The sequence below is a fragment of the Alsobacter sp. SYSU BS001988 genome, assembly GCF_054796215.1.
In genome coordinates this window covers 1-201,327 of record NZ_JBTAMK010000008.1, presented here as the reverse complement: position 1 = coordinate 201,327, position 201,327 = coordinate 1, and the positions used below count along the sequence as shown (strand labels likewise).

At 70.0% G+C, this 201,327-nt stretch carries 188 protein-coding genes and 3 pseudogenes; 95 read left to right on the top strand and 96 right to left on the bottom strand.

Going from position 1 to position 201,327, the window contains the following annotated elements:
* Positions 1 to 559: 559 nt before the first annotated feature.
* Entirely contained in the window at positions 560 to 724 is a 165-nt protein-coding gene (locus ACYVO7_RS16510) for a hypothetical protein (RefSeq protein ID WP_460450893.1), read from the bottom strand.
* Here ACYVO7_RS16510 and ACYVO7_RS16505 point away from each other — a divergent pair.
* The gene (locus ACYVO7_RS16505) at positions 723 to 2,738 is read left to right on the top strand and encodes a peptidoglycan DD-metalloendopeptidase family protein (protein WP_460450892.1); all 2,016 of its coding nucleotides are present in this window, start codon (positions 723 to 725) and stop codon (positions 2,736 to 2,738) included. The two genes, ACYVO7_RS16510 and ACYVO7_RS16505, sit on opposite strands and share 2 nt — an antisense overlap.
* A gap of 49 nt (positions 2,739 to 2,787) precedes the next feature.
* Positions 2,788 to 3,705 carry an AEC family transporter gene (locus ACYVO7_RS16500; RefSeq protein ID WP_460450891.1) on the top strand — a complete coding sequence of 306 codons (918 nt, stop codon included), beginning with the start codon at positions 2,788 to 2,790 and terminating at the stop codon, positions 3,703 to 3,705.
* Here ACYVO7_RS16500 and gluQRS read toward each other — a convergent pair.
* Positions 3,689 to 4,594, bottom strand: coding sequence for a tRNA glutamyl-Q(34) synthetase GluQRS (gluQRS, locus tag ACYVO7_RS16495; RefSeq protein ID WP_460450903.1), 906 nt, complete (start codon positions 4,592 to 4,594; stop codon positions 3,689 to 3,691). The genes ACYVO7_RS16500 and gluQRS overlap by 17 nt on opposite strands.
* An 80-nt stretch (positions 4,595 to 4,674) precedes the next feature.
* On the opposite strand from gluQRS, the gene ACYVO7_RS16490 reads away from it, so the two are divergent.
* From ACYVO7_RS16490 to ACYVO7_RS16475, 4 genes are all read left to right on the top strand, one after another.
* Positions 4,675 to 5,346, top strand: a complete 672-nt coding sequence (locus ACYVO7_RS16490) for a DNA-3-methyladenine glycosylase family protein (RefSeq protein ID WP_460450890.1) — start codon at positions 4,675 to 4,677, stop codon at positions 5,344 to 5,346.
* A gap of 11 nt (positions 5,347 to 5,357) precedes the next feature.
* On the top strand, positions 5,358 to 6,026 hold the full coding sequence (locus ACYVO7_RS16485) for an alpha/beta hydrolase (protein ID WP_460450889.1): 669 nt from the start codon (positions 5,358 to 5,360) through the stop codon (positions 6,024 to 6,026).
* Between the two features lie 66 nt (positions 6,027 to 6,092).
* Positions 6,093 to 7,250, top strand: a complete 1,158-nt coding sequence (locus ACYVO7_RS16480) for an iron-containing alcohol dehydrogenase (RefSeq protein WP_460450888.1) — start codon at positions 6,093 to 6,095, stop codon at positions 7,248 to 7,250.
* 5 nt (positions 7,251 to 7,255) lie between these two features.
* A complete protein-coding gene (locus ACYVO7_RS16475; protein ID WP_460450887.1) occupies positions 7,256 to 7,705 on the top strand; it encodes an acyl-CoA thioesterase in 450 nt (149 codons plus the stop codon).
* 67 nt (positions 7,706 to 7,772) lie between these two features.
* Here ACYVO7_RS16475 and ACYVO7_RS16470 read toward each other — a convergent pair whose 3' ends face one another.
* Positions 7,773 to 11,267, bottom strand: a complete 3,495-nt coding sequence (locus tag ACYVO7_RS16470; RefSeq protein WP_460450886.1) for an indolepyruvate ferredoxin oxidoreductase family protein — start codon at positions 11,265 to 11,267, stop codon at positions 7,773 to 7,775.
* A 146-nt stretch (positions 11,268 to 11,413) separates the two neighbouring features.
* Positions 11,414 to 11,644: a hypothetical protein gene (locus ACYVO7_RS16465; protein WP_406854881.1), complete on the bottom strand. Its 231-nt coding sequence runs from the start codon at positions 11,642 to 11,644 to the stop codon at positions 11,414 to 11,416.
* Positions 11,645 to 11,862: 218 nt separating this feature from the next.
* On the opposite strand from ACYVO7_RS16465, the gene ggt reads away from it, so the two are divergent.
* The 4 genes from ggt (at position 11,863) to ACYVO7_RS16445 (ending at position 16,080) form a co-directional block, all read left to right on the top strand.
* Positions 11,863 to 13,455, top strand: a complete 1,593-nt coding sequence (gene ggt / locus ACYVO7_RS16460) for a gamma-glutamyltransferase (protein WP_460450885.1) — start codon at positions 11,863 to 11,865, stop codon at positions 13,453 to 13,455.
* Positions 13,456 to 13,548: 93 nt separating this feature from the next.
* Positions 13,549 to 13,869, top strand: coding sequence for a DUF2849 domain-containing protein (locus ACYVO7_RS16455; protein WP_460450884.1), 321 nt, complete (start codon positions 13,549 to 13,551; stop codon positions 13,867 to 13,869).
* A gap of 16 nt (positions 13,870 to 13,885) precedes the next feature.
* A complete protein-coding gene (locus ACYVO7_RS16450; protein ID WP_460450883.1) occupies positions 13,886 to 15,559 on the top strand; it encodes a nitrite/sulfite reductase in 1,674 nt (557 codons plus the stop codon).
* Positions 15,556 to 16,080 carry a DUF934 domain-containing protein gene (locus ACYVO7_RS16445; RefSeq protein WP_460450882.1) on the top strand — a complete coding sequence of 175 codons (525 nt, stop codon included), beginning with the start codon at positions 15,556 to 15,558 and terminating at the stop codon, positions 16,078 to 16,080. Before ACYVO7_RS16450 ends, ACYVO7_RS16445 begins: the two co-directional genes overlap by 4 nt.
* A 51-nt stretch (positions 16,081 to 16,131) precedes the next feature.
* On the opposite strand, the gene ACYVO7_RS16440 is transcribed toward ACYVO7_RS16445, so the two are convergent.
* Positions 16,132 to 16,449, bottom strand: coding sequence for a hypothetical protein (locus tag ACYVO7_RS16440; protein ID WP_460450881.1), 318 nt, complete (start codon positions 16,447 to 16,449; stop codon positions 16,132 to 16,134).
* A gap of 91 nt (positions 16,450 to 16,540) precedes the next feature.
* The gene (locus ACYVO7_RS16435; protein ID WP_460450880.1) at positions 16,541 to 17,653 is read right to left on the bottom strand and encodes a peptidase C39 family protein; all 1,113 of its coding nucleotides are present in this window, start codon (positions 17,651 to 17,653) and stop codon (positions 16,541 to 16,543) included.
* Positions 17,654 to 17,784: 131 nt separating this feature from the next.
* On the opposite strand from ACYVO7_RS16435, the pseudogene puuE reads away from it, so the two are divergent.
* A pseudogene (gene puuE / locus ACYVO7_RS16430) lies at positions 17,785 to 18,687 on the top strand (allantoinase PuuE); the annotation flags it as partial.
* Positions 18,688 to 18,737: 50 nt separating this feature from the next.
* Here puuE and ACYVO7_RS16425 read toward each other — a convergent pair.
* On the bottom strand, positions 18,738 to 20,318 hold the full coding sequence (locus ACYVO7_RS16425) for an OpgD/OpgG family glucan biosynthesis protein (RefSeq protein WP_460450879.1): 1,581 nt from the start codon (positions 20,316 to 20,318) through the stop codon (positions 18,738 to 18,740).
* 741 nt (positions 20,319 to 21,059) lie between these two features.
* On the opposite strand from ACYVO7_RS16425, the gene ACYVO7_RS16420 reads away from it, so the two are divergent.
* The 4 genes from ACYVO7_RS16420 (at position 21,060) to ACYVO7_RS16405 (ending at position 24,839) form a co-directional block, all read left to right on the top strand.
* Positions 21,060 to 22,190, top strand: a complete 1,131-nt coding sequence (locus ACYVO7_RS16420; RefSeq protein WP_460450878.1) for a type III PLP-dependent enzyme — start codon at positions 21,060 to 21,062, stop codon at positions 22,188 to 22,190.
* Between the two features lie 191 nt (positions 22,191 to 22,381).
* Positions 22,382 to 22,978, top strand: coding sequence for a GNAT family N-acetyltransferase (locus ACYVO7_RS16415; RefSeq protein WP_460450877.1), 597 nt, complete (start codon positions 22,382 to 22,384; stop codon positions 22,976 to 22,978).
* An 89-nt stretch (positions 22,979 to 23,067) separates the two neighbouring features.
* Positions 23,068 to 23,829 (top strand): ABC transporter ATP-binding protein, encoded by a 762-nt coding sequence (locus tag ACYVO7_RS16410; protein ID WP_460450876.1) that lies wholly within the window; start codon positions 23,068 to 23,070, stop codon positions 23,827 to 23,829.
* A gap of 110 nt (positions 23,830 to 23,939) precedes the next feature.
* A complete protein-coding gene (locus tag ACYVO7_RS16405; RefSeq protein ID WP_460450875.1) occupies positions 23,940 to 24,839 on the top strand; it encodes a DMT family transporter in 900 nt (299 codons plus the stop codon).
* A 5-nt stretch (positions 24,840 to 24,844) separates the two neighbouring features.
* On the opposite strand, the gene hemN is transcribed toward ACYVO7_RS16405, so the two are convergent.
* Together hemN and ACYVO7_RS16395 are read right to left on the bottom strand one after the other, a co-directional pair.
* The gene (hemN, locus tag ACYVO7_RS16400; protein ID WP_460450874.1) at positions 24,845 to 26,203 is read right to left on the bottom strand and encodes an oxygen-independent coproporphyrinogen III oxidase; all 1,359 of its coding nucleotides are present in this window, start codon (positions 26,201 to 26,203) and stop codon (positions 24,845 to 24,847) included.
* Positions 26,204 to 26,291: 88 nt separating this feature from the next.
* Positions 26,292 to 27,203 (bottom strand): NAD(P)-dependent oxidoreductase, encoded by a 912-nt coding sequence (locus ACYVO7_RS16395; protein ID WP_460450873.1) that lies wholly within the window; start codon positions 27,201 to 27,203, stop codon positions 26,292 to 26,294.
* A gap of 136 nt (positions 27,204 to 27,339) precedes the next feature.
* On the opposite strand from ACYVO7_RS16395, the gene ACYVO7_RS16390 reads away from it, so the two are divergent.
* Positions 27,340 to 28,380 carry a LacI family DNA-binding transcriptional regulator gene (locus ACYVO7_RS16390; protein ID WP_460450872.1) on the top strand — a complete coding sequence of 347 codons (1,041 nt, stop codon included), beginning with the start codon at positions 27,340 to 27,342 and terminating at the stop codon, positions 28,378 to 28,380.
* Between the two features lie 5 nt (positions 28,381 to 28,385).
* Here ACYVO7_RS16390 and ACYVO7_RS16385 read toward each other — a convergent pair whose 3' ends face one another.
* On the bottom strand, positions 28,386 to 28,895 hold the full coding sequence (locus ACYVO7_RS16385; RefSeq protein ID WP_460450871.1) for a hypothetical protein: 510 nt from the start codon (positions 28,893 to 28,895) through the stop codon (positions 28,386 to 28,388).
* 160 nt (positions 28,896 to 29,055) lie between these two features.
* Here ACYVO7_RS16385 and ACYVO7_RS16380 point away from each other — a divergent pair, with 160 nt between their 5' ends.
* On the top strand, positions 29,056 to 30,279 hold the full coding sequence (locus ACYVO7_RS16380) for a putative DNA modification/repair radical SAM protein (protein ID WP_460450870.1): 1,224 nt from the start codon (positions 29,056 to 29,058) through the stop codon (positions 30,277 to 30,279).
* 53 nt (positions 30,280 to 30,332) lie between these two features.
* Entirely contained in the window at positions 30,333 to 31,820 is a 1,488-nt protein-coding gene (locus ACYVO7_RS16375; RefSeq protein ID WP_460450869.1) for a UdgX family uracil-DNA binding protein, read from the top strand.
* 3 nt (positions 31,821 to 31,823) lie between these two features.
* Here ACYVO7_RS16375 and ACYVO7_RS16370 read toward each other — a convergent pair whose 3' ends face one another.
* Positions 31,824 to 32,567, bottom strand: a complete 744-nt coding sequence (locus ACYVO7_RS16370; protein ID WP_460450868.1) for a fumarylacetoacetate hydrolase family protein — start codon at positions 32,565 to 32,567, stop codon at positions 31,824 to 31,826.
* A gap of 144 nt (positions 32,568 to 32,711) precedes the next feature.
* Here ACYVO7_RS16370 and eda point away from each other — a divergent pair, with 144 nt between their 5' ends.
* Genes eda through ACYVO7_RS16355 form a run of 3 tightly spaced genes read left to right on the top strand, consistent with a single transcriptional unit; the run spans position 32,712 to position 34,167 of the window.
* Positions 32,712 to 33,353: a bifunctional 4-hydroxy-2-oxoglutarate aldolase/2-dehydro-3-deoxy-phosphogluconate aldolase gene (eda, locus tag ACYVO7_RS16365; protein ID WP_460450867.1), complete on the top strand. Its 642-nt coding sequence runs from the start codon at positions 32,712 to 32,714 to the stop codon at positions 33,351 to 33,353.
* Between the two features lie 48 nt (positions 33,354 to 33,401).
* Positions 33,402 to 33,572, top strand: coding sequence for a hypothetical protein (locus tag ACYVO7_RS16360; protein ID WP_460450866.1), 171 nt, complete (start codon positions 33,402 to 33,404; stop codon positions 33,570 to 33,572).
* Between the two features lie 31 nt (positions 33,573 to 33,603).
* Positions 33,604 to 34,167: a cysteine hydrolase family protein gene (locus tag ACYVO7_RS16355; RefSeq protein WP_460450865.1), complete on the top strand. Its 564-nt coding sequence runs from the start codon at positions 33,604 to 33,606 to the stop codon at positions 34,165 to 34,167.
* Positions 34,168 to 34,337: 170 nt separating this feature from the next.
* On the opposite strand, the gene ACYVO7_RS16350 is transcribed toward ACYVO7_RS16355, so the two are convergent.
* The 3 genes from ACYVO7_RS16350 to ACYVO7_RS16340 form a co-directional block, all read right to left on the bottom strand.
* Positions 34,338 to 34,568 (bottom strand): alkylphosphonate utilization protein, encoded by a 231-nt coding sequence (locus tag ACYVO7_RS16350; RefSeq protein WP_460450864.1) that lies wholly within the window; start codon positions 34,566 to 34,568, stop codon positions 34,338 to 34,340.
* A gap of 17 nt (positions 34,569 to 34,585) precedes the next feature.
* Positions 34,586 to 35,527, bottom strand: coding sequence for a hypothetical protein (locus tag ACYVO7_RS16345; protein ID WP_460450863.1), 942 nt, complete (start codon positions 35,525 to 35,527; stop codon positions 34,586 to 34,588).
* Between the two features lie 178 nt (positions 35,528 to 35,705).
* Positions 35,706 to 36,890, bottom strand: a complete 1,185-nt coding sequence (locus ACYVO7_RS16340; RefSeq protein WP_460450862.1) for a pyridoxal phosphate-dependent aminotransferase — start codon at positions 36,888 to 36,890, stop codon at positions 35,706 to 35,708.
* Positions 36,891 to 37,241: 351 nt separating this feature from the next.
* Between ACYVO7_RS16340 and ACYVO7_RS16335 the strand changes: the two genes are divergently transcribed.
* From ACYVO7_RS16335 to denD, 5 genes are all read left to right on the top strand, one after another.
* Positions 37,242 to 39,035, top strand: coding sequence for an IlvD/Edd family dehydratase (locus ACYVO7_RS16335; protein ID WP_460450902.1), 1,794 nt, complete (start codon positions 37,242 to 37,244; stop codon positions 39,033 to 39,035).
* A gap of 171 nt (positions 39,036 to 39,206) precedes the next feature.
* A complete protein-coding gene (locus ACYVO7_RS16330; RefSeq protein WP_460450861.1) occupies positions 39,207 to 39,932 on the top strand; it encodes a GNAT family N-acetyltransferase in 726 nt (241 codons plus the stop codon).
* Positions 39,929 to 40,387 (top strand): GNAT family N-acetyltransferase, encoded by a 459-nt coding sequence (locus ACYVO7_RS16325; protein ID WP_460450860.1) that lies wholly within the window; start codon positions 39,929 to 39,931, stop codon positions 40,385 to 40,387. Before ACYVO7_RS16330 ends, ACYVO7_RS16325 begins: the two co-directional genes overlap by 4 nt.
* Positions 40,388 to 40,409: 22 nt before the next feature.
* Positions 40,410 to 41,156, top strand: a complete 747-nt coding sequence (locus tag ACYVO7_RS16320) for an SDR family oxidoreductase (protein WP_460450859.1) — start codon at positions 40,410 to 40,412, stop codon at positions 41,154 to 41,156.
* 223 nt (positions 41,157 to 41,379) lie between these two features.
* A complete protein-coding gene (denD, locus tag ACYVO7_RS16315) occupies positions 41,380 to 42,372 on the top strand; it encodes a D-erythronate dehydrogenase (protein WP_460450858.1) in 993 nt (330 codons plus the stop codon).
* Between the two features lie 67 nt (positions 42,373 to 42,439).
* Here denD and ACYVO7_RS16310 read toward each other — a convergent pair whose 3' ends face one another.
* Positions 42,440 to 43,255, bottom strand: a complete 816-nt coding sequence (locus tag ACYVO7_RS16310; RefSeq protein WP_460450857.1) for an AprI/Inh family metalloprotease inhibitor — start codon at positions 43,253 to 43,255, stop codon at positions 42,440 to 42,442.
* Between the two features lie 226 nt (positions 43,256 to 43,481).
* Complete coding sequence (locus ACYVO7_RS16305; protein WP_460450856.1) at positions 43,482 to 44,453, bottom strand: 2-hydroxyacid dehydrogenase; 972 nt, start codon at positions 44,451 to 44,453, stop codon at positions 43,482 to 43,484.
* A gap of 265 nt (positions 44,454 to 44,718) precedes the next feature.
* Here ACYVO7_RS16305 and ACYVO7_RS16300 point away from each other — a divergent pair, with 265 nt between their 5' ends.
* The 9 genes from ACYVO7_RS16300 (at position 44,719) to ACYVO7_RS16260 (ending at position 53,703) form a co-directional block, all read left to right on the top strand.
* Positions 44,719 to 45,783, top strand: coding sequence for an ABC transporter ATP-binding protein (locus ACYVO7_RS16300; RefSeq protein ID WP_406854910.1), 1,065 nt, complete (start codon positions 44,719 to 44,721; stop codon positions 45,781 to 45,783).
* A 152-nt stretch (positions 45,784 to 45,935) separates the two neighbouring features.
* Positions 45,936 to 47,243 carry an ABC transporter substrate-binding protein gene (locus ACYVO7_RS16295; RefSeq protein WP_460450855.1) on the top strand — a complete coding sequence of 436 codons (1,308 nt, stop codon included), beginning with the start codon at positions 45,936 to 45,938 and terminating at the stop codon, positions 47,241 to 47,243.
* Positions 47,244 to 47,360: 117 nt separating this feature from the next.
* A complete protein-coding gene (locus ACYVO7_RS16290) occupies positions 47,361 to 48,335 on the top strand; it encodes a carbohydrate ABC transporter permease (RefSeq protein WP_460450854.1) in 975 nt (324 codons plus the stop codon).
* A gap of 114 nt (positions 48,336 to 48,449) precedes the next feature.
* Positions 48,450 to 49,355 carry a carbohydrate ABC transporter permease gene (locus tag ACYVO7_RS16285; RefSeq protein ID WP_460450853.1) on the top strand — a complete coding sequence of 302 codons (906 nt, stop codon included), beginning with the start codon at positions 48,450 to 48,452 and terminating at the stop codon, positions 49,353 to 49,355.
* A gap of 4 nt (positions 49,356 to 49,359) precedes the next feature.
* On the top strand, positions 49,360 to 50,241 hold the full coding sequence (locus tag ACYVO7_RS16280; RefSeq protein WP_460450852.1) for an NAD(P)-dependent oxidoreductase: 882 nt from the start codon (positions 49,360 to 49,362) through the stop codon (positions 50,239 to 50,241).
* 98 nt (positions 50,242 to 50,339) lie between these two features.
* On the top strand, positions 50,340 to 50,843 hold the full coding sequence (locus ACYVO7_RS16275; RefSeq protein WP_460450851.1) for a DUF992 domain-containing protein: 504 nt from the start codon (positions 50,340 to 50,342) through the stop codon (positions 50,841 to 50,843).
* Positions 50,844 to 50,960: 117 nt separating this feature from the next.
* Positions 50,961 to 52,010 carry an ABC transporter substrate-binding protein gene (locus tag ACYVO7_RS16270; RefSeq protein WP_460450850.1) on the top strand — a complete coding sequence of 350 codons (1,050 nt, stop codon included), beginning with the start codon at positions 50,961 to 50,963 and terminating at the stop codon, positions 52,008 to 52,010.
* Between the two features lie 128 nt (positions 52,011 to 52,138).
* Positions 52,139 to 52,903 carry an ABC transporter ATP-binding protein gene (locus ACYVO7_RS16265; RefSeq protein ID WP_460450849.1) on the top strand — a complete coding sequence of 255 codons (765 nt, stop codon included), beginning with the start codon at positions 52,139 to 52,141 and terminating at the stop codon, positions 52,901 to 52,903.
* Positions 52,900 to 53,703, top strand: coding sequence for an ABC transporter permease (locus ACYVO7_RS16260; protein WP_460450848.1), 804 nt, complete (start codon positions 52,900 to 52,902; stop codon positions 53,701 to 53,703). Before ACYVO7_RS16265 ends, ACYVO7_RS16260 begins: the two co-directional genes overlap by 4 nt.
* Positions 53,704 to 53,725: 22 nt before the next feature.
* On the opposite strand, the gene ACYVO7_RS16255 is transcribed toward ACYVO7_RS16260, so the two are convergent.
* Positions 53,726 to 54,112, bottom strand: a complete 387-nt coding sequence (locus ACYVO7_RS16255; protein ID WP_460450847.1) for a hypothetical protein — start codon at positions 54,110 to 54,112, stop codon at positions 53,726 to 53,728.
* A gap of 269 nt (positions 54,113 to 54,381) precedes the next feature.
* Between ACYVO7_RS16255 and ACYVO7_RS16250 the strand changes: the two genes are divergently transcribed.
* Complete coding sequence (locus ACYVO7_RS16250; RefSeq protein WP_460450846.1) at positions 54,382 to 56,451, top strand: elongation factor G; 2,070 nt, start codon at positions 54,382 to 54,384, stop codon at positions 56,449 to 56,451.
* Between the two features lie 39 nt (positions 56,452 to 56,490).
* Here ACYVO7_RS16250 and ACYVO7_RS16245 read toward each other — a convergent pair whose 3' ends face one another.
* On the bottom strand, positions 56,491 to 57,222 hold the full coding sequence (locus tag ACYVO7_RS16245) for a GntR family transcriptional regulator (RefSeq protein WP_460450845.1): 732 nt from the start codon (positions 57,220 to 57,222) through the stop codon (positions 56,491 to 56,493).
* A gap of 257 nt (positions 57,223 to 57,479) precedes the next feature.
* Here ACYVO7_RS16245 and ACYVO7_RS16240 point away from each other — a divergent pair, with 257 nt between their 5' ends.
* From ACYVO7_RS16240 to ACYVO7_RS16215, 6 genes are all read left to right on the top strand, one after another.
* A complete protein-coding gene (locus tag ACYVO7_RS16240; RefSeq protein WP_460450844.1) occupies positions 57,480 to 58,487 on the top strand; it encodes an ABC transporter ATP-binding protein in 1,008 nt (335 codons plus the stop codon).
* Positions 58,488 to 58,516: 29 nt separating this feature from the next.
* On the top strand, positions 58,517 to 59,812 hold the full coding sequence (locus ACYVO7_RS16235; RefSeq protein WP_460450843.1) for an ABC transporter substrate-binding protein: 1,296 nt from the start codon (positions 58,517 to 58,519) through the stop codon (positions 59,810 to 59,812).
* Positions 59,813 to 59,966: 154 nt separating this feature from the next.
* Positions 59,967 to 60,854, top strand: coding sequence for an ABC transporter permease (locus tag ACYVO7_RS16230; protein ID WP_460450842.1), 888 nt, complete (start codon positions 59,967 to 59,969; stop codon positions 60,852 to 60,854).
* A 1-nt stretch (position 60,855) separates the two neighbouring features.
* Positions 60,856 to 61,746 (top strand): ABC transporter permease, encoded by an 891-nt coding sequence (locus ACYVO7_RS16225; protein WP_460450841.1) that lies wholly within the window; start codon positions 60,856 to 60,858, stop codon positions 61,744 to 61,746.
* Positions 61,747 to 61,751: 5 nt separating this feature from the next.
* The gene (locus tag ACYVO7_RS16220) at positions 61,752 to 62,489 is read left to right on the top strand and encodes an aspartate/glutamate racemase family protein (RefSeq protein WP_460450840.1); all 738 of its coding nucleotides are present in this window, start codon (positions 61,752 to 61,754) and stop codon (positions 62,487 to 62,489) included.
* Between the two features lie 10 nt (positions 62,490 to 62,499).
* Complete coding sequence (locus ACYVO7_RS16215) at positions 62,500 to 63,342, top strand: GNAT family N-acetyltransferase (protein ID WP_460450839.1); 843 nt, start codon at positions 62,500 to 62,502, stop codon at positions 63,340 to 63,342.
* Here ACYVO7_RS16215 and ACYVO7_RS16210 read toward each other — a convergent pair.
* From ACYVO7_RS16210 to ACYVO7_RS16185, 6 genes are all read right to left on the bottom strand, one after another.
* Positions 63,339 to 64,556, bottom strand: coding sequence for an ABC transporter substrate-binding protein (locus tag ACYVO7_RS16210; protein WP_460450838.1), 1,218 nt, complete (start codon positions 64,554 to 64,556; stop codon positions 63,339 to 63,341). The genes ACYVO7_RS16215 and ACYVO7_RS16210 overlap by 4 nt on opposite strands.
* A gap of 17 nt (positions 64,557 to 64,573) precedes the next feature.
* A complete protein-coding gene (locus tag ACYVO7_RS16205; protein ID WP_460450901.1) occupies positions 64,574 to 65,518 on the bottom strand; it encodes a branched-chain amino acid ABC transporter permease in 945 nt (314 codons plus the stop codon).
* An 86-nt stretch (positions 65,519 to 65,604) separates the two neighbouring features.
* The gene (locus ACYVO7_RS16200; RefSeq protein WP_460450837.1) at positions 65,605 to 66,483 is read right to left on the bottom strand and encodes a branched-chain amino acid ABC transporter permease; all 879 of its coding nucleotides are present in this window, start codon (positions 66,481 to 66,483) and stop codon (positions 65,605 to 65,607) included.
* Positions 66,484 to 66,485: 2 nt separating this feature from the next.
* Positions 66,486 to 67,199 carry an ABC transporter ATP-binding protein gene (locus tag ACYVO7_RS16195; protein WP_460450836.1) on the bottom strand — a complete coding sequence of 238 codons (714 nt, stop codon included), beginning with the start codon at positions 67,197 to 67,199 and terminating at the stop codon, positions 66,486 to 66,488.
* On the bottom strand, positions 67,196 to 67,978 hold the full coding sequence (locus ACYVO7_RS16190) for an ABC transporter ATP-binding protein (RefSeq protein ID WP_460450835.1): 783 nt from the start codon (positions 67,976 to 67,978) through the stop codon (positions 67,196 to 67,198). The genes ACYVO7_RS16195 and ACYVO7_RS16190 overlap by 4 nt, the downstream gene beginning before the upstream one ends.
* 51 nt (positions 67,979 to 68,029) lie before the next feature.
* Entirely contained in the window at positions 68,030 to 68,926 is an 897-nt protein-coding gene (locus tag ACYVO7_RS16185; RefSeq protein WP_460450834.1) for an IclR family transcriptional regulator, read from the bottom strand.
* 150 nt (positions 68,927 to 69,076) lie between these two features.
* On the opposite strand from ACYVO7_RS16185, the gene pimA reads away from it, so the two are divergent.
* From pimA to ACYVO7_RS16160, 5 genes are all read left to right on the top strand, one after another.
* Positions 69,077 to 70,732 (top strand): dicarboxylate--CoA ligase PimA, encoded by a 1,656-nt coding sequence (pimA, locus tag ACYVO7_RS16180; RefSeq protein ID WP_460450833.1) that lies wholly within the window; start codon positions 69,077 to 69,079, stop codon positions 70,730 to 70,732.
* A 70-nt stretch (positions 70,733 to 70,802) separates the two neighbouring features.
* Positions 70,803 to 72,002 carry a pimeloyl-CoA dehydrogenase large subunit gene (gene pimC / locus ACYVO7_RS16175; protein WP_460450832.1) on the top strand — a complete coding sequence of 400 codons (1,200 nt, stop codon included), beginning with the start codon at positions 70,803 to 70,805 and terminating at the stop codon, positions 72,000 to 72,002.
* Between the two features lie 3 nt (positions 72,003 to 72,005).
* Positions 72,006 to 73,154 (top strand): acyl-CoA dehydrogenase family protein, encoded by a 1,149-nt coding sequence (locus ACYVO7_RS16170; protein WP_460450831.1) that lies wholly within the window; start codon positions 72,006 to 72,008, stop codon positions 73,152 to 73,154.
* A 64-nt stretch (positions 73,155 to 73,218) separates the two neighbouring features.
* Complete coding sequence (locus tag ACYVO7_RS16165; protein WP_460450830.1) at positions 73,219 to 74,187, top strand: NAD(P)H-dependent flavin oxidoreductase; 969 nt, start codon at positions 73,219 to 73,221, stop codon at positions 74,185 to 74,187.
* Between the two features lie 20 nt (positions 74,188 to 74,207).
* A complete protein-coding gene (locus tag ACYVO7_RS16160) occupies positions 74,208 to 74,957 on the top strand; it encodes an enoyl-CoA hydratase-related protein (RefSeq protein WP_460450829.1) in 750 nt (249 codons plus the stop codon).
* Between the two features lie 10 nt (positions 74,958 to 74,967).
* On the opposite strand, the gene ACYVO7_RS16155 is transcribed toward ACYVO7_RS16160, so the two are convergent.
* Complete coding sequence (locus ACYVO7_RS16155; protein ID WP_460450828.1) at positions 74,968 to 76,692, bottom strand: IlvD/Edd family dehydratase; 1,725 nt, start codon at positions 76,690 to 76,692, stop codon at positions 74,968 to 74,970.
* 212 nt (positions 76,693 to 76,904) lie between these two features.
* On the opposite strand from ACYVO7_RS16155, the gene hpaI reads away from it, so the two are divergent.
* Entirely contained in the window at positions 76,905 to 77,672 is a 768-nt protein-coding gene (hpaI, locus tag ACYVO7_RS16150) for a 4-hydroxy-2-oxoheptanedioate aldolase (RefSeq protein ID WP_460450827.1), read from the top strand.
* Between the two features lie 76 nt (positions 77,673 to 77,748).
* Positions 77,749 to 78,765: an ABC transporter substrate-binding protein gene (locus ACYVO7_RS16145; RefSeq protein WP_460450826.1), complete on the top strand. Its 1,017-nt coding sequence runs from the start codon at positions 77,749 to 77,751 to the stop codon at positions 78,763 to 78,765.
* Positions 78,766 to 78,776: 11 nt separating this feature from the next.
* Here ACYVO7_RS16145 and ACYVO7_RS16140 read toward each other — a convergent pair whose 3' ends face one another.
* The 7 genes from ACYVO7_RS16140 to ACYVO7_RS16110 all read right to left on the bottom strand — a co-directional run bounded on the left by ACYVO7_RS16140 (position 78,777) and on the right by ACYVO7_RS16110 (position 85,082).
* Positions 78,777 to 79,694 carry a cupin domain-containing protein gene (locus tag ACYVO7_RS16140; protein ID WP_460450825.1) on the bottom strand — a complete coding sequence of 306 codons (918 nt, stop codon included), beginning with the start codon at positions 79,692 to 79,694 and terminating at the stop codon, positions 78,777 to 78,779.
* Between the two features lie 53 nt (positions 79,695 to 79,747).
* Positions 79,748 to 80,644: a branched-chain amino acid ABC transporter permease gene (locus ACYVO7_RS16135; RefSeq protein WP_460450824.1), complete on the bottom strand. Its 897-nt coding sequence runs from the start codon at positions 80,642 to 80,644 to the stop codon at positions 79,748 to 79,750.
* Positions 80,637 to 81,410, bottom strand: a complete 774-nt coding sequence (locus tag ACYVO7_RS16130; protein ID WP_460450823.1) for an ABC transporter ATP-binding protein — start codon at positions 81,408 to 81,410, stop codon at positions 80,637 to 80,639. The genes ACYVO7_RS16135 and ACYVO7_RS16130 overlap by 8 nt, the downstream gene beginning before the upstream one ends.
* Positions 81,410 to 82,411, bottom strand: coding sequence for a branched-chain amino acid ABC transporter permease (locus ACYVO7_RS16125; RefSeq protein WP_460450822.1), 1,002 nt, complete (start codon positions 82,409 to 82,411; stop codon positions 81,410 to 81,412). The genes ACYVO7_RS16130 and ACYVO7_RS16125 overlap by 1 nt, the downstream gene beginning before the upstream one ends.
* Positions 82,383 to 83,090: an ABC transporter ATP-binding protein gene (locus ACYVO7_RS16120; protein ID WP_460450821.1), complete on the bottom strand. Its 708-nt coding sequence runs from the start codon at positions 83,088 to 83,090 to the stop codon at positions 82,383 to 82,385. The genes ACYVO7_RS16125 and ACYVO7_RS16120 overlap by 29 nt, the downstream gene beginning before the upstream one ends.
* Positions 83,087 to 84,223 carry an ABC transporter substrate-binding protein gene (locus ACYVO7_RS16115; RefSeq protein ID WP_460450820.1) on the bottom strand — a complete coding sequence of 379 codons (1,137 nt, stop codon included), beginning with the start codon at positions 84,221 to 84,223 and terminating at the stop codon, positions 83,087 to 83,089. The genes ACYVO7_RS16120 and ACYVO7_RS16115 overlap by 4 nt, the downstream gene beginning before the upstream one ends.
* Positions 84,224 to 84,302: 79 nt before the next feature.
* A complete protein-coding gene (locus ACYVO7_RS16110; protein ID WP_460450819.1) occupies positions 84,303 to 85,082 on the bottom strand; it encodes an IclR family transcriptional regulator in 780 nt (259 codons plus the stop codon).
* A 160-nt stretch (positions 85,083 to 85,242) separates the two neighbouring features.
* Between ACYVO7_RS16110 and ACYVO7_RS16105 the strand changes: the two genes are divergently transcribed.
* The 4 genes and pseudogenes from ACYVO7_RS16105 (at position 85,243) to ACYVO7_RS16090 (ending at position 88,719) form a co-directional block, all read left to right on the top strand.
* Positions 85,243 to 86,061, top strand: coding sequence for an HpcH/HpaI aldolase family protein (locus ACYVO7_RS16105; RefSeq protein ID WP_460450818.1), 819 nt, complete (start codon positions 85,243 to 85,245; stop codon positions 86,059 to 86,061).
* Positions 86,058 to 86,999, top strand: coding sequence for a DUF6282 family protein (locus ACYVO7_RS16100; RefSeq protein ID WP_460450817.1), 942 nt, complete (start codon positions 86,058 to 86,060; stop codon positions 86,997 to 86,999). Before ACYVO7_RS16105 ends, ACYVO7_RS16100 begins: the two co-directional genes overlap by 4 nt.
* A 70-nt stretch (positions 87,000 to 87,069) precedes the next feature.
* A pseudogene (locus ACYVO7_RS16095) lies at positions 87,070 to 87,998 on the top strand (beta-keto acid cleavage family enzyme).
* A 1-nt stretch (position 87,999) separates the two neighbouring features.
* Positions 88,000 to 88,719 (top strand): NAD(P)H-dependent oxidoreductase, encoded by a 720-nt coding sequence (locus tag ACYVO7_RS16090; RefSeq protein WP_460450816.1) that lies wholly within the window; start codon positions 88,000 to 88,002, stop codon positions 88,717 to 88,719.
* Here the strand turns inward: ACYVO7_RS16090 and ACYVO7_RS16085 are convergent.
* The 8 genes from ACYVO7_RS16085 to ACYVO7_RS16050 form a co-directional block, all read right to left on the bottom strand.
* On the bottom strand, positions 88,716 to 89,744 hold the full coding sequence (locus ACYVO7_RS16085; protein ID WP_460450815.1) for an ArsR/SmtB family transcription factor: 1,029 nt from the start codon (positions 89,742 to 89,744) through the stop codon (positions 88,716 to 88,718). The two genes, ACYVO7_RS16090 and ACYVO7_RS16085, sit on opposite strands and share 4 nt — an antisense overlap.
* 38 nt (positions 89,745 to 89,782) lie before the next feature.
* Positions 89,783 to 91,327: an arabinosylfuranosidase ArfA gene (gene arfA / locus ACYVO7_RS16080; protein ID WP_460450814.1), complete on the bottom strand. Its 1,545-nt coding sequence runs from the start codon at positions 91,325 to 91,327 to the stop codon at positions 89,783 to 89,785.
* A gap of 28 nt (positions 91,328 to 91,355) precedes the next feature.
* Positions 91,356 to 92,174 (bottom strand): ABC transporter ATP-binding protein, encoded by an 819-nt coding sequence (locus ACYVO7_RS16075; RefSeq protein WP_460450813.1) that lies wholly within the window; start codon positions 92,172 to 92,174, stop codon positions 91,356 to 91,358.
* On the bottom strand, positions 92,171 to 93,223 hold the full coding sequence (locus ACYVO7_RS16070) for an ABC transporter ATP-binding protein (protein ID WP_460450812.1): 1,053 nt from the start codon (positions 93,221 to 93,223) through the stop codon (positions 92,171 to 92,173). The genes ACYVO7_RS16075 and ACYVO7_RS16070 overlap by 4 nt, the downstream gene beginning before the upstream one ends.
* The gene (locus tag ACYVO7_RS16065; protein ID WP_460450811.1) at positions 93,220 to 94,086 is read right to left on the bottom strand and encodes an ABC transporter permease; all 867 of its coding nucleotides are present in this window, start codon (positions 94,084 to 94,086) and stop codon (positions 93,220 to 93,222) included. The genes ACYVO7_RS16070 and ACYVO7_RS16065 overlap by 4 nt, the downstream gene beginning before the upstream one ends.
* The gene (locus ACYVO7_RS16060; protein WP_460450810.1) at positions 94,086 to 95,090 is read right to left on the bottom strand and encodes an ABC transporter permease; all 1,005 of its coding nucleotides are present in this window, start codon (positions 95,088 to 95,090) and stop codon (positions 94,086 to 94,088) included. Before ACYVO7_RS16060 ends, ACYVO7_RS16065 begins: the two co-directional genes overlap by 1 nt.
* Positions 95,091 to 95,171: 81 nt before the next feature.
* Entirely contained in the window at positions 95,172 to 97,079 is a 1,908-nt protein-coding gene (locus tag ACYVO7_RS16055; protein WP_460450809.1) for an ABC transporter substrate-binding protein, read from the bottom strand.
* A gap of 162 nt (positions 97,080 to 97,241) precedes the next feature.
* Positions 97,242 to 98,054: a class I SAM-dependent methyltransferase gene (locus ACYVO7_RS16050; RefSeq protein ID WP_460450808.1), complete on the bottom strand. Its 813-nt coding sequence runs from the start codon at positions 98,052 to 98,054 to the stop codon at positions 97,242 to 97,244.
* Between the two features lie 281 nt (positions 98,055 to 98,335).
* Between ACYVO7_RS16050 and ACYVO7_RS16045 the strand changes: the two genes are divergently transcribed.
* From ACYVO7_RS16045 to ACYVO7_RS16035, 3 genes are all read left to right on the top strand, one after another.
* Positions 98,336 to 99,319 (top strand): zinc-dependent alcohol dehydrogenase family protein, encoded by a 984-nt coding sequence (locus ACYVO7_RS16045; protein WP_460450900.1) that lies wholly within the window; start codon positions 98,336 to 98,338, stop codon positions 99,317 to 99,319.
* A 22-nt stretch (positions 99,320 to 99,341) separates the two neighbouring features.
* Positions 99,342 to 99,806 carry a host attachment protein gene (locus tag ACYVO7_RS16040; RefSeq protein ID WP_460450807.1) on the top strand — a complete coding sequence of 155 codons (465 nt, stop codon included), beginning with the start codon at positions 99,342 to 99,344 and terminating at the stop codon, positions 99,804 to 99,806.
* Positions 99,807 to 99,955: 149 nt separating this feature from the next.
* On the top strand, positions 99,956 to 101,926 hold the full coding sequence (locus ACYVO7_RS16035) for a hybrid sensor histidine kinase/response regulator (RefSeq protein ID WP_460450806.1): 1,971 nt from the start codon (positions 99,956 to 99,958) through the stop codon (positions 101,924 to 101,926).
* 27 nt (positions 101,927 to 101,953) lie between these two features.
* Here the strand turns inward: ACYVO7_RS16035 and ACYVO7_RS16030 are convergent, their stop codons facing one another.
* Complete coding sequence (locus ACYVO7_RS16030) at positions 101,954 to 102,487, bottom strand: hypothetical protein (protein ID WP_460450805.1); 534 nt, start codon at positions 102,485 to 102,487, stop codon at positions 101,954 to 101,956.
* 185 nt (positions 102,488 to 102,672) lie between these two features.
* Here ACYVO7_RS16030 and ACYVO7_RS16025 point away from each other — a divergent pair, with 185 nt between their 5' ends.
* Positions 102,673 to 103,431, top strand: coding sequence for a helix-turn-helix domain-containing protein (locus tag ACYVO7_RS16025; protein WP_460450804.1), 759 nt, complete (start codon positions 102,673 to 102,675; stop codon positions 103,429 to 103,431).
* Positions 103,432 to 103,465: 34 nt separating this feature from the next.
* Here ACYVO7_RS16025 and ACYVO7_RS16020 read toward each other — a convergent pair whose 3' ends face one another.
* The 3 genes from ACYVO7_RS16020 to ACYVO7_RS16010 form a co-directional block, all read right to left on the bottom strand.
* Positions 103,466 to 105,205, bottom strand: coding sequence for a SulP family inorganic anion transporter (locus tag ACYVO7_RS16020; RefSeq protein WP_460450899.1), 1,740 nt, complete (start codon positions 105,203 to 105,205; stop codon positions 103,466 to 103,468).
* A gap of 168 nt (positions 105,206 to 105,373) precedes the next feature.
* Positions 105,374 to 106,150, bottom strand: coding sequence for a polyphosphate kinase 2 (ppk2, locus tag ACYVO7_RS16015; RefSeq protein WP_406858666.1), 777 nt, complete (start codon positions 106,148 to 106,150; stop codon positions 105,374 to 105,376).
* 46 nt (positions 106,151 to 106,196) lie between these two features.
* Positions 106,197 to 106,709, bottom strand: a complete 513-nt coding sequence (locus ACYVO7_RS16010; RefSeq protein ID WP_460450803.1) for a hypothetical protein — start codon at positions 106,707 to 106,709, stop codon at positions 106,197 to 106,199.
* A 391-nt stretch (positions 106,710 to 107,100) separates the two neighbouring features.
* Between ACYVO7_RS16010 and ACYVO7_RS16005 the strand changes: the two genes are divergently transcribed.
* The gene (locus ACYVO7_RS16005) at positions 107,101 to 109,311 is read left to right on the top strand and encodes a DUF3141 domain-containing protein (protein ID WP_460450802.1); all 2,211 of its coding nucleotides are present in this window, start codon (positions 107,101 to 107,103) and stop codon (positions 109,309 to 109,311) included.
* A gap of 27 nt (positions 109,312 to 109,338) precedes the next feature.
* On the top strand, positions 109,339 to 110,100 hold the full coding sequence (gene fabI, locus ACYVO7_RS16000) for an enoyl-ACP reductase FabI (RefSeq protein ID WP_460450801.1): 762 nt from the start codon (positions 109,339 to 109,341) through the stop codon (positions 110,098 to 110,100).
* Positions 110,101 to 110,110: 10 nt separating this feature from the next.
* Here the strand turns inward: fabI and cax are convergent, their stop codons facing one another.
* A complete protein-coding gene (cax, locus tag ACYVO7_RS15995) occupies positions 110,111 to 111,223 on the bottom strand; it encodes a calcium/proton exchanger (protein WP_460450898.1) in 1,113 nt (370 codons plus the stop codon).
* 261 nt (positions 111,224 to 111,484) lie between these two features.
* Here cax and ACYVO7_RS15990 point away from each other — a divergent pair, with 261 nt between their 5' ends.
* Both ACYVO7_RS15990 and ACYVO7_RS15985 read left to right on the top strand, forming a co-directional pair.
* On the top strand, positions 111,485 to 112,432 hold the full coding sequence (locus ACYVO7_RS15990) for a phosphate acetyltransferase (protein ID WP_460450800.1): 948 nt from the start codon (positions 111,485 to 111,487) through the stop codon (positions 112,430 to 112,432).
* Positions 112,433 to 112,436: 4 nt separating this feature from the next.
* Entirely contained in the window at positions 112,437 to 113,627 is a 1,191-nt protein-coding gene (locus ACYVO7_RS15985; RefSeq protein WP_460450799.1) for an acetate/propionate family kinase, read from the top strand.
* A gap of 51 nt (positions 113,628 to 113,678) precedes the next feature.
* On the opposite strand, the gene ACYVO7_RS15980 is transcribed toward ACYVO7_RS15985, so the two are convergent.
* On the bottom strand, positions 113,679 to 114,368 hold the full coding sequence (locus tag ACYVO7_RS15980) for a GntR family transcriptional regulator (protein WP_460450798.1): 690 nt from the start codon (positions 114,366 to 114,368) through the stop codon (positions 113,679 to 113,681).
* 148 nt (positions 114,369 to 114,516) lie between these two features.
* Here ACYVO7_RS15980 and ACYVO7_RS15975 point away from each other — a divergent pair, with 148 nt between their 5' ends.
* The 7 genes from ACYVO7_RS15975 to ACYVO7_RS15945 are packed head-to-tail and all read left to right on the top strand — an operon-like array spanning position 114,517 to position 121,588.
* Positions 114,517 to 115,938, top strand: a complete 1,422-nt coding sequence (locus tag ACYVO7_RS15975; RefSeq protein WP_460450797.1) for a M20 family metallopeptidase — start codon at positions 114,517 to 114,519, stop codon at positions 115,936 to 115,938.
* The gene (locus ACYVO7_RS15970) at positions 115,935 to 117,653 is read left to right on the top strand and encodes a M28 family peptidase (RefSeq protein WP_460450796.1); all 1,719 of its coding nucleotides are present in this window, start codon (positions 115,935 to 115,937) and stop codon (positions 117,651 to 117,653) included. The genes ACYVO7_RS15975 and ACYVO7_RS15970 overlap by 4 nt, the downstream gene beginning before the upstream one ends.
* Positions 117,650 to 118,495 (top strand): transporter substrate-binding domain-containing protein, encoded by an 846-nt coding sequence (locus ACYVO7_RS15965; protein WP_460450795.1) that lies wholly within the window; start codon positions 117,650 to 117,652, stop codon positions 118,493 to 118,495. Before ACYVO7_RS15970 ends, ACYVO7_RS15965 begins: the two co-directional genes overlap by 4 nt.
* A 10-nt stretch (positions 118,496 to 118,505) precedes the next feature.
* A complete protein-coding gene (locus ACYVO7_RS15960) occupies positions 118,506 to 119,225 on the top strand; it encodes an ABC transporter permease (protein WP_460450794.1) in 720 nt (239 codons plus the stop codon).
* Complete coding sequence (locus tag ACYVO7_RS15955; RefSeq protein WP_460450793.1) at positions 119,225 to 119,947, top strand: ABC transporter permease; 723 nt, start codon at positions 119,225 to 119,227, stop codon at positions 119,945 to 119,947. Before ACYVO7_RS15960 ends, ACYVO7_RS15955 begins: the two co-directional genes overlap by 1 nt.
* On the top strand, positions 119,944 to 120,705 hold the full coding sequence (locus ACYVO7_RS15950; RefSeq protein WP_460450792.1) for an ABC transporter ATP-binding protein: 762 nt from the start codon (positions 119,944 to 119,946) through the stop codon (positions 120,703 to 120,705). Before ACYVO7_RS15955 ends, ACYVO7_RS15950 begins: the two co-directional genes overlap by 4 nt.
* Positions 120,706 to 120,739: 34 nt before the next feature.
* The gene (locus ACYVO7_RS15945) at positions 120,740 to 121,588 is read left to right on the top strand and encodes a transporter substrate-binding domain-containing protein (protein WP_460450791.1); all 849 of its coding nucleotides are present in this window, start codon (positions 120,740 to 120,742) and stop codon (positions 121,586 to 121,588) included.
* A 71-nt stretch (positions 121,589 to 121,659) separates the two neighbouring features.
* Here the strand turns inward: ACYVO7_RS15945 and ACYVO7_RS15940 are convergent, their stop codons facing one another.
* Together ACYVO7_RS15940 and ACYVO7_RS15935 are read right to left on the bottom strand one after the other, a co-directional pair.
* Positions 121,660 to 122,850 (bottom strand): extracellular solute-binding protein, encoded by a 1,191-nt coding sequence (locus tag ACYVO7_RS15940; RefSeq protein WP_460450790.1) that lies wholly within the window; start codon positions 122,848 to 122,850, stop codon positions 121,660 to 121,662.
* A 78-nt stretch (positions 122,851 to 122,928) separates the two neighbouring features.
* The gene (locus ACYVO7_RS15935; protein ID WP_460450789.1) at positions 122,929 to 124,002 is read right to left on the bottom strand and encodes a LacI family DNA-binding transcriptional regulator; all 1,074 of its coding nucleotides are present in this window, start codon (positions 124,000 to 124,002) and stop codon (positions 122,929 to 122,931) included.
* A 225-nt stretch (positions 124,003 to 124,227) separates the two neighbouring features.
* Between ACYVO7_RS15935 and ACYVO7_RS15930 the strand changes: the two genes are divergently transcribed.
* Entirely contained in the window at positions 124,228 to 124,662 is a 435-nt protein-coding gene (locus ACYVO7_RS15930) for a response regulator (protein WP_460450788.1), read from the top strand.
* Positions 124,663 to 125,142: 480 nt separating this feature from the next.
* Here ACYVO7_RS15930 and ACYVO7_RS15925 read toward each other — a convergent pair whose 3' ends face one another.
* The 8 genes from ACYVO7_RS15925 to ACYVO7_RS15890 all read right to left on the bottom strand — a co-directional run bounded on the left by ACYVO7_RS15925 (position 125,143) and on the right by ACYVO7_RS15890 (position 132,201).
* Complete coding sequence (locus tag ACYVO7_RS15925; protein WP_460450787.1) at positions 125,143 to 126,150, bottom strand: transketolase family protein; 1,008 nt, start codon at positions 126,148 to 126,150, stop codon at positions 125,143 to 125,145.
* Positions 126,147 to 126,998, bottom strand: coding sequence for a transketolase (locus tag ACYVO7_RS15920; protein WP_460450786.1), 852 nt, complete (start codon positions 126,996 to 126,998; stop codon positions 126,147 to 126,149). Before ACYVO7_RS15920 ends, ACYVO7_RS15925 begins: the two co-directional genes overlap by 4 nt.
* Positions 126,999 to 127,019: 21 nt before the next feature.
* Positions 127,020 to 127,769, bottom strand: coding sequence for an SDR family NAD(P)-dependent oxidoreductase (locus ACYVO7_RS15915; RefSeq protein ID WP_460450785.1), 750 nt, complete (start codon positions 127,767 to 127,769; stop codon positions 127,020 to 127,022).
* 117 nt (positions 127,770 to 127,886) lie between these two features.
* Positions 127,887 to 128,792: a DMT family transporter gene (locus tag ACYVO7_RS15910; RefSeq protein WP_460450784.1), complete on the bottom strand. Its 906-nt coding sequence runs from the start codon at positions 128,790 to 128,792 to the stop codon at positions 127,887 to 127,889.
* A gap of 1 nt (position 128,793) precedes the next feature.
* Complete coding sequence (locus ACYVO7_RS15905; RefSeq protein ID WP_406855018.1) at positions 128,794 to 129,198, bottom strand: (deoxy)nucleoside triphosphate pyrophosphohydrolase; 405 nt, start codon at positions 129,196 to 129,198, stop codon at positions 128,794 to 128,796.
* 88 nt (positions 129,199 to 129,286) lie between these two features.
* Positions 129,287 to 129,664, bottom strand: a complete 378-nt coding sequence (locus tag ACYVO7_RS15900) for a carboxypeptidase regulatory-like domain-containing protein (RefSeq protein WP_460450783.1) — start codon at positions 129,662 to 129,664, stop codon at positions 129,287 to 129,289.
* 222 nt (positions 129,665 to 129,886) lie between these two features.
* Positions 129,887 to 131,128, bottom strand: coding sequence for a bifunctional glutamate N-acetyltransferase/amino-acid acetyltransferase ArgJ (gene argJ, locus ACYVO7_RS15895; protein WP_460450782.1), 1,242 nt, complete (start codon positions 131,126 to 131,128; stop codon positions 129,887 to 129,889).
* A 137-nt stretch (positions 131,129 to 131,265) separates the two neighbouring features.
* Positions 131,266 to 132,201 (bottom strand): peptidylprolyl isomerase, encoded by a 936-nt coding sequence (locus ACYVO7_RS15890; protein ID WP_460450781.1) that lies wholly within the window; start codon positions 132,199 to 132,201, stop codon positions 131,266 to 131,268.
* A 306-nt stretch (positions 132,202 to 132,507) separates the two neighbouring features.
* Here ACYVO7_RS15890 and secA point away from each other — a divergent pair, with 306 nt between their 5' ends.
* Positions 132,508 to 135,312: a preprotein translocase subunit SecA gene (secA, locus tag ACYVO7_RS15885; RefSeq protein ID WP_460450780.1), complete on the top strand. Its 2,805-nt coding sequence runs from the start codon at positions 132,508 to 132,510 to the stop codon at positions 135,310 to 135,312.
* A gap of 102 nt (positions 135,313 to 135,414) precedes the next feature.
* On the opposite strand, the gene ACYVO7_RS15880 is transcribed toward secA, so the two are convergent.
* The 3 genes from ACYVO7_RS15880 to ACYVO7_RS15870 form a co-directional block, all read right to left on the bottom strand.
* Positions 135,415 to 137,013, bottom strand: a complete 1,599-nt coding sequence (locus tag ACYVO7_RS15880) for a L,D-transpeptidase family protein (protein ID WP_460450779.1) — start codon at positions 137,011 to 137,013, stop codon at positions 135,415 to 135,417.
* 139 nt (positions 137,014 to 137,152) lie between these two features.
* Complete coding sequence (locus ACYVO7_RS15875) at positions 137,153 to 138,106, bottom strand: acetyl-CoA carboxylase carboxyltransferase subunit alpha (RefSeq protein ID WP_406855024.1); 954 nt, start codon at positions 138,104 to 138,106, stop codon at positions 137,153 to 137,155.
* A 108-nt stretch (positions 138,107 to 138,214) separates the two neighbouring features.
* Positions 138,215 to 138,979: a methyltransferase domain-containing protein gene (locus tag ACYVO7_RS15870; protein WP_460450778.1), complete on the bottom strand. Its 765-nt coding sequence runs from the start codon at positions 138,977 to 138,979 to the stop codon at positions 138,215 to 138,217.
* A gap of 166 nt (positions 138,980 to 139,145) precedes the next feature.
* Between ACYVO7_RS15870 and gloB the strand changes: the two genes are divergently transcribed.
* From gloB to ACYVO7_RS15855, 3 genes are read left to right on the top strand one after another with little or no spacing between them, the layout of a single operon-like run.
* Positions 139,146 to 139,913, top strand: coding sequence for a hydroxyacylglutathione hydrolase (gloB, locus tag ACYVO7_RS15865; RefSeq protein ID WP_460450777.1), 768 nt, complete (start codon positions 139,146 to 139,148; stop codon positions 139,911 to 139,913).
* 23 nt (positions 139,914 to 139,936) lie between these two features.
* Positions 139,937 to 140,371, top strand: a complete 435-nt coding sequence (locus ACYVO7_RS15860; RefSeq protein ID WP_460450897.1) for a cupin domain-containing protein — start codon at positions 139,937 to 139,939, stop codon at positions 140,369 to 140,371.
* 23 nt (positions 140,372 to 140,394) lie between these two features.
* Complete coding sequence (locus tag ACYVO7_RS15855; protein WP_460450776.1) at positions 140,395 to 141,165, top strand: GNAT family N-acetyltransferase; 771 nt, start codon at positions 140,395 to 140,397, stop codon at positions 141,163 to 141,165.
* Positions 141,166 to 141,172: 7 nt separating this feature from the next.
* On the opposite strand, the gene yddG is transcribed toward ACYVO7_RS15855, so the two are convergent.
* From yddG to ACYVO7_RS15840, 3 genes are all read right to left on the bottom strand, one after another.
* Positions 141,173 to 142,078: an aromatic amino acid exporter YddG gene (gene yddG, locus ACYVO7_RS15850; protein ID WP_460450775.1), complete on the bottom strand. Its 906-nt coding sequence runs from the start codon at positions 142,076 to 142,078 to the stop codon at positions 141,173 to 141,175.
* Positions 142,079 to 142,185: 107 nt separating this feature from the next.
* Positions 142,186 to 142,911, bottom strand: coding sequence for an acetoacetyl-CoA reductase (gene phbB, locus ACYVO7_RS15845; RefSeq protein WP_460450774.1), 726 nt, complete (start codon positions 142,909 to 142,911; stop codon positions 142,186 to 142,188).
* Between the two features lie 112 nt (positions 142,912 to 143,023).
* The gene (locus tag ACYVO7_RS15840) at positions 143,024 to 144,202 is read right to left on the bottom strand and encodes an acetyl-CoA C-acetyltransferase (RefSeq protein WP_460450773.1); all 1,179 of its coding nucleotides are present in this window, start codon (positions 144,200 to 144,202) and stop codon (positions 143,024 to 143,026) included.
* 251 nt (positions 144,203 to 144,453) lie between these two features.
* On the opposite strand from ACYVO7_RS15840, the gene phaR reads away from it, so the two are divergent.
* A complete protein-coding gene (phaR, locus tag ACYVO7_RS15835) occupies positions 144,454 to 145,053 on the top strand; it encodes a polyhydroxyalkanoate synthesis repressor PhaR (RefSeq protein WP_460450772.1) in 600 nt (199 codons plus the stop codon).
* 17 nt (positions 145,054 to 145,070) lie between these two features.
* On the opposite strand, the gene ACYVO7_RS15830 is transcribed toward phaR, so the two are convergent.
* Positions 145,071 to 146,747: an EAL domain-containing protein gene (locus ACYVO7_RS15830; RefSeq protein ID WP_460450771.1), complete on the bottom strand. Its 1,677-nt coding sequence runs from the start codon at positions 146,745 to 146,747 to the stop codon at positions 145,071 to 145,073.
* A gap of 255 nt (positions 146,748 to 147,002) precedes the next feature.
* Here ACYVO7_RS15830 and ACYVO7_RS15825 point away from each other — a divergent pair, with 255 nt between their 5' ends.
* Positions 147,003 to 147,272 carry a hypothetical protein gene (locus tag ACYVO7_RS15825; RefSeq protein ID WP_460450770.1) on the top strand — a complete coding sequence of 90 codons (270 nt, stop codon included), beginning with the start codon at positions 147,003 to 147,005 and terminating at the stop codon, positions 147,270 to 147,272.
* Between the two features lie 35 nt (positions 147,273 to 147,307).
* Here the strand turns inward: ACYVO7_RS15825 and rpmF are convergent, their stop codons facing one another.
* Positions 147,308 to 147,493: a 50S ribosomal protein L32 gene (rpmF, locus tag ACYVO7_RS15820; protein ID WP_406855033.1), complete on the bottom strand. Its 186-nt coding sequence runs from the start codon at positions 147,491 to 147,493 to the stop codon at positions 147,308 to 147,310.
* A gap of 252 nt (positions 147,494 to 147,745) precedes the next feature.
* On the opposite strand from rpmF, the gene ACYVO7_RS15815 reads away from it, so the two are divergent.
* Entirely contained in the window at positions 147,746 to 148,417 is a 672-nt protein-coding gene (locus tag ACYVO7_RS15815) for a class I SAM-dependent methyltransferase (protein ID WP_460450769.1), read from the top strand.
* 5 nt (positions 148,418 to 148,422) lie between these two features.
* On the opposite strand, the gene ACYVO7_RS15810 is transcribed toward ACYVO7_RS15815, so the two are convergent.
* Together ACYVO7_RS15810 and ACYVO7_RS15805 are read right to left on the bottom strand one after the other, a co-directional pair.
* On the bottom strand, positions 148,423 to 149,499 hold the full coding sequence (locus ACYVO7_RS15810) for a patatin-like phospholipase family protein (protein ID WP_460450768.1): 1,077 nt from the start codon (positions 149,497 to 149,499) through the stop codon (positions 148,423 to 148,425).
* Between the two features lie 2 nt (positions 149,500 to 149,501).
* Positions 149,502 to 150,287 (bottom strand): 3-hydroxybutyrate dehydrogenase, encoded by a 786-nt coding sequence (locus ACYVO7_RS15805; protein ID WP_460450767.1) that lies wholly within the window; start codon positions 150,285 to 150,287, stop codon positions 149,502 to 149,504.
* A gap of 153 nt (positions 150,288 to 150,440) precedes the next feature.
* Here ACYVO7_RS15805 and ACYVO7_RS15800 point away from each other — a divergent pair, with 153 nt between their 5' ends.
* On the top strand, positions 150,441 to 151,007 hold the full coding sequence (locus tag ACYVO7_RS15800; protein ID WP_460450766.1) for a transcriptional repressor: 567 nt from the start codon (positions 150,441 to 150,443) through the stop codon (positions 151,005 to 151,007).
* A gap of 74 nt (positions 151,008 to 151,081) precedes the next feature.
* Entirely contained in the window at positions 151,082 to 152,413 is a 1,332-nt protein-coding gene (ispG, locus tag ACYVO7_RS15795) for a flavodoxin-dependent (E)-4-hydroxy-3-methylbut-2-enyl-diphosphate synthase (RefSeq protein WP_460450896.1), read from the top strand.
* Here the strand turns inward: ispG and ACYVO7_RS15790 are convergent, their stop codons facing one another.
* Together ACYVO7_RS15790 and ACYVO7_RS15785 are read right to left on the bottom strand one after the other, a co-directional pair.
* Positions 152,414 to 153,130, bottom strand: a complete 717-nt coding sequence (locus ACYVO7_RS15790; protein ID WP_460450765.1) for a DUF1345 domain-containing protein — start codon at positions 153,128 to 153,130, stop codon at positions 152,414 to 152,416.
* A complete protein-coding gene (locus tag ACYVO7_RS15785; RefSeq protein ID WP_460450764.1) occupies positions 153,127 to 154,053 on the bottom strand; it encodes a farnesyl diphosphate synthase in 927 nt (308 codons plus the stop codon). The genes ACYVO7_RS15790 and ACYVO7_RS15785 overlap by 4 nt, the downstream gene beginning before the upstream one ends.
* A gap of 175 nt (positions 154,054 to 154,228) precedes the next feature.
* Here ACYVO7_RS15785 and mtgA point away from each other — a divergent pair, with 175 nt between their 5' ends.
* Positions 154,229 to 154,909: a monofunctional biosynthetic peptidoglycan transglycosylase gene (mtgA, locus tag ACYVO7_RS15780; RefSeq protein ID WP_460450763.1), complete on the top strand. Its 681-nt coding sequence runs from the start codon at positions 154,229 to 154,231 to the stop codon at positions 154,907 to 154,909.
* A gap of 9 nt (positions 154,910 to 154,918) precedes the next feature.
* On the opposite strand, the gene ACYVO7_RS15775 is transcribed toward mtgA, so the two are convergent.
* The 6 genes and pseudogenes from ACYVO7_RS15775 to ACYVO7_RS15750 form a co-directional block, all read right to left on the bottom strand.
* Positions 154,919 to 155,128, bottom strand: coding sequence for a hypothetical protein (locus tag ACYVO7_RS15775; protein WP_460450762.1), 210 nt, complete (start codon positions 155,126 to 155,128; stop codon positions 154,919 to 154,921).
* A 189-nt stretch (positions 155,129 to 155,317) separates the two neighbouring features.
* Positions 155,318 to 155,791, bottom strand: a pseudogene (locus tag ACYVO7_RS15770) (GNAT family N-acetyltransferase); the annotation flags it as partial.
* A 142-nt stretch (positions 155,792 to 155,933) separates the two neighbouring features.
* Positions 155,934 to 158,147 (bottom strand): DUF6600 domain-containing protein, encoded by a 2,214-nt coding sequence (locus ACYVO7_RS15765; RefSeq protein WP_460450761.1) that lies wholly within the window; start codon positions 158,145 to 158,147, stop codon positions 155,934 to 155,936.
* 57 nt (positions 158,148 to 158,204) lie between these two features.
* Entirely contained in the window at positions 158,205 to 158,663 is a 459-nt protein-coding gene (locus tag ACYVO7_RS15760; RefSeq protein ID WP_460450760.1) for a response regulator, read from the bottom strand.
* A gap of 179 nt (positions 158,664 to 158,842) precedes the next feature.
* Entirely contained in the window at positions 158,843 to 160,417 is a 1,575-nt protein-coding gene (locus tag ACYVO7_RS15755; RefSeq protein WP_460450759.1) for a PAS domain-containing sensor histidine kinase, read from the bottom strand.
* Between the two features lie 92 nt (positions 160,418 to 160,509).
* Positions 160,510 to 162,849 (bottom strand): Tex family protein, encoded by a 2,340-nt coding sequence (locus tag ACYVO7_RS15750; protein WP_460450758.1) that lies wholly within the window; start codon positions 162,847 to 162,849, stop codon positions 160,510 to 160,512.
* Between the two features lie 166 nt (positions 162,850 to 163,015).
* Between ACYVO7_RS15750 and ACYVO7_RS15745 the strand changes: the two genes are divergently transcribed.
* Together ACYVO7_RS15745 and ACYVO7_RS15740 are read left to right on the top strand one after the other, a co-directional pair.
* The gene (locus ACYVO7_RS15745; protein ID WP_460450757.1) at positions 163,016 to 164,428 is read left to right on the top strand and encodes an FAD-binding oxidoreductase; all 1,413 of its coding nucleotides are present in this window, start codon (positions 163,016 to 163,018) and stop codon (positions 164,426 to 164,428) included.
* Positions 164,429 to 164,531: 103 nt separating this feature from the next.
* Positions 164,532 to 164,744 carry a hypothetical protein gene (locus tag ACYVO7_RS15740; protein ID WP_406855049.1) on the top strand — a complete coding sequence of 71 codons (213 nt, stop codon included), beginning with the start codon at positions 164,532 to 164,534 and terminating at the stop codon, positions 164,742 to 164,744.
* Between the two features lie 114 nt (positions 164,745 to 164,858).
* Here ACYVO7_RS15740 and ACYVO7_RS15735 read toward each other — a convergent pair whose 3' ends face one another.
* Positions 164,859 to 165,992: a hypothetical protein gene (locus ACYVO7_RS15735; RefSeq protein ID WP_460450756.1), complete on the bottom strand. Its 1,134-nt coding sequence runs from the start codon at positions 165,990 to 165,992 to the stop codon at positions 164,859 to 164,861.
* A gap of 45 nt (positions 165,993 to 166,037) precedes the next feature.
* Positions 166,038 to 166,883 carry a phosphatase PAP2 family protein gene (locus ACYVO7_RS15730; protein WP_460450755.1) on the bottom strand — a complete coding sequence of 282 codons (846 nt, stop codon included), beginning with the start codon at positions 166,881 to 166,883 and terminating at the stop codon, positions 166,038 to 166,040.
* A 107-nt stretch (positions 166,884 to 166,990) separates the two neighbouring features.
* Here ACYVO7_RS15730 and ACYVO7_RS15725 point away from each other — a divergent pair, with 107 nt between their 5' ends.
* Complete coding sequence (locus ACYVO7_RS15725) at positions 166,991 to 168,262, top strand: DNA topoisomerase IB (RefSeq protein ID WP_460450754.1); 1,272 nt, start codon at positions 166,991 to 166,993, stop codon at positions 168,260 to 168,262.
* Here ACYVO7_RS15725 and ACYVO7_RS15720 read toward each other — a convergent pair.
* The 19 genes from ACYVO7_RS15720 to ACYVO7_RS15630 all read right to left on the bottom strand — a co-directional run bounded on the left by ACYVO7_RS15720 (position 168,259) and on the right by ACYVO7_RS15630 (position 187,045).
* A complete protein-coding gene (locus ACYVO7_RS15720) occupies positions 168,259 to 169,158 on the bottom strand; it encodes a class I SAM-dependent methyltransferase (RefSeq protein ID WP_460450753.1) in 900 nt (299 codons plus the stop codon). The genes ACYVO7_RS15725 and ACYVO7_RS15720 overlap by 4 nt on opposite strands.
* Positions 169,151 to 170,176 (bottom strand): GNAT family N-acetyltransferase, encoded by a 1,026-nt coding sequence (locus tag ACYVO7_RS15715; RefSeq protein ID WP_460450752.1) that lies wholly within the window; start codon positions 170,174 to 170,176, stop codon positions 169,151 to 169,153. Before ACYVO7_RS15715 ends, ACYVO7_RS15720 begins: the two co-directional genes overlap by 8 nt.
* A complete protein-coding gene (locus ACYVO7_RS15710; RefSeq protein WP_460450751.1) occupies positions 170,173 to 171,237 on the bottom strand; it encodes a glycosyltransferase in 1,065 nt (354 codons plus the stop codon). The genes ACYVO7_RS15715 and ACYVO7_RS15710 overlap by 4 nt, the downstream gene beginning before the upstream one ends.
* Positions 171,234 to 172,094, bottom strand: a complete 861-nt coding sequence (locus ACYVO7_RS15705) for a PIG-L deacetylase family protein (RefSeq protein WP_460450750.1) — start codon at positions 172,092 to 172,094, stop codon at positions 171,234 to 171,236. Before ACYVO7_RS15705 ends, ACYVO7_RS15710 begins: the two co-directional genes overlap by 4 nt.
* Entirely contained in the window at positions 172,091 to 173,038 is a 948-nt protein-coding gene (locus ACYVO7_RS15700; RefSeq protein WP_460450749.1) for a glycoside hydrolase 5 family protein, read from the bottom strand. The genes ACYVO7_RS15705 and ACYVO7_RS15700 overlap by 4 nt, the downstream gene beginning before the upstream one ends.
* The gene (locus ACYVO7_RS15695) at positions 173,035 to 173,835 is read right to left on the bottom strand and encodes a TIGR04290 family methyltransferase (protein ID WP_460450895.1); all 801 of its coding nucleotides are present in this window, start codon (positions 173,833 to 173,835) and stop codon (positions 173,035 to 173,037) included. Before ACYVO7_RS15695 ends, ACYVO7_RS15700 begins: the two co-directional genes overlap by 4 nt.
* Positions 173,836 to 173,849: 14 nt before the next feature.
* Positions 173,850 to 174,671 carry a nucleotidyltransferase family protein gene (locus tag ACYVO7_RS15690; RefSeq protein ID WP_460450748.1) on the bottom strand — a complete coding sequence of 274 codons (822 nt, stop codon included), beginning with the start codon at positions 174,669 to 174,671 and terminating at the stop codon, positions 173,850 to 173,852.
* An 11-nt stretch (positions 174,672 to 174,682) separates the two neighbouring features.
* Positions 174,683 to 175,780, bottom strand: a complete 1,098-nt coding sequence (locus ACYVO7_RS15685; protein WP_460450747.1) for a CgeB family protein — start codon at positions 175,778 to 175,780, stop codon at positions 174,683 to 174,685.
* The gene (locus tag ACYVO7_RS15680) at positions 175,777 to 176,376 is read right to left on the bottom strand and encodes a histidine phosphatase family protein (RefSeq protein WP_460450746.1); all 600 of its coding nucleotides are present in this window, start codon (positions 176,374 to 176,376) and stop codon (positions 175,777 to 175,779) included. Before ACYVO7_RS15680 ends, ACYVO7_RS15685 begins: the two co-directional genes overlap by 4 nt.
* 34 nt (positions 176,377 to 176,410) lie before the next feature.
* On the bottom strand, positions 176,411 to 177,493 hold the full coding sequence (locus tag ACYVO7_RS15675) for an inositol-3-phosphate synthase (protein ID WP_460450745.1): 1,083 nt from the start codon (positions 177,491 to 177,493) through the stop codon (positions 176,411 to 176,413).
* Positions 177,494 to 177,587: 94 nt separating this feature from the next.
* Positions 177,588 to 178,622, bottom strand: a complete 1,035-nt coding sequence (locus tag ACYVO7_RS15670) for a UDP-glucuronic acid decarboxylase family protein (RefSeq protein ID WP_460450744.1) — start codon at positions 178,620 to 178,622, stop codon at positions 177,588 to 177,590.
* 150 nt (positions 178,623 to 178,772) lie between these two features.
* Positions 178,773 to 179,900: a CgeB family protein gene (locus ACYVO7_RS15665; RefSeq protein WP_460450743.1), complete on the bottom strand. Its 1,128-nt coding sequence runs from the start codon at positions 179,898 to 179,900 to the stop codon at positions 178,773 to 178,775.
* The gene (locus ACYVO7_RS15660) at positions 179,897 to 180,991 is read right to left on the bottom strand and encodes a CgeB family protein (protein ID WP_460450742.1); all 1,095 of its coding nucleotides are present in this window, start codon (positions 180,989 to 180,991) and stop codon (positions 179,897 to 179,899) included. The genes ACYVO7_RS15665 and ACYVO7_RS15660 overlap by 4 nt, the downstream gene beginning before the upstream one ends.
* Complete coding sequence (locus ACYVO7_RS15655) at positions 180,988 to 182,139, bottom strand: CgeB family protein (protein ID WP_460450741.1); 1,152 nt, start codon at positions 182,137 to 182,139, stop codon at positions 180,988 to 180,990. The genes ACYVO7_RS15660 and ACYVO7_RS15655 overlap by 4 nt, the downstream gene beginning before the upstream one ends.
* Positions 182,136 to 183,290: a glycosyltransferase family 4 protein gene (locus ACYVO7_RS15650; RefSeq protein ID WP_460450740.1), complete on the bottom strand. Its 1,155-nt coding sequence runs from the start codon at positions 183,288 to 183,290 to the stop codon at positions 182,136 to 182,138. Before ACYVO7_RS15650 ends, ACYVO7_RS15655 begins: the two co-directional genes overlap by 4 nt.
* Positions 183,291 to 183,321: 31 nt before the next feature.
* Positions 183,322 to 184,428 (bottom strand): NAD-dependent epimerase/dehydratase family protein, encoded by a 1,107-nt coding sequence (locus ACYVO7_RS15645; RefSeq protein ID WP_460450894.1) that lies wholly within the window; start codon positions 184,426 to 184,428, stop codon positions 183,322 to 183,324.
* Positions 184,428 to 185,540, bottom strand: a complete 1,113-nt coding sequence (locus ACYVO7_RS15640; protein ID WP_460450739.1) for an NAD-dependent epimerase/dehydratase family protein — start codon at positions 185,538 to 185,540, stop codon at positions 184,428 to 184,430. The genes ACYVO7_RS15645 and ACYVO7_RS15640 overlap by 1 nt, the downstream gene beginning before the upstream one ends.
* An 8-nt stretch (positions 185,541 to 185,548) precedes the next feature.
* On the bottom strand, positions 185,549 to 185,839 hold the full coding sequence (locus ACYVO7_RS15635) for a hypothetical protein (RefSeq protein ID WP_406855068.1): 291 nt from the start codon (positions 185,837 to 185,839) through the stop codon (positions 185,549 to 185,551).
* 198 nt (positions 185,840 to 186,037) lie between these two features.
* On the bottom strand, positions 186,038 to 187,045 hold the full coding sequence (locus ACYVO7_RS15630; RefSeq protein WP_460450738.1) for a DUF1624 domain-containing protein: 1,008 nt from the start codon (positions 187,043 to 187,045) through the stop codon (positions 186,038 to 186,040).
* Between the two features lie 214 nt (positions 187,046 to 187,259).
* Here ACYVO7_RS15630 and ACYVO7_RS15625 point away from each other — a divergent pair, with 214 nt between their 5' ends.
* Entirely contained in the window at positions 187,260 to 187,457 is a 198-nt protein-coding gene (locus ACYVO7_RS15625) for a hypothetical protein (RefSeq protein ID WP_460450737.1), read from the top strand.
* Between the two features lie 7 nt (positions 187,458 to 187,464).
* Positions 187,465 to 187,905 carry a type II toxin-antitoxin system HicB family antitoxin gene (locus ACYVO7_RS15620; protein WP_460450736.1) on the top strand — a complete coding sequence of 147 codons (441 nt, stop codon included), beginning with the start codon at positions 187,465 to 187,467 and terminating at the stop codon, positions 187,903 to 187,905.
* A 110-nt stretch (positions 187,906 to 188,015) separates the two neighbouring features.
* Here the strand turns inward: ACYVO7_RS15620 and clpB are convergent, their stop codons facing one another.
* Positions 188,016 to 190,631 (bottom strand): ATP-dependent chaperone ClpB, encoded by a 2,616-nt coding sequence (gene clpB / locus ACYVO7_RS15615; protein WP_460450735.1) that lies wholly within the window; start codon positions 190,629 to 190,631, stop codon positions 188,016 to 188,018.
* 132 nt (positions 190,632 to 190,763) lie between these two features.
* Between clpB and ACYVO7_RS15610 the strand changes: the two genes are divergently transcribed.
* The 11 genes from ACYVO7_RS15610 to ACYVO7_RS15560 all read left to right on the top strand — a co-directional run bounded on the left by ACYVO7_RS15610 (position 190,764) and on the right by ACYVO7_RS15560 (position 200,768).
* A complete protein-coding gene (locus tag ACYVO7_RS15610) occupies positions 190,764 to 191,555 on the top strand; it encodes an MOSC domain-containing protein (protein WP_460450734.1) in 792 nt (263 codons plus the stop codon).
* A gap of 165 nt (positions 191,556 to 191,720) precedes the next feature.
* A complete protein-coding gene (locus ACYVO7_RS15605; RefSeq protein ID WP_460450733.1) occupies positions 191,721 to 194,531 on the top strand; it encodes a TIGR02302 family protein in 2,811 nt (936 codons plus the stop codon).
* 132 nt (positions 194,532 to 194,663) lie between these two features.
* Positions 194,664 to 194,852 (top strand): twin transmembrane helix small protein, encoded by a 189-nt coding sequence (locus ACYVO7_RS15600; protein ID WP_460450732.1) that lies wholly within the window; start codon positions 194,664 to 194,666, stop codon positions 194,850 to 194,852.
* A 139-nt stretch (positions 194,853 to 194,991) separates the two neighbouring features.
* Positions 194,992 to 195,576 (top strand): acyloxyacyl hydrolase, encoded by a 585-nt coding sequence (locus ACYVO7_RS15595; RefSeq protein WP_460450731.1) that lies wholly within the window; start codon positions 194,992 to 194,994, stop codon positions 195,574 to 195,576.
* Between the two features lie 46 nt (positions 195,577 to 195,622).
* The gene (locus ACYVO7_RS15590) at positions 195,623 to 196,204 is read left to right on the top strand and encodes a cob(I)yrinic acid a,c-diamide adenosyltransferase (protein ID WP_460450730.1); all 582 of its coding nucleotides are present in this window, start codon (positions 195,623 to 195,625) and stop codon (positions 196,202 to 196,204) included.
* Between the two features lies 1 nt (position 196,205).
* Positions 196,206 to 196,895: a rhomboid family intramembrane serine protease gene (locus tag ACYVO7_RS15585; protein WP_460450729.1), complete on the top strand. Its 690-nt coding sequence runs from the start codon at positions 196,206 to 196,208 to the stop codon at positions 196,893 to 196,895.
* 150 nt (positions 196,896 to 197,045) lie between these two features.
* Positions 197,046 to 197,795: an electron transfer flavoprotein subunit beta/FixA family protein gene (locus ACYVO7_RS15580; protein ID WP_460450728.1), complete on the top strand. Its 750-nt coding sequence runs from the start codon at positions 197,046 to 197,048 to the stop codon at positions 197,793 to 197,795.
* A complete protein-coding gene (locus ACYVO7_RS15575) occupies positions 197,795 to 198,730 on the top strand; it encodes an electron transfer flavoprotein subunit alpha/FixB family protein (protein WP_460450727.1) in 936 nt (311 codons plus the stop codon). Before ACYVO7_RS15580 ends, ACYVO7_RS15575 begins: the two co-directional genes overlap by 1 nt.
* 161 nt (positions 198,731 to 198,891) lie before the next feature.
* Positions 198,892 to 199,773, top strand: a complete 882-nt coding sequence (locus ACYVO7_RS15570) for a 3-hydroxybutyryl-CoA dehydrogenase (protein ID WP_460450726.1) — start codon at positions 198,892 to 198,894, stop codon at positions 199,771 to 199,773.
* An 88-nt stretch (positions 199,774 to 199,861) separates the two neighbouring features.
* Entirely contained in the window at positions 199,862 to 200,065 is a 204-nt protein-coding gene (locus tag ACYVO7_RS15565; protein WP_460450725.1) for a putative motility protein, read from the top strand.
* Positions 200,066 to 200,183: 118 nt separating this feature from the next.
* The gene (locus tag ACYVO7_RS15560) at positions 200,184 to 200,768 is read left to right on the top strand and encodes an HNH endonuclease (protein ID WP_460450724.1); all 585 of its coding nucleotides are present in this window, start codon (positions 200,184 to 200,186) and stop codon (positions 200,766 to 200,768) included.
* Positions 200,769 to 201,327: the final 559 nt, after the last annotated feature.

Here is a 201,327-nt window from a genome sequence, read left to right as displayed (position 1 = left end):
GTCGATCCCTACCAAAGGCTCCGAAGAACCCCCTTCGAGATCACGCAAGGACACGGCCGTCCACGTTTCTCTTTCTTCCATCCAGATTGTCAAAGAGCGGCATCTCGCGATGCTTGACGGCGGAACCGACAAAAACAGTCTCTGCCCCGACCGAGGTCGGGCGGCTTAGGCCCGTGCTGCAGAGAAGCGTTGCCGGCGCGCCGTCGTTGTCGGCGGCGACGCCGTGTGTGAGGTGCTTATAGATCCGGCGCTTTGGCGCTGTCAACGCCGTCTTGCAAAAAAATGCGACAGGCGGATGACGCCGAAGCGGGCGGACCGCCCGCGGGCCTTGCGGGGCCTCGGAAAACCGGCCTCCGAAATCCTTCCTCCCTGCGCCGTCCGAACCGCCCGGCGGCGGGCCGCCCCATTCGGGCCATCTTCGTCAGCGCTTTCAGGGAGTGTCGAGCCCTGCTTCGCGAACGCCGGCCGCTCGGCGTCGATTGACGCCCCCCGGCGTGATCGGCAATGTGCCCCAGCGTCGTCGGGAGTCGCTCGTCCGGGAGGGGGCGCCCGAGGCTCGTCAGGCGGGCCTGCGGGCGACCATTCGACCGAAGCGCCCGCCCGCCGAACGACCAGAAAGCCCGCCGGCCGCCCATGCCCTCACGTCGACCCCGATCCGCCCGCCGCCCGATGCGCCCACGCCGCCCATGTCGGTCGTCCAGCTGATGCCCAGGCCCGGCGCCATGGCTGCGTCCCGCGCGGGCGCGCCCTCCCCGCGCGTCCTGAAGGTGCTTGGGGTGCCGATGGTCGATCTCGGCCATGAGCCGCCGATCTCGCGCGACGGCGACCAGCCGCGGCACGACCGGCGCAGCATCAGCCTGCGCTGGCTCTCCGGCACCATCCTGACCGGGCTCTTCGGCGCCACCCTGATCGGCTCGGCCATCTATGTGTCGTTCGACGGCGACCTCGTCTTCGCCGAACGCGGCGAGCTCGCGCTCGTGTCCACGGCCCGCAACGCCGGCACGGGCGACCGATCGCCCCGGCGCGGCGACAAGCTCTTCGTCGCCTCCGACATCATCTCCGCCAAGCAGGCCTTCAAGACGCCGACCACCATCAAGGTCGGCGACCGGGAGGTCATCAAGGTGAAGCCTTTCGTCCGGGTGGCGACCAACCTGGCGCTGGGCTCGCTGGGCTTCGCGGAGGACATTCCCCCCTTCAACCCGATGAAGCTCTATGGCGGAGCGGACGTCACCACCGACAAGGCCTCGCCGGCCGAACTGGAGCTGACCGACGGCGACGCGGAGGTCTCCGTGCAGCGGCGGCCGATGACCGGCTTCGAGGGCGCGGACGAGCCGGGCGCGGCGCTCACCACGGAGCAGGCCACCGCCCAGGTCGAGGAGGAGCAGAAGACCCTGCGCGAGGCGGGCCAGAAGGCGCCCCTGGCGCTGCCCTCCCAGCAGCGCATGCTCACCATGGCGCTCACGGCTCCCCGGGTGCAGCCCGACGCGCCCGCGCCGGCGCCCGGCATCTCCTTCTCCACCATGCAGGTGACCTTCGTCCCCGAGAACGTCACCACCCGGCCGAAGACCGCCGCGGCCGCCCGCCAGGCGGCCCCGCCCCAGGAGGAGAGGCTCGTCACCGTCAAGCGCGGCGAGACGCTGGAGCAGGCGCTGCGCGCCAACGGGGCGACCCTGGCGGAGGTCCGGTCCATCCAGCTCGCGCTCGCGGCCCGCCTCAAGGACGCGCCGGTCAAGGAAGGCCAGCGGCTGAAGATCCTGTTCGCGCCCGCCGCCAAGGGCGCCGCGCCCGTGCTGCGGGTGATGATCTATGACGGCGAGACCGTCGTGGCCATCGCGGCGCTGAGTGACCGCAACGACTTCGTCTCCGTCGCCCCGCCCCAGGCCGAGACGCCCGTGTCCAGCGAGGACGACGAGGCCGAGGACCAGCCCGGCGGAATCCGCCTCTATGACAGCCTCTACGAGACCGCCCTCAAGCACGACATCCCGCGCGCGGTCGTCGACCAGCTCGTCAAGATCTCGTTCTACGACTTCGACCTGCAGCGCCGCGTGTCGGGCGGCGACAGCTTCGAGGTGTTCTACTCCGAGGACGAGGAGAACGAGGGCAAGCCGGAGGTGCTCTACGCCTCGCTCTCGGTGTCGGGCCAGCAGAAGCGCTATTACCGCTTCCAGCTGGGCGACCAGAACGTCGTCGATTTCTTCGACGAGCAGGGCAAGTCCAACCGCAAGTTCCTGGTCCGCAAGCCGATCGCCGAGGGGGTGCTGCGCTCCACCTTCGGCATGCGCTACCACCCCATCCTGCGCTATTCGCGCATGCACAACGGCGTCGACTGGGCCAACAAGGTCGGCACCCCGATCGTCGCCGCGGGCGACGGGCGGGTGCGGCTGGCGGGCTGGGAGTCGGGCTATGGGCGCCGGGTCGAGATCGAGCACCAATACGGGTTCGTGACGACCTACAATCACATGTCGGGCTTCGGCAAAGGCATCAAGGAGGGCGTGCGGGTGCGCCAGGGCCAGGTGATCGGCTTCCTGGGCAGCACCGGCCTCTCCACCGGGCCTCACCTCCATTACGAGGTGATGATCAACGAGAACCTGGTCGACCCGCTCACCATCAAGCTGCCGCGCAACCGTGAGCTGGACGCGCAGCAGCTCAGCGCTTTCCAACGCGAACGCGAGCGGATAGACGAGCTCATCCGCAAGGCGCCGGGCGCCACGCGGGTCGCCGAGCGCGCGCAGCGCTGATCCCCACCGGTCGGCGCCGCGCGGCGCGGGGCGGCGCGAAGGCCCCCCGATGCTGCACGTCCTCACCGTCGTCCTGCCCGTCTTCGGCCTTCTGGGCCTCGGCTACGTCTCGCGCGCCACGGGCTATCTGGGGGACCGGGCCGGCGAGGGCCTGTCGGACTTCGTCTTCGCCATCGCGATCCCGGCGCTGATCTTCAAGACGCTGACCGCCGCCCAGCTCCCCGAGGCGCAGCCCTGGGGATACTGGCTGTCCTATTTCGGCGGCGTCCTGGTGGTGTGGACGCTCGGCGCGCAGATCGCGCGGCGGTTCTTCGCCGTGTCGCATGTGGAGGGCGTGGTGGCCGGCTTCACGGCGGCCCAGTCCAACACGGTGCTGGTCGGGATCCCGCTCATTCTGGAGGCCTATGGGCCGGAAGGGGCCGTGCCGCTCTTCCTGCTGGTCGCCATTCACCTGCCGATCATGATGACGGCCGCGACGGTGCTGGCGGAGGGACGCGGCGTGCCGCTGCGCCGCATCGTCCGCCAGCTCGTCATGAACCCGCTCCTGATCGCCATCGCGGTCAGCGTCCTCGCCCGCCAGGTCGGCGCTCCCCTCCCGGGCGCGCTGAAGACGATCGTCGACATGCTGGGCGCGGCGGCGAGCCCTTGCGCGCTCTTCGCGATGGGCATCGCGCTCCGGCGCTACGGGGCGGGCGACCAGCCGCTGCTCTCGGTGGCGCTGACGGCGCTGAAGCTCGTCGTCCACCCGCTGGTCGTGCTGGTGCTGGCGACGCGCGTGTTCACGATGCCGAATGTCTGGGCGGGGGTGGCGGTGCTGTTCGCCGCCATGCCTTGCGGGGTGAACGCCTATCTGTTCGCCGAGCGCTATCGCACCGGCGTGGCCATCTCGTCCGGCGCGATCGCGATCTCGACGGCGCTGTGCGTGCTGAGCTCCGCTTTCTGGCTGGCCGTCATGGGGATCCGATGAAGCCGAGCCGGCGCCGGACCTCCTCAGCGCTCACCCCCTCGGCCCGAAGCGCCCGCAGGGCGGTGGAGCCGAGCGACTTGGAGAGCTTGCGCCCGTCCGGCCCGAGCAGCAGGGCGTGATGGTGGTAGACCGGCGTCGGCCAGCCCAGCAGCGCCTGCAGGAGGGCGTGCGCGTGCGTCGCCTCGCGCAGGTCCTCGCCGCGCACCACATGGGTGACGCCCTGCAGGGCGTCGTCATGCGTGACCGCCACATGGTAGCTGGCGGCCACGTCCTTGCGGCCGATCACGACGTCTCCCCAGCGCGCCGGATCGGCGGGGACGCGGCGCTGATCTCCCGTCGCAGGATCCCATGCGGGCCACCCCGGCGGCGCCCCGTCGTCCCGCGCCAGGATGCGCCGGAGCGCCTCGTCCGTGGCCAGCCGGAGGGCGTGCGGCTCGCCCGCCGCGACGCGGCGGCGGCGCTGCGCCTCGGAGAGGCTGCGGCAGGGCCCGGCGTGGAGCGGCGCGCCGTCGGGATCGCGCGGCCACTTCGCGCCGCCGGCCTCGCGCTCGGCGACGAGGCGCGCCGTGAGGCCCCGCGTGCAGAAGCACGGATAGGCGAGCCCTTCCCGCTCCAAGGTCGCGAGCACGGCGGCGTAGTCGGCGATGTGCTCCGACTGGCGGCGCGGCGGCTCGCCGAAGTCGAGGCCCAGCCAGGCCAGATCCTCCCGGATGGCGCGCTCGAACTCCGGCCGCGACCGGCCCGGGTCGATGTCCTCGATCCGCAGCAGCAGGCGCCCGCCAAGGCGGGAGGCGAGCTGCGCGTTCAGCAGCGCGGAGGCCGCATGGCCGAGATGCAGCAGCCCGTTCGGGCTGGGGGCGAAGCGGAATACGGGTTGCGGGCCGGCCAGCGGCGTTCTCCCATGGGCGACGAAGCGTCGCCCAGACCTAGGACGCCTCGCCCGGAATCGCAAAGCCGAGTCGCCCAGCCATGCGCATGATCGACACGCCCGAGACGCTCGCAGCGGCCCTGGACGCGCTGGTCGGCGCCGACCCGGCGCTGGCGCCGCTGCGCGCCGCGGTGGGGCCCGTGACGCCCCGCCGGCGGCCGCCCGGCTTCGGCGGGCTTTGCGCCATCGTGATCGGCCAGCAGGTCTCCACCGCCAGCGCGGCGGCGATCTGGACGCGCTTTGCGGCCCGGTTCGACCCGCCGGCCCCCGGCCCGATCCTGCAGGCGAGCGACGAGGACTTTCGCGCCTGCGGGTTCTCGGCCGCCAAGATCCGGACCGTGCGGGCCATCGCCGAGGCGGCGCTGAGCGGCCGGCTTCCCCTGGACGCGTTGGGCGAGATGGCGGCGGACGACGCGCACGCGCTGCTGTGTTCGGTGAAGGGCGTCGGCCCCTGGACGGCGGACGTCTATCTCTTGTTCTGTCTCGGCCATCCCGACGCCTTTCCGGCCGGAGACCTCGCCCTGCAGGAGGCCGCGCGGCTGGGCTTCGGCCTTGCCATCCGGCCGGGTCCGGCCGACCTTGCTGCGCTGGCGGAGCGCTGGCGTCCCCTGCGGGGCGCGGCCGCGACGCTGCTCTGGGCCTATTACCGGGTGGCGAGAGGGCGCGACGCCGCCCCGCCCGGCGACCGCGACCGGCTCGGAGCCGGCGGCTGAAAGGATGCACGATGGCGACGAGGATCGACGGACCGCGGCTGCCGCCGCTCTCGGGGATCGCCAGGCAGCTGGTCGTGCTGCTCCACGGCTACGGGGCGGACGGGCGGGACCTGATCGACATCGCCGACGAATGGCGCGGCTGGCTCCCGGACGCGGCCTTCGCCGCACCGCATGCGCCGGAGCCGTGCGGCGAGGCCCCGACCGGGCGTCAATGGTTTCCCCTCTCGCGGCGCGATCCGCATGAGCTCTGGGCCGGCGTCTGCGGCGCCAGGCCGGCGCTGGACGACTTCCTCGACGCCGAACTGGCCCGCTCCGGCCTGGACGATTCGCGGCTCGCCCTCGTCGGCTTCAGCCAGGGGACCATGATGGCGCTGCATGCCGGCCTGCGTCGGCCTCGCGCGCCGGCCGCCATCGTGGGCTATTCCGGCCTGCTGGTCGGCCCGGAAAGGCTGGCCGAGGAGGCCGCCTGCGCGCCGCCCGTGCTGCTCGTCCACGGCGACCAGGATCCCGTGATCCCGGTCCAGGCGCTGTTCGCCTCCGCGATCGGGATGGCCAAGGCCCGGCTGCCCTGCCAATGGCACCTGTCCTTCGGGCTCGAGCACAGCATCGACCAGGAGGGCCTGCGGCATGGGGGGCTGTTCCTGGCCCAGGCCTTCACGGGGCGCACCCCCGCCGCCTGATCCGCCCCCCTTTGCGCGGCCGCCGGCCGCCGCTACCGTGCGCCGGTCAGGTTTGGAGAGCGTCCGATGTCGCCGTTCACGTTCAACACGGCCAAGTCCATCGTCTTTGGCGACGGCGTCATCGCCAGGCTGGGCGACATCGCCGCCCGCGAGGCGGGCCAGCGCGTCGCGCTCGTCACCGATGCGGGAATCGTGCGCTCCGGCCTGATCGAGAGGGCGCTGGCGCCCCTGCGGGCGGCCGGCGTCGAGGCGAGCGTGTTCGATGCGGTCGTGGCCGACCCGCCGGAGGACGTCGTGCTCGCCGCCGTCGAAGCGGCCCGCGGCTTCGGCGCGACCGGCGTGATCGGACTGGGCGGCGGATCCTCGATGGACGTGGCCAAGCTGGTCGCCCTGCTGGCGGGCGGCGGCGAGACCCTCTCCGAGATCTACGGCGTCGGCCTCGCCCGCGGGCCGCGCCTGCCCCTGATCCTCGTCCCGACCACCTCCGGCACGGGCTCGGAGGTCACCCCCATCTCGATCGTCACCACGGGCGAGAACGAGAAGAAGGGCGTGGTCTCCCCGGCGATCCTGCCCGACGTGGCGCTGCTGGACCCCGAACTGACCTTCGGCCTGCCGCCCCACGTCACCGCCGCGACCGGCATCGACGCCATGGTGCATGCGATCGAGGCCTATGCGTCGGCGTCCCCCAACAACAATCCGCTGTCGCGCATGCTGGCCCGCCAGGCGCTGCGGCTGCTCGGCCGATCCCTTCTGGCCGCCGTGCGGGACGGCGCCGACGCCGCGGCCCGCGGGAACATGCTGCTGGGCGCCATGCTGGCCGGCCAGGCCTTCGCCAACTCGCCGGTCGCGGCCGTGCACGCCCTCGCCTATCCGATCGGCGGGCGCTACCACGTGCCGCACGGGCTCTCCAATGCGCTGGTGCTGCCGCACGTGATCCGGTTCAACGCGCCCGCGGCCGCGCCCCTTTACGCCGAGATCGCCGGGGACCTCTTCCCCGAGCTGGCCGAGGTCCCCGAAGCGGCGCGCGCCGACGCCTTCGCCGAGGCGCTCGGCGGGCTGGCGCCGGCCTGCCGCCTCGAGTCGCGCCTGCGCGACGTCGGGATCCCGCAGGAGGCCCTGCCGACACTGGCCGCCGACGCCATGCGCCAGACCCGCCTGCTGGTCAACAATCCGCGTCCCCTCACCGAGGCGGACGCGCTCTCGATCTACCGGCAGGCCTGGTGACGCCCGTGACCGCTCCTGCCCCGGCGCGTCCGGCGCGCCCGACCCGGGCGGATTTCCGCCGCTTCGTCACTATCCCGACCCGCTGGGCCGACAACGACGTCTACGGCCACGTCAACAATGTCGTCTATTACGCCTGGTTCGACACGGCCGTGAACGGCTGGCTCGTGGAGCGCGGGTTCCTGGACATCGCCGGAGGCGCGATCATCAACCTCGTGGTGGAGACGCGCTGCCGCTATTTCGAGAGCGTCGCCTTCCCGGACCGCGTGGAGATCGGGTTTTCAGTCGAAAAGCTCGGGACCAGCTCGGTCACCTATGGGCTGGGCGTGTTCCGCGCCGGCCAGGACGTCGCCGCCGCGCATGGGCGCTTCGTCCATGTCGCGGTCGACCGCGCCACGCAGCGCCCCGTCCCGATCCCCGCCCCGATGCGGGACGTCCTGGAAGAGTTGCGCGTCTGAATGTCGAAGCCCCGGGTTGTGGGAGCCCCGGCCCACCTCCATTCGGGACTGGACGCCGAGCGGTCGGCTACTCCGCCGCGATCGCCTGCGGGCGCTGGCCGGCGCGGAACTGCGTCAGCAGCTCGGCTTCCTCGGCCTTCGCCTTCTCGACATTGCCGTCCTTGATGAACCCGTAGCCGCGCATCTTCTGCGGCAGGGACGCGATGGCGGTCGCAAGCGCGAGGTTGCCGGCGTCGAGCTTGCCCAGCAGTTCCTCCAGCACGGCCTCGTACTCCCCGATGAGGCGGCGCTCCATGCGGCGCTCCTGCGTGCGCCCGAAGACGTCGAGAGGCGTGCCGCGCAGCGCGCGCAACCGTGCCAGCAGGCCGAAGGCCTTCAGCATCCAGGGGCCGAAGGTCGTTTTCGTCGGCCGGCCCTGCGCGTCCTTGCGGCCCAGGATGGGCGGGGCGAGGTGGAAGGTGAGCTTCAGGTCGCCGTCGAACTGGTTGCGCAGCGCCTTCATGAACTCGCCGTCCGCATAGAGCCGGGCGACCTCGTACTCGTCCTTGATGGCCATCAGCTTGAACAGCGAGCGCGCGACCGCCTCGGTGAGGACGGCCGAGCCCGGGACGGCGCGGCCCTCGGCCTGGCGCACGCGGTCGACCCAGCCGGAATAGCGGGCCGCATAGGCGGCGTTCTGGTAGTCGGTCAGGAAGGCGACGCGACGGGCGACGACCTCCTCCAGGGAGCCCGAGAGCGCCCGGTCGGCCGAGGGCGCCGCGGTGGGGGCGACCATGCCCTCGATGCGGGCGGGGTCGACCGCGCAGCGCCGGCCCCAGGCGAAGGCCGCCTTGTTCATCGCCACGGCCTCGCCGTTGAGCTCGATGGCCCGCTCCAGCGCGGCGGCCGAGAGCGGCACCTTGCCGAGCTGGTAGGCGTAGCCCAGCATGAACATGTTGGCCGCGATGGCGTTGCCGGTGAGCGCCGTCGCGACCCCGGTGGCGTTGACGAAGCGGGTGTTGTCCCGGCCGGCGGCCGCAACGACCGCCCGCTTGATGCGCTCCGACGGCAGCGAGAAATCGGGATTGCGGGCGAAGTCGCCCGGCATGACCTCGGCGGTGTTCACCACCATGGCGGTCTCGCCCTGCTTGACGGCGGCCAGCACCTTCTTGGTCCCGGTCACCACAATGTCGCAGCCGAGCACGAGGTCGGCGTCGCCGGCCGAGACGCGGATCGAGTGGATGTCCTCCGGGCGCGCCGCGAGCTTGACGTGGCTGTAGACGGCGCCGCCCTTCTGGGCGAGGCCGGCCATGTCGATCATGCCGCAGCCCTTGCCCTCCAGATGGGCCGCCATGCCGATGATCGCCCCGATGGTGACGACGCCGGTGCCCCCCACGCCGGTGACGATGATGGAATAGGGCTTCTCCAGCCCATGCGCCGCGGGCGGCTCGGGCAGGTCGCCCCAGTCCTCGCCGGCCGCGCCGGAGACGACCGGCTTCGCCTTGCGGATGGTCGCCCCCTGCACGGTGACGAAGGACGGGCAGAAGCCCTTCACGCAAGAGAAGTCCTTGTTGCAGTTCGACTGGTCGATCTGCCGCTTGCGGCCGAACTCGGTCTCGACCGGCTGCACGGCGACGCAATTGGACTGCACGCTGCAGTCGCCGCAGCCTTCGCAGACGCGGGTGTTGATGAAGACGCGCTTGTCGGGATCCGGGAAATCGCCCCTCTTGCGGCGGCGGCGCTTCTCGGCCGCGCAGGTCTGGTCGTAGATCATCACCGACACGCCGGGACGCTCGGACAGCTCGCGCTGGACTGCGTCGAGATCGTCGCGGTGGTGGAAGCTGAGGCCCTGCGGCCAGAGCGGGCCGCCGCGCGGGTACTTCTCGGGCTCGTCCGACACCAGCGCGATGCGCTCGACGCCCTCGGCCGCCACCTGCCGGGCGATCATGTCGACCGTGAGCCCGCCCTCGTGGCGCTGCCCGCCCGTCATGGCGACGGCGTCGTTGAACAGGATCTTGTAGGTCATGTGCGTCTTCGACGCGATCGCGAAGCGCAGCGCCAGCACGCCCGAATGGTTGTACGTGCCGTCCCCGAGATTCTGGAAAACGTGCTCCCGGGTCGAGAACGGCGCCTCGCCGATCCAGTTGGCCCCCTCGCCGCCCATCTGGGTGAAGCCGTCGGTGGAGCGGTCCATCCACTGCACCATGTAGTGGCAGCCGATGCCCGCATAGGCGCGCATGCCCTCCGGCACCTTGGTGGAGCTGTTGTGGGGGCAGCCGGAGCAGAAATAGGGGATGCGGGTGGAGACGTCCTTGGTCTCGGCCAGCGTCTCCTGGGCCTGCCGCAGCCGGCGGACCCGGCCCGCCAGCTCCTCGCTGTCATGGTATTTCAGCAGCCGCTCGCCGAGCGCCACCGCGATGTCGTTGGGGTCCAGCGCGCCCTTGACGGGGAAGAGCCACTTGCCCGCCTCGTCCTTCTTGCCGATGCAGATCGGCTGGTTGGCGGTGCCGTAGAGCTCCTCGCGGACCTGCACCTCGATCAGCGAGCGCTTCTCCTCCACCACCATGACGACGTCGAGGCCGCGCACGAAGTCGATCAGCTCGGACGGCACGATCGGCCACGGGCAGGCGATCTTGAACAGCCGCAGCCCGATGTCGTTGGCGCGCACCTCGTCGATGCCGAGGTCGTCCAGCGCCTGGCGGACGTCGAGATAGCTCTTGCCGACCGTGATGACGCCGATCTTCGGGTTGCGCCCCCCGCTGAAGATGATCTTGTTCAGCCTGTTGGCGGCCACGAAAGCCATCATGGCGTCGCGCTTGTAGTCCTGGAGGCGGGCCTCCATGTCGAGAATGCCGTCCTTCGGCCGGATGTTCAGGCCGCCCGGCGGCATGTCGAACTCCGGATGCACGATCTTCACCCGGTCGAGCGAGCCGTCCACGATGGCGGTGGACTCCACCGTGTCCTTCATGCCCTTGAAGGCGACCCAGGTCCCGCAGAAGCGGCTCATCGCCCAGCCATACTGGCCGTAGTCGAGGATTTCCTGCACCCCGGCGGGGTTCAGGATGGGGATCATCACGTCGACGAAATGGAACTCGGACTGGTGCGCCGTGGTGGAGGATTCCGCCGTGTGGTCGTCGCCCATGAGGGCGAGCACGCCGCCATGGCGGGAGCTGCCGGCCATGTTGGCGTGGCGGAACACGTCGCCGGAGCGGTCGACGCCCGGCCCCTTGCCGTACCAGAGCGCGAAGACCCCGTCATATTTGCCTTCGCCGCGCATCTCGGCCTGCTGGGCGCCCCAGCAGGCGGTCGCGGCGAGCTCCTCGTTCAGGCCCGGCTGGAACCGCACCTGCGCGGCCTCCAGCTGCTTCTTGGCGCGCAGCAGGTTCTGGTCGAGGGCGCCGAGCGGCGAGCCTCGGTAGCCCGAGACGAAGCCCGCCGTGTTGAGGCCGGCGCGCCTGTCGCGCTCGTGCTGCATCATCAGCAGGCGCACGATGGCCTGCGTGCCCGTCATGAAGACGCGGTCTTTGGAGAGGTCGTACTTGTCGTCGAGGTTGACGTCGCGCAGCGAGGGCAGATCCGTCATGGCGTTCCTCCACGTCGACAACGCCCCATCCGGCGCCGGGGGTCCATCAGAGGACTTCTCCGCTTCGACTTCCGTATAAGTCAGCATAGCTGACGTTTTTGGGGTTGGGAAGTCGAATGATCATGGGGCCGCGGCGACGGCAGGCGTCACTCCGGCGCCAGTCCCCACTCCGAGTGCAGCTTGGGAATGACGGCGGAGGCGGCGGCGTCCAGCGCCGGCTTCTCGGCGTCGGTGTCGACCTCCACGACGCGCCAGGCGTCGCCCTGGACATGCTCGATCTGCACATTCGTCACCGTGCCTTTCGCGCCCAGGGCGCGATCGAGTTCGGCCGTCACGATGCGCTTAAGCTCCGCCATCGGCAACGCCTGCTTGGACATGGATCGTCTCCCTGCATGGCGCCCCGATGGGGGCGCGCTCTCCTGTGGACGCACGCCCCGGGCGGGGCGTGCGGAACCGGGTCGGCGGCCGCGCCGCGCGCGGGCGCAGCAGGCTCAACCCGGCGCTGCGCCGGGGGGTTCCGCCTGCCATGCGCAGGCTCCGCTTGACGGGCGGCGGCCCGCAGGCTCTGCATGTCGAAAATTCCGGAGGAAATCCCATGCGCACGACCCGCAGTTTCACCCAGCCCGGCCGCTCGCTCGCGGTCGGCGAGCGCGGGATGGTGGCGACCTCCCACCCCGCCGCCACCGTGGCGGCGCATGACGTGCTGCGCGACGGCGGCAATGCGGTGGACGCGGCGATCGCGGCCGTCGCCGTCCAGTGCGTGGTGGACCCCCACATGACGGGCGTCGGCGGCGACTGCTTCGCCCTCTATGCGCCCAAGGGCGGCGCGCCCATCGCCCTGAACGGCTCCGGCCGGGCCCCCGCCGCCGCCACGCTGGACTGGTACGCGGAGCGCGGCGTCACCGCCATCCCGGACGAGACTCCCCACGCGGTCACGGTCCCGGGCGCGATCGACGCCTGGTGCCGCCTGCATGCCGATTACGGCAGCCTGCCGTTGGAGCGTCTGTTCGCCGCTGCGATCGGCTACGCCGAGAATGGTTTCCGGATCACGCCGCGCGTCGCCTATGACTGGGCCAAGGCGGCCGAGAAGCTGGCCCGCCACGAGGAGGCGGCCATCCAGTACCTGCCGGGCGGCCAGGCCCCGGAGGTCGGCGACCGGCGCGCCCAGCCCGCCCTCGGCGCCACCCTGCGCGCCGTCGCGCGCCACGGCCGGGCGGCCTTCTACGAGGGTCCGGTGGCCGAGGAGATCGTCGCCACGCTGCGGGCCCAGGGCGGCCTGCACACGCTGGAGGACTTCGCCGCCCAGACCTCGAACTATGTCGATCCCATCCAGGCTCCCTATGCGGGCGTGAACGTGCACGAGTGCCCGCCCAACGGCCAGGGCCTGGCGGCGCTCGTCATCCTGCGCATCATGGCGGGGTTCGACCTCGCCTCCGCGTCGCTCAGCGAGGCCGACCGCATTCACATCCACGCTGAGGCCACCAAGGCGGCCTACCGGCTCCGCGACGTGATCGTTTGCGACCCCTCCGTGACGCCGGTGGACGTCGACCGGGTCCTGTCCGAGCCCTTCATCGCGCGGCTGCGGGACGGGATCAGCCTCAACCAGGCCCGCCCCGCCGAGGCGTGGGACGAGGCGATCCACCGCGACACGATCTATCTGACGGTGGTCGACCGGGACCTGAACGCGATGTCGTTCATCAACTCCCTCTTCGCCGCCTTCGGCAGCGCCATCTACGCGCCGAAAGCCGGCGTCGTGCTGCAGAACCGGGGCCTCGGCTTCAAGCTCACGCCCGGGCACGCCAACAGCATCGCGCCGCGCAAGCGGCCCATGCACACCATCATCCCCGGCATGGTGACGCAGGGCGGCCAGGCCGTGATGCCGTTCGGCGTCATGGGCGGACAGTATCAATCCGCCGGTCACGCGCATTTCATCTCGCGCATCTTCGACCAGGGCCTCAGCCCGCAGGAGGCCTCCGACGCGCCCCGCTCCTTCTCGTTCGACGGCGTGCTCACCCTGGAGGACACCATCTCTCCGGAGGTCGCCCGCGATCTGGAGGCGCGCGGCCACAAGGTGGCCTTCACGTCCGACCCCACCGGCGGCTGCCAGGCGATCTGGATCGACCGCCAGAAGGGCGCGCTCTACGGCGCCACGGATCACCGCAAGGACGGCCTCGCGCTGGGGCTGTGACGCCCATTTTACGTCGAACATTGTAATTTGAAGGCAATCCTACGCGTGATAGCGTGAAATCAGGATCCACTCCTGAATCGCGAACCGCGCCCCATGATGAAGAAGCCGCGCAAAGCCGAACTGCAGGCCGTCACCGCCAATGGGGCCGGCGACGGCCGGGTCGTGTTCCGCACGCCGAGCGGCTGGTGGTCGCGCGACCTCGCCGAGGCGGAGGTCGCGGACGCGCCCGAAGCGGCCGCCGCCCTCCTGCTGGAGGCCCAGCGCGACGCCGAGGCCAACCTCGTCGTCGACCCGTATCTGATCGAGGTGGCCCGGACCGACGAGGGCCTCGTGGCCACGCGCTTGCGGGAAGCCATCCGGGCCCAGGGCGGCCCCACCATCGACGTGCCGGGCGAGCGCGTGGGCGCGGCCTGAGCCGACGGAGTCTGTGATGTATCGCTATGATGAATTCGACCGGCGCTTCGTCGCCGAGCGCGTCGAGCAGTTCCGCGACCAGGTGAGCCGACGCCTGAGCGGCGAACTCACCGAGGACCAGTTCAAGCCCATCCGGCTGATGAACGGCGTCTATCTCCAGCTGCACGCCTACATGCTGCGCATCGCCATCCCGTACGGGATGCTGTCCTCGCGCCAGCTGCGCAAGCTCGCCTTCATCGCCCGCACCTATGACCGCAATTTCGGCCACTTCACCACGCGCCAGAACCTGCAGTTCAACTGGATCGCGCTGGAGCAGGTGCCCGAGATCCTGGAGCACCTCGCCGAGGTCGAGATGCACTGCATCCAGACGTCGGGCAACTGCATCCGCAACGTGACGGCGGACCATTTCGCCGGCGCGGCCGCCGACGAGGTCGACGATCCCCGCCCCTACGCCGAGATCCTGCGGCAATGGTCGTCGCTGCACCCGGAGTTCAGCTTCCTGCCGCGCAAGTTCAAGCTGGCCGTCACCGGCGCGCCGAGCGACCGCGCCGCCATCCAGGTGCACGACATCGGGCTGGAGCTGAAGCGCGACGAGGCCGGGCGCAAGGGCTTCGCCGTCTATGTCGGCGGCGGCCAGGGCCGCACCCCCCTGGTGGCCAAGAAGGTGCGCGACTTCCTGCCCGAATCCGAGCTTCTGGCCTATTGCACGGCGATCCTGCGCGTCTACAACCTCCACGGCCGGCGCGACAACAAGTTCAAGGCGCGCATCAAGATCCTGGTCCACGAGACCGGGCTCGAGGAGATCAAGCGCGAGATCGAGGCGGAGTACGAGAAGCTGGCCGCCGAGGAGCGCTCCCTCTCGATTCCGGCCGAGGAGGTGCAGCGCATCGCGGCCTATTTCGCGCCTCCCGCCTATGCGGACCTGCCCGCCCGCTCGGAGACGCTCGAGCGCGCCCGGGCGACCGACCCGGACTTCGACGCCTGGGTCGGCCGCAACGTGACCGCCCACAAGCAGCCCGGCTACGCCGTGGTGACGCTGTCGCTCAAGCCCATCGGCGGCATTCCGGGCGACGCCTCGTCCGAGCAGATGGAGCTCATCGCCGACCTCGCCGAGCGGTACTCCTTCGACGAGCTGCGCGTCAGCCACGAGCAGAACCTCGTCTTCGCGCATGTGCGCCAGGACGACCTGCCCGTCGTGTTCGCCGCCCTGCAGAAGGCGGGGCTCGCCACGGCGAACGCCGGGCTGGTGACCGACATCATCGCCTGCCCGGGCCTGGACTATTGCGCGCTCGCCAACGCCCGCTCGATCCCGATCGCCCAGCGGCTGTCGGAGCGCTTCGGCGACGCGGCCCGGCAGCGCGAGATCGGCGAGCTGAAGATCAAGATCTCCGGCTGCATCAACGCCTGCGGCCACCACCATGTCGGCCATATCGGCATCCTGGGCGTCGACCGAAAGGGCGAGGAGTTCTACCAGATCACGCTGGGCGGCTCGGGCGACGAGACCTGCTCGATCGGCGAGATCGTCGGCAAGGGCTTCTCGTCGGAGGGCATCGTCGACGCCGTCGAGACGGTGGTGGACACCTATCTGGAGGTCCGCGCCGACCCCTCCGAGACCTTCCTGCAGACCTTCCGGCGCCTCGGCGAGGAGCCCTTCGTCCGCGCCCTCTACCCGGCCGAGGCCTCGTCATGACGTCGTCAGACCACACGGTGTTCCGGGACGGAGCCTTCAGGCCCGACCCGTGGGTCATCCTGCCCGCCGGCGAAGCGCCTTCGGCGGACGAGCCCAGCGTGGTGGACAAGGCGCAGTTCCTCGCCGACCGCGAGAGCCTGCTGGCTCACAACGGACCGCTCGGGCTGCTGATCGAGGCGGGCGAGGACCTCGACGGGATCGAGGCCGATCTTGGCCGCTTCTCGCTGATCGCCTTGAGCTTCCCGAAATACACCGATGGCCGGGCCTATTCGACGGCCGCCATGCTGCGCGGCCGCCACGGCTATGCGGGCGAGCTGCGGGCGGTGGGCGACGTCCTGCGCGACCAGATCCCGTTCATGATCCGCTGCGGCGTCGACAGCTTCGAGGTGACGCACGAACCGACCCGCCGGGCGCTGGCCGCCGGCCAGGTGCGGGGCGTCACCGTCGCCTATCAGCCCGCCGCCGCGAGCGAGGCCGCGCCGGTCCCCACGCGGCCATGGCTGCGCCTCTCGGCGCGCTGAGACGGAGACCGCCCGGCTCCGGGCCGGGCGCGATCTGAGGAGAAGCGCCGCCTAGGCGTACCAGACGGCCTTCAGGCCGATGGCGGCGTCGATCTCGGCCAGGGCGTCGCGCGCGGACGCCTCGCTCCCGAACTGCCGCCCGTCGAGGCTCTGCAGCCGTCCGCCCTGCGCAAGGAGCCGGAAGCCCGCCTCGTTGCGGACCAGCACGCCATACGACCCCGCGTCGCCCAGGACCAGAAAGGCGTCAGGCGCGAGATCGAGCGCGCCGAGCTGGCGGTTGAACTCGTGGACCGCGAGGCTGACCCGGGCGCAAAGCCGCCCGACCCAGGACGGGACGGCGTCTTTGGCGGAGGGAAAGGCGAGCGTCATGGCGGTGTCTCCGAGGAGCGTCCTCGAAGGTAGCGCAACTATTCCCGTCGTCAAGAGTGATTTGTCTTATTCTACATTTCTAGTACGGTAATTATCGGTTCGGCTTGCGGATGATCACCGCGGCCCGCAGGTCCTCCTTGCCGTAGCGGGCCATCCGCTGGAACTCCTCGGCCGGAATCGGCAGGTTGGCGGCCGCGATGTTGGTCTCCAGTTCGGCGGTTTCGACCCAGGGGTCGTTGACGAAGACGTGCCGGCCGTCATGGCCGTGCGCGAGGAGCCAGTGCGGCACCTTCTTGCGGAACATGCGGTAGCCCGAGACCAGCACGATCACGATCGCGCCTTCGTCCAGCACCGCGGCCAGGCTGGCTTGGTCGAGGGGCTCGAGACGGATCGGAACGCCGGCCTCGGCCGCCTCGGCCCGGAAATCCTCCTGGGCGATGCGCATCACCTCCTTCTTGTCGGCGTCCCTGACGCCGTCGAGGAAGAAAGGTCCCTTGTGGGAGAGCCGCAGCTCCACCGGCAAGCCGTGGCGGGCCAGCGTGGCGGCGAGCCCATAGGGTTCGCATCCCCCGAGCCCCGACGTCATGTAGACGGTCGTGGACTCGCGCCAGAGCCGAATCTCGGCCGCCCGGGTCGCCCTGAACGCCGGATCGGCCCAGCCCAGCGCCATCATCAGGCAGCACGGCCCGCAGGTGAAGTCGAGCGTCTGGGCGTAGAAGGGCGGCGGCTTCTGGGTGAGCTTCGCCTGCTGGACGAGGCGCTTCTCGTAGCGCAGCGCGTCCTGGTGGTCCTCGTAATAGTCCGGGTAGACGCCGAAGCGCCGGTAGGCGGCGCGCTCGTAGAGCCGGATCGCCGCGACGTTGTCGGCCCGGACCTCCAGCCGCAGGAAGAGGCAGCCCCGCTTCTCGGCCTCGGCCTCCACGGCCTCGAGCAGCTTGCGGCCCAGCCCCCCGCCGGCCGCCTCCGGCAGGATGGCGATGGAGTAGAGCCGCGCCAGGGCCGCGCCGCGCCGGAACGCCACGAGCGCATAGCCCACCACGGTCCCGCGCCGGTCGATGACCAGCAGGGCGTCCTTTTCGGTGACGATGTAGTAGCGCAGCGAGCGGCGCGAGAGCCGGTCGGTCTCGAAGACGCGGTTCTCGATGGCTTCGAGCGCGTCGAGATCGGCGAGTTCGGCGGGACGGATGACGGACTGCTGGGGCACGGGTCAGGATTCGCGGGGGCGGGAGGATGGCGGCCGGACCATAGTTCACGCCGGCGCGGCCGTGAACCGCTTGAAAGCCCGGCCCGGGCGCGCTTCTCTGGGCGGCGAAGCCTGCGCCGTCGGAGCACACCATGGACGAGACCTACCCCCGCGACATGACCGGCTACGGACGCCGCAGCCCCGACCCGCAATGGCCGGGCGGCGCCCATGTCTGCGTGCAGTTCGTGATCAACTACGAGGAAGGCGGCGAGAACAACGTGCTGCATGGCGACGCCGCGTCCGAGGCCTTCCTGTCGGAGATCGTCGGCGCCGCGCCCTGGCCGGGCCAGCGGCACTGGAACATGGAGTCGATCTACGAATACGGCGCCCGCGCGGGCTTCTGGCGGCTGCACCGTCTGTTCACGAGCCGCAAGGCCCCGGTCACCGTCTATGGCGTCGCGACCGCGATGGCGCGGGGCCGCGAGCAGGTGGCGGCCATGCAGGAGGCCGGCTGGGAGATCGCCAGCCACGGCCTGAAATGGGTCGAGCACAAGGACATGGCCGAGGAGGAGGAGCGCAGGCAGATCGCCGAGGCCATCCGCCTGCACACGGAGGTCACGGGCGAGCGGCCGCTCGGCTGGTACACCGGCCGCTGCTCGATGAACACGCAGCGCCTCGTGGCCGAGGAAGGCGGCTTCCTCTACTCGTCCGACAGCTACGCCGACGACCTGCCCTACTGGGTCCCGTCCAGCCAGGGCCCGCATCTGGTGATCCCCTATACGCTGGACGCCAACGACATGCGGTTCGCCACCCCGCAGGGCTTCAACAGCGGCGACCAGTTCTTCGCCTATCTGAAGGACAGCTTCGACGTGCTCTACCGCGAGGGCCGGGAAGGCGCGCCGAAGATGCTGAATGTCGGCCTTCACTGCCGGCTTGTCGGCCGGCCGGGGCGCGTCGCCGCGCTGGAGCGCTTCGTCGACTACGTGATGGCGCACGACAAGGTCTGGGTGGCGCGCCGCGTCGACATCGCCCGGCATTGGCGGAAGGTCCACCCTCCCGCCTGAGCCGACCCGGCGCTAGAGCATGCTGCAAAACACAGCACGCTCTAGTCGGCCTTCCAGGGGAAGGTCCAGGTCTCGGTGAGCGCGCGTCCGCCGGATTTCAGGAAGGCGCGCAGATCCGTCGTCTGCCCCTTCTCGAGCTGCACGTCGATGCCGGCCCGGAAGCCCTCGGTCTTGGGATTGGGCACCAGGAAGGTGCGCACGATCTTGCCCGCCGAGGTCGACGGGACGATCTGCACCTTCTCGGGATCGGTGAGGTAGTAGCCGAGGTCCCCGCCGGCGAAATCGATGATGAACCGGCGCGAGCCGGGGGCCGGCGGCTCCGGGGCGCCCAGCGCCCGGGCGGAGGTCTGCCAAGTATTGTGCGCCGCCCCGCCCGGATGCAGGCGGAAATCGTCCGACACCGCCGTGATGCGGTAGCCCCAGCTCAGGCTCTGGCCGGGCTCGGGCGCAGCGTTCGGCGTCCAGTAGGCGACCACGTTGTCGTTCGTCTCGTCCCCGGTGGGAATCTCGACGAGCTCGATGCGGCCCTCCCCCCAGCCGCCGCGCGGCTCGACCCAGTAGCTCGGCCGCGTCTCGTAGCCGAGGTCGATGTCCTGGTAGTGTTCGAAGGTCCGGTCGCGCTGCATCAGCCCGAATCCGCGCGGGTTCGTGTCCATGAAGGCCGAAAAGCTGATCTCCTTGGGATTGCGCAGAGGCCGCCACAGCCACTCGCCCGCCCCGGTATGCATCAGCAGGCCATCCGAATCGTGCAGCTCGGGGCGGAAGTCGTCGTTGAAGCGGCGGTCGTTCTCGCCGACGAAGAACATCGAGGTCAGCGGCGCGACGCCCATGCGCTCGATGCGCCTGCGGGGGAACAGCTGCAGGCTGACGTCCACCACGGTCTCGTTGGCCGGATAGACGAAGAACTGGTAGGCGCCCGTCAGCGACGGCCCGTCCAGCAGCGCGTAGATGACGGCGCGGTCCGCGTCGGCCGAGGGCTGCTCGATCCAGAACTCGCGGAAATGCGGGAACTCCTCGGTTTCCTTCGCGCCGACCCCGATGGCGAGGCCCCGGGCCGAGAGGCCGTAGCGCTGCTTGCGCCCGAGAAAGCGGAAATAGCTCGCCCCCAGGAAGGAGATGAGCTCGTCCTGAACGCGCGGATCGTTGAGCGGGTAATGCAGGCGGAACCCCGCGAAGCCGAGATTGACCGGCAGGGCGCCGAACTTGTTGCGGCCATAGTCGAACAGCGAGCTCGAATAGGGCGCCGGGGCGCTGACGCCGTCGCGGATCACGTTCACCACCACCGGCCGGGTGAAGAGGAAGCCGGGATGGAACATGTGCATGCGGAACGGCGCGCCGGCCCCGCCCAGCAGCGCCTTGTCGGGCCGGAAGCGGATGTCCCGGTAGGAATCATAGTCGAGCTTGGCCAGGCTCTCCGGCAGCGGGGGCGGATTGGCCTCATAGGGCCCGGTCGCGATCTCCCGCGCGCGCCGGATCACGTCCTCGAAGCCGAATCGCGGCTGATTCGGCGTCTGCGGGCCGGGACTGGCCGGGGCCGGCTGGGCGTGCGCCCGCGGGGCTGCGAGCAGGGCCGCGGCGAGGCTGCCGAGCCGTTCGATGAAGTGGCGACGGGAAAGGGTCATGGACGACTCTGGACGCAGACATGTCTGGAGGAACGGGGCGGAGGCGGACGAGGCCGGGAGGGCCAGCCGGACGGCGTGGAACGCGCCTCCGGGCGAACGGCGCGGAGGTTTGGCGGGCGGTTTTGGCGGGCTTGCGGCAAGGGGCGCGCGCGAACGCGCCGGGCGGTGCGCGGTTCCTCCGTTCGGACCTTCTTAGCCATCCAATATCAGAGGCTTATCCAGCCTGTCAGCAATTTGCGGAGAGCCGAAAAAAACTATTGATGCGGGGGGCGAACATCCCTATGTATCGCCTCGCCCAATTACGCACGTGCCTGTGGTCGCGTGCTGGTCGGTGGGCATCCGGACAAGAGGCCGGACAGCCGCCCGGGACAGGATCGGGACCAATGAGGTGGGAACCCCATTGGCGATGATCCCGGCAGAAATGCCGCGTTCCGAACCCTGACCAGCAGCCGGAGGGAAAACCGGCGTACCCCGCTCTCCCCGGGGGACGCGACTTAAAGCAACGACGGAACGGGCTTTTTTGGTCTCGTCCGGCCCTCCAAAGGTCGGATCACCGAAGAGGCTTGTCCTTCTTTGCCCGACGTGCGGATGGGGTCTCCCCAATCCAATCCAAGGCAGCATCATCGGGTGTCCTCACCCGGCGTCGGCGTCTCCAAAGCGCCGCGTCGTGGGACCGACGCCCGGGGCTTCACCTTTCGAGCGCCTGACCGGCGTTCGGCAGACCTTGGGGAGATTCGTGCCATGACTGCACGCATCCGTGACTTCCTTCGTACGCGCCGCGACGACGGTCCCTGCATGGTGCTGGACCTGGACGTCGTGCGCGACAACTACAACGCCTTCGCCCGGGCGCTGCCGGACACGCGCGTGTTCTACGCCGTGAAGGCGAACCCGTCGCCGGAGGTGCTGCACCTCCTGGCCACGCTCGGCTCCTGCTTCGACACCGCCTCGGTCGCCGAGATCGAGATGGCGCTCGCGGCCGGCGCGACGGCCGACCGCATCTCGTTCGGCAACACGATCAAGAAGGAGCGGGACATCGCGCGCGCCTATGCGCTCGGCATCCGCCTCTTCGCGGTCGACTGCGTCGCCGAGGTGGACAAGATCGTGCGCGCCGCGCCCGACTCCAAGGTGTTCTGCCGCATCCTGTGCGACGGCGCCGGGGCCGAGTGGCCGCTCTCGCGCAAGTTCGGCTGCGTGCCCGAGATGGCCGCGGACGTGCTGGAGCATGCGCACCGCAACGGGCTGGAGGCTTACGGCGTCTCCTTCCACGTCGGTTCGCAGCAGCGCAACACCGAAGCCTGGGACCAGGCCCTCGCGTCCTCCGCGGAGATCTTCCGCGAATGCGCCGCGCGGGGCATGAGCCTCTCGATGGTCAATCTCGGCGGGGGCTTCCCGACGAAGTACCTGAAGGAGGTTCCGGGCGTGGAGCGCTACGGCGACTCGATCTTCCGGGCGCTGTCGAAGCACTTCGGCAACCGCCTTCCGGAGACCATCATCGAGCCCGGTCGCGGCATGGTCGGCAACGCCGGCCTGATCGAGTCCGAGGTCGTGCTGATCTCCAAGAAGTCGGAAGACGACGACGTGCGCTGGGTCTATCTCGACATCGGCAAGTTCGGCGGCCTCGCCGAGACGATGGACGAGTCGATCCGCTACCCCATCCGCACCCGTCACGACGGGGACGAGATGGCGCCCTGCGTGCTCGCCGGCCCGACCTGCGACTCGGCCGACGTGATGTACGAGAAGGAGCCGTACATGCTCCCGGTGAGCCTCTCGATCGGCGACAAGGTGCTGATCGAAGGCGCGGGCGCCTATACGACCACCTACTCGGCCGTCGCGTTCAACGGCTTCCCTCCGCTCCGATCCTACGTGATCTGAGCCCGCCGCCGGCCCAAAGCCGGCGGCCACGGCTGGCCTGGGGAGATCCCAGGCCTCGGCGCGCACTCTCCCGCGCCCGCGTCTCGGGTCCGCGACGTTCCAGACGGAACGGCGGGCCCAGCTTCCCCACGAACCCTCGATCTGGATTCGATCCGTTCCGGCCGCGCGCCGGGCGGGGAAGGAGCACGGCCATGATCCACCTCACCGACGCCGCCCTCACGGGCCTGACCATCCGCCCCGAGACCCCCGCCGATGTCGACGCCCGCGAGGAGCTGCTCGACGCCGCCTTCGGGCCCGCGCGTCACGCGAAGACCTGCGAGCGCCTGCGCGAAGGCCGCCTGCCGGCGCTGGCCCTGGCGGCCCATCGCGGCGGCCGGCTCGTCGGCACGGTGCGGCTGTGGAACGTCAGCGCGGGTCCCGGCCGCTCGGCCCTGATGCTGGGCCCGCTCGCCGTCGACCCGGGCGCGCGCTCCGAAGGCCTCGGCGGCAAGCTGATGCGCGCCGCCCTGAGCCTCTCGGCGGCGGCCGGTCGCGGCGCCGTGCTGCTGGTCGGCGACGCGCCTTATTACGAGCGGTTCGGCTTCTCGGCCGCCCTGACCCAGGGCCTCTGGCTGCCGGGGCCGGTGGAGCGCGAGCGCTTCCTGGGGCTGGAGCTCGTTCCCGGCGCGCTGACGGGCGCGCGCGGACTGGTCAGCCCGACGGGCGAACGCGCCCCGACGCCGGACCTGGGCGCGCTGGTCGCGGCCGCCTTCGCCCATGACGACGCGCAGGCGCGCAGGGCGGCCTGAGGCCGGCCCTGGGTTTGATGGGGAAGCCGCGGGCCCGCCCCGCGGCTTCGTCGCGTGACGGGCCGGGCTGCGGCCGCTATGGCTGGGCCGTGAGCGCTTCTCTGGTGCGCCTGAAGGGCGTGGGAAAGATCTTCGACGGCGGAACCGAGGCCCTGTCCGGCCTCGACCTCGATGTGCGCGCCGGCGAGTTCCTGGCGCTGCTCGGCCCGTCGGGCTGCGGCAAGACCACCGCCCTTCGCATCGTCGCGGGCCTCGAGGAGCCGACGAGCGGAACGGTCGAGCGCGCGGCGCTGGCCAAGGCCGCGGGCGCTGTCTCCTTCGTGTTCCAGGATCCGACGCTGATGCCATGGGCCTCTGCGGCGGACAATGTCTGGCTGCCGCTGCGCATCGCCGGCGAATCGCGGCGCGAGGCGGCGGCGCGCGTGCGCGAGCTCCTGGATCTGGTCGGCGTCGGAGACTTCGCCGACGCCCTGCCCCAGGAGCTCTCGGGCGGCATGCGCATGCGCGTCGCCATCGCCCGCGCGCTGGTGACGCGGCCGCAGCTGCTGCTGATGGACGAGCCCTTCGCGGCGCTGGACGAGATCACCCGTTTCCGGTTGAACGACGACCTCATCGCCCTCACCCGCCAGATCGGCTGCACGACCGTGTTCGTCACCCACTCGATCTATGAGAGCGTGTACCTGTCGACGCGGCTTTGCGTCATGAGCCCGAGGCCCGGCCGGGTCGCCCGCGAGATCGCCGTCGCGCTGGCCCCGGAGCGTACGCCCGCGCTGCGGCGGGATCCCGCCTATCTGGCGATCTGCGCGCAGGCCTCGGCGGCGCTGGAGGCCGGCGCCACCGCATCGGGCTGAGCCGGCGGCCCTGGGCGCAGGGGCGCCATGCCGGGGGAGAGTACGAAGCGCCGCCGCCATGCCCTAGAGTTCGCGCCGGGCGAGACGGCCCGGGCGCGGGCCATCCATCGATGAAGGACGTCATTCCCCCGAGAGCGACCAAGGACGCCGCGCGCGATCGGCTGATCGGCATCCTGCTGATCTGCTGCGCCTTCGTCTGCTTCTCGATGCTCGACGCCACCGCCAAGTGGCTGAACCAGTCCATTCCGTCGCTGCAGACGACCTGGGCGCGGTACATCTCGAACGTGCTGCTCGTCGCCGCCGTCCTGAACCCGCTGACGCGGCCGGGCGTGGGCCGGACCACCCGCCCCGGCCTCCAGGCGGCCCGCTCGCTGCTGCTCTTCGCCTCCACGGCGACGAACTTCTTCGCCCTGCACTATCTGCAGCTCGCCCAGACGGTCTCGATCTCCTTCGCGACGCCGCTGCTGGTGGCGCTGCTGGCCAAGCCCCTGCTGGGCGAGGCGATCAGCCCCCACCGGATGGTGGCGATCGTGATCGGCTTCGTCGGCGTGCTGGTCGTCGCGCGCCCGGGGCTCGGCATGCATCCGGCCGCCCTAGTGTCGATGGCCGGCATGCTCTGCTACGCGCTCTACAACATCTCCACCCGCAAGCTGGCCTTCTTCGACCCGCCCCAGACCACGCTGTTCTACTCGGGGCTGGCGGGCGTCGTCATCCTCACGCCGCTGCTGACGCTGTTCTGGGAATGGCCGGCCAACGCGTGGATCTGGGTCGGCATGGGCATGACCGGCGTCTTCGGCGGGTTCGGCCACTTCCTGCTGATCCTGGCCCACCAGCGTGCGCCCGCGGCGGTGCTGTCGCCCTTCATCTACACGCAGCTGCTCTGGATGATCGCGCTCGGCTACGTGGTCTTCGGCGACGTTCCCGACCGCTACACCGTGCTGGGCGCCCTCATCGTTGTGGGCTCCGGGCTCTATCTCCTGCTGCGCGAGCGCGGCGGCGAGCGGGCCTGACGCCGTCAGACCGCCGCCGAGTGCCGCGCCGCGCCGGCCCGCAGATAGGCGTCGAAGGCGGACGCCGCCAGGCGCATGAACGGACGTCCCTCCGGCGTCATCGTCACGGTCCGGCCCTCGACCCGCACCACGCCGTCGCGGTCCAGCGTCCGGAGATGCGGGATGGCGTCGTCCAGCGCCTCGGAATGGCCATAGGCCGCCTCGGCCGCCGCGCCGAAATCCACCGCAAAGCCGCACATCAGCCGCTCGATCACGTCGGAGCGCACATGGTCGTCGACCGAGAGCGCAACGCCGCGCGTGACCGGGATGGAGCCCGCCTCGACGGCCTTGCGCCAGCCGCCCACGTCGGGGGCGTTCTGCATGAAGCCCTTCGGCAGCCGCCCGATGGAGGAGGCCCCGAGCCCCAGCAGGGCGTCGGCGCGATCGGTCGTGTAGCCCTGGAAGTTGCGCTTCAGCGTCCCCTCCCGGGCGGCGACCGCCATCGGATCGTCCGGACGCGCGAAATGATCGAGCCCGATGGCCTCGTAGCCGCGCTCCTGCAGGGCGGCGCGCGCCGCCTCCGACTGCTGCAGCCGCTCGGCCGCCCCCGGCAGGGACGCCTGGTCGATGAGCCGCTGATGCGTCTTGAACCACGGCACATGCGCATAGCCGAAGATCGCGAAGCGGCTCGGCGAAAGGTCGGCGGACAGCGAGGCGGAGCGGATCACGTCCTCGACGCTCTGCTTGGGCAGACCGTACATCAGGTCGAAATTGATCGCGTCGATTCCGACGGCGCGCAGATGCGCCACGCAACGCGACACCACCTCGAGCGACTGCATGCGGCCGATGGCCGCCTGCACATGGGCGTTGAGGTCCTGCACGCCGAGGCTGGCGCGGTTGACGCCCATGCGGGCGAGCCCGGTCGCCAGCGCCGCGTCGACGGTGCGCGGATCGAGCTCGATGGCGTGCTCGGCGACGGCGGAGAGGTCGAACCTCGCGCCGAGCCTCTCGGCGACGCGCAGCAGCCGGTCCGGGCCGAGCAGGCTGGGCGTTCCGCCGCCCCAATGGATGTGCGTCACCCGGCGGGCGGGCGTCGCGGCCGAGACCAGGCCGATCTCGTCCAGCAGCGTCTCCGTATAGGCGTCCAGCGGATCGGACCGGCGCACGGCCTTTGTGTTGCAGCCGCAATAGGTGCAGATGGCCGTGCAGTAGGGCACGTGCAGGTAGACCGAGAGGCTGGCCGACGCAGGGAGTTCGCCCAGCCAATGGCGCGCCACGCCGGCGTCGACCGCGCCCGAGAAGTGCGGCGCGGTCGGATAGCTCGTGTAGCGGGGCGCCGAGCGTTCGGCGAGGATCAGCGAGGGAGAGAGCGCGGCGGGAGACATGGCGTCACCGGTTGGAGGCCTGACGGTCCCCTTGTGTCAGGCGCCGCGCCGCCGCTCGTTGATCCCGATCAACGTTTCCAACAGGAGATCAGCCCTTTTGCGGCAGGGACGTCCCGTTGAGGCTGGCCACATAGGTGGCCAGCATGGGCACGTAGTCGTCGCCCTGGCCGGCCGCGACCGGCAGCGCATAGGCGTTCTTGACCGCGTTGCCGACCGGGTTGGCGAGGCCTGCGGCGTCCGCCATGGACTCCAGGTAGCGCATGTCCTTGAACGCGTTGCTGAGCGTGAACTTGTGGGCGTCGCGGTCGCCCTCCAGCGTCCAGCGCATGAAGGTCTGGTAGAAGCCGCAGTCCATGCGCCCGCCGCGCACGACGCTGTCGAAACGCTCCGGCGTGATCCCGACCTTCTGGGCCAGCGTGAGCGCCTCCGAGTAGAGCGCCGCATAGCCCATGGCGATGAAGTTGTTGAGGAGCTTCATGCGGTGCCCGTCGGCCGTGCCGCCGATATGGATGACGCGCCCGGCCCACGTGTCCAGCACGGGCTTGAGCCGCGCGAACACCTCCGGGCTCGCCCCCACCATGGTGTCGAGCGTTCCCTCCCAGGCCTCCTTGGGGGTGCGCGACAGCGGCGCGTCGACGAGCGTGACGCCCGCGGCCTCGAGCGCGGCGGCGAGCGCCACGGTCGAATTCGGATCCGAGGTGGAGCAGTCGACCACGACGGAGCCCTTGGCGAGGCCTTCCATCAGCCCATCCTTGCCGCGCACCAGGCTCTCCACCTCGCGCGACCCCGTCACGCACAGGAAGACGATCGTGGAGGCCTGCGCCAGTTCGCGCGGGGTCTTCGCCTCCCGCGCGCCGCGGCCGAGCAGGTCTTCGACCGGCTTCCGGTTGCGGTGGCCCATGACGGTGAGCGGATAGCCTTTCTCGACGATGTTCTTGGCCATCCCATGGCCCATCAGGCCCACCCCGATGAAGCCGATACGCTCGCGATCCGTTGACACTGTGCGCACTCCCAAGTCTTGTGCTCGTATTCTGGTCTGAACCATCCTGCGCGCGGCGCGCCGCGCGAAAAGGGACGGGCGGGGCCGGCGGGCCGCCATCATGCGAGCCCGGAGGGGAAACAGGAAGCCGAAACGCATGAGCATCGAGGACGTCGCGAGCCGGGGCGAACGGGGCCGTGTGACGCTTCAGGTCATCGCCGAACGGCTGGAGGTCTCCACCGCGACCGTTTCGCTCGCTCTGCGCGACAGCCCCGTGGTGGCGGACGCCACCAAGAGCCGCGTCCAGACCCTCGCCCGCGAAATGGGCTATATCTACAACCGCAGCGCCGCGAGCCTGCGCACCGCCCGCACCAACATGATCGCCGTGGGCTTCCACGACATCACCAACCCTTATTTCGCCGAGATGCTCGTCGCCGTCGAGGAGACAGCCGCCGAGGCGGGGCGCACCATCCTGCTCGGGACCTACGCGGAGAGCCTGGAGCGCCAGGAGCGCGTGCTCGGCACCCTGAAGGAGTATCGCCCGGACGGCATGATCCTGTGCCCGGCCGGCGGCGCCACCGTGGAGAGCCTCGCGCATCTGACGGCGGCCCGCATCCCGGTGGTGCAGATCTCCCGCGAGATCGAGGGGGTCGGGCTGGATTTCGTCGGGTCGGACGACGTCTACGGCGTGCAGCTCGCCATCGACCACCTCGTGTCCTACGGCCACACCCGCATCGCCATGATCGGCGGCAATGACGGCACCTCGACCGGCCGCGCCCGGCACCGCGGCTACGAGGCCGCCTTGAAGCGCCACGGCCTGCCGATCGACCCGGCCCTGATCTACAAGGATTTCGGCACGCGGCGAACCGGCCTCGCGGGCGTCCAGACGGTGCTGGACCTGCCGCAGCCGCCCACGGCGGCCTTCTGCTTCAACGACCTGACCGCCTTCGGCGCGCTTCTGGGCCTGCGCCACCGGGGACGGGAGGCCGGCGTCGACTTCTCCATCGTGGGCTGCGACGACGTGCAGGAAGCGGCCCAGTGGTATCCGGCGCTCACCACCGTGCGCAACCACCACGCCGAGATGGGCCGCCGGGCGGCCGAGATGCTGATGGAGCGCATCGAGCATCCCGAGCTGCCGCCGCGGCGTTTCCTGATCAAGCCCGAGCTCGTGGTCCGGGCGTCGACCGTGCGGATCTGATCGGCCTATTCGCGTCCAAGCGCGTGGGCGAGCTGGTCGCGGCTCATGCGCGAGCGCCCCGGGACGTCGCGCCGGCGCGCTTCGGCGTAGAGGGCCGCCTTGGTGGCGCGCTCGGCGCCGTCGTGGCGATGCGCCGCCGTCTTCTTGGCGATGTCGGCCGGCTGCCGGGAGAACTGGCGGCCCTTGCGCGAATCCGCACGCTTTTTGCGGGTGGTCCGCTTGTAGTCGGCGTCGCTGAGATGCTCCCGCGCCTCCTTGGGCAGGTAGCGCTCCCCCGTCTCGCCGCTCTTGTGGCCGGACTTCGTGCCCCACTCCTCCCGGGTCCACTCCACGAGGTGGTTGTCGGCCGTCTTCTTGCCGCGATAGCCGCCGCCTTCGTGCTTGTACTCCTGGACGGCCATCTGGGCCTTGCGGGCGGACCACTGGCCGGGCTTGCCGCCCTTGTCGCCCTTCTGCACCGCCGTCTTCACCTTGTCCCACAGCTTGGGGTTGGTTTTCTCCGCCGTCTTGCTCATGCGCGGTCTCCATGGTGGCGATGTCGTCCAACGCGGTCCGACGCTGGAATCGACGGGCAGTGACCCTCTGTCGCACGGCCGGCGCGCATCGCGGCTTGAGAACAAAGATCGAACGATCTATCGTAACCGTCCATCTTCAGAGGAGGCGGCGGACACCGGCATGGACCTGAAAAGCAAGCTCGAGATCCTCGCTGACGCCGCCAAATACGACGCCTCCTGCGCGTCGAGCGGGGGGACGAAACGCGACTCGCTCGACCGCAAGGGCATCGGGTCGTCCGGCGGAGCCGGAATCTGCCACAGCTACACGCCGGACGGGCGCTGCGTCTCGCTGCTGAAGATCCTGCTCACCAACGCCTGCATCTATGACTGCCTCTACTGCATCAACCGGTCGTCCAGCCATGTCCGCCGGGCGCGGTTCAGCGTGGAGGAGGTGGTCCGGCTGACGCTGAACTTCTACAAGCGCAACTATATCGAGGGCCTGTTCCTGTCGTCGGGCATCATCAAGAGCTCCGATTACACCATGGAGGAGCTGGTGCGGGTGGCCCGGACGCTGCGCGAGGAGCACGGTTTTCGCGGCTACATCCACCTGAAGGTGATCCCCAACGCCGATCCCCGCCTGATCGAGGAGGCCGGGCGCTGGGCCGACCGCCTGAGCGTCAATATCGAGCTGCCCAAGCCCGAGAGCCTCGAGCGGCTGGCGCCGCGCAAGGAGATGGGCGCGATCCGACGCTCCATGGGCCAGCTGCGCGGCTCCATCGAGGAGGCGCCGCGCGCTCATGGCCGCAGCTTCGCGCCGGCCGGCCAGTCGACGCAGATGATCGTCGGCGCGGACGACGCGGATGATTCGCACATCCTGCAGACCAGCGCGTCTCTCTACAGCGGCTATCGGCTGCGGCGCGTCTATTACTCGGCCTTCAGCCCCATCCCGGATTCCAGCAAGGCGCTGCCGCTGAAGCCCGCCCCGCTCGTGCGCGAGAACCGGCTGTACCAGGCCGACTGGCTGATGCGCTATTACGGCTTCGCCGTGGGCGAGATCGTGGCCGGGGGCGAGGACGGCATGCTGTCGCTCGACATGGACCCGAAGCTCGCCTGGGCGCTCAAGCATCGCGAGCGCTTCCCGCTCGACGTCAACCTCGCCAGCCGCGAGGAGCTGCTTCGCGTGCCGGGGCTGGGCGTGCGGACGGTGGACCGCATCCTCTCGTCCCGCCGCGTGCGCAGCCTGCGCACCGACGACCTGGCGCGCCTGAAGGTGTCGCTGCGCAAGGTCTCGCCCTTCCTGGTGCTGCCCGACCACCGGCCGACGAATCTCCTGGACCGCGCCGACCTGAAGAGCTGGCTCAGGCCGAACGCGGCGCGCCAGCTGGACCTGTTCGCGGCCGCCTGAGGCGCATGGACCAGCTCCCTTATCCTCCCTCCGGGGCGCCGCGCGGAAGGCGCGTGCGCCTGGCGGGCGACGCCGATTTCGCCGGCTTCCGCGACGCCGCCCGGCTTCTGCTGCGCGACGGCGTCCCCCCTCAGGACGTCGTCTGGGACACGGGCGGACGGCCCGACGATCTCTTCGCCGCGGCCGAGGCCGCGCCCTCCCCGCCCGGACGGGAGCCCGAGCCTGGCGCTGCCCCGCGGACCGCGCCTCGCGTGTCCCGCGCCTTCCTGGAGGCGGCCGGCGCGGCGGCGCTCCACCGCGAGCCCGGGCGCTTCCGCCTCATCTACCAGCTCCTCTGGCGCATGGCGGACGAACCGCGCCTGCTCTCCGTCGCCTCCGACCCGGACGTCATGCGCCTCGCCGATCTCGCCAAGGCGGTGAAGCGCGACATCCACAAGATGCACGCCTTCGTGCGCTTCCGGGACGTTCCGGGCCCGGACGGCGACGCCTTCGTGGCCTGGTACGAGCCGGATCACCACATCGTCGAGGCGGCCGCGCCGTTCTTCGTCAAGCGCTTCGCCAGCCTGCGCTGGACGATCCTCACGCCCGAGCGGTCGGCCCACTGGACGGGCGCGGAGGTGCTGTTCGGCCCGGGAGCGGCGCAACGGGACGCCCCGGAGGGCGACCCGCTGGAGGAGCTCTGGCGCTCCTATTACGCCAGCATCTTCAATCCGGCGCGCCTCAACACCGACGCGATGCGGGCCGAGATGCCCAAGCGCTTCTGGAAGAACCTGCCCGAGGCCGCGCTCATCCACGACCTCGTGGCGACCGCGCCGGCCCGCACCGCCGCCATGATCGAGGCCGCCCCGACCTGGCCGGTGCAGCGCCGCGGCGCGGAGCCGCCCCCCGCCCCTGACGCCGGGGCGCCGGACGAGGACCCGCCGGCCGACCTGCCGGCGATTGCGGCGGCGGCCCGCGGCTGCCGCGCCTGCCCGCTCTGGGAGCACGCGACCCAGACGGTGCCGGGCGAGGGCCCGGCCGACGCGCGGCTGATGGTGATCGGCGAACAGCCGGGCGACCTGGAGGACATCGCCGGGCGGCCTTTCGTGGGGCCGGCCGGGCAGGTCTTCGACCGGGCGCTGGCGGAGGCCGGCGTGGGCCGGGACCGCGCCTATGTGACCAACGCCGTGAAGCACTTCAAATTCGAGCCGCGCGGCAAGCGGCGCATCCACAAGCGCCCTTCGGCGGGCGAGATCCACGCCTGCCTGCCCTGGCTGGAGCGCGAGCTCGCCGCCGTGGACCCGGCCGTGGTGGTCCTGCTCGGCGCCTCCGCCGCGCAGGCGGTGCTGGGCCGCTCCGTCGCGGTCACGCGCGAGCGCGGCCGCCCTTTCCGGCTGGGGGACGGACGCTGGGGCGTGATCGCCACGCATCCGTCCTACATCCTGCGGCTCCAGACCGAGGACGAGAAGCGGGCCGCCTTCGGCGCGCTCGTCGCCGACCTCAGGACGGCGGCCGGGCTGCTGACGCAGGACGACCCTGGCGAAGGATCGCCGCCGGCCTGATCGTCAGGCCAGCTCCACCGACACCCGCCCGATCCGGTCGAGTTCGGCCTCGATGCGGGTCGGCTTCTCGAACAGCGCCGGAATGGTGAGGCTGCCGGTCGTCACGACCTGCCCGGCCTTCAGGCCGCCCAGCCTGTCCTCCTGCGCGTTGGCCCAGGACAGGATCCACATCAGCGGGTCGCCGGCCGGGTGGCCCCCGACGAAGTCCTGCTTCAGCTCGCCGTCCGCCCAGTAGCGGCAGCGAAGCGTCGCCGGGTCGCCGATCGACGAGAGAGGCTTCTCGTCCCCGGTGACATAGGCGGCGTTGCCCATGTTGTCGGCCAGCCAGGCGTTGGCGTGCTTGGGCGGCGGCATGTCGTCGAAGCGGCTGGCGATCAGCTCCACGCCGACCATGGCGTTCCCGACGGCGGCGCCGATCTCCTCACGCGTATAGGGCTGGCCCGGACGCGGCGGCAGATCGCGCGTGAGGCGCACGCCGAGCTCGATCTCGACGATCGCGCCTCCCTCGGGAAGCCGCCAGCGCGCGCCGCCGGCCAGGATCACGTCGTCGAACATCGGGGCGGCCGTGGAGACCCCGTCCGGCATCGCCACCTTCCATCCGCCCACTCCGACGCCGATGGCCTCGGCCACCGCCGCCTGCGTGGCGAACGCGCCGGCCCGGTCGAGCGACTGGGCTGCGGCGGGGGTCGCCATGCGGGTCTTCGTGCGGTAGCGATCGGCCAGCGCGGCGGCAAGTTCGATGGACATCATCCATTCTCCACAATAATCGTTTGAACGACCCACGCATGGCATAAAGGGCCGCCTGCGCCAAGCCGCCTGCGCGCCTCTCCGCAGCCCTGCTCGACCAGCGCCGCCCTCGCCCGATCCTCACGCGCCGACAGGAGAACGACCATGACCGACGCCCGCCAATCGGAACTTCTCGCGATCCTGCGGCGCGCTCCCGTGGTGCCCGTCCTGACCATCGACGACCCGCACGCGGCGGTCCCGCTGGCGCAGGCGCTGGTGGCCGGCGGGCTGCCGGCGCTGGAGATCACGTTGCGGACCGACGGCGCCCTGGAGGCCATGGAGGCGATCGCCCGGCACGTGCCGGGCGCGATCGTGGGCGCCGGCACCGTGCTCTCGGCGTCTCAGGTCAAGGAGGCGACCTCCGCCGGCGCGCGCTTCCTGGTCAGCCCCGGCTGCACGGAGGCGCTCTCGGCCGCCGCCGCCCAGGGGCCCGCGCCGCTGCTGCCCGGAGCATCCACGGCGAGCGAGGCGATGCGCCTGGCCGAGATGGGCCACCACGTGATGAAGTTCTTCCCGGCCGAGCCCGCCGGCGGCGCGGCCTTCCTGAAGGCGCTCGGCGCGCCGCTGCCGCATCTGCTGTTCTGCCCCACCGGCGGCGTCGACGCCGAGAAGGCGAAGGCCTATCTGGCGCTCCCCAACGTGGTCTGCGTGGGCGGCTCCTGGATCGCCCCCGCCGCCGCCGTGAAGGCGGGCGACTGGGCCACGATCACGCGCCTGTCGCGCGCCGCCGCGGCGCTGCGCGGCTGAGCGGCGGGACCAGCAAGACTCCCCAGGCGCGCAATGCTGAGCCTGAGCATGGTCGCGCTGTTCTTTCTGGCCATCGCCACGCCCACTCTGCTGACGCTTTGGATGCACTGGCGCAAACGCGGCCAGTTCGGACGCGGCGGCGATGGCTCCACCGCCGATTCTGACGGATGGTCCGACGGCGGGGGCGGCGGCGGGGGCGGCGGCGATGGCGGGGATTGATCCTGCTCGCACACGCGGCTAACGCTGGGCCATGCTGACGCTGCCTCCCGCCACCGTCCTGCTGCCCATCGACATGCAGCAGGCCTTCGACGATCCGGCCTTTCCTCCCCGCTGCAACCCGGACTGCGACCGCAACGGCCTCGCTCTGCTGGCGGCGTGGCGGGCGCGCGGCATGCCGATCATCCATGTGCGACATGACTCGGTGGAGCCCGGCTCCAGGCTGCGGCCAGATGCGCCCGGCAACGCCTTCCGGCCCGGCTTCGGCCCGCAGGGCGACGAGGCGCTGGTGACCAAGAGCGTCAACGCGAGCTTCATCGGCACGGATCTCGACCTGCGCCTGCGGCGGCTGGGCGCGACGCATGTGGTCGCGTTCGGCATCACCACCGACCAGTGCGTTTCGACCACGGTCCGCGTGGGCGCGAACATGGGCTGGCCCATGGTCGTGGCCGCCGACGCCTGCGCATGCTTCGACATGCCGGGCCTCGACGGCGCGATCATCCCGGCCGAGACCGTCCAGGCCGTGCACCTCGCCACCCTGGCGGCGGAGTTCGCGACCGTGGCGCGGACGGGCGAGATCCTGGCGGCGCTGCCATAGCGGTCATCCCCGGCGACCTGCGCAGCAGGTCGGGAAGGGGATCCAGGAGCCAACGCAGCAACGCTGCGCAAAAACGGCTCGACCCCGCGAAGAAGCCGAATACCTCGCCAAGTCGCCTGGATCCCCTTCCCGGCGCTGCGCGCCGCCGGGGATGACGGCGAGGGTGGAGCCTAGTTCACCTTCTTCAGGAAACAGGTTTTCAGCATCAGGCCCTTGATGTTGTCGACGCGGCACTCGATGTGCTCGGGGTCGTCGGTGAGGCGGATGCCCTTCACCTTCACGCCCTGCTTGATGGTGGAGGACGTGCCTTTCACCTTCAGGTCCTTGATGACGTGCACGGTGTCGCCGTTTTGCAGGCGCGCGCCGTTGCAGTCCTTCACGATCACGTCGTCGTCGCTCATGGGTTCGCCCCCGCGAATCACTCAGGCTGGAAATCGAACAGCGCGGTGTCGGGCGCGCTGGTGTTGTGCTTCGACGCGATGGCCCGGCCAAGCCAGAAGTCATGCGCCCGCCCCGAGCGGAACTCCATGACGGGCTTTTGCCGCCAGCCCTTGTCGCGAGGCGCGCGCCAGGCGACCTGCGACGAGTCGGCGTTGACGTCCGCCACATACATGGAGCGCACCGCCGCGAAAGGCTTGCGCTTCACCGGGTTTTCCAGCGTCACCTCGACGGCGGTCACCTGTTCGGTCAGGCTCGCGACCCGCACGGAGGCCATGCCGCCCTGCGGGAAGGTCAGGTCGAAGGTCTTGGACTTCGGCGTGAACCGGATAGACTGGATCGCCACATAGGGGCGCTCCTTCTCGTCGATCTGGCCGATCAGCACGGAGGTGCCGTACGCCACCTCGTCGAGCCGCGCGGGCGGCAGCGGACGCAGGCGCCAGTAGCCGTCGAGCGGGTAGAGCACGAGATGCTCATAGGGCCCGCGCTCCGTCTTGCTGAAGAGCTGGAGCAGGTAGATCGCCTTCTCCTCCCGATCGCCGACCCGCACCGGCACGTCGCCCTTGCGCCAGAATTCCGAGTGCCGGTAGCCGACGAGCTGCATGGAGTCGTCCTCGAACAGGACGATCTTCTCGACCTTGTCCTCCGGCCCGGGCGGCTGGTCCTTGATGGTGCAGTTGGTGAAGTCCGGCGCGCGGCTGTCCTGCACGATCGAGCCGAGGACGGCGGGCGCCCGCGCTTCCACGCGGAAGTGGCGCACCTTGGGGTTCTGGAAGGTCAGATAGACGTTGTCGTCCTCGGCGCAGAGCGTCGGGACGGACTTGTTGCGCACCTCCACGGCGAGCGGCTGCTCGGCCAAGGCCGGCGCGCAGGCCAGCAGCCCGAGGGCGGCAGGGAAGAGCAGCGAAATGGTGAAGCGCATGGCGATCCGGGATGGTGGCGGGCGAGCGGGTGGTCGAGAGCGGAACCCTCTCCCGCGTGGCGGGGGAGGGCAGGGAGGGGGTGGTTGAGCGCCGCTCTGATGGGGAGCCCTTCCCCGGCGCCCCCTCAGTCGGCTGCGCCGACATCTTCCCCGCTGCGCGGGAGAGAGTCGCGCGCGCTCAGGCCGGCTTGTTCTGCTCCAGGAACTCGCCCATTCGGACCAGCGCGCGCTGGATGTTCTCGGTCGAGTTGGCGTAGCTGAGGCGGATATAGCCCTCGCCATGCACGCCGAAGTCAGGCCCACCAATGGTGGCCACGCCGGCCTTCTCGAGCAGCGCGGAGGCGAGCGGCTTCGCCTTCCAGCCGGTCTGGGAGATGTTCGGGAAGGCGTAGAAGGCGCCCTTCGGCGTCACGGCCGAGACGCCCGGCAGGGCGTTGAGCCCCTCCACGACCACGCGACGGCGGCGGTCGAACTCGGCCACCATGGCGTGGACGGCGTCCTGCGGTCCGGTCAGCGCCGCGAGCCCGGCGAACTGGGCCGAGGCGTTGACGCAGGAATAGGAGTTCACCGCGAGCTTGCGGGCCGCGTCATAGAGCGGCTTCGGCCACACCGAGTAGCCCATGCGCCAGCCGGTCATCGCGTAGGTCTTGGACCAGCCGTCAAGGAGGATCAGCCGGTCGCGGATCTCCGGATAGGCCAGCAGCGTCTGGTGCTCCAGCCCGTCATAGGTCATCTGGGCGTAGATCTCGTCCGACATGATCGCCACGTCGGGGAAGCGGGCGAGGCCCGCCACGAGCTTGTCGATCTCGGCCTTCGGCGTCACGCCGCCGGTCGGGTTGGCGGGCGAATTGAGGATCAGCAGCCGCGTCCGCGGCGTGATCAGCCCCAGCGTCTCCTCTGCCGAGAACGCGAAGCCGTTGGCCTCGCGCATCGGCACCGGCACGGGCTTCGCGCCCGTGTACTCGATCATGGAGCGGTAGATCGGGAAGCCGGGGTCGGGATAAAGGATCTCGGCGCCGGGCTCGCCGAACATCATGATCGCCATGAACATCGTGACCTTGCCGCCCGGCACGATCAGCACCGAGTCCGGCGAGACGTCGACGCCGAAGCGCTTGTGCAGGTCGGCCGAGACCGCCTCCCGCAGCGGCTTGATGCCTGTCGCGGGCGTGTAGCCGTGATGCCCGTCGCGCAGCGCCTTGATGGCCGCCTCGACGATGTGCTCCGGCGTGCGGAAGTCCGGCTGGCCGATCCCGAGGTTGATGATGTCGCGCCCCTGCGCGGCGAGGTCGGTGGCGCGAGCCAGCACCGCAAAGGCGTTCTCTTCGCCAATCCGCCCGAAGGCGTCGGTGATGTGAAGGGTCATCGGCGTAGTCTCCCCCGGGTGCGCTTCTTGGCTGAGCCTCGCGTGCATGCATCACCGCGACGCCGAGCGCAACAGTGCGCACACGGCGCCTGCGCTTCCGCCGCATGCATCCGCCGTTGATTTCCGTGCGCATTTGGGGCGATGCTGCCGCCGAAATCAAATCGGTTCGATCGGCGTCCGGCGTCGGTCAAGCACGAGCACATGGGAGTAGACGCAATGGCGGGCGACAACGGCCACAAAGGCAATGGCACGGGCGGCGCGCCGCTCTACGAGGAGCCGCGCAACGGCGCCAGCGCGCCCGCCAAGCATGACCAGTCGGTCACCACCGACGACGTGCCGGCAGAATCTGTGATGGAAGGCGCCAAGCGTCGCCTGCGGTCGCAGCTCTGGTTCGACAATCCCGAGAACCCCGGCATGACGGCGCTCTACCTGGAGCGCTACCTGAATTTCGGCCTCACCCGCGAGGAGCTGATGTCCGGCAAGCCGATCATCGGCATCGCCCAGACCGGCTCGGACCTGTCGCCCTGCAACCGCCACCACCTCGACCTCGCCAAGCGCGTGCGCGAGGGCATCACGGCGGCCGGCGGCGTGGCCTTCGAATTCCCGGTCCACCCGATCCAGGAGACCGGCAAGCGCCCGACCGCGTCGCTCGACCGCAACCTCGCCTATCTGGGCCTCGTCGAGATCCTCTACGGCTATCCGCTCGACGGCGTCGTGCTGACCACCGGCTGCGACAAGACCACCCCGGCCTGCATCATGGCGGCCGCCACCGTGAACATCCCCTCCATCGTGCTCTCGGGCGGGCCGATGCTGAACGGCTGGTGGAAGGGCGAGCGCTCCGGCTCCGGCACCATCGTGTGGCAGTCGCGCGAACGCCTCGCCACGGGCGAGATCGACTACCAGGAGTTCATGGACATCGTGGCCTCGTCGGCGCCGTCGGTCGGCCACTGCAACACCATGGGCACGGCCTCGACCATGAACTCGCTGGCCGAGTCGCTGGGCATGAGCCTGCCGGGCTGCGCCGCCATCCCGGCGCCCTACCGCGAGCGCGGGCAGATCTCCTATGAGACCGGCAAGCGCATCGTCGAGATGGTGTGGGAGGACCTGAAGCCCTCCGACATCCTCACCCGCGAGGCGTTCGAGAACACCATCGTGGTGAACTCGGCCATCGGAGGCTCCACCAACGCGCCCATCCACATCAACGCCATCGCGCGGCACATCGGCGTCGAGCTGGACGTGTTCGACTGGCAGAAGATCGGCCTCGAAGTGCCGCTGCTCGTGAACCTGCAGCCGGCCGGCTACTACCTGGGCGAGGAATATCACCGCGCCGGCGGCGTGCCGGCGGTCGTGAACGAGCTCATGAAGAAGGGCCTCATCCACGAGAACGCACTGACGGTGAACGGCAAGAGCATCGGCGACAACTGCCGCAACACCACCGTGCAGGACACGGACGTGATCTACCCGATCGAGAAGCCCATGCGGGTCAACGCCGGCTTCGTGGTGCTGAAGGGCAACCTCTTCGACAACGCCGTGATGAAGACCAGCGTGATCTCGGAGGAGTTCCGCAACCGCTACCTGTCGAACCCGAACGACCCCGAGGCCTTCGAGGGCCGCGCCATCGTGTTCGACGGGCCGGAGGACTACCACCACCGCATCGAGGACCCGTCGCTCGACATCGACGAGAACTGCATGCTGTTCATGCGCGGCGCCGGGGCCATCGGCTATCCGGGCGCGGCCGAGGTCGTGAACATGCAGCCCCCGGCGGCGCTGATCAAGAAGGGCGTCCACGCGCTGCCCTGCATCGGCGACGGCCGCCAGTCCGGCACCTCGGGCTCCCCGTCCATCCTGAACGCCTCGCCGGAAGCGGCGGCGGGCGGCGGGCTCGCGATCCTGAAGACCGGCGACCGCGTCCGCATCGACCTGCGCAAGGGCACGGCCGACATCCTCATCTCGGCCGAGGAGCTGAACCAGCGCCGCGCCGACCTGCAGGCCCATGGCGGCTACAAGTCTCCCGCCAGCCAGACCCCCTGGCAGGAGATCCAGCGCGGCATGGTGGACCAGCTCGGCTCCGGCATGGTGCTGAAGCCGGCCGTGAAGTACCAGAAGGTCGCCCAGTCCATGGGCGTCCCGCGCGACAACCACTGAGGCGGCCGGCCGCCGCCTTCCTCTCCCGCATGGCGGGAGAGGGGCAGGGGTGAGGGTCGTCGTACCGCAGCGAAGTGTTGCGCCTGCGCTCCAAACCCCGAACAGTCAGGCTCCCCCGCCACCCTCACCCCTGCCCCTCTCCCCTCGCGGGGAGAGGGAGAGACCGAGCCCATGCACCAGCCAGCTTCCGTCCCAGCACCCGCTTCCGGCCTGCCGATCGGCCCGACCGTGGACACCCATCCGGCGCCCCGTCCGGAGCGCCGCACGCTCGCCGGGCGCTTCGTGAATCTGGTTCCGCTCGACCCGGAGGCGCATGGACCGTCGCTGTGGGAGGAGTCGCACGGGTCCGGCAAGGACGCGATCTGGCAGTACCTGTTCGAGCCGCCCTTCCCGGATTTCGAGAGCTTCAAGGCTCACCTCCAGCGCAAGGCCGCGTCCGAGGACCCGCTGTTCTTCGCCATCGTCAACAAGGCGAGCGGCAAGGCGGTCGGCTACGAGACGCTGATGCGGATCGACACAGCGCATCGGGTGATCGAGGTCGGCAACATCATGTATGGCGCGAGTCTCCAGCGCACGCCGGGAGCCACCGAGGCGCAGTATCTGCTGGCCCGCTACGTCTTCGACGATCTCGGCTACCGGCGCTACGAATGGAAGTGCAACGCCCTGAACGCGCCGTCCAGGCGGGCCGCCGAGCGCTTCGGCTTCACCTATGAGGGCCTGTTCCGCCAGCACATGATCGTGCAGGGGCGCAACCGGGACACCGCGTGGTTTTCGATGCTCGACAGCGAGTGGCCGTCCCGCAAGGCGGTCTTCGAGCGCTGGCTGGCGCCGGAGAATTTCGACGCGCAGGGCCAGCAGCGGCAGAGCCTCGCGGCGCTGCGGGTGGACAGCGTATGAGCGATCTCGCCGGCCTGCGGCGCGCCACGCCCGCCGACTTGGATGCGCTGGTCGCCATGCAGCATGCCGCCTATGCGGCGAACCGGGCTCTGCTTGGCGTGGAGCCCATCCCATTGCAGGCGGATTACGAAGCGGTGCTGCGCGACTGGGAAGTCTGGCTGGCGGACGGCCCCGACAGCTTGGCTGGGGCGCTGATCGTCGAGCCGCGCGGGGACGACCTGCTGATCTGGAGCGTCGCCGCCAATCCGGGCTCGCAGCGCAGCGGCGTCGGCAATCGCCTCCTCGCCGCCGCCGAGGAGCGCGCGCGCCAGCTCGGGCGCAAGGCCATCCGCCTCTATACCGGCCAGGCGCTCACCCACAACGTCGCCTGGTACAGCCGCAAGGGTTACCGGGTCGAGGCCGTCGAGCAGATGCCCGACCGGGCCATCGTCCACATGGTCAAGACCGAATTCTAGAGAACGAGCAGGGAGAGAACGCATGGCCAAGAGGCTGCAGGGCAAGGTCGCGGTCGTGACCGCCGCCGGACAGGGGATCGGGCGCGCGATCGCGGAGGCCTATGTGGCCGAGGGCGCCACCGTGTGGGCGACCGACCTCGACGTCGCCAAGCTCGACGGCCTCGCGCGGGCCAAGCGCCGCAAGCTCGACGTGCTCTCGGACAAGCAGGTCGCGAATTTCGCCGAGAAGGTCGGGCCCATCGACATCCTGTGCAACGCCGCCGGCTATGTGCACCACGGCACCGTGCTGGAGACCGACGACAAGGCCTGGGATTTCTCCTTCGACCTCAATGTCCGCTCCATGCACCGCCTGATCAAGGCCTTCCTGCCGGGCATGCTGGAGAAGGGCGCAGGCTCGATCGTCAACATCGCGTCCGGCGCCGGCTCGGTGCGCGGCATCCCGAACCGCTACGTCTACGGGACCACCAAGGCGGCCGTGATCGGCCTCACCAAGGCGGTGGCGGCCGACTTCATCCGCAAGGGCGTCCGCGCCAACGCGATCTGCCCCGGCACCATCGAGTCGCCCTCGCTCGACCAGCGCATCGAGACGCTGGCCAAGGACACCAAGCAGCCGGTCGAGAAGGTCCGCCAGGCCTTCGTGGATCGCCAGCCGATCGGCCGCCTCGGCAAGCCCGAGGAGATCGCCGCCATGGCGGTGTACCTGGCCGGCGACGAGAGCGCCTATACGACCGGGCAGATCTTCCTGGTGGATGGGGGTTTTGCGCTGTGAGGCGCAGGGGGCATCCTTTTCGATCCTCGATCCCCTCATCCTGAGGAGCCCCGCACAGCGGGGCGTCTCGAAGGACGAGGGACTCCAGCAAGCTCGGCCTGAGCGCCTCCTGGAATCCCTCGTCCTTCGAGACGCGGGCCTTGCGGCCCGCTCCTCAGGATGAGGGTGTTGCATTGAACCGGGCGAATGAAAACTCGCCGAACACAAACACGGGAGGACCCCCATGCACATCCTGATCATCGGCGCCGCCGGCATGGTCGGCCGCAAGCTCACCGAGCGGCTCGTCCGCGAGGGCAAGCTGGCCGGCAAGACCATCACCAAGGCGACCCTGCACGACGTGATCGAGCCTAGCGCCCCAACGAACGCGCCCTTCGCCGTGACCACGCTCGCGTCTGACTTCTCCCAGCCCGGCGAGGCCGAGAAGCTCGTCGCCGGCAAGCCCGACATCGTCTTTCATCTCGCCGCGATCGTGTCCGGCGAGGCCGAACAGGAATTCGACAAGGGCTATCAGATCAACCTGCGCGGATCCTGGAGCCTGTTCGAGGCCATCCGCCAGCTCAACATGCAGAGCGGCGGCGCCTACAAGCCGCGGGTGGTGTTCACCTCGTCCATCGCGGTGTTCGGCGCGCCCTTCCCGGAGACGATCGGCGACGAGTTCTTCACGACGCCGCTGACCTCCTACGGCACGCAGAAGGCCGTCGGCGAGCTGCTGCTGGCCGACTACACCCGCAAGGGGTTCCTGGACGGCGTCGGCATCCGCCTGCCCACCATCTGCGTGCGGCCGGGCAGGCCCAACAAGGCGGCCTCGGGCTTCTTCTCCAACATCATCCGCGAGCCGCTGGCCGGCCAGGAGGCAGTGCTGCCCGTCTCCGAGGACGTGCGCCATTGGCACGCCTCGCCGCGCTCGGCGGTGGGCTTCCTGGTCCATGCCGCCGAAATCGACGGAGAGAAGATCGGCCCGCGCCGGAATCTCAGCATGCCGGGCCTGTCCTGCACGGTCGGCGAGCAGATCGAGGCGCTCCGGCGGGTGGCCGGCGACAAGGTCGTGGCGAGGATCAAGCGCGAGCCGGACCCGGCCATCATCAAGATCGTGTCCGGCTGGGCGCAGCGGCTGGACCCGTCGCGCGCGGTCGCGCTGGGCTTCAAGGCCGAGAGCAGCTTCGACGAGATCATCCGCGCGCATGTCGAGGACGAACTCGGCGGCCGGATCGCCTGAACGCCAGGCAGAGGGGAGGCTGAATGAGGCAGCGACGCTGCGCCCTGACGCCCCTGGGTCTGGGCGCCTACTGCTTCTTCAGGAAGAGCTGGGCGCCGCTCGGCGGGTCCTTCTGCCAGGTCCCGTCGGGCATGATCGAGAAGCCCTGGTCATGGCCCTTCTTGGCGATGAGATAGAGGCGTCCGTTGCCCGTGTGCCAGGCCACGGGATCGAAGACCTTCAGGCCGGGATCGATGCAGCCGCCCGACAGGGAGGCCGCATACTGCCCGCCCTTGCGCGCGACCTTGAGGGTGAGGTCGATCGAGCAGACCGGCTTCCCCTTGTCGCGCGCGACGCCGTACAGCCCCGCAAGGCTCTGCGGAGTGATGTTCGGCGCCACGGAGGCGGGCGGGACCGGCGCAGCCGATCCGGCCCCGGCCCGCGGGGCCGGCGTCGCGGCCGGCGCGGCGGCGGTCCGGGTCTGCTCCGGCGCGGGCGCGCGGGCGTTCCCCAGGGGTTTCAAGGTGAGGTCGCCGCCGTCGACGGAGGCCGTGTAGCCGGGCCCGGAGGCCTCGCGATCGAAGTTCACCAGGGTCTTGCCGGCGGAGTCGACGAAGGTCACGGTCTGGCCCGACAGCGTCCAGCCCGCCGCCTGCGCGAGCAGCGGCAGGGCCGACCGGCAGGCCGGCGGCGCGCCGAGCTGGTTGCCGTGCAGGCCCGTTTCGGCCCCGAGGCGGACGCGGCAGCTGCGCGAGGTCTTGGGATTGGCGAGCTCCCAGGCGCCGGTCATCACCGCGGCGCGATCCGACGACTGGGCGAACGCAGGCGATCCCGCCAGCAGCAGCCCCGCAAGGGCGACGCCGCAGGCCCACCTCCCGCCTCCGGTCCAAGACCCCATCCGCATCGCTCCGTCTCCCGCTTCTCTCGACGCCATGCCGCTGGGTCCCTCTCCGGCTTCGCGCCCAGCCGGGGATGGCGAGGGAGAACGCCATCGCCCGCCGGATCGAGGCCCGCCAGACCCGTCCGCCGCTCCCGATTCCCGGAAGCGGCCGATGAGGTGCAGGTCTAGCCGCAATCCCCCGCGTGCTCAATGCGCCAGACGGACCGCCCCGGCGCGCCCGCCGCGCCGATCAGCGCTTCGGCGGCCAGGGCGTCTCGGCGACGGGGGTGATCGGGCCCTTTCCGGACAGGAAGGACACGATGTTGTCGACCACGAGCTGGCCCATGAGGTTGCGGGTGTGGTGGGAGGCGGAGCCCACATGCGGCAGCAGCACCACATGCTCCATCGCGATCAGCTCAGGCGGCACATGCGGCTCTTTCTCGAACACGTCGAGGCCGGCGGCCGCGATCACCTTGTTCTGCAGCGCGTTGATCAGCGCGCCTTCGTCCACCACGGTGCCGCGCCCGATATTGATCAGCACGCCCTTCGGCCCCAGGGCGCGAAGCACCTCCGCGTCGATGATGTGGAACGTGTCCTGCCCGCCCGGCGCCACGCTGATGAGGATGTCGCTCGCCTCCGCCATGCCGACCAGCGTCGGGTAGTAGCGATAGGGGACGCCCTTCTGCTCCGACCGGCCGTGATAGACCACCGTCAGGCCGAACGCCTCGCAGCGCGTGGCGATCGCCTTGCCGATGCGCCCCAGCGCCAGGATGCCGACCGTCTTGCCGCGCAGGGTGTTGTGGGTCAGCGGATAGGGCCCGTCCTTCTCCCAGCGGCCGGAGCGCAGGTAGCGCTCGGAGGCGGAGAGCTCGCGCACCGTCATCAGCAGCAGCCCGAGGCAGGTGTCGGCCACCTCTTCGGTGAGGACGTCCGGCGTGTTGGTCACCACCACGCCATGCTGGCCGGCCCAGCCGGCGTCGACCGAGTCGTAGCCGACGCCGAAATTCGCCACGATGCCGACATTCGGCAGCTTCGACAGCAAGGCGCCGTCCGTCCTGACATGGCCGCCTGTCGCGACCGCCTTGATGCGCGGCCCCACCTCGGCCAGGAAGGCGTCCCGGTCCGCGGCCTCCTGCAGCTTGTGCAACGTGAAGCGGCTCTCGAGCTGCTCCATGACGAGCGGCATCATGCGGCCGGTGACCAGAACTTCGAATTCCTTCAAGACGTCCTCCTGAGCGCCCCTGGCGAGGCTGTTTTGCTTGGCGGCGATGGTCCGCCGCCACTGCGCTGAAGCGCAATGAACCCCGGCCCGCCGTGAATTTCAATCGATTGATGCACGGGTCGTCAGGGCCGTCCTTGATTTCCGTGCGCCCCATGCAATGATGCCGCCGCGAACGCGACGGGGCAAGCCGGCAAGGCCCCCGCCGCGCTACGAAACAGACTCGCCGACACGTTGGCCTGGCCCGTGGCGAGACAGGGAGGACAGTATGGCGTCCGTCGAAATCCGCGACGTGCGGAAGGCGTTTGGCACGACTCAAGTTATTCACGGCGTGAACATCGACATCAATGACGGCGAATTCGTCATTCTGGTCGGCCCCTCGGGATGCGGGAAATCCACGCTCCTGCGCATGATCGCGGGGCTGGAGAACATCAGCGGCGGCGAGGTGCGCATCGGCGACCGCGTCGTCAACGACGTCCCGCCGAAAGAGCGCGACATCGCGATGGTGTTCCAGAACTACGCGCTCTATCCGCATATGACGGTGGCCGACAACATGGCCTTCTCGATGAAGCTGCGGAACGCGCCGAAGCCCGAGATCGAGGCCCGCGTCAGCAAGGCCGCCAACATCCTCGGCCTGGAGAAGCTTCTCGACCGCTATCCGCGCCAGCTCTCGGGCGGCCAGCGCCAGCGCGTCGCCATGGGCCGCGCCATCGTGCGCGATCCGCAGGTCTTCCTCTTCGACGAGCCGCTCTCCAACCTCGACGCCAAGCTGCGCGTGCAGATGCGCACCGAGATCAAGGAGCTGCACCAGCGCCTGAAGACCACCACCGTCTACGTCACCCACGACCAGATCGAGGCCATGACGATGGCCGACAAGATCGTCGTGATGCATGACGGGATCGTCGAGCAGATGGGCGCGCCGCTCGACCTCTACGACCGGCCGGCCAACCTGTTCGTGGCGGGCTTCATCGGCTCCCCGGCGATGAACTTCATCCGCGGCAAGATCCGCGCCGGCGTCACGCCGAGCTTCGAGGCCGAGAAGGGGGGCGTGTTCCCGCTCCATGCGGCCCCGGAGGGATCGGACGGCCGCCCGGCGGTCTACGGCATCCGGCCCGAGCATTTCCAGCTCGCCGCCAACGGCCTGCCGGCCGAGGTGGTGGTGGTGGAGCCGACCGGCTCGGAGACGCAGGTCGTCGCCAGGATCGGCGGCCAGGAGGTGGTCTGCATCTTCCGCGAGCGGATCACGGCCGGCCCCGGCGAGACCATTCAGATCGCCCCGGACCCGCGGCTCGTGCACCTGTTCGACGCCGAGGCCGGAAACCGGCTCATCTGACTTTTCTGCAGCCGCGCGATCCGAAAGGACCGCGCGGTTTTTTTTCTGACGCTCCCAAGAGCCGGGCCAACCGGCCGGACACCGACAAAAGAGCAGCCGCCTCAAGCGGCCACAACCGATCGCACACGCGACCCTAGGGAAGGAAGACACCGATGTTCAATCTCGACCGCCGTTCTCTCGTGAAGGGGGGCGCCGCGCTCGGCGCCCTGGGGGCCGCCGGCCTGCTCGATTTCGCCAAGGCCTGGGCCCAGACCTCGCAGTGGAAGCCGGAAGCCGGCGCCTCGCTGAACATGCTGCGCTGGAAGCGCTTCGTGGAGGCCGAGGACAAGCAGTTCATGGCCATGATCGACGCCTTCTCGAAGGCGACGGGCGTCAAGGTGAACATCTCCAACGAGAGCTTCGACGACATCCAGCCCAAGGCGTCCGTGGCCGCCAACACCGGCCAGGGCCCCGACATGGTGTGGGGCCTGTTCTCGCTGCCGCAGCTCTTCCCGGCCAAGTGCCTGCCGGTCGAGGACGTCGCCGACTATCTCGGCAAGAAATATGGCGGCTGGGTGCCGGCCGCCCAGGCCTACGGCCAGTTCCAGGGCAAGTGGGTCGCCATCCCGGTCGCGTTCAACGGCGGCTACATCAACTACCGCATCTCGTCGATGAACAAGTCGGGCTTCAAGGAATTCCCCAAGGACACGGGCGGCTTCCTCGAGCTCTGCAAGGCCATGAAGGCCAACAACTTCCCGGTCGGCTTCGCGCTCGGCCACGCCACGGGCGACGGCAACTCCTGGTGCCACTGGGCGCTGTGGTCCCATGGCGGCTACCTCGTCGACAAGGACGACAAGGTCATCGTCAACTCGCCGGAGACCGCCAAGGCGCTCGAATACGTCAAGGCCCTCTACGAGACCTTCACCCCCGGCACGGCCTCGTGGAACGACTCGTCGAACAACAAGGCCTTCCTGTCGGGCGACGTGCACCTCACCGGCAACGGCATCTCCATCTACGCCGCCGCCAACGCCCAGGGCATGAAGGCCATCGCGGAGGACATGGACCACGCGCAGTGGCCGATCGGCCCGGTCGGCAAGCCCACCGAGTTCCAGCTCGCCTTCCCGCTGCTGGCCTTCAACTTCACCAAGTACCCGCAGGCCTGCAAGGCGCTGATGGCCTACATGCTGGAGGCCGAGAACTACAATCCGTGGCTCGAGGCGGCCGCCGGCTACCTGACGCATCCGCTGAACGCCTATGACACGAACCCGGTCTGGACCAAGGACCCGAAGAACACCGTGTTCCGCGACGCCGCCAAGCGCACGCTGACCGCCGGCGGCGTGGGCTCGATCGGCGAGAAGGCGGCCGCGGCGCTGGCCGACTTCATCGTCGTTGACATGTTCGCCAACTACTGCACCGGGCGCGAGGACCTGAAGGGCTCCATCCGCATCGCCGAGCGGCAGGCCCAGCGCCTGTTCCGTTAAGCCCGGCCGCCGCGCGCCCGGCGATCGGGCGCGCTTGCGGGAGGACGCGTCCCCCGCAGCCCCGCTCCCGCCGCTCGTCCCACGGACGGGCGGCCCTGGAGCCTGTGGAGAACAGTGATGACCGACAGCGTAGCGGGCCGCGGTCCGGCCCGAACCATCCGGAGCACGACCTGGTGGGAGAGGCTGCGGATCAACCGCAATTGGCTCGGCTTCTGGTTCATGGCGCCCGCCGCCGCGATCCTGATCCTGTTTCTGGCCTTCCCCCTCGGCAAGGGCGTGTGGCTGTCCTTCACGGACGCCAAGATCGGCCGGTCCGGCGTCTTCATCGGCTGGGAGAACTACGAGTGGCTGGGCCTGCCCTGGTGGCGGGACTCGGATGGCGTGTTCTGGCTCTCCGTGTTCAACACGCTCGTCTATACGAGCGTCGCCTCGATCGTGAAATTCGCGGTGGGCCTCTATCTGGCGATCCTCCTGAACCAGAACCTGCCGTTCAAGGCCGCCATCCGCTCGATCGTGCTGATCCCCTTCGTGGTCCCGACGGTGCTCTCCGCCATCGCGTTCTGGTGGATCTTCGACTCGCAGTTCTCCATCATCTCCTGGTCGCTGCGCCATCTCGGGATCATCGACTACAACATCAACTTCCTGGGCGACCCCAACAACGCCCGCGCGTCGCTGATCTTCGCCAATATCTGGCGCGGCGTGCCCTTCATCGCCATCACGCTGCTGGCCGGGCTGCAGACCGTCGCGCCCTCGCTCTACGAGGCGGCGACGCTGGACGGCGCGACGAAGTGGCAGAACTTCCGCTACGTCACCTTCCCGCTGCTGACGCCCATCATCGCGGTGGTGATGACCTTCTCGGTGCTGTTCACCTTCACGGACTTCCAGCTGATCTGGGCCATGACGCGCGGCGGCCCGGTGAACTCCACCCATCTGATGGCGACGCTGTCCTACCAGCGCGCCATCCTGGCCGGAAACCTCGGCGAAGGCGCCGCGATCGCGACCGCGATGGTGCCGTTCCTGCTCATCGCCATCATGGTGTCGTGGTTCGGCCTGCAGAGCCGCAAGTGGCAGCAGGGGGGCGAGGACTCATGAGCGGCTTCATGAAATCCTGCCCTCATCGCCATCCGCGACTCCATCCGTCCCCCTCCCCACAAGGGGGAGGGAGGGTCCATTCCGGCGCTTCAGAGAACACCAACGGAGGCGGCCATGACTGAAACAGCCGTGAACGTCGCCACCCGGGCCGCGCTGACCGACGACCGCGAGGGCATGACCTATCTGGAGACCACCCAACGCAAGCTGGTCACGGTCTACCTGCCGCTCCTCCTGATCATGATCGTGCTGATCTTTCCGTTCTACTGGATGGTCCTGACGGCCATCAAGCCGGACGAACAGCTCATCGACATGGAGAAGTACAACCCCTTCTTCGTCGTGTCCCCGACCCTCAAGCACATCAACAAGCTGCTGTTCGAGAGCAACTACCCCCTCTGGCTCTGGAACACGATGTATGTGTCGGTGCTGGCGACGTTCCTGTCGCTGATCGCCAGCGTCATGGCGGCCTACGCCATCGTGCGCATCCGCTACCGCTACGCCCAGTGGGTCGGCGCGGCGATCTTCCTGGCCTATCTGGTGCCGCCCTCGATCCTGTTCATCCCGCTGGCCACCATCATCCAGGCCTATGGCCTGTTCGACAGCCCGATGGCGCTCGTGCTGTGCTATCCGACGATCCTCATCCCGTTCTCCACCTGGCTGCTGATGGGCTACTTCAAGACCATCCCGTACGAGCTGGAGGAGTGCGCCCTGATCGACGGCGCGTCGCGCTGGCAGATCCTCACCAAGATCATCCTGCCGCTGGCGGTGCCCGGCCTGATTTCGGCCGGGATCTTCTCGCTGACCCTGTGCTGGAACGAGTTCATCTACGCCCTCACCTTCCTGTCCTCGACCACGAACAAGACCGTGCCGGTGGCGATCGTGAGCGAATTCGTGGACGGCGACATCTACCGGTGGGGCTCGCTGATGGCCGGCGCGCTGGTGGGGTCCCTGCCGCTGGTGATCCTCTATTCGTTCTTCGTCGAGCACTATGTCTCGGCCATGACCGGCGCCGTGAAGGAGTGATCCCATGATCGTGGGTTTCGTCGGCCTTGGCGCCATGGGGCTGCCCATGGCGCAGAACCTCGTGCGCCGGCAGTTCCGGGTGCGCGGCTTCGACATGCGGGCCGAGGCCCTGCAGGCGCTCGAGAAGGCGGGCGGGGCCGCGGCCGCCTCCGCCCGGGAGGCGGCGGACGGCGCCGACGCGCTCGTCTTGATGGTGGTCAACGCCGCGCAGGCCGAGAGCGTGCTGTTCGAGGCCGGCGCGCTGGACGCGCTGGCCCCGCAGGCCGTCGTGATCCTGATGGCGACCTGCCCTCCCGCCGCCGCGAGCGCGATCGCCGCGCGGGTGGCCGCCACGGGCCGGCGCTTCGTCGACGCCCCGGTGTCGGGCGGCGTCGTGGGCGCTGCGGCCGGAACCCTCACCATCATGGCCGCCGCCCCGCAGGACGTCTTCGACGCGACGAGGCCGGTGCTGGAGGCGCTGGGCGACAAGATCTTCCATGTCGGCCTGGAGCCCGGCCAGGGCGCGACGGTCAAGACCGTCAACCAGCTCATGTGCGGCGTCCACATCGCGGTGGCGGCCGAGGCCATGGCGCTGGCCGAGAAGGCCGGCATCGACGGCGCGATCGTGCTGGAGATCCTGGGCGGCTCGGCCGCCTCCAGCTGGATGCTGAAGGATCGCGGCCCGCGGATGCTGGAGGACGAGCCGCGCGTCACCAGCGCGGTCGACATCTTCGTCAAGGATCTCGGCATCGTGCTGGACGCCGGCCGGGCCTCCAAGACCCCGACCCCTCTGGCCGCCCTCGCCCACCAGCTCTTCGTCTCCGCCTCGGCGCAGGGCCTGGGCCTCAAGGACGACAGCCAGGTGGTCTCGGTCTACCGCGCTTTGGCGGGATCGAAGCCCGCTTAGCCCGTATCCCGGGGCGTCTCCCGCCTTGAGCCGAACCTTTCGGCGCTTCGTTTGTTGTCAGCCGCCATCAAGCGGCGCATCAAACCGGGAGAAACCCCATGACCATCCGCAACACCCTTCGCATCGCCGCCCTCTCGGCCGGGCTCGCGGCTGGCCTCGGCGCCGCGGCCACGCCCGCCAGCGCACAGGCTCAGGGCGGCGGCGTGAAGGTCGGAACCCTGCGCTGCAACGTCTCGGGCAGCCTCGGGCTGATCATCACGTCGAGCAAGACCATGTCGTGCCGCTTCACGCCGAGCCGCCGCGGCGCTCCCGAGACCTATCTGGGCACCATCCGCCGCTTCGGCCTCGACATCGGCGCCACCAATCGCGGCGTGCTGGTCTGGACCGTCTTCGCGCCCACCAACGCCTGGCAGCGCGGCGCCCTGGCCGGCGGCTATGCGGGCGGATCCGCCGAAGCGACCGCCGGAGCGGGCCTGAGCGCCAACGTCCTGGTCGGCGGCAACAACAACACGATCGGCCTCCAGCCGATCTCGGTCGGCGCCCAGACGGGCCTGAACCTGGCGCTGGGCGTCTCGGCGCTGGAGCTCACCCCGGCGCGCTGAATCGGCCTGAAAACGACAGCTTTCGCCATGGAGGCTTCCGATCCGATTGGATCGGGTCGGAAAACCCTCTAGCATCCCGCCGCCACGGCCGCCCAGACGGCCTGACGGAGGAGACCCATGGCGCCTTTGTTCCGCACCCGGCTGTTCGCGGCCATCCTGATCGCCGCCGCCGGGGCGCTCGCCTTCGCGACGCCGTCCCGCGCGCAGGAGAAGGCGTCCGTCGGCGTGCTGCGCTTCGTCTCGTCGGGCGGCCTCTTCCTGGCCGTCGAGAAGGGGTACTTCAAGGCCGAGGGCCTCGACATCGAGCTCAAATTCTTCGAGGCCGCCCAACCCATCGCGCTCGCGGTCGTGTCGGGCGACGTCGATTTCGGGGTCACGGCCTTTACGGGCGGCTTCTTCAACCTCGCCGGCAAGGGCGCGCTGAAGATCATCGCCGCCCAGGCCAAGGAGGCGAAGGGCTACGAGGGCAACCTCGTGCTGGCGTCCAAGGGCGCCGCCGAGAAGGGCTTCACCGACATCTCCCAGTTCGCCGGCAAGACGCTCGGGATCTCGCAGGTGGGCTCGTCCTTCCACTACCAGATCGGACAGTTGGCCCGCATCAAGGGCTTCGATCTCGCCAAGGTGGACATGAAGCCCCTGCAGTCGCTGCCCAACATGATGGCGGCGCTGAAATCGAGCCAGGTCGACGGCGTGATCATCGCCCCGCACCTCGGCAAGGCGCTGATCGCGTCCGGCGACGCCAAGCTCCTGGGCCGCTACTCGGATTTCGACGAGTACCAGTTCGGCGGCCTCTTCGCCGGATCGAAGACCGTGGCCAACAAGCGCTCGCTCGTGGAGAAGTTCGTGCGCGCCTACCAGAAGGGCGCCGCGGACTATTACGCCGCCTTCCTGCAGAAGGACGCGTCGGGCGCCGTCATCGCCGGCCCGGGCGCCGAGGAGGCCGCCGCCCTCATCGCCAAGTCCGTCTATCCGGGCGAGCCCGCCGAGACCGCCGTCCCCAAGGTCAGGGCCTCCGCCTTCTATGTCGATCCCCAGGCCCGCCTCGACGTGGCGGACCTGCTGCGGCAGGTCGAGTGGTACAAGCAGCAGGGCCTCGTCGACGGAGGCGTGGACGCCAAGGCGATGCTGGACCTGAGCTTCGTGCAGGGGCATCTCAATGCGAATTAGTCCTCCGGCCGCGCAGCACTTCTAACGACCCTCATCTTTCGAGACGCCATGCGAAGTTCGCATGGCTCCTCAGGATGAGGGGCGTTAGAGGTGACAGCCCGGCTGGTTCAGAACGCGTTCATCCACTCATGAAGCTCACTGCGTCCAACATCTCGCACCGCTACGGTCCGCTCCCGGTGCTCGAGGGCGTGTCGCTGGGCGTCGGGGAAGGCGAGGTGGTGGCCGTTGTGGGGCCGTCCGGCTGCGGCAAGTCCACGCTGCTGCGCATCCTGGGCGGGCTGGAGCGGCCCGACGCTGGCGCGATCGCGACGCAAGGCGCAGCCCCGACGCAGTCGCTGAACCCGATCACCTATGTGTTCCAGGATTTCGCGCTGCTGCCGTGGCGCACCGTGGCCGGCAATGTGCGGCTGCCTCTGGAGGAGCACGCCCTGGCGGAAGCCGAGCGCGACGCCATCGTGGCGGATGCGCTGGGGCGGACCGGGCTGGCGGACTTCGCGGCCGCCTGGCCGCGGCAGCTTTCGGGCGGCATGCGGCAGCGCGTCGGCATCGCGCGGGCGCTGGCGGTGCGGCCCGCGATCCTGCTCATGGACGAGCCGCTCTCGGCCCTGGACGGGCAGACGCGGGAGCTGCTGATGGACGACCTGATCGGCCTGCACGAGACCGGCGACCTCTCCACCGTCTACGTGACCCACAATCTGGACGAAGCCGTGCGGCTGGCCGACCGCATCGTGGTGCTGTCGAGCCGGCCCGGACGGGTGCGGGCCGAGGTGACGCTCGACCGGCCGCGCCGCGACCGGACGGCGGGCGATCCCGCGCTCGTCGCGCAGGCGCGCCAGCTGTGGGAGCTGATTCGCGCCGACGCCGCCGCGGCGGACCGGGAGCTCGCGCCATGACGGACCTCGTCGAGACCCCCTCGCGGCCGGTCGCGTTCCGGGGCGACCTCTTCCTGCCGCGGACGCGGCGGGCGGCGGGCGCGGCGGCCCTGGTGGCGCTGGTCGCCCTCTGGCAGCTCGCCTCCAGCCTGGGCTGGCTCGATCCCGTCCTGGCGCCGAGCCCGCGCGAGGTGTTCGCCTCGCTGGCTGCGCTGGCGCGGTCGGGCGAGCTGGCCGGCCACCTGGCCGCCTCGCTGGGCCGGCTCTTCGGCGGATTCGCGATCGGGGCCACGGCGGGCGTCGGCTTCGGGCTGGCGGTGGGGCTGTTCTCGGCCGTGCGCTCGCCCGGCGTGGCGGTGGTGTCGGCGCTGTTCCCGATCCCAAAGATCGCGCTCCTGCCGCTGTTCATCCTGTGGTTCGGGATCGGGGAAGGCTCCAAGCTCGCCACCATCGCGTTCGGGTCCTTCTTCCCCACCGTGGTGGCGACCTACGGGGCGGTGGACGGCGTCGACCGCTCGCTGGTTCGCATGGGCCGCTCCTTCGGGCTGTCGTCCTGGTCCATCGTGCGCAAGATCGTGCTGCCCGGGGCGTTGCCCGGCATCCTCTCGGGCCTGCGCATCGCCTCCTCGATCTCCATCGTGCTGCTGGTCGCGGCCGAGATGATCGGCGCCAACCGAGGCATCGGCGCCATGGTGCTGGCCGCCGGCAACCTGATGCAATCCGACCGGCTGCTCGGCGGCGTGGTGGTGCTGTCCCTGCTCGGCCTCGCGATCGCGGGGCTGCTGGGCTGGGTGGAGAGGAGGCTGACCGCCTGGCGGTGAGGCGGGGCGATCAGCAGCTGCCTCACCCGTTCCTGAGTGAGATCGATCCGTCCGCTCCCATACTGAATACCGCCACGACGAGCGCGCCCGTCGGGCTGGACCCCTTGGCGACGGATAGGGAGTTGGTTCCCCAGGTGGGCGTGAAGAAGTAACGGTTGTTTTGCGGATCTCTCGCACTCAGGGCTGGCTTGCTGTTTTGCGCGAACTGGCTGTTCGAGGTCACCGGCCGCCAGGATCCCTGCTTCGTATCCAGCCAGTAGAGCTTCCATCCGGGTCCGAGCTTATTGACCGCCTTGATCATGTTCGTCTTCGCGGCTGCATTCTCGATTGCGGCTGCAAAGGACGTCGATGTCTGCTGCGAAGTTGGCGCCGCAGCGCGCGGCGGGACGCCTGAAACGTTCGAAGACATGAGCTTCTCCAATTACTTACGTAGTCCAACTGGACGATGGCTTGATGCATCAGCCACCTGCCTCTCCGCAAATTCAAAGTTAACTTATGCTTAAATATAAAGCCGAGCTTGCGCCGGCGCAGACGCAGACACGACAACCATCCTGACCTGCATTTCGCTTGCATCCGCCCTCCGGCGGGCGGAGCATCGGCGCGTTCAACAGGCCACGTCAGGAGACAGTTGGCCGGCTCTCACGGCCAACCCGCCTCCCGTTTAAGGGAGATCAGGCCATGTCGGGATCGGAGAACAACGCCGGAAGATCAGGTGCGGGCCCTCGGTGCGTCGCCATCGTGGGGCCTTTCCAGAGCGGCAAGACAACGCTGCTCGAAGCCATCCTCGAACGCACAGGCGCGGTGGCGCGCGCCGGCAAGGTAACGGACGGCTCGGCCGTCGGCGACAGCGGCGCCGAGGCGCGCGCCCATGCGCACGGAGTGGAGCCCAACATCGCGAGCGTGGGCTTCCTGGGCGAGCGCATGACCTTCATCGATTGCCCGGGCTCCATCGAGTTCCTGCACGAAATGCGCGCCGTGACGCCGGCCTGCGACGCCGCCATCGTGGTGTGCGAGCAGGACGAGCGGAAGCTGCCCGCCCTGCAGGTGATCCTGCGAGACCTCGAGGAAGCCGGGATTCCCCGCTTCCTGTTCATCAACAAGATCGACGCCGCGACCCGGCGCGTGCACGAGACGCTGTCTCTGCTTCAGCCGGCCTCCCGCACCCCTCTCCTGCTCCGCCAGATCCCGATCTGGAAGAACGGCATCGCGGTCGGCTTCATCGACCTCGCCCTCGAGCGCGCCTTCGTCTACCGCGAGCACGCCGCCAGCGAGGTGGTGGAGATCCCGGCCGAGGAGGTCGGAGCGGAGCGCGAGGCCCGCTACTCGATGCTCGAGCGGCTCGCCGACTATGACGACGCGCTCATGGAAGAGCTCATCGAGGAGATCGAACCGCCGCGCGACCAGGTTTTCGACGACCTGCGCAAGGAGCTGCGCGAGGGCCACGCGACGCCGGTGCTGTTCGGCTCGGCCGACCGGGGCAACGGCGTGACCCGCCTGCTGAAGGCGATCCGCCACGAGGCGCCCGGCGTCGCCGCCGTGAGGGCGCGGCTCGGCGTCGCCGAGGACGGGCCGCCCCTGGCGCATGTGATGAAGACGATCCACACCGCCCATGGCGGCAAGCTCTCGGTGTCCCGCGTGCTGCGCGGCAGGATCAAGGAGGGCGACGTCGTCATCGGCTCGCACGGCGCCGAGGCCAGGGTCGCCGGGGTGCAGCGCCTGACGGGCGCTTCCATGGGCCGCGAGGCGGAAGCCGAGACCGGCGACGTCCTCGCCTTCGCCCGCCTGGACGGCATCGGAACGGGCGACAGCTTCGGCGTCGGCAAGACGCCTCCCCGGGCGGTGGCCTCCGTCGCCCCGCCGGAGCCGGTCTACACGATCGCGATCGCGACCCGCGACCGCAAGGACGACGTGCGCCTCAACGCGGCCTTGGCCAAGCTCACCGAGGAGGATCCCGCCCTCATCGTGAAGCACACCCAGGAGGCCGGCGAGCTGCGCATGAGCGGACAGGGCGAGGTGCACCTGAAGGTCGCGCTCGAGCGGCTCGCGAACCGCTACGGCGTGACGGTGGACCGCCGCGAGCCCGTCATCGGCTATCGCGAGACCATCCGGAGCAAGGCCACGGTGCGCGGCCGCCACAAGAAGCAGACCGGCGGCCACGGCCAGTTCGGGGACGTCGTGATCGAGGTCGAGCCCCTGCCGCGCGGCGCGGGCTTCGAGTTCGTGGACCGCATCACGGGCGGCGTGGTGCCGCGGCAATACATCCCCTCGGTGGAGCATGGCGTGCGGGAGGCGCTCGACTCCGGCGGCCTCGGCTTTCCGGTCGTCGACCTGCGCGTCACCCTGACGGACGGGTCGTTTCACACGGTGGATTCGTCCGACATGGCGTTCCGGGCCGCCGCCCGGCTGGCCATGGCGGACGCGCTGCCCAAGTGCAATCCGGTGCTGCTGGAGCCGATCCACGCCGTCGAGATCGCGATCCCCACGGAGGCCATGTCGAAGGCCACCGCCATCGTGACCGGGCGGCGAGGGCAGATCCTGGGCTACGACTCGCGGCCGGGCTGGGAAGGCTGGGACATCCTGAAAGCCCAGCTGCCCGAGTCCGAGATGGGCGACCTCATCATCGAGCTGCGGTCGGCGACGTCCGGCGTGGGCGCCTTCACGACCAGCCTCGACCATCTGGCGGAACTCTCCGGCAAGCCCGCCGAAGCCGTCGTCAAGCGGGGCGGAGTCGCGGCGCGCCACGCCTAGCAGAAGGAGCCGACGGGGCGGCGGCCCAGGCCGCCCCGCTCAGCGCCGCAGATCGGCCAGCACGTCGGCCAGCCGCACGCTGGGCCGGGCTTCGCCCGATAGCTCCACGTCATGTTCGATGTGGCGCAGGTGATCGGCCATCACGGCGGCGGCCGCCTCGCCGTCCCGGCGCGCCAACGCCTCGACCACCTCGGCGTGGTCATGCGACCCGCAGGAGGACTCGCGGGTCGTCCCGAACAGGGCGATCACGAGCGCCGACCGCGAGATCAGCTCGCGCAGGAACGTGACCAGGACTTTCTGTCCCGAGATCGAGCCGACCAGGAGGTGAAACTCTCCCGACAGGCCGATCGCGGCGGACCGGTCCCCGCGCCGCAATGCGTCCCGCTCGGCGTCCAGGTGCGACCGCAGCCGGTCCAGGTCCGCCTCGTCGCAGCGCGCGGCCGCCTCGCGCACGAGCGCGTCCTCGACGACCCGCCGCGCGTGGAAGACCTGCCGCGCCTCCTCCACCGTGGGGGACGACACGAAGGCTCCCCGGTTGGGCGCCAGGGTGACGACCCTGTCCTGCGCCAGCATGCGCAGCGCGGCGCGCACGATCGTGCGGCTGACCCCGAACGCGGCGCCGAGCTCGTCCTCGGGCAGCTTGGCGCCCGGCGGCAGGCGCTGCCCCACGATCGCGGCTTCGATGCTGCGGACGATGGCGGATGCGCGATCGCCCGCTGCGGCGGCGTCCTTGCGCTCCCTCGGCGCGTCCGTCTGGAACGAGATGTCCACGCCAGCCCCCGGCGATTCTGATCAAATGATCATGCCACGAGAGCCATGGATCACGGCGCCTGTTTCGTATACGATCCTGCTACAATTTCGTATCCAATGCTTCTCATTTAGGCGCCCGCCTCGCCCCGCCGCCGGCCTGGATCCGGAAAGGACCCGCCGGAGACGGCCCAACCGCCCGCCCGCTCGCGAATTTTTGGGGCCGGGACCCGCTTGGCACGCCCCTTGTAACGCTGGATGCGCTGCACAGGAGCAAACGCGTGAAGGGCTCGACCCTCGAACTCGTCAAGGTCACGAAGCGGTATGGTCAAGCCACAGCCGTGGACGCCATCGACCTGAGGGTCGAGGCCGGCGCCTATTGCTGTCTGCTCGGGCCCTCCGGCTGCGGCAAGTCCTCCACTCTGCGGATGATCGCCGGCCACGAGGCCGTGACCGTCGGCGACATCCTGCTCGGCCCCGCGAACGTCACCGACCTGCCGCCCGCCCGGCGCGGCACCGCGATGATGTTCCAGAGCTACGCCCTGTTCCCGCATCTGAGCTGCGTCGACAATGTCGCCTTCTCGCTGAAGATGCGCGGCGTCGAGAAAGCCGTCCGGCGCGCCCGCGCCATGGAGACGCTCGAACTCGTCGCCATGACGCCCTACGCCGACCGGCTTCCGGCGCAGCTCTCGGGGGGCCAGCAGCAGCGCGTCGCCCTCGCCCGCGCGCTGATCACCGAGCCGCAGATCCTGCTGCTGGACGAGCCGCTCTCGGCCCTCGATCCCTTCCTGCGCATCAAGATGCGCGCCGAGCTGAAGCGCCTGCAGAAGGAGCTGGGCATCACCTTCGTGCATGTCACGCACGGCCAGGACGAAGCCATGGCGCTGGCCGACGTGGTCGTGGTGATGAACCAGGGCCGGATCGAACAGGCGGGCGCGCCGCGCGAGGTCTTCAACGCGCCCAGGACGGAGTTCGTCGCCCGCTTCATGGGCGGCCACAACATCATCGCCGCGCCCGACGGGCTCATCGCGGTCCGCGCCGACAGGCTCTCGCTGAAGCCGGCCGCGGGGGCCGCCGGCCCATCCGCCGGGCTCGGCGTCGAGGCCGTCGTCCGCGACGTCGAGTACCAGGGCTCCTACGTCCAGGTCGGACTGGAGACCGGCGAGGCGCGCGAACTCGCCGCACAGATCAGCGAAGCCGCTTTCGACGCGGCGCCGCTGTCGCCGGGGGACCGCGTCGCGGTCACCTGGACGGCCGCCGACGTTCACAGGATTTCACCCGTGGCCTGAAGGGCCACCGTTTACTGGAGGAGTGGGGCATGACGGATTACATGAAGGACGAGGCTGCCGCCCTGTCCCGCCGCACGGTGCTGAAGGGCGCCGGAGCTGCGGCCGGCGCCGCTGCCGGCGCGGGCGCGATCACCGGATTCCCGGCGGTCTGGTCGCAGGAGAAGAAGGTGCTGCGTTATCTCGGCACCGCCGTGAACCAGTCCGACGACATCAACAAGCAGCTGCTCAAGGACACCGGCATCACGCTGGAATACATCTCGGCGACCACCGACGACGTCACCAAGCGCGTCGTGACCCAGCCGAACTCCTTCGACGTCCTCGACACCGAGTATTTCAGCCTGAAGAAGCTCGTGCCGTCGGGCAACATTCTCGGCATGGACGCCAAGAAGATCAAAGAATTCAGCAATATCACGCCCGTCTTCACCAAGGGCGAGCTGCCCAACGGCAAGAAGATCGGCGACCAGGGCACCGCGCCCAAGAAGGTGATGTTCGTGGAAGGCGCGAACTCCACCAAGTTCGCCAAGGGCGTGACCGAATGGGTGACGCTGATCCCGACCGTCTACAACGCCGACACGCTCGGCATCCGCCCGGACCTGATCAAGCGCCCGATCGAGAGCTGGAAGGAGCTGCTCAACCCCGAGTTCAAGGGCAAGGCCTCCATCCTCAACATCCCGTCGATCGGCATCATGGACGCCGCGATGGTGGTGGAGGCGTCAGGCCTCTACAAGTACCCCGACAAGGGGAACATGACGAAGAAGGAGATCGACCTCACCATGAAGGTGCTGACGGAGGCCAAGAAGGCCGGCCAGTTCCGCGCCTTCTGGAAGGACTTCAACGAGTCGGTCAACCTCATGGCCTCGGGCGAGACCGTCATCCAGTCGATGTGGTCGCCGGCCGTCACGGCGGTGCGCTCGAAGGGCATTCCCTGCGTGTTCCAGCCGCTCAAGGAAGGCTACCGCTCCTGGGCCTCGGGCTTCTGCCTGTCGAAGAGCGTCACCGGCAAGAAGGCCGAGTGGGCCTACGAGTTCGTCAACTGGTTCCTGTCGGGCTGGGCCGGCGCCTATCTCAACCGCCAGGGCTACTACTCGGCCGTGCTCTCCACCGCGAAGGCCAACATGACGGCCGACGAGTGGGGCTACTGGATGGAAGGCAAGGCGGCCCAGAACGACATCAAGGCCCCGGACGGCTCGCTGCTCGAAAAGGCCGGCGCCAAGCGCGACGGCGGCTCCTATGACGACCGCATGGGCAATGTCGCCTGCTGGAACGCCGTCATGGACGAGAACGACTACATGGTCCGCAAGTGGAACGAGTTCATCGCCGCTTGACGGGCGGTCTGGACTGAATGCGCCCCCTCTCCCCGGCGACGGGGAGGGGGCTGGGGTGAGGGCGTCCGAGCGCCGCGACGACCCCTCATCCGGCGCTGCGCGCCACCTTCTCCCCGTTCCGGGGCGAAGGATTTCACCGGAGCCCGCCCGCCCCATGGCGAAACAGGATCAGTCCTTCGCTCTCCCCGCCTGGGCGCAGGCCGCGCCGTTCGGGCTCGTCTTCGCGCTGTTCTTCGTGATCCCGCTCGCCTTCGTGGTGATGGTGAGCTTCTGGGACTACAACGACTACGCCATCATCCCGTCCTTCACGGCCCGCAGCTACGTGGAGACCTTCGAGGGCTGCTGGGACGAGCTGCCGGGGCTCTGCACGATCCTGAAGACCTACCTGTCGACCGTGAAGTTCTGCTTCCTGGTCTGGCTGCTGACCCTCCTGATCGGCTTCACGATCGCCTATTTCCTGGCCTTCCACGTCCAGTCCGTCACCGTCCAGATGACGCTGGCGGTGATCTGCACCATCCCGTTCTGGACCTCCAACGTCATCCGGATGATCTCTTGGATCCCGCTGCTCGGCCGCAACGGGCTCGTCAACCAGACCCTGATGAGCATGGGGGTGATCCGGCAGCCGCTGGAGTGGCTGCTCTACTCGGATTTCGCCGTGGTGCTCGCCTTCGTGCACCTGTTCACCTTCTTCATGGTGATCCCGATCTTCAACAGCATGGCGCGCATCGACAAACGCCTGCTCGAGGCGGCCTATGACGCCGGCGCCACCGGCTGGCAGACGCTGTGGAACGTCGTGATTCCGCTGGCCAAGCCCGGCATCGTCATCGGCTCGATCTTCGTCATCACCATCGTGATGGGCGACTTCGTCACCGTGGGCGTCATGGGCGGCCAGCAGATCGCCTCCGCCGGCAAGATCATCGAGACGCGCCTCAACGCGCTGCAGTTCCCCCCGGCCGCCGCCAATGCGGTGATCCTGCTGGCGATCACGCTCCTGATCATCACGGCCCTGAACCGCTTCGTCGACATCCGCAAGGAACTCTGAGATGCGTGAAGGCAGGCCGGCGTCGTTCTACTGGCTGGCGGCGTTCTTCGCCGCCTTCGTGCTGTTCCTCTACGGGCCGATGATCGCCATCGTGGTGCTGAGCTTCCAGGGTCCGTCGGGCGGCCTCACCTTCCCGCTGAACGGCCTCTCGCTGCACTGGTTCGAGCGCCTATGGAGCGGCGGCGGCATCGTCGACATCAAGTCGGCCTTCCTGCGGTCGCTGCAGCTCGGCCTCGTCGTGATGGCGCTCACCGTCGTGCTCTCGGTGCTGGCGGGGCTGGCCTTCCGCAAGAGGTTCGTGGGCCAGAACCTGCTCTTCTACGTCACCGTCGCCAGCCTGATCGTGCCCTCCATCGTGACCTCGCTCGGCATCGCCCTGCAGTTCCGCCTGTTCGACGACGCCGTGAAGGCGGTCGCGCCGCCCTGGCTGGCGGAAGGCTACGGCACCATGATGGGGCTCTTCACCTCGGCCCTGGGCGCCCACCTCACCTGGACGCTGCCCTTCGGCCTGCTGATCATGTTCGCGATCTTCAACCGCTTCGACTCGCGCTACGAGGAGGCCGCGCGCGACCTCGGCGCCACGCCCTGGCAGACCTTCCGCTTCGTCATCCTGCCCATCATCCTGCCCTCGCTGGTCGGCGTGGGGCTGTTCGGGTTCACGCTGTCCTGGGACGAGATCGCCCGCTCCTCGCAGTCCGTCGGCGAGAAGAACACGCTGCCCCTGGAGCTTCAGGCCTTGACCACCACCGTGACGACCCCCGAGATCTACGCGCTCGGGACCGTCACCACCGGCGTGTCGTTCCTGGTCATCGGCGTGGCGCTCGCATCCATCCTGGCGCTGCGCGCCCGCCAGGCCCGGCAGGGCTCCGACGCCGGCAAGGGAATGGTCTGAACCCGATGCGGATCGCCGTCGTCAACCCCAACACCACGGCCAGCATGACGGCCAAGATCGGCGCGGCCGCCCGCGCCGTCGCCGCCGCCGGGACCGAGATCCTGGCCGCCCAGCCGGAGACCGGGCCCGCCTCGATCGAGGGCTACTGGGACGAGGCCTATTCGGTCCCCGGCCTGCTGGTGGAGATCGCCCGGGCCGAGAAGGCCGGCGCCGACGCCCATGTGATCGCCTGCTTCGACGACACCGGCCTGGAGGCCGCCCGCTGCGCCGCCAAGGGCCCCGTGATCGGCATCGGCGAGGCCGCCTTCCACCTGGCGAGCCTGCTGGCGCATCGCTTTTCCGTGGTGACGACGCTCTCGCGCTCGATCCCGGCCATCGAGAACAACCTGCTGCGCTACGGGCTCGACCGCCGCTGCGCGCGGGTGCGGGCCTGCGAGATCCCGGTGCTCGGGCTGGAGGACCCCGCCTCCGACGCCTCGGCCCGGATCGGCGAGGAGATCGAGCGCGCCAAGGCGCAGGACCACGCCGAGGCCATCGTGCTCGGCTGCGCCGGCATGGCGGATCTGGCGGCCCGGCTCTCCGAGCGGCACGGGCTTCCCGTCGTGGACGGGGTGGCGGCGGCCGTGAAGCTGGCCGAGAGCCTCGTCGCGCTGGGCCTTCGCACGTCCAAGATCGGGGGCTATGCTCCGCCCTTGCCCAAGGCTTTCGCAGGCGGCGCGCCCGAGGGAGCGCCGGGACGCTAGGTCCTGCCGCATGACCGAGTTCACCATCCGCCCCATGACGCATGACGACCTCGCGCTGGCGCTCGACTGGGCGGCCGCGGAGGGGTGGAACCCGGGCCTCGCCGACGCGGCCGTGTTCCTGGCGACGGACCCTGGCGGTTTCCTGATGGCCTTCGTCGACGGAGAACCGGCCGCCGCGATCTCGGTCGTGCGCTATGGCGAGAGCCTGGGCTTCCTGGGCCTCTACATCGCGGCGCCAGCCTTCCGGGGCCGCGGGATCGCCCGGGCCTTGTGGGACGCCGGCATGGAGACCCTGTCCGGCCGGGTGGTGGGGCTGGACGGCGTGCCGGCGCAGCAGCCCAACTACCGCAAGAGCGGCTTCGAACTCGCCTGGCGCAATGTGCGCTACGAGGGGCTGTCGCGCTGCGACATGCCGCTCGATCCGCGCCTCGCGCGCATCGGGCAGGGCCTCATGCCGTCGATCCTGGCCTATGACCGCGCCTGCTTCGGCGCGCCCCGGGAGGCGTTCCTCGCCGGCTGGCTTCGCGGCGGCGGGCGCACCGGATACGCCCTCGTCGATTCCGGCGAGACGCTGGGCTACGGCGTCATCCGCCCCTGTCGCGAGGGGCACAAGATCGGCCCGCTCTTCGCCGACGACGCCCATGTGGCGGACCTGATCTTCCGGGCGCTGGCGTCCGCCGTGAAGGGCCAGACCGTCGTGCTGGACCCGCCCGAGCCGAACGCCGAGGCGCTCGACCTCGCCGAGCGCCACGACCTCTCCCCGTCCTTCGAGACCGCCCGGATGTATCGCGGCCCCGCGCCCGACCTGCCGGTCGGGCGCATCTTCGGGATCACCACCTTCGAGCTGGGCTAGCCGCCAAGCTCGCCGCTCAGCACGGAGCCGAACAGGTTCCATTTCTCGCCGTCGAACGACATCATCTGCATCTGCTCGATCGGGAAGAAATCGGTCGGGCTCGTGGTCATCGTGATGCCGGGGATCAGCACGTTCAGCGGCACGTTCTTCATGTTGGCGGCCTGCCGCATGACGTTGTCGCGCGTCAGGTCGTCGCCGGCCTGCTTCAGCACCTGGACGAGAGTCTGGGCGGAGGCGTAGCCGTAGACCGTGAAGCTCGAGGTGCGATCGCCGTCCGGGAAATACTTGTCCATGAAGGCGGACCACTCCTTCATGCCGGCGTCGTCCTTCCAGGCCGGGTCGGTGGCGTCCTTCAGATAGGCGGTCGAGAGGACGCCCTTGGCGTTCTCGAAGCCGGCCGGCTTCATCACCGAGCCCACCGAATTCGACACGTTGTTGACGATGTGCATGGGCTTCCAGCCGAGCTCGCCCACCTTGCGGATGGCCTGCGCGGCGAATTTCGGCGTCGCCACATTGACCAGGATGTCGGCTCCGGACGCCTGCAGCTTGACGATCTGCGAGTCGACGGTCGGCTCGGAGACCTCGTAGCCCGCCTCGGCGACGATCATTGACGCCTTGGCGCCGAGCCCGTCCTTGAGGCCCTTGAGCAGGTCCTTGCCATAGTCGTCGTTCTGGAAGAGCACGGCGATCTTGCCGGCCGGCTTGGTGTCCAGGACGTATTTGGCGTAGATGCGCCCTTCCGACTGGTAGTTCGGCTGCCAGCCCATGGTGTAGGGCGAGGTCTTGGGGTTGTCGCCGAAGCGCGTCGCCCCGGTGGCGACGAAGAGCTGCGGCGTCTTCTTGGCGTTCATGTATTTCTGGATGGCGGCGTTGGAGGCCGTGCCGAGCGGCTGGAAGATGAGCAGGACCTCGTCGCTCTCCACCAGCTTGCGCGCCTGCTCCACCGTCTTGGGCGGCGAATAGCCGTCGTCATAGGAGATGAAGGCGATCTTGCGCCCGTTGATCCCGCCCTCAGCGTTGATCTTTTCGAAATAGGCCTTCTGCGTCTTGGCGATCAGCGCATAGGCGGAAGCCGGCCCGCTATACGGCATGATATTGCCGATCTTGATCTCGGAGTCGGTCGCGCCGACGTCGTACTTCTTCTGAGCCCAGGCGGGCGCGGCGAACAGGATCGCGGCGCCGAGCGCGGCGAGGCCGATGCGTGCTGGTGTCATGGTGGCGTCCTCCAAGGTCAGGCCTTGCCGTTCGGCCCTGTTCTGATGAATCGATGCTTGAAACGCTGGTAGAGGCCGGCCGCCCCGCTGGGCGCGAGCGTGATGATCAGGATCAGCAGCACGCCATAGACGGCGCCGGACAGTCCCTTCGAGAGATGCTCCGCGACGTTCGGGATGAACATCACGAAGGCCGCCCCGATGAGCGCGCCCGGCAACCAGCCGACGCCGCCCACCACGAGGCCGACGAAGAGCGAGACGGAGAGCGGGAAGGTGAAGCTGTCCGGCGCCACGAATTGCACCACGATGGCCCCGAGCGCGCCGGCGACGCCCGTGTAGAGAGCGCTGAGCCCGAAGGCGAGCGACTTGAACAACGCCGTGTCGACGCCCATCGAGCGGGCCGCGATGGGGTTGTCGCGGATCGCCATGAGGGCGCGCCCGCTGCGGCTGGCCACGATGTTGCGCGCCGCCGCATACAGCGCCGCCCCGGCCGCGAGCGTGAAATAGAACAGCCACTGGTCCTGGCTCAGCGGCAGCCCGAAGGGCGCGTCCGGCTTGACGATGACGATGCCCTGGACGCCTCCGGTCCATCCCTCGAACGGCCCGAGCTTCAGGAATTGCGGCGTCGCGACGGCCAGCGCGAAGGTGGCGAGCGCCAGATAGACGCCTTCCAGCCGGAGCGCCGGCAGGCCGAACAGGAAGCCGGCGACGAAGCAGACGGCGCCCGCCGCCGGCAGGGTCCAGGCGTAGCCGACGCCGAAATGCTCCATCAGGATGGCGGAGGTGTAGGCCCCGATGGCGTAGAAGGCGCCGTGCCCCAGCGAGAATTGGCCGCTGACGCCGGTGAGCAGGTTCAGCCCCAGGATCGCGATGGCGTAGACCAGCACCATGGTGAGCTGGAAGACGAAGAAGTTCTTCAGGACGAGCGGCGCCAGCGCCAGGGCGGCGACCACCAGGAGCGTCATCGCCGCGCCCGCAGCCGGCCGGCGCGCGGCCGCCCCGCGGAGGGCTGCGCGGGCGTGCGGCAGTTCGGCGCCCTGTTCGATCGTCATCAGACCCTCTGGACGCTGAGCCGGCCGAAGAGGCCGTTCGGGCGCACGACGAGCACGCCGACGATGAGGAAGAGCGCGATCGGCAGCTTCAGCTCGCCGCCGATCACCGGGATGTAGGTGCCGGCCAGGTTCTCCACGACGCCGACCGCGAAGCCGCCCAGCACCGCCCCGCCCGGGCTGTTGAGCCCGCCCAGCACCGCTCCGGCGAAGCCGTACAGCAGAATGGAGAGCATCATGTTGGGCTCCAGGAACACCACCGGGGCGATCAGCATGCCGGCGATCGCCCCGATGGCGGCCGCCATGCCCCAGCCCAGCGCCACCATCCAGCCGACGCGCACGCCGACGAGCCGCGCCGATTCCGGATTGGCCGCCGCGGCCCGCATCGCCAGCCCCACGCGGGTGAACCGGAAGAAGCCGTACAGGAAGCCCAGGATGGCCAGCGTGGTGGCGATCATGCCCACCTGGTGCGAGCCGATGAGGCGAGACCCCATGAACGGCGCGGAGCCGAAGGGGCTCGGAAACGGCTTGACGGTGAAGTCCCAGATGAACCCGGCGAGGCTGTTCAGGATCGCGTAGAGCGCGATGAACACCACGACGTGGCTCAGCACCGGCGCGGTCTTGAGAGGCTTGAACACCACCCGCTCGATCGCGATCCCGCCCACGAAGGAGAGCGCCACCGTGGTGACGAAGGCCGCCCAGTAGGGCGCGCCCCACTGCATCAGCTGCCAGGCGATGAAGGTGGAGAACATCGCCATCTCGCCCTGGGCGAAGTTCAGGTGGTCGATGGCCTGGTAGATCATCACCACGGCCAGCGCCATGCAGGCGTAGATCGCGCCGCTCGCCAGCCCGGACAGGATCTGCTGCAGGAGGAGATCCATCCCTAGTACCCCAGATAGGCTTTGCGGACGCCCTCGTCCTGCCGGATCGCGGCCGCCGCGCCCGCCATCACGATGGAGCCCGTCTCGATCAGATAGGCGTCGCCGGCGAGATCCAGCGCGAGTTCCGCGTTCTGCTCGACGATCAGCATGCTGACGCCCTGGTCCCGGTTCACGGCGGCGAAGATGTCGAAGAGCTCGCGCACGATCAGGGGCGCGAGCCCGAAGGAAGGCTCGTCCAGCAGCATCAGCCGCGGCCGCAGCATCAGCGCGCGCGCCACCGCCAGCATCTGCTGCTCGCCGCCCGAGAGCGCCCCGGCCTGCTGCATTCGGCGCGCCTTCAGGATCGGGAAGGTGGCGTACATCCGGTCCATGTCGTCGCGGATGGCGGCGTGGTCGCGGCGCGTCATCGCGCCGAGCTGCAGGTTCTCCTCCACGGTGAAGCGGCCGAAGGTGCCGCGGCCCTGGGGCACATGCGCGACGCCCATCCGGCAGACGTCCTCGGTGGACCGGCCGATGACGCGCTCCCCGCCCAGCGTGACCTCGCCCGTCGCCCGGACCATGCCGCACAGCGCCCTCAGCGTCGTGGTCTTGCCCGCCCCGTTGGCCCCCAGCAGGGCCGTGATGCCGCCTTCGCGCAGGGTGAAGTCGAGCCCGTGCAGCGCCTGCACGGGACCGTAATAGGCCTTCAGGCCGCGCACCTCGAGAAGCGCGGTCATGCGGCCCTGTCTCCCAGATAGGCGCGGATCACCGCCGCGTCCCGCTGCACCTCCGAGGGCGTGCCCTCCGCCAGCTTGCGGCCGAAATTGAGCGCGACGACGCGGTCCGCCGTCGACATCACGAGGCCCATATGATGCTCGACGAGCAGCACCGAGACGCCGCGCTCGTCCCGGATGCGCCGGATGAGGCGCCCCAGTTCGCGCACTTCGTCATGGTTCAGCCCGCCGGCCGGCTCGTCCAGCAGCAGCAGCCGCGGCTGGGCGGCGAGCGCCCGGGCAAGCTCCACCCGCTTCTGCGTCCCGAAAGGCAGCCCGGCGACCGGCAGGTCGGCGACGGCTTCCAGGTCGAGCCAGGCCAGGATCTCTCCCACGCGCTCGCGCAGGGCGGCGTCGGCGCGCCTTGCCCAGGGCAGGCCCAGCGCGTCGCTGATCAGGTCCGAGCGGGTGCGGGCGTGCCCGCCCACCATGGCGTTGTCGAAGGCCGAGAGGCGGGGAAACAGCGCCACGTTCTGGAAGGTGCGGCCGATCCCGATCTCGGCGATCCGATGCGCCGGGCGCGTCAGGATGCTGCGGCCCGAAAGCGCGATCTCGCCGGAATTCGGGTGGTAAAGGCGGCTCAGGCAGTTGAACAGGGTCGTCTTGCCCGCCCCGTTCGGGCCGATGAGCCCCAGGATGTGCCCGTCCTGCTGGTCGAAGCTGACCCCGTCCAGCGCCACGATGCCGCCGAACGAGACCCGCACGTCCTGGACGCGCAACAACGGATCGGCGTTCCCGCTCATGCGCGGACCGGCCGAGGCTGCTGGGCGAAGGGGGCGGCCGCGCGGATGCGCTCAGCCCGTCTCCTCGGCGATGTCCGCAAGGTGGGTCCCTCCCTGGTGCGTGCGGGCCGGTTGGCGGCCTCTGGCGTTGCGCGGCCCTGCTCCGTCGGGAACCGGGCCTCCGTTCAGCGTGGCCTCGACGGCGCTCACCATGGCGGCGAGGCGGGGGCCGATGTCGTTCTCCAGCCGGTCGCGGGTGAAGCGGAACGCCGGCGCCCCGCAGTTGAACGCCAACGGCCGGCTGCCGTCGCGCGGCGTCAGCGGGACGCCCACCGAATGCACGTCGTCCTGCCACTCGCCTTCCGAGACGGTGAAGCCGCGCCGGGCGAAACCCTCCAGCGCCCGTTCGACGCCGTCGCGCACCGAAGGCCAGCGCTCGCCGAAGCGCGGCGCCATGCTGTCATAGAGCTCGGCCCGCTCGTCCGAGGGCAGCGCCGCCAGATAGGCGCGCCCCATCGCGGTGGTCGCCATCGGAATGCGCGAGCCGATGTCGAGGCGCACCGTCAGGGCCGTGTCGCTGCGCGCCTGGGCCACATAGATCATGCTGTTGCGGTCGCGTCCGCCGAGCGCCACGGCCCCGCCGGCGTAATCGGCGAGCTCCTGCATGTGCGGCTGCGCGACATGCCGAATGCCGATATTGGCCAGCGCCGAGTAGCCGATCGCGAGCGAGGCGGGGGCGAGTTCGTACTTGCCGAAACGCGGCACGGCCGTGAGATAGCCGAGCTTCGTCAGCGTGTAGGTGAGCCGCGTCACCGTCGGTTTCGGCAGGCCCGTGCGGGCCGCGATCTCGTGATTGCCGAGCAGGCCGTCATGGGGCCTGAACGCCCGCAGTACGTCCAGTCCGCGCGCCAGCGCCACGACGAATTTGCGGTCGCCCTCCGCGCTGTCGTCCTCGTCCCGGTCCGGCATCCCGCTCCTCTGGTCCGCCCTCGCCGGGGCGTTGACAGGAAGCTCACCAGACTTCTAGCCTGCTCGTCAAGATGCGAAACGCTATTCCGCACTGCGGAACTCATGGCGGGGGGAAGACGTGACGGCGCGGCCCGCGACGGATCAGACCGCTTGACCGGGCGCGCCCCTTTCGCCTGGGAGAAATCCTATGCGCCCGGCGCCCGCTGGGACGCTCCGATCGCGCGATGCACGCTGCTGCAGCTGCTCGACCGTGCGGTGGCCCGCTATGGCGACCGCGCCGCGATCGAGTTCCGCGACACGAGCCTGAGCTTCGCGGAGCTCGGCCGCCGCGTCGACGCGCTGGCCGCCGCCCTGCTCCGCGCCGGCCTCGGGCCCGGGGCCACCGTGGCGCTTTATCTGCCGAACACGCCCTGGCACCCGGCGACCTTCTTCGGCGCCAGCCGGGCGGGCGCCCGGATCGTCCATCTCAGCCCGCTCGACGCCGAGCGGGTGCTGGCGCACAAGCTGCGCGACAGCGGCGCCCGCACGCTCGTCGCCACCGATCTGGGGACGAGCCTCCTGCCCATGGCGGTCCGCCTGCTCGACGCCGGGCTGCTGGACCGCGTCATCGTCGGCGAGGACGCCGCCTGGGGCGGGGACGGGCCCAGGACAGCCCTGCCCGACCGCTCGGACGTGATCCCGGTCTCGCGCTTTACCGCCGGCGCGAGCCCGCCCCCGTCCTGGCCGGAGCAGTCCATCGAGGACGTCGCGCTGCTGCAATACACCGGCGGCACGACCGGCCTGCCCAAGGGGGCCATGCTGACCCACGGCAACCTGACCGCGGCCGTGTCCATGTACAACGCCTGGCTGGAGGGCCAGGGCCTCTCCCGGCCCGGCGCCGACCGGGTCATCGGCGTCCTGCCGCTCTTCCACATCTACGCGCTCACCACGATTCTGCTGCGCCAGATCGACCGAGGGAATACGATCCTGCTGCGCGCCCGCTTCGACGTGGAGCAGACGATCCGCGACATCGAGCAGGGCCGTGCGACCTCCTTCCCGGGCGTCCCCACGATGTGGATCGCGCTCGCCAACCATCCGGGCGTCGACAAGGTGGACTTCTCGTCGATGGTCCATTGCGCCTCCGGCGGCGCGCCCCTGCCGGTGGAGGTGGCGAGGCGCTTCGAGCGGCTCACCGGCCGCAGGCTCGTGGGCGGCTGGGGCATGACCGAGACCTCTCCGGCCGGCACGAACCTGCCCGAGAACGGCCCGTCCAAGCCCGGCACGATCGGCATCCCGCTTCCCGGCGTGGAGCTCGACATCGTATCGCTGGACGACCCGACTCGCACGCTGCCCCCCGGCGAAGTCGGCGAGCTCCGCATCCGCGGGCTGAACGTCACCAAGGGCTACTGGAACCGCCCGGAGGAAAGCGCGCAATCCTTCGTGGGCGACCGCTTCCTCACCGGCGACGTCGGCTACATGGACGAGGAGGGCTTCTTCTTCATCGTCGACCGCAAGAAGGACATGATCATTTCGGGCGGCTTCAACGTCTATCCGCAGATGATCGAGCAGGCGATCTACGAGCACCCCGCCGTCGCCGAATGCATCGTGCTCGGCGTGCCGGACGAGTACCGGGGCGAAGCCGCCAAGGCCTTCGTGACCCTGCGCGACGGCGCCGAGCCGTTCTCGATGGACGATCTCAGGCTCTTTCTCGCCGACAAGGTCGGAAAGCACGAGATGCCGACCGCGCTGGAGTTCCGGGCCTCGCTGCCGCGCACGCCGGTCGGCAAGCTCTCGCGCGCCGAACTGCGCAAGGAAGCCGCGCCCTGACCGGCGTCTTCCGAACGGAATGGTTTAGGGATAAACGGTCGTAAAAGGCCAAGCCAACAGGACGCACGCCATGGACCTGCGCTTCACCGACAAGGAGCTCGCCTTCCGGGAGGACGTCCGCGCCTTCTTCAAAGAGGCGCTGCCGGCGCAGATCCGCGACAGGATCGCGTCCGGACATCATCCCACCAAGGACGACCTCGTCACCTGGCAGCGCATCCTGAACGCCAAGGGCTGGGCCGTGCCTCATTGGCCGCGCGAATGGGGCGGCACGGACTGGACGCCGGTGGAGCAGTATATCTTCCAGGAGGAGATGCAGATCGCGCCCGCGCCCCAGCCGCTGCCCTTCGGGGTCAACATGGTCGCGCCCGTGATCTACACCTTCGGCAGCGAGGCCCAGAAGAAGCGTTTCCTGCCCCGCATCGCCAATATCGACGACTGGTGGTGCCAGGGCTTCTCCGAGCCCGGCGCCGGCTCCGACCTCGCTTCGCTCAAGACGCGCGCGGAGCGCCAGGGCGACCACTACGTCGTCAACGGCCAGAAGACCTGGACCACGCTGGCCCAGCATGCCGACTGGATCTTCTGCCTCGTGCGCACCGACCCCGGCGCCAAGAAGCAGATGGGCATCTCCTTCCTGCTCATCGACATGAAGACGCCCGGCGTCACCGTGCGGCCGATCCAGACCATCGATGGCGGGGCCGAGGTCAACGAGGTGTTCTTCGACGACGTGCGCGTGCCGGTCGAGAACCTCGTCGGCGAGGAGAACCGGGGCTGGGACTACGCCAAGTTCCTGCTCGGCAACGAGCGCGTCGGCATCGCCAGGGTCGGCGTCTCCAAGGAGCGCATCCGCCGCATCAAGCAGCTCGCCGCGATCGAACTCGCCGGCGGGCGCCCGCTGATCGAGGACCGGCGCTTCCGCGAGAAGCTGGCCGCCGTCGAAATCGAGCTCAAGGCGCTGGAGATCACCCAGATGCGCGTCGTCGCGGCCGAGGGCCGGCGCGAGCGCGGCAAGCCGGACCCGGCCTCCTCGGTGCTGAAGATCAAGGGCTCCGAGCTGCAGCAGGCCACCACCGAATTGCTGATGGACGTGATCGGCCCCTATGCGATGCCGTACGATCCCCATTCCGAGGAGGGCTCCAACGAGCCGCCGGTCGGGCCGGACTGGGCGGCCATGATCGCGCCGAACTACTTCAACACCCGTAAGGTCTCGATCTATGGCGGCTCGAACGAGATCCAGAAGAGCATCATCGCCAAGGCCGTTCTGGGGCTCTGACACATGGATTTCGACCTCACCGAAGAGCAGCGGATGCTGAAGGACAGCGTCGGGCGCCTGCTCGCCGACGCCTATGACTTCGACGCCCGCAGGCGCATCGTGGACTCCGATCCCGGCTTCAGTCCCGCCGTCTGGGCGCAGTTCGCCGAGCTTGGCCTGCTCGGGCTGCCCTTCGCCGAGGAGGATGGCGGCTTCGGGGGCGGACCGGTCGAGACCATGATCCTGATGGAGGCTTTCGGCCGGGCCCTCGTGGTGGAGCCTTACCTCGCCACCGTGGTGCTGGCCGGGGGCCTCATCCGGCACGCGGGCAGCGCCGAGCAGAAGGCCGCGCATTTGCCCGCCATCGCGGCCGGCGAGTTGCGCATGGCCTTCGCGCATGCGGAGCGCCAGGCGCGCTATGACCTCTTCGACGTGGCCACGACGGCGACGCGCGACGGCGCGGGCTGGCGCCTCGACGGCCAGAAGGGCCTCGTGCTGCACGGCGACGGGGCCGACCGGCTCATCGTCTCGGCCCGCACGGCCGGCTCCCCGCGCGACCGCGACGGGATCGGCCTCTTCCTGGTCGACGCGGACGCCCCCGGGGTGAGCCGCCGGGGCTATCCGACGCAGGACGGCCAACGCGCCGCCGAGATCGCGCTGTCGGGCGTGCACGTCCCCGCCGTGGCCGCGATCGGCGATCCCGGCGCCGCCCTGCCGCTCATCGAGCGCGTGACCGACGAGGCCATCGCGGCGCTCTGCGCCGAGGCGGTGGGCTGCATGGAGGAAATGCAGGCGATCACGGTCGACTACCTCAAGACGCGCCAGCAATTCGGAACGACCATCGGCTCGTTCCAGGCCCTGCAGCACCGCGCCGCCGAAATGGTGGTCGCCCTGGAGCAGGCCCGCAGCATGGCGATGTTCGCCACCATGACGGCGGCGTCGCCCGACCCCGCCGAACGCGCCGCCGCAGTAGCGGGCGCCAAGGTGCAGATCGGCCGCTCGGGCCGGTTCGTCGGCCAGCAGGCGATCCAGCTCCATGGCGGCGTGGGGATGACCATGGAGTACAAGATCGGGCACTATTTCAAGCGCATGACGATGATCGACACGCTCTTCGGCGACGCCGACCACCATCTCTCCCGGGTGGCGGACGCCGGCGGGCTCATCAACGTCTAGGCGCAGCCGTCCCGCCGCGCATTTCAGCCGTCCGCCCGCCCCGGCGGCCCTTTCCGAGGAGCCGATGCCGCTTCCCGCCATCCTGCAGGGCAGCCTCAGCCTGCCCGTCATCGGGTCGCCGATGTTCATCGTGTCGACCCCCGACCTCGTCATCGCGCAATGCCTGGCGGGGGTGGTGGGGTCGTTCCCGGCCCTGAACGCCCGGCCCAAGGAGGAGCTGGAGCCCTGGATCCTGCGCATCAAGGGCGAGCTCGCGGCCGCCCGCGCGCTGCACCCGACGCGCCCGATCGCGCCCTTCGCGGTGAACCAGATCGTCCACGCCTCCAATGACCGGCTCGACCATGACGTCGACTTGTGCGTCAAGCACGAGGTCCCGATCATCATCACCAGCCTGCGGGCGCCCGGCGCTGTGGTCGACCGCATCCACGCCTATGGCGGACTCGTTTTCCACGACGTCATCTCCATCCGTCACGCCGAGAAGGCGCTGGCGGAAGGCGTGGACGGTCTCATCCTGGTCTGCGCCGGCGCGGGCGGCCACGCCGGGCCGCTCAGCCCCTTCGCGCTCGTCGGCGAGGTGCGCAGGTTCTATGACGGACCGATCATCCTGTCGGGTTCGATCGCCAATGGGCGCTCGATCCTCGCCGCCCAGGCGATGGGAGCCGACCTCGCCTATATGGGCACGCGCTTCATCGCCACCCGCGAGGCCAACGCCGATCCGCGCTACAAGGCGATGATCGTCGACGCCTCGGCGGCCGACATCGTCTACACGCCGCTGTTCACGGGCGTGCACGGCAACTACCTGAAGCCCAGCGTCGCCCTGCAGGGGCTCGACCCCGACAACCTGCCGACAGCCGACAAGGCCGCGATGAATTTCAGCGCCGGCAAGGGCAAAGCCTGGCGCGACATCTGGGGCGCCGGGCAGGGCGTGGGGCTCGTCCACGACGTGCCCGCCACGGCCGACCTCGTCGCCCGCCTGCGCGACGAGTATGCTGCCGCCCGCTCGGCCCTTGCGGCCCATGCCGCGCCGTTCTGACCCCGGCCTCGGAGTGACCCATGACATATCCCATCCGCCGCTCCACGCCCGCATCCGGTCTGCTCCAACTGGAGATCAACCGCCCGGAGCGCCGCAACGCGCTGAACGCGGCCGCCTATGAGGGCCTGATCGCCGGGCTGGCCGACGCCGCGGCGGACGACGCCGTCAGGGTCGTGGTCCTGACTGGGGCGGAGCGCTGCTTCACCTCCGGCAACGACATCGCTGACTTCATGACCCGGGCCGAGGAGCCGGGCGGCCACGCGGCCATCCGCTTCCTGCGCGCCATCGCTTCCTTCGACAAGCCGGTCGTGGCCGCCGTCGAGGGCTTCGCCATCGGCATCGGCACGACCATGCTGCTGCATTGCGACCTCGCCTATGCGGGCCGCTCGGCGCGCTTCAAGTTGCCCTTCGTGCCGCTCGGCATCTGCGCCGAGGGCGCCTCGACGCTGCTTCTGCCGCAGGTCGCGGGCGCGAAGCGCGCGTCCGAGATGCTGCTGCTGGGCGAGGAGTTCTCCGGCGAGGCGGCGGCCCGGGACGGGCTCGTCAACGAGGCCGTCGAGGACGGCCAGGCCTTGCCCCGCGCGCTTGAACGCGCGGCCGCCCTCGCCGCCCTTCCGGCGCCCTCCGTGCTGGCCACCAAGGCCCTGCTGCAGAAGGCCCGCCGGGCCGCCGCGCTGGAGACCATCGCGGCCGAGGCGGCGGAGTTCGACCGGCTGCGCAGGCTGCCCGAAACCCAGGCCCGCTTCGCGGCCTTCATGAACAAGGGCTAGCCCGCCTCGCCTAGCGCGGGAGCGGATGCTTGCGCAGGAAGTTGAAGTCGCAGCCGTGCTCGGCCTGGAGCACCTCGTCCCAATAGAGCTTCTTGTAGCCGCGCTCGGGCGCCGCGTGGGGCGGGCTCCAGCCCTGCCGGCGGCGGGCGAGTTCGGCCTCGTCGACCAGCAGGTCGATGCGCCCGGCCGCGACGTCGAGCGCGATCCGGTCGCCGTCGCGCACGAGCGCAAGCGGGCCGCCTTCGGCCGCTTCCGGGCTGATATGCAGCACGATCGAGCCGAAGGCCGTGCCGCTCATGCGGGCGTCGGAGATGCGCACCATGTCCTTGACGCCTGCGGCCGCCAGCTTGCGCGGAATCGGGATGTAGCCGGCCTCCGGCATCCCGGGGGCGCCTTTCGGGCCGGCGTTCTGCAGCACCAGCACGTCGTCGGCCTGCACGTCGAGGTCCGGCGCGTCGAGCCGCTCCGCCATGTCGGCCAGGGACGAGAACACCACGGCCCGGCCTTCGTGCCGGAGCAGGGCCGGCGTCGCGGCGGCCTGCTTGATCAACGCGCCGTGGGGGGCCAGGCTTCCGCGCAGCACGCGCAGGCCGCCGCCCTGGTGGATGGGCCGCGACACCGGGCGGACGACGTCCTGCTCCCAGCCCGGAGGCGCGGCGTCGATCTCCTGGCCGAGCGTCCGGCCCGTGACGGTGAGGCTCTGCGTCTCCAGCTGGTCCCTGATCTCGCGCAGGATCGCGGCTAGCCCGCCGGCGCGGTGCAGGTCCTCCATGTAGTGCTGGCCCGAGGGCTTCAGGTCGACCAGCACCGGCGTCTCGACGCCCATGCGGTCGAATGCGTCCATGTCGAGCTCGACGCCGAGCCGGCCCGCGATGGCCACCAGGTGGATGAGGCCGTTGGTCGATCCGCCGATGGCCTGCAGCACGCGCAGCGCGTTGTCGAAGGCGCTCGCGGTCATGATCTGCGATGGCCGAAGGCCCTCGGCGGCCAGCGCCACGGCGCGCGCGCCGGTCGCCTCGGCGTGGCGCAGGCGGTCCGCGTCGACGGCCGGGATCGCGGCGCCGCCGGGAAGCATCATGCCCAGCGCCTCGGCGCAGAGCGCCATCGTGCTGGCGGTGCCCATCACCATGCAGGTGCCTGGCCCCGGCGCGAGCTTGCCGCTGATCTCCTCGATCTCGTCCGCCCCGATGGCGCCCGCCCGGTGCTGGCCCCAGAGCCGGCGGCAATCCGTGCAGGCGCCGAGCCGTTCGCCCTTGTGCGAGCCGGTGATCATCGGCCCCGTCACGGTCAGGATCGCCGGGACGTCGGCGCTGCCGGCGCCCATCAGCAGCGCCGGGACGGTCTTGTCGCAGCCCCCGATGAGCACGACCGCGTCCATGGGCTGGGCGCGGATCATCTCCTCCGCGTCGATCGCCATGAGGTTGCGCAGGAACATGCTGGTGGGATGCGAGAAGGACTCGTGCATCGAGATGATGGGGAATTCGAGCGGCAGTCCGCCCGCCAGCATCACCCCGCGCTTGATCGCCTCGATCAGGTCCGGGACGTTCCGGTGGCAGGCGTTGTAGGCCGAGAAGGTGTTGGTGATCCCGATGATGGGCCGGGCGAGCGCGTCGTCCGAATAGCCCATCGCCTTGATGAAGGCCTTGCGCAGGAAGAGCGAGAACTCCGCGTCGCCATACTGGGCGAGGCCCTTGCGCATGCCGGTCTGGGCGTCTGGCTTGGTCTTGTCCGACATCGGCGTCTCCCTGCTGCGTCGCCGCCTTCGCGGTCTGTTGTTCGCCAACACGCGTTTCTCGCACGTCTGGCGCGGCCCTTGATAGCCGGTTCCGTGGTCCCGGCCTCAGAAGCGGACCTGCCATGAGCCATTGACATCGTGACCGCCGGCATGGTCCACGCGCATCATGGTGGACACGGCGCCGCCCGGCGCGCGAGACCGAGGCTGAACCCATGCAACTCCCGCAGAACGCCTTCAAGCGCGCCATCCTGGCCGGACGCCAGCAGATCGGCCTGTGGTGCAGCCTCCCGGGCCCCTATGCGGCGGAGGCCATGGCGGGCGCCGGCTTCGACTGGATGCTGCTCGACACCGAGCACTCGCCGGGCGACCCGCTGACCGTGCTGGGGCAGCTGCAGGCCGTCGCGCCCTACCCGGTCTCCCCCATCGTGCGACCGGCCAGCAACGACGCGGTGCTGATCAAGCGCATCCTGGATTTCGGGGCCCAGACCCTACTCATCCCCTATGTGCAGAGCGCCGCTGAGGCGCAGGCCGCGGTCGCGGCGATGCGCTATCCGCCGCGCGGCGTCCGCGGCGTCTCGGGCGTCACGCGCGCCACCGGCTTCGGCCGCATCGCCGGCTACGCCCGCCGCGCCGAGGAGGAGCTCTGCCTGCTGGTGCAGATCGAGACGCGCGAGGCGCTGGACCGCCTGGAGGAGATCGCGGGCGTCGACGGCGTCGACGGCGTCTTCATCGGCCCCGCCGACCTCGCCGCCAGCCTCGGCCATGTCGGCGAGGCCGGCCATCCGGAGGTGGTGGCCGCCATCGAGGACGCGATCCGGCGCATCCGCGCCTGCGGCAAGCCCGCCGGAATCCTGACCCCCGACAACGCCTTCGCGCAGCGCTGCATCGAGCTCGGCACGGTCTTCACGGCAGTGGGAGTGGACGCCAGCATGCTGGCCCGCGCCACCGAGGCCCTGGCCCAGCGGTTCAAGGCGCCCTGACTGGCCGGTCATTGACCTTTGCGGCGTCGCCCCCGATGCTCACCCCCCAACAACAAAGCCTGACAGGGGAAGCGTCGTGACCACACCCAGAACGCCCAGGGCCCTCGCGGCCGCCGTCGCACTGCTGCTCGCGGGCGCGGGCGCCGCACAGGCCGAAGCCAACCAGGTCCGCATCTCCAAGGGTTTCGGCATCCTCTATCTGCCGCTGATCGTCATGGAGGACCAGAAACTCCTCGAGAGCCGCGCCGAGAAGGCCGGCCTCGGCCCCCTCAAGGTGGACTGGCTGACGCTCGACGGCGGCAACGTCATCAACGACGCCATGATGACCGGGGCGCTCGACTTCGCCGGAATCGGCGCGCCGGGCTTCATCACGCTCTGGTCCAAGGCGAAGGGCATCCCGAAGGTGGAGGTCGTGGGCGTCTCGGGCATGAGCTCGACCTCGCTCTGGCTCAACACCAACAAGGCGAGCATCACCGGCCTGAAGGACTTCACCTCCGCCGACAAGATCGCTATCCCGGGCATCCGGACGTCCCTGGCCGCGGTGGTGCTGGAGATGATGGTCGCCAAGGAGTTCGGGCGCGAGAACTACGGCAAGCTCGATCCCTTGACCGTCGGCCTCGCCCATCCGGACGGGGTGGCGGCGCTGATCGGCGGCAAGACGGAGATCACCGCCCATTTCACCTCCCCGCCCTTCCAGTATCTGGAGGTGAAGAGCCCCAACATCCGCCGCGTCGCGAACTCGGTCGACTATCTGGGCAACATCACCCTCGACGTCACCTTCGCGCCCAAGCGCTTCGTCGACGCCAATCCCAAGACCACTCAGGCCTTCCTGGAGGCGCTGGACGACGCCAACGCCCTGATCGCGGCCGACAAGCGCAAGGCCGCCGAGATCTTCGTCAGGAGCTCGAAGGTCAAGGTCGACGTCGACGAGGTCCTCAAGATGCTGGAGGACCCCGACACGCGGTTCTCCACCACGCCGACAGGCATGATGCAGTTCGCCGAATTCATGCAGCTGTCCGGGACCATCAAGACCAAGCCGGCCGTCTGGTCGGAGATGTTCCTCCCCGCCCTGCAGGGCCGTCCCGGCAGCTGAGGCCGCTCCGGTCAGCCCTTCGGGGCCGTATTCGGCAGGGGGTAATCCGCCGCGTTCAGCACCCATCCGGGCTTCAGCGAGAAGTCGATCCGCGGCGGCGAGAAGATGTCGACCAGCTGGTTGACGCCGGGGTCCATGCCGCGCGTCGTGTGGATCGCCGGCGGCGGGATGACGGTGACGGACGGGGTGCCGACGAACTCGTGCTCGTCGTTGCGCCACATCTTCATGTTGGGCGTCCACGGCCAGCGCAGGTGGTGGATGAAGGAGCCCTGCACCGAGAGCGAATATTGCTCGAAGTCGTCATGGTGGTGCGGCGACAGCTTGGTGATGTCGCGCGGCCCGACCTGCGGGGCGAGATAGTTCACCATGAAGGTGGTGCAGCGCCAGATCCGTCCGAAGCGGCCCGGTTCGTCCGGGACGTCCAGGCTGTAGGTGCGGATCCTGAACCCGTCCGGCGGCGTCGGCCAGGCCTGGAAGGGCGGGATGTTGTGGTGCGGCTCGACATACTCGCCCGCATTCGAGCAGAGCGCCGCGAGGTCGGCCGAGCGGGTGGTGAACAGGCGCACGATGCGCCCGCCTTCCACCACCTCGACGACGCTGTCACCGGGCGGCACGAAGGTCACCGAATAGCCGGCGACGGTCCTGGTCTCGCCGCCCGCCGTCACCCTCACGGACACGCCGGGATCCGGCAGCAGCAACACCCACTCGTCGATCTGGCCGCTGCGGCTGAAGCGGGCGCCGGCCTTCGCCTCCGAATAGCCGATCACCCCATTCTGGCCCCGCATGTACCAGGTGCGGCCATCGGGGCCGCTCTCGGCGGGCTGTTCCTCGTAGAACTTCACGTAGTCGGCCGGCGAATAGGCCGTGAAGACGGGCGCGCTGGCCGGCGTGGCGGCGAGGCTCGCGCGGGGGTCGGACTTGTCGTACATGCTCGAACTCCGGAGGGATGCGCCGGCTCTGGGCCGGCCGGGACGGCGGCGGCTCAGGCCGCCCGCTTGAAGCCTTTCAGGCCGGCGAAGATGCCGCTCGGAAAGAGCAGCAGCACCACCAGCAGCGTCGAAAGGGCCGCGACGTTCTTGAAGCCGGCCCCGAAGAGCACGATGGCGGCCGCCTGCAGCACCCCGAGCAGGACCCCGCCCGCCAGCGCGCCGGCGGCGCTGCCGAAGCCGCCGATGATGGCCGCGATGAAGCCGTTGACCCCGAAGGGCGTGCCGACGTTGAAGGCGGTGACCTGCGTCGGCGTCACCAGGATGCCGGCGACGGCGCCGAGCGCGGCCGAGAGCGCGAACGACACCAGCAGCATGCGCGACACCGGGATGCCGAGCAGCGCCGCCGCCTCGCGGTTCTGCGAGCAGGCGCGCAAGGCCCGCCCCGTGCGGGTGCGGGTGAAGAAGAGCCAGAGCAGCCCCACCATCAGGGCGCCGCAGCCCAGGATCCAGAACAGCTGGTAGCCCACCGCCACGTCGCCGAGCTTCAGCGGCCCGCCGGGCGTGAAGGACGGGATCGACCGCGGCTGGTCCCCCAGGGTCAGGATGGTGATCCGCTCGATCATGATCTGCGTCGCGAGCGTGGCCAGGATGATGGCGAACATGGTCGCGCCCCGGTTCCACATGGGCCGGACCACCAGCGTCTCAATCAGCATCCCCACCCCGGCCACGATCGGAACGGTCAGGATCGCGGCCAGCGCGAGCGGCAGGCCCAGCCGGGTGAGCAGGGCGTGGCACACCATGCCGCCCAGCATCACGAACACGCCCTGGGCGAAGTTCACGATGCCGCTGGCGTTGTAGATGACGCAGAACCCGATGCCGACGAGCCCGTAGATGAGCCCGACGCCGACGCCCGTCACGAGGCTCTGCAGCAGTTGCGTGATGTCAGCCATCGACCATCTCCACGCCGCCCAGATAGGCCGCGAGCACATCGGGATTGCGCCGGATCTCTTCGGGCGAGCCCTCGGCGATCTTCCTGCCGAAATCGAGCACCGCGATTCGCTGCGCCACTTTCATGACCAGCCCCATGTCGTGCTCGATCAGCAGCACGGTCACGCCGCGGGCGTTGACGCGCTGGATGACGTCGGCCAGCGCCGCGGTCTCCTGCGTGTTGAGGCCGGCGGCGGGCTCGTCCAGCAGGATCAGCTTGGGGTCGGCCGCCAGCGCGCGGGCGACCTCGAGCAGGCGCTGGCGCCCGTAGGGCAGCTTGTCCGCCACCAGCTCGCCCTGGTCGCCGAGGCCGACGAAGGCCAGCAGCTCGCGCGCCTCGCGGGCGATGCGGGCCTCCTGCTCGCGCGCCCAGCGCGGGCGCAGGAGCGCGCTGAGCACGCCGCCGCGGGTGACGCGATGGAAGCCGATCTCGACGTTCTCGGCCACCGTCAGGTCCTTGAAGAGCTGGACCAGCTGATAGGTCCGGATCAGTCCGCGCGAGGCGATCGAGGCCTGCGGAAGCCCGGTGATCGGCTGGCCGTCGAACACCACCGCGCCCGAGGTGGGGACCAGCGCTCCCGCGATGGAGTTGAAAAGGGTCGTCTTGCCGGCCCCGTTGGGGCCGATGACGGCGTAGATGGAGCCTTGCGGCACGTCGAAGCTGATGGCGTCGTTGGCCAGCAGGCCGCCGAACCGCATCGTGACGTTCTGGACGGAGAGCAGCGCCATCAGGGTCGCTCCCCCTTGGCGGCCTTGCCGCGCTCCAGCCACGGGCCGAGCAGCGCGCCGAGGCCCGACAGACCCTTGGGGGCGAAGATCAGGATCGAGACCAGGATGATGCAGTAGGCGACGTCCTGCAGCTCCTTGAGGCCGCGCAGCGCTTCGGGGAGCAGCGAGACGATGACCGCCCCGACGACGGGGCCCCAGGTCGTGCCGATGCCGCCCAGATAGAGCATCGTGAAGCTGAGCACGACCATGGAGGTGCCGAAGACCTCCGGACTGATGAAGCCGACGAAATGGGCGAAGAGCGAGCCCGCCACGGACCCGTAGGCCGCCGCGATCACGAAGGCGGCGAGCTTGTAGCGCGCCACGTTGACGCCGAGCGCCGCCGCCGCCGGCTCGCTCCCGGCGATCGCGGCCAGCGCGCGGCCGAAGCGCGAATGGCGCAGGCGGCTGGAGATCCACACGCCGAGCAGCAGGAAGCCGACCAGCACCACCAGCATCTGCTTCTCGCTGGCGAGCTCGTAGCCCAGGATCCCGAGGGGCGGAATGCCCGAATAGCCCATGTAGCCCTGGGTCAGGCTGGTCCACTCGATGGTGATCTCGTAGGTGATCAGCCCGAGCGCGAAGGTGGCCATCGCGAGGTAGTGGCCGCGCAGCCGCAGCGTCGGATAGCCGACCGCGAAGGCGACCAGCGACGACAGGCAGGTGGCCAGGACGAGGGCCACGAGCGGCTCCACCCCGTAGGTGGCGGTGAGAATGGCCGAGCAGTAGCCGCCCACCGCCGCAAAGGCGTTCTGGCCGAACGAGGCCTGTCCCGTATAGCCCATGAAGAAATTGAGCCCGGTCGCGAACACGCCATAGATCGCCGCGAAGCCCAGCACGGTGACGATGTAGCCGCTCGACGTGAGCGCATAGGCCAGCAGGGCCAGCGCGGCGACGACCGGGGCGGCGGGCGCGGCGAGGTCGCGCAGGCGCGTCCTAGTGGAGGTAATAGCGGGCGAGGTCATGGTGGGACCTGATCTCGGAAGCGGGGAGTTCGGCCGCGATGCGCCCGAGCGAAAGCACGTAGACCCGCTTGGCCAGCTTCAGCGCCAGCGGCGCCTTCTGCTCGACGAGCAGGATGCCGAGGCCCCGGCGGTTCAGTTCGCCCAGCGTGGACAGGATCTCTCCGGCGACGCGGGGCGCGAGGCCGAGCGACGGCTCGTCGAGCATCAGGAGCTTCGGTTCGGCCATCAGGGCGCGCCCGATCGCCAGCATCTGCTGCTCGCCGCCCGAAAGCGAGGACGAGATCTGCTCGACGCGCTCCTTCAGCCGCGGAAACAGCTCGAACACGGCGCCGAGCTGCCTGTCGATGTCGCCGCCCGGACGCGTGTAGGCGCCGAGGATCAGGTTCTCCCGCACCGACATCTGGCCGAACAGGCCGCGCCCCTCCTGCACCATGATGACGCCGAGCTCGGCCAGCTTGTGCGTCGGCAGGGCGGTGACGTCCCGACCGTCGAACATGATGCGGCCCTGCGCCGGCGTGAGCCGGGTGAGCGCGCGCAGCAGGGTCGTCTTGCCGGCCCCGTTGGGGCCGAGCACCGTGACCAATTCGCCCCGCCCGACATGCAGGCTGGTCGGCTTGAGCGCGTGCACCCGGCCGTAATGAGCCGAGATCTCCGTGACCTCGAGCAGCGGCCCGCTCATTTCAGCGCCACGAACTTGCCGTCGCGCAGGACCCCGATCTCGAAGGGGTTCTTGGTGATGCCGACATGCTGCTCGGGCGAGAAGTTGAACTGCGCGAAGGCGCCCTGGGTGGAGGGCAGCGTCTCCAGCGCGTCGCGCATCGCCGGACCCTCGAGCGACTTGGCCTTCTCGGCGGCGGCGGCGATCAGCATCAGGCTGTCCCATGCGCGGGCGCCGGCGTTGGGATCGCGGTCGCCATGCTTGGCCCGCCAGACCTTGAGGAAGCTCTCGGCCGCCTCCCTGGCGGGACCGGCCGGAATCGCGTCCGGAATCTGCACCCCGGGCGCCACGAACATGAAACGCTCGCCCAAGACCTCGCCGGCCTGGCGGAAGGTGGCCCAGTCGTCCAGGCTCGCCATGAGGATCATCTTGTCGAGGCCGAGCGCCTTGATGTTCTTGGCGGTCGTCACCGTGGAGCCGCCCTGGCCCATCTTGACGATGGCGCCCGCGCCGGCGGCGTTCATGCGGCCGATCTGGACGCTGACATCCGCGTCGTCCTGCTTGTAGGACTCCACCGCCACGACCTCCAGGCCCATGTCCTTGGCGATCTTGGAGCCGAGATCCTTCATCAGCATCGCGTAGGGCGTGGGATCGTGCAGGATGCCGACCTTGCGGATGTCCGTCTTGTCCTTCAGGTGCTGGTAGCGCGCCTCGATCTCGAAGCGCGGCGGCGGCAGCACGCTGAAGGCCCATTTCTGCTCCTCCGGCCGCTGCGGCAGGATCGAGCACAGCATCATCGGGATCTGGGCCCGCACGACCGAGCCCGCCGCCGCGAAATTGCCGGCCGAGACGCAGCCGCTGTCGAAGATCTGGACCTGGTCGTTGGACATCATCTTGCGGTAGCCGACCACGGCCTCCTGCGGCTCGGAGCGGTTGTCCTCCACCACGAGCTCGATCTTGCGGCCGAGCACGCCGCCCTTGGCGTTGATCGCTTCGGCGGCGAGCTGCAAGCCGTCGCGCCAGGCGCGGTCGTTGACGGCGGCGTAGCCGGTCAGTCCCACCGAGGAGCCGACCTTGTAGACCTGCTGGGCCAGGGCGGACGTGGACGTGAAGGCGAGCAATGCTGCGGCGAGCGCCCCGAAACGGCGGTCCATCTGTTTCCTCCTCGACGAGTTGTTTCGTTATGCAGAACAACGTTTCGTTTTTGAAGTTTGAGGGCCGAACCCGAACCTGTCAACCCCGATGGCCCATGGCCTGCGAGATGCGGCGCCCCGCCTCGACGATGCGGCGGATCTGCTCGGCCGACGGCTGGGCCTCGATGTACTGGATCGAATCCACGATCCCGACCGTGCCGACCACGGCGTTGCTGACGTCCAGGATAGGCGCGGCCAGGGTGTTGATGCCGATCATCGCCTCGTTCGGGGCGACCGCCCATCCGCGCTCGCGGATCCGCTCCAGCTCGCGGTCCAGGGTCGAGGCGCTCACGACCGTGTGGGGCGTCAGCATGTCGAGGCGCGAGCGCAGCACCCGCGACCGCAGCTCCGGAGGGCCGAAGGCCAGCGCCACCTTGCCCTGGGCCGAGCCGTGGAAAGACAGCAGCGACCCCTGCCGAACCCCGATCTCGATGGCGGATTTGCCTGAGATCGTCTTGAGGACGCGGACGCCTTCGACGTCCATCTGCGACACGACCGAGAAATGCCCGAGACTGTCGCGCAGCTCCAGCAGGGCGCTCGTGGCCGCATGGGCGAGATCGAGGTCCTCGCTGACCGCGCGGCCCAGGGTCACCAGCCGCGGCCCGACCAGGTAGCGTTCGGTCTCGGGCGCCTGGCCCACATAGCCCTCCTGCACGAGCGTGCGCAGGTGACGGTGGATGCGGCTCTTCGTCGTCCCGAGCTCCTGCGCCAGCGTGGTGACGCCCAGCGGCTTTCCCGCTTGGGCGAGGGTCTCGAGGATCCGCAGCACGAGCACGACCGACTGGACGCCCTCCCCCGCCGCGCCGCTGATCTTGGGCATGGATGCGCTCCCATTGACCGGACCGGGCGCCCCGCGGGCCTGCGCGAGGACGCGTCCCGCTCGAAAAAGGCTTGACAGCCCACGGCAGGTTGCCGGTATCGTTCTGAAAAATGAGATGATGTTCTACTAGTCAGAACATACTAGGGAAGAGGCCCAGCCCATGTCAACCGGCTCCGGAGAGGCGAAGCGGTCCTTTCGCCAGCGATTCCAGGACGGCGAGGTCCTGCTCGGGACCTTCATCAAGACCCCGACCAGCCACGCGATCGAGATCCTGGGCGGGCTCGGCTTCGACTTCGTCGTCATCGACGAGGAGCACGCGCCTTTCGACCGGGTGACGATCGACGTCGGGCTGCTGGCCGCCCGGGCGTCCGGGACGGCCGGCATCGTCCGGGTGGCGGAGCCGACCCCCGCCAAGCTCCTCGCGGTCCTCGACGACGGAGCCGCCGGCGTCCTCGTCCCCCATGTCTCCAGCGTCGAGAAGGCCAGGGACGTCGTCGCGTCCTGCCGCTATCGCGGCGGCAGGCGCGGGTTCTCGAACTCGCCGCGGGCCGGCGGCTACGGGACGCTCGGCGTCTGGGACCATGTCGACCAGGCCGACGCCTCCGTCACGGTGATCGCCATGATCGAGGACCCGGAGGCCCTGGACGACATCGACGCGATCGTGGCGGTCGACGGGCTCGACGGCTTCTTCATCGGACGGGGCGACCTCACGGTCGCTCTGGGCGCCACGGGCCTCGCCGATCCGAAGGTGCGCGCCGCCGCCGAAAAGATCCTGGCGGCCGCGCGCCGGGTCGGCAAGCCGGTCTGCCTGATGGTGGCCGACGCCGCCGAAGCCAACGACTGGCGCGCGCTGGGCGCCAACGCCTTCATCGTCTCGTCGGACCAGGGCTTCATGCGCCAGGCCGCGGCCCGCACGCGCTCCGACTTCGCCGCGCTGGGCGCCCCCCAACCCAACCGCCAAGCAAGGAACCCGTCATGACCGAACCCTCCTCCAGCGGAGCCATGGACCAGCGGATCGAGAATCTGCTCGTCGGCGCCATCGATCCGCACGTCCATAGCGGCCCGTCCATCGCGCCGCGCAGCGTCGATCACCTCGAACTCGCCCGGGAGGCCTCGGACGTCGGCTTCGCCGCCATCGTCACCAAGGACCACGACTACTCCGGCGTGATGACCGCGGCCCTGATCGCGCGCCATCATCCCGAACTGAAGACCAAGGTCTATTCCGGCATCGCGCTCAACAATGTCGTGGGCGGCCTCAACCCCTATGCGGTCGAGCACACGGCCGCGATGGGAGGCAAGATCGTCTGGATGCCGACGCTCTCGGCCGAGAACCACTTCCGGTGGGAAAGGGAATCCGGCCGCGCCCACCCGGCGTCCACGTCCAAGATCCGGCCGGCCTCCGTGGTGCCCGTGCTGAACGACGACAAGACCGTGCGGGACGACGCCAAGGAGATCCTCGACGTCCTCGCCCGCACCGGAATGGCGCTGGCCAGCGGGCACCTGCATGTGAGCGAGACCTGGATCGTCTTCGACGAGGCCCGCAAGCGCGGCGTCCAGCGGCTGATCTTCACGCATCCCGAGGACATCGTCGACGCCAGCCTGAACGACGTGAAGGGCATCGCCGCCATGGGCGCCATGGTCGAGCATTCGCTCTGCATGTTCCTGGAGGGCAACAAGTTTCAGAGCTGCGCGCCCGAGGACCTCAAGAAGCACATCGATGCGGCCGGCGTGGACAACACCATGCTGTGCTCGGACCTGGGCCAAACCGGCAATATCAGCCCGGTGGAGGGCATGCGCCGCGGCGTGAAGCTCTGCCTCGATCTCGGCTACGCGGACGAGGACATCCGCAAGATGGTGTCCCTCAACGCCGCCAAGGTCCTGGGGCTCGAAGGCGACCTGCCGTCGCGGGCTCACTGAGAGCGTGCACAAAGGCGCCGCGCCGGGCCGTCCGGCGGGCGCAGGCAGACCCAACCGACGAGGTATCTCCATGGCGCAGCCCCGCAAAGTCGTCATCACCTGCGCGGTGACGGGCTCCATCCACACGCCGTCGATGTCGCCCCACCTGCCCATCACCGCCGAGGAGATCGCCGAGGCGGCCATCGGCGCGGCGCAGGCCGGCGCCGCGGTCGTCCACCTACATGCGCGCGACCCGCAGGACGGCCGGCCGGACCAGTCTCCCGAGCGGTTCGCCCCGTTCCTGAAGGTCATCAAGCAGCGCTCGAACGTGGTGGTGAACATCACCACCGGCGGCGCGCCGACCATGTCGGTCGAGGAACGTCTGCGGCCGGTCGCGACCTTCAAGCCCGAAGTCGCGTCCCTCAACATGGGATCGATGAAGGCCTCTTCCCCATGCTGGACCGCTTCAAGGAGTTCCGGCACGAGTGGGAGCGGCCCTATCTGGAGGGCTCGAAGGAGCGCATCTTCAAGAACACCTTCGCCGACATCGAGATGATCCTGCGCACCTGCGCGGACAACGGCACCCGCTTCGAGATCGAGTGCTACGACATCGGCCACCTCTACACGCTGGCCCATTTCGTCGACCGCGGCCTCGTCAAGCCGCCCTTCTTCGTCCAGAGCGTATTCGGCATCCTGGGCGGCATCGGCACGCATCCCGAGGACGTCATGCATATGCGCCGAACCGCCGACCGGCTGTTCGGCGACGCCTATCGCTGGTCGGTGCTGGGGGCTGGGCGCAACCAGTTCGCCATCGCGGCGCAGGCGGCCGCCATGGGCGGCAACGTCCGCGTCGGGCTGGAGGATTCCATCTGGATCGGACCGGGCCGGCTGGCGCAGTCCAACGCCGAGCAGGTGACGCGCGCGCGCCAGATCATCGAGGGCCTGGGCCTGGAGATCGCCTCCCCCGACGACGCCCGCGAGATCCTGCAGCTGAAGGGCGGCGACCGGGTCGCGTTCTGACATGCGGGCTCTCATCGTCTACGCCCATCCCGAGCCGACCTCCTTCAACGCCGCGCTCCGCGACGCCGCGGTGGCGGCGATCCGGGCCGCGGGGCACGAGGCCGAGGTCTCCGATCTCTATGGAGAAGGCTTCAATCCCGTCGCCGGCCGGCACGACTTCACCTCCGTGGCGGATCCGGACCGGTTCCACTATCAGGCCGAGCAGGAACTCGCCGCCCGTACGGGCGGCTTTGCGCCGGACATCCGGCGCGAGCAGGAGCGCGTGCGCGCCGCCGACGTGCTCATCCTGCAGTTCCCGCTTTGGTGGGGAGCGCCGCCGGCGATCCTGAAAGGCTGGTTTGAGCGCGTGCTCGCCTATGGGTTCGCCTATGTGGACGGGCGACGCTTCGAGACCGGCCTCTTCCAGGGCCGCCGGGCCCTGTTCTCGGTCACGACCGGCGGCACGCCCGAACGCTTCTCGCCGGAGGGCGTCTATGGCGAGATCGGCCAGGTGCTCTATCCGGTGGAGCGGCTGCTGCTCCAATACATGGGATACGAGGTCCTTCCGCCCTTCGTGGCCTACGCGGCGCCGCGCGTCGCCGACGCCGAGCGCGAGGCCTATCTGCGCGCCTGGGCCGACACGGTGACGGCCGCGGTCGGCACCCCTGTCCGGCGCACAGAACTGGATGCGCAGGCCAGCCTCAGCGGGGTCGGGGCCGCCGCGTGGGGCCGCAAGGTCTAGCGCGCCTCGCGCGGCCGCAGGTGCAGCCGCATCAGGATGTCCTGGTTGTGGTTGCCGAAGCCGCGCCCGAAGATGTTGACGCCGCCGGGATGCGACGCGCTCGGCTCGATGCCGACGCGCAGGCGGATCGAGTGGTGGTCGGAGAGGGACAGGTCGGCCAGCGACACGTCCGAGAGCTTCTCGTCATTCATGAAGGACCCTGAGGGCGTGATGCGCCAACGGGTCAGCACGCCATATTGCGAGCCTTCGAGCTTCCACCAGCGCGGCGTCAGGGCGCCGCGGCGGTCGCCATAGTCGCCCGGGCAGGTCCAGGTGCCGGCCTTCACGCCGTTCACCCACAAGCTGATGTCGGACGGCCAATTCGTGTTGGTGCCCGGCACCTCGGACGACAGCTCCATCTGGAACTCGATCTCGGCGAGGTCGGCCTTCAGCACCTTGGCGTTGTTCGGGAATTTGTATTCCACGAAGCCCCGCCCGAACCAGATCAGCGCCGCCTGCACGCGGCAGGGATCGAGGAAGAGGTCCGGCACGTCCAGCACGCCCATGATGCTCTGGGTGGAGCACATGCCGCAGGGCGCGGAGACGTCGTAGCTGGTGTAGAGGCCGAGCGGCATCTCCACCTCGATGACGTTCTTTTCGCGGCTGGGGTCGTCGGCGTCGAGGCGCACGACGATCTCGTCGAAGCGCGCCGAGCAGATCTTCTGCTGCCCCTTCGCGGCCTTGACCACGTCGGTGAGGATCAGCTCGGCGTCTTCGAGGATCTGGATGTTGGTCGCAATGGTGGACTGCGGCAGCCCCAGCTTCTCGGCAATCTGGTTGACGTTCAGCGCTCCGCTGCGGCGCAGCAGCCGCAGGATGCGGACGCGCACCGGCGAGGCCAGTCCGCGGATCACGTCGAACTGGCGCTCGGGGTTCACGACGAGAAAGCTTCGCCCCGCGGCCTCGCGCGCGTCGTCGCCGGTTTTCGGTTTTGCGACGGGCTGGCTCGAGCCCGTCGCGGTCTTTGCGCCCTTGCGGTCCAGCATGTCGCGCTCCTCGCCGAACCGGCTGGCGGCCGGCGGCGTCAGTTGGCCGTCAGGTGAACGACGTTCCAGGACGCCGGCTTCAGCGTCGCGCGGATTCGCCCGCCGTCCACCACGACGCCCGACAGCGCCGTCGGGGCGACGCGATCAGGCGCGTTCTTGTCGTTGATCGCGCTGAGATCGTCGTGCCGCAATTCGAGGGCCTCGCCGACCGCGAGCCGGCCGAAGCCGCGCACGTCGATGCTCACTTCCATCTCCTGCGCGATGTCGCGGTTGAGCAGGAACAGCGACAGCCCGCCGTCCTCGTTGGCCACGGCCGAGAGCTTCAGGTAGGCCACGTTGGTGACCGGGTAGGACACCTCCTGCGACCCGCGCGGGTCGTAGTATTCGGAGTCGTAGCTCTCGCTTTCGACCTGGGCGCGCAGCACCTTGCCGCGGCCGAACTTCGACATCTGCGCGAAGGGGTGGAAGATGGTCTGGCGCCAGGCCGGGCCGCCGGTCTCGGTCATGATCGGCGCGATCACGTTGACGAGCTGCGCCAGGCAGGCCGACTTCACGCGGTCGGCGTGGTTGAGGAGGGAGATGCAGGCGCCGCCGAAGGCGAGCGCGTCCTCCATCGTGTAGATCTCCTCCAGGATCGGCGGCGCCACCGGCCAGCCTTCCTTCACCCGATCCTGACGCTTGCGGCGGGTCCGGTACCAGACGTTCCACTCGTCGAAGCTCAGCATCATGCGCTTGGTGGAGCGCCGGCGCGCCGCGACGCCGTCCGCGATGGCCACGACTTCGTCGATGAAGTTGTCCATCAGGTCCGGCGAGGCCAGGAAGGACGCCGTGTCCTCCTTGTAGTTGTTGAGATAGGTGTGCAGCGAGATGAACTCGGCGTGGTCGAAGGTGTGCTCGAGCACCTCGTCTTCCCAGCGTCCGTAAGTCGGCATGTTGCGCGCCGAGGAGCCGCAGGCGGCGAGCTCGATGGTGGGGTCGATCCAGCGCATCATCTTGGCCGCTTCCTTGGCGACCATGCCGTATTGCGTGGCGGTCTTGTATTCCATCTGCCAGGGGCCATCCATCTCGTTGCCCAGGCACCAGAACTTCACGGCGTGCGGCTGCTCCCAGCCGTGCTGCTTGCGCAGGTCGGACCAGTAGGTGCCTCCCGGATGGTTGCAGTACTCGACGAGGTTTCGCGCCGCGTCGCCGCCGCGCGTGCCGAGGTTCACGGCCATCATGGGCTCGACCTCGGCGGCCTTGCACCAGTCCATGAACTCGTTGGTGCCGAAGGTGTTCGGCTCGGTCGAGAACCAGGCGAGATCCAGCCGCGCCGGGCGCTGCTCGACCGGGCCGACGCCGTCCTCCCAGTTGTAGCCCGAAACGAAGTTACCCCCGGGGTAACGCATGATGGTGGGGCCGAGTTCGCGCACGAGGTCCAGCACGTCGCGGCGAAAGCCCTTCTCGTCCGCGGTGGCGTGGCCGGGCTCGTAGATGCCGCCATAGACGCAGCGCCCGAGATGCTCGACGAAGGCGCCGAACAGGCGCGGGTCGGTCTGCCCGATCGCGAAATCGCGATCCATAAGGACGGTGGCTTTTCTCATCGTGGTCTCCCGGGAGGGGTTCTGAGTTTCAGGATGCGAGCGCCCGCGGCGAGTCGGGCGTCAGCACCGCCTCGCGCAGCTGGCGTGAATAGGGGTGCTGAGGGGCGGCCAGCACGGCGCGGGCGTCGCCCGCCTCCACGACTTCGCCCTTCTGCATGATGATGATGCGGTCGCTGATCGAGTACGCAGTGGCGAGATCATGCGTGATGTAGATGATCGAGATGCCGAGATCGTCTCGCAGCGCCTTGAACAGGTTCACGATCGCCATCCGCAGCGAGGCGTCCACCATCGACACCGGCTCGTCGGCCACGATCAGCTTCGGGTTGGACAGCAGCGCCCGCGCGATAGCGACGCGTTGCAGCTGGCCGCCCGAGAGCTCGTGCGGAAAGCGGCCCTTGGCCTCCGCCAGCGACAGGCCGACCTTGCGCAGCGCCTCGTCGGCCAGCCGCTCGGCCTCCGCCTGGTCTCGCGCTGCGCCGAAGCGGCGGGCCGTGAGGAAGAGGTAGCGGTCGAGCTGCTTCAGCGGGTTGAAGGCCTCGAACGGGTTCTGGAAGATCGGCTGCACGGCGTGCATGAACCGCATCCGGTCGGCCTTGCCGTTGAGCGCGCCGACGTCGAGCCCGTCGAACTGCAGGCTGCCGCCCGTCGGGCGCTCGATGCCGAGGATCATGCGGGCGGTGGTGGACTTGCCGCTCCCGGACTCGCCGATGATCGTGAAGATCTCGGGCCTGTCGGCCGCGATCGAAAAGGACAGGTCCTTCACGGCCTCGATCCGGCGTCGGCTGAAGAAGCCGCCGCGCGAGAAGGTCTTGGACACGTGGTCCAGCCGGAGCAGCGCCTCGCTCATGCGGCCGCTCCCGGGTTGACGGCGTGGCAGGCGACCCGGTGGCCGGGAAGGCTCTCCACCATGGGCGGGACCTGCCGGGCGCAGACCTCCATGGCGAGCGGGCAGCGCGGGTGGAAGCGGCAGCCGGTGGGCGGGTCGGCCAAATTGGGCGGGCTGCCCTCCAGGCTCTTGCGCGGGGTGTCGTCGCCGATGCGGGGCAGGCTGCCGATGAGGTAGATCGTGTAGGGGTGCAGCGGCCGGGAGAAGATCTCCGGCGTCGGCGCCTCCTCGACGAGCCGGCCGCCATACATGATGCCGAGCCGGTCGGTGAGATGCGCGTGCACGCCCATGTCGTGCGTGACGAACAGCACCGAGGAGCCCATCTCCTGCTGGATGCCGCGGATCATGCCGAGCACGTCCTTCTGGACGATGACGTCCAGCGCGGTCGTGGGCTCGTCCGCGATGATGAAGTCGGGCTTGCAGATGGTCGCGAGCGCGATGGTGACGCGCTGGCGCATGCCGCCCGAGAGCTCGTGCGGATAGGCGCGCAGCACCGCCGGATCCAGCCTCACCCGCGCCAGATGCGCGACGACGCGCTCCTCGAACTGCTTGCGCGAGCCGCCGAGGTGCCGCCAGGCGAAGTCCTGGAAGGTGCTGATCACCCGGCGCATCGGGTTCAGCACGTTCATGGAGCCTTGCATCACATAGGAGAGGTGGCGCCAGCGCACCCGCTCCACCTCGGCCGGGGGCGCGGCGTGCAGGCCCGGATAGCCCGGCATGAAGCTGAACCGAACGCTCCCGCCCACCACCTGCAAAGGCGGCTTGATCGCGCCCGCGATGGTCTTGATCAGCGTGGTCTTGCCGGAGCTGGATTCGCCCGCAAGCCCATAGATCTCGTTGCGGCGCACGTCGAAGGTCACGCCGTCCACGGCGCGGACCTCGCGGCTCACGCCGAAATGCTGCGTCCGGAAATGGGCCTGGATGTCTTCCACGCGCAGTACGGGGTCGCGATCCGGCGCGGCGCCTGAAACGGGCGTCGTCGGGGAGTGGAGGGCGACGGGACCGCTCATCGGGCGCCTCCGCCCATGCGGCTCAGCCGGCTGCGCGGATCGATATACTCGTTCATCGACACGGCCAGCAGGAACAGGCCCACGAAGGCCATGATCACCACCGCGATCGGAAAGGCGATCCACCACCAGACCCCGGCCACGATGGCGGTGTGCTGGTTGGCCCAGTAGATCATGCCGCCGATCGTAGGCGTGTTGATGTCCGTGAAGCCCAGCACCGAGAGCGTCACCTCGAGGCCGATCGACCAGTTCATGTTGTTCATCGTGGTCGAGAACACGATGGGCATGACGTAGGGCAGGTGCTCGCGGGTCAGGATCTCGCGGGTGCTCATGCCCGAGAACACAGCCGTCTGGCTGAACTCCCGGGTCTTGAGGCTCATCGCGACAGCGCGGATCAGGCGCGCGTCATAGGCCCAGCCCAGCGTCGCCATGATCATGGCCAGCATCAGCCACGTCATGCTGTCGCGCATGACGAAGTAGAACAGCACCAGGATGGGAAAGAGCGGAATGACGATGAAGGTGTCGTTCAGCGCCATCAGGGCCCGGTCGATCCAGCCGCCCTTGTAGCCGCTGAGCAACCCGATGACGAGCGACAGCACCCGGCTGATCGCCGCCACAGTGAGGCCGAACAACAGCGTGTTGCGGATGGCGACGCAGACCTGCCAGAACACGTCCTGTCCGCGCGAGGTGGTGCCGAACCAGTAGGCGGTCGAGGGCGGAACGTCAGGCGGGACGACATAGACGTCCCCCGGCGGATAGGGCGAGAACACGGACAGGACCGAGAGCCCGACCACGATCCCGACCAGGATGATCCCGATCCGGAATTCGAGATTGTATTTGAGGAGGTCGCGCAGGATCGCCAGCATCAGGTCGCCTGCACGCGTGGGTCGAGGAGCGGGTAGAGCAGGTCGATGGCCAGCACGCCGGCCGACACGCCCAGGATGGAGATCGTGGTGACGCCGAGCACGAGCCCGTAGTCGCCGGCGTAGACCGCGTCCACCAGCAGCGTGCCGACGCCCGGATAGCCGAACACCTTCTCGGTGATGATGGCGCCGTTGAAGATGCCGCCGAGCGACATCGCGAGCCCGGTCACCTGCGGCCCCAGCGCGTTGCGCATCACATAGGAGCCGAGGATGCGCCGACGGTTCACACCGCCGAGTTCGGCGAACTGCACGTAGTCCTCGGTGACGATGTTGGACACCAGCGAGCGCATGCCCAGGAACCAGCTGCCGACCCCGATCAGGATCAGCGACAGCGCGGGAAGGATGGAGTGCTTCAGCACGCTGCCGATGAAGGCCAGCGTCCAGCCCTGCGGCAGGTTCATGGCCGAGCCGCCCGTGATCGGCAGCACCGGCCACAGGAAGCCGAACACGATCAGGAGCATGAGGGCGACGATGTAATAGGGGATCGGGTGCAGCCCCATCGCGACCACGCCCATGAGCTTGAAGGAGCGGCTGCGCTGGTAATAGCCGGCGAGCCCGCCCAGCAGGTTGCCCAGCGCCCAGGTGACCAGCGTCGACACCACCAGCAACCCCACCGTCCAGGGGAGAGCGCGGCCGATCAGGGCCGAGACCGGCGTCGGGAAGGCCGACATCGACGGGCCGAAATCAGCCCGCAGGATGCGCGACCAGAAGGTGAGGTACTGCTCCCGCCACGTGCCGCCGACGCCGTAGAGCTCCTTGAGCGACTGGCGCATCTGCTCGATCGCTTCTGGCGCCGTGTTGCCGAAGGAGGTCACGGCCGAGATCGACTGCTCGACCGGATCGATGGGCGTGGCGTGCGTGACCACATAGGCGATGTTCACGCCGATGAAGACGACCAGCACGAATTGCCCGAGCCGCTTGGCCAGATATGCGAGGTAACCGCTCATGGGCCTTCCGGGATGCGGGGGGCGTTCGGGCGGCGAAGGGGTCGCCGCCCGTCTCCGGACGTTGTGGAGGCGCTGTGCGCCTTACTTGCCGGTCGGCTTGAGCTTCACGAACATGTAGCGCGAGTTGCCCCAGTTCGTGACCGGGTTGGCGTAGGGGTTCTCGGCGGTCGGGAAGCCGGTCCAGTAGGTCTGGTCCATCGCGGTGAAGACGTTGTAGGCCATCAGCGGAATGGTCGGCATCTCGCGCGCGGCGAGCTTCACGTAGTCCTTGCCGAGCTCGATCGCCTTCGGGTCGTCGAAGTCGATCGTGCGCGTCTGCTCGATGATCTTATCGAGTTCGGGGCTCGACCAGCGCTGCCAGTTGCGCAGCGGCTGCGGCTTGCCCGGCTCGGCGACGAACTGCGAATGCCAGCTGTCCATGAAGTAGGACAGGTCCTGGTGTCCGCCCCAGGTCTCGACGCTCCAGCCGATGAAGGTGTCGAAGTCGCCCGCTCCGCGCCGCGTCAGCAGCGTGCCCTGAGCGACGTCGATCTTGGCGTCGATGCCGGCCTGCTTCCATTGCTGCGCGATCATGCTGCCGGCGCGGGTCATGACCGGCCGGAGGTCGCCCTCCACCATGACGCGGATCGTGAACGGCTTGCCCTCAGGCGTCTGCCACTGGCCGCCGACCTTCTTGTAGCCGGCCTTCTCGAGCAGTTCCTGCGCGGCCTGCGGGTTGGTCTTCCACCAGCCCATGCCGAAGGCCTTGGCGATCTCCTTGGGGTCCTGCGGGATCTGCTCGCCCAGCGAGGGGCGCAGCATGTCGGCGATCTGCTTGCCGACGGTCGGGTCGTAGGGCTTGAACTTCTGCTTGCCGGTGTCGACCTCGAAATCCTTGAGCCAGGCCTCCATGGGCTGGTGATAGGCTTCGGGATGCTTGCCGGTCGGCGGCACGCCGATGGCCGAGATCGTCGCCGCTCCGCGATAGGCCGCCATCGCGACGGCCTTGATGTCGATCAGCAGCGCCAGCGCCCAGCGCACGTCCTTGTTCTTGAAGTTCTCGTTCTGGGTGTTGAACACCAGCGCCGGCAGGGTCGGATCCGGGTGGCCATAAGGGAAGCCCTTGAACCAGGCCGTGGTGGTCTTGCTCTGCTTGGCCAGCGTGAACATGCCCTCGGGGGCGATGTCGTGAATGACGTCGAGCTCATGGTTGAGCTGAGCGATCACGCGCTTGTCGGGCGGGCCCGGGTCCACATAGGCGAGATATTTCGGCCCGGGCTTGCCGAAGCGGCCCAGCGAGGTGCGCTGCCAGTCGTCGCGCAGCTGCCAGATGTACCACTTGCCGTCGGGGTCGAAGCTGTTGAGCGTGTAGGCGCCCAGCGACACCGGCTTGTTGAAGTCGAACTTCAACGGGTCGGCGACCTTGTCGAAGACATGCTTCGGCATGATCCAAATGCCGGCCCAGCGCACCGTGAAGTTGGTGTGGAAGCGGGAATTCGGCTTCTTCAGCTTGAAGATGACGGTGCTGCTGTCCGGCGTCTCCATGCTGGCGACGTTGTTGGCCAGCACGGCGCTGAAGCGCATGTTGGGATTCTTGATCTGGGTCTCGACGGTGCCGACCACGTCGGCGGCCGAGAACTCCACGCCGTCGCTCCAGAAGATGCCCTTGCGCAGCTTCACGGTCATTTCGGTGAAGTCGGCGTTGTATTTGGGCTTCTCGGACGCCAGCGAGTTGTCCCACACCCCATCGATCCCGCTTTCCGGGTCGATATACCAGAGCGTATCCAGCGCGGCCTGCTGTAGTCCGTTGGACTGACTGCCTGCATTGATGGCCCAGATGTTGAACCAGCCGGCGTTCTTGATCGTCCCCTCAGGATTTTCGAGGATCAGCGTCTCGTTTCTCGGAATATTCTGGGGAATGCCCTGAGAATAAGCGGCGGATGTGAGACCGAGAAGACTTGGCCCGATGGCGCATGCTGCCAACAGCCATGCACGAGTTGTGCGGCTCATCTGATCCTCCCTGATGCGGCGCTTTGTGTCAGCGTTCGCTTATCTCAGGAGCATAGATCGCGCCCGGCCCATCAACAACCAGCTTTCGGATGTGTATCCGAAGGTTCGATATGATGAGCCCGGGCCCGCAACCGCGGCTCCGCTCGTCGGCCGCGCCCTGGTTCAGGTTGCCGCCTCGATCACATGGGCTTTCAGGGGACCGGACAGCGGGCCGCTTCCGAAGCGCTTCTCCAGCGCCGCCGCGGCGGCCCGGGTCGCCCGGTCGAGCCCCTGCGGGTCGCGCGCCTCGATCTCGCCGCGCAGCGGCGTGCCCTGGCAAAACGCGGTGGCGACGGTGAAGGGCGCGTCTGCGGGGCCTTCCTGCGCCAGCGTCGTGATCTCGACGGCGGAGAAGCCGGCGGCCTCGACGTCGCGGCGGATCAGGTCCACGTCGTGATAGCCATGCGGCGTACGGGCCATGAAGCGGGGCGGGTCGTCCGGATAGAGCTCCCCGAGCGCGTCCTGGACCACCAGGGCGAAATCGTTCTCCTCGATGCGGTCCCACACGTTGAAGATGAAGCGGCCGCCCGGCTTGAGAAGCCTGCGCGCCTCGCGATAGCCCGCGACCCGATCGCCGAAGAACATGGCGCCGAACTGGCACAGGACGACGTCGAACGAGGCGTCCTCGAAAGGCAGGCTCAAGGCGTTGGCCTCGATCCATGTGAGGCGGCCATCCCCCTCCTGCCGACGCTGCGCGCGGTCCAGCATCGGCTTGTTCAGGTCCGTCACCACATAGCGCGCGTCGGGCCCGAGCTTCGGCGCCAGAGCGCGCGTCACCGCCCCGCTGCCGGCTGCTGTCTCCAGGACGGCGCCGGGCGACAGGGCCGCGACCCTTCGGGCCAGATCCTCGGCATAGGGCTCGAAGATCAGGGGGACCATCAGGCGGTCATAGACCTCAGCGATCGACCCTGAGAAGTTCCGGTCGGTCTGTGTCATCCGAACTCTCGGCGGCAAGGATGAAGGCCGGATCAGAATAGACCGATCCGCCGAAATTGCACGCCGCGCGGGCGGGCCGGGGCCGGGACGGGAGGGGCGCGGGCGAAGAGCGGCCCATGGCGGCCGCCCTTCGCTGCGTCGCGATCGTCGGACGCCTGATCCGTCGTAGGCCATGGCGCGGAGTTGCGGCCTGGGCCGACCGGCGCGACCATGCGTGGCGCGAGCCCGGCGGCGGCCCGCGCCGGCCCACCTGAGGGGACGACATGAGCGAGACCTCGGTCATGACGGCCATGACGCTCGACAGGGCCAGGTCTCCCTTGAGCCTCGAGCGCCGGCCCTGCCCGCGTCCCGGCCCGGGCGAGATCCTGATCGCCGTGGAGGCGTGCGGCGTCTGCCGGACCGACCTGCACATCGTCGACGGCGAGCTCGGCTCTCCCCGGCTGCCTCTCGTCCCCGGCCACGAGGTGGTGGGCCGGGTGGCCGCACTCGGGGAAGGCGTGGCGGGGCGCGCGCTCGGCGAGAGGGTCGGCGCGCCATGGCTCGGCCACAGCTGCGGCCGGTGCCCCTATTGCCGGACGGACCGGGAGAACCTCTGCGACGCGCCCCAGTTCAACGGCTACACGCGGGACGGAGGCTACGCGACCCACATGGTCGCGGCCGCCGACTTCGTCCTGCCTCTGGACGGCGAGGCCGATCCGGTCGCGCTGGCCCCGCTCCTCTGCGCGGGGCTGATCGGATGGCGGTGCCTCGTCAAGGCGGGCGAGGCGCGCCGCGTCGGGCTCTACGGCTTCGGCGCCGCCGCCCACATCCTCTGCCAGATCTGCAGGGCCCAGGGACGGGAGGTCTACGCCTTCACGCGGCCGGGGGACGCGGCCGCCCAGGATTTCGCCCGCTCGCTCGGAGCCGCATGGGCCGGCGGGTCGGACGAGGCGCCGCCAGACCGCCTCGACGCCGCCATCCTTTTCGCGCCTGTCGGGGATCTCGTCCCCACGGCGCTCGCCCAGCTGCGCAAGGGCGGCCGGGTGGTCTGCGGGGGCATCCACATGAGCGACATTCCACGCTTTCCCTATGGCCTTCTCTGGGGCGAGCGCGAGATCGTGTCGGTGGCCAACCTGACGCGCCGCGACGCGGCCGCGTTCTTCCCCGCCGCCGCGCGGGCCGGGGTGACGACGTCGACGGTCCCCTACCCGCTCGGGGCCGCGAACGAGGCGCTCGCCGATCTTCGAAGCGGCCGCCTGAGCGGCGCCGCCGTTCTCGTGCCCTGAAGCCGACGTGTTGGAGGATCCCATGAGCGCATCCAAGCATCAGTTCATCGCCACTCACGGCGGCCTGGTCCTCGTCACCGACGGCCGCAAGTCGCTGCTGTTCCAGAACGCCGGAACCCCCGCGGCACCCAGACTGCAGCTGCTCGAGCAGCGCGACGCTCCGCCCAATCCTCCCACGCACAGCCAGGGGACGGACCGGCCGGGCCGCGTGGATCTGCACCAGGGCCGCCGTAGCGCGATGGACCAGACCGACTGGCACGACGCCGCCGAGCGGGCCTTCGCCGAAGAGGTGGCCAAGCGCACGGACGCGGCCATGAGCCAGCACGCGGCCCCGTCCCTGGTCATCTTCGCGCCGCCGCGCACCCTGTCGGCTCTGCGCGAGAGCCTGTCGCCGGCCACCCAGGCGGCGGTGGCCGGCGAAGCCGCGGTGGACCTCACCAAGCACACGGTGGCCGAGATCGAGAGCCGTCTCGCCATGCGAAAGTGATCCGTGGCCCCATCCTGGCGCTGGTCGCCGGGAGGGCGCGGCCGTTCAAGCGACCTGGCGCGCCGGCGCGCGGTCTCGCACGCCCGGGAACTGAACCGACGCGCCCGGCAGGCTGGGGCGTTGCCGACCTGAAGGAGATCCATTCCTCGATGCCCCCCACCTCCAGTTCGATCGAGTCCGGCGGGGAGGAGCAGCGCTTTCGGCTTCTTGTCCAGTCCATCACCGACTACGCGATCTACATGCTCGACCCGACAGGGGTCGTGATCACGTGGAACCCCGGCGCCCAGCGCTTCAAGGGCTATGAGCGCGACGAGATCCTCGGCCAGCATTTCTCCCGCTTCTACACCGACGAAGACCGGGCCTCCGGGCTGCCGGCGCGCGCCTTGGCGATGGCGGAGGGAGAGGGCCGATTCGAGCAGGAAGGCTGGCGCGTGCGCAAGGACGGCACGCGCATGTGGGCGCATGTTGTCATCGATCCCATCCGCGGCCGCTCCGGCCAGCTTCTCGGCTTCGCCAAGATCACGCGCGACATCAGCGACAAGAAGGAGGCGCAGGAGAGACTGCGCCTGAGCGAAGAGCGCTTCCGCCTGCTGGTGAAGGGGATCAAGGACTACGCCATCTACATGCTCGACCCGCTCGGGCGGGTGACGAACTGGAACGCCGGCGCCGAGCAGTTCAAGGGCTACACGGAGGCCGAGATCGTCGGCGAGCACTTCTCGCGCTTCTACACCGAGGAGGACCGCGAGGCCGGCCTGCCCGCCCGGGCGCTCGCGACGGCGGAGCGGGAGGGCCGCTTCGCCATGGAAGGGTGGCGGGTCCGCAAGGACGGCACGCGCTTCTGGGCCGATGTGGTGATCGACCCGATACGCGACGCTCAAGGCGGCCTGCTCGGCTACGCCAAGATCACGCGCGACGTCACCGAGCGGCGCAACGCCCAGCTCGCCCTGCAGGACGCACAGGCGAGGTTCGTGCAGTCGCAGAAGCTCGAGATGATCGGCCAGCTCACGGGCGGCGTGGCCCATGACTTCAACAATCTGCTGGCCGTGGTGCTCGGCAATCTCGATCTGATGCGCCGCCGCCCGGGCCTCGACGACCGGTTCAAGCTGCTGATCGAGAATTCGATCGAGGCGGCCAAGCGCGGCGCGGCGCTGACCCAGCGCATGCTCGCCTTCGCCAGGCGCCAGGAGCTCAAGACCGAGGCGGTCGACGTGCCCGACCTCGTCCGCGGCCTGGCGGACATGCTGCAACGCTCGATCGGCCCGCGGATCCACATCAGCACCCACTTTCCGCTCGTGCTCCGGCCCGCGCTTGCGGATCCCAACCAGCTCGAGCTGGCGCTCCTGAACCTGGCCGTCAACGCCCGCGACGCCATGCCGGACGGGGGCGCCATCGTCATCTCGGCGGAGGAGGCGGCGCTGGACGTCGCGGACGTCGACGGAACCGCGCCGGGGCGTTATCTGTGCCTGCGCGTGCAGGACGACGGGCACGGGATGGACGCCGAGACGCTGGCCAGGGCCGTGGAGCCGTTCTTCACGACCAAGGGCGTCGGCAAGGGCACCGGCTTGGGGCTCTCCATGGCGCACGGCTTCGCGACCCAGTCTGGCGGCCGGCTGAGGCTGCGCAGCGCGCCCGGCGAGGGAACCACCGCCGAACTGCTGCTGCCCGCGGGCAGTCGGATCCCGCGCCCCGCGCCCGCGCCCCAGCCGAGGACCGCGACGGAACAGACGGGGCCCATGCGCATCCTGGTCGTCGACGACGACAACCTGGTCCTGGCCAACACGTCGGCGATGCTGGAGGACCTCGGGCACGAGGTGCTGGAGGCGAGCTCAGGCGAGCAGGCGCTGCGGATCCTGCAGCGGGACGACGGCCTGGGCCTGCTGGTGACCGATCACCTGATGCCGGGCATGACCGGAGCGCAGCTGATCCAGACCGTGCAGGAGCAATGGCCGGACCTGCCCATCGTTCTGGCGACCGGTTACGCGGACCTCGAGCAGGGCGCCGCCCGGGGCGCGCAGCGGCTCATGAAGCCGTTCATGCAGCAGGAGCTCGCGGCCGCGATCTCGGCCGCCTTCCGGGCCCGTCAGCCCAGCGGCGACGCGCCCCCGTTCCGTTCGAAGTAGGCCGGCGACGCTCGCGGCCTTCTGTCCTCACCTCCCGGCGGCGTCGGCGTGCGAGGCCGCCGGAAACGAGAATGCGACGTGCTGGTCGACGCGGGCCGGATCGAGCCGGTGAAGCAGGTCGCAGGTCTGCCGGTCCTCGGCGGCGGTCTCGATCCGGAGCAAAGCCAAACCATCCGATTGACAGACATCCAGCAGGGAGCGGATCATGAAGCCGGCTGCCTGGGCCTGTTCGAAGAGGCTTGCGACCACGAACACCGGCACTCGGAGGATAGCGCCGTAGGCTGGCGAATGCTCGACATAGGCCAGGCAGAGACCTCGGACGTAGGCGTCTCTCTTCAGCACATAGCCGCGTGAGGATCCGCCCGAGAAGTGGCCGCACAGCATGCGCCACTCCGGCATCGTCATCCGGGGCGCGACGGTGCAGAGCAAAGGAAAGGCCGGCCCGACATGGGCGGCGTTGAGCGGCGAAAATCGAAATTCCGGCCCCATCGTCAGCCCCGCGCCGAACATGCCGGCAGACATTATGAGCCCGAAACCCGCTGCCATCTTGATCCATGTCACGGAAAAGGGTCGGGCACAGCCTTAGGTTGAATTCTTGCGGACCGGCAAGTCCGCCTGGCGCCAGGATCTCCCTGGCGTCTCACGCGTACCGCACGCCCAGGCTCGAGGGCGGCGGCCCATCGGCTCGAAACATGCGTCACGGCGCGATCGGCGCCCGCGACGATCACTTCGATCGGGGAAGCGTCATGAGTAGCATCGTCAAACTGGCGTCCCATCGCGGGCCGGCGGCGGCCGGGACGGGGCAGGCGTTCCTGTCTCCCCACGGGCGCATGGAGAAGGACGAACATCTGTCCCTGGACGCGGTGTTCGAAGGCGCGGCGGTCGAGAGCGTCGCGTCCGGGCGGACCCTGTTCTGGGAGGGCGACAAGGCCGAGCACATCGTCAAGATCTCGGAGGGATTGCTTCGGATCTGCCGGATCCTTCACGACGGGCGCCGCGCCATCGCGGGTTTCGCATCGGCCGGCGACGTCTTGGGTCTGTCCTTCAAGGACCGGTACCTGTTCAGCGCGGAGGCGATCACGCCCGTGAAGGTGATGAAGATCACCAGGCGCCAGCTGGACGCGTTTCTGCATGACTGGCCCTGCGGCCCGCAGCTCGTCTGCGACCATGTGCGGGACGAACTCTGCGCCGCGCAGGATCAGATGATGATCCTGGTGCATCAGTGCGCCGAGGCTCGGCTCGCCGGGTTCCTGTGCCAGATGGCCCGCAAGCTCACCGGAGACCTGAGCGCCGGGGTGGAATTCGATCTCGCGATGCCTCGCGCCGACATCGCCGACCATCTGGGCCTCACGATGGAGACGGTCTGTCGGTCGATGACCAGACTGCGTAAGACAGGCTACATCGGCATGAAGGGGGCTCACCGCATCCGACTCTCCAACCCGTCGAAGCTGATCGCCCTCGCGGGGACCGTGGACGGAGTGACCGACGGGCGCGTCCGCGCCTGACGACCGGCCGCGACGCCGCGCCCGCCGCGGCCTTTCAAGGCGCTCGCCGGCGCCAGTCGGACCGCGTCGCCGGATGGGCGGCGAGGTAGTCCTTCACGGCTTCGCCGATGGTCGGATAGAACGAGCCGCTTCCGATCTGCTCGAGCAATCCGAACCGCTTGAGCTTGTCCTTGACCGGGTCCTTGATCTCGGCGAAGCGCAGGTCGATGCTCATGGAGCGCAGCGCCTCCACCAGCTCGGAGAGCGCATCGGCGGCCGTCACATCGACGCTGGTGACGGGTTCGGCCGCCACGACGAGCCACCGCACCGGCGTCGGCGCCTCGGAAACCGCCTGGAGAATGCGCTCGCGGAAGAATTCGGCGTTGGCGAAGAACAACGGGGCGTCCCAGCGAAACAGCAGCAGGCCGGGGATCTGACGCGCGTCGGGGTAGCGCCTCAGGTCGTGGTACCCCTTCACCCCGTCGGCGCGTCCGAGCACGGCCGAATGAGGCCTCCATCCATCCCAGAGGAACTCGATGACGGCGATCGAGAGGGCGAAGCCGATCCCCGGGATGACGCCGAGCACGGCCACCCCGACGAGGCATGCGATCGAAAGCCAGAACTCCCAGGGCTGCATGCGATGGATGCGGACCAGCCCCTCGATTTCGATCAGCCCGATGGCCGACGCGATCACGACAGCCGCCAATGCGGCGGAGGGCAGGTTCTGCAGCAGGTTGGGCGCGAAGAGCAGCAGCAGCGCGACGCAGAGCGCCCCGACCAGGCCCGTCACCTGCGTGCGGGCGCCGGCCGCCTCCGCCACAGGCGTGCGCGACGAACTGCTGCTGATCGGAAAGCCCTGGAAGAGCCCCGCCGCGAGGTTGGCCGCCCCCAGGCCCACCATCTCCTGGCTGGGATCGACAGGCGCTCCCGTCCGGGCGGCGTAGACGCGGGACAGAACGCTCGTGTCCGCGAAGGAGACGAGAGCGACCGCGAGCCCTCCGATCAACACGGGAAGGAGATCGTCCAGGCCGGGGAGCGGGACCACGAAATGCGGCAGGCCGCCCGGCAGCGGCCCCAGCACGGCCACGCCGGCCCTGTCGGCGAGGTCGAAGAGGCTGACCGCGGCCGTCGCGCCTGCGACGGCGACCAGGATGGCGGGGATCTTGGGCCACCGCTTGAGGGCGAGGATCACGAGAAGCGTCCCCGCACCGACGGCGAACGCCGCCCAGTTCGTGCGATGGCTGATCACGCCCTCGGCGATGGCCCACAGGCCCCTGAGCGGGCCGTCGGCCGTCACCGAGAACCCGAGCAGCTTCGGCGTCTGGCCGATCAGCACCGTCAGCGCGATGCCGTTCATGTAGCCGTAGCGGATCGGCTTGGACAGCAGCTCCGTCACGAAGCCGAGGCGCGCCACGCCCCCCATGATGCAGACGAAGCCCGACACGATCGCCATGGCGCCGGCCAGCATGACCGCACGCCCGGGATCGCCCGCCGACAGCGGAAGCACGACCCCGAGGATGACGGGCGCCAGCGACGAATCGGGGCCCAGCACCATGATCCGGCTCGGCCCGAAGATCGCGTACGCCGTCAGCGGCGCGATGGTCGCATAAAGCCCGTAGATCCCGGGCAATCCGGACGCGACCGCATAGGCGATCCCGACCGGCACCAGCATCGTCGTCAGAACCAGGCCGGCCACGAGATCATGCGGGAACCATCCCCACTCATAGCGCGACAGGATCTCGGCTCCCGGCGCCCAGCGCTTCCAGCCGGTCTGCGCGGCGGGCGGGCCGGCCAGCGGCGCCCCCGGCGCCGGCCCCGGGGAGGGGCGGAAAGCCGGGCGCGTTTCGCCGCCGGGCGGAGGATTGTCGTTGGACACGCGCCTGCCCTCTCCGGGGATCTGGTGACGTCGCGGGATAAGGCGGTCGCCGCCGAAGGGTCGGCGTTTCCCCGACAGCGGGCGCCGTCAATGGATCTCCGGCACCATCCTGTACGGGTAGTCGGGCTCGACGTATCCGTGCGCCTTCTGGCGTTTCGGCAGCTTGATCTTGTCTCGCGGCAGCTCTTTGTAGGGAATGGATGACAGGATGTGGGAGATGATGTTCAGGCGCGCCCGCTTCTTGTCATCCGACTGGGCGAGATGCCACGGCGCCCAAGCGGTGTCGGACGCCAGGAACATGTCGTCGCGAGCCCGCGAGTAATCGAACCACCGGCTGTAGGACTTCAGGTCCATCGGCGAGAGTTTCCAGATCTTCCGCGGATCCGCGATGCGCTGCTCGATGCGGCGCGTCTGCTCGCCGGGGCTGACCTCCAGCCAGTATTTGAGCAGGATCACTCCTGAATCGACGATGGCCTTTTCCACGCCGGACACCGAAGCGAGGAAGCGCTCCGCCTGCTCGTCCGTGCAGAAGCCCATCACGCGCTCCACGCCGGCGCGGTTGTACCAGCTCCGGTCGAAGATCACGATTTCGCCCGCCGCCGGCAGATGCGGCAGGTAGCGCTGGATGTACATCTGTGATCTCTCGCGGTCGGACGGCGGCGGCAACGCGATCACGCGGAACACCCGGGGGCTCACCCGCTCCATGATGGCCTTGATCACCCCGCCCTTTCCCGCGCCGTCGCGGCCCTCGAAGACGATGCAGACCTTCGCGCCGGCGTGCCGGACCCAGAGCTGAAGCTTCACGAGCTCGCCGTGAAGCTCCCGGAGCTTCTTGTTGTAGTCCTTCGTCTTCACGGGCTTCATGAAATCCGAGTCCACGCTGGCCTCCATCGCAGCCGCTCGTCGCCGTCTAGTGGTCCAGCTTCCGCCCGGCCCAGCTGAGGAAGAAGCCGACGTCGCCGGGCATGCCCCGCGGCCAGTCGATGATCATGGCCTTGAGCTTGTACTGCGCGGGCCGAAGGTGATCGCGCCAGAACTCGTAAGCCTGGCGGGGGCGCCCGGCCAGCGTCTCCGGCCACCCCTCCTCCGAGTTGTTGATCGCGCGTCCGCCATCGGTGCACAGCGCGTTGGGGAAGCGCATGACCATCATTTCGGTCGCCCCACGCTTGGCCGCATCCCGCATCGAGGACAGCAGGCGCTTCTTGAGGGACGCCACCACCTCGGGCGTGACCTCGATCGTCTTCGACATCGTCTTGATCAGCTCGGCCTGCGCCCTCTCGGCCTGGGCCATGACGTTCACTTCGGACGAGGCCTGCGCCATGGCCATCTCGTCCATGTAGCGGCGCAGTTCCTCGGCGGTCATGAAGGCTTCGTCCCCAAGCGCCTGCGTGGGACGGGGATCGGAATTTTGGGCCACGGACATCGTGAACTCCTCTCGGGCGACAAAAACTCGCGTGGAGCGCCGGCGCTGCGACGCCCGGGGCGTCTAGACGTGGCGCTCAAGGGTGAAGGCAGGCGCGAAGACGCTGGCCCGCGATCCACTCAGGAAGAACCGCCGCCGAGGCGACGATGCAACTTCGGATCGTCGCGAGGACAAGGCGAGCGTTTGCGCGTCCCGATCGAAATCGGAAGTCGGTTCAAAGCATCGACCCGGAGAGTCCGGAGCGCAATGATGGAGATCAAATGCTTGCCGCCGTGATCAGTTTACTCTCTGGCGACCGTAGAGACCCCTTCACGACCATCCGCTATGGCCACTTAGACCATAAGGACTAAGCCGTGGCTGGTTTGTTTCTCAACTTCCCTGTGAGGCCGCCATGAGCACGAACGATCCTGTGAACAGACTGTCCGACGCGACCCCGGCGCCCCTCTCGGCGGTCGGCGCCTATTGGGTCGACGCCTGGCAGAGGTCCGTCCTGATGCTCGACACCGTTCGGCGGCGCGGCAACACCTATCTGGAGCAGTCCCGCAAGCAGGCGCCGCACGTTCTGAGTTTCGACGCGGAGCTGGTGCTGGACGGGCGGACGCTCGCGCGGCCGGTGAACTATGTGCTCGTGCGCATCAAGCCGCCCAAGGACGTGACGATCGACCCGACCAAGCGGCCCTTCATCGTCTTCGACCCCCGCGCAGGGCACGGACCGGGCATCGGGGGAATGAAGCAGGACAGCGAGATCGGCGTGGCCCTGAAGGCCGGCCATCCCTGCTACTTCGTCGGCTTCCTGCCCAGCCCCGTCCCGGGACAGACGATCGAGGACGTGTGCGCCGCCGAGGCGCACTTCATCGAACGCGTCATCGAGATCGAGAAGGAGACCACCGAGAAGCCCTGCCTGATCGGCAACTGCCAGGCGGGCTGGCAGATCATGATCGTGGCGGCGCTCCGTCCGGATCTCGTCGGCCCGATCATCGTGGCCGGATCGCCGCTGTCCTACTGGGCGGGCGTGAGAGGCCAGAACCCCATGCGGTATCTGGGAGGCCTGCTCGGCGGGACATGGCTGACCGCGCTGGCGGGGGACCTCGGCCACGGCGTGTTCGACGGCGCGCATCTCGTCGCCAATTTCGAGAGCCTGCATCCCGACAACACCTATTGGGAGAAGGCCTACAATGTGTATTCGAAGATCGACACGGAGCCCCAGCGCTTCCTCGACTTCGAGACGTGGTGGGGCTCGCCGGTGCTGCTCAACGCCACCGAAATGCAGTGGATCGCGGACAAGCTCTTCGTGGGCAACAAGCTCGGCGAATGCGCCATCACGACGCGCGACGGCGAGCGCGTGGACCTGCGCAACATCGCGTCCCCCATCATCGTGTTCTGCTCCCACGGGGACGACATCACGCCGCCCCAGCAGGCGCTCGGGTGGCTCCTGGATCTCTACCGGGACGTCGACGACCTGATCCGGACCGGCCAGACGGTCGTGTATTCGGTGCATCAGAGCATCGGCCATCTCGGCATCTTCGTCTCCGGCAAGGTGGCCACGAAGGAGCACGCCGAATTCGCCTCGTGCATCGACATGATCGATCTCCTGCCGCCCGGCCTCTACGAGGCGGTGATCTCGGAGGCGGGGCCGGACACCGCGCGGGCGGACCTGGTCGAGGGACGCTACGTCTTCGCGCTCGAGAAGCGCACGCTGGACGACATCCGGAACTTCGGGACCAATTCGGCCGAGGACGAGACCCGCTTCGCCACGGTCGCTCGGGTGTCGGAGATCAACAAGGGCCTCTACCAGACCTTCGCCGCCCCCTTCGTGCGCCAGATGTCGACGGACCAGACGGCCGAGTGGCTGCGGAACATGCATCCCCACCGGCTGCGTTTCGCCGCCCTCTCGGATCAGAATCCCGCGGCTCCCCTGATCGCGTCCCTGGCCGAAAAGGTGCGAGCGGACCGGCGGCCGGTCGATGACGCGAACCCGCTGCGTCAGCTGGAGACCGCGGCCGCGGCCCAGATCTCGCAATCGCTGAAGCTGTGGGGAGCGTTCCGCGACATGATGACCGAGCAGGTCTTCCTGGCGACCTATGGGTCGCCGTCGCTCCAGGCGCTCGTCGGCGTCAGCAGCGAGGATGAATCGGAGCGGCCGCACGCCATTCGGGATCTCGCGAGGCGGACGACGGCGGACGCGGAGGAAGCGAAGCTGCGCGCCGGGATGGACCGCGGAGACCTCGTGGACGCCATCGTGAGAGCGCTCCTCTACATTTCGCACGGCGCCGGCCGGGTCGGCGACGAACGGGGGTTCTCCGCCCTGAAGAGTCTCAGCGCCGCCCTTCCCTCCAGCCTCAAGGTGGGCAAGGAACGGTTCAAGGAGGCGGTGCGCCGCCAGTCCCTGACCGTCAGTCTGGACGAGAACGGCGCTCTCGAAACGCTGCCGCGCTTGCTGCCGGACGACCGGTCGGAGCGCCGCAGAGGCCTGGACATGATCCGCACGGTCTTCGAGAGCCGCGATCGGAGCGAGGACGAGACCGCGCGCTTCCATGAGATCGCCCGGATCTTCAGTCCGTCGTCGCCGAAACTCGCCGCCACGCCATCGTCGGCGGCCTGAACGGACCTGAGCTCGGAGGCTCAAACCATGGCTGACATGCTGAGCGGCAAGAAGGCGCTCGTCGTCGGCGTCGCCAACGACCGGTCGATCGCGTGGGGCATCGCCTCGGCGCTTCGGGCGGCGGGGGCCGACATCGCCCTGACCTACGTCAACCCAAAGGCGGAGGCCTATGTGCGTCCGCTCGCCGAAAGGCTGGATGCGACCTTGTGCTCACCTCTCGACGTGGCCCGCCCCGACCAGCAGCAGGCGCTCGTGGACGAGATCGCCGCGGCGTGGGGACGCCTCGACGTCCTGGTGCACTGCATCGCCTTCGCACCGCGGGACGACCTTCATGGCCGGGTGCTGGACACCTCGCCCGATGGTTTCACGCTCGCCATGGACATCTCCGTCCACTCCTTCGCCCGGCTGTGCAAAGCCTTCGAGCCGCTGATGAGCGACGGGGGCGCATGCATCACGGTCAGCTTCTACGGCGCGGAGAAGGTCGTCTCGACCTACAACATGATGGGCCCGGTCAAGGCGGCTCTGGAGGCCATGGCGCGGGAGCTCGCCTCCGAGTTGGGCCCCAGGGGCGTAAGCGTGAACGTGCTCTCTCCCGGCGCCATCGCGACCAGGGCGGCCGGCGGCATCGCCGAATTCGACACGATGCTGGACGAGGCGAGGGATCGGGCTCCCATGAAGCGCCTGGCCACCATCGAAGACGTGGGCGCCATGGCGGCGTTTCTGGCGGGCTCACGCAGCATCACGGGCGAGACCATCCACGTGGACGGCGGCTACCACATCATGGGCTGAGGCGGTCGGCTCATGACGGGGCGACGCCTCCGGCCGCCGGCGGCGCCAGGTAGAGCGTCATCGCGAAAACGGCGTAGACCATCAGCAGCAGCGCGCCGACGAACCAGGCGGAGCGCCCGCTGCTGGTCACCAACGTGGCCGCCAGCACGCTGATCATCATCATGACGACTGCTCCCGGCCAGAGCTGGAGGTCCATCGGATGGGGGCCGATGAGATAGCTCAGCAGGACCAGCACGGGCGCGACGAACAGGGCGATCTGCGATGCGCTTCCCAGCGCGATGCCCACGCTGAGGTCGAGATGGTTCTTCCGCGCCGCCGAGAAGGCGGACGCCATCTCCGCCGCGCCTCCCACAAGGGCGACCACGACGAAGCCGACGAAGGCCTGGGTCATGCCGAAGGCCTCCGCGCCAGCCTGCACGACGCCGACGAAGATCTCGCTGACCAGGGCGACCAGGATCGTCACCCCCGCGAGCGTCGACAACGCCAGAGAGAGGGGCCAGTGCGCAGGAGCGGCGGCGTCGTCCGCCGCGACGCTCCCGAACGCCTCCCGGTGGGTCTTGAGCGTGAAAAGCATGCCAAGCCCGTAGGCGGCGATGAGCAGGAAGGAGAGGCCGACGCTGAGCCGCCTCACGAAGCCGAGGCTCCCGCCCGGGTCCGAATCGGCCGCGATGGAGGGCGCGAGCAGCGCCACCGTGGCGAGAAACAGGAGAGAGGCCTGCATCCGGACCGTCGCCCGATTGAACTCCTGGATGTGGTGTTTCAGCCCGCCCAGCAGAAAGGACGCGCCTAGCATGAACAGCGTATTGGCGACGATGGCGCCCACGATGGAGGCCTTCACCAGCGTGTAGTCGCCGGCCCGCAGCGCCGCCAGGCCGATGACCAGCTCCGTCATGTTCCCGAGGGTCGCGTTCAGCAAACCCCCGGTCGCATCCCCCGTCTTGGCCGCGATGGCTTCGGTGGCGTGGCTCAGCAGGGCCGCCAGCGGCGTGATCGCCAGGATGGAGAGAACGAAGATCAGGGACGGGGAGTGTGGCGCGACTTTCTCCACCACGAACACGACAGGCACGAAGACCAGCAGCCAGAGCAGCGGGTTACGGCGGATCTCCTTGAGGAGCTGGGCCATGTCTTCGCGCTCGATGTCCGAGGTGACGACGCTCGTGAACCCGACCATGGCAGACGCCCCGCGCCATGAACTGATCTGCGTCAGGCGCGATGCTTTCGACGCGAGGTAACCTCTTTCGAGGGCGCATTGCACACGCGCCGAAGGCGGATACTTGCTTTCGCTTTCGAGAGACGTGCGAAGTTTTTGACCCCGGCTGCGGACGACTTGCGCTGAACGGCGCGCCGGCGTTCGGACGCTGGCCGCCTTTGACGGAAGCGAACCATGAGCGCCCCTGAGAAACATCACCAGAAATACGACGCCCTCATCGCCGCCGCCCGAGCCCTGCCTCGCCTGAAGGTCGCGGTGGCGCATCCTTGCGACGAGAGCGCCATCAGGGGCGCACTGGAGGCCGCCGAGCTGGGCCTGATCGAACCGATCCTCGTCGGACCGACCGCCAAGATCGTCGCCGCCGCGGCGTCCTGCGGCCTGGATATCTCACGGTGTGAGATCGTCGACGCGCCCCACAGCCACGCCGCAGCCGATGCGGCCGTCAAGCTCGTGCTCGCCGGCAAGGCGGAAGCCTTGATGAAGGGCTCTCTCCATACCGACGAACTCATGGCCGCCGTGGTGCGCCGGGAAGGCGGCCTGCGCACGGCGCGGCGCGTCAGCCACTGCTTCGTGATGGACGTGCCCCATCACCCGGACGCCCTGATCATCACGGACGCGGCCATCAACATCGCCCCGGATCTCGAAGCCAAGGTCGACATCGTCCAGAACGCCATCGATCTCTGCCATGCGCTTCGCCAACCCGAGGCCCGGGTCGCGATCCTCTCGGCGATGGAGACGGTGAACCCCAAGGTGCCCTCCACCATCGAGGCGGCGGCCCTGTGCAAGATGGCGGACCGGGGACAGATCACCGGCGGCATCGTCGACGGCCCGCTTGCGCTCGACAACGCGATCGACCTCGGGGCTGCGAAGATCAAGAGGATCGTGTCGCCCGTCGCGGGGCGGGCCAACATCCTGGTCGTGCCCGATCTCGAGGCCGGCAACATGCTCGCGAAGAGCCTGACCTTCCTGGCGAACGCGGACGCCGCCGGGATCGTGCTCGGCGCGAAGGCGCCGGTGATCCTCACCAGCCGCGCCGACTCGGTGACCACCCGCCTGGCGTCATGCGCGGTGGCGTCGCTGGTCGCCGACGCGGCCCGCAAGACCCTCGCCATCAAGAGTTGAGCCCGTGACAGCCTACGCCGTCTTCAACGCGGGATCGTCATCCCTGAAATTCCAGCTCTTCGAGCCCGGGCCGAACGGCGCGCTCTCGCCCTTCGTGCGGGGCAAGGTCGAAGGGCTGGGCGCCCAGCCCAAATTCGCCGCCAGGGATGGATCCGGAAAGAGCCTGGGCGAGCGGACCTGGCCGGCGAGCGACGCGCTCGATCACGAACAGGGCACGATGTACGTGCTGGAGTGGGCGCGCGAGCGCCTGGGAGGCCGCAGGCTCGCCGCCATCGGTCATCGGGTGGTGCACGGCGGCAGGGACTTCAGCGGCCCCGCGCTGATCGACGACGCCGTTCTGGCGAAGCTCGAAGCCTATGTTCCGCTGGCGCCCCTGCACCAGCCTCACAACCTGAAACCCATCCGCATCGTGCGCCGACACCGGCCGGACCTGCCGCAGGTCGCCAGCTTCGACACCGCCTTCCACCAGACGCAGCCCGAGATCGCGCAGCTCTTCGCGCTTCCCTACGCCTACGCCGAGCGGGGCGTCCGGCGATACGGCTTCCACGGCCTGTCCTACGCCTATGTGGCCAGCGTGCTGGGCCAATGCGCGCCGGGGCTCGAGAAGGGAAAAGCGATCGTCGCTCACCTGGGCAGCGGCGCCTCGCTTTGCGCGATGGTCAATGGCCGTTCCGTGTCGTCGACCATGGGATTTTCGGCGCTGGACGGCCTGCCCATGGGAACCCGATGCGGGTCGCTGGATCCGGCTGTCGTGTTCTACCTGATGCGTGAGGACAAGCTCGACCCCGCGGCTGTCGAGAAGCTGCTCTACAACAAGTCCGGATTGCTCGGCGTTTCGGGCCTGTCGAACGACATGCGGGCGCTGCGCGAGGCGGCGGCAGGCGGACATGAGCGCGCCCGTCTCGCCATCGACCTCTTCGTCTATCGGATCCGCCGCGAGATGGGAGCGCTCACCGCCGTGATGGGCGGCCTGGACGGCATCGTCTTCACCGCCGGGATCGGCGAGAACGATCCAGCGACGCGCGCCGAAATCCTCCGGGGCATGGAATGGGCCGGGCTGAAGGTCGACGAAGCCGCGAATCGGGCGGGCCGGCCGCTGCTCACTCGCGCCGGCGGGCCGCAAGCCTGGGTCGTTCCCACGGACGAGGAACTCATGATCGCCCGGGAAACGGCCGCGTTGCTCACCGCCGGTTGAGCGCCCAGGACCGCTCGGGGAAAGCGGCCTCCTGAACCCTCCCGCGCTACGTCACCGCGCGTCGGGCGCCTCGGCGAAGGCGCGCGACGTCGGCGCCATCTCGAAGCCGGTTTGCAGGATGTGGGCGCGGATGAGCGCGCGGAGCCGCTCGGCGTCGCGGGCCGCGACGGCGTCCACCATGGCGAAGTGCTCCCGGCTGGACTGCTCGATGCGCCGGCGCGTGCGCCACTGGCTGGCCGGCGCGGAGGAGATGCGGCCGCGCAGGTCCGTCACCAGCGCCGTCAGCTCGTCATTGCCGTTCAGCCGCAGCAGCTCCAGGTGGAAGGCGACGTTGGCGTCGTATTGCTCCAGCACGGCGCCGTCGAGGACCAGGGCGTCGAAGTCCCGCGCCAGCGCCGCGAGCCGTGCGACGTCGGCCGCGGTCGCGCGGGCGATCACGCCGTCGACGGCGGCCAGTTCGAGAATGAGGCGGACGTCGCGGAGCTGCGCCGCCCGCTCGCCGTCCTCCTCGTGGACCCGGTAGCCGCGGTTCGGCCAATGCGCGACCAGGCGCTTCTGGACCAGGCGATCCAGCGCCCGCCGGATCTCCAGGCGGTTGCGGCCGTAGCGCTGCTCCAGATCGATCTGTTTCAGCCAGGCGCCGGCGGCGAACAGGCCCGACTGGATGTCGCGGGCGATGAGGTCCGCCACGTCATGCGCCTCGCGCCTGGCCGGCGCCGCGGGACTGCTGCTCGCGCTCATCCACCCCTCGCTCGACATCCGCCCAACCGGTGATCACCCGTGCGAAACTGCGTGCACAACCTGAGATTGTCCGTCTGGACGGACTGTGCCACAAATTGGCGCCAATGTCCCAGCCGAGCCCCCTGCGGCGGACCAAGCGGAGCCTGCGATGCGGAACGACGACGAAATCTGGCGCCTGGCCGACGCCAAGAGCCCGGCCTTCTTCGCGCTGAGCGACCGTATCTGGGGTACGCCGGAGCTGAATTACCAGGAGGAGCAATCCGCCGCCGAGCATGCGCGCATGCTCGAGCAGGAAGGTTTCCGCGTCCAGAAGGCGGTCGCCGGCATCCCGACCGCCCTGGTGGGCGAAGCCGGCGAAGGCGGTCCCGTGATCGCGATCCTGGGCGAATACGACGCCCTGCCGGGCCTGAGCCAGGAGGCCGGCGTCGCGGTGGAGAAGCCGATCCAGGACGGCGGGGCCGGCCATGGCTGCGGTCACAACATGCTGGGCTCGGCCTCGCTGCTGGCCGCCACGGCCGTGAAGGACTACCTCGCCAGGAACGGCCTTCCGGGGCGCGTGCGCTACTATGGCTGCCCGGCCGAGGAAGGCGGCTCCTCCAAAGGCTTCATGGTGCGGGCCGGCCTCTTCGACGACGTCGACGTGGCGATCTGCTGGCATCCGGCCGCCTTCACGGGCGTGAACAAGCCCATTTCGCTCGCCTGCGTGGAGATCGAGTTCACCTTCCACGGGCGGGCCTCGCACGCCGCCGCGACGCCGCACCTCGGCCGCAGCGCGCTGGACGCGGTGGAGCTGATGAATATCGGCGTCAACTACATGCGCGAGCACATGCCGTCCTCGGCCCGCGTGCACTACGCCATCATCGACGGCGGCGGCATCGCGCCCAACGTCGTGCAGGCCCGGGCCACAGTGCGTCACCTCATCCGCGCGCGGACGCTGGCCGAGATGTGGGACCTCGTGCGTCGGGTCAAGGACATCGCTCAGGGCGCGGCGCTGATGTCGGAAACGCGCGTCGTCGCCAAGCAGCTCTCGGGCGACGCCAACCTCGTCGGCAACCGTCCGCTCGAGGAGTGCATGCACGCCAACCTGACCCGCCTCGGCGGGCCCGGCTTCGACGAGGCCGACCGGCGCTTCGCGGCCGAGATCCAGAAGACCTTCTCCAAGGACGACATCCGCTCCTCCTACGGCCGCTTCGGCCTCAAGCCGCGGGAGGGCGAGGCCTTGAGCGAGGAGATCTACCCGCTCGACTTCACGGCCGACCTCTTCGTCGGCTCCACGGATGTGGGCACCGTCAGCTGGGTGACCCCCACGGTGCAGTGCCGCGCCGCATGCTACGCGGTGGGAACGCCCGGGCACTCCTGGCAGCTCGTCGCCCAGGGCCGCGCGCCCGCCGCCCACAAGGGGCTGGCGCTGGCCGCCAAGGCCATGGCGGGCGTCGCCGTGGACGTGCTCACCGACCCGGCGCTGCTGAAGGCCGCGCGGGACGAATTCGAGGCGTTCCGGCGCGAGAACCCGTTCGAGAACCCGATCACGCCCGACGTCGAGCCGCCGCTCGACATGGCGGCCCGATGAGCCCCCTCCCCGCCTCCACCCTCGACGCCGTCGCGGCGCTGGTGGATCGCGACCGGCTGATGGCCCATGTGGCCGAGTTCGCCAAGCGGGTGAAGCTGTCGGGCACGCCCGAGGAGCTGGAAAGCTTCGGCTACCTGGAAGCCACGATGCGCGGCTATGGCTTCCGCACCCGCCTGCTGTCGCACGACGCCTATATCAGCCTGCCGGGAGCGGCGACGCTCGCGGTGGACGGGCGCGAGATCCGCTGCATCACGCATTCCATGTCGGACCCCACGGGACCGCAGGGCCGCACGGCGCCCGTGGTGCATGTGGGCGAAGGCTCGGAGGCCGAGATCGCCGCCCAGGACGTCGCCGGCAAGATCGTGCTGGTGGACGGCATCGCGGTGGAGGACGTGGCGCGCTACGCCTCCAAGGCCGGGGCGATCGGCGAGATCCACATCTCGCCGACGGAGCAGACCTACGAGATGTGCATCTCGCCCGTCTGGGGCAGCCCGTCGCACCTGACGCGCGCGAACCTGCCCCGGACGGCGGTCGTCACCGTATCGCGCGACGACGGCGCGGCGCTTCGCCAGCGCTGCCTCGCAGGCGAACCGGTCGTCGCCACCATCACCACCGAGGTCGACACCGGCTGGCGCAAGACGCCGCTGCTGGTGTGCGACATGGACGGGCCCGCCGGCGCGGAGGCGCCCTTCGTGCTGTTCTCCGGCCACCACGACACCTGGCACTACGGCGTGATGGACAACGGCTCGGCCAACGCCACCATGCTGGAGGCCGCGCGCGTGCTGGCGGAGCGGCGCGCCGACTGGCGGCGCGGCCTGCGGGTCTGCTTCTGGTCGGGCCATTCGCATGGTCGCTACTCGGGCTCGGCCTGGTACGCGGACGAGAACTGGATCGAGCTGGAGCGCTCCTGCGCGGCGCATGTGAACGTCGATTCCACCGGCGCGATCGGCGCGACGGTGCTCACCGACGCGGGCGTGATCGACGAGCTGAAAGGGCTCGCCCACGAGGCCATCGCGGCCGAGACCGGGCAGGACCACAAGGGCCGCCGCCAGGGCCGCGCCGCCGACCAGTCCTTCTGGGGCGTCGGCGTGCCCTCCATGTTCGGCAGCCTCAGCCACCAGCCGCCCGGGCCGGTGAAGATGCTCGTGGCGCTGGGCTGGTGGTGGCATACGCCGGAGGATCTCGCCGACAAGATCGACCCGGACCACCTCGTACGCGACACCCGGATCGCGCTGCGCTGCCTGTGGAGGCTGCAGGTCGACCCGGTTCTGCCTCTGGACTACACGCAGACCGCCGAGGCGCTGGCCCTCGAGCTGGACGCGATCGCGGCCGGCGCCCCGGGCTTCGACTGCGAGGCCCTGCGCAAGGCGACGGCGGCGCTCGGATCGGCCGCCTCGGCCGTGAATGCAGCCGCCGCGCAGGCTGACGATCGGCTGGCCCGCCGGCTCGACGCAGCCCTGATGCGGGCGTCGCGCGCGCTGGTGCCGCTGAACTACACCAGCGGCGAGCGCTTCCGCCACGATCCCGCCATGCCGCAGCCGGCCTGGCCGTCGCTGCAGCCGTTGCGCGACCTCGCCGGCGCAAACGCCGGCTCCGACGAGCGGCGCTTTCGCGAGGTCGAGGCCCGCGCGGCCCGTAACCGCGCCCTGCACGCCATCGGCTTGGCGACCGAAACGCTGACCCAAGCCCTTTCACAGAGTGGAGCCCCCCAATGACGCTCAGGACCACGATCGCGGCCGTTCTCGCGGCCACGCTGCTCGCCGGCGCGGGCCCGTCACTCGCCAAGGACTGGTCCAAGGTGCGCATCGGCATCGAGGGCGCGTTTCCGCCCTGGAACGCCACCACGGCGGACGGCAAGCTCGTGGGGCTGGACGTCGACCTGCTGGCCGACCTTTGCAAGCGCGCCAACGTGCAGTGCGAGCTGATCGCCAACGAGTGGACCAGCATCGTGCCGAGCCTCCAGGCCGGCAAGTTCGACATGGTGATGTCGATCGGCATCAACGAAGCGCGCAAGAAGATCATCGACTTCACCGTCCCGTACGCCAGCGGCGCGGCGGCCTTCACGCTCAGCAAGGACGGGCCGATCGCGTCGCTGCCGATGGACGGCCAGCGCCTCGACCTCAACGACAAGTCCAAGGCCGAACCCGTGATGGCCGAACTGCGCAAGCTGCTGAAGGGCAAGACCGTCGGCGTCGTGCAGTCCACCAGCCACGAGCAGCTCATCCGCAACAATTTCGGGGATGACGTCACGGTGCGGACCTACAAGACGTCGCAGGACCGCGACCTCGACCTGAAGGCCGGGCGCATCGACATCGGCTTCGACAGCGCCGTCTATGCGGCGACGCTGCACGACAAGCCCGGCAACGAGGACATCCGCATCGCCGGACCGCTCCTCAAGGGCCCGCCGCTCGCCACCGACGTCGCGATGGGCGTGCGCAAGGACGACGGCGACCTGCGCGCGATCTTCGACAAGGCGATCCAGGCCGCGGCCGCGGACGGCACGATCAAGACGATCTCCACCAAGTGGAGCAAGATCGACCTGACGCCGACGCCCTGACGTTCCGCGCATGAACCCTGTCGGCACGATGGATCTGCTCGGCTTCGGCCCCGGAGGATGGGGCCCGGCCATGCTGACGGCCGCCGCGATGACGATCGCGGTGGCGCTGACGGGATTCGTGTTCGGCGCGCTGATCGGCACGCTGGGAGCGTGGGCCAAGATCGGCGGCGGCGCGGTGGCGCGCGGCGTCGCGGACGCCTACACGACCGTGCTGCGGGGCATCCCGGACCTCTTGGTGATCTACCTCTTCTATTTCGGCTCCAGCGCCGTGCTGACGCCGATCGGGCGCTTCTTCGGCGCGGAGGGGTTCGTCTCGCTGCCCGGCTTCATGGCCGGCGCGCTGGCGATCGGGGTGGTTTCGGGCGCCTATTTCACCGAGGTGTTCCGGGGCGCCTACAACACCGTGTCGCGCGGCGAGCTCGAGGCCGCCACCGCGACCGGCATGACGCGGCTGCTGCGGTTCCGCCGCATCGTCGCGCCGCTGACGCTGCGCTTCGCGCTGCCCGGCCTCGGCAATGTCTGGCAGCAGGTGCTGAAGGAATCGGCGCTGATCTCGGTGACGGGGCTCGTCGAGATCCTGCGCCAGTCACAGATCGCGGCCGGCTCCACGCGCCAGCCCTTCACGTTCTTCATGGCGGCGGCGGTGCTGTACCTCGTGATCTCCACCGCGTCCGGCTGGGGCCTGTCGCGCGCCGAGGCGCATTTCACCCGCGGCCTCAGGAGGGCGTGATGGACTTCGCCTTCCTGTACGAGACCCTGCTGACGCTGCTGCCGGGCGTGCCGCTCACCCTGAAGCTCGCCTTCTCGGCGGTGGCGCTCGGCGCGGTGCTGGCCTTGGGGCTCGCGATGATGCGCCTGTCGGGCCTGCGCGCGCTGGACTGGCCGGCGCGGGTCTACGTGTTCCTGTTCCGCTCGACGCCGCTCCTGGTGCAGATCTTCCTGATCTACTACGGCCTCGGGCAGTTCCGCGAAGTCCGGACCAGCTGGCTCTGGCCGTTTCTGCGCGAACCTTACTGGTGCGCCGTGCTGGCGCTGACGCTGAACACCGCCGCCTATGCGAGCGAGATCTTCCGCGGCGGGCTCCTGGCCGTGCCGCACGGCCAGATCGAGGCCGCCCGCGCCGCCGGAATGAGCCGGGGCCTGCTGTTTCGCCGCATCGTGCTGCCGGTCGCCATCCGCCAGGCCCTGCCGTCTTACGGCAGCGAGCTGATCCTGATGATCAAGGCCACCGCGCTGGCCTCCATCATCACCCTGATGGAGGTCACGGGGCTCGCCGCCAAGCTGATCGCCGAGACCTACCGGGCCATCGAGGTCTTCATCGTGGCGGGCTCGATCTATCTCGTTCTCAACTTCGTCGTGACCCGGCTCGTGCTGGCCGCCGAGCGCCGGCTCACGCCGCATCTGCGCCCTGCCCCATCGGTCGCGATCCTCAATGATGGAGGCGCGGCGTGACCGCAGTTCCGGCCGTCCGGCTCACCGACCTGCGCAAGAGCTTCGGGCCGCTCGAGGTGCTCAAGGGCGTGTCGCTCGAAGCCCACGAGGGCGACGTGGTGTCGATCCTGGGCTCGTCGGGCTCCGGCAAGTCGACCATGCTCCGCTGCATCAACATGCTGGAGACGCCGGACGGCGGCGAGGTCGCAATCGCGGGCGAGGTGATCGGGCTGAAGCAGACCCGGCACGGCATGCGCCCGGCGGACCGCCTGCAGGTCGATCGTATGCGCTCGCAGATCGGCATGGTGTTCCAGAGCTTCAATCTCTGGTCGCACATGACCGTGCTGGAGAACGTGATCGAGGCGCCCATCCACGTGCAGAAGCGGCCGCGCGCCGAGGCGATCGCCGAGGCCGAGGCGATCCTCGCCAAGGTCGGCATCTCGGACAAGCGCAACCACTACCCGGCGCACCTCTCGGGCGGGCAGCAGCAGCGCGCCGCCATCGCGCGGGCGCTGGCGCAGCGGCCCAGGGTGATGCTGTTCGACGAGCCGACATCCGCGCTCGACCCCGAACTCGTGGGCGAGGTGCTGCGCGTGATGCGCGCGCTCGCCGAGGAGGGCCGAACCATGCTGGTGGTGACGCACGAGATGGGCTTCGCCCGCGACGTCTCCAACAAGGTCGTCTTCCTGCACAAGGGCGTCGTGGAGGCGCAGGGCGCGCCCGGCGAGGTCTTCACCAACTCCACATCCGAGCGCTTCCGCCAGTTCCTGGCGGGCTGAACGCGCCAAAAACGCAATAAAGGGGAACAAGATCATGAAGCTGAGAACCATCATCGCTCTCGCGCTGCTCGGCGCCGTTTCGTCCGCCGCGCCCGCGTTTGCGCAGCAGCAGAAGGTGCGTTTCGCCACGGAGGGTGCGTTCCGTCCGTGGAACTGGACCGAGGCCGACGGCTCGCTCGCGGGCTTCGAGATCGATCTCTACAAGGACCTGTGCAAGCGCGCCGAGCTCGACTGCACCATCCAGTCGCAGGCCTTCGAGGGCGCCATCCCGGCGCTCAACGCCGGCAAGTACGACGCCATCATCTCGGGCATGTCGGCGACGCCGAAGCGCGAGGAAGTGGTGCTGTTCACGGTCCCTTACGGCTCGACCGGCCAGAGCTTCGGCGTGTCGAAGGTGGGATCGCTGAAGGAACTGCCCGACACGGGCCAGCTCTTCCCGCTTTCCACGCCCGCCAACGAGGCCGCCGCCCAGGCCGAGATCGACAAGCTGAAGCCCGTCCTCAAGGGCAAGGTGATGGGCGTGCAGACCGCCTCCATCGCGGCGTCCTTCGTCGACAAGTACCTGAAGGGCGTGGTCGAGGTGCGCGAGTACAAGACCACCGAGCAGCACGATCTCGACCTCGCGGCCGGCCGCGTCGACCTGATCATGGCGTCCATGGCCTATCTCACCACGGCGGCCTCCAAGCAGGGCAACGAGGACATGGTCATCACGGGCCCGCGCTTCCAGGGCGGCGTGCTGGGCCGGGGCAGCTCCATCGGGCTGCGCAAGGGCGACGAGGCGCTGAAGGCCAAGCTCGACAAGGCCATCATGGCGGCCAACGCCGACGGCACGATCGAGAAGCTCAGCCAGAAGTATTTCGGCTACGACGTCAGCGTGAAATGACCCGAGGAGCCCGCCGCCGGAACGCCGGCGGCGGGCTTCGCCTTTCTCGCCCGCGCCGGGCCGGGCTGCGCTTACTTCTTCGTCTTGCTGTTGCCGATCTCCCGATCCCACTTGTCGAACATCGCGACCAGCGGCTTTGAATCGAGCGGCGGCTCGGTCGGGTTGTCGGAGATCATGGCCGCGTATTCCTGGCGGCCGAACTTGGCGATCGTCTGCTGGCTTTCCTTGGGCGCCATGTCGATCGTCACGCCATGGATGGCGGGCCCGGGATACATGTATCCGTGATCATACATGTAGGCCTGCTGCGCCGGCTCGAGCAGATAAGCCATGAGGGCGAGAACGACGTCGAGCTTCTCGGGGGACACGCCCTTGGGAACCGCCATGTAGTTGGCGTCCCCGACCCAGTGGAAGCCCTTCAGCGTCGCCACCTTGAACTGCTCCGGGACGATGCCGAGATAGCGCGGATTGATGTCCCAGCCGGTGGTGGTGGCGATGATGTCCCGCGATCCCTCCGCCAGCTCCTTCATCGTCGCCGTCGTGCCGGACGGATAGTACTCGATGCAGGTGTTCATCTCCTTCAGATAGGCCCAGGTCTTGTCCCAGCCATTGATGGGATCTTGCGGGTCCTTGTCGCCCAGGAGGTAGGGCAGGCCCATCACGAAGGTCCGTCCGGGCCCTGAATTGGCCGGGCGGGCGTACATGAAGCGGTTCGGGTGCGCCTTGCACCAGGCCAGGAGCGCTTCCGCCGTGTCGGGGACGGACTTCAGCTGCTGGGGATCGTATTCCAGCAGCGGGCCGGACGGATACCAGTCGAGCACGAAGGCCTGCCCTCGCGCCATCTTCTGCATGGCGTAGGCGCCGGGCAGATAGAGCTTGTCGAGCGCGGGGAAGCGGTCGGCGTATTTCGGCAGGATCTCCAGCCAGATGTTCTGCTCCATGCCGGCCGCCAGGGCGTCGTTGCCGGTCAGCACGAAGTCGATGTCCACCCGGCCGGCGTCCTGCTGCGCCCGAAGCTTGCCGGCGAGTTCCGGCGCCGTCGCCTTGGTGAACACGAAGCGGCTCACCAGGTCGGGATGCTCCTTCTGGAACTTCTCCAGGGCGGGCTGGCTGATCTGGAGGTCGCCCGCCACGTCGATCACGTTGAGGGTCAGCGGCGCTTTCGGCTTGGCCGGAGCCTTCGCCGTCTGGGCGCAGAGCGGCGCCAGCGCGCCGAACGCCATCAGGGCCGCTGTCGCCAGCAGATATCTCAAAGGGGACGCCATGTTCGTTCTCCTCTCGGGGGGTCGAGGTCAGGATGCGGTTCCGCCACGCGGCGCGAGAGCGTCGCGGCCGCCGGCGGATCAGGGTGGACCGGGCGATCGGGATGGCGCTGCGGCGCGGATGCCGGGACGTCGGGCGCCGCCGGCCCTCGTCTGCGCCAGCCTGGCGGCCGGCCGTGCGCCCGCCGTGCTGGCGCGGACCACCAGCGCCGTCGGAATGGTGAGGAGGCTGGGCGTGGTCTCGCCCGTGTCGATCATGCGGATCAGCAGGTCCACCGCGGCGGCTCCCGCATCGGCGCAATGCCCCGCGATGGTGGTCAGGGGCGGATGGGTCGTCGCCGCGAGCACGTCGTCGAAGCCGACCACGCTCACATCGCCCGGAATGGCGATGTCCCGGACCTGGTAGCCCGCCACCACGCCCTGGGCGACCAGGTCGTCGAAGGCCAGCACGGCCGTGACGCCGGTCCGGATGAGTTCGTCCACCACCGCCCGGCCGGCCTCATAGGTGGGTCGATGGGCGGGAACGGCCTGCAGCGCGACCCCCAGCCGCTGGGCGGCGGCGGCGACCGCCGTCTCTCGCTGCTGGTTGGCCCAGGATGCGGCCGGACCGCTGACATAGGCGATGCGCCGATGGCCAAGGCCGACAAGATGGGTCAGGGCGCTGGTGATCCCGCCCGCGACGTCCATGAGGACGCGGGTCACCTCGGGAATGTCGCGATTGATCAGCACCGTCGGCTTCTGCGACGCATGGTGCAGGATCCGGGCTTCCGCCTGGCGCGGCGAGGCGACGACGAATCCGTCGACCTGGACGGCCATCTTGGAGAGCAGCACGTCCTCCCGGTCGGGGGTTTCGTCCGAATCGCCGATCAGGACCGCATAGCCGGCGGCGTCCGCCCGGGCCTGCGCCGCCCTGATGAGGGGCGGAAAGAAAGGGTTGGCGATGTCCGGCACGAGCAGCGCGATGGCGCCGAACCGGCCCGTGCTGAGCGCCCGCGCGATGCGGTTCGGCACATAGCCGATCTCGTCTGCGACCCGCCGCACATGGTCCGCCACCGCAGCGCTCAGAAGATTAGGCCGTGAGAAGGCGCGCGACACCGTCGCCTTCGACACTCCAGCGCGCGCGGCGACGTCGGCGATCGTGAGTTGTCGTGTCACCGAGCCACCTCTGCAACCGGTTGCATAGAATGATGGCGGCGCGCTTTTCGTGTCAAGCCGCGATGGCGCGGTCGCCCGCGCTGCGAGCAACGACGGTTTTTCCGAGCGCTTTCCCGAGAAGAGCGCATACTGGAGGATCGGCCTTGCCCAAGACGCCGCAGGCCGACTTCTGGACGAAGCGACCCTCGTGGCGCCTGGGACGCGCACGCGCCTGGGAGACATCCCATGATAACGGCCCATCCGACCGTCCTCCTGACGGAGGACGAATGGCTTGTCGCGCTGTCGATCAGCGAGGAACTGGAGCTCGCCGGGTTCGAGGTGGCGGGGCCTTTCGCCCGGTGCAGCGACGCCGAGACCTGGCTGAAGGACGCCCGGCCGGACTGCGCCGTCCTCGATCTCAGGCTCCAGGACGGAGACTGCACGGCGTTGGCGACCGAGGTCAGCCGCCGCGGGATCCCGATCGTGATCCTGTCCGGCTTTCAGCGCCGGACATGCCCCGTCCAGATCGGCGCGAGCGCCTGGCTGGAGAAGCCGCCCTACCCGGGCGCCGTCGGCGCGGCCGTCCACGCCGTCCTCGACCAGGCGCTTGCGGGACGCGCCGATGCGGGCGCCCAGCCTCGTCGGTCACGGCCGCAAGGCGCGCTCAGGTCGCCGGCGTGAAGGGCTTCGCGCCCACGGCCTGCGCCCGCGGCGAAGGTCACGTCGCTAGATCGCCGAGACTAGGCCCGATGCCGTGCCGAGGGCGTCGCAGGGGGTGTATTCTGACCGTGCAGACGGCTTAAGAGCGTATCCACCCCGGCATGGCGCTGGCCTGCCATTCGCGTATGCGATCGGAACGGCTCGAAGACCCCGCCTGTCAGCGAACTCCAAACAGCATTGGAGAGCCGCAATGAAAACAGAAGCGGTCCAAACGGAGGATACGCCGCCGGGCTAGTCCTGATGGGACCTTATCCTTGGAAGGTCAGCCCTTCGGGCCGCAGTCCGAAGGGCTCGTTTGTGATGCGGACCCTGGTCCCGGACCGGTCCGCGGCCGCCGTCCCTCCGCGACAAGCGCGGCTCCGACAAGATTCCGAACAGCGGCGGGCTCTCCGCCCATGGCCTTCTCCCCCGGCGCCGTGGCTGGCGAACAGGCGCGCGTGGTCACAGCCAGGCTTTAATCCTGCTGCTCACCGCCGAGGCCGAGATGCCGTAGCGCTCGTGCAGGGTGGGCAGCGCGCCCGCATGCAGGAACTCGTCGGGCAAGCCGATATGCCTGAACTTCGGGTGGACGCCCGCCTGGAGCAACGCCGAAGCCACCGCGTCGCCGAGGCCGCCGATCACCGTGTGGTTCTCGGCCACGACCACGAGACGCCCGCCCTTGCCGGCCTCGCGCAGGATGGTCTCCACGTCGAGCGGCTTGATGGTGGGCACATGCAGGACTGCGGCTTCGACCCGGTCCTCTGAGAGCAGCTTGGCGGCCTCCAGCGCCCGCATGGTCATCAGCCCGGAGGAGATGATCAGCACGTCTTGGCCGTCCCGGATCGTCTTGGCCTTGCCGAGCTCGAAGCTGTAGCCGTACTCGTCCAGCACGACCGGCACCTGGCCGCGCAGCAGGCGCATATAGACCGGCCCCTGATGGGCCGCGATGGCCGGAACCGCCTGCTCGATCTCGTGCGCGTCGCAGGGATCGATCACCGTCATGCCGGGCATGGCGCGGAACAGCGCGAGATCCTCCGTCGCCTGGTGGCTCGGCCCGTAGCCGGAGGTCAGGCCCGGCAGCGCGCAGACGATCTTCACGTTGCGGTTCTCTTCCGCGATCGTCTGGTGGATGAAGTCATAGGCGCGGCGCGACGCGAACACCGCGTAGGTCGTGCAGAAGGGCGTGAAGCCCTCCGCCGCCAGGCCCGCCGCGGCGCCGAACAGCAGCTGCTCGGCCATGCCCATCTGATAGCTGCGGTCGGGGAAAGCGGCCTGGAAGATGTGCAGGTCGGTGTATTTGCCGAGATCGGCCGTCATCCCGACGATGTCGGGCCGCTCCTTGGCCAGCGCGACCAGCGCGTGGCCGAAGGGCGCCGGCCTGGTCTTCTGCCCCTCGGCCGCGATCGAGGCGATCATCGCCGAGGTGGTCAGGCGCGGCTTGCCCCCGGGGGCGTTCGGCGCGGCGGTCATGCGGGCCTCCCATCGTCCAGCGCCTGCAGCGCGAGCCGCCATTCATGGGGGTCGACGCGGATGAAGTGGTTCTTCTCGCGCGCCTCCAGGAAGGGCACGCCCTTGCCCATGAGCGTGTCGGCGATGATCATCTTGGGCCTCGGCTGGTCGTCGGCCCTGGCGGCGTCGAAGGCGGCGACCACCGCGTCGACGTCGTTGCCGTCGATGCGCTGGACGTGCCAGCCGAAGGCCGCGACCTTGTCGACCAGCGGCTCGAAGGCCATGACCTGCGAGGACGCTCCGTCGGCCTGCTGGTTGTTCACGTCGACGATGGCGATGATGTTGTCGAGCCTGTGGTGCGCGGCCGACATCATGGCCTCCCACTTCGAGCCCTCGTCGAGCTCGCCGTCGGAGAACAGGACGTAGACGCGGGACGACGACGCCTTGCGCTTCAGGCCGAGCGCCATGCCGACCGCGATCGACAGGCCGAGGCCGAGCGATCCGCCCGACATCTCCATGCCCGGCGTGTACTGCGCCATGCCGGACATCGGCAGCCGGCTGTCGTCGAAACCGTAGGTCTCGATCTCGGCTTCCGGGATGATCCCGGCCTCGATCAGCGCCGCGTAGAGCGCAATGGCGTAGTGCCCGTTGGACAGGAGGAAGCGGTCGCGGCCCTCCCAGGAGGGGTCTTCCGGGCGAAAGCTCATGGCGTGGAACCAGGCCGCGGCCAGCACGTCGGCGATGTCGAGCGCCTGGGCGATGTAGCCCTGGCCCTGCACCTCGCCCATGCGCACGGCGTTGCGGCGGATGCGGTAGGCCCGCTCGGCGATGCTGGGCGCGTTCGCGCCCGGCGGCGTAGGCGTGGTCATGGTCTGCTCCCGGGTCGGAGATCAGTGGATGAGCATGCCGCCGTTCACGTCGATGACGGCGCCGGTGACGTAGGCGGAGAGGTCCGAGGCCAGGAACAGGTAGATGTTGGCCACGTCCCGCGCCTCGCCCAGGCGGCTGAGCGGGATGCCCTTGATGATGTCGGCCTTCATCTCGGGCGTGAGCTTGTCGCCGGTGATGTCGGTCTGGATCAGGCCCGGCGTGACGCAGTTGACGCGGATGCCGTCGGGCCCCAGCTCGCGCGCCATCGCCTTGGCGAGGCCCAGCACGCCGGCCTTGGCGCCGGAATAATGGGGGCCGCCGAAGATGCCGCCGCCGCGCTGCGCCGAGACCGAGGACATGCAGGCGATCGAGCCCTGCCGGCGGGCCCGCATATGCGGGATGAAGGCCTGGCTGAGATAGAGCACGCCGGTCATGTTCACGTCGACGACCCGCGTCCAGTCCTCGGGACGGACGTCCATCACCTTGAGCGGCTGCGTGATCCCGGCGTTGTTGATCAGGATGTCCACGGCGCCGAAGGCGGCCAGCGCCTGCTCGGCGGCTCGGCGGCAGCTGGCGAGGTCGGCGACGTCGCAGCCGAAGCCGACATGGCCGGCGCCCAGCTCCTGCGCCGCCTCGGCCGCGCCGTCGGCGTCGACGTCCAGGATGGCGACCCGCGCGCCCTGTTCGGCGAAGAGTTGCGCGGTGGCGCGTCCGATGCCCCGTTTGCTGGCCGCGCCGGAGATCACGGCGGTCTTGCCCCTCAGCAGCATGCGCTCCTCCTCGCCTGATCCTGTGCCGGACCGTGGAGAAGAGGTAGCATTGCGCCTCCTTCACCCACAAACGAGAAAAGCGCGGCGGCGGGCTGTTTCAGGCGGCGAAAACGACGCCTAGCGTCCGTCCGCCTCCGGCCGCGGCGCCGTGGTGACGATCCAGACGCCCGCCAGGATCACGGCGGCTCCCGCCAGGTCGCGCAGGCTCACGGTCTCGCCGATGAAGATCACGGCCAGCAGCGTCGCCCAGACCGGCAGCAGATAGCCGATCATGGCCGCCCGGGTCGGGCCCGCCCGGCGGATCAGCGTCATGAAGATGGTGATCGGGATGGCGGTGGCGACGAGCCCCAGCGCCAGCAGGGCCGGCAGGTTCGCGGCGATCTGGCCCGCCGCCGCGTCCCGGGTGAAGGCCAGCGCGAGCGAGGTCGCCGCCAGCGCCGAGACGGTCTGCTGCCCGAGCGCCATCCGGGCCGGCTCCACGTCGCGCACCGTCCGGGCGTAGACGTTCCCGACGGCGTAGCTGAGCGACACGGCGGCCATCGCCAGCACGCCGAGCGCGCCGGCGTCTGCGTCCAGGAAGGCGGCGGGCCCGATCAGCACCGCCATGCCGACGAAGCCGATGGCGACGCCCACCGTCCGCCGCACCGTGAGCCGCTCCTCCGCGAAGGCGAAATGCGAGATCACCGCCACCATCAGGGGGCCGGAGGCCTGGATCATCGAGCTCAGCCCGGCCGTGATCTGCGCCAGCGCATAGGCGGTGAGCACGTTGGGCAGCCACCCGTTCAGGGTGCCCAGCATCAGCCAGGGCGCGATCTCGTTGCGGCGCGGGACCGGGCTCCGCCCCCGCAGCACGAACCACGCCGAGAGCGCCAAAGCCGCCACCCCCGCCCGGCTCGCCGCGACCACGAACGGGTGCACCCCGCCGGCGAGCTTCATGAACAGGAAGCCCGAGGACCACAGCAGCGAGCAGGCCAGCAATCGCCCGATCAGGGAGGCGTTGGACAGCGGGGGGACGGCGGCCACGTCAGGCGCCGACGAGGTCGATCAGGGCCGGGATCAGCGGCTCGTCGGCAGGCGGCATCGGGTAGTCGCGCAGCCTGTTCGGCCGCACCCATTTGAGGGCCTGGTGCTCCTTCTGGATCACCAGCCCCTCCCACCGCTTGCACGCCCAGAGCGGCATCAGCAGCTGGAACGTCTCGTAGGTATGGCTCGCGAAGGTGAGCGGCGCGAGGCACGCCTCCTTGACGGCGATCCCGAGCTCCTCGTTCAATTCGCGGATCAGCGTTTCCTCGGGGCGCTCGCCGGGCTCGACCTTGCCGCCCGGGAATTCCCACAGGCCGGCGAGCTGCTTGCCTTCGGGCCGCTGGGCGATCAGGACGCGCCCATCGGCGTCGATGAGGGCGCAGGCGGCGACGAGGACGATCTTCACGGCGGCGGCTCCAGGCGGGTTTCGCCGCGCGCTTATAGGGCATTTTTCGCGCCGTGGCCTCCCGCACGGCGCATGCCGGAGCCCGCGCCTATTTGCCCGACAGGATCGCCTCGACCGTATCGTCCTCCTTGACGGTCACCTCGTCATACATGGCTCCGCCGCGCAGGAAATACTCGTCCTCGGGCAGCCAGACGAGGGTCGTCGAGACGATGTAGCGGCCCGCCTTGACGTCCTCGAACTTGAAGGACCCGTCCTTGTGGGCCTTCTGCTTGCGCATGAGTTCGGCGTAGCGGGGATCGGCGGGAGCGACGGACCGCCCCAGGAAGGCGCGGTTATAGTGTTTCTCGCCGAACAGCTTCTTGAAACGCTCGAGCGCGTAGGGCGTGGCCGGGATCAGGTAGACCCACTCGCCGCCGGCGGTGACGAAGTTCCCGTTCGGCTTGCGCAGGAAGGCGCTGCCCTTCACGGTCCCGGTCCCCGGCGCGAGCTGCGCCCTGGCCTGCGCCGCCAATGGCGTCGTCGAAGGACGTCTCGATCGGCTGCTGGACCAGGCAGCCGCCCAGCAACAGGGCGGCCGCGCAGAAGATCACCGGAAGTTTCGACATGCCAGGCTCCTCGACGGGAGCTTGGGCGGACTCTCAGGTCAGGACAACACAAGCTTGGCGCTTGTCGGGTTGCGCCCGCCGCGTCAGCTGCGGTAATCGCCGTTGATCTCGACATACTCCTTGGTGAGGTCGCAGGTCCACACCGTCGCCCTGCCGCTCCCCAGCCCGATGTCGACCCGGATGTCGATGTCCTGGCCCTCCATATAGGCGGAGACCTTTTCCTCGTCGTAGGCCATGTCGCGGGCGCCGTTCACCGCTACGCGATGCGGGCCGAAGGAGATCGCGAGCCGGTCGCGGTCGGCCGGTTCGCCCGCCTTGCCGACGGCCATGACCACCCGGCCCCAATTCGCGTCCGCGCCCGCGATGGCGGTCTTCACCAGCGGCGAGTCGGCGATCGACTTGGCGATGCGGCGCGCCGAGGAGGCGCTCACCGCGCCCTCCACGGTGACGCCGACGAAGTGGCGCGCGCCCTCGCCGTCCTTCACCACCTGGTGGGCGAGGTCCAGCAGCACGCCGTCCAGCGCCTTGCGGAAGCCGGCGAGCCGCCGGTCCGAGGCCTCGTCGATGCGCGGGCAGCCTTTGGCCGCGGCGGCCCCGGTGGCGAACAGCATCAGCGTGTCGGAGGTGGACGTGTCGCTGTCGACCGTGATGGCGTTGAACGAGCCCTTCACCGAGCGCGACAGCATCGCCTGCAGGGCCTCGGCGGCGATCGGCGCGTCCGTGAACACGAAGGACAGCATGGTGGCCATGTCGGGCGCGATCATGCCCGCGCCCTTGGCGATTCCGCAGATCACGACCTCGACGCCGCCGATGCTGGCCTTCGCGGTCGCGCCCTTCGGATAGGTGTCGGTCGTCATGATCGCCTTGGCGGGCTCCAGCCAGGGCGCGTCGACGGCGCGGCCGGCGCAGTCCTGCAGCACGCCCTCGAACTTGCTGGCGTCCAGCGGCTCGCCGATGACGCCCGTCGACGCCAGGAAGATCTCGCCCGGCGCGCAGCCCAGCGCCTTGGCGGCGATGTCGGCGGTGAGCTTCACGGCGGCGGCGCCGGTCTTGCCCGTGAACGCGTTGGCGTTGCCCGAATTGACCACCAGGCCGCGGGCCTTGCCGCCGGCCAGCGCCTTGCGGCACCAGTCGACCGGCGCGGAGGGGCATTTCGAGCGGGTGAACACGCCCGCCGCCGTCGTGCCCTCGGCCAGGCGCAGCAGCAGGACGTCGGTGCGTCCCTTGTAGCGGATCCCGGCGGCCGCGGTGGCGAAGGCGACGCCTTCGACGGGCGGCAGGTCCGGGAAGGACGCAGGGGCGAGCGGAGAGACGGCGGTCGCCATGACGGGCCTCGATGGGGCGATGGGGAGCGGGAGGGCCGCCGGGCCGGCGGCGGCTCCGAAGCGGGGCGGAGCCGGATGGGGAAGGGCTGTGGAGAACCGGGGGACGAGCGCCCCCCGGTCCTGTGGACAGGCTGGGATCAGGGCTTCTTGGGCTCGGCCGGCTTCGCGGCGTCTGCGGGCTTGGCCGCATCGGCCGGCTTGGCCGCCTCGGCGGGCTTGTCGAGGCGCTCGACCTTGCCCTTCGAGCGCAGCGCCAGGACGATGTCGGTCTGGGCCTTGCGGGTCAGATATTGCTGGATCTGGTCCTTGACCTCTTCGAAGGGGGGAACCGGCTTGTTCCGCTTCTCCTCCACCTTGATGACGTGCCAGCCGAACTGGCTCTTCACCGGCTCGGAGACCTGGCCGGGCTCCATCTTGAAGGCCGCGTCGGCGAATTCCGACACCATGCGGTCCTTCGCGAACCAGCCGAGATCGCCGCCCTCCTTGCCCGAACCCGGGTCCTTGGAGAGCTCCGCCGCCACCTTGGCGAAGTCCTCGCCCTTCTTGACGCGCTCGGCGGCCGCCTTGGCGTCCTCCTCCTTCTCCACCAGGATGTGGCGCGCGTGGACCTCCGGCTCGGGCTTCAGGTCCTTCACGGTGTCGGCGTAGAGCGCCTTCATCTTGTCTTCGCTGACGGCCTTCTTGGCCTCCTGGCCGAGATATTCGTCGAGCAGGAGCTTGTCGCGCTGGTAGGCCAGCCTCGTCTCGAAGTCGGGGTTCGACCCCACCTTGGCGTCGCGGGCGGCGCGGGCGCCGAGCTTCAGGTCGGACAGGTAGCCGACCAGATAGTCGCGCTTCGCCGGCTCGGGCATCTGCGGCATGCTGGCGCCGAGATCCTCGGCGGCCAGCTCCAGGTCGCGCTCGGTGATCTTGAGGCCGTCCACCGTGGCCACGACCTTGTCGGAGGCGGGCGCGGGAGCCGTCTGGGCCTGCGCGGCGACGAGCCCCAGCCCGAGCGCGACGGCGGCGAGAGTCAGGATCCTGGCCGAACTCGTGAACGGGGTTGGGCGGAATGCGTGCTTCGCGTCAATCATCAGGGTCAATTCCGGTTCGGCGCTCGGGAGCGCAGGTGGGCGCGCTTCGCTGCGCAGAAGTGGAGCATGGCGCAACGGCTTGCAAGTCGTGTTGTCGCGCTCACCCCTCCCCCCGTTTGAAAAACCCGCATCGTGACACCATCTTGACCAAGCCGCGGCGCCGCTCGGGCGGACCCCGGCGTTCCGCCTGAAAGCTTAAAGGGCCGTGCGTCTCGGCGCGGATGGCGCTATAAGCCCCTCCGACAATCCCTCCCCGGCGACCGGTCCCGACCGTCTCGCCGGCTTTCGACGTTAGAAGGGTCTTCGATGTTCGGCGCACTTGCCAAGAAGGTGTTCGGCTCGGCCAACGACCGACGGCTCAAGACGTACCGTCCCCGGATCGCGGCCATCAACGCGCTGGAGGCGGAAGTCTCCGCCCTTACGGACGAGCAGCTTCGCGCCCGCACGGACGACTTCAAGCGGCAGGTCGCCGAGGGCAAGAGCCTCGACGACATCCTGGAGCCCGCCTTCGCCACGGTGCGCGAGGCGGCCAAGCGCGTGCTCGGCCAGCGCCATTTCGACGTGCAGCTGATCGGCGGCATGGTGCTTCACGAAGGCTCGATCGCCGAGATGAAGACCGGCGAGGGCAAGACGCTCGTCGCCACCCTGCCGACCTATCTGAACGCGCTAAGCGGCAAGGGCGTCCACGTCGTCACCGTGAACGACTATCTGGCCCGCCGCGACGCGGAGTGGATGGGGCAGGTCTACCGCTTCCTGGGCCTCAGCGTCGGCATCATCGTGCATGGCCTGGACGACATGGAGCGGGCCGAAGCCTACGCCTGCGACATCACCTACGGCACCAACAACGAGTTCGGCTTCGACTACCTGCGCGACAACATGAAGTACGAGCTGAACCAGATGGTCCAGCGCGGACACAACTTCGCGATCGTCGACGAGGTGGACTCGATCCTGGTCGACGAGGCGCGCACGCCGCTGATCATCTCCGGCCCGCTGGACGACCGGTCCGAGCTCTACAACTCCATCGACGCCCTGCTGCCCCGGCTTGTGAAGGGCGACTACGAGGTCGACGAGAAGCAGCGCGCCGTGTCCCTGACGGAGGCCGGCAACGAGCATATCGAGGAGCTGCTGGAGGGCGCGGGCCTGCTGAAGGAAGGCTCGCTCTACGACGCCGCCAACGCCACCCTGGTGCATCACGTCAACCAGGCGCTGCGCGCGCACACGCTGTTCCAGCGCGACAAGGACTACATCGTGCGCAACGGCGAGGTCGTCATCATCGACGAGTTCACCGGCCGCATGATGCCGGGCCGCCGCTATTCGGAAGGCCTCCACCAGGCGCTCGAAGCCAAGGAGCGCGTGCAGGTCCAGCCCGAGAACCAGACGCTGGCCTCCATCACGTTCCAGAACTATTTCCGTCTGTACAAGAAGCTCGCCGGCATGACCGGCACGGCGGCCACCGAAGCCGACGAGTTCCTCGACATCTACAAGCTCGAGGTCGTCGAGATCCCGACGAACCTGACGGTCAGCCGCCTCGACGAGGACGACGAGGTCTATCGCACCGCCGCCGAGAAGGTGAAGGCGATCGTGCGCGAGATCGAGGCCGCGGCCGAGAAGGGCCAGCCCATCCTGGTCGGCACCACCTCCATCGAGAAGTCCGAGCAGCTCGCCGACTTCATGGTCCAGCAGGGCTATACGCTGATCGACTTCTCCAATCCGACCGCCCTGGAGCCGCTCTACCGCGCCGCCCGCGACGGCAAGCCGGCCCGGACCTTCGCGGTCCTGAACGCCCGCTTCCACGAGCAGGAGGCCTTCATCGTGGCCCAGGCCGGGGTGCCCGGCGCGGTCACGATCGCCACCAACATGGCCGGCCGAGGCACCGACATCCAGCTCGGCGGCAACGCCGACATGCGCATCCGCCACGAGCTCGTCGACCTGCCCGAGGGCGAGGCCCGCGACGGCCGGATCGCCGCCATCCGGGCGGAGGTCGCCGAACTCAAGCAGAAGGCGCTCGCCGCCGGCGGCCTCTACGTGGTCGGCACCGAGCGGCACGAGAGCCGGCGCATCGACAACCAGCTGCGCGGCCGTTCGGGCCGCCAGGGCGATCCCGGACGCTCGAAGTTCTTCCTGTCGCTGCAGGACGACCTGATGCGCATCTTCGGGTCCGAGCGCATGGACGGCATGCTGCAGAAGCTCGGCCTGAAGGAGGATGAGGCGATCATCCATCCCTGGATCAACAAGGCCATCGAGAAGGCGCAGCAGAAGGTCGAAGCCCGCAACTTCGACATGCGCAAGAACATCCTCAAATACGACGACGTCATGAACGACCAGCGCAAGGTCGTGTTCGAGCAGCGCCGCGAGTTCATGGCCGAGGAGACCGTGCGGGCCACCATCGACGACATGCGCCACGGCGTCGTCGACGACCTCGTCGCCCGCCACATCCCCGAGGCCGCCTATCCCGAGCAGTGGGACGTCGCCGGCCTCGACGAGGACGTGCAGCGCCTGCTCAACCTGGAGGTTCCGGTCGGCGACTGGGCCAAGGAGGAGGGGATCGCCGACGAGGAGATCCGCGAGCGCATCAAGGCCGCCGCCGACGAGGCCTATGAGGGGCGCATCGAGAAGAACACCGCCGAGGTGATGACCTATGTGGAGAAGCAGGTGCTGCTCCAGATGCTCGATCACCTGTGGCGCGAGCATCTCGTCACGCTGGACCATCTCCGGCAGGTCATCGGCTGGCGCTCCATGGCCCAGCGCGACCCGCTGAACGAGTACAAGCAGGAAGCCTTCGAGCTGTTCGACGGCCTGATCACGCATCTGCGCGAGCAGGTCACCGCCCAGCTGATGCGGGTGGAGGTGATGTTCGACGCCCCGCCCCAGCAGGAGCTGCCGCCCATGCAGGCCACCCATCTCGATCCGCTGACCGGCGAGAACGAGATGGCCCCCATGGACGTGCATACGCGGGCGGCCATGCAGCTCGGCTTCCAGGCGGACGAGCCGGTCCCGGCGGCGCAGCGCGATCCGAACGACCCGTCGACCTGGGGCCGCGTCGGCCGCAACGAGCCCTGCCCCTGCGGCTCGGGCAAGAAGTACAAGCACTGCCACGGCGCCATCGCCTGACGCGCGGCGCGGGCCCCGGGCCCGCCCTGCCCTGATCATCCAGACATGAAAAAGGCCGGCGCGAAGCCGGCCTTTTTGCTGTGTCTCGCGGTCGCCCGGACCTTACTGCTGCAGCGAAGCCTGCCGCTGGGGCGGCGCGTCGGGAGCCTTGGCCTGCCGCCGCGGCGGCAGCGGCGCCTTGACGGGCTGCGGCTGGGCGGGCTCGCTGGACACGGGCGCGGAGGCCTGCTCGTCGGCGCCGACGCCGAGCCAGCGCTTGTAGAAGGGCCGTCCCTCGCTCTCGCCCGCCTTTGCCGGCGCGGCGGAGGCGGATGCGACCCCGCCCTCGGACCGGGATCCGAACAGCGAGCCGATGGCGCTGAAGGCGCCCGACGGCGCCGGGGCCGGCGCGAGCGCCGCGGCGGCGACAGGGGCCGCCGGCTGGACGGCCGCGACCGTCCACCGGGCCTTGTCGGCCTCGTGCGACGCCACGGCCTTGGCGGGTTCGCTCTTGGCCGGGGCCGCCTTGGCGACCGCGGCCTTCTCGGCGGGAGCCTTTTCGACAGGAGCCTTTTCGACAGAAGCCTTGGCGGCTGCCGGCTCGGCCTGCGCCACGGAGACCGGGGCCTGCTTGCGCTGCCCGCGCTCGTCGACGGCGTATTCCTCGACCGCGTCGACCGCCTCGGGGCGGCTGATGTCGCCCATCGACGCCATCTTGACCGGGGTCATCGCGGCGGCCGCATAGCGGTCGTCGGAGCCGGCGGAGGCGGCGTAGCGGCCGGTGCGGTAGGACATGTGCTGGCCGCCGTCGGCGTACTGCACGCGGACCGCCGCCACGCCCTTGCTGACGAGCTCGGCGACCTTCTCCTGGTCCTGCCGGTCCTTGGCGGCCACCGCCTGGGCGACGCCCTCGTCCATCTTGATGGCCGGGCAGGCGCCGGTCGGGTCGAGGCGCTGGGCGCCGTCGGCGTCGAACACGTATTTGCCGCCGCAATAGGCCACCTTCGGCTCTTGCTTGGTGACCTCGAAATGATCGCTGCCTTCCTTCAGGTTCTTCCAGAAGGGCATGTTCGGGTCGTGGCGGAACTTGGCGAGGTTCTCCGCCGTCATCCGGAACGGATAGGACTGGAACTGAACCGCCTTCTGGCCCCCGTTGAGGGACTCGCGCATGACCGCGTAGATCTCTTCGATCTGCTCGTTCGTCATCGCGAAGCAGCCGCGCGACGAGCAGGTCCCGTGCACCATGATGTCGCCGCCGTTGCGGCCCATGGCGCGTTCCATCGGGTTCGGGTAGCCGACGTTGAAGCTCAGCCAGTAGGCCGAGTTCGGATTCATCTGGGCCGCGGTGACCTGGTAGAAGCCCTCGGGAACCTGACGGTCCCCTTCGCGTTTCTTGGGTCCGAGCTGCCCCGACCAGCGGCAGATCGGGTAGGTCTTGATGAGCGCGTACTGGCCGGCCGAGTTCTGCTTCCAGACCTCGATCTCGGATTCCTTCTTGTAGGCGCGGATCAGGACCGGAGAACTGCGCGTGGCGCCCTGGCTCGCCATGAGGGCCAGCGTGTCGGACGGGATCGGCGCGTAGGCGCGCGCCGGATAGCGTCCGGACTCGGCGTTGCAGCCCGCAAGGAACGCTCCCGCCACGCCCAGCACGGCGAGGCGGGCGAGCGGAGCGCGGGCGAAAGACGCCCGAAGCTTCGATATCTGGGACAGCGTCATCGACATCAGGCAATCCTCGAGATCGTCGTTGCGACCCCTGCGCTCGATTAGAACCGTCAACCTTTACGGAACCTTACCGGCGGTTGCAGGCTTGCGCCAGCGTGGTGAACCGAGTCTTAACAGCCTGGCGTCTGGCGCGCCTTGGCTAGAGCTTCCGGCCTACGGCCAGAAACTTCTCAGCACGTTTGGCACGAATCTCGTCCCGGGAAAAGCCTGTGAGCTGCGCCAGCTCGGCTTCGAGCGCCTGTCCGGCCGCCTGCACGGCCGCATCGGGATCGCGGTGCGCCCCGCCGGCCGGCTCGGGCACGATGCCGTCGATGACGCCGAATTTCAGCAGGTCCTGCGCGGTGATCTTCATGTTGGTGGCGGCGTCCTGCGCCCGCGCGCTGTCGCGCCACAGGATGGACGCAGAGGCCTCCGGCGACGCCACCGTGTAGATGGCGTGCTCCAGCATCAGCACGGTGTTGCAACTGGCGATCGCCACCGCGCCGCCCGATCCGCCCTCGCCGATCACCAGCGCGACATTGGGCGCCCCCAGCGCCAGGCACGCGTCCGTGGACCGGGCGATGGCCTCGGCCTGTCCGCGCTCCTCCGCGCCGATGCCCGGATAGGCGCCGGCGGTGTCGACGAAGCTCAGCACCGGCAGGCCGAAACGGTCGGCGAGCTCCATCAGGCGGGCGGCCTTGCGGTAGCCCTCCGGCATGGCCATGCCGAAATTGTGCTTGAGGCGGGTCTCGGTGTCCGCGCCCTTCTCCTGTCCGATCACGCAGACCGACTGGCCGCGGAACCGCCCGAAGCCGCCGATGATGGCCTCGTCCTCGCCGAAGACCCGGTCGCCGGCGAGCGGCGTGAAGTCCTCGATCAGGGCAGACAGGTAGTCGACGAAATGCGGCCGCAGCGGATGGCGCGCCACCATGGTCTTCTGCCACGGGGTCAGGGCCGCGTAGAGGTCCTTCAGCTGGGCCCCGGCCTTCGCCTCGAGCTGCTCGATCTCCTTGGCCAGCGCGGGCGAGCCGCTGCTTTCGGCGACGCTGCGCAACTCGTCGGCCTTGGCCTCGAGCTCCGCGACGGGCTTTTCAAAGTCGAGATAGCTTCGCATCGGGCGAATGTCGGCGCCTGTCGCTGGGGGCGGAGGTGATCCGCCCGGTGAAAACAAGCCCCGCATTGGGGGAGGCTGGGCGGCGGATAAGTGGCCCGCCGCGCCCTGTTAGTCAAGCGACGCCATGCGCGCCGGGTCCGGCAGCCGGGACGCGGGCGCGGGCGCCAGCACGGGGCGCATCCGGGTCGCGACGCGCCGGGCCTGCCGCACCGCCACCGGCCGGTACAGCGTTTTCGTCGCCTCGATGATGTGGACGCCGGCGAAAGGCAGCGCCAGCGTCACCCCCACGCGCTCCCACGCGATGGCCGACTTCAGGAAGGCCCGGCGCGGAATTGGCGGCACATAGAGCGCCTCGGCCCAGTGGACGGGCGAGAACAGCGCCTCCCGCAGCACGCCGGTGAGCTGTCCCCGCGAGAAGGGCTGGCCCTGCCCGAAGGGGGTGGTGTCCATGCGCGCCCACAGGCCGCGCCGGTTCGGGGCGACGATGATCAGCCGTCCGCCGGGGTTGAGGATGCGCCACATCTCCGACAGCAGCTCGCGCGGGCTCTCGCCCGTCTCCAGCGCATGCACGACCAGGATGCGGTCCATGGACGCGTCCGGCAGGGGCATCATGTCCAGCTCCGCCAGCGCGGTCGCCGACAGCCCGTTGGGCGGCCAGTTCACCACGCCCTGCGCCGCGCCCATGACGGCGATGGTCCGCTCCGCCTCATGCGTGAAGGCGTCCAGATAGGGCGTGGCGTAGCCGATCCCCAGCACCGCCATGCCGGACACGTTCTCCCATCGCGTCCGGATGGCGCGGCCGAGCAGGCGCCGGGCCACGGCGCCGAGCGGGCCGGAGTAGAAGGTCCGCAGATCGACGACGTCGAGACTCATGGCGGACCGATCATGGACGATGGCGTCATGCGCGCTTGCGCTCCGGTGGGCGGCAGCCATGAAGCAGAACGCCATTGCCGGATGCAAGGCGCCACCCGACAATAAGCGCCTGACACGCCCGTTCCATGGCCGCCCTCGGGGCGGCCCGATCCCCCACAGGTGACCCATGCCCGCCGAAATCCGCCAGTTCATCGTCGCGTCCGACAATTTCGGGGTGCTGCTGCATGATCCCTCGACCGGGGCGACGGCGTCCATCGACGCCTGCCAGGAGGAGCCCATCCTGAACGCGCTGAACGAGGCCGGGTGGACGCTGACCCACATCCTGGTGACCCATCACCATGACGACCACATCGCCGCCATCCCGGGCCTGAAGGCGCGCACCGGCGCCCGCGTGATCGGTCCCGCCAAGGACCAGGACCGCATCCCCGGCATGGACCGCGGGCTCAACGAGGGCGACGCCGTCATCGTCGGGTCGCTCGGCGCGACCGTCATCGAGACGCCCGGGCACACCCGCAACCACATCAACTATCACTTCCCGGAGGAGCGGCTGCTGTTCTCCGGCGACACGCTGTTCTCGCTCGGATGCGGCAGGCTGTTCGAGGGCACGCCCGCCGATATGTTCAAGTCGCTGGGCAAGCTCGCGGCCCTTCCGGACGAGACCCGCGTCTATTGCGGGCACGAATACACGCTGTCCAACGCGCGCTTCGCGCTGACCGTGGACCCGGACAACTCCGCCCTCAAGGCCCGGGCCGCCGAGGTCGAGCAGCTGCGCGCCGCCGGCGCCTTCACGCTGCCGACCACCATCGGCCGCGAGAAGGCGACCAATCCGTTCCTTCGCGCCGGCGACCCGGCGGTGGCCGCGGCCGTCGGCATGGCGGGCCGAACCCCGCTCGAGGTCTTCACGGAGCTGCGCGAGCGCAAGAACCGGGCGTGAGCGTGCGCGGCGAGGACCAGTCCATGACGGCGGCCGAGATCGTCGCCCTGCTCGGCCTGGAGCCGCACCCCGAGGGCGGCTTCTTCCGGGAGACCTTCCGCGACCCGCAGCGCGGGCCCGACGGGCGCGCCGCCTCCACGCTGATCTACTTCCTGCTGCGCGCCGAAGACGTGTCGGCTTGGCATCGGGTGGACGCGGTCGAGACCTGGCACTATTACGCCGGGGCGCCGCTGGTGATCACCCTGTCGCCCAACGGCCATGACGCGTCCGCGCATCATCTCGGCCCGCATCTGCGCGTCGGCCAGCGGCCGCAGATCGTGGTTCCGGCCGGCTGCTGGCAGACCGCCGTCAGCCTGGGGGCCTGGACGCTGGTCGGCTGCACGGTCGCGCCCGGATTCGAGTTCTCCGGCTTCGAGCTCGCCCCGCCGGACTGGCGTCCGACGCCGCGGCGCGCCTGAGCCTCAATCGTGAGGAGCCGCCCATGGCGGACATGACCGCCGAGACCCGTCCCGACCCCGCGCTGGCCCTGACGGCCGCGCTGGAGCGCCACAGCGCCCGCGCCTGGCCGGCGCCCGAATATGTCGCCGTGCATGGCTGGGAGCTGCGCTTCGCGCCAGGGTCGCGGTCCCGCAGGGTCAACTCGCTGACCGCCGTCAAGCCCGAGCCGGGGCGTTTCGGCGAGACGCTCGCGCTCGCCCGCAAGCTGTGCGCCCAGCGCGACGTTCCCTGCACGGTGCGGCTCACCCCGCTCGCCGGCGAGGAGCCCGCGCGCGAACTCGCCGGGATGGGTTTCGACGTCGGCCAGGACGCCACATCGGTGATGGTCGCCCCGGTGGGCCGCTTCGAGCCGCCCGCCCCGGTCTCGATCCTGGACCACGTCACCGAGGGCTGGCTCGACGGCATGGCCGCCTCCGGAGCGAGCCTGGACGAGCGGCGGCTGATCGGGCGGCTGGTGAGCGCCGTGCGGATGCCCCAGGGCTTCGCCACGGCCTTCGCGCAGGACGGACCCGCCGCCTTCGGCCGCGTCGCGTGCGAGAGGGGCGTCGCCGGGATCTTCCACGTCTGCACCAACCCGGCGTCGCGCCGGCAGGGCCACGGCCGCACCCTCATGGAGGCGCTGCTGGCCTGGGCGAGGGCGCAGGGCGCGATGCGCGCCTATCTGCAGGTCGTCGCCGCCAACGCGCCGGCGGTGGCGCTCTACCGGGAGTTCGGGTTCCGCGAGGCCTACCGCTATTCCTACGTGACGCTCTGAAAGCCGCTCAGCGCCGGCGCAGCGCGTCCAGGCTGGCCAGCAGCGCGCCGGCGACGATCAGCGCCGTCGCGGCGGCCAGCGACCAGGTCGCCGAGGCGAAGCCCGCCGCCACCAGGATGATGGTGGACAGCACCGGCGCGGCGTAGGACGCGACGCCGAGGAGCCGGATGTCGCCGTGCTTCACGCCGTGGTCCCACAGGTAGAACGCCGCCCCGACCGGGCCGAGGCCGAGCCCGACGATGGCGAACCATTGCGTCGCGCCCGCCGGCCAGACGGTGGTCTCGAAGGCGAGATGGCACGCCAGCGACAACGCCGCGGTGGCCAGGCAGAATCCCACCACAGCGTCGGTCGGCACCGCGCCGAAGCGCCGCGACAACACCGAATAGCCCGACCACACGAAGGCGCAGGCCAAGGCGAGCCCGTAGCCGGGCGCGTAGCGCGGATCGAGCGACAGCCCGCCCGTGCGGCCGGCGATCAGCACCGCTACGCCGGCGAGGCCCATCAGCGCCCCGGCCACGTGGGCAGGCTTCAGTCTTTCGCCGGGCAAGAGGGCGGAGAACAGCACGATGAGCAGGGGCCACAGATAGGCCACCAGCCCGGCCTCGGCCGGCGGCGCCAGGCGCAGCGCGGCGAAATAGAGCGCGTGATAGCCGAAGAGGCCGCCCACCCCCAGCAGCCAGACGGGCCAGGGCTGCGCCAGGCTGCGCGCCGCGGCGGGCCGCGCGACCCAGCTCAGCGCCCCCATCGCGCCGCCGATCGCGAAGGTCATGGCGGCCAGCTGAAAGGGCGGAGCCGTCCCGGACGCCGCCGTCATCAGGGCCAGCGACGACCACAGCAGGATGGCCCCGAACCCTGACAGGGTCGCGGCGAAGGAGGAGCGTGCGGGGGTGACGTTCAGGGGCGGCGCGTTCACCGCGCAGGTCTAGCCATTCCGCGCCGGCATGAAAAGCGCCGATCGGGACCGCGGGCCGTCAGGCCCGCACCGGGCGCAAGCGCCCGATGCGAAGCCGGAAACGGACCTCAGGTCATCGCCTGCCCGCCATTGGCCGAGATGGTGGAGCCGGTGATGAAGCCGGCGTCGTCCGAGGCCAGGAAGGCCACGATCCGGGCGATCTCCTCCGGCTCGCCGAGGCGGCCCACCGGGATCTGCGGAATGATCCGGGTCTTCAGCACGTTCTCGTCGATGGCGCGCACCATCTCGGTCCCGATATAGCCGGGGCAGATGGCGTTGACGGTGATGTTCTTCGCCGCGCCCTCCTGGGCCAGCGCCTTGACGAAGCCGAGATCGCCGGCCTTGGAGGCCGAATAGTTCACCTGGCCCATCTGGCCCTTCTGGCCGTTGATCGACGAAATGACGATCACGCGCCCGAAGCTGCGGTTGCGCATCCCCTCCCAGACCGGGCGGGTGACGTTGAACAGGCTGTCCAGGTTGGTGCGGATGACGGCCGACCACTGGTCCTTGGTCATCTTGTGGAAGAAGCCGTCCCGGGTGATGCCGGCGTTGTTGACCAGCACGTCGATCGGGCCGAGCTCGGCCTCGACCTGGGCGACGCCGGCCGCGCTCGCGTCGAAGTCGCCGACGTCCCACTTGAACACCGGGATGCCCGTCTCGGCCTTGAAGGCCTGCGCGGCCTCGTCGTTGCCGGCGTAGTTCGCCGCGACGTTGAAGCCGGCGGCCTTCAGCCCCTTGCTGATGGCCGCGCCGATGCCGCGCGTGCCTCCCGTAACCAGTGCAACTCTCGCCATGGCGTCTTCCTCTCCCTGATTGGTCCGCGACGCGGGCCTGCCGCCCGTCTGCGGCCTGGTTCAGCCGCGGGCCGGGGGCGTCCCCCGGTCCGTCGAGCCGTCGAGCCGGAGCTTAGCGCTCCAGGCACATGGCGATGCCCATGCCGCCGCCGATGCACAGCGTCGCCAGGCCCTTCTTGGCGTCGCGGCGGTTCATCTCGTGCAGCAGGGTGACGAGCACGCGGGCTCCCGAGGCGCCGATCGGATGGCCGATCGCGATCGCGCCGCCATTGACGTTCACCTTGTCGGTGTCCCAGCCCATGTCCTTGTTGACCGCGATGGCCTGGGCGGCGAAGGCCTCGTTGGCCTCGATCAGGTCGAGGTCCCCGACCTTCCAGCCGGCCTTCTCGAGCGCCTTGCGGGAGGACGGGATCGGGCCGGTCCCCATCACGGCCGGATCGACGCCGGCGGTCGCCCAGGAGGCGATGCGGGCCAGCGGCGTGAGCCCGCGGCGCTGCGCCTCGGCGGCCGTCATGATCACCAGCGCGGCGGCGCCGTCATTGATGCCGGAGGCGTTGCCGGCCGTCACGGTGCCGTCCTTGGAGAAGGCCGGCCGCAGCTTGGCGATCGCGTCATAGGTGGTGCCGGGGCGGATATACTCGTCCTTGTCGACGACGATGTCGCCCTTGCGGGACGCGACCGTGAACGGGACGATCTCGTCCTTGAACTTGCCGCCGGACTGGGCCGCCTCGGCCTTGTTCTGCGAGGCCGTGGCGAAGCGGTCCTGCTCCTCGCGCGTCAGCTGCCACTTGGTGGCGACGTTCTCGGCCGTGTTGCCCATGTGGTAGCCGTGGAACGCGTCCAGCAGGCCGTCCTTCAGCATCGTGTCGACGAGCTTCAGCTCGCCCATCTTCTGGCCGTTGCGCAGGTGGGCCGCGTGCTGCGCCTGCGACATGCTCTCCTGGCCGCCGGCCACGATCACCTTGGCGTCGCCATTGGCGATCTGCTGCATGCCGATGGCCACCGCGCGCAGGCCGGAGCCGCAGAGCTGGTTCAGGCCCCAGGCGGTCTTCTCCTGCGGCACGCCGGCCTTCATGGCGGCCTGGCGGGCCGGGTTCTGGCCCTGGCCGGCTGCGAGGATCTGGCCGAGGATGACCTCGTCCACCTCGTCGGCGGCGACGCCGGCGCGCTCGATGGCGGCCTTCACGGCCGCCGCGCCCAGCTCGTGGGCGGGCGTGTTCGCGAAGGCGCCGTTGAATGAACCCACGGCCGTGCGCGCCGCGCTCACGATCACGATGTCGGTTGCCGCCATGTTGCTTCCTCCTGGATGTGACGTCCGCCTGCGGGAGCGCGTGCTCGCTCTCGTCCGGATGTTAACGGCATCTTTCCGACGCGCTTTGCGCAGCGTCAAGACGCGCGGGCGCCCAGCGTCTCAGCCTTTGGTGGCGGATTCGCCCATCTATTGACCAAAGTCTCATTATACGGGTTGTGCGTTGCGCAGAACGGCTTATCGTCTGGGATAGAGCGCCGGCCTCCGCCCGAGGCGTTTGTTCAGCGAAGACAATGGCCACCGAAAAGCAACCGACCGTCATCAAGAAATACGCCAATCGGCGTCTATACCACACCGGCACGAGCACTTACGTCACGCTCGACGACCTGGCCGGCATGGTGAAGAAGGGCGAAGACTTCGTTGTTTTCGACGCCAAGACCGGCGAGGACATCACCCGCTCCGTTCTGACCCAGATCATCTTCGAGCAGGAAGGAAAGAGCGGGCAGAACCTGCTTCCCATCGCGTTCCTGCGCCAGCTGATCCGGTATTACGGCGACAGCATGCAGGCGCTGGTGCCCAGTTATCTGGAGCATTCCATCCAGATGCTGACCCAGAACCAGCAGAAGTTCCGCGATCATCTGTCGACGACCTTCGGCCCGAATACGTTCGGCTCCGCCGCGTTCAGCGCGATGGAGGAGCAGGTCCAGAAGAACATGACCGTGTTCCGGGACGCGCTGAAGATGTTCACGCCCTTCCCGATCCCCGGCGACGACGCCGCCGCCCAGCCGGGCGCCCCCGCGGCGAAGTCCGCGGAGACCGAAGCCGGCGAGCTCGAGCAGCTGAAGCGGCAGCTCTCCGACGTGCAGAAGCGCCTCGACAAGCTGTCAGGCTGACCCGCTCCGGCGGCGCGTCAGATCAGCGCCGCGGTCAGGGCCGGCCCGGCGGGCGTGACGGGCCTGACCGTCTGGCCGAACAGCTCTCCCTGCAGGTAGTCCACGCCCCATCCCTCGAGGATGCGGGCCGTCTCCTCGTCCTGCACCCACTCGGCCACGGTCGGCACGCCGAGATGGCGGGCGAGATCGACCAGCGTCCGGACGAAGAAGCGGTCGTCGGTGGAGCGGCCGAGATTCTGCACGAAGGCGCCGTCGATCTTGATGAGGTCGACGTTCAGGTCGCGCAGATGGCGGAACGAGGTGTGGCCCGAGCCAAAATCGTCGATCGCCACCCGGATCTGCAGCGCCCGCATGGCCTCGATGGCGCGCTGCGTCGCCTGCAGATCCTCGATCGCGCAGGTCTCGGTGATCTCCACCACCAGGCGGCGGGCGATGTCGGGCGCGGAGCAGAGGCGCCCGGAGAGCGCCTCCACCCAGTCGGGCTGGCGCAGGGTGGCGCTGGACACGTTGAGGGAGAGCTGCGCGGCGGGCAGCTCGGCCAGCTCGGCGATCACCAGGTCCAGCATCCGGTGGTCGATCAGCTGCACGAGGCCGAGCTTCTCGGCCACCGGCACGACCTGCGAGGCCGGCAGCAGCGCGCCGTCGCGTCCCACCACCCGCACCAGCGCCTCGTGATAGGCGGTCTTGCGTGAGCCCGCCTCCACGATCGGCTGCAGCGCCATGGTGACCCGCCTGTCGTTGAGCGCGGCCAGGATCTCGTCGGTGAAGCGGCGGTTGCTCTGGCGCCGGGCGTCGCGGCGGCGATCCGGCGCGAAGGCCACGAAGCTGCGGCTGGGCGACAGCTTGGCGTCGTTCAGCGCCTCCTCGACATGCTGCATGGCCTGCGCGGCGGTCTGCCCGAAGCGCGGCAGCAGGATGCCGCCGATGCGCACCGACGCGCCGATCGGCCCGGCCGAGGTCGGCATCGGCTCAGCCCGCACCGCGTCGACGAAGCGCTGCGCCGCGATCGGCATCTGCTCCTCGCCGCAGCCCATCAGGATCACGGCGAGCTTGTTGCCCGAGTAGCGCGCCAGGCTGTCGCCCCTGCGCATGACCGCCCGCAGGCGCTGCGCCGTCCCGGCGATCACCTCATCGGCGGCGTCGAGGCCGAACGCCTCGTTGATGTCGGCCAGCCCCTCGATGCCGATCAGCGTCACCCCGAGCGAGCGCTGCTGGCGGCGCGCCAGCGCGATCTCCTCGCCCAGGGCCTCGGCGAACTGCGCCCGCGTCATCGCGCCCGTCAGGTCGTCCACGCCGCTCGCCGCGGTGTCCAGCACGGGTTCGGGCACCACGCGGACCACCCCGTGGACGCGCACGGGACGGCCGTCCGCGCCCGCGAACCACCGGCCGGTGTCCTGCACCCAGAGAGGCGGCCCCTTGCCGGCCTTGACCGCGTAGGTGGTCTGGAAGGGCGCGCCATGCCCGTCGTCGCGCTGGCCCGAGCGCGTCACCGCCTCATAGCGCGACGAGCCCGAATCCGGCGCGATCAGCCGCGCATAGGCCCGCCCGGACGCGATCGTCGTGGCGTCCGGAAAGCCGAACAGCGCGGGCGCGTTGCCGCCCCACGCGATCTCGTCGGAGGCAATGTTCCAGGTGTAGAGCGTCTCGCCGATGGAGCTCAGCACCATCCGCAGGTCGGCGATCGTCGCCGCCACGAGGTCTTCCGACCGGGAGGGCGTCCCAGAGGCTCCGTCTCGCCGGTCGTCCATGGGCCGAAAGCCTCGTCATCCGCAGGCTGGAGAGCTGCGCCGTCCACAAGCCAGGCGTCTCGCGCCGTTGCGGACCCACGGTGAAGGAGCGAAGGTTAAGGCGGGGTTAAGGCGAGCCGGGAGCGTGAGGCAAGGCTCTTGCAACGCCCCCTGGAACCCGCAGGGGGCCGTTTCGTTTCGAGACGAACAGGGAAGATCCGGATGGGCGAGGTCGAGCAGCAAGGTCGGGCCGTCGCGGTGATCGCGCCGCTCGATCCGGCGCGCGCCGAACCGGCCCGGGAGTCCGAGAGCCCGCCGGGCGCGCGGCGCCCCGACGCGGCGTTCCTGGCGCAGCTCGTCGCCATGCGCGAGGCTCTTCCGTCGCAGCGCGCCAAACGCAGAGCGGCGCCGGATGAGGGCGCCGCCGCGTATCGGTCTTCGTCGGTGTTGCGCAGGCCCGCGGCTCGCGCCGGCCTCGACGTCGTCGCCTGAGCGAAGCGGCTCCCGCAGGAGCCGCCCGCGGCGGCTTACGCCTCGGTCTTGACCTTCAGCACCTGGCGACCGCGATACATGCCGGTCTTCAGGTCGATGTGGTGGGGACGGCGCAGCTCGCCCGAATCCTTGTCCTCGACATAGGTCGGGTTGGCGAGCGCGTCCGCCGACCGGCGGAACCCGCGCTTCATGGGAGACGTCTTTCGCTTCGGAACGGCCATGGAACTCTCCGGCGTGTCAGGGGTGGCGATCGGGCGTGAACAGGCCTTCGGCCGCCAGCCGCAAATTCGAAGCCGGGCTTATACAGGCATCGGACAAGCGTGGCTAGAGCCTTTGGCCGCGTATTCCGGGCGAACCTTCGAGGGTCGCCGGACCCGCCGGACTCCCGCCGCGCCGGATGGTATCACGGCAGGCGCCCCCAGGCCGCGCCGTCCCGTCCGGGGCGCGCGAGCGCGGGGCCGCGGAGATCCTGCGTGACCAGCGCAACCCCGATTCTCGACCGGGCGGAGTTCATCCGCCTCAACACCGAGCTCCTGCCCACCCCGCATGCGCCGGAGATCCGGCTCCATGTCGCCACCGTGGCGACCGAGCTGTGGTCGAAGACCGAGGAGGAGCTCGGCGAGATCGGACTCGCGCCGCCCTTCTGGGCCTTCGCCTGGGCCGGCGGGCAGGCGTTGGCCCGCTGGATCCTGGACCATCCGGAGGCGGTCCGGGGCCGGCGGGTGCTGGACTTCGCCTCCGGCTCGGGCCTGGCCGGGATCGCGGCCGCGATGGCGGGGGCCGCGCAAGTCGAGGCGACCGACATCGACGCCTTCGCGCTGGCGGCGATCGCGCTCAACGCCCGCGCCAACGGCGTCTCGATCGAGGCCGCCCTCGGCGACGTCGTCGGGCAGGACCGGGGCTGGGACGTCGTCCTGGCGGGCGACGTCTGCTACGAGCGCGACATGGCCTCCGCCGCGACCGCGTGGCTGGAGGGCCTCGCCCGTCGCGGAGCGACGGTGCTGCTGGGCGACCCCGGCCGCAGCTACCTTCCCAAGGACCGGCTGGTCGCCCTGGCCGCCTATCAGGTGCCCACCACCCGCGACCTCGAGGACGCCGAGGTCAAGCGCACCACCGTCTGGCGCTTCGCCGACGCGAAGGGCTGACGGCGTCAGGCCAGCTCGGCCTGCAGGTCGAGCGTGCCGTCCACCCCGATGGCGTCGAAATGCTGCTTGAGGAAGCGGCGGCCGGCCTGCCGGCCGATGTCGTGCAGTTGGGTGAAGAACGCCCAGTCCGCCTGCAGCTTCGACGAGGCGCCGAAATGGCGCAACTCGTCCTGCGCCTCGATGCGGTGCATCCGGATCCGCTTGTAGTGCGTGTCCTTCAGCCGGCCGGCGTCGAGCAGCCGGCGCACGAAGTCGATCGCGCGCAGCTCATGCAGCAGCGAGGCGTTGAACGTGATCTCGTTCACCCGCTCCAGGATGTCGTGGCTGCTCTCGGGCGTCTCGTTTCGGCTGATCGGGTTGATCTGGACCAGGATGATGTCCTCGGTCTTCGTCTCGGTGAAGAACGGGAACAGCACCGGGTTGCCCATGTAGCCGCCGTCCCAGAAGGGCTGCCCGTCCACCTCCACGGCCTTGAACAGCGTCGGCAGCGCCGCCGACGCCATGAGCATGTCGGCGGTGAGCTCATCGCCCCGGAACACCCTCACCTTGCCGGTGTGCACGTTGGTGGCCGCCACGAAGAGCTTCGGCTCGGCATGCTCGCGCACGCGGGCGAAGTCGATGTGGCGCTCCACCACCGCGCGCAGCGGGTTGATGTCGAGCGGATTGAACTCCGAGGGCGACAGCATGGGCGGCGTGAAGGAGCCGAACCAGCCGGCGCCGCCGTTCGAGCCGAGCCGCCATGCGCCCAGGAGCATGTCGAAGATCGCCCGCTGCGGCCCCTGCAGCTCCCCGTCGATGGCGACCGCGCGCCAGAACGCCGCCAGCTTGCGCCGCGCCGCGTCGGGTCCGCCGCCGGCGATTCCGCAGGCCACCATGGCGGCGTTCATCGCTCCCGCGCTGGTCCCGCTGAGGCCCTCGATCTCGAGCCGGCCGTCCGCCAGCAGCGCGTCGAGGACGCCCCACGTGAAGGCGCCATGCGCCCCGCCGCCCTGCAGGGCGAGGTTGACGCGCTTGCGCGCCGCCGGCGTGGGGACCGGGGTCCTGGGCTGGGCGGCGGGCTTCCGGCCCGGAGAGGCGCTCATGCTCACTCCGCCGTCCAGCCGCCGTCGACCGAGAGATTGGCGCCGGTGATCTGGGCGGCCGCGTCGCCGCACAGGAACAGCGCCAGCGCGGCGACCTGCTCGACGGTGACGAACTGCTTGGTCGGCTGCGCCTGCAGCAGCACGTCGTGGATCACCTGCTCGCGCGTCATGCCGCGGGCCTGCATGGTCTCGGGGATCTGCTTCTCCACCAGCGGCGTCCACACATAGCCGGGCGAGATGCAGTTCGCCGTCACCCCGAAGGTGGCCAGCTCCAGCGCCGCCGTCTTGGTCAGCCCCGCCAGCCCGTGCTTGGCGGTGACGTAGGCGGCCTTGTAGGGCGAGGCCACGAGCGAATGGGCCGAGGCGGTGTTGATGATGCGCCCCCATCGGCGCGCCTTCATGCCCGGGACGGCGGCCCGGATGGCGTGGAAGGCGGCGGACAGGTTGATCGCCAGGATGGCGTTCCACTTGTCGACCGGGAACTCCTCGATCGGGGCGACGAACTGGATGCCGGCGTTGTTCACCAGCACGTCGACGGACCCGAAGCGGGCCTCGGCCTGCGCGATCATGGCGGCGATCTCGTCCGGCTTCGTCATGTCGGCGGCCGAATAGGCGGCCTTGACGCCGAACTCGGCCTCGATCCCAACCCGCTCGGCCTCGATCGCGGCGGCGTCGCCGAAGCCGTTGATGACGACGTTCGCCCCGTCCTTGGCGAGGGCGCGGGCGATGGCGAGCCCGATGCCGGACGTGGAGCCCGTGACGACGGCGGTCTTGTTGGCGAGCGACATGAGAGAACTCCTGGCTGGACGCGACGCGTGTTCGCAGGCGCAGCAAACCCCCGCACCTTTTTCTGTGGCGCTGCAGCATGAAGTCAAGGCATGGCCGCGTTGCAGGTGGCTGCGGCGGGCGGGCGTGCTACATAAAGGGGCGTAGAGGACCTCATGGCCGAACACGCCCTGCCCCGAGCGGGCCATCATCACGAGCACGCGCACCATCCCGGCGAGGGCGGCTGCGCCCATGCGCAGGACCACGCCGCCCGAGGCCCGGCCGCCCTCGCCGAGGCGGAGAGCGCCTGCGCAGCGCGCGGCCTGCGGCTCACGCCGATCCGCCGTCAGGTGCTCAACGCGCTCTACGCCACGCACCGGCCCATGAGCGCCTACGACCTCATCGACCGCCTGGCCGCGGAGGGCGGTGCCAAGCGGCTCGCCCCCATCACGGTCTACCGGGCGCTCGATTTCCTGTTGGAGAACGGCTTCGTCCACAAGCTGGAGAGCCGGAACGCCTTCATCGCCTGCCCCTTCCACCATGCGCCCGGCGATCTCGTCGTGTTCATGATCTGCGAGGAATGCGGCGGGGTGGACGAGGCGGTCTCCGACGAACTGCGCGGCGCGCTGTCCCATCTGGCGGCGGCCCAGGGCTTCAGGCCCAGCGCCAACGTCATCGAACTCGCCGGCTGCTGCGCCCATTGCGGCGAGCCGGCGCAGGCGACGCGCGCGGGTCGCGCTTGACCGCGCCGGCGCCCTGTCGCACCCCTTCCCGAAGAGTCGCCGAGCCGCTTGAGAGTCAGGACTTCGCCATGACCATCGCCGCACCGCAGGCCAGTTCGCCGCTCCAGGGCGCGCCGCCGCAAGAGGGCCTGCCGCCGCCCGTCGCCTCCGGCGCGGCGGAGCGCCTGCGCACCGTCGGGGTCCGGGTCGGCGCCGTGCTGGTCGGCGGCGGCGCGCCGGTCGTGGTCCAGTCCATGACCAACACCGACACCGCCGACATCGACGCCACGGTGGCGCAGGTGGCGGCGCTGGCGCGCGCCGGCTCCGAGCTGGTCCGGATCACCGTGGACCGGGATGAGGCCGCCGCCGCCGTCCCGCATATCCGCGAGCGGCTCGACCGGCGGGGCGTGTCCGTCCCGCTCGTGGGCGACTTCCACTATATCGGCCACAAGCTCCTGGCCGACCATCCGGCCTGCGCCCAGGCGCTCGACAAATACCGGATCAACCCGGGCAATGTCGGCTTCAAGGAGAAGAAGGACCGCCAGTTCGGCGCCATCGTCGAGCTCGCCATCCGGTACGGCAAGGCGGTCAGGATCGGCGCGAACTGGGGCTCGCTCGACCAGGCCTTGCTGACGCATCTCATGGACCTCAACGCCGCGTCGGCGACGCCGCTCGACGCCCGCGCGGTGACCCGCGAGGCGATGGCGCAGTCGGCGCTGCTGTCGGCGCAGCGCGCCGAGGAGATCGGCCTGCCCAAGGACAGGATCATCCTGTCCGCCAAGGTCTCGGCCGTGCAGGAGCTGATCGCCGTCTACCGCATGCTGGCGCGGCGCTCCGACTACGCCCTGCATCTCGGCCTCACCGAGGCCGGCATGGGCTCCAAGGGCGTCGTGGCGTCGTCCGCCGCCATGGGGGTGCTGCTGCAGGAAGGCATCGGCGACACGATCCGGGTCTCGCTCACGCCCGAGCCGGGCGGCGACCGCACCCTGGAGGTCAAGGTCGCGCAGGAGCTCCTGCAGACGATGGGCTTTCGCACCTTCGTGCCGCTGGTGGCCGCCTGCCCCGGCTGCGGCCGCACCACCTCCACCGTGTTCCAGGAGCTGGCGCGCGACATCCAGGACTGGATCTCGACGTCGATGCCGGAGTGGAAGGCGCAATATCCCGGCGTCGAGAACCTCAACGTCGCCGTCATGGGCTGCATCGTGAACGGCCCGGGCGAGTCCAAGCACGCCGACATCGGCATCTCGCTGCCCGGCACGGGCGAGACCCCGACCGCGCCCGTCTTCATCGACGGCCAGAAGGCCGCGACCCTGCGCGGGCCCGGCATCGCGGCGGAGTTCAAGTCCATGGTCGGCGACTACATCGAGCGCCGCTACGGCGTCTCAGGCGCGACCAGCGCCCCCGCGGCCCAGACCGCCGCCGAATAGCTAGCTTCCCGGGCCCGAGCCGATCAGCCCCGCCGCGATATTGATCGTCAGCGCCAGGATGGCGGTGTTGAACAGAAACGACACGACCCCATGCACGAGCACGATGCTGCGCATGCCGGCGCCGGTGACGTCCACGTCGGCGGTCTGGGCCGCGCATCCGATCACGAAGGAGAAATACAGAAAGTCGGAGTAGTCCGGCTCGGTCTCGCCGGGGAAAATCAGCCCCTGCCGCTCCTTCTGGTCCTCGCAGGCGTAGAACTCGTGGGCGTAGTGCATCGCGAAGACGAAGTGCGTGAACGTCCAGGACAGCAGCACCGTCGCGCCCGCCAGGGCCATCGGCCCGGCCTGCAGCGCTCCCGCGCTGCGGCCGTTGACCAGCTCCACCACGATTGCGGCGAAGCTCGCCATGGTGGCCCCCACGATCAACAGCAGGATGGTGAAGCGGTTCTCGTCATAGGCCGCGGCCCGGCTGCGGATGTCGTCCACGTCCGATTGCCGGATCATCGTCACGATGAGGCCGATATAGAGCAGGGTCCCCAGGTCCCACGCGATCAGCAGGCGGGTGCTGAAACGCAGCGCGCCGGGGAGCGCCAGCAGGGTCGCGCCAGCGACGGCCGCGCTCGCCAGCAGCCGCCCCCGCGCCTGGACGATGCGCTTCAGGCGATCGGGGAGGGTCCGGCCGCCGCCCGCGCGTTTCGCGTGTCCCGGTTCGCTCACGACGTGCGCGCGATCACGAACCGCGCCGCTTCGCGCAGGACGTCCGCCTCCGGCCCGAAGCCCGCCAGGGCGAGCTCCGCCGCGAGCGCGAGCCGGTCGCGCTCCGCCTTGGCCTCGTCGAGGCCGAGCGCGGCGACCAGCGTGGCCTTGCCCCGGCCCGCGTCCTTGCCGGTGGCCTTGCCCATCGCGTCCGGGCTGGCCTCGACGTCGAGGATGTCGTCGGCGACCTGGAACGCCGCCCCGAGCGCCTTGCCGTAGGCCAGGATGGAGGCGCGGTCGTCGGCGTCCGCTCCGGCCATCATGGCCCCGGCCTCGGCCGCGAAGGCCAGCAGCGCTCCCGTCTTCATGGCCTGGAGGCGGCGCACGTCGTTGGGGTCCATCGCGCCAGCGCCCGCCTCGCCGTAGCGGCCCTCGGCCTCCAGGTCGAGCATCTGGCCGCCCGCCATGCCGCCAAGCCCCGCGGCCCGGGCGAGCCCCAGCACGAGATGGGCCCGCACCTGCGCGTCGTGATGCGTGGCCTCGTCGGCCATCACGTCGAAGGCCAGCGTCAGCAGCGCGTCGCCGGCCAGGATGGCGGTCGCCTCGTCCTGCGCGCGGTGCAGCGTCGGCCGGCCACGGCGCATGTCGTCGTCGTCCATGGAGGGCAGGTCGTCATGCACGAGCGAGTAGCAATGGACCATCTCCAGCGCCGCGGCGGCGCGCAGGGCCGCTTCGCCCTCCAGCCCGCACATGCGCGCCGTCTCGACCAGCAGGAACGGACGCAGCCGCTTGCCGCCCCCGAGCGCCGCGTAGCGCATCGCGTCGAGCAGGCGCGCCGGCCGGGCGATCTCTCCCGCCAGCGGCTCGGGTCCGAGCAGACCGTCGAGCATGCGCTCCACCTCCGCAGCGCCCGCGATGAGACGAGCCTCGAAATCCGCCGTCATGGGCGCCCTCCCTGTCAGGCGGGCGAGTCCAGTCGACTGGCCCGGCCGCGCATCCTAGCGCAAACGCCCGCGCCGAACCCTCGCCGCTTGCCTGACGCCGGGGAATGCGTCAAGGCTCCGTGGTCAACGGCACATGGGGCGCCCGATCGCACGTCGCAGATCATCGCTGGGCTGGTTGGGGCGGATCGTTCGCTGGATCCTGGCGCTGACGCTGGGGCTCGCGGGCGTCCTGGTCGCAGTGACGCTGCTTGACGCGGTCGTTCCGCCCGTCTCCACCCTGATGCTGGGACGCTGGGCGACCCTGAAGCCGGTGGACCGGCGCTGGGTCCCCATGGAGGCGATCTCGCCCCGTCTCGTGCACGCCGTCATCCTGTCCGAGGACGCGCGGTTCTGCTCGCATGACGGCGTGGACTGGGACGCGTTGCGCACCGTGCTGGGCGACGCGGACGAGGACGGGCCGTCGCGCGGCGCCTCGACCATCACCATGCAGACGGCCAAGAACCTCTTCCTGTGGCCGTCGCGATCCTATGTGCGCAAGGGCCTGGAGCTGCCGCTGGCGCTGTGGCTCGACCTCGTCTGGTCGAAGAGGCGCGTGATGGAGGTCTATCTGAACATCGCCGAATGGGGTCCGGGCGTGTTCGGCGCGGAGGCGGCGTCGCAGGTCTATTTCGGCAAGAGCGCCGCCGACCTCAGCGTGCGCGAGGCGACGCTGCTGACGAAGTCGCTGCCCAATCCGCTGAAGCGCAACCCCGCCAAGCCTAGCCGCGGTCTGCAGCGCCTCGCCGCGAAGCTGTCGGGACAGCTCGGCGACGCGGAGCCGTGGGTTCAGTGCGTGCAGGTCGGCCGGAGTCGGTAGGGTGGAGGGTCAGCGCTGGCACAGGGCCGGGGTCGGCAGGGACCGCCGCCCGAGAAACGCCCCGCCCCGGCGGATCGACGCCGCCGCGCCGGCCATGAAGTTGCGCGAGGCTGCGGCCTCGCAGCGGTCGGCGTATCCGGGAGCGGTCGCCAGCACGGCGCGCAGGCGGGCGATCCCCTCGGGATCCCGGTGCAACGCTTCGGCCGTCAGAACCGTCATGCTCGCCTCCTGGCGTCGCGACCCGAAGCGGGGCCGCCTTGACGCAACGTTAACCATTCCGGGCGGATCGCATGTGCGCCAGCGCACGTTGATTCGCGGTTAACAAAAGATGACGAGCCAATCGGACCGCCGAAAGGCGCAACATTGTCCGATTTCGGGCAGCGCCTCCGCCGAGGACGGGCGGGGTCCTCACAAATCGAGGCGCCAATACTGGCCGACGAGATCCTGGCCGAAACTGCGGTGCCTCTCCTCCGAGACCAGCCTGAAGCCCTCGTCCACGTAGATCTTGCGGGCCGCCGTCAGGATGTCGTTGGTCCAGAGCGTCACGCTGCGGTAGCCGGCCGCGCGGGCGAAGCGCAGGCATTCGGCGACCAGGGCCCGCCCCACGCCCTGCCCTCGCGCCGACGGCTCGACATAGAGCATGCGCAGCTTGGCGACCTCGTCCGTGTCGCGCACCAGGAACACGGACCCGAGCGTCTTCCCGTCGCGCTCGGCGATCCAGCAGCGCTCGCGGCCCGGCTTGAACTCGCGGATGAACGCCGCCGCGATCTCGGCCAGCAGCGCCTCGAACTCCTCGTTCCAGCCATATTCCTGGCAGTAGAGCGCCGCCTGGCGGTGGATCACCCAGCCCATGTCGCCCGGCCTGTGCTCGCGCAGTCGCAGTTCCGCCATGTCTCGTCTCCCTGGATCGCATCCTAGGCGAGCCGGCGCGCAAAAAAACCCCGGAGCGCGAGGCCCCGGGGTTGGCTGCGGAAGACGGCGAACCGTCGACCTGACTACTCGTGCGGGCCGAAGCCCTGATCCCTCACTCGTCCGTGCTCGGCTTGCGCGCGCCGCCCCCGGCCCCGGACGGCGACGCGGACGCGCCTCCGGCCGATGCGCCGCCGGAGCGCCCGCCGCCGGCCTTCTCGCCGGCCTCCGGGCCGCCGCGCGTCGCGCCCGTCGTCACGTCGGAGCCGGGGGCTGAACGGCCCTGGGCCCGCTGGGGCGAGGCCTCGCCGCTGCGGCGCTCGGCCGACTCGCCGGCGGGCTTGGCGCCCGAGCCGCTGCGCTCCTGCGCGGTCGACGACGGAGCCGCGCCCGGCGAGCGCTTCTCGGCCGCCGCGTTGGACCGCGACGAAGCGCCCTTCTCCTCGGCCTTGCTCTCGGCGCTCCTGGCCTTGTCCTCGGACCCGGACGGGCTCGCGGTGGCGGCCTTCGAGCCGGGCTGATCCGTCTCGGACGAAGCCTTGCCGGCCGTGTCCTTGTCCCCGGCCTTGGCGCGCTCGGCCGCGCTGCGGCCCGTCTTGCCCTTCTCGCCGGCCTTCTCGGCCTGCGCGGCGGGCTTCGCGGTCTCATCCGCCTTGCCGGCGGCGGACTGCTTGCGGGCGCGGTCGCCCTGACCCTGCTCGGCCGTGGACTTCGCAGCCTCCGACTTGCCGGGTTCAGCCTTGGCGGCCTCCGACTTGGCCGCCTCGCCGGACTTGGCCGCATCAGACTTGGCCGCCTCCGACTTGGCCGCATCAGACTTGGCCGCATCAGACTTGGCGGCTTCGCCGGACCTCGAAGGCTCGCCGGAGCGGGCCGCCGACGAGGCGGACGACTTGGAATCCGGCGTGGGATTGGCCGCGGTCGTTCCGGCCTTGTCTCCGGACGCGCCGCCCGTAGAGGCGCTGGAGGCGGGCTTCTCGCCGGGCGAGGTCTGTCCCGAGGGCGCCGCCGCGGAGCCCGACGGCGCCGCGCCGGGCGAAGCCGGCTGCGTCGTCGAGGGCCGACTCGTATCCGCCGAACCCGTGGCCGGCTGGCCGTTCTGCCCCTGCCGGTCCGAGGCGCCGCCCGTGGTGGCCGAGCGCGACGTGGCGGAGTCGGCGCCGGTCGACCTTGCCTCGGTCGAGATCTCCCGCACCTGCGCCGGCACGGCGACGGTTTCGGCCCGCGGCAGGTTGCGCGACTGGATCCGGATATTGGTCTCGCGCTCGATCACCGTCGGCTGGATCGCGAAGTTCACCGCGATGGAGCCGCGCCGCTCGACGCGGCCGATGGGGCGCGTCTCGGTGTAGATCTCGGTGACGCGCTCCGGGCGCACCTCGACTTCGGTGATCCGCTCCGCCGTGATGTCGCGCGTCGGCACGAACACCCACTCCTCCTCTTCGACGCTGGAGCCGCCGCCGCGGCGGGTCGTCGTCGTGGTGGTCGTGGACTTCGACTTGCCGGAGGCGCGGGCGACCTTCGGAGCGTTGTCCGGCGGCAGCGGACGCCAGCCGACATGCTCCTTGCTGCGGCGCCATTCCACCCAGGCCGGGGCCCATTCGGTGTCGGCCACCCAGACCCAGCCCTGGTCGGGATCGTCGTACCAGCGGCCGTAATGATAGGTCACTTCGGCCCAGGGCTCGTCCGACTCGAAGTACCAGCCGACCTTCTCGTTGAAGATCCAGTGGCCGTTCGTGTAGGGCTTCCAGCCCCGGTCGACGCCGCGCGGCCGGAAAGCCTCGCCCAGCTTGTCGATCCGCACATACTCGCCATTGTCGCGCACCCGGTCGCGCAGTTCGTCCACCGTGACCTTGACGGACGCGTTCTGGCCGAGGTCGCCGCCCTGGCGAGCCGCCGAGGCCGCCGAGCCGCCGTTCTGGCCGGGGGACGCGGCGGAGCCGCCGTTCTGCGTGGCGGAGCGCGCCTGGTCGGTCGGTTGCGCGTCCCGCGCCTTGCCGCGCTCGGCGCTGGAGCGGGTCGGATCTCCGGACAGGGCGCCGGAATTGGGCGGCCCGGCATGGCCGCTCCCGGCGGCCTGCTCATGCGAGCCGGGCGTCTCGCGGGCGCCGGACTGGGCGTTGTTGCGCCGCATCTCGGCCTTGGGGGCCGCGTCGCGGGCGGATGATGGGCTTTCCGCCCCGGACCGAGAGCCGCTTCCAGCCGGCGCGGTGGCGGCCGAAGAGCCCGAACTGGTCTGCGCCTGCGCGCCGACGCCGGGCGCCAGAACGGCGGCCGCGGTCAAGAGCGCCGCGAGGGCCGCGCCTGAAAAGAAGTCGCTGCGTTTGGCCATAAGGAGTCCTCCGAGGCGTTGTCGGAGCAGGAAACGCGACCCCCCGGTTGTTGTTCCCTATGCGAAACGCTGCACTGCGGCGATTCGCCCCGCCTTGAGCAGATCGGCCGCGGCCTGGGCCAGCGCCGAGGGCCGGAAGGGCTTGGGCAGCAGCCTCGATCCGGCGACGCGGTCGTCCGGGTCCACCTGGGCGCGGCCCGACGTGTAGAGCACCGGGAGGCCCGGATGGGCGAGCGCGGCGTAGCGGGCGAGCTCCAGGCCGTCCGGCCCGGCCCCGAGATCGATGTCCGTCACCAGGAGGTCCACCCGCCCCGCGACCAGCGCCCGGAAGGCCTCGCAGGCGTCGCAGGCCTCCGCCACCGCAAAGCCCTCGTCCGCGAGGACTTCGCACGCATAGGCCCGCAGCAAGGCGTCGTCCTCGACCACGAGCACGCGCGGGACCCCGCTCGCGAACGCGGCGGGCAGGTCGCAAGCGGCCGCGTGAGCGGGAGACTTCGCATCCGACAAGGCGATCATGACCCCTCCTGCTGGCGCGCCGCCGGGCCGTTCGGGCCGCCTCGACGCCATGGGCCGCGCATCCTTCGCGAGCCGTTCTTCCCCAAGCAAACGCGGGCCCCCGCCGGTCGTTCGGCCTTTGATTCAACTTGTAGGCTTATGGTCAACGAGCCGTTAACCAGCCTGACCGAACGGCGCCCCTACCCGCCCGACGGCGCGGCGACGGAGGGCGGAAACGCCACCCGGAACAGCGCTCCGCCGTCACGGCGGCCGGCCTGGTCCAGGGCGATGCTGGCGCCATGCGCGCCCAGCACGTTGCGGCAGATCGCCAGCCCGATGCCGGTGCCGACGCCCGGCGCCTTGGTGGTGTAGTAGGGGTCGAAGATCTTCTCGGCGATGTCGTTCGGGACGCCGGGGCCGTTGTCCTCGACCTCGAGCACGACGCCCGCGTCGTCGCGGCGCGTGCGCACGGTGACGCGTCGCGGGCCGGCCTGCTCCTGCAGGACCTGCTGGGCGTTGACCAGAAGGTTGGACAGCACCTGCCCGATCAGGTCGCCGTCCGCGCTGATGACCGGCAGGTCCGGGTCGAGGTCGAGCGAGACCTCGACATGGGCGGCGCGCAGGCCGTAGCTCAGCAGGTCGAGCGTCGCCGTGACGAGGTCGTTCAGCCGCACCGGACCGCGCCGCGGCGACGCCTCGCGGGCCATCGACAGGAAGCTGCGCACGATCCGGCCGGAGCGCTCGGCCGCCGCCTGGATGCGCTGCGCCCGGGCGCGCACGTCCTCGGTCTGCGCCCGTTCGACCAGCAGCGTCGACTGCGCCAGCAGGATCGCGAGCGGATTGTTGAGCTCGTGGGCCACGCCCGCCAGCAGCGCGCCCATGGCGGAGACCTTCTCGATCTGGCTGAGCTGCTTGCGCTGGCGCTCGATCTCGGCCTCGGCGGCCCTCGCCTCCGTCAGGTCGCGCAGGTGGATGATGAAGAGCCGCCGGCCCGACAGCGAGGCCTCGGTCACGGCGAACTCCATGGGCAGGACCCGCCCATCCTTGCAGACGGCCTGGATCTCGGCCCGCCGCCCCAGCGCCCCGCCGTCCCGCGCCTCCACGGCGGACAGGAACGAGGGCCGCCCGGCGCCGCCCATGATGGCGTCCATCACGGGCCGCCCGAGCGCCTCGGCGCGGCTGTACCCGAAGGCCGCCTCCGCGGCGGGATTGAACTCCACCGTCAGCCCGGCCTCGTCCACCGCCACGAGGCAGTCGAGCGTCGACGCGACGATGGCGCTGTTGAGCGCCGTGCGCTCGGCCAGCTCCTGCTCGCGGGCCTTCAGATCGGTGAGGTCGCGCCCGAAGGCGATGTTGCCCTGCGGTTCGCCGCCGCCGGGCGAATAGGGCGTGTAGGTCTGCTGGATGTAGCGCCGCCGGTTCCCCGCATAGGTGATCCAGCCTTCCCACCGCACGACCTCGCCGGCCCGGATGCGCGGCGTATAGGGCTTGATCTGGTCATAGGCGGCCCGTCCCAGCACCTCCCAGACGAAGCGGCCCACCACCTCGTCGGGCCGCTTGCCGTGGAAGGCCAGGAACTCGCGGTTCACATAGACGTAGCGCTCGTTCCAGTCGACGAAGGCGACGCGTCCCGGGATGCTGTCCAGGATGGTGCGCAGGAGCGCCGAATCGGGCTCGCGCAGGGCGCTGGTGTCGCCGGCGCCCGAGAGCCCCGGCTGGGAGTGCTCCTGGCCCGCCTCGGGCGGGGCGGCTCCGGTTTCGGCGCTCTGGTCCATGGGCCCTCCGGACCCGGCGCGTCACGGCCGTTCGAGAGCCATGATGCGGGGTCGGGCGCGGCCCGGTCAAGGCGAAGCCGGAGCCTCGCGGGTCAGCGCCGGCCCGGCGCCTTGCCGTCGAGCCCCGCTTTCTTGAACGCGTCCGCGAACGGGTTCGCGCCCGGGCCGCGGGCCGCGGCCGGCGGGGACGCGGCCGCCTTCGGGGCCCGGCCCGGCTCGGCGCCGCGCTCCCGGGACGGGCGCCCCTCGGCCGGGTCGTCGAGCCGCATGGTCAGCGAGATGCGCTTTCGCGCCTTGTCGACCTCCAGCACCTTCACCTTGACGATGTCGCCGGGCTTCACGACGTCGCGCGGGTCCTTCACGAAGGTCTTCGACAGCGCCGAGATGTGGACCAGCCCGTCCTGGTGCACGCCGACGTCGACGAAGGCGCCGAAGGCCGCCACATTGGTGACCACGCCTTCCAGCACCATCCCGGCGCGCAGGTCGCCGATGGTTTCGACGCCGTCCTTGAAGGTCGCCGTCTTGAAGGCCGGCCGGGGGTCGCGCCCCGGCTTCTCCAGCTCCTTCAGGATGTCCGTCACGGTCGGCGCGCCGAAGCTGTCGTCGGTGAACTGCCGGGGCGAGAGCCCCCGCAGCAGCGTGGCGTTGCCGATGAGCGCCCGGATGTCGCTCTTCGTCGCCTCGATGATCCGGCGCACCACCGGATAGGCCTCCGGATGCACCCCGGAGCGGTCGAGCGGGTCGTCGCCGTCCTGGATGCGGAGAAAGCCGGCGCACTGCTCGAAGGCCTTCGGGCCGAGCCGGGCCACCTTCTTCAGCGCCGCGCGGGTCCGGAACGGGCCGTTCTCGTCGCGATGGGCGACGATGTTCTGCGCCAGCGTCTCGCCGACGCCCGACACCCGCGCCAGCAGGGGCGCGGAGGCCATGTTGACGTCCACCCCGACCGCGTTGACGCAGTCCTCCACCACGGCGTCGAGCGAGCGCGACAGCTTGAACTCGGCGAGGTCGTGCTGGTACTGCCCGACGCCGATCGACTTCGGGTCGATCTTGACGAGCTCGGCCAGCGGGTCCTGAAGGCGCCGGGCGATCGAGACCGCGCCGCGCAGCGTGACGTCGAGCTCGGGCAGCTCCAGGGACGCATAGGCCGAGGCCGAATAGACGGACGCCCCCGCCTCCGACACCACGATCTTGGACGCCTTCAGCTCGGGATGTTTGGCGATCAGCTCGCCGGCGAGCTTGTCGGTCTCGCGCGAGGCCGTGCCGTTGCCGATCGCGATCAGCTCCACCTGGTGGCGCCGCGCCATCGCGGCCAGCAGCGCGATCGCCTCGTCCCAGCGGCGCTGCGGCTCGTGCGGATAAATCACGCCGGTGTCGACCACCTTGCCGGTCCGGTCCACGACCGCGACCTTGACGCCGGTCCGGTAGCCGGGATCGAGGCCCATGGTGGCCTTCGCGCCCGCCGGGGCGGCGAGCAGCAGGTCGCGCAGATTGCCGGCGAAGATCCGCACCGCCTCGTCCTCGGCCTGCTGCCACAGCCGCATCCTCAGATCGAGGCCGATATGCACCTGGATCTTGGTGCGCCAGGCCCAGCGCACGACGTCCATGAGCCACTTGTCCGCCGGCCGGCCCCGGTCGGCCACGTTGAACCGGTGCGCGATGGCGAGCTCGAAGGCGCCCGGCTGGCGCGCCGCGGCCGGGCCCGCGGGCTCCTCCTCGGCTTCGAGCCGCAGGTCCAGGATCTCCTCCTTCTCGCCGCGGAACAGCGCCAGGATCCTGTGCGACGGCAGTTTCGTCAGCCGCTCGTGATAATCGAAATAGTCGGCGAACTTGGCGCCCTCGGTCTTCTTGCCGGCGCGCACGGAGGAGATCGCGCGGCCCTTGCTCCAGAACTCCTCGCGCAGCCGGCCGATCAGCTCCGGGTCCTCCGAGAAGCGCTCCACCAGGATGGACCGCGCGCCCTCCAGGGCTTCGTCCACGCTGGCGACGCCCTTCTGGGCGTCCACATAGGCCTTCGCCTCGCGGCGCGGATCGCGCTGCGGGTCGGCCAGCAGGCCGTCCGCCAGGGGCTCCAGCCCCGCCTCGCGGGCGATCTGCGCCTTGGTCCGGCGCTTGGGCTTGTAGGGCAGGTAGAGATCCTCCAGCCGGGCCTTGCTGTCGGCCTCCCGCAGCTGGCGCTCCAGCCCGGCCTCGAGCTTGCCCTGCTCGCGCACCGACTCGATGATCGCCGTGCGGCGCTCCTCCAGCTCGCGCAGGTAGCGCAGCCGCTCCTCCAGGGTGCGCAGCTGCGCGTCGTCCAGCCCGCCCGTGGCCTCCTTGCGGTAGCGGGCGATGAACGGCACGGTCGCGCCGCCGTCCAGCAGCGCGACGGCCGCTTCCACCTGCCGCTCCTCGCACCGGATGTCGTCCGCGATACGCTGATTGATGGACTGCATCGCAAGCCTCCACGCTGGGAATCGCCCGGGCCGCGCCGGGGCCGCGCTTGTAGCGCGCGCGGCCGATCGGGCAAAGCCGCCGGGCGGACCGCGAGGCCCTTGCCAAGCCGGCGGCGGCTGCTTACGCGAAGAGGGCCGCACGCCGAAGCACCCGAGGACACCCCCCATGGCCCAGCACGCCCCCCTCCGGAGACTGCCGGAAGACCGCACCGCGACCCTTGTCGCGCGCCTGCGGGACCTTATCGGCGACCGCTGCTCCACCTCGGCCTCGGAACGCGAGCACCACGGCCGGGGCGAGTCGTACCACGCCGTCGCCGCGCCGGACGCCGTCTGCTATCCGGTGTCGACCGAAGAGGTCAGCGCCATCGTGAAGCTCTGCGCCGAGGCCGGCGCGCCCATCGTGGCGTTCGGGACCGGCACCTCGCTGGAGGGCCATGTCGCCGCGCTCGAGGGCGGCGTCACCATCGACATGAAGCGCATGAACGCGATCGTCGAGGTCAACGCCGAGGACCTCGACGCCACCGTCCAGGCCGGCGTCACCAGGAAGCAGCTCAACGCCTATCTGCGCGACACCGGGCTGTTCTTCCCGGTCGATCCCGGCGCCGACGCCAGCCTCGGCGGCATGGCGGCGACCCGCGCCTCCGGCACCAACGCGGTCCGCTACGGCACCATGCGGGAGAACGTGCTCGCCCTCACGGTGGTGCTGGCCGACGGCCGAGTGGTCAAGACCGCCAGCCGGGCCCGAAAGTCCTCGGCCGGCTACGACCTCACGCGGCTCTTCGTCGGCTCGGAAGGCACGCTCGGCCTCATCACCGAGGTGACGGTGAAGCTCTATGGCATCCCGGAGGCGATGTCGGCCGCGGTCTGCGCCTTTCCGGACGTCGGCTCGGCGGTGCAGACCGCCATCGAGACCATCCAGTCCGGCGTGCCGATCTCGCGGGTCGAGTTCCTCGACGACCGCAGCATGACGGCGGTGAACCGCTACTCCAAGCTCGACTATCCCGAGCAGCCGACCCTGTTCTTCGAGTTCGTCGGCACCGAGGCGGGCGTCGCCGAACAGGCCGAGCGCGTCCGCGAGCTGGCGCTCGGCAATGGCGGCCAGAACTTCCAGTGGGCGACGACCCCCGAGGAGCGCAGCCGCCTCTGGCAGGCCCGGCACGACATCCACTACGCCTGCCTGGCCATGCGGCCCGGCGCCAAGTCCTGGAGCACGGACGCCTGCGTGCCCATCTCGCGCCTGCCCGAGCTCATCCTGTACATGCGCGAGCAGACCAAGGACGCGCCCTTCTACGTCACCAGCCTGGGCCATGTCGGCGACGGCAATTTCCACATGGGCTTCCTCATCGACGTCGACGATCCGGCCGAGCTCGCCGAAGCCGAGCGCCTGAACGGCCTGCTGCTGGACCGCACGCTCGCGCTCCACGGCACCTGTACGGGCGAGCATGGAGTCGGCTCAGGCAAGTCCAAATATCTGCGCGCCGAGCACGGAGACGCCGCGGTGGATGTCATGCGCCTCATCAAGTCGGCGCTCGACCCCGATAATCTGCTGAATCCCGGGAAAGTGCTTCCCGCAGACTGAGACTGAGCCGCACTGGCGCAGTATTTTGCATCCGGTAAGGTGTTTTCCTAATGGCGCGAGCGTTCAGACCGTCTAAGTCTGGGACGTTATTCGGAGAACGCCCGTGTCGAAGAGACATCCTTCCGGACGGCCCCTCGGCAAGCGCAAGATCGGCGTCTCGACGCATGTGCGCTGGCCCCGCGAAGGCTTCGTGAATTCCCGGCTGGGCCAGACGCCCGATCTCGCGGGCGGCTTCGGCTTCCGCATGCCGGAAGCCACGCACGAGCATCTGCATCACGTCGCGCTGGCGCGGCGCAACGCGCACGGCAAGGACTGACGCGACCAGCGCGTCGCCCATGCGCGGCGCTGGTCCAAACCACGGTGGGGGCACTGGGGCGATCACCCCGCGTTCGAAAGAGCGCGGGGTGATGCTTTTTCAGGGGTGGGGCTTTCAGCCGCCGACGACGCCGCGGCTGGTCACCACCGTCCAGGTCTTGCCCTTCTTCTCGATCGCGTCGATCCGCCCGACGCCCGGCAGCACGTCGCCGCGCGCCACCTCGAAGAAGCCGCCCGGACCTTCCAGCACCGCGACGCCGTTATAGACGCCGCGCACCGACCACCCCTTGAGGCCCTCCGCCTTGGCGGGCGCCTTCGCCTCAACGACGGGCGCCGGGGCCGGCGGCGCCGCCGGGATCCCGGCGGGCGCGACCGGAGCTGCGTCCCGGACCGCGGCCGGAGCCGGCGCGATCGACGCGGTCGTGGTCGGGCCGATCTGGCGCTCGATGCGGTCGAGGCGCTCCACCATGGCGGCGACCTTGGCGAAGGGCTCGCGCTGGGCCTGCTCGAAACGGCCGACCTGGGAGCTCAGCTGCGCCAGGGCGACGCCGGTCTCCGATTTCACCCTCTCCATCTGCGCCGCCATCTGGCTGGCGGAGCCGGCCGCGTCCGCGCGGGCCTTTTCGGCCGCGTCCCGCAGCGCCGCGACCTTCCGGTCGAGCGCCCGCACGTCGTCGCCGGCCGCGCTGCGGTCGACTCCCGCCTTCAGCAGGTCGACCGAGGCCTTCAGGCTGCGCAGGTCGGCGGCGAGCTTCTGCTGCTCGCGGACGCCGGGAGCCGGCGCGCCGGTCCCCTTCCACTGCATGATGGCCGTCATGCTGCGCAGGTCCTCGGCCTCGCGCTGCGCCACGGCCAGGTCGGCGGCGGCGCGCCGGGAGGACATCGTCGCGCCCCCGACGGCGCCCAGGCAGGCGGCGATCGCGACCGCGGCCGCGATGGGCCAGCGCGGGCCGATGGAGACGGTGCGGACGTTCTGGGCGGCCGCCTTGGCGCGGGCCCGCATCAGCGCCGCCTGCGCGGCGAGCACGCTCTTGGGCACGTCCTGCGGGGCCGGCTTGGGCGCGGGCCTCGCCTCGGGCGCGCAGGCGATCTCGGGCGCGGAGGCCGTTTCGGGCGCAGGCGCCGGGGACTCAGGCTGGGCGGCCGCGTCGGGCGCTGGGGCGAGCGCCTCGACCGCGACGGGAGGCGTATCGGTTTCCGTCGAGGACGACGGGACGAGGCACGAAGTCGTCATGGATGAGGTCGTCATGGCGGCGTCTCAGGTGAACCTCCATGAAGCGTTAACCCCATCTGTTTACCGATTGGTTACCACCCGGGCGTCTTTGGCCATCAAGGGTTGCAAATCGTCGGGCTTGCCCGCCACGGCGGGGTCTCCGCCCTGGCCGTCCATCGGACCCGAGCCCGCGGGCGCGTCCGGCCGCTCCACTTTGCCCTTCTGCTGCAGCCGCCGCGCCACGAGCCAGCACATCATCGCCCACGCCGCCCCGACGGACCACCCCGCCAGCACGTCCGTGGGCCAGTGGACGCCGAGATAGACGCGGCTGCCCCCGACCGCGAGCGTCAGCAGCACGCCGAGCGCGACCACGAAGACCTTGACGCGCCGCTTGCCGCTGACGCGGGCCAGCAGCACGCCCAGCGTCAGGTAGGTGACGGCCGACATCATGGCGTGCCCGCTCGGAAAGCTCAGCGTGTGCACGTCCACCATATGGGCGACGAGGTCCGGGCGGGGGCGCTCGAAGCCCAACTTCAGCACGCTGGAGAGCAGCGTCCCGCCCCCGATCGAGCCCGCGACCAGCAGCGCGGCCCCGCGTTTGCCGTCCATCAGCAGATAGGCGATGGCCGCGAGCGTCAGGATCGCCAGCACGGTCACGCTGCCGAGCGAGGTCACATCCCGCATGGCGCTCTCGAACCAGGCCGGCCCGACGGGATCGTTGGTGTCCCCGGCCGCCCGCAAAGCGAGCATCACCGCCCGGTCGAAGCCGTGAGTGTCGCCCTCCACCACCTCGTCGGCGATGCGCGCGAAGGCGAACAGGCCCCCCGCCGCCACCGAGAGGGCCAGCACCGAGCCGAGTTCGAGCCGGAAGCGGTCCTTGAGGCCGCCCAGGCCGCCGAAACGTGCCCTCAGGCTTGTGAAATCCACGATGACGCTCCTGCAAGGGTCCGGGCTGCGGCGGATTGCGACGATCCGGCCGGGAACCCGCGATCCTTGCGGCGGGTTGCACCGGACCGAATGTGGACGCCCCCGCCATGGATTCCCAGCCCTCCGATCTCCCCGACGACGCCGCCGAGGCCAGTCCGCTCGAGCAGGCCTCCAACGAATCCCAGCGCGAGGCCGCCGAGCAGGCGGGGCTGCGCTACGTGTCGGACGAGGAGCCGGGCTTCCGCCGGCGCAAGTCCGGCAAGGGGGTGACCTATCTGGGCCTCGACGGCAAGGCGATCCGCGACAAGGACGCGCTGGAGCGCATCCGCAAGCTCGCGATCCCGCCGGCCTATACGGATGTCTGGATCTGCCCCGATCCGAACGGCCACATCCAGGCGACCGGGCGCGACGACAAGGGGCGCAAGCAGTACCGCTACCATCCGCGCTGGCGCGAGGTGCGCGACGGCGACAAGTTCGAGCACATGCTGGACTTCGCCAAGTGCCTGCCGGTGCTGCGCGAGCGCATCGACGCCGACATGGCCAAGCGCGGCCTGCCCCGCGACAAGGTGCTGGCCACCGTGGTCCACCTTCTCGAGAACACGCTGATCCGGATCGGCAACGCCGACTACGCCAAGCAGAACAAGAGCTACGGCCTCACCACGCTGCGCGACCGGCACGTCAAGATCGACGGCCAGGAACTGCGCTTCGAGTTCAAGGGCAAGAGCGGCAAGACCTGGAAGCTCAAGGTCAAGGACCGGCGCATCGCCAAGCTGGTCAAGGCTTGCCAGGACATCCCCGGGCAGCACCTGTTCCAGTATTACGACGAGAACGGCGAACGCCAGCCGGTCACGTCGGCGGACGTCAACGCCTATCTGAAGGAGGCCACCGGGCAGGACGTCACCGCCAAGGACTTCCGCACCTGGGCCGGGACCGTACTGGCCGCGATGACGCTCAAGGAGTTCGAGCTCGTCGACCAGCAGGCCCGCACCAAGAAGACCATCAAGGCGGCGGTCGAGCGCGTCGCCACGCGGCTGGGCAACACGCCGACCATCTGCCGCAAATGCTACGTCCACCCGGAGGTGTTCAGCGCCTATCTGGACGGCTCGCTGCTGGAGAGCATCGAGGACGAGGTCGACGCCGAGCTGCGCGACAATCTGGAGAAGCTGAAGCCCGAGGAGGCGGCCCTCCTGGTGCTGCTCCAGCGCCGGCTCAAGCAGGACCTGCGGTCGCGGCTGGAGGCCTCGGTCGAGGCCGTGGCCGAGGACGCCGTCCAGGAGAAGGCCGTCAAGGAGAAGGCCAAGCCCGTCCGCAAGACCCGGGGCTCCGGAAACGCGAAGGCTTCGGGACGGCGCGATCCGGCCGCCGCGACCGCCGCCTAACGCCGGCCGTCCTTGCGGTAGCGGAAGACGAGCCCGTCCCACAGGCCGAAGGGCCGCTCGGGCGCAGTCACGGCGCGCAGCCCGGCTTCGTCCGCCCATGCGGCGAGGTCGGCCGCGTCGCGCTCGTCGTCGCCCCGGTAGGACAGGTTGGCGACCACGAGGGCGCCGCCCGGCCGCAGCGCGCGCGCCGCCTCGGCGACGCCGTCCCGCGCCAGCCCTTCCCCCGCCTGCACCAGATAGGGAAAGACGTCGACCGCGAGCACGAGGTCGAAGGCCTCGTCGCGGAAGGCCCGCAGGTCCCGCCCCGACACCTGCACATAGCCGGGCCTGCCGTCGGACCCGCTCCGCCGCGCCGCCTCGGCCAGCATCCCGCCCGAGACGTCGGCGCCGACCGCCAGCCCGCAGCGGCCGGCGAGCAGCCCGGTCAGCCGCCCGATCCCGCAGCCGAGGTCGAGGACGGCGCGGTCCGGCCCCAGCAGGCCCCAGCCCGCCAGGGCGTCGACGATTTCGGCGCTGGCCGCCGCCAGCAGCGCGGGATCGCCCAGCGCGTACAGGGCGACGCCCGCCTCCGGCCTGTCTGCGGCCAGCCGGTCGAACGCCTTCGCCCACTGGGCGACGGCGACCCCGGCCTCCTCGGCGGCGGCGTCGTGCCGGGCCTCGGCCAGGACGGCGCGGACCACGCCCCAAGCCTGCGGCTGGACGGCCCAGACGCGCTGGACCGCCTCCAGCCGCGCGCGCGCCTCGCCCTGCGCGGCCAGGATCGCGCCATGGAGCGCCGCCCGGGCCTCGCTTTCGCTCCCGGCCGCCATGAGCACGTGCATGAGCCCGAGATGCGCCGGGCGCCCGGCCTGCGCCGCCCCGGCGAGCGCCGCCCGAAGGGCCGCGGCCTCAGCCATCCGGCCGCTCCGGCGACAGGCGGCGCCAGCCGTTCAGGCGGTCCGCCGCGCCCCAGTCATATTTGTAGTCCTCCCGGCCGCGCAGGAAGCTGAAGGCCTCCGCCCCCCGGTCCGCCGCGGCCGCGATGGCGCGGCCCAGCAGGATCGCGCCGGGGCTCTCGCGGGCGAAGTCGGGGTCGAATCCCCCGATATAGGCGTAGGAGCGGCGCTGGTCGCGCAGCCCGTAATAGGCGCCCGCCGCCACGCCGCCGATGCGCAGAAGCGCGGTCTCGGCCAGCCCCGCCGCCATCAGCCGCGGCAGCGCGCGGCGGTGGAAGGCCCGCACCGCCTCGTCCGCCAGGACTCCGGCCTCGCCCCGCGACGTCCAGCGGGCGCCGTGCAGCCGCTCCAGTTCGGCCAGGAACGGGGCGCAGCCCACGTCCTCCGCCGTCTCGATGCGGACCGCCCCGCGCCGCTCGGCCCGATGGCTCGCCATGCGCAGCTTGCGGCGCTTGCGGGCCGGCACGGCGAGCGGCGTCCCGTCTGCGTCGCGCCCGCCGTCGCCGCATGCGCCGGCGAGCGACAGGACCGGACAGGCCTCGCCCTCGCCGCGCTCCTCCCGCCACCCGGGCGGGACCGGCGCGTCCCAGGCGCAGGCGCCGGGCGCCAGCTCGAGCCACAGCAGCGGCTCGGGCCGCTGCGCCGCCGCGTCCGCCAGCGCCGCCAGGACGGCGCCGCGTTCGGCGGGATCCGCCAGCACGTCGAGCTGATCGCTGAGCGAGACGCCGACAGGCAGGCGCCGGCCGCCCTCGGGTCCGTCCTCGACATAGAGCGGCGCCAGTCCGACCAGATCGGCCCCGCGCCACACCGCGATCGTGGCCAGCCGGCCCGGCGCGAACGCCTCCCACCAGGGCAGCAGCCAGGCCGGGGACAGGAAGGGAGCGGCGTCCGGCGAGCGCCGCCAGAGCGCCCACCAGGCCGGCTCCAGCGCGGCCAGCCCCTGCGCGCTCCGGATCGTCTCCGCCATGAGGCCGCTCACGCCGCGCCCTCCCGGATCCGGCCGGCGCCGGCGAGGCGCGCGTAGAGATCGAGATAGCGGCCGGTCATCGCCTCCAGCGAGAAGCGCTCTCGCGCCACCTGGCGGCAGCGCTCAGGATCGATCATCCCGGCGCGCCCGATCGCCGCAGCCATGCCGGCGACGTCGTCGACGATGAACCCCGTCTCGCCGTCGTCCACGGTCTCGGGCAGCGCGCCGCGCCGGAACGCGATCACCGGCGCGCCGCATGCGATCGCCTCCCGGGCGACGAGCGAGCTGGTCTCCTCGGCCAGGGCCGGGACCAGCAGGCACCGCGCCGCCGAGAGGAGCCGGCGCTTGCGCGCGAATCCCACCGGGCCGACGAAGCGCCGCAGGGCGTCGAGCCTCGGCGCGACCTCGCGGGCGAAATAGTCCTGGTGCTCGGCGTAGGCGAACAGCTCGCCCGCGACGATCAGCGGAACGCCAGCCGCCTTCGCGGCGTCGAGCGCGAGATGGACGCCCTTTTCCGGGCAGATGCGGGCGAGCATCAGGGCGAAGCCCCGCCGCGCGTGGCGTGCCTGGAGGGCCCGCACGGGCGCGCCGTTCGGGATCGGGGCGAGCAGCCGCGGCGACGCCGGGCAGGTCCCGGCCTGCGTCCGCGACACCGGATTGAGCCACAGGCGTTCCTTCCCGGGCCGGAAGATCTCCTGCGGATACCAGGCCGCCGGCAGGTGCAGGGTGGCCAGCATGGGCGGAAGGCCGGGGACGTCGGGCAGGCATTCGGCGAAGTCCACGCCGTGGAAGTGGATCAGGTCCACGGGCTCGCGCCGCAGGACGGCCAGGATGGCTTCGCGGTGACGCCGGCGCGCCGCGGCCCGCGCCTGCTCGGTCAGTTGGCCGTCCACCGCTAGGGTCGGCTCCAGCCGTCCGCTCACCTGCGAGCCGGCCTGCGCGACGACGATGGACCGCCAGCCCGCCGCCACGACGGCGGCGTCGAGCGCCGCCTGGATCTGCTCCGCGCCGCCCACCGCGTCGGGCCCGACCGGCGCGAACGGATAGGCCACGCTGAGCACGGTCAGGCTCATCCCGCGTCGTCCCCGTCGGCGCCGAAGCCCAGCTCGCGGCTCGCGCGGGCCGCCAGCTCGGCGAAGCGCCCCGCCGTCATGCCCCAGGGGAAGCGCTCATACAGGACGCGGCCGCCGTTGGGAGCGCGCGTGAAATCATAGTCGGGCGCCATGCGGAAGCGCTCGGCCCGCGCCTCGAAGCGGGCGAGCGTGGCGCGCTGCGTGGCGTGCGCGCCCATCATGCGCGTCTTGCGGGCGGCCTCCTCGGGACCGAGCACGAGCTGGACCGGGGCCAAGCCCGGCTCGGGCGCGAAGTCCTGCGCCAGCATCTCTCCGTCGTCCCCCAGCCTGTAGAACGGCGCCTCCACGATCTCAGGAGCCGCGCCGTCCACCGCCAGCAGCCGGGCCGCCGCATGCGCCGCGAAGGCCGTCGCGTCGTGGTCGGGATGGCCGCCCTCATAGGCGTGGGTGAACACCACCTCGACCCCGGCGAGCTCGGCGGCGAGCCGCCGCGCCAGCGCGGCGAGGTCCGCGGCCGCGCCCTGGTCCGGCGCGTCCAGGTAGGTGACGGCGAGGTCCTCGGCCCCGCCCTCGCGCAGCGCGGCCTGGAGCTCGCCCCGGCGCGCGGCCGCATAGGCGGCGGCGTCCTCGAACCCGTGCGCCCGGGCGTCGGCGAGATTGCGCGGCGCGCCGTCCGTCACCAGCACGAGCCGCAGGCCCCGCATCCGGCGCAGCTGGGCGCCGAGGCCCAGCGTCTCGTCGTCCGGATGGGCCAACACCGCCGCCATCCGGGAGGCGTCGATCTCCGGCCGGCGCGAGTCGGCCAGCTGCGCCAGCGCGTGCAGCGCCTTGGAGCCGGGCTCGGGCGCCTCCGTCACGGCGCGAGGGCCGCCTGGCGCGGCTCCCGCCCGAGCGGTCGGGACACGGCCGCGCCTCGCGGCGCGTAGCGCCGGATCATGCTGGCGCAGAAATCCGCGAACTCCTGTTTGTCGAGCGGCGGGCTGGTGTGGTGAGGCTCGATCCCACGGTGCTCGGGCGTGAAGCAGAAGGTGACGGTGACGTCGAAGTCCTGCAGCGCCTCCATCTGGCGGTCGAACCAGTCGAGCGCGTTGGGGCGGAAGCTGTCGGCCCAGCTGAGCCCCGTGCGCAGATAGGTGACGCCGAGGCGCTTCATCCACGCCACCGCGTCGTCGAGCCGGTGGTCCTGGTAGTGGAACCACTGGCAGAGCCCCATCTCGGGCGCATAGTCGCCGAAGGCCTCCAGAGCGGGCTTGGGCGCGCCGTCCTCGCGGATCAGGCCCATGTAGAAATGCCGGTAGTAGGAGGAGCCCTCGGCCTCGCGGTGGCGCGTCGTCGCCGGCCAGTCCCGCGGCAGGTCGTAGAGGCTGTACCAGTGGATCCGGGGCGCCTTGCCGATCAGCAGCTCGGCGGTGCGCTTCAGGCCCCAGACCTGCACCTCCTCGGCCCCGAAGGTGGAGATGCCCACCTCCGACACCCAGACCGGCAGGTCGGTCACGGCCTTGATCTCGTCGATCTTGGCCGGCCACTCGTCGAGCTTCCAGAGGTTCCAGTCGAGCGGGAAGCCGTGCACCGCAATGGCGTCGACATTGTCGAGCACGCCCTTGCCGGCCATGTTGCGCACCCAGCCCGGATCGATCGGAGACATGCCGCCGAGCACGCGCGGCACGTTCGGGTTCTCGGCCTTGATCGCCTGGCCGGCCGCCACCGCCATCTCGGCGAATTTCGTCCAATCGGGATCGAGGTTGGGGTCCCAGTGGGACTTGTTGTTCGGCTCGTTCCAGATCATTGCGGCTTCGATCATGCCTGCCTCCCGGTTGCCTGGCCGACGCCGGGACGCGCGGGATAGACCGGCGCGGCGTCGGGGTTCTTCTGCGCCGCCCGGCAGAGATAGACCTCCTGCTCGGGATGCTCGACGATTTCGAAGCCGGCGCTGCGCAGCATCGCCTCCACGCAGGCCGCGTTGGGCGCCCACCAGTTGGTGGGGTCCTGCGAGTAGCTCCGTTCGATGAAATGCATTTTGGGCCAGGTCGGCCGGTCGAAGATCGCGGTCTCGGCGAAGGGGTAGTCCTCCTCCACGGGCTCGGCCCGCTCGGCGCCGCGCTGCATGGACTGGAACACCATGAGGTCGCCGCAGACATGCTCGCGGATGAGGTCCAAAGCCAGCAGCGGATGGCGCAGGTGGTAGAGGACGCCCATGAAGATCACGACGTCGAAGGTCTCGCCCAGCGCGCCCACGTCGTAGACGGAGAGCTGGCGAAACTCGATGTCGTCGAAGCCGAGCACCTCGGCGGCGAAGCGCGCCTGGCGCAGATAGTCCTCGTCGAAGTCGACGCCCAGCACCCGCGCGGCCCCGCGGCGCTTCATCTCCATCGAGTAGAAGCCGGCGTTGCAGCCGATGTCGAGCACCGTCTTGCCGGTGAGATCCTTTGGGATCGCGGCCTCGAAGCTCTTCCACTTGACGTTGGGGTAGTCGCCCAGGAAGTGCTCCGGCGCGGTCTTCACGCCGTTGAGGTCGATATTGTGGAACCACGGGCCGAGCGCCTCGGCCCGGCTGCGGATCTCGTCAGGCGTCAGCCGCCGGCCCGCGCCGGCCGGCATCGCGAGGGGGGAGTTCACGGCAGCGCCCTCCTGTTGGGGGTGAGGGGTTCGAAGGGCCGCCCGTCGGGCCGCCCCAGCTCGACGCGGAGCCCGGACGCGGGCCGCTGGTCGAGGGTGGCCTCGCCCAGCATGCCGATGGCGGCGCGGTAGCCGTTCAGGGTGCCGACATCGACATAGCGGTCGCCCGCCTTCACGCCCACGGCCTTGCCGCCCAGCGCCAGCCAGGCGTTCACGAGCGTGCCGATATACTCGTCGCGCCCGTTGCGGGCCTGCCAGAGGTCGCGCAGTTCGGCCAGCACATGGCCGGGCATCTTGAACGCGCCCCAGATCCACTGCGACGCCGCGTCCTTCTGCTTGACCTGGATCTCCAGCACCGCGCCGTCGCGATCCATCACCACCGCGTCGAAGAATTCGGGCCGGTCCACCGGGAACAGCAGGAAGGACAGCACGTCCTCGGGCAGCTCGGCCAGCGCGTCGGCCGGGAACCACACGGTGTCGGGCAGGCCGACGATGACGTGCTCGTCCGCCGGCACCAGCGGCGTCGCCCGGAAGATGGCGTCGCACAGCCCGCTCGGGCGCGGCTGGACCACATAGGCGATGGTCGCCGAGCCGTAGCCGCCGCCGTAATACTCCATGATGTCCGACTTGCCGGGCGAGATCACGAAGCAGATCTTGTCCGCGCCGCCGCGCAGCATGCGCTCGACCAGATATTCGCTGACCGCGCAGGGCCGCTCGGTCTCGCCGTCGAGACGGCTGCCCACGGGCAGCAGCTCCTTCGAGAAGGCCAGCGGCTGGATGCGGCTGCCGCGGCCCGCGGCTGGAACGATACCCCACATGTTCGCCTCCTTCAGGCCGTCTCGGCCATGGCCGGTCGGTTCGCCGACCGGGCGTCTTCGAGCGCCGCCAGGAGATCCCGGGCGCGATGGGCGGAGGTGTGCTCGGCCAGGACGCGCTCGCGCGCCCGCCGGCCGATGGCGGCGATCTCCCCGGACGGGCGGTCGATGGCGGCGAGCGCGTCCTCGGTCGAGCGCGCGATCAGGATCTCGCGGCCGGGCTCGAAAAAGCTGTCCAGCCCCTCCCAGGAATCCGACAGGAGCGCGGCCCCGCAGGCCGCCGCCTCGAACAGCCGCCCCGACGGGCACCAGCCCATCTCGGCCATGGCCCGGCGGGTCACGTTCAGGGTCAGCCGCGACGAGGCGTAGAAGGCCGGGTGCTCGGCCGGCGGCAGGTGGCGGACGAAGTAGATGTTGTCCGTCCAGGGAAAGTCCGGCGGATATTGCGCGCCGGCGATGAGGAACCGCTGGCCGGGGCGCCGGCGGGCCGGCTCGACGAAAAGCGCCTCGAGCGCCGCCTGCCGGTCCTGCGCATAGGTGCCCAGATAGGAGAGGTCGGCGGCGAAGCGGTCCAGCGGCGCGTCGGGACGGTGCGCCTGCGGGTCCACATGGCCGTAGAGCGGCGCCACCCGGCGCGCCCCGAGCCGGGACCGCAGCGCGGCGAGCGCCTCGCCGCCGGTGTAGCTCAGCACGAGGTCGAAATCCCGCAGCCCGCGCGGCCCGATGGCCTTCACGTCGGCGCCGCCCTCGATGAGGCTGAGCGTCACCGGCGTGTCGAGGTCGTAGAAGACAGACAGCGGCCGCGGCGCGTCGAGCATCAGGGCGGTGGCCTCGACCCCATGCGGGCAGAAGCTCGTCGCCATGGCGACGTCGGCGTCGGCCAGCTCGCGGCGGGCGCGGGCGGCCGCCTCCGGCCAGTCGGCGTAGAGCACGAGCTCGCCGTTGGGCAGCGAGTAGAGGTCGCGGTTGTCGGCGTAATAGGGCGTGTCGTGCTCGAAGAAGACGACCCGATGGCCCTGCGCGGCGAGCGCCCGGATCAGCCCGCGCCAGAGCGTGGCGTGGCCGTTGCCCCAGGACGACGACACCGTCAGGCCGAAGATCACGATCTTCATGCGCGCGGCTCCTCGTTGAGGCGGTGCAGGCGGCAGCCCCATTCGCCCATCACAAGCGTGGTCACGGACCCCGGCGCGATCTCGATGCGGCTCCAGGCGTCGAGCCCGAGGCCGAGCCCGAACAGCACCAGCGCGCGCAGCGGCTCGGCATGGGCCACGAGCGCGACGCCGGCGCCCGGATGCCGGGCGACGAGCGACAGGGCGCAGCGCGCCACGCGGGCCTGGACCTCGACGGCGCTCTCGCCGCCGGGGGCGCAGGCCAGGCTGCGGTTCTGGTTCCAGCGGGTCCAGGCGGGATCGGAGGCGAGGTCCTCGAAGCTGCGGCCGGTCCACTCGCCGGCGTCGAGCTCCTGGAGGTCGTCGTCGGTCGTCACCGGCAGGCCCAGGCGCCGGGCGATCGGCTCCGCCGTCTCTTGCGCCCGCTCCAGCGGGCTGGCGTGGATCGCCGCGACGCTCTCGCCGGACAGCCGCTCGGCCGCCCATTCGGCCTGGCGCCGCCCTTCGGCCGAGAGGCGCACGCCCGGCGTGCGGGCGCTCAACACCCGGTTCACCTGGTCATGCGCGCCATGGCGGACGAGGAACAGCGTGGTGGTCACGGCCGGGCCCCTTCGGGGACGCGAAACGCCGTCATCATGACGCCTCGCCGGCGACGAAGCGGATCGTCCGCTCGCGCGCCTCGGAGTCGGTGAACTGCTGCGGCGGCGATTTCATGAAATAGCTGGAGGGTCCGGTCAGCGCGCCGCCTACGCCCCGGTCGAGCGCCAGCTTGGCGCAGCGCACCGCGTCGATGACGATCCCGGCCGAATTGGGCGAATCCCAGACCTCGAGCTTCAGCTCGCAGTTGAGCGGCACGCCGCCGAAGGTGGTGCCCTCCATGCGGATGTAGCACCACTTGCGGTCGGTCAGCCACGGCACGTGGTCGCTCGGTCCGACATGGATGTCGCCGGGCGCCAGAGGCGCGTCGAGCTGGCTCGCCACCGATTGCGTCTTGGAGATCTTCTTCGATTCCAGCCTCTCGCGCTCCAGCATGTTCTGGAAGTCGGCGTTGCCGCCGAAATTCAGCTGGTAGGTGCGGTCCAGCCGCACGCCGCGCTCCTTGAACAGGTTGGTCAGCACCCGGTGCACGATCGTGGCGCCGACCTGGCTCTTGATGTCGTCGCCCACGATGGGCAGGCCGCGCTCCTCGAAGCGCCTCGCCCAGTCCTTGTTGGAGGCGATGAACACCGGGATGCAGTTGACGAAGGCGCAGCCCGCCTCCAGCGCCCGCTCGGCGTAGAACTCGGTCGCCTGCTGCGACCCGACCGGCAGGTAGGAGACCAGCACGTCCGTCCTGGACCGGCGCAGGATGTCGGTCACGTCGCTCACCGGCGCGTCGGACTCGGCGATCTCGTCGCGCATGTAGCGGCCGATGCCGTCGAGCGTGGGCCCGCGGTTCACCTGGACCCCGGTGGGCTCGGGCCTGGCGAAGCGCTCTGTGTTGTTGGGCTGGACGAAGATCGCCTCGCTGACGTCGCGGCCGACCTTGGCGGCGTTCACGTCGAAGGCGGACGCGATCTCGATGTCCCCCACCCGGTACCCGCCGAGCTCGACGTTCATGAGGCCCGGCACGGGCTCGTTGGCGACGGCGTCCCGGTAGTAGGTCAGGCCCTGCACGAACGAAGACGCGCAGTTGCCCACGCCCACGATGCCGACGCGGAGTGTGTTGCGGCTCATGACGCTGCTTCCTTTCTGTGCGGGCGCCGCCGGAGGGCGGACGCCGTTGGCCGGGCGCGGCCGTCCCGGATCGCCCGGGTCGGACCCGGGCGCGTCAGACCCGCGCGTCCTCGGCGAGCGCGAAGGCGGCGCGGTTCGCCGGGCGGGCCTGGCCCCTGTCGTGCTCGTCGGAGAACCACGCGATGGTCGATTCCAGCCCCTTCTCCAGGGAGGTGACGGGCGCCCAGCCGAGGAGCTCGCGCGCGATCGTGATGTCGGGCCGGCGGCGGCGCGGATCGTCGACCGGCAGGGGCCGGCGAACCACCGCCGACGACGACCCCGTCATGGCCAGGACCAGCTCGACCAGGTCGCTGACCCTGAGCTCGTTGGGATTGCCGAGATTGACCGGGCCCTTCAGCGGCCCGTCATGGCGCATCAGCGCCGTCAGGCCCGTCACCAGGTCGTCGACATAGCAGAAGGACCGCGTCTGGGAGCCGTCGCCATAGACCGTGATGTCCTCGCCGGCGATCGCCTGCGTCACCACGTTGGAGACCACGCGTCCGTCGTCCGGGGCCATCCGGGGACCATAGGTGTTGAAGATCCTGGCGACCCGCACCGAGGCGCGGCCGGCACGCTCGAAGTCGAAGGTGAGGGCCTCGGCGGCCCGCTTTCCTTCGTCGTAGCAGGCGCGCGGCCCGATCGAGTTCACGTTGCCCCAGTAGCTCTCGCGCTGGGGATGGACCTCGGGGTCGCCATAGACCTCGCTGGTCGAGGCCAGCAGGAAGCGCGCGCCCGTGTCCTCGCACAGCCGCAGGAGATTGCGGCTGCCGAGCACGCTGGTCATCATCGTGTGCTCGGGATCCGCCTGGTAGTGGGGCGGCGAGGCCGGGCAGGCGAGGTTGTAGACGAAGTCGATCTGGCCCTTGGACTGCCGCAGGACGCGCGCCGGAACGGGATCGATGATGTCGGCTTCGATCAGGTCGAAGAGCGGCTCGCGCTCCAGATGGCGAAGGTTGAGCTTACGTCCTGTCTTGAGATTGTCGATGCAGATCACGTGTGCGCCGTCGGCTAGCAGGGAGTCGCAAAGATGCGATCCGACGAAACCTGCACCACCGGCGACGAGGACCAGCTGTCGTCTTCCGTTTTTCATGGTCGGAACCTCTCGCTGTGTTGCCAGCCAACGCGGAACGTTTGTAGTTGGTTCAAACTTTTCGTCAGGGAATTCCGATATTTGGTGGCTTGGGCTCGGAATCCCCTCAAGACGGATCGAATCGGGACGGAGTCGACGGGTGGGAGGCGGTCAGGCGGGCAGCGTCGCGGATCGTCGCACCGGCTGGCGCGCCGCCACGATCGCGTCGAGGAGGTGGGTCTCGAGCTCCTGCGCCCTGTGGCGGGCGCTGTGTCCGCGCAGCACGCGCGACAGCGCCTGCTCGGCGACGCTGCGCCGGCGCGTCTCGTTCCAGCGCGTCAGGACATGCAGGACGTCGTCGGCGTCATCGGCCAGCGCGATCTCCTCGCCAGGCGTGAACAGCGTGTCCAGCCCGTCCCAGACATCCGAAATGATGGGCGTTCCGCAGGCGGCGGCCTCGAACAGGCGCACGCTCGGGCTGTATCCCGCCCGCACCATGTCGGCGCGCGTGACGTTCAGCGTGTACCGGCTGGAGCCGTAGAAGGCGGGATGCGCGTCCGGCGGCACATGCTCGACCCGGTCGACATTCGCCGGCCAGTCGATGTCGGCCGGATATTGCGGGCCCGCCACCACGAAGCGCAGATGCGGGGCCTGCCGGGCCGGCTCGATCAGCAGCCTGTCCAGCACCGGCTGCCGGTCCGGGCTGTAGGTGCCCAGATAGGAGAGGTCATAGGTCTTGGGCGCGTCCGTCGGTCGATACGCGTCGGTGTCGACCGAGCAGTAGAGCGCCCGGGCGGCGGGCGAGCCCCAGCGCCGCTCCAGGGTCCGCAGCGTGGGTCCGCCCGTGAAGGACAGGTAGACGTCGTAGCCCGGGATCAGCTCCGGGGAGAGATATTCCTGGTCGCCGCGCTCCAGCCGCGCCAGCGTGACCGGCGTGTCGATGTCGTAGAAGGCCGTCACGCCCCGGGCCGTGCGCTGCGCGAAGCGCCCCGCCGCGACCCCGTCCGGCACATAGGAGCCGACGATGACGGCGTCCGCGCGGGCGATCTCGGGCGCCCAGCCTTCCAGGGCGGCCAGGTCCGGATAGAGCGCGAAGCGGCAGAAATCCGGCTCCGGCATGTCCCGGTGCCGCGCATACCAGGGCTGGTCGCGCTCCAGGAAGAGGATGTCGTGCCCGCGTTCCGCGAAGGCGCGCAGCAGCGCCCTGTAGGTCGTCGCATGCCCGTTTCCCCAGCTGGACGAGAGGCTGAGGCCGAGCACGACGACCGTGAGGGGTCGGGATGCGGGAGACGCGATCATGCGGCGCTCCGGCCCCGGGTCCGGGCCGCCTCTTCCTTCAGGATCGCGTCGACCTGGGCTCCGCGCTTGGCGTAGGTGTGCTCCGCCAGGATGCGGTCGCAGGCGCGCCGGCCGATGGCCTCGGCGCGTTCGCGGGTCAGCCCGTCCAGGTGCTGGATCACGTCCTGCCCGTCGCGCGCGACCAGCACCTCCTCGTCCGGCTTGAGGAAGAGCTCGATGCCCTCCCAGGCGTCGGTGATCAGGCAGGCGCCGGCCCCTGCCGCCTCGAAGACGCGCGTCGCCGGCGAGAAGCCGATCTCCGCCATGCTGTCGCGGGCGATGTTGAGCACGGCGAGCGGCGTGCGGTTGAAGGCGTTGTGCTCGCGCGTATAGACGTGGCCGATGCGCCGCACATTGGCCGACATGGGCTTGTCCTCCCAGCCGGCCCCGCCGATCAGGAACGACTTGGCGGCCAATTTCGCGGCCGGCTCCAGGAAGAACTGCTCGACCCGCCGCTCGCGGTCCGGCAGGCGGTTGCCCAGGAAGCCGAGGTCGCCGGCGAAGCGCGGCTCGGGGGCCACCGGATGGTGGGTCGCGGGATCGAGCGCATTGTAGATCGGCACGCAGCGCCGGGCGCCGAAGCCCTCATAGGCCCGCACCACGGGCGGCCCGCCCCCATAGGTGAAGACGAGGTCGAGCGAGGGCAGCACGCGCCGCAGCGGATGACGCTCGTAGCCGCGCATCTCCGCCAGGGTGGCGGGCGCGTCGACGTCCCAGAAGATCCGGATGGCGTCCGGCCGGGAGGCCGCGACCACGCCCTCCAGGAGCTCGTCGTCGAAGACCCCGACGCCGCTGGCCTTGACGACCACGTCCGCGCTCGCCGCCTCGGCGACGACGCCCCGCATGGCCTCCTCGGTCGCCGGGTAGACCTTCACCTCCGCCCATTCGGGCGGCTCGATGTCCCGGTGCTTCTGCCGGTCATAGGCGTCAGGCTCGTAGAAGGTGATCCGGTAGCCGCGCTGGGCGAGGTCGAAGAGCATGCCCCGGTAGTAGGTCGCCGCGCCGTTCCAGTACGACGACAGCAGGCTGGAGCCGTAGAACGCGATCTTCATGACATCGTCTCCAGGGACGCGGAGGCGTCTTGATGGGGGTGGGCCGCTTTCGACGCGCCAGGGGCGCCGAGTTCGGCCGCGAAGCCGAGCAGCTCGCGCATCCGGTGCGCGCAGGTGTGCCGGGCCAGGATGGCGGCGAGGCCGCGCTCGGCCAGCCCGCGGCGCAGGTCCGCGTCGGCCGACAGGTCGCGCAGGCGGCGCTCCATCGCGTCGCCGTCGCGCGCCACCAGGAAGTCTTCGCCGGGCGTGAACAGGCCTTCGCTGTCGTCCCAGGGGGCGGACACGAGCGGGATTCCGCACGCCAGCGCCTCGAACACGCGGATCGTCGGGATGCCGGGCAGCATGTCGACATAGAAGCGGCGCGGCACGTGGACGGTCGCCAGATGGCGGGCGAAGACCTCCGGCGCGGCGGCGTTGGGCAGCCACCCGCGATAGCGCGCGCCGTAGCGCCGCAGCATCGCCAGCGCCTCGTCCGGATAGCGCACGCCATGGACGTCGAGGCCCAGGCCGGCCCGCTGCGCCGGCCCGAACAGGAAGCGCTCCAGCTCCTCGGTGCGCTCGCCGTCGCCCCAGTTGCCGATCCAGACGAGGCCCTCGCGCTCGCCTTCGACGGCCGGCGGGTGGAACAGCCGGACGTCGGCGGCTTCGTGCCAGACATGGACGCGCCCGCCCCAGCCCCAGCCGCGATAGACCTCGGCCAGCGTCTCGCCGAAGGCGAGCACGCCGTCATAGCCGTCGAGGTCGAAGGCCGTGATGGCGTCCGGGTCGCTGACGGTGCGGTGATGGGTGTCGTGGAACAGGAGCCGGAACCGGGCGCCGTTGCGCCGCTCGCGCCCCAGCGCGGCGACGAGCCAGGGCTCGTTCCACTCGTGCGCGACCACGAGCTCGGCGCCGTCGACGGCGGCCGCGACGTCGAAGTCGGGGCGGTAGGTCTCGGAGGCCAGCTCCGGGTAGGCGCGCCGGTAGGCGTCGAGGCCAGCCTCGCCGTGGTCGCGCAGCAGGTTCTCCAGGCTCCAGGACCCCGCCGGCTCCCATACCCGCACTTCGTGGCCGGCGTGGATCAGCTCGCGCAGCACGCCGCGCAGAAAATGCGCGTTGCCGTGGTTCCAGCACGAGGCCAGCGAGTGGGTGAAATAGACGACCCTCATGCGGCGCGCTCCCCGGACGCGAGGCCGCGCGCGCCTTCGCCCCAAAGGCCGCGATGGACGTCGAGCACGCCCTCGACCATGCGGGCGAGGGTGTAGCGGCCGGCGCGCTCCTGGGCCGCACGGCCGAGCGCGAGGCGGCGGTCCCGATCGGGCGCGAGGTCGGCGAGCGTCCGCGCCAGCGCGGCGGGGTCGCCGGGCGGCGTGAAGACCGCGGCGCCGTCCCACAATTCGCGGAAGGTCGGGATGTCGGAGAGCGCCAGCGCGCATCCGGCCTGGGCGGCCTCCAGCACGGCGAGGCCGAACGGCTCGTAGAGGGCCGCCGAGCAGAACACCGGGCGCCGCGCATAGCGCTCCGCCATCTCGGCGCCGGACAGTCCGCCCAGCGCGACCATGTCGCTGAGCCGGGCCTGCGCCCCATGCGGGCCGATCAGCGGCCCGGCCGCCCGCACCGCGAACGGCAGCCGTCCCGCCGCTTCGTCGAGGACCGCAGCCCCCTTGGCGTCGTCCCAGAGGCGGCCGGCGGTGAACACGGCCTGTTCGAGCGGGCCGTCGTCGGAGCGGCCGCCCGGGCGCTCCGGCGCGGCGCGCCCGTTATGCACCGCGATCGGCGCGCCCCGGCCGCCCGGGCGGTCGAGCCCATAGGCCTCGGCGGTGGCGGCCGCGAAGGCGCGGCTCGGCGCCAGGACGGCGTCGGCCCGCTCCAGCCCGCGCGCCGTCCTGGCGATGCGCCAGGCGAAGTCGTGCGGAATGGGCGCGTCGCCGCGGACCGCCCGCCACCATGTCGCCAGGCAGGAATGGTTCACCGCCGCGACCGGGCGGTCGAACGCCGCGCCCGCCGCCAGGGCGGGAGCGTGCGCGTGGACGCTGTCGACGCCGGCGTCCCGCGCCAGCCGGGCGAGGGCAAGGGACGCGTCGTCGAGCTCGGCCTCGGTGTCGGCCGTCCAGTCCAGCGGCGCACCGGTCTCGACCAGTTCGAGGCCCGGGACGGCGGCCGCGGCGGCGCGCTGCAGCGGATCGGGCGCCGGGCCGAGAACGGCCAGCACCACCTCGACATCCCTGTCGGCGAGGCCCCGCGCAAGATCGAGAGCGTAGGTCCACACGCCGCCGACAGCGTCGGCCGTGACCAGGATGCGACGGCGGGACGCGTTCACCCGTTCGCCCGCCTCTGCTTCATCGGCCCGCTCACGACGCCGCCTCCAGCCGGGAGTCGACGTTCTGCGGCGCCGGGGCCGCGCGCCCGGCCCTGGACGAGCGTTCGCCCTCCAGCCAGGCCGCCAGCCTGGCGACGCCGTCGCGCCAGGGCGCGGGTTCGCCGAGGCCCAGCGCGGAGCGCGCCCGGCTCGGGTCGGACACGTAGTAGCGCTGGTCGCCGGCGCGCCAGTCGGAGTAGCGGGTCTCGACCTTGCGGCCGACCAGATCCTCGATATGGGCGATGAGCTGGCGCAGGCTGATGGCGTTGTCGGGCCCGCCGCCGAGATTGAAGGCCTGCCCGGACACCGCGTCGATGCGGCGCCAGCAGGCCATGTAGGCGTCCACCGCGTCCTTGACGTCGAGCACGTCGCGGACCTGCCGGCCGTCGCCATAGATGCTGATCGGCTCGCCCGCGAGCGCCCGGATCAGGAAATGCGCGACCCAGCCCTGGTCCTCGGTGCCCATCTGGCGCTGGCCGTAGATGCAGCTCATGCGCAGCACCGCCGTGGGCAGGCCGTAGCTGCGCGCATAGTCCAGCACATACTGGTCCGCCGCGCCCTTGGAGCAGCCATAGGGCGTGTGGAAGTCGAGCGGCCGCTCCTCCGAGACGCCGCGGGCGCGCAGGGCGGGATCGGTCGGCGCGTAGGCGTCGCCCTCCAGCGCCAGCGGCACGTCGGCGAGGTCGCCATAGACCTTGTTGGTCGAGGCGAATACGACGGGCGTGCGCCGGCCGGTCGCGCGCAGCGCCTCCAGGACGTTCAGCGTGCCCTGCAGATTGATGGCGAAGTCGTCCCGGGGATCGGTCAGGCTGGTGGTGACCGCCACCTGGGCGGCGAAATGGAACACCGCCGCCGCCTCCTGCGCGGCGGACGCCAGGGCGCCGGCGTCGCGGATGTCGGCCTTCACGGACCGGATGCGGCCGCCGTGCCGCTCCTGCAGCCAGGCCAGGTTGCGCTCCACCCCCGGCCGGGACAGGGCGTCGTAGACGATGACGTCGCGGCCTTCGCCGGCGATGCGGTCGGCCAGGTTCGAGCCGATGAAGCCCGCCCCGCCCGTGATCAGGACGGGTCCGCCCGGACCGTCAGGAGGGCCGCCCATCATGCGACCAGCCCCCGGCGCTCCAGCTCCTGCCGGGCTTCGTTGACCCGGTCGTCGGCCTTCTGCTGCGCCACCCACTCGGCCAGCTCGGCCAGGCCTTCGGAGAAGTCCTTGCGGGCCGTGAAGACGAGTTCGTCGCGCGCCTTGGAGATGTCGCAGAAGCAGTGCCGGATGTCGCCGATGCGGGCCTTGCCGACCGTCTCGGGCGTCAGCTCCGGCCGGCCCATCGCCTGCGCCAGCATCTCGCCGATCTGCAGGATCGAGCGGTCCGCCCCGCTGCCGACATTGTAGACCTGCCCGGCCGCCTGTGGATGTTCGAGCGCCAGCAGGAACGCCCGGGCGACGTCCTCGACATGGACGAAGTCGCGGCGCTGCTGGCCGTCCTCGAACACCATCGGGCGCTGCCCGTTGAGGATGCGCGACGCGAAGATCGCCAGCACGCCCGTATAGGGGTTGGAGAGCGCCTGCCCGGGCCCGTAGACGTTGAAGAGCCGCAGCGCGACGCCTTCCATCCCGTAGGCCGGAGCGACCGTCAGCGTCAGCCGCTCCTGCACGTATTTCGTCAGGGCGTAGACCGAGGCGAGCGTCGGGCGCTTCCACTCGGGCGTCGGCAGCGGCGTCAGCGCGCGGCCCTGCGCGTCCAGCGGATCCCAGCCCTGCGCGTCGGAGGCGCGCGGCTTGCGCTCGGCGTCCTCCACGGCGCGGCCGTCCGCGTCGCGGTAGAGGCCCTCGCCATAGATGCTCATCGACGAGGCGACGACGACGCGCCGCACCTGCCGGTCGATCAGCTTCTGGAACAGCACGGCGGTGCCGAGGTCGTTCACGCCCACATAGCGGTCGACCGCATACATGCTCTGGCCGACGCCGACCTCGGCCGCCAGGTGGATCACGGCGTCCACGCCCAGCAGCGCCCGGCTGATCGCCGCCTCGTCGCGGACGTCGCCGACCACCATCTCGATCTCGCGGTCGAGGTGGTCGGGCGTCTTGCCCTGGTGCACCTGCTCGATGAGGCTGTCCAGGACCCGCACGCGGTAGCCGCGCTGCACGCAGGCCCGGGCGACGTGGCGGCCGATGAAACCGGCCCCGCCGGTGATCAGGATCGCATCCGACACGGGCGGCCTCAGTTCTTGTCGCTGTTGCGATGGATGAACTTGTTGAAGCGGCTGGGCTTGTGCCCCTTGCCGCCCGCCTCGTCCTGATGAAGGAACGCGAGTTCGTTTTCGTCGAACGCCTTGAAGAACTCCTCCCAGGAGATCTCCTCCAGGGATTCGTCCTTTTCGGCGAAGTCGAGACGCAGGATGCCGGGGCCGCCCTTGCCGCCCGAGTCCTTCACCCGGGAGGGACGCCCGCCGCGTTCCTCGGCCCATTTGCGGATCTCGTCGTGATCCGTCGTGACCTTGGCTTCGCTCATGCCGACGCTCCCGATTTTACCTGTTCTGCGGGCCAAACGCGGCCTTTGCTGAATTGGTTCCTTTGTTGCTGAGCGCTACCGGACCCACCGGGAACTCTGTGCGGAAACAGACCGGCAGGCGAAGCTCAAGGCTGATCGGCGAGGTTGGGGCGGGGATGACGCGAGGCGCGGCCTCGAGCGGCCGCGCGGTTCGGGCGTTCAGGGCCTGGGGGCCGCCGGTTCGCGTTCGCGCTGGCAGGCTGCGACGAAACCGCTCATGCGACGCGCCATCTCCGACGCGGCGAGGCGGGGCTCGGCCCGTTCGGCCGCCCTCACCTTGCCCTCGACGCAGCCGCAGGCGGCCGCGCAGACCTGCCCGTTGGCGCCCGAGGCCCGGCAGCTCGCCTCGCAGCTGGTGCGGAAATCGACCGCCGCCGGCGCCCTCGGGGGCGGCTGGACGGCCTGCGCGGCCAGCCAGAGCAGCCCGAAGAACAGCGGCTGGTGGACGAGATAGAGCGCCAGGCTGTGTCGCCCGGCCCAGACGAGGGCGCGGTCGACCGCGCCGTCGGCGCGCCACTGCGCCAGCCGGCGGTCCAGCCCGGACGCGAGGGCGGCGCGGGCCAGCGCCACCCCGGCCAGCGTCAGTCCGAACCAGGGAAACAGCGGCTCGTAGTCATTGGTGCGCGGGACCGTGTCGCCAAGCCCGAGCCAAAGCCATCCCGGGCCGTTCAGCGCCGGGAACCGCACCAAAGCCGGGAGCGCGACGACGAAGGCGGCCGCGGCCGCCGTGACCCAGGGCGGCAGCCGCAGGAACGGCAGCGCCAGCACGCTGGATACGGCGATGCAGTGCAGGACGCCGAAGAAGATGAACTCGTCCGGCGTCGCGAACCAGGTCGCGGCCGTGATGCCGGCGGCGGCGGCCGACACCATGGCGAGCCGGCGCCCGTAGGGCCCGCGCCGCAGCCCGCCGCGGCTCGCCAGCGCCAGCCCGACGCCCACCAGCGCCAGGAAAGATCCGGCGATCGCCTTGGCGAAGGCCCGCCAGGCGGGATCCACCCCGGCCTGAAGGTCGATGAAGTTGAAGAAGCCGAGATCCCACGTGAAGTGGAACACGAACATCGCCGCGATCGCCACGCCCCGGGCGGCGTCCACGATGGGCAGGCGCGGCGAGGTTTTCGGGAGGGCGGCGATCTCGGGGGGTGGGCCGAGGACGGCGGGGGCGCTCATGCGGGTGTTCTACCGTGAATCGCCGGCGCGAGTCGCCACCGCGCAGCGAGGAGATGTCGGCGCAGTCGACGGAGGGGGCGCCCGGGCAGGGCGCGGTCGCCACCCTGCGGCCCCGCGAGACCCGGTCCCTGCGCTCTGGACAAGCGCGTCGACGAGACTTTAGGCTGCAACGATTGCAGAACGGACATTTTTGTCTTACCCTGAGTTTTGTTCCATGGATAAGCGTGATCGCTTCATTGCGGAGATCGCCGCGATGGCGAAGTTGCGGGGGCTTACGATGGCGGTGCGGAAGGATCGGGGCAAAGGCGGACACGCTCTGGTCTTCGTCGGTGATCGGTTCTCGACTTTGCCGAGCCGCGACATCGATCCCAAGACCGCGGCGCGCATTCTCAAGGCCTTGGGGCTGAGGTGACCACGCCATGACCAGGCTGTACGGATACAGGGCCTCTTTCGAGCCGGGCGAGCGGGACGTCATCGTCGTGAGCTTCCCCGACATCCCAGAGGCCGTTTCGGAAGGCGCCGACCTCGACGAGGCGCGCGCCATGGCGGGCGAGGCGCTCGGTTTGGCGCTGCTGACCTATGCGGAACTGGGCCGTCCCTTGCCGCCGGCCTCGCAGGGGCCGGGCGAGTGGACCGCCGTGAGCGCGCCCGTGGCCGCGAAGCTCGCCGTCATCGAAGCCTTTCGTGACGCCGGGATCACGGGGCGCGAACTGGCCTCCCGACTAGGACGCGACGAGCGGGAGGTGCGCCGGATCCTCGATCCGCGGCATCCGACCAAGCTACCGACCCTGACCCACACCCTCTCGGCGCTCGGCCGCCGACTGGTCGTGGGCGTCGAGGATCTGGCCGCGGCGGAATAGCCGCGAAAGCATCTTCGTCTCTGCGAATGCTACGCCCCTTCCTGCCCTGCCACGCTTCGCGAGAGGGTTTCAAACGATAAGGCCCGGCGCGGGGCCGGGCCTTCGTTCGATCAGTTCAGCAGCGCGCCCTTGGGCGGGGCGTCCGGCGACACCAGCACGTCGCCGATGATCAGCCCGTCAGGGCCGGCCGTGACCGGCACGTGCTCGCCGTCCTTGATCGAGCCGGACAGGATCAGCTCGGCGAGCGGGTCCTGCACGTTCTTCTGGATGACGCGCTTCAGCGGGCGGGCGCCGTAGGCGGGATCGTAGCCCTTGGCGGCCAGCCAGTCGCGGGCCGTGGAGTCGAGCTCCAGCACGAGCTTGCGCTCGTCCAGCAGCTTCTGCAGGCGCTCGAGCTGGATGTCCACGATGGCGCCCATCTGGTCGCGCTGCAGCCGGTGGAACAGGATGATCTCGTCCACCCGGTTCAGGAATTCCGGCCGGAAATGCGAGCGCACCACGCTCATCACCTCGTCGCGGACCGCGTCCGTGTCCTCGCCCTCGCGCTGGTTCACCAGGAACTCCGCCCCGAGGTTGGAGGTCATGATGATCAGCGTGTTGCGGAAGTCCACTGTCCGGCCCTGGCCGTCGGTGAGCCGTCCGTCATCCAGAACCTGGAGCAACACGTTGAACACGTCCGGATGCGCCTTCTCGATCTCGTCGAACAGCACCACCTGGTAGGGCCGCCGGCGGACGGCCTCGGTGAGGGCGCCGCCCTCCTCGTAGCCGACATAGCCGGGAGGCGCGCCGATGAGCCGGGCCACCGAGTGCTTCTCCATGTACTCGGACATGTCCATGCGCACGAGCGCGGTCTCGTCGTCGAACAGGAAGCTGGCCAGCGCCTTGGTGAGCTCCGTCTTGCCGACGCCCGTGGGGCCGAGGAACATGAACGAGCCGATCGGCCGGTTCGGATCCTGCAGCCCGGCGCGGGCGCGCCGCACCGCGGTCGAGACGGCGGCCACCGCCTCCGCCTGGCCGACGACGCGCTTGGCGATCTGCTCCTCCATCTTGAGCAGCTTCTCGCGCTCGCCCTCCAGCATCCGGTCGACCGGCACGCCGGTCCAGCGCGACACCACCTGGGCGACGTCGTTGGCCGTCACGGCTTCGGCCACCAGCGCGGTGTTCTCGCGCCCCTCGACCTCCTTCAGGGCCTTTTCGAGGTCCGGGATCACCCCATAGGTCAGCTCGCCGGCGCGCTGGTACTCGCCGCGGCGCTGCGCGTTGGCGAGTTCGGTGCGGGCCTGCTCCAGCTGCTCCTTGATCTTCTGGGCGCTGCCGAGCTTCTCCTTTTCGGCCTTCCAGCGGGCCGTCAGCGCGGCGGACTTCTCCTCAAGGCCGGCGAGCTCCGTCTCCAGGCGGCCGAGGCGGTCGCGCGAGGCCGGGTCGGTCTCCTTCTTCAGAGCCTCCTGCTCGATGCGCAGCTGCACGATGCGCCGGTCGAGCTCGTCGAGCTCCTCGGGCTTCGAGTCGACCTGCATGCGCAGGCGCGAGGCCGCTTCGTCGACGAGGTCGATGGCCTTGTCGGGCAGGAAGCGGTCGGCGATGTAGCGGTTCGACAGCGTCGCGGCCGCCACGATGGCCCCGTCCGTGATGCGCACGCCGTGGTGGAGCTCGTACTTCTCCTTCAGGCCGCGCAGGATCGACACCGTGTCCTCCACGGTGGGCTCGCTGACGAAGACGGGCTGGAAGCGCCGCGCCAGGGCGGCGTCCTTCTCGACGTGCTTCCTGTACTCGTCGAGCGTGGTCGCGCCGATGCAGTGCAGCTCGCCGCGGGCGAGCGCGGGCTTCAGCAGGTTGGAGGCGTCCATGGCGCCGTCCGCCTTGCCGGCTCCTACCAGCGTGTGCATCTCGTCGATGAACAGGATGATGCCGCCCTCGGCCGAGGTCACCTCGTTGAGCACGGCCTTCAGCCGCTCCTCGAACTCGCCGCGATATTTCGCGCCGGCGATCAGCGAGCCCATGTCGAGGGCGAGCAGCTGCTTGTCCTTCAGGCTCTCGGGCACGTCGCCGTTGACGATGCGCAGCGCCAGGCCTTCCGCGATGGCGGTCTTGCCGACGCCGGGCTCGCCGATCAGCACCGGGTTGTTCTTGGTGCGGCGCGACAGGACCTGGATGGCGCGGCGGATCTCCTCGTCGCGGCCGATCACCGGGTCGAGCTTGCCGTCGCGGGCCGCCTGGGTCAGGTCGCGGGCGTATTTCTTGAGCGCGTCATAGGCGTTCTCGGCCGTGGCGTTGTCGGCCGTGCGGCCCTTGCGCAGCTCGTTGATGGCGGCGTTGAGGTTCTGCGGCGTGACGCCGGCGCGGGCCAGGATCTTGCCCGCCTCCATGTCCTTCTCGGTCGCGAGCGCGAGCAGCAGGCGCTCGACCGTGACGTAGCTGTCGCCGGACTTCTGGGCGATCTTCTCGGCCGTGTCGAACAGGCGCACGAGATCGCGCGTGGGCTGCGGCTGCGAAGCCGCGCCGGACACTTTCGGCATCTTGGCGAGCGCCTGCTCGACGCCGGCCAACGCCTGCTTGGCGTCGCCACCGGCGCGGGTGACGAGCCCGGAGGCCAAGCCTTCCGTGTCCTCCAGGAGCACCTTCAGGAGGTGCTCGGGGCCGAGCTGCGGGTGTCCCTCCCGCATGGCGAGGGTTTGCGCGGACTGGACGAAGCCCTTTGCGCGATCGGTGTACTTTTCAAAATCCATGTGGTCCTCCTACGGCCGCGCTTCGATTCCGCCCGTCAGGCGCGGTCATGCGCTCCGTCCATGACGGCCCCTCGAAGAGGCGGCCGCCTGACGGATAGATAGGTGTGACATTTCGACAACGGAAGGGGTCCCATGGGAAGCGGCTCTCAACACTTCGGTCTCGGCGAAGCCCGGATCGCAGCCCTCCACCGATACCCGGTCAAGGGCCTGTCGCCCGAGAGCCTGGACGCCGTGCAGGTGACGCCGGGCGATCCCTTCCCGCATGACCGCCGCTACGCCATCGAGAACGGACCCTCCGGCTTCGACGCCCGGAACCCCGCCCATCTGCCCAAGATCACGTTCCTGATGCTGATGCGCAACGAGGCCCTGGCCCGGCTTCGAACCCGGTTCGATCCCGAGACGACGACCTTGACCATCCACGATGGCGCTGACATGGCGGCCACGGGCGATCTGTCACGGCCGGAGGGCCGGGCCGCCATCGAGGACTTCTTCGCCCGCTTCTCGGCCGCGGACCTGCGCGGGGCGCCCCGCGTGCTGGAGGCGCCGGACTTCAGCTTCTCCGACACGCCGCGGCGGGTGGTGTCGATCATCAACCGCGCCAGCGTCCAGGATCTCGAGCGCAGGCTGGGCGTCCCGGTCGATCCCCTCCGCTTCCGCGGCAATGTGCTGGCGGAGGGCTGGCCCGCCTGGGCGGAGCTCGACCTCGTCGGCGCCGAGCTGCGCTCGACAACGGGCGTCCGGCTCACGGTGGTGAAGCGGATCCAGCGCTGCGCCGCCACCAATGTCGACCCGACGACGGCCGAGCGCGACATGAACATCCCGGCCACGCTTCAGCGCGCCTTCGATCACGCCGATTGCGGCGTCTACGCCGAAGTGACCGGCGGCGGAACGCTCTCGCTCGGGGACACGTTGGCGCTCGGATAGGCGAAACGGCTTCGCCCCGCTCCCGCCGCAGTCTACGGCCCGAATGCGCAGGGGCTCCGGCGCCGGCCCGAGCGACCGGCGCATGCGCGCCCCGGTCGCGGCCGGCGGGGGTGGCGGGGCCGCCGCCCCATGCTAGGCTCGCCACATGGGGCCAGAGGAGCCGCGATGAGCGAAGACGCGCAGGGCGTGACGCCCGCCTCCCAAGCCGAGCGCGCCCGCCAGGTGGCGGCGCGGATCGCAAGGCTCGCCCGGCGGGCCTCGCTGACGCTCGCCTGGGAGCGGTCCTGGCCGTGGCTGGCGCTGGCCTTGACCGCCGTGGCGCTGTTCGTCGCCCTGTCCTGGCTCGGCCTGTGGCTGGCGACGCCTTCCTGGGCCCGCGTGGTCGGCGTCGCGCTGCTCGGCCTCGCGCTGGGCGCGGCGGCGGTGGGCGCGCTGCGGGCTCCGCGGCCGACCTGGCGCGAGAGCCTCGCGAGGCTCGACTCCGATTCCCGCCTGGCGCACCGCCCGGCGACGGCCTTGACGGACGAACTGGCCATCAACACGTCCGATCCGGGCACCCGCGCCCTGTGGGAGGCGCACCGCGCCCGCATCCTCGACTCCGCCGCGCGGCTGACCGTGGGCGCCCCCGCCCCCCGCCTCGCCGACCGGGACCCCTGGGCCATTCGCTTCGGCGTCGCGCTCGCCCTCGTGGCGGCCTATTTCGTCGCCGGCCCGGAGCGCGAGGCGCGCCTGATGGCCGCCTTCGACTGGTCGGGCCGCGGCGTCCAGCAGGTCGCCTTCCGCCTCGACGGCTGGATCGATCCGCCGGGCTACACCCAGTTTCCTCCGATGCTGCTCGACCTGAAGGCCGGGCCGGACGGCGCCGCCCCGGCCCCGAAGGTCCGGGCTCCGGTGCGCTCGACCCTGGTGGTCCGCGCCTCGGACGCCCACGACCTGACGCTCTCGGCGAGCGGCGGGCTGGAGGTCCCCAAGGATCCCGCCGACGCGCCGGCCGGAGCCGCAGCGCCCGTCAGGCCGGCGGCGCCGGCCGCCGCGGGCAAGCCCGCCCCGGGCGCCGTCAAGGCCAACGCCCCCGGCGACAAGCCGGCGGATGCGAGCCGGGAGAGCCGCTGGACCGTAACGGGCGACGGCCTTCTCACGGTCAAGCGCGGCGGCGCGACCCTGGCCTCGATCGCGATCACGTCGATCCCCGACAGGCCGCCCTCCATCGAGCTGACGGCCGAGCCGCAGACGGCCGAGCGCGGCGGCTTCACCATCCCGTACGAGATCAAGGACGACTATGGCGTCGTTTCCGCCGAAGCGCGCTTCGGCAAGCTGATTCGCGGCGGCAAGGCCGTCGAGCCCAAGCGCCCGCCTTTGGTGCCCGCCCCGCAGGCCGCCCTGACGCTGCCGGGCGGCGACAACCGCGACGGCGAGACCCGCACGACCGTGGACCTCTCCGACCATCCCTGGGCCGGCGCCCGCGTCGAGATGACTCTCGTCGCCAAGGACGAGATCGGCCAGGAGGGCCACAGCACCTCCATCAACGTCACCCTGCCGCAGCGCCCGTTCAGCAAGCCCCTCGCCAAGGCGCTCGTCGAGCAGCGGCGCGACCTGATCCTCGATCCCGCCGGGCGGCGGCGCGTCTACGACGCCCTGCAGGCCCTGATGATCGCGCCGGAGCAGTTCACCCCCGACGCTTCCGTCTATCTGGGCCTGCGCACCGCCGCGACCCGGCTGCGCGTCGCCCGGGCCGACGCGGACCTGATCTCGGTGGCCGACCTCCTGTGGGAGATGGCCCTGCAGGTGGAGGACGGCGACGTCACCGACGCCGAGAAGGCGCTTCGGCAGGCGCAGGAGAACCTCAAGAACGCGCTCGACAAGGGCGCGACCGAGCAGGAGCTGAAGCGCCTCACCCAGGAACTCCGACAGGCGCTGGACCGCTACCTGCGCGAATACGCCGAGCAGATGCTGAAGAACCGGGATCCCAACCAGCAGCAGAGCCGGATGGACCCGAACACCCGCATGATCACGCCGCGCGACCTCAAGAGCATGCTCGACCGCATGGAGGAGATGGCCCGCAAGGGGGACATGGAGAGCGCCCAGCGCATGCTGGACCAGCTCAAGAACATCCTCGAGAACCTGAAGACGGCCCGCCCCGGCCAACGCCAGATGGACCAGGGCCAGCAGCAGATGGAGCAGGCGCTCGACGATCTCGACAAGATGACCCGCGAGCAGCAGGAGTTGCGTGACAAGACGTTCCGCGAAGGCCAGCGCCAGCGCGAGGCCCGCCGCGGCGACGGCCAGAAGCCCCAGCAAGGCCAGCGCCAGCGCGGCCAGCAGCAGGGACAGAAGGGTCAGAAGGGCCAGCCCGGCCAGAAGGGCCAGCCGGGTCAGCAGGGTCAGCAGGGCGAGCCCGGCGACCAGGGCGACGGCGACGAGCAGGGCGACCAGATGGGCCAGGGCGACGGCGACCAGGAGGGCATGGAGGGGCTCGGCCAGCGCCAGCAGGCCCTTCGCCAGCAGCTCCGCGAGCTGCAGCGCCGCATGCGCGAGAACGGCATGAACGGCGAGCAGGGACTCGCCGACGCCGAGGACGCCATGCGCCAGGCCGAGGAGTCCATGGGCCGCGGCGAGGACGGCCCGGCGGTCGACCAGCAGGGCCGCGCCCTGGAGGGACTGCGCCGCGGCGCGCAGGGCATGGCCCAGCAGATGCAGCAGGGCGACGGCTCGCAGCAGGCCGAGGGCGACCCGAACGGACCGGGCCAGCCCGGCAACCGGCGGGCGCAGTCCTCCGAGCCGAACGACGACCCGCTCGGCCGCCCGACGCCGACGACCGAGGCGGGCGACCGCTCCAAGTTCCGCCGCGGCGGCAAGGGCGGCACCCTGGAGCAGCGCGCCCGCGAGGTCATGGAGGAGCTGCGCCGCCGCCTTGGCGATCCCAACCGCCCGCAGGACGAGCTGGACTACCTCCAGCGGCTCCTGCCCGTGAACTGAGGCCGGGTCCGGGGCCCGGTCCCGGCGATCCGGCGACCAACGGCCGCGCTTGGCGCGTGGCGGCGATGCGACTAGATGTCAGCGTGATCGGCGGCGCGCCCCGCCCTGTCCGATCCAGTCGGGAGCCCGCAGGTGGCCGTCATCCTCAACAACGCCGTGCCTTTCGCCATGGGGGGCGTCGTCCTCGTGCTCCTCATGGGCTTCATCAACATGTTCAGGGGCGGCAGCCCGAACACCTCGCAGCGTCTGATGCGTTGGCGAGTAGGGCTGCAATTCTTGACAATTGTATTGGTTCTCGTCGCGATTTGGGCGCGAGGCTGACAAATAGGACACGAAATCTTCCCCTTTTCAGGTTGCACAAAGGCGCGATTCTCTTCCAGGATGCGCCCCGTAAAGGCCGGGCCTGGCGGCTTTACGCTCTGTTAACCATACGGGTGGATCACTCGTCTGCGGAGAGCGCATGCGATCACATCTGCACCTCACAGCCGTGCTGGCCATGGTCGCCGCCGCGTCGGGCGACGCCGGCGCCGCGGACTACCTGACGTCCCCCTCGGTGCGCGCCGCCCCGGCCAACCCGTTCCTGTCGGAGTTCCGGGTGGGCGGCTTCGCGCATGACCCGTGGAGCCCCGAATCCGGCAGCGTCGACGTCAACGCCGAGTTGCTCTTCGCCAAGCCGATCGTCCTCAACGACCCGCTCTGGAACAGCTTCGTTCCGCGCCCCCATCTCGGCGCCACGATCAACACCCAGGGCGACACCAGCCACGTCTATGCGGGCCTCACCTGGACGTTCGAGGTGACGCAGCGGATCTTCTTCGAGACCTCGTTCGGCGGCTCCTTCAACAACGGCACGGCCGGCCCCGTGACCCCCGTGGGGCGCTCCGCCATGGGCTGCCACGCCGCCTTTCGCGAATCCGCCTCGCTCGGCTACCGCATCACCGAGAACCTCAGCGTGATGGGCACCGTCGAGCACGTCTCCAATTCGGGGATCTGCAGCGACAATCGCGGCCTCACGAATGTCGGAATGCGGGTGGGCTACAGCTTCTGAGCCGCTATAAACCCCGCCGGGACAGCGTGTCCCGGGAGGCCTGTCGATGATTCGGCTCAACAAGATCTACACCCGCACGGGCGACGACGGCTCCACGGGCCTGGGCTCGGGGGAGCGCCGGCCCAAATACGACCTTCGGGTCGAAGCCTATGGCACGGTCGACGAGACCAACGCCACGATCGGGCTGGCGCGCCAGCACACCGGCGGGGCCCACCCCGTCGTCGACGAGATGCTGGCCCGCATCCAGAACGACCTCTTCGACCTGGGCGCCGACCTGTGCACGCCCGACGCCGGCAAGCCGCTCGACTACGAGCCGCTGCGCATCATCGACGCCCAGGTCGACCGGCTCGAGGCCGAGATCGACATCCTCAACGCCGAGCTCGACCCGCTCAGGTCCTTCGTGCTGCCGGGCGGCTCTCCCGCCGCCGCCGCCCTGCATCTGGCCCGCACCGTGAGCCGCCGCGCCGAGCGCCTGATGGTGCATCTCGCGGCGACGCCGGGCGAGACCGTCGGCGCGCCGGCCCTGCGCTACGCCAACCGCCTCTCCGACTTCCTGTTCGTCGCGTCCCGCCACGTCAACGACAGGGGGTCGGGCGACGTGCTCTGGGTCCCGGGAAAGACGCGGTAGCATGTTCCTGCCGCTCCGCGACCAGATCCCGCTGCGGCGCCTCAAGGCCGCGCACGTCACCAGGCTGATCCTGCTGGTCACCACGCTGGTCTGGCTGGGAACCTGGTCCGGCCTCATCGCCGGCGGGATCGACCCCGCGGCCCTCATGGGCGGCGTGATCCCGGCCGTGCTCTGGGGCCAGGCGGCGTTGCCGCCGAGCTACGACCTGATCCCGGCGCCGCTGACGCTGGTCACCACCATCGTCCTGCACGCCGGCTTCGTTCACCTCGTCGGCAACATGCTGTTCCTCCAGGTCTTCGGCGACAATGTGGAGGACTCGATGGGCCACGCCGCCTTCCTGGGCTTCTACATCGTCTGCGGGGCCGCCGGAGCGCTGCTGCACGCCGTCATGGACCCGGCGAGCGAGCATCCCCTGATCGGCGCGTCCGGGGCGGTGGCGGGCGTGATCGGGGCCTATCTGGTGCTGCATCCGCGCGCCCAGATCTGGGGCCTGATGCTGAACCTGATCCCCATGCGGATCAGCGCCGCCTGGATGCTCGGCCTCTGGATCGCCGTCCAAATCTACCACGCCGTCTCGGGCGACGAGGCCAGCACCGCGTGGTGGGCCCATGTGGGCGGCTTCGCGACGGGCCTCGCCTTGATCCCGTGGTTGCGGCGTCTCCCGTCCGACGCCGTCGCGCCGCCCGCCTGACGGGTCCCGGAATGGCCCGCCACGGGCGGGGACACGCGGCCACATAGGCGTTTCGGCGCGTTGACAAGGCTTCGGGCCCGCCATTACGGTCGCCGCCTGCCTGTTTGGATGATGGACGGGATGCGCGCCGCGCTCCCCGGAGGAGAGACGATGAAGGTCCTCGTGCCCGTGAAGCGGGTGGTCGATTACAACGTGAAGATCCGCGTCAAGGCCGATGGGTCGGGCGTCGAGCTCGCCAATGTGAAGATGTCGATGAACCCCTTCGACGAGATCGCCGTCGAGGAAGCGCTGCGCCTCAAGGAGGCCGGCAAGGCGACCGAGGTCGTGGTCGTCTCCATCGGCCCGGCCCAGGCCGCCGAGACCATCCGGACGGGCCTCGCCATGGGGGCGGACCGCGGCGTCCTGGTGAAGACCGAGACCACGACCGAGCCGCTCGCGGTGGCCAAGATCCTGAAGGGCGTGGTGGAGGCCGAGCAACCCTCGCTGGTGATCCTCGGCAAGCAGGCCATCGACGACGACTGCAACCAGACCGGCCAGATGCTCGCCGCCCTGCTGGGCTGGCCGCAGGGCACCTTCGCGTCCAAGGTGACGCTCGGCGACGGCTCGGTCGAGGTCACCCGCGAGATCGACGGCGGCCTGCAGACGGTCGACCTGAAGCTCCCCGCGATCGTGACCACGGACCTGCGGCTCAACGAGCCGCGCTACGCCTCCCTGCCCAACATCATGAAGGCGAAGAAGAAGCCCATCGACGAGAAGACCGCCGCCGACTACGGCGTCGACGTCTCGCCGCGCCTGAAGGTGCTCAAGACCACCGAGCCGCCGGGCCGCAAGGCGGGGGCCAAGGTGGCCTCCGTCGAGGAGCTCGTCGCCAAGCTGAAGAACGAAGCGGGAGTGATCTGATGCCGACCCTGCTCCTCGCCGATCACGACAACGCCTCCCTCAAGGACGTCACCGCCAAGGCGCTGACCGCCGCCAAGGCGCTGGGCGGCCCCGTCCATGTGCTCGTCGCCGGCTCCGGCGCGCAGGTGGCCGCCGAGGCCGCCGCCCGGCTGGACGGCGTCGAGAAGGTGCTGCTGGCCGACGCGCCGGCCTATGAGCACCCGCTCGCCGAGCCGCTCGCGGCGCTGATCGTCAGCCTCGCCGGCGGCTACGACGCCATCGTGGGCTCGTCGACCTCCGCCGCCAAGAACGTCATGCCGCGCGTCGCCGCGCTGCTCGACGTCATGCAGGTCTCCGACGTCATCAAGGTGGCGTCCGCCGACACCTTCGAGCGGCCGATCTACGCCGGCAACGCCATCCAGACCGTGCAGGCGACCGACGCCAAGAAGGTCCTGACCGTGCGCACGGCCTCCTTCCAGGCGACCGGCGAGGGCGGATCGGCCCCCGTCGAGGCCGTGGCGGCCGCCGCCGACCCGGGGCTGTCCACCTTCAAGGGCGAGAGCCTGTCGAAGTCGGACCGGCCGGAGCTGACCTCCGCCAAGATCATCATCTCGGGCGGCCGCGCCATGCAGAACGCCGAGAACTTCAAGACCTATATCGAGCCGATCGCCGACAAGCTCGGGGCCGCCATGGGCGCCTCCCGGGCGGCCGTCGACGCCGGCTACGCCCCGAACGACTGGCAGGTCGGCCAGACCGGCAAGGTCGTGGCCCCGGAGCTCTACATCGCGGTCGGCATCTCGGGCGCGATCCAGCATCTCGCCGGCATGAAGGACTCCAAGGTCATCGTGGCCATCAACAAGGACGAGGAAGCGCCCATCTTCCAGGTCGCCGATTACGGCCTGGTGGGCGATCTTTTCCAAATCCTGCCGGAGTTGGACAAGGAGCTGTCCAAATAGACGCCTAGACAGGCGTGCAGGCCGGAGTTCCGGCCCCGCCGGAGCGGTGCTAGACCATTGTCCGCCCTCCTCTCGGACGGGCGATGGTTTAGGGTAGACTGTTCCGCCCGCCGAGGCGGGATTCAGCACGGGTAGAGGACGGCTCCGGCCGCGCAGCAATCATGTCGCTCGAGATTCGCAAGGTGGGCATCATCGGCGCGGGCCAGATGGGCAACGGCATCGCCCAGGTGTGCGCCCAGGCCGGCTACGACGTGATGCTGAACGACATCAGCGAGGAGCGCATCCACGCCGCCATCGAGACGATCGACGGCAACCTCTCCAAGCTGGCCCAGAAGGGCACGATCGAGGACGCCGACCGCCGCCAGGCGATGCAGCGGGTCAAGCCGGCCCGCAGCTATGACGACCTCGGCGCCTGCGACATCGTCATCGAGGCGGCCACCGAGAACGAGGAGGTGAAGCGCAAGATCTTCACCCAGCTCTGCTCGTCGCTGAAGCCGGACGCCATGGTGGCGTCCAACACGTCCTCGATCTCGATCACCCGGCTGGCGTCGGTGACGGACCGGCCCGAGCGCTTCATCGGCATCCATTTCATGAACCCGGTCCCGCGCATGCAGCTCGTCGAGCTGATCCGCGGCATCGCCACCGAGGACCCGACCTTCGAGGCCGCCAAGGAGCTGATCTCCCGCCTCGGCAAGACCGTCACGGTGGCCGAGGATTTCCCGGCCTTCATCGTCAACCGCATCCTGCTGCCGATGATCAACGAGGCCATCTACACGCTCTATGAGGGCGTCGGCTCCGTCGAGGCGATCGACACCGCCATGCGGCTGGGCGCCAATCACCCGATGGGCCCGCTGCAGCTCGCCGACTTCATCGGCCTGGACACCTGCCTGTCGGTCATGCAGGTGCTGCATGAGGGGCTGGCGGATTCCAAGTACCGCCCCTGCCCTCTGCTGGTGAAATATGTCGAGGCCGGCTGGCTCGGCCGCAAGACCCGCCGCGGCTTCTACGACTATCGCGGCGAAAAGCCGATGCCGACCCGCTAGGAGCCCGTCGAAGGGCCGTCGTGGCGCACCGCCGCCTTTGCGCGGGGCGATTCACGGTTTGGCAAGCTGCGGCGGCTAGCCTGTCCGGATGAACCCGATCGGCGCCTTCGACCCCCTGTCCAGCATCGTCACCCTGCAGCAGGACTCCCTGCAGCAGCAGGTCGGGATCGCCATCATGAAGCAGCAGATCACGGCCGAGCGTTCGCTCCTGGAGATCGTCGACGCGGCGTCCCAGGCGGTCGAGGCCTCTCCCGCGCCCGGGACGGGAACCAGGGTCGACATCCGGGCCTGACCGCCGGCCGCCACGTCCCGAAGCCGCGCATGGACCGGCGAGGCTTCACAAGAGCGTCACGAGCCCTATAGACTATCCCCGAGAGGCGGATTCGGCCCGCTCTCGGAGGAGGAGTTCGGTGACGGTCCACGTTCACCAGCCCCACATACATCTGCCGGTGTCGCCGGAAGCCTGTCCGGCGCTGGTGCTCAATGCGGACTACCGGCCGCTGAGCTATTACCCGCTCTCGCTCTGGTGCTGGCAGGACGCCATCAAGGCGGTGTTCCTGGATCGGGTGAACATCGTCTCGCGCTACGACAAGACGGTCCGAAGTCCCACCTTCGAGATGCAGCTGCCCTCGGTCGTCTCGCTCAAGAACTACGTCAAGCCTTCGCGGCATCCGGCCTTCACCCGTTTCAACGTCTTTCTCCGTGACCGTTTCACCTGCCAGTATTGCGGGTCCCGCGAGGACCTGACCTTCGATCACCTGATCCCGCGCTCCAAGGGCGGGCAGACCACCTGGGACAACGTCGTCGCCGCCTGCTCCCCCTGCAACCTGCGCAAGAGCGACAGGATGCCCCGGGAGGTCGGGATGTTCCCCGCCCAGTCTCCGTTCGCGCCGACCGTGAACGACCTCCACCAGAACGGGCGCCTCTTCCCCCCGAACTACCTCCACGAAAGCTGGATGGACTATCTCTACTGGGACACCGAACTGGAGCCCTAGCCGCCCCGCCGCAGAAGCCGGTTCACGCCCGCGCCCCCTCGTCCTTCGAGACGCCATGCTGCGCATGGCTCCTCAGGATGAGGGCGTTGGGGAGGCTGGACCGTTGACAAGCGCCGCAGCGGGCCCCCTCGCCCCGGGACGGGGGAGAGGGCTGGGGTGAGGGGTGGTGGGGATTGGCTGAACGGCGGCCTCGCTGCGCTCTCTATCCATCCAAGAAACTCTCCGTCATCCCCGGCGGCGCGCAGCGCCGGGAATGACGGGGGTGTGGGGCCGGGATGGCGGTGGAGGGCCGCAGCCAGCCCCCTCGCCCCGGAACGGGGAGAGGGCTGGGGTGAGGGGGTGGTGGAGCGTGGCTGGATGTCGGCCCCTCATCCGACCTCGCTGCGCTCGGCTTCCTTCTCCCCGTGCCGGGGAGAAGGAAGCGCGTTTAGCTCCGCGGCCTTTCGGCCCGGAGAGATGGGGTGGAGGGCGGCGCGGAGCGGCGTCGCTGGGGGCCCCACGGCGAGTGGGGTGTGGAAAAGAGAAGCCGGGAGGCCGCCAGGCCCCGCCGCTCCGCGCG

Coding starts and splice junctions, on each gene's coding strand:
- ACYVO7_RS16505 (WP_460450892.1), top strand. CDS start 723: ATGGCTGCGTCCCGCGCGGGCGCGCCCTCCCCGCGCGTCCTGAAGGTG.
- ACYVO7_RS16510 (WP_460450893.1), bottom strand. CDS start 724: ATGGCGCCGGGCCTGGGCATCAGCTGGACGACCGACATGGGCGGCGTG.
- ACYVO7_RS16500 (WP_460450891.1), top strand. CDS start 2,788: ATGCTGCACGTCCTCACCGTCGTCCTGCCCGTCTTCGGCCTTCTGGGC.
- ACYVO7_RS16490 (WP_460450890.1), top strand. CDS start 4,675: ATGCGCATGATCGACACGCCCGAGACGCTCGCAGCGGCCCTGGACGCG.
- ACYVO7_RS16485 (WP_460450889.1), top strand. CDS start 5,358: ATGGCGACGAGGATCGACGGACCGCGGCTGCCGCCGCTCTCGGGGATC.
- ACYVO7_RS16480 (WP_460450888.1), top strand. CDS start 6,093: ATGTCGCCGTTCACGTTCAACACGGCCAAGTCCATCGTCTTTGGCGAC.
- ACYVO7_RS16470 (WP_460450886.1), bottom strand. CDS start 11,267: ATGACGGATCTGCCCTCGCTGCGCGACGTCAACCTCGACGACAAGTAC.
- ACYVO7_RS16465 (WP_406854881.1), bottom strand. CDS start 11,644: ATGTCCAAGCAGGCGTTGCCGATGGCGGAGCTTAAGCGCATCGTGACG.
- ggt (WP_460450885.1), top strand. CDS start 11,863: ATGCGCACGACCCGCAGTTTCACCCAGCCCGGCCGCTCGCTCGCGGTC.
- ACYVO7_RS16455 (WP_460450884.1), top strand. CDS start 13,549: ATGATGAAGAAGCCGCGCAAAGCCGAACTGCAGGCCGTCACCGCCAAT.
- ACYVO7_RS16450 (WP_460450883.1), top strand. CDS start 13,886: ATGTATCGCTATGATGAATTCGACCGGCGCTTCGTCGCCGAGCGCGTC.
- ACYVO7_RS16445 (WP_460450882.1), top strand. CDS start 15,556: ATGACGTCGTCAGACCACACGGTGTTCCGGGACGGAGCCTTCAGGCCC.
- ACYVO7_RS16440 (WP_460450881.1), bottom strand. CDS start 16,449: ATGACGCTCGCCTTTCCCTCCGCCAAAGACGCCGTCCCGTCCTGGGTC.
- ACYVO7_RS16425 (WP_460450879.1), bottom strand. CDS start 20,318: ATGACCCTTTCCCGTCGCCACTTCATCGAACGGCTCGGCAGCCTCGCC.
- ACYVO7_RS16420 (WP_460450878.1), top strand. CDS start 21,060: ATGACTGCACGCATCCGTGACTTCCTTCGTACGCGCCGCGACGACGGT.
- ACYVO7_RS16415 (WP_460450877.1), top strand. CDS start 22,382: ATGATCCACCTCACCGACGCCGCCCTCACGGGCCTGACCATCCGCCCC.
- ACYVO7_RS16405 (WP_460450875.1), top strand. CDS start 23,940: ATGAAGGACGTCATTCCCCCGAGAGCGACCAAGGACGCCGCGCGCGAT.
- hemN (WP_460450874.1), bottom strand. CDS start 26,203: ATGTCTCCCGCCGCGCTCTCTCCCTCGCTGATCCTCGCCGAACGCTCG.
- ACYVO7_RS16390 (WP_460450872.1), top strand. CDS start 27,340: ATGAGCATCGAGGACGTCGCGAGCCGGGGCGAACGGGGCCGTGTGACG.
- ACYVO7_RS16385 (WP_460450871.1), bottom strand. CDS start 28,895: ATGAGCAAGACGGCGGAGAAAACCAACCCCAAGCTGTGGGACAAGGTG.
- ACYVO7_RS16380 (WP_460450870.1), top strand. CDS start 29,056: ATGGACCTGAAAAGCAAGCTCGAGATCCTCGCTGACGCCGCCAAATAC.
- ACYVO7_RS16370 (WP_460450868.1), bottom strand. CDS start 32,567: ATGTCCATCGAACTTGCCGCCGCGCTGGCCGATCGCTACCGCACGAAG.
- eda (WP_460450867.1), top strand. CDS start 32,712: ATGACCGACGCCCGCCAATCGGAACTTCTCGCGATCCTGCGGCGCGCT.
- ACYVO7_RS16360 (WP_460450866.1), top strand. CDS start 33,402: ATGGTCGCGCTGTTCTTTCTGGCCATCGCCACGCCCACTCTGCTGACG.
- ACYVO7_RS16355 (WP_460450865.1), top strand. CDS start 33,604: ATGCTGACGCTGCCTCCCGCCACCGTCCTGCTGCCCATCGACATGCAG.
- ACYVO7_RS16350 (WP_460450864.1), bottom strand. CDS start 34,568: ATGAGCGACGACGACGTGATCGTGAAGGACTGCAACGGCGCGCGCCTG.
- ACYVO7_RS16345 (WP_460450863.1), bottom strand. CDS start 35,527: ATGCGCTTCACCATTTCGCTGCTCTTCCCTGCCGCCCTCGGGCTGCTG.
- ACYVO7_RS16340 (WP_460450862.1), bottom strand. CDS start 36,890: ATGACCCTTCACATCACCGACGCCTTCGGGCGGATTGGCGAAGAGAAC.
- ACYVO7_RS16335 (WP_460450902.1), top strand. CDS start 37,242: ATGGAAGGCGCCAAGCGTCGCCTGCGGTCGCAGCTCTGGTTCGACAAT.
- ACYVO7_RS16330 (WP_460450861.1), top strand. CDS start 39,207: ATGCACCAGCCAGCTTCCGTCCCAGCACCCGCTTCCGGCCTGCCGATC.
- ACYVO7_RS16325 (WP_460450860.1), top strand. CDS start 39,929: ATGAGCGATCTCGCCGGCCTGCGGCGCGCCACGCCCGCCGACTTGGAT.
- ACYVO7_RS16320 (WP_460450859.1), top strand. CDS start 40,410: ATGGCCAAGAGGCTGCAGGGCAAGGTCGCGGTCGTGACCGCCGCCGGA.
- denD (WP_460450858.1), top strand. CDS start 41,380: ATGCACATCCTGATCATCGGCGCCGCCGGCATGGTCGGCCGCAAGCTC.
- ACYVO7_RS16310 (WP_460450857.1), bottom strand. CDS start 43,255: ATGCGGATGGGGTCTTGGACCGGAGGCGGGAGGTGGGCCTGCGGCGTC.
- ACYVO7_RS16300 (WP_406854910.1), top strand. CDS start 44,719: ATGGCGTCCGTCGAAATCCGCGACGTGCGGAAGGCGTTTGGCACGACT.
- ACYVO7_RS16295 (WP_460450855.1), top strand. CDS start 45,936: ATGTTCAATCTCGACCGCCGTTCTCTCGTGAAGGGGGGCGCCGCGCTC.
- ACYVO7_RS16290 (WP_460450854.1), top strand. CDS start 47,361: ATGACCGACAGCGTAGCGGGCCGCGGTCCGGCCCGAACCATCCGGAGC.
- ACYVO7_RS16285 (WP_460450853.1), top strand. CDS start 48,450: ATGACTGAAACAGCCGTGAACGTCGCCACCCGGGCCGCGCTGACCGAC.
- ACYVO7_RS16280 (WP_460450852.1), top strand. CDS start 49,360: ATGATCGTGGGTTTCGTCGGCCTTGGCGCCATGGGGCTGCCCATGGCG.
- ACYVO7_RS16275 (WP_460450851.1), top strand. CDS start 50,340: ATGACCATCCGCAACACCCTTCGCATCGCCGCCCTCTCGGCCGGGCTC.
- ACYVO7_RS16270 (WP_460450850.1), top strand. CDS start 50,961: ATGGCGCCTTTGTTCCGCACCCGGCTGTTCGCGGCCATCCTGATCGCC.
- ACYVO7_RS16265 (WP_460450849.1), top strand. CDS start 52,139: ATGAAGCTCACTGCGTCCAACATCTCGCACCGCTACGGTCCGCTCCCG.
- ACYVO7_RS16260 (WP_460450848.1), top strand. CDS start 52,900: ATGACGGACCTCGTCGAGACCCCCTCGCGGCCGGTCGCGTTCCGGGGC.
- ACYVO7_RS16255 (WP_460450847.1), bottom strand. CDS start 54,112: ATGTCTTCGAACGTTTCAGGCGTCCCGCCGCGCGCTGCGGCGCCAACT.
- ACYVO7_RS16250 (WP_460450846.1), top strand. CDS start 54,382: ATGTCGGGATCGGAGAACAACGCCGGAAGATCAGGTGCGGGCCCTCGG.
- ACYVO7_RS16235 (WP_460450843.1), top strand. CDS start 58,517: ATGACGGATTACATGAAGGACGAGGCTGCCGCCCTGTCCCGCCGCACG.
- ACYVO7_RS16230 (WP_460450842.1), top strand. CDS start 59,967: ATGGCGAAACAGGATCAGTCCTTCGCTCTCCCCGCCTGGGCGCAGGCC.
- ACYVO7_RS16225 (WP_460450841.1), top strand. CDS start 60,856: ATGCGTGAAGGCAGGCCGGCGTCGTTCTACTGGCTGGCGGCGTTCTTC.
- ACYVO7_RS16220 (WP_460450840.1), top strand. CDS start 61,752: ATGCGGATCGCCGTCGTCAACCCCAACACCACGGCCAGCATGACGGCC.
- ACYVO7_RS16215 (WP_460450839.1), top strand. CDS start 62,500: ATGACCGAGTTCACCATCCGCCCCATGACGCATGACGACCTCGCGCTG.
- ACYVO7_RS16210 (WP_460450838.1), bottom strand. CDS start 64,556: ATGACACCAGCACGCATCGGCCTCGCCGCGCTCGGCGCCGCGATCCTG.
- ACYVO7_RS16205 (WP_460450901.1), bottom strand. CDS start 65,518: ATGACGCTCCTGGTGGTCGCCGCCCTGGCGCTGGCGCCGCTCGTCCTG.
- ACYVO7_RS16200 (WP_460450837.1), bottom strand. CDS start 66,483: ATGGATCTCCTCCTGCAGCAGATCCTGTCCGGGCTGGCGAGCGGCGCG.
- ACYVO7_RS16195 (WP_460450836.1), bottom strand. CDS start 67,199: ATGACCGCGCTTCTCGAGGTGCGCGGCCTGAAGGCCTATTACGGTCCC.
- ACYVO7_RS16190 (WP_460450835.1), bottom strand. CDS start 67,978: ATGAGCGGGAACGCCGATCCGTTGTTGCGCGTCCAGGACGTGCGGGTC.
- ACYVO7_RS16185 (WP_460450834.1), bottom strand. CDS start 68,926: ATGCCGGACCGGGACGAGGACGACAGCGCGGAGGGCGACCGCAAATTC.
- pimC (WP_460450832.1), top strand. CDS start 70,803: ATGGACCTGCGCTTCACCGACAAGGAGCTCGCCTTCCGGGAGGACGTC.
- ACYVO7_RS16170 (WP_460450831.1), top strand. CDS start 72,006: ATGGATTTCGACCTCACCGAAGAGCAGCGGATGCTGAAGGACAGCGTC.
- ACYVO7_RS16165 (WP_460450830.1), top strand. CDS start 73,219: ATGCCGCTTCCCGCCATCCTGCAGGGCAGCCTCAGCCTGCCCGTCATC.
- ACYVO7_RS16160 (WP_460450829.1), top strand. CDS start 74,208: ATGACATATCCCATCCGCCGCTCCACGCCCGCATCCGGTCTGCTCCAA.
- ACYVO7_RS16155 (WP_460450828.1), bottom strand. CDS start 76,692: ATGTCGGACAAGACCAAGCCAGACGCCCAGACCGGCATGCGCAAGGGC.
- hpaI (WP_460450827.1), top strand. CDS start 76,905: ATGCAACTCCCGCAGAACGCCTTCAAGCGCGCCATCCTGGCCGGACGC.
- ACYVO7_RS16140 (WP_460450825.1), bottom strand. CDS start 79,694: ATGTACGACAAGTCCGACCCCCGCGCGAGCCTCGCCGCCACGCCGGCC.
- ACYVO7_RS16135 (WP_460450824.1), bottom strand. CDS start 80,644: ATGGCTGACATCACGCAACTGCTGCAGAGCCTCGTGACGGGCGTCGGC.
- ACYVO7_RS16130 (WP_460450823.1), bottom strand. CDS start 81,410: ATGGCGCTGCTCTCCGTCCAGAACGTCACGATGCGGTTCGGCGGCCTG.
- ACYVO7_RS16125 (WP_460450822.1), bottom strand. CDS start 82,411: ATGACCTCGCCCGCTATTACCTCCACTAGGACGCGCCTGCGCGACCTC.
- ACYVO7_RS16120 (WP_460450821.1), bottom strand. CDS start 83,090: ATGAGCGGGCCGCTGCTCGAGGTCACGGAGATCTCGGCTCATTACGGC.
- ACYVO7_RS16115 (WP_460450820.1), bottom strand. CDS start 84,223: ATGGACCGCCGTTTCGGGGCGCTCGCCGCAGCATTGCTCGCCTTCACG.
- ACYVO7_RS16110 (WP_460450819.1), bottom strand. CDS start 85,082: ATGCCCAAGATCAGCGGCGCGGCGGGGGAGGGCGTCCAGTCGGTCGTG.
- ACYVO7_RS16105 (WP_460450818.1), top strand. CDS start 85,243: ATGTCAACCGGCTCCGGAGAGGCGAAGCGGTCCTTTCGCCAGCGATTC.
- ACYVO7_RS16100 (WP_460450817.1), top strand. CDS start 86,058: ATGACCGAACCCTCCTCCAGCGGAGCCATGGACCAGCGGATCGAGAAT.
- ACYVO7_RS16090 (WP_460450816.1), top strand. CDS start 88,000: ATGCGGGCTCTCATCGTCTACGCCCATCCCGAGCCGACCTCCTTCAAC.
- ACYVO7_RS16085 (WP_460450815.1), bottom strand. CDS start 89,744: ATGCTGGACCGCAAGGGCGCAAAGACCGCGACGGGCTCGAGCCAGCCC.
- arfA (WP_460450814.1), bottom strand. CDS start 91,327: ATGAGAAAAGCCACCGTCCTTATGGATCGCGATTTCGCGATCGGGCAG.
- ACYVO7_RS16075 (WP_460450813.1), bottom strand. CDS start 92,174: ATGAGCGAGGCGCTGCTCCGGCTGGACCACGTGTCCAAGACCTTCTCG.
- ACYVO7_RS16070 (WP_460450812.1), bottom strand. CDS start 93,223: ATGAGCGGTCCCGTCGCCCTCCACTCCCCGACGACGCCCGTTTCAGGC.
- ACYVO7_RS16065 (WP_460450811.1), bottom strand. CDS start 94,086: ATGCTGGCGATCCTGCGCGACCTCCTCAAATACAATCTCGAATTCCGG.
- ACYVO7_RS16060 (WP_460450810.1), bottom strand. CDS start 95,090: ATGAGCGGTTACCTCGCATATCTGGCCAAGCGGCTCGGGCAATTCGTG.
- ACYVO7_RS16055 (WP_460450809.1), bottom strand. CDS start 97,079: ATGAGCCGCACAACTCGTGCATGGCTGTTGGCAGCATGCGCCATCGGG.
- ACYVO7_RS16050 (WP_460450808.1), bottom strand. CDS start 98,054: ATGACACAGACCGACCGGAACTTCTCAGGGTCGATCGCTGAGGTCTAT.
- ACYVO7_RS16045 (WP_460450900.1), top strand. CDS start 98,336: ATGACGGCCATGACGCTCGACAGGGCCAGGTCTCCCTTGAGCCTCGAG.
- ACYVO7_RS16040 (WP_460450807.1), top strand. CDS start 99,342: ATGAGCGCATCCAAGCATCAGTTCATCGCCACTCACGGCGGCCTGGTC.
- ACYVO7_RS16035 (WP_460450806.1), top strand. CDS start 99,956: ATGCCCCCCACCTCCAGTTCGATCGAGTCCGGCGGGGAGGAGCAGCGC.
- ACYVO7_RS16025 (WP_460450804.1), top strand. CDS start 102,673: ATGAGTAGCATCGTCAAACTGGCGTCCCATCGCGGGCCGGCGGCGGCC.
- ppk2 (WP_406858666.1), bottom strand. CDS start 106,150: ATGAAGCCCGTGAAGACGAAGGACTACAACAAGAAGCTCCGGGAGCTT.
- ACYVO7_RS16010 (WP_460450803.1), bottom strand. CDS start 106,709: ATGTCCGTGGCCCAAAATTCCGATCCCCGTCCCACGCAGGCGCTTGGG.
- ACYVO7_RS16005 (WP_460450802.1), top strand. CDS start 107,101: ATGAGCACGAACGATCCTGTGAACAGACTGTCCGACGCGACCCCGGCG.
- fabI (WP_460450801.1), top strand. CDS start 109,339: ATGGCTGACATGCTGAGCGGCAAGAAGGCGCTCGTCGTCGGCGTCGCC.
- cax (WP_460450898.1), bottom strand. CDS start 111,223: ATGGCCCAGCTCCTCAAGGAGATCCGCCGTAACCCGCTGCTCTGGCTG.
- ACYVO7_RS15990 (WP_460450800.1), top strand. CDS start 111,485: ATGAGCGCCCCTGAGAAACATCACCAGAAATACGACGCCCTCATCGCC.
- ACYVO7_RS15980 (WP_460450798.1), bottom strand. CDS start 114,368: ATGAGCGCGAGCAGCAGTCCCGCGGCGCCGGCCAGGCGCGAGGCGCAT.
- ACYVO7_RS15975 (WP_460450797.1), top strand. CDS start 114,517: ATGCGGAACGACGACGAAATCTGGCGCCTGGCCGACGCCAAGAGCCCG.
- ACYVO7_RS15970 (WP_460450796.1), top strand. CDS start 115,935: ATGAGCCCCCTCCCCGCCTCCACCCTCGACGCCGTCGCGGCGCTGGTG.
- ACYVO7_RS15965 (WP_460450795.1), top strand. CDS start 117,650: ATGACGCTCAGGACCACGATCGCGGCCGTTCTCGCGGCCACGCTGCTC.
- ACYVO7_RS15960 (WP_460450794.1), top strand. CDS start 118,506: ATGAACCCTGTCGGCACGATGGATCTGCTCGGCTTCGGCCCCGGAGGA.
- ACYVO7_RS15955 (WP_460450793.1), top strand. CDS start 119,225: ATGGACTTCGCCTTCCTGTACGAGACCCTGCTGACGCTGCTGCCGGGC.
- ACYVO7_RS15945 (WP_460450791.1), top strand. CDS start 120,740: ATGAAGCTGAGAACCATCATCGCTCTCGCGCTGCTCGGCGCCGTTTCG.
- ACYVO7_RS15940 (WP_460450790.1), bottom strand. CDS start 122,850: ATGGCGTCCCCTTTGAGATATCTGCTGGCGACAGCGGCCCTGATGGCG.
- ACYVO7_RS15930 (WP_460450788.1), top strand. CDS start 124,228: ATGATAACGGCCCATCCGACCGTCCTCCTGACGGAGGACGAATGGCTT.
- ACYVO7_RS15925 (WP_460450787.1), bottom strand. CDS start 126,150: ATGACCGCCGCGCCGAACGCCCCCGGGGGCAAGCCGCGCCTGACCACC.
- ACYVO7_RS15920 (WP_460450786.1), bottom strand. CDS start 126,998: ATGACCACGCCTACGCCGCCGGGCGCGAACGCGCCCAGCATCGCCGAG.
- ACYVO7_RS15915 (WP_460450785.1), bottom strand. CDS start 127,769: ATGCTGCTGAGGGGCAAGACCGCCGTGATCTCCGGCGCGGCCAGCAAA.
- argJ (WP_460450782.1), bottom strand. CDS start 131,128: ATGGCGACCGCCGTCTCTCCGCTCGCCCCTGCGTCCTTCCCGGACCTG.
- ACYVO7_RS15890 (WP_460450781.1), bottom strand. CDS start 132,201: ATGATTGACGCGAAGCACGCATTCCGCCCAACCCCGTTCACGAGTTCG.
- secA (WP_460450780.1), top strand. CDS start 132,508: ATGTTCGGCGCACTTGCCAAGAAGGTGTTCGGCTCGGCCAACGACCGA.
- ACYVO7_RS15880 (WP_460450779.1), bottom strand. CDS start 137,013: ATGTCGATGACGCTGTCCCAGATATCGAAGCTTCGGGCGTCTTTCGCC.
- ACYVO7_RS15875 (WP_406855024.1), bottom strand. CDS start 138,106: ATGCGAAGCTATCTCGACTTTGAAAAGCCCGTCGCGGAGCTCGAGGCC.
- ACYVO7_RS15870 (WP_460450778.1), bottom strand. CDS start 138,979: ATGAGTCTCGACGTCGTCGATCTGCGGACCTTCTACTCCGGCCCGCTC.
- gloB (WP_460450777.1), top strand. CDS start 139,146: ATGCCCGCCGAAATCCGCCAGTTCATCGTCGCGTCCGACAATTTCGGG.
- ACYVO7_RS15860 (WP_460450897.1), top strand. CDS start 139,937: ATGACGGCGGCCGAGATCGTCGCCCTGCTCGGCCTGGAGCCGCACCCC.
- ACYVO7_RS15855 (WP_460450776.1), top strand. CDS start 140,395: ATGGCGGACATGACCGCCGAGACCCGTCCCGACCCCGCGCTGGCCCTG.
- phbB (WP_460450774.1), bottom strand. CDS start 142,911: ATGGCGAGAGTTGCACTGGTTACGGGAGGCACGCGCGGCATCGGCGCG.
- ACYVO7_RS15840 (WP_460450773.1), bottom strand. CDS start 144,202: ATGGCGGCAACCGACATCGTGATCGTGAGCGCGGCGCGCACGGCCGTG.
- phaR (WP_460450772.1), top strand. CDS start 144,454: ATGGCCACCGAAAAGCAACCGACCGTCATCAAGAAATACGCCAATCGG.
- ACYVO7_RS15825 (WP_460450770.1), top strand. CDS start 147,003: ATGGGCGAGGTCGAGCAGCAAGGTCGGGCCGTCGCGGTGATCGCGCCG.
- rpmF (WP_406855033.1), bottom strand. CDS start 147,493: ATGGCCGTTCCGAAGCGAAAGACGTCTCCCATGAAGCGCGGGTTCCGC.
- ACYVO7_RS15810 (WP_460450768.1), bottom strand. CDS start 149,499: ATGAGCGCCTCTCCGGGCCGGAAGCCCGCCGCCCAGCCCAGGACCCCG.
- ACYVO7_RS15805 (WP_460450767.1), bottom strand. CDS start 150,287: ATGTCGCTCGCCAACAAGACCGCCGTCGTCACGGGCTCCACGTCCGGC.
- ACYVO7_RS15800 (WP_460450766.1), top strand. CDS start 150,441: ATGGCCGAACACGCCCTGCCCCGAGCGGGCCATCATCACGAGCACGCG.
- ACYVO7_RS15785 (WP_460450764.1), bottom strand. CDS start 154,053: ATGACGGCGGATTTCGAGGCTCGTCTCATCGCGGGCGCTGCGGAGGTG.
- ACYVO7_RS15775 (WP_460450762.1), bottom strand. CDS start 155,128: ATGACGGTTCTGACGGCCGAAGCGTTGCACCGGGATCCCGAGGGGATC.
- ACYVO7_RS15765 (WP_460450761.1), bottom strand. CDS start 158,147: ATGGCCAAACGCAGCGACTTCTTTTCAGGCGCGGCCCTCGCGGCGCTC.
- ACYVO7_RS15760 (WP_460450760.1), bottom strand. CDS start 158,663: ATGATCGCCTTGTCGGATGCGAAGTCTCCCGCTCACGCGGCCGCTTGC.
- ACYVO7_RS15755 (WP_460450759.1), bottom strand. CDS start 160,417: ATGGACCAGAGCGCCGAAACCGGAGCCGCCCCGCCCGAGGCGGGCCAG.
- ACYVO7_RS15750 (WP_460450758.1), bottom strand. CDS start 162,849: ATGCAGTCCATCAATCAGCGTATCGCGGACGACATCCGGTGCGAGGAG.
- ACYVO7_RS15745 (WP_460450757.1), top strand. CDS start 163,016: ATGGCCCAGCACGCCCCCCTCCGGAGACTGCCGGAAGACCGCACCGCG.
- ACYVO7_RS15735 (WP_460450756.1), bottom strand. CDS start 165,992: ATGACGACCTCATCCATGACGACTTCGTGCCTCGTCCCGTCGTCCTCG.
- ACYVO7_RS15725 (WP_460450754.1), top strand. CDS start 166,991: ATGGATTCCCAGCCCTCCGATCTCCCCGACGACGCCGCCGAGGCCAGT.
- ACYVO7_RS15720 (WP_460450753.1), bottom strand. CDS start 169,158: ATGGCTGAGGCCGCGGCCCTTCGGGCGGCGCTCGCCGGGGCGGCGCAG.
- ACYVO7_RS15710 (WP_460450751.1), bottom strand. CDS start 171,237: ATGAGCCTGACCGTGCTCAGCGTGGCCTATCCGTTCGCGCCGGTCGGG.
- ACYVO7_RS15700 (WP_460450749.1), bottom strand. CDS start 173,038: ATGATCGAAGCCGCAATGATCTGGAACGAGCCGAACAACAAGTCCCAC.
- ACYVO7_RS15695 (WP_460450895.1), bottom strand. CDS start 173,835: ATGCCGGCCGGCGCGGGCCGGCGGCTGACGCCTGACGAGATCCGCAGC.
- ACYVO7_RS15690 (WP_460450748.1), bottom strand. CDS start 174,671: ATGTGGGGTATCGTTCCAGCCGCGGGCCGCGGCAGCCGCATCCAGCCG.
- ACYVO7_RS15685 (WP_460450747.1), bottom strand. CDS start 175,780: ATGAAGATCGTGATCTTCGGCCTGACGGTGTCGTCGTCCTGGGGCAAC.
- ACYVO7_RS15675 (WP_460450745.1), bottom strand. CDS start 177,493: ATGAGCCGCAACACACTCCGCGTCGGCATCGTGGGCGTGGGCAACTGC.
- ACYVO7_RS15670 (WP_460450744.1), bottom strand. CDS start 178,622: ATGAAAAACGGAAGACGACAGCTGGTCCTCGTCGCCGGTGGTGCAGGT.
- ACYVO7_RS15665 (WP_460450743.1), bottom strand. CDS start 179,900: ATGATCGCGTCTCCCGCATCCCGACCCCTCACGGTCGTCGTGCTCGGC.
- ACYVO7_RS15660 (WP_460450742.1), bottom strand. CDS start 180,991: ATGAAGATCGCGTTCTACGGCTCCAGCCTGCTGTCGTCGTACTGGAAC.
- ACYVO7_RS15655 (WP_460450741.1), bottom strand. CDS start 182,139: ATGAGGGTCGTCTATTTCACCCACTCGCTGGCCTCGTGCTGGAACCAC.
- ACYVO7_RS15645 (WP_460450894.1), bottom strand. CDS start 184,428: ATGGGCGGCCCTCCTGACGGTCCGGGCGGACCCGTCCTGATCACGGGC.
- ACYVO7_RS15635 (WP_406855068.1), bottom strand. CDS start 185,839: ATGAGCGAAGCCAAGGTCACGACGGATCACGACGAGATCCGCAAATGG.
- ACYVO7_RS15630 (WP_460450738.1), bottom strand. CDS start 187,045: ATGAGCGCCCCCGCCGTCCTCGGCCCACCCCCCGAGATCGCCGCCCTC.
- ACYVO7_RS15625 (WP_460450737.1), top strand. CDS start 187,260: ATGGATAAGCGTGATCGCTTCATTGCGGAGATCGCCGCGATGGCGAAG.
- ACYVO7_RS15620 (WP_460450736.1), top strand. CDS start 187,465: ATGACCAGGCTGTACGGATACAGGGCCTCTTTCGAGCCGGGCGAGCGG.
- clpB (WP_460450735.1), bottom strand. CDS start 190,631: ATGGATTTTGAAAAGTACACCGATCGCGCAAAGGGCTTCGTCCAGTCC.
- ACYVO7_RS15610 (WP_460450734.1), top strand. CDS start 190,764: ATGGGAAGCGGCTCTCAACACTTCGGTCTCGGCGAAGCCCGGATCGCA.
- ACYVO7_RS15605 (WP_460450733.1), top strand. CDS start 191,721: ATGAGCGAAGACGCGCAGGGCGTGACGCCCGCCTCCCAAGCCGAGCGC.
- ACYVO7_RS15595 (WP_460450731.1), top strand. CDS start 194,992: ATGCGATCACATCTGCACCTCACAGCCGTGCTGGCCATGGTCGCCGCC.
- ACYVO7_RS15590 (WP_460450730.1), top strand. CDS start 195,623: ATGATTCGGCTCAACAAGATCTACACCCGCACGGGCGACGACGGCTCC.
- ACYVO7_RS15585 (WP_460450729.1), top strand. CDS start 196,206: ATGTTCCTGCCGCTCCGCGACCAGATCCCGCTGCGGCGCCTCAAGGCC.
- ACYVO7_RS15580 (WP_460450728.1), top strand. CDS start 197,046: ATGAAGGTCCTCGTGCCCGTGAAGCGGGTGGTCGATTACAACGTGAAG.
- ACYVO7_RS15575 (WP_460450727.1), top strand. CDS start 197,795: ATGCCGACCCTGCTCCTCGCCGATCACGACAACGCCTCCCTCAAGGAC.
- ACYVO7_RS15570 (WP_460450726.1), top strand. CDS start 198,892: ATGTCGCTCGAGATTCGCAAGGTGGGCATCATCGGCGCGGGCCAGATG.
- ACYVO7_RS15565 (WP_460450725.1), top strand. CDS start 199,862: ATGAACCCGATCGGCGCCTTCGACCCCCTGTCCAGCATCGTCACCCTG.